The following is a 228241-nucleotide window of genomic DNA, read 5'->3' as shown; positions in this document are numbered from 1 at the left end:
GCGGTGATCGCCGCCGCCGTCGCGCAGGCGGCGGTCAACCGCGAAAAAGTCGAGGTTTTCGCCGCCCTGCGGGCCTGGCGCAACGTCTTCTAGGGGCCCGGCAAGGGCGGCTCGACGCCGTCGATGTAGTCGCGGTAGCGCTGGTCCTCGCCGAGGATGTGTTCCTGCAGCCAGTCGCGCAGGAAGCCGAGGATGCGCACGCCGAGCTGGTTGCGCCGGTGATAGGTGAATTCCTCGCGCAGTTCCTTGACCCAGCGGACGAAGCCCTGGTGGATCCGGCGGTGCTTCTCGAGGTCCGGGTAGCCGGCGGCCTCGATCAGTTGTTCCTCGTACTTGAAGTGGAAGACCGTGTAGTTCACCAGTTCGTCGATGATCATCGCGATGATCGTCCGGTCGTTCTGGATTTCGGCGCTGGCCAGCTGGTTGATGGTGTCGATCAGGATCTGGTGCTGCTCGTCGATGTGCACGTTGCCGACGCTCATCGATTCCTGCCAGGTGACCAGCTTGATCCGGTCGCGCGCTTCGATCACCTCGAGGAAGATGTCGGCGATCAGCGGATCGAACTGGCTGCCGACCTGCTTGCGGATCTGCGCCACGGCGCGTTCGGTCGACCACGGCTGCTTGTACGGACGGCGCGAGGTGAGCGCGTCGAAGACGTCGGCCAGTGCGCAGATCCGTCCGGAAACCGGAATCGCGTCGCCGGCCAGGCCGGCCGGATAGCCGCTGCCGTCGTACCACTCGTGGTGAGTCAGGGCGATCTCCGAGCCGAGCTGCAGGTAGCGGCTGTCGTGCATCAGCATGCACGCCTGCTCGAGCATCTTGGCGCCGGCCAGCGCATGCTGCTTCATCGTCTCGCGTTCGTCATCGGTGAGCGGACCGGCCTTGAACAGGATGCGGTCGGGAATGGCGATCTTGCCGACGTCGTGCAGGATGCTGGCGGTCGACACGTAGTCGATGAAGGTGTCGTCGATGACGTTCGCGAACAGCCCGCGCTGCTGCAGACGGCGCGCCGTCTGGCCGACCAGGCGGGCGACCCGGAGGACGTGGGCGCCGGTGTCGGTGTCGCGGTGCTCGGAGAAATTGGCGATGGCGACGACGGTGGCCTTGGCGTTGCGCCGGACTTCCTCGAGCGCCCGCGTTTCCCCGGTGATGTCCACGTAGCTGTAGAGGTAGCCGCCATCGGCCTGCGGCCGGCCGGTGATGCTCAGCACCGTGCCGTTCGGGCGGACCCGCTCGCTGCGCCAGGTTTCGCCGCCGGCCATGCTCGCCATGCGTTCGCCGATGAACTGCTCATGGTCGCTGCAATCGAAGAATTCGCCTTGCTCGAGCATGTGCCGCAGGACATCCGCGAACGGCCGGCCGAGGAAGCGGCTGGCGTTGCGGATGCCGAGCAGCAATTCATAGGCGCGGTTGTAGCCGAGCACGCAGTAGTCGGGATCGAGCCACAGATGTCCTTGCTCAAGGCTGTCCATGGCACGCGCCATGGCGTTCAGTGCGGCCGGCGAGAAGCGCGCGGCGGCGTCGGTGGGTTCGGCGGACATTGCGCGGCGCTCAGGCGAACAGGCGCTTGAAGAACAGGCCGAGACGGCTGGCTGGTTCCTTGCGCCGGGCGTATTCGACGGCGTACTCGCGGTCGGCGACGAGAATGTGGTTGATCAGCCAGTCCTTGAGATAGTGCACGATGTCGAGGTGCAGGCGCTGTCCGGCAAGCACCTTGGCCTTCTCGTCGGAAATGCGCGCGATGAATTGCTGGTGCGCCTGCTTGTGGGCGACGAAGCCGCTGAAGTCGATCTCGCGCATGAAGACTTCTTCCTGGGTGAAGTGCGTGATCGTGTAGCGCTCGAGTGCCTGGATGATCGCCAGCGTCCGCGCCGGATCGGCGTGCTGGTCGACGGTCACCTGCCAGACCTTGTTGATCAGGTCGGCGAGCAGGCGGTGCTGGTCGTCGATCTCGGGCAGGTCGAGGTTGAAGTCGCTGGACCAGGTGACGAGCGGTTGAACGGGCGGCATGGCTTTTCCGGTGAATGGCAAGGAATGAACAACGCCCGGCTGGAGGGCTGGGCGCGTCGCCATTCTAGGCAGCCCGTGCGGGGCTTGCTATTCGGGGATATGACTAATGGAATACCTGTTAACCGGTATTCCGCCACCTAGTTGCTCGACACCAGTCCGTGGCGGATGGCGTAGCGGGTCAAGCCGATCGCGCTGTCGACGTCGAGCTTGCGCATGATGTTGCGGCGATGGACTTCGACGGTCGACTGGGCAATTTCCATCTTTTCCGCGATCTGCGCCGAAGTCAGGCCGGTGGCGACGAGCTTGAGGACCTCGGTCTCGCGGGCGCCGAGGCGGATGCCGCTGTCGCTGCGCCCGACCAGCGCCTCGCGCACGGCGTCGGTGGCGTCGGGGCAGAGATAGGACCGGTTGCGGCTGACCGCATCGATCGCCCGCAGCAGTTCGGCGCCGGCGGCCGCCTTGGTGACGTAGGCGGCGGCGCCGGCGTTGAGCATGTCGGTGATGTAGCCGCGATCGGAAAAGACCGACAGCGCGATGACGCGGACCTTGGGCTGAGACTCGGCGAGGCGGCGGGTGATCTCGATGCCGTTCAGGCCGGGCAGGTCGATGTCGAGGCAGACGATGTCCGGCGAGCGTTCGCGCACCAGTTCGACGATCTCGTTGCCGTCGCCGCTTTCGCCAACGATCTCGAACTCGGGATTGCGCTCGAGCAGCGCGCGCAGGGCTTCGCGGAACATCCGGTGGTCGTCGGCGAGCAGGAGTCTGAGGTTCATGCGCTTTCTCCGTTGAGGGGAATGTCCACTTCGATGCAGGTGCCGCGCTCCGGGCTCGACCGGATCCGGCACTCGCCGCCGGAGAATTCGGCCATGTCGCGCATCGTCAGGATGCCGAGGCCGCTTTCGTGCGGCGGCTGGCCGAGGCGGTCGGGGTCGAAGCCGATGCCGTCGTCGCACAGGCGCAGGCGGGCGCAGTCGCCGCCGGTGTCGAGGCTGACTTCGATGCGGCGGGCCCGCGAGTGCTTGGCGCAGTTGGTCAGCGATTCCTGGACGATGCGGAAGAGCACCGATTCGGTCGCCGCCGGCAGGCGGATTTCTGGTTGCCGGCAGTGGAAGTCGACGGCAATCCCGGTACGCCGCCGGAACTGCGCCAGGTAGCTGTCGAGGGCGGCGGCCAGGCCGGCGTAGTCGAGGATCGGCGGGCGCAGGTCGGAGGAAATCTCGCGGATGCTGGCCGTGGTGTCCTCGAGCAGGGCCCGCACGTCCTCGAGCCGCGCGCCGAGGACGCGGGCGGCGGCGGGGTCGAGGCCGTCGGCCATGATGTCGAGGTGCACGCCGATCGCCGCCAGGTTCGGGCTGGTCCGGTCGTGCAGTTCGCCCGCCAGGCGGCGGCGGGCGCTTTCCTGGACGGCAACCAGGTGGCGCGACAGTTCCTCCATCCGCTGCTCGGTCTGGCGGCGGGCGGTGATGTCCTGCTTGACCGCGATGAAGTTGCGGATCTGGCCGTTTTCGTCGAGCACCGGCGTGATCGTCTGGTCCTCGATGTAATGCGAGCCGTCGCGGCGCCGGTTGATCAGCTCGCCACGCCAGACGCGGCCGCCGAGGATGGTTCGCCACAGCTCGCCGTAGTCGCGGCTGTCCTGGACGCCGGACTTGATCAGCGCGCGCGGATTGCGGCCGATGATCTCGGTCATGGTGTAGCCGCTGAGTTCGCAGAAGGCCGGATTGGCCCATTCGATGCAGCCGTCCGGGCCGGTGATGATGATCGAGTTGGCCGCGGCTTCGAGGGCGGCGCCGCGCAGCCGCAGTTGCTCGACGTCGGCATCGTGCTGGCGGGCGATCTTCTCGTGGCGCAGGAAATACACGCCGCTGGCCGCCAGTGCGCTGGCCAGGACGAGCAGTGCGGTGATCACGGTGCGCGTCGCTTCGCGCCGCCACGAGGCGAGGCCGTGCTCGCGGTCGAGATGGACGGCGATCGCGAACGGATAGTCGCGCGACGGCCGGAAGGCGGTGAGCGCGCTGCGGTCGTCGCTGGTGTGGGCGAAGCTGCCCGGGCGATCGGCGGCGATCAGCGCGGCCAGCTGTTGATCGTCGCTGGCGGTGCCCGGGCGGCGCCCGGCCTCGGTGGACAGCAGGACGCTGCCGTCGAGGCGGAGCAGTTCGACGCTGCCGCCCTGGCTGCCAAGGTTCAGCTGGTAGTAATTGAGGAAGTAGTCACTGTTGATTGCCGCCAGCAGCCCGCGCCCCGCACCGGTGTCATCGGGGGCCAGGCGCAGCAGCGGGATCAGGGTCAGTGCCTCCGGCGCCGCCGGCTGCGCTGTCGTCGCCGGCCGGGCATCGGCGAAGTCGCGGCCCTGCCAGGGCAGGGCGACACGCAGGATGGCGCCGGGAATGTTCGGCGCCGGCAGGAAATCCTGGCGATCGACGGCGATGCCGACGTTGCGCGGATTGGAACTGGCGCCGATGCGGCCGTCGCCGTCGAGGCGCGACAGCGAACGCAGGTAGGGGGCATTGTGCAGTGCCCGGGCCAGTTCGTCGCTGCCGGCATCGTCGGCGAGCCGGTCAAGGGTCAGGCCGATGACGTTGAGATTCTGCGTCAGGTGCGCCTCGAAGCTGCGGGCATACATGTCGGCGGTGTCGAACAGCCGCTCGATCGCCTCGGCGCGCAGGCGCCACAGCGTGTAGGTGGTGGCCAGGACGACCAGGGTGCTGACAGCGAGGGCGCAGAGCAGGAAGACGCTGCGCCGGCGCAGGGTGGTCTCGGGGCCGGTCACCGCGGGTGCGCCTGCTGCCGGTCGGTGTGGAGCGTCGGCATCGCGGGCGTGGGTCAGCTCCGCTGGCGCAGGCGGGCCGCCGATTTCTTCAGGGCGTCGAGGACCCGGGCGGCGTTGAACGGTTTGACGATGAACCCCGAAGCGCCGTTCATGATCGCGTCCTGAACCGTTTCCGGGTCGGCGCTGCCGGTGATCATGACGAATTCGGTTTCCGGTCGGCTCATCTTGATCTCGGCCATCGCCTCGAGGCCGTTCTTCTCCGGCATCAGCACGTCCATGCAGACGATGTCGGGTTTCATCCGTTCGACGACCTCGACTGCCTGGGCGCCGTTGCGGGCTTCGCCGACGACGTCGTATTCCTCGCCGCGCAGGATGCCGCGCAGCACGGTTCGCATCATGTCGTTGTCGTCCACGATGACGACGGAGATTTTCGGGGTGCGCATGGTCGGACGCGGTGTCGGGCTAGTAGCAGTTGGTCTTGAAGAATACCAGTGCGGCGATGGCGATGGCGATCGCGCACAGGCCCCAGAAGACCCCCCACTTCCTGGCCAGTCCTGCCTCGCGCCAGGCGTTGCGCTGCTGCGACTGGAAATAGCGCTGGACTTCGCCGATGGTCAGGACGACGGTGAGCATGAAGAAGATCATGCCGGTGAACATCGCGATGATCAGCTGGTTGCTCATCGTCCGGCAGTTGCCGCGGGTCAGGTGCAGGTAGGAAAGCACCGAGTCGGTGCGGAAGGCGTAGCTGGCGACCAGATAAGCCAGCCAGGCGAAGCCGGCGATCAGGAAAATCGTCAGCCAGGTCTGCCAGCGTTGCAGTTGCGCCCAGCCGCGCTTGATATCGTCAATAATCCACTTCATGTCTGCTGTTTTGCCTTGCGCACGCTTGTGCTGTGCTAGATTTGGCCGAATGCCGTTTTTTGCCAAGATTACCATGTCCGACGTCTCGAAATCAGTTTTGTTAAAAATGTCACAGCTTCGTGGCACCCTCGATACGGCGAGCAACCGCCGGCGCGGAAAATGGGCCGCCGGCATCTTCGCGGCGCTGGTGCTGTTCGGTTTCCTGGCCTTGCCACCGCTGCTCAAGCCGCTGCTCCTCGAGCAGCTGGCGGCGCAGTTGCACCGCGAGGTGGCGATCGAGCGCATCGACATCAATCCGCTGACGCTGTCGGCCACCGTTGCCGGCGTTTCGGTACGCGGTGAGGGCGGCGAGGTGGCCGGTTTCGACGAGCTCTACGTCAACCTGTCTGCCGCTTCGCTGTTCAAGCTGGCGCTGGTCGTCGACGAGATCCGCCTGACCGGCCCGCGGCTGGCGGTGACCCGGATCGCCGACGGGCGCTACGACGTTTCCGACCTGCTCGACCAATGGCTGCAGCCCGACGACGAACCGGCGCAGTCGCCGCCGCGCTTCTCGCTGAACAACATCCAGATTGCCGGCGGGCGGATCACCTTCACCGACCAGCCGCACGCCGCCGTGCACAGGATCGAGGACCTCCAGCTCGCGCTGCCTTTCGTCTCGAGCCTGCCTTACCAGGCCGAAGCGCTGGTCCAGCCGATGTTCTCGGCCAGCGTCAACGGTTCGCCGCTGCATCTCGACGGCAAGACGACGCCGTTCGCCGACGATCGCGAGAGCGAACTCAATCTCGACCTCGACGGTTTCGACCTCGGTGGCCTGCAGGCCTACCTGCCGGACGGCTTTCCGCTGCGCCTCGCCAGCGCCCGTCTCGATACCCGTCTGCGCGCGGTGTTCCGCCAGCTGCCGGGTGGTGTCAATTCGCTGGTCGTCGCCGGCAGTCTCGGCCTCGAGCAGTTGGCGCTGGCGCGTGCCGACGGCCAGCCGCTGGTCGCCTGGAAATCCCTCGCGGTCGAGATCGAGGAAGCCGACCCCTTCAATCGCCGGGTGGCGTTGCGGCGGGTGACGCTCGACGGCGCCGACCTGAATCTTGCGGTCGACCGCCGTGGCGAGCTGAATTTGCTCGCCGTTGCCGGTCGCCTCGCCGGCGGCAAGACACCGGCTGCGGCGCCGGCCAAGCCGGCCGAGCCCTTTGTCTGGTCGCTTGCCGAATTCGCCATGCGCGACGGCCGCCTGCGCTGGCGCGACGAATCCGGTCCCCAGCCGGTGCTCGGCGAGGTCGCTGAAATCGCGCTGCGTCTCGGGCCGCTCGACCAGCGCCTGAGCCAGCTCGAACTGGCCGAGGCTTCGGCCAGCCTGGCCTTCGGCGAACGGCTGGCGGCCGGCAAGCTGGCGCTCGAGGGCGGGCGGGTCGATCTCGCCAGCCAGCGCATCGACCTGGCCGTCCTCAGGCTGTCCGGTGCGCGCCTGGCGCTCAGCCGCAACGCCGCCGGTGCCATCGAATGGCTGACGCCGCCGCAGCGCGCCGGGCAAGCGGCGGCGAAACCGGCGCCGGCTGCCAAGCCCTGGCTGGCCAAGGCGGCGCTGCTCGAGGTCGACGATCTCGGCCTGAAGTTCGCCGACCAGTCGGTCAGCCCGGCGGCGGTGCAGCAGATCGACGGATTCAGCCTGCGCGGCGAGGGGCTCGGCAATATTCCCGGCGAGAAGGGGACGCTGGCGATCAAGTCCACGGTCAACCGCCAGGGCAAGCTGGAAATCAGCGGCGACGTCGGCGCCGTGCCGCTGGTGGCGACGCTCAAGGTGACCACCGAGGCGATCCCGGTCAATGGCCTGCAGGGCTATTCCGAGCGTTTCCTCAACGTGCTCCTGCAGCGCGGCCAGTTTTCGAGCCAGGGCGAGGCCAGCTTCAGCCTCGACGGCGATCGTCTGAAGGCCGGCTACAAGGGCTCGGCGACAATCGGCAACCTGCTGGCGGTCGACCGCGAAAACAAGGCCGATTTCCTGAAGTGGAAATCGCTCTACTTCGGCGGCATCGATTTCCGCCTCGATCCGCTGGCCATCGACATCCGCGAGATCTCGCTGAGCGACTTCTTCTCCCGCCTGATCCTCAACCAGAACGGCCGGCTCAACATCGCCGACATCGTCCGCCAGCCGGAGGCGGCACCTGCGCCGGCGCCGGTGGCGGCGGCCGAAGCGGCAGCGCCGATGCCGGCCGCGCCGCCGGTGCCGATCCGCATCGGCAAGGTGACGCTGAACAACGGCGCGGTCAATTTCTCCGACTTCTTCGTCAAGCCGAACTACACGGTCAATGTCGGCAAGCTCGCCGGTCGCATCGCCGGCCTCTCGTCGACCGCCGGCACCACCGCCGACATGGAGCTGCGCGGCACCTACGGCGGCGCGGCGCCGGTGCTCGTCACCGCCCGCCTGAATCCGCTCGCGGCGCAGTCCTTCCTCGACCTCCAGGCCGAGGTCAAGGGTATCGACCTGACCGGTTTCTCGCCGTACTCGGGCAAATACGCCGGCTATCTGATCGACAAGGGCAAGCTGACGCTGAACGTCGCCTACAAGCTGGAAAACCGCCAGCTGAGCGCCGACAACCGGCTGTTCATCGACCAGCTGACCTTCGGCGAGCGCGTCGACAGCCCGGAGGCGACCAGCCTGCCGGTCAATCTGGCGATCTCGCTGCTCAAGAACAACCGCGGCGAGATCGACATCAACCTGCCGATCTCCGGTTCGCTCGACGATCCGCAGTTCTCGGTCGGCGGGTTGATCGTCAAGGTCATCGTCAATCTTTTCGTCAAGGCGGTGACTTCGCCTTTCGCGCTGCTCGGCTCGATGTTCGGCGGCGGCGAGGAACTCTCCCAGATCGCCTTCGCGCCCGGCCGCAGCCAGCTCGACGCGGCCGGCCTGAAGAAGCTCGAGGCGCTGGCCCGCGCGCTCAACGAGCGCGCCGCGCTGAAACTGGAGATCGCCGGCTTTGCCGATCCCGAGATCGATCGCGACGGCGTCAAGCGCGTCGCCCTGGAGCGGGCGATGCAACGCGAGAAGCTGGCCGACCTGCAGAAGCAGGGCGGCGAAGTCGATTCGGCCGAGAGCCTGCGCCTGACGCCGGCCGACTACAAGATCTACCTGCCGCGCGTGTACAAGGCCGGCAAGTTCCCCAAGCCGCGCAACTTCGTCGGTCTGCAGAAGGAGCTGCCGGCCGAGGAAATGGAAAAGCTGCTGCTCGCCAACCTGCCGGCCGCCGACGGCGACCTGGCGCTGCTTGCCCGTCAGCGTGCCGAACATGTCCAGGCCTGGCTGATCGAGCAGGGCAAGGTGCCGGCCGAACGCATCTTCCTGGTCCCGGGCAAGCCGGCCAAGGACGCGGCGGCCGGCGGTCGCGTCGATTTCTCGCTGAGGTAGCGATGAGCGAAACGATGGCGCTGGCCCTGCCGGCGGCCCTGGTCGTGGTCATCCTGCTCCAGGTCGCGCTGCTCTGGCGCGGCGGGCGTGGCGACGATGCGGCCCGGCTCGCTGCGTTGCAGGATGGATTCGAGCGCGGGCTGGCCCGGCTCGAGCGCGAATTGCGCGAGGAACTGGCGCGCGGCCGCCGCGAGGATGCCGAGGAGGCTTTCCGCGACCGTGAGGAGCGCGCCCAGTCGGCGACTTTGCTCGGCCAGGCGGTGAGCGCCCAGATGGGCCAGCTCGGGACGCTCCAGGCCGAGCGCCTGGAGGCCTTCGCGCGCGAGCTGAACCGTTTTTCGCTGGGCCTCGACGAGCGTTTCGAGCGCCTGAAAAATGGCGTCGAAAGCCGGTTGACCGTGATGCAGGCGGATAACGCCGGCAAGCTCGACGAAATGCGCCGGACCGTCGACGAGAAGCTGCATGCGACGCTCGAGCAGCGTCTCGGCGAATCCTTCCGCCTGGTCAGCGAACGCCTCGAGCAGGTGCATCGCGGGCTCGGCGAGATGCAGAACCTGGCCGCCGGCGTCGGCGACCTCAAGCGCGTCCTGACCAACGTCAAGACCCGTGGCACCTGGGGCGAGGTCCAGCTGGCGGCGCTGCTCGAGCAGCTGCTGGTCGCCGGCCAGTACGCCGCCGGCGTCGCCGTCCGTCCGGGCAGTGCCGAGCGCGTCGATTTCGCCATCCGCCTGCCCGGCCGCGACGAGGCCGGCGCGGTGTGGTTGCCGATCGACGCCAAGTTTCCGGTCGAGGACTATCAGCGCCTGCTCGACGCCGCCGATCCGCTGGCCGCCGAGGAAGCGGCCAAGGCGATCGAGACGCGGCTGAAGAACGAGGCGCGCAGCATTCGCGACAAGTACGTGGCGCCGCCGCATACCACCGATTTCGCGTTGCTTTACCTGCCGGTCGAAGGACTGTATGCCGAGGCCTTGCGCCGTCCCGGCCTGGCCGAGACGCTGCAGCGCGACTACCGGGTCAGCCTGGCCGGGCCGACCACGCTGGCGGCGCTGCTCAACAGCCTGCAGATGGGTTTCCGGACGCTGGCCATCGAGCAGCGCTCGGCCGAGGTGTGGGCGGTGCTCGGTGCGGTCAAGGGCGAGTTCGGCAAGTTCGGCGAGGCCCTGGCCCACACCCGCAAGAAACTCGAGGAAGCCAGCAACAGCATCGTCCGTGCCGAGACGCGGACGCGCCAGCTGACGCGCAAGCTCAAGGACGTCGAGGCCCTGCCGGCCGCCGACGCGGAAAAACTGATCGGCCGGGGAGAAAACGATGGCGAAGACGAATGAACTGGAAGCTGCCTACCGTGCCACCGGCTACCGGGTGTTCCTGCCCGGCGGCTGCTTCGACCTGCGCATCGACGCGCCCTGTGCGGCCCTGGCCGACTGGATGGAGACCGCCGGCGTCGGCTGCTTCGCCATCGTCACCGCCTGCAATCCCGGATCGCAGCGGCTGACCGCCGGCCAGAACGCGGAAGTCCAGGCGGCGCTCGAATGCGACCTGCTCGACGGCAACTACGAACCCTATGCCGGCGAGAACATTCCCGACGATGCCGGCTGGCCGAGCGAGGAAAGCTGCTTCGTCCCCGATCTCGAACTTGAGGACGCGCTGGCGCTGGCCGCCGACTACGGCCAGAACGCGATCGTCTGGGGCGCCGCCGACGGCGTGCCGCGGCTGGCATGGACCGCGACCGAAGGCGGCGAAAAATGATTCGCCGCATCGGCCGTTTCGAGATCCGCGGCGAACTCGGGCGCGGCGCCCAGAGCGTCGTCTATCGCGGTTTCGACCCGCAGCTGCAGCGCGAGGTGGCGATCAAGACGCTGCATTTCACGCGGCCCGACCCGGCCCAGAATCAGGTCCTGCTGGCCGAGGCGCGCGCCGTCGGCAAGCTGCGCCACGCCGCCGTGGTGCCGATCTTCGAGGCCGGCGAGGAGGGCGGTGACCTCTATCTGGTGTTCGAGTACGTGCCCGGGCGCAACCTGGCCCAGTTCCTCAACCAGAGCGGCGCGCTGCCGGCGGTCAAGGCGCTCAGCATCCTGCGTCCGGTGCTCGACGCGATCGAGGCGGCGCACGCCGCCGGCATCGTGCACCGCGACCTGAAGCCGTCGAACATCCTGCTCGACGACAACGGTACGCCGCGGGTCATGGATTTCGGCATCGCCGCCCGCTTCGACGCACCGAGCGAGCGCATGGACGAACTGACCGGCACCCCGGCCTACATGGCGCCGGAATACGTCGAGCGGCGCGAGAGTTCGGCCCGCTCCGACGTCTTCGCCGCCGGCCTGGTGCTGTTCGAGATGCTCGCCGGGCGGCGCGCGGTCGAGGGCGAGAGCCTGGCCGCGATGCTGCGCCGGATTGTCGGCGAAGACCTGCGCCTGCCGGACAATGTCACGGTCGACGACCGTCTGGCGGCAATTTTGTACAAGGCGCTGGCCCGCGATCCGGCCTTGCGCTACCAGAGCGCCCGCCAGTTCGCCGAGGCGCTCGACGACTACCTCGAACCCGAGGTCGAGGCGCCGGCCGACGGCGGCGGCCGCCAGGCGACGATCGATTTCCTGCTGCGCCGGATGCGCCACAAGAGCGACTTCCCGGCCTTGTCGGAATCGGTCAGCGCGATCAACAAGATCGCCAACAGCGAGACCGAGAGCGTCGGCAAGCTGTCGAACACCATCCTCAAGGATTTCGCGCTGACCAACAAGCTGCTGCGCCTGGTCAATTCGGCCTATTTCCGCTCGGCCGGCGGCGGCAACATCAGCACCGTGTCGCGGGCGGTGATCGTGCTCGGCTTCGAGACCGTGCGCAACATCGCAATCACCGTGCTGCTCTTCGAACACCTGCAGAACAAGGGCAACGCCAACCAGCTCAAGGAGGAGTTCCTGCGCGCCAATCTCGCCGGCGTGCTCGCCCGCGATCTCGGCGCGACCGCCGAGATGCACGACCTCGAGCAGGTCTTCATCTGTGCGCTGTTTCACAGCCTGGGCCGCCTGCTGGCGCAATACTATTTCCCCGAGGAGTCCGACGAGATCCGGCGCGTCGTCGTCCAGAAAAACAGCAGCGAGGAACAGGCGGCGCAGCGGGTACTCGGCATCTCGTTCGAGGACCTCGGCATTGCGATCGCCCGCCAGTGGGGATTCCCGTCGCTGATCGTCGGTTCGATGCGGCGCCTGCAGCCCGGGCATGTGCGCAAGCCGGCGACACAGGAAGAGCGGCTGCGCGTGTTTTCCGGATTTGCCAACGAGCTTTGCGGCGTCATCCAGGCCACGCCGGAGGCCCGCGAGCGCGAACTGAAGAAGGTCATGACGCGTTTCGTCGATGGTATTCCGCTGGCCGAGAACGAAGTCGTCCAGACCGTCCATCGCGCGATCGAGGAAATCGGCGAATTCGCGCGGATCATCCACCTGAACGTCCAGCAGACCGCCTTTGGCCGCCAGATGCAGCAGTTCGCCAGCGGCGACGATGCCGCCGCCGAAGCCGATGACGAATCGTTCAACGGCACGCTGTTGCGCGAGGAGATCATTCCCGGCGCCCTTGCCAGTGCCGGCAGCGAGCAAGTCGATGCCCAGGCGGTATTGACCGCCGGCATCCAGGACATCAGCAATACCCTGGTCGAAGGCTACCGGCTCAACGACATCCTGCGCATCATCCTCGAGACGATGTACCGGGCGATGGGCTTCAAGCGGGTCCTGCTGTGCATCCGCGACGCCAGAGGCGGTGTCATGCAGGGGCGTTTCGGCTTCGGTCCCGACACCGGCGAGATCGCCCGTGCCTTCCAGTTTCCGCTCAGCTTCACGCCCGACATCTTCCACGCCGCGACGTCGAAGGGGGCCGACATCCTGATCAGCGACATCGACGATCCGAAGATCGCCGCGCGCATTCCCGACTGGTACCGCCAGGCCGTGCCGGCGCGCTCCTTCGTGCTGCTGCCGCTGAACATCAAGGGCAGTCCGGTGGCGCTGATCTATGCCGACTGCGACGAGGCCGGCGGCATCCACATTCCCGACAAGGAGTTGTCGCTGCTGCGCACGCTGCGCAACCAGGCGGTGCTGGCGATCAAGCAGGGCGGCTGAAAAAAACCCGCCGGGCGGCGGGTTTCCAAGGGCTTACCAGAGTTGCCACCAGGGCGTCTTGCGTTCCAGTCCGTCGGTGAGGAAGCGGCTGTTCGGGAAGTTCTTCTTGAAGACGCGGTCGGCGTCGTCGCGCAGTTCGGTCATGCCGAGCTTGTCGTAGGCCAGCACCAGGATGTACATCGCTTCCTCGATCGCCGGCGCCTGGGCGTAGGTTTCGACAGCGACCTGGGCGCGGTTGGCAGCGGCAATGTAGGCACCGCGCTTCATGTAGTAGCGGGCGACGTGCACTTCCAGCGAGGCCAGCGCATTGACCAGGTAGTTCATGCGCTTGATCGAATCCGGCGCGTACTTGCTGTTGGGGAAGCGGTTGACCAGTTCCTTGAATGACTCGAAGGCCTCGCGCGCCGCCTTCGGGTCGCGTTCGGTCAGGTCCTGGTTGCTCAGGTGGCCGACCAGGCCGAGGTCTTCGTTGAAATTGACGAGACCTTTGAGATAGAGCGCGTAATCGACCGCCGGATGGTTCGGGTGGAGCTTGATGAAGCGGTCGGCGGCGGCGAGTGCCGAACCGGGCTCGTTCGACTTCCAGTAGACGTAGGCGAGCTCGAGTTGCGCCTGCTGCGCGAAGCGGCCGTAGGGATAGCGGGCTTCGAGCTTTTCCAGCATCTTGACGGCGGTTTCCCAGGAGCCTTCGCCCTGGGCCTCCTTGGCCGCGGCGTAGAGACGGTTGGCCGACCAGCCGGCGGTCTCGTCCTGCTCCTTCGGATTGCTGCCGCAGGCGGCCAGGGTGACCAGCGCCACGACGGCGAGCAGCGAACGAAGACAGGCGGGGAATCCCGGGAATGCGGGTAAACTGCGCATCATGAACGATCCTTATGAAAACTCGGGCGATTATAGCCCAAGCGAGCCGCTCCAATTGACGGTTCCCGACAGTTGCGGCGGTCGTCGCCTCGACCAGGCGCTGGCCGAGATGCTCCCGCAACATTCGCGCAATCGCCTGCAGGGCTGGATTCGCGACGGCAGCGTCGAGATCGACGGCGAAGTCGTCAATGAGCCGAAGCGCAAGGTTCTCGGCGGCGAGCGCCTGCTCGTCGCGCTGCCCGACGATGCCGTCGTCGCCGAACAGGCGGAAGACATCCCGCTCGACATCATTTACGAAGACGAGGCGCTGCTGGTCATCAACAAGCCGGCCGGGCTGGTCGTCCATCCCGGCAGCGGCAACCGCAACGGCACCTTGATGAACGCGCTGCTCCACCATCTGCCGGGTATCGCCGAAGTGCCGCGGGCCGGCATCGTGCATCGCCTGGACAAGGACACCAGCGGGCTGCTGGTCGTCGCCAAGACGCTGGAGGCGCAGACCGACCTGGTGCGCCAGTTGCAGGCGCGTACCGTCAAGCGCCAGTACCTGGCGATCGCTGCCGGGCAGATCCGCCGCGACAGCGGCGTCGATTCGCCGATCGGCCGGCATCCGGTCAACCGGATCAAGATGGCGGTGGTCCCGGAAAGCCGTGGCGGCAAGCCGGCGCTGACCTGGTACCGGCGGCTCGAGATCTTTGCCCATTGCAGCTACATCGAATGCGCGCTGGAGACCGGGCGTACCCACCAGATCCGCGTGCACATGGCCTCGATCGGTCATCCGCTGGTCGGTGATCCGGTGTACGGCAAGCACGATCCGCGCTTGCCGGCCTTCCGCCGCCAGGCCCTGCACGCCACCCGGCTCGGCCTGGTGCATCCGCTCTCGGGCCGTCACATGCAGTGGGAGGTGCCGCTCCCCGAAGACATGCGCGAGCTGCTCGAGACCCTGCGCTATGCCTGATTGCCTGACCCCCGACTGGCCGGCGCCGGCCAATGTGCACGCGCTGCAGACCCTGCGCGGCGGTGGCGTCAGCCCGGCGCCCTGGGCCAGCTGGAACCTCGGCGATCACGTCGGCGACGAGCCGGCGCGGGTTGCCGCCAACCGGGCTGTGTTGCGCGCGCGCCTGCCGGCCGAGCCGGCGTGGTTGCAGCAGGTGCACGGGACGCTGACGGTCGACGCGGCCAAAACGGCAAAAACCGCCGTGGCCGATGCCGCTTTCAGCCGCCAGCCGGGTGTCGTCTGCGCGGTGATGACCGCCGACTGCCTGCCTGTGCTCTTCTGCGACCGTGCCGGCAGCGTCGTCGCCGCCGCCCATGCCGGCTGGCGCGGCTTGCTCGCCGGCGTGCTCGAAAACACCCTGGCGGCGATGCGCGTGGCGCCCGGCGAGGTCATCGCCTGGCTCGGCCCGGCGATCGGGCCGGCACATTTCGAAGTCGGCGACGAAGTCCGCGCCGCCTTTGTCGGCAACGCCGCCGGCGCCGCCCGCGAATTCCGTGCCCACACCGCCGGCAAGTGGTTGTGCGACCTGCCCGGGCTGGCCCGGCAGCGGCTGCGCGCCGCCGGTGTCGACAGCATCCACGGCGGCGGCGAGTGCACCTACGCCGACCGCGAGCGCTTCTTCTCCTATCGCCGCGACGGCGTCACCGGTCGCATGGCCAGCCTGGTCTGGCTGGCCTGAGCGCCGCTCACTGTTCCGGCGGCGCCTCGGCGGCCGCGCGCTCGGCCATCATCTCGCGGTAGCGGCGTCGTTCGCGGCGGACCCGCGCGCCGGCGAAGTAGAGGATCAGCCCGCAGGGCAGCGCACCGTAGAACAGGAAGGAAAGGATGCCGGCGATGAGGCTGGCTTCGTTGGCGGCGACCAGGATGGTGACATACAGCCATCCGATGACGATGATCATGGCGAGGGGCATGGAAGGTCCTGCTGGAGCGCCGGTGTTCGCCGGCGGCAAGGATGCGGAGGCGGTAATTATGCATTGACAGTGCCGGGGCGGGTATGCAGAATCCAACGGCTAGCCCCCGACAACCAGCGAGAACAACATTCCATGGCGCAAGGATCGAACAATAACGAGGCTTTTCTGGGCTCCGCGATGCAGTTCCTGCAGGCCGGGCAGAACATGGCCCAGCAATTCATGGATTACCTTGGCAAGAACGGTGCGGCGCTCGGCAACATGCCGCCGCCGGTGGCCGATCCGCAGGCGCTGACGGCGCTGCAGAAGCAGTTCATGGACCAGCAGATGTCGCTGTGGCAGTCGATGCTGGCCAAGCAGAAGGGCGAGCCGCAATCGTTCAAGGTCGAGCCGGAGCCGGGCGACCGCCGCTTCGCCGCCGCCGAATGGCGCGACAGCCCGATCTACGATTACCTGCACCAGGCCTACCTGCTCAACGTCCGCTATCTCAAGGAAATGGTCGAGGCGCTGCCGGCCCAGGACGAGAAGGCGCGGGAAAAGATGCGTTTCCTGGCGCGCCAAGTGGCCGACGCGATGGCGCCGACCAACTTCGCCGCGACCAATCCGGAATTCGTCAAGCTGGCGCTGGAAACCAAGGGTCAGAGCATCACCGACGGGATCAACAACCTGATCCGCGACTTCGAGAGGGGGCGCATCTCGATGACCGACGAGTCGGTCTTCGAGATCGGCAAGAACATCGCCACCACCGAAGGCGCCGTCGTCTACGAGAACGCCGTGATGCAGCTGATCCAGTATGCGCCGCTCACCGCCAAGGTCGGCGCGCGGCCGCTGATGGTGGTGCCGCCGTGCATCAACAAGTTCTACATCATGGACCTGCAGCCGGACAACTCGCTGATCCGCTTCATGGTCGAGCAGGGCAATACCGTGTTCCTGGTGTCCTGGCGCAACCCGCAGGAAGCGCAGGGGCATCTCGGCTGGGACGACTACCTGGAAAATGGCCCGATTGCGGCGTTGACCGTGATCCGCGAGATCACCCGGGCCAAGCAGGTGAATGCCCTCGGTTTCTGCGTCGGCGGCACCATCCTGAGTTCGGCGCTGGCGGTGCTCAAGGCGCGCGGCGACGACTGCGTCGCTTCGCTGACGCTGCTGACCACGCTGCTCGATTTCTCCGATACCGGCGAGATCGGTCTGTTCATCGACGAGCAGGGCCTCGCCGCCCGGGAAGCGACGATCGGCCAGGGCGGCCTGCTGCCGGCGCGCGACCTGCAGAACACCTTTTCCTTCCTGCGCGCCAACGACCTGGTCTGGAACTACGTCCAGAACAACTACCTCAAGGGCCAGAAGCCGCAGGCCTTCGACCTGCTCTACTGGAACTCCGACTCGACCAACCTGCCGGGGCCGTTCGCCTGCTGGTACATGCGCAACATGTACCTGGAAAACAAGCTGCGCCTGCCCGGCAAGCTGAGCATGTGCGGCGAGAAGGTCGATCTCGGCAAGCTCGAGATGCCGGTGTACATCCTGGCGACGCGCGAGGACCACATCGTCCCGTGGCAGTCGGCTTACCAGAGCACCCGCATCCTCGGTGGCCGGACGCGCTTCGTCCTCGGCGCCTCGGGCCATATCGCCGGCGTCATCAACCCTGCCAGCAAGAACAAGCGCAGCTACTGGACCAACGACGACGTCAAGACCGACGCCGACGGCTGGCTGGCCGCCGCGACCGAGCACAAGGGCAGCTGGTGGACCGACTGGTCGGCCTGGCTGCAGCAGCACTCCGGAGAACAGCGCGCCGCGCGCAAGATCGGCAATACCAAATACAAAGCCATCGAGCCGGCTCCGGGCCGTTACGTCAGGGAACGTGCGGTCTGATCCAACAACAACCGGAGGAGAAGACGATGTTGCGAGTTGCATTGATTACCGGCGGCATGGGCGGCCTCGGCGAAGCCATCTGCATCAAGATGGCGGCGCTCGGCTACAAGGTGGTGACCACCCATTCGCCCGGCAACGCCAAGGTGGACGAGTGGCTGAAGAACATGAACAACATGGGCTACGGCTTCAAGGCCTATCCCTGCGACGTCACCGATTTCGATTCGGCGAAGGCCTGTGTCGATACGGTCAGCCGCGAGGTCGGGCCGATCGACGTGCTGGTCAACAACGCCGGCATCACCCGCGACATGACGTTCAAGAAGATGACCAAGGCCGACTGGGATGCGGTCATCCGCACCAACCTCGACTCGGTCTTCAACATGACCAAGCAGGTCATGGACGGCATGGTCGAACGCAAGTGGGGCCGCGTTATCAACGTTGCCTCGGTCAACGGCCAGAAGGGCGCCTTCGGCCAGACCAACTATTCGGCCGCGAAGGCCGGCATGCATGGTTTCACCAAGGCGCTGGCCCTGGAAGTCGCCCGCCAGGGTGTCACGGTAAATACCATTTCGCCGGGTTATATTGGCACCAAGATGGTCACCGCGATCCCGCAGGAGATTCTCGATACCAAGATCCTGCCGCAGATTCCGGTCAGCCGCCTGGGCAAGCCCGAAGAAATCGCCGGCCTCGTCGCCTATCTCGCTTCCGATGAAGCGGCGTTCGTCACCGGGGCCAATATTTCCATCAACGGCGGTCAGCACATGTTCTGACCGGCGTATTTTTTTACCCGCTTTATCAACAAGGAAGGAACAGTTATGACGCAACGTGTCGCTCTCGTCACCGGTGCAATGGGCGGTCTCGGTACCGCAATCTGCCAGCAACTGGCCAAGGCCGGCCACAAGGTGGTTGCCGCCTATCACCCGCAATTCGACAACAAGGATGCCTGGCTGGCCGAAATGTCCGCCGCCGGCTACAACGACTTCGTCTGCGTCGCCGGTGACGTTTCCGTCCTCGAAGACTGCCAGAAGATGGTCGCCGATGCCGAAGCCGCTTGCGGCCAGGTCGACATCCTGATCAACAACGCCGGCATCACCCGCGACCGCATGTTCGCCAAGCTGGAAAAGGATGGTTGGGATGCCGTCATCTCGACCAACCTGACCTCGCTGTTCAACATGACCAAGCAGGTTTCCGCCAAGATGGCCGAACGCGGCTGGGGTCGCATCATCAACATCTCCTCGGTCAATGGCGTCAAGGGCCAGGCTGGCCAGACCAACTACTCGGCCGCCAAGGCCGGCGTCATCGGCTTCACCAAGGCGCTGGCTGCCGAACTGGCCGCCAAGGGTGTCACGGTCAACGCGATCGCCCCGGGCTACGTGGCGACCAAGATGGTCATGGCGATCAAGCCGGAAGTCCTGGAAACCATCGTCGCTTCGGTGCCGATGAAGCGCCTGGCCAAGCCGGAAGAAATCGGCTTCGCCTGCGCCTACCTGTCCGACGAGCTGTCCGGCTTCACCACCGGCGCAACGATCAACGTCAACGGCGGTCTGTACTACCAGTAATCCGGCCATGGCAGGGCGGCGCTTGCTGCCGCTGCCTGAAGCCTGTCGCAGAAGCCCGGGATTCCCGGGCTTTTGCATTTTTGGCCGAAATCTCGGGTTGACCGTCAGTTTTGCGATGCACCATGATGCGGCGCCATTGGGCAGGCGTCTTTTCGGCTATAATGTTGCGCTGCACATAAACCAGTCTTGAGGCCCGCAGCATGTCCGACACGGTTCGCCTGATCAAGAAATACCCCAATCGCCGCCTGTACGACACCAAGACGAGCGCCTACATCACGCTGGGGGACGTCAAGGAGCTGGTACTCAAGTTCGAGATCTTCAAGGTCGTCGATGCCAAGACCGGCGAAGACCTGACCCGCAGCATCCTGCTCCAGATCATCCTCGAGGAAGAAACCGGCGGTGTCCCGCTGTTCTCCTGCGAGCTGCTGTCCGGCTTCATCCGCTTCTACGGCAGCACGTCGCAGAACATGCTCGGCAAGTACCTCGAGAACAACATGAAGACCTTCGTCGATTTCCAGCAGAAACTGCAGGAGCAGTCGCGCAGCATGTACGGCGGCGGCGACACGGCGAGCCTGCAGGCGGATTTCTGGAACCAGTTCCTGAACTTCCAGCAGCCGGCCATGCAGAACATGATGACCGCCTACATGGACCAGTCGAAGAAGATGTTCCAGTCGATGCAGGACCAGTTGCAGACGCAGACCCGCTCGATGTTCACCGGCTTCCAGGTGCCGCCCGGCGAAACTCCCGAAAAATGAAAAACGGCCGCGTCAGCGGCCGTTTTTTTTGATGCCTGCGCGCTGGCTCAGGCGCCGTTGCGCGGGCCGCGCTCGTCGCGCTTGCCTGGCTTGCCGTCGCGCACCGGCTTCATCTCGGCCAGTTGCTTGCGCTGTTCCGGGGTCAGGACGTCGAGCACCTTGCGTTCGGACTGCAGGCGGGCGACTTCCATGTCCGCGCGTTGGCGGGCGATGCCGTCGATCAACTGCTTGGCCTTGGCTTCGCTGTAGTCCGGCGCCGCCTTGAGTGCGCGCAATTCCTGTTCGCTCTTGCGCAGCGCCTGCATCTGCTTGCGCATCGCCGGTGCCTGGGCGTGCATGATCTCGAAGATCTTGTCGTCCTGGGCTTCGCTCAGGTCGAGGCGGTGCAGGCCGCGCAGCGCGCCCATGCCGTCGCCCTTGACCCCGTGGCCACCGTGCATAGCCGCGCCGCGCATGCCGTCGCGCATTTCGCAGCCGCCCTGGCCCTGGAAGGCGAGGGCGCTGAGCGGGATGGCGAGGGCGAGGCCGGCAACGACGAGCAGTCGCTTCGGGGACTGGATGAGCTGGTTCATGGTCTTCTCCTGTGGGTGAGCCGGAAACGCTCCGGCGACAGGAAGAAGATTACGGAGAAGCACGTAAGCTGTCGTTTGCCAGATGTAAGGATTCGTTTCACCCGCCGATACGGTCGAGCGCTTCGGCCAGGCGGGCGACTGCCGCGTCCGGATCGTGCAGCTTGTCGAGACCGAACAGGCCGATGCGGAAGCTGCGGAATTCGGTTGGCTCGTCGCACATCAGCGGCACGCCGGTGGCGCTCTGGACGCCAGCGGCGAGGAATTTCCGGCCATTCTGGATGTCCGGGTCGGTGGTGTAGCTGACGACCACGCCCGGCGCCTGGAAGCCGTCGGCGGCGACGCTGGGAAAGCCGCGGGCGACCAGCAGTTCGCGGACACGCCGGCCTAGTTCCCATTGTTCGGCGCAGACCCTGGCGAAGCCGTAGGCCTCGGTTTCGAGCATGACCTGGCGGACCGCGGCCAGGGCGTCGGTCGGCATCGTCGCGTGGTAGGCATGGCCGCCGCTTTCGTAGGCTTCCATGATCTGCAGCCATTTCTTCAGGTCGCAGGCGAAGCTGGTGCTGCTGGTCGCATCGATCTGCGCCCGGGCGCGCTCGCCCAGGGCCACCAGCGCGCAGCACGGCGAACCGCTCCAGCCCTTCTGCGGCGCGCTGATCAGCACGTCGACCTCGTTCGCCGCCATGTCCACCCAGACCGTGCCCGAGGCGATGCAGTCGAGCACGAACAGGCCGCCGACCGCACGCACGGCGGCACCGACGGCGCGCAGGTAGGCGTCGGGCAGGATCATCCCGGACGAAGTCTCGACATGCGGTGCGAAAACCACTTCCGGACGCTGCTCGCGGATCGCCGCGACGACTTCCTCGAGCGGCGCCGGGGCGAACGGTGCCTGGGCGCCGCTGCCCTGCTGGCGGGCCTTGAGGACGATGCTCTCGGACGGGATGTGGCCGGCATCGAAAATCTGCGTCCAGCGGAAGCTGAACCAGCCGTTGCGGATCACCATCACCTTGCGCTGGGTTGCGAACTGGCGCGCCACCGCTTCCATGCCGAAGGTGCCGCTGCCGGGGACGACGATCGCGGCGCGGGCGTTGTAGACCGTCTTGACGATCCGCGAGATGTCGCGCATGACGCCCTGGAACTGCTGCGACATGTGGTTGAGCGCGCGGTCGGTATAGACCACGGAATATTCGAGCAGGCCGTCGGGATCGGGATGGGTGAGCAGGGCGGGCATGGCGTCTCCGGCGTGAGTCAAGGGTCAGGCCGGCAAGAATAGCGCCGTCGCGGCCAGTCGGCTAGTCCGCCGGGTTCGGCCGGTCGCTGACGATGCGTCCGTCGACCAGTTCGATGATCCGGTCGCAGCGGGCAGCCAGGCGCGGATCGTGGGTGACGATCAGGAAACTGGTGCCTTCGCGTCGATTCACCTCGCGCAGCAGCGCGAAGATGTCGTCGGCGGTATGCGTGTCGAGATTGCCGGTCGGCTCGTCGGCGAGCACCAGTGCCGGCCGCATCGCCAGTGCCCGGGCGATGGCCACGCGTTGCTGCTGGCCGCCGGAAAGCTTGCTCGCCGGATGCTCGGCACGGTCGGCGAGGCCGACCCCGGCGAGCAGTTCGGTAGCGCGCGCGCGCATCGCCGCATCCGGCCGGCCGCGGTCGACGAGCAGCGGCATCATCACGTTCTCGAGCGCGGTGAATGCCGAGATCAGCAGGTGATGCTGGAACACGAAACCGATCCGCTGGCCGCGCAGGCGGGTGATCGCGGCTTCCGGCAGGGTGCTGGTCTCGTCGCCGTCGATGCACAGGCGGCCGGCACTGGGTCGGTCGAGCAGGCCGATCAGGTTGAGCAGGGTGCTCTTGCCCGAGCCGGACGGGCCGATCAGCGCGGCGAACTCGCCGCGCTGCAGGCGCAGGTCGATGCCGTGGAGCACGTCGATCTCGCCGGCGCCCGACGGGTAGGACTTGCGGATGCCTTGCAGGTCGAGGACGTCAGCCACGGATCGCCACCACCGGATCGAGGGCGGCGGCGCGCCGGGCCGGCATCAGCGCCGCCAGGATGCCGACCAGGGTGGCGCCGCCGGCGGCGATCAGGACCAGCGCGCCGGGCACCTCGATGATGAACAGCGGCTGGCCGTCCGGGGTCACCGCGAGCATCCGCCACAGGCTGAGGAAGAGCGCCGCCAGCGCCGAGCCGAGCAGCGAGCCGAGCAGGCCGACGATGCCGCCCTGAAGCAGGAAGGTGCGCAGCACCTGGCCGCGGCTGGCGCCCATCGCGCGCAGGATGCCGATCTCGCGCGCCCGCTGGACGACCGAGACGACGAGCACGCTGGCGATGCCGAAGGCGACCGAGAGGCCGACGAAGAAGCGGATGACATTGCTCGAGATGCGCTGCGAGGTCAGCGCGGTGAAGAACTGGGCGTTGGTCTTGATCCAGCTGTCGGCCACCAGCCCGGTCTCGCCGTGCAGGCGCTGGGCGAGCGCCTCGGCGGCGTACATGTCGTGCAGGCCGAGGTCGATGTGGGAAACGCCGCCGACCAGGTCGAGCAGGCTCTGCGCCGCGCGCAGGCCGACATAGACGTTGCGCGCGTTGGCGGTCTTGTTGCCGAGGTCGAACAGGCCGGTGATGGTCAGCGTGTCGGTGGCGCCGTTGCCGGCGTTGACGCGCAGCTTGTCACCGACGCCGGCGCCGAGTTCGCGCGCCAGTTCGGTGCCGATGACGACGTCGCCGGCATTGACGCGCAACTGGCCGCCGACGATTTTCTGGTCGAGCTCGATGACGCGCACGTACTGTGCCGGCTCGATGCCGATCAGTGTGATCGACTTGTTGGCGTCGCCGCGCACGGCGAAGGCCGGGCCGGCGGCGACCGGCGAGACGGTGGCGATTTCGGGCATTTTTTCCAGTCGACCGCGCAGGGCCTGCCACTGGTCGATCGAGCGCAGGCGCTGGGCCTGGCGCTGCACCAGGGCCTGGCCGCCGCTGCCCTGCGGGCGGGCGATTTCCTCGGGCGGCAGCAGCACCAGGTGCGCCTGCGAGCTGAGCGTGCGCTTGACCAGGTTGGCCTGCAGCCCGGAAAGCAGCGCCGACATGAAGACGATCACGGCGACGCCGACGCCGACGCCGACGATGATCAGCAGGCTCTGCGTGCGCCCCTCGCGCAGAAAGCGCGTGGCGGCGATCCATTCGAAGGGCAGCCAGGGATGCATCGCTTAGCGGCCACGTACACGGTCGCCTTCGGCGATCCGGGTCAGGCTGGCGGGGACGACGGCATCGCCGGAAGCCAGCCCGGCAACGATCTCGACCCGGCCGGCGTCGCGCAGCCCGGTCTGCACCGGCTGGCGCTGCGCCCGGCCGTCGCGCACGACCAGCGCCCAGGGCTCGGCGGCGCTGCCGCGCAGGCCTTCGAGCGGCAGCAGGACGGCGCCCCGACGCTCGCCGCTGGCGATGTCGATCGACACGGTCATGTCCTGCTTCAGGTAATCCGGCGGGTTGTCGACGCGCAGGCGGACCTCGACCGAGCCGCGCAGCGGGTCGACGGTCGGGCTGATGAAGGCGACGCGGGCCGGGAAACGGCGGTCCGGCCAGGCGTCGGCGGAAACCTCCGCGACCTGGTCGAGGGCGAGCAGGCGCAGGTTCTTCTCGTCGATCTGCACGATCAGTTCGGTCGGTCCTTCCGGCGACAGTGTCAGCAGCGGCTTGCCCGGCTGCACGCCGTCGCCCGGCTCGACCAGCCGGTCGAGGACGACGCCGGCGCGCGGGGCGACGATGCGGGTGTGGGCCAGCCGTGATTCGGCGACGGCGAGGCCGGCCCGGGCCTGGTCCACGGCCGCCTCGGCGAGCCGGAAGTCGCTGCCGCCGCTGGCGTTGCTGGCGGCCTGGAGCAGGCTGGCCTGGTACTGGCTTTCGGCGACGGCCAGCGTCCGGCGAGCATCGTCGAGCTGGTTCGGACTGTAGAAACCGCGGCCGACCAGCGCTTCGACGCGGGCGAATTGCTGCCTGGCCTGGGTCAGGTTGGCTTCAGCCTGGCGCGTCGCTTCACGGGCCAGCGGCTCGCCGAGCAGGCGCAACTGGCGCACGCGCAGTTCGGCCTGGGCGAGCTGCGCGCGGGCCTGGGCGACGGCGGCGGCGGCCTCGCGGCCATCGAGTTCGGCGAGCAGCGTGCCGGCGGCGACCGCCTGGCCCTCGTCGACATGGATGGCGAGCACCTGGCTGGTGATCTGGGCGGCCAGTTCGCTGCGTTGCGGCGAGCGCACCTTGCCGCTGGCCACCACCGACTGGCGGATGTCGCCGCTCTCGGCGACGAGCAGGTCGACGGCGCTGCCGGCGAGCGAGCGGACGACGCTGACGGTCAACAGCCCAGACAGCAGCAAAACCGGAATCAGCACGCCGGGGCGGCGCAGGCGGGCAATCAGCGGAGCGGTCATGGTCGTATCGATCAGTCTTGGCTTATATGGCTGCGCGAATGGTAACCGCAAACCTGCCGGCGCGCTTCATTGCCGCGCCTCGCCCCAGCCGGCGAAGCGCTGCTCGAGGAAGTCGAGGAAGGCGCGGACCTTGGCCGACAGCTGGTGGCGCGATGGATAGAGGGCGTGGATGTCGGCCGAGACGCCGGCCCACTCGGGCAAGACGCGAACCAGGCGGCCGCTGGCCAGGTCGCCGGCGATGTCCCATTCCGAGCGCAGGACGATGCCGTGCCCGGCCAGCGCCCAGTCGACGGCGATCTCGCCGTGGTTGACGGCGAGCGGGCTGCGCACCTTGATCGTCACCTGCTGGTTGCCGTCGGTGAGCTGCCAGTTGTTGAAGGCGCGCTCGTTCTCGCGGATCACGATGCAGTCGTGCGCCGGCAGGTCGCGCGGCGTCTGCGGCATGCCGCGGGCCGCCAGGTAGGCGGGCGCGGCGCAGAGCAGGCGGCGGTTGGGAGCGATGCGGCGGGCGAGGATGCGGGCGTCGGGCGGCGGGCCGAAGCGGATCGCGATGTCGAGCGCGTGTTCGGTCAGGTCGAGGGCGCGGTCGGCGAGGTGGAGAACCACCTCGATGTCCGGGTAGCGGCGGACGAAGTCCGAGATCGCCGGTCCCAGGTGGCGCCGGCCGAAGCCGAAACCGGCGTTGATCCGGAGCAGGCCTTGCGGCCGCTCGCGGCTGTCGAGCAGCGAACGCTCGAGGCGTTCGATGTCGCGCAGGATGGCTTCGCCGTCCTCGAGGTAGCGCTCGCCTTCCGGCGTCAGGCTGTGCCGGCGCGTGGTCCGGTTGAGCAGGCGCACGCCGAGGCGCTGTTCGAGGGCGGCCAGCCGGCGGCTGACCCCGGGCGGCGTGATGCCGAGCGCCTGGGCCGCCGCGGCCAGGCTCGGCTGGCGGGCGAGGAGGCTGAAGAAGGCGAGGTCGGGGATGCTGTTCATTCGTGCTTTATTCGCAATAATCAATTGAACTGGCTGCCATTGTATCTTTTGCTGTGATGAATATCATGGCTTTCCCCGAGTCGACCGTGAACCTGCCCATGCCGCTGCTGCACCTGCTTCCCCTTGCCGATCTGGCGCTTGCCCTGGCGATTGGCGCCGGCCTCGGCTTTTTCGGCGGCCTGTTCGGCATCGGCGGCGGCATCATCGCCATTCCGCTGTTCGTTCTCGCCTTCGCGATGGACCAGGCGATGGCCCAGGGCACGGCGCTGGTGCTGATGGTGCCGAACCTGCTGATCGGCTGGTGGCGCTACAGCCGCAAGCACCCGGTCGGCTGGCGGGCGGCGCTGTCGATCGCCGTGCCGGCGACGCTGACCACCTGGCTGCTGGCGCATTTCGCCACCCGTCTCGACGCCCAGCTGCTCGGTCACCTGTTCTGCGCCTTCCTCGGTATCCTCGCGCTGCGCCTGCTCTGGCAGGGCCGCGGCGGTCGCCAGCCGGTCACCGGCGCGCCGCTGCGGGCGGCCGCGCTGCCGCTGGTCGGCGTTGCCGGCGGCAGCAGCATGGGCCTGCTCGGCATCGGTGGCGGCCTGGTCGCCACGCCCTTGCTGTCGGGTTGGCTCGGCCAGCGCCAGACCGTCGCCCAGAGCCTGGCGCTGGCGCTGGTCGCGCCGAGTTCGCTGGTTGCCCTGAGCGCCTACGCCGGCGCCCAGCGCGTCGACTGGAGCCTGGGCCTGCCGATGGCGCTCGGTGGCACGCTCACGGTCGCCGCCGGCGTTGCGCTCGCCCACCGCTTACCGGAGCGGCGGATGCGCGCGGCCTTCGCCTGGATGCTGCTGGCCACCGCCTTGTGGCTGGCGCTGGCGCCGCGCTGAGACGGCTTCAGCGCATCCGCCACAGTTCGGGCCAGCGCGCGGCCCAGCAGCAGTGGTGGTCGAAATCCTCGATCACCGTGATTGACGCCGGCTTGGCCGCGCCGCTGCGCACGTAGGATTCGGCAACGGCGGCAGGCACGATGCGGTCCTTGCCGCCGACGAAGTGACGCTGCGGAATCGCCGCCAGGCGGCCGGCCGCATCGACCGGATTGAGCGAGCCGGCGAGCGGGCTGATCCGTTGCAGCGTCGTCCAGGCGCGGTGGTCGAGATTGCCGGCGACGCTGACCAGGCGCCCGACGTCGTCGCGGCGGGCAGCAACCAGCGCGGCGATCGCGGCACCGCCGGAATAGCCGACCAGGGTCAGCCGGCGGGCAGAAAATCGCTGTTTCAGGCGGTCGACCGCAAGATTCGTCGCGGCGACCAGGTCGGCCGCGAAGCGCCCCTCGGTCCAGTCCGCCTGGCGGCAACCGGGGCTGCTCACGTACTGGCAGGGGCGCGCCAGATAGGCGGCGTTGCCGGCCGGCTGGGCCAGCGCCAGGCGCAGCGCCAGCGGTTCGCGCGGCGTCGGGTCGGCCGACGGCTGGCTGCTGCTCAGCCAGGCCAGGCCGTCGCCCTCGATATAGATCGTCAGTTCGTCGGCAGCCGCTGCCTTCGCCGGCAGCCAGGCGCGCAGCGTCAGGCGTTCGCCGGCGATGTCGAGCGCCTGCCAGGCATGCTGCGCCGCCAGCGTCTCGGCCAGCTGCCGGCGCTCGGCCGGCGTCGGCAGGCTGCTGCAGGCAGCGAGGCAAAGCGGCAGCAGGGCGAGCCAGGGTTTCATCGCGGACAAAAGAAAAAGGGCTGCGGCATTGTAGCCGCAGCCCCGGAGCGTTGAGTCGGCCGGATCAGAACGACCAGCGGACCTTCATCGATGCGGTGTGGTTGAGGAAGCCGGTGCGATGCTCGGCATCGTAGCGGCCGCTGACCTCGATGCCGTTGCTGGCCTGGTAGGCCAGGCCGAGGCCGGCCTGGCCGATCCACGGGCTGGGGTCGATGCCGTAGGTGACGAAGGCGGCGCCGGGCGCGCCGGCAAAGGCGGCAGTGATCGCCGAACGCTCGTTGATCGTGTCGTAGCCGACGCCGAGATTGGCCGTCAGGGTCGTCCGTTCGTTCAGTTGGTGCGCAACCTTGCCGTCGATGCCGACGATGAAGGATTTGGTCGAGCGGCCGTTGACGTCAAGGTTGAGCAGGCCGGCGTCCTTCTCACGGTAGGAATCGTCGCGGATCCAGGTGTAGTCCGCGCGTACCGACGGGATCAGCGAGGTCCGGCTGCTGATCGGGTAGGTCCGAGCGAAGCCAACACCGACGTGGGCGCTGGTGCTGTTGTAGTCGGACTTGGCGACCGTGTTGGTGAAGGCGATGGTGCGCTTGCCGTCGTTGACATTGCGTCCGGCGTCGACCTGGAAGTTGATCTCGGTGCGCTCGTCGAGGCTGTAGCTGCCGTAGCCGATCAGCTGGTAGACATCGACCTTGGCGCTTTGCTTGGCGACCTTGGAATTGCTGTCGATGTTGCTGCCGGCGTAGGCGAAGGCAACCCCCAGGCGCAGCGACGGGCTGACCGCATCGTCGAAACCCGCTGCCAGGCCGTAGGTTTCCGCCTTGTAGCCGGAAACGCCCTGGGTCGTATCCTGGGTCGCCCGCGAACCGAAGGGCTTGAGCCAGAAATTCTTGTCGCCGGTGAACACGTCGCCGGACGACATCCCGCGATTCGCCGACATCCGCGCCTGGATGACCCGGTTGATGCCATTGAGCGCATTCTGGGAGGCGATCTGCGAGCCGCCGGTGAGCAGCGGCAGGGTCTGCGAGGCGGCGTTGGAGACTTCGGTATTGCCGGAGAGTCCTGAGAACAGGTTGAGTAGTGCCGGATTGGCGTCGATCACGGTGGCAGCGCCGCGCGCTGGCGAGTTGCCTTGCAGGTTGGCTGCGCTGACCACACGAGTGCCGGGGCCGAGCGAAGCTTCGATGGCTGCGGCGATGTCGGAACCGAAGATGTAGTAGTAAGTGAAGGTGATCGAGTCGTTGAGGGCAAGCGAACTCAGGTAGTGGCTGAGGCCGATGGTGTAGTCGCCATTGCCATCATTGGTGCCGTTCTGATAGACCGTCGGATCCGTGCTCCACATAGAGGATACGCCGGTATTGACACCAGATGAGGCATTGGAAAGCAGGCCGATGACATATTTGCTAACCAGGGCTTCAGCATAGACCAGATTGGTGGCGGCAACGCTGCCCTGTCCCCTGATATTGGTGGTGCTGGATGTATCCCCGCCGGCAGCCTGAGCGTCTGGGTCGGTGTAGCGGACGAAGTAGAGATCGGTCAGTGCTCGGGCTGCCGTGATCGTCGTTGTGATCTTGACCTGCTTGTCGGTAGCATTGAAACCAACCGTGTTGACGATATCGAAAAGTTTGGTTTCGCTGGTTGGTGTGTAAGAGCCGGTCCACACCACGCCGCGGTAGCTGCCACTGGAGGCGTTGGCCAGCGTGCCGGTGAGACCGCTAGTGGTATTGCCGGGGTCGTTGTTTGACATGGCGTTGTAGGTAGTTCCGCCAGATGTCGCGCGAACCGTGAAACCCTCAAAGGGGGTGCCTGGTGTCAGGTAATCGTAGGCAGTATTGAAAGTGCCCGTGCCGGTGTTGTCGTAAAGGATGCCTGGGGAGGTGTTCCCACCCGAACCAATGGTGCCAAGATCGCTGGTTCCGATCTTGATGTAGTTGCCTTCAAGGGTAATTGGAGCGGCCAGCGCCGAGCTCATGCCAATGCTCGCAAGCATGGCTGCGATGGCTGCAGCGAGTGGGGTTTTTTTGATGAAGCTTGCGCTGCAATTTTGGGCGCGAGATGCGAGCATTGAAATCTCCGGAAGCGAATCGATGTTGTTATTGGGAAATGCAATCCCGATATCGTAGTGACTCGGGTTGTCTGATTGCTTACATTTCCTTGCATCCGGTCTGAAGAGGGCGCCTACTCGTAACGCACTGGGTAAAGAAAAGCGTAGCCGCGGTTGCGCAGGGCGCGGATCGGGTTGGTGTCGGGGCTGACGGCGCGGATTTTCTGGCGCAGGCGGCTGATCGTCACTTCCAGGCGGCGGATGTCGTAGTCTTCGGGGCGTCCGCCCAGGGCCTTGACCAGCAGGTCGCGGTCGGCTTGCTGCTGGGGTTGCTGGAGCAGGGTCGACAGCACCAGGTGTTCGGCGGCGGTGAGCGGCAGGCGCTCGCCGTTCGGCAGGTAGAGCGCCAGTTCGGCCGGCGCGAAGCGCCACTGGCCGGCGATCCGCCGGCTGGCCTCGATTGCCCGTGCTCTCGCCTGGACCACGGCAACCAGTTCGCTCATCTCGATCGGCTTGCAGAGGTAGTTGTCGGCGCCGCGCAGATGCCCCTCGATGCGGTCGTTGAGCGTGGTTCTGGCGGTCAGCATGACGATGCCGATTTCCGGATGGCGGCTGCGCAGGCGGCTGGCGATGTCGAGGCCGTCCTCGTCGGGCAGGCCGATGTCGAGAATGGCGATGTCCGGCAACTGGGTCTGCAGCAAGGCATCGAGTTCCTTGCCGCTGGCGCAGGCGATGGCGGTGAAACCGGCATGCCGGAGCGCGAACAGGACATCGTCGGTGAGGTCCTGGTTGTCGTCGACGACGGCGATCTGGATCATTGTTTGGTGGAGGCTCGGTAAAAGGCGTTCGCCGGCGATGATCCCGTCCGCGGTGCCTGCCGTCAAGGCGCTTTGCCCGCCAGGCCGGGGATCGGGCGCTTGGCGGCGGCTTGTCTGTGGCAAGATTGCGGCGTGAAAATCCATTCCCTACTGCTTCTCGTCGCCGCCCTGCTGTTTGCCGCGACGCCCGCCGGCGCTGCGGGAATCCGGCTGAGCGAGGCCGAGCTGGCTTATCTCGACCGTCTGGGTCCGGTCAGCCTGTGCACCGATCCGGACTGGTTTCCCTTCGAGCGGCTTTCGCCGGCGGGGCGCCACGAGGGGATTGCCGCCGATCTGATCGAACTGGTCGCCCGGCGGGCCGGGGTGACGCTCCGCATCTATCCCACGGCGAGTTGGACCGAGAGCCTGGAAGCCTCGCGCAGCGGTCGCTGCCAGCTGATGAGCTTTCTCAACCAGACGCCCGAGCGTGACCGCTGGCTGCTGTTCACCGAGCCCTTGTTCGCCGACCCGAACGTGATCATCGTCCGCGCCGATCAGCCGGATATCGCCGACCTTCGCCAGGCGGCGGGCAAAAGCGTCGCCCTGCCGGCCGGGACCATGGTCAAGGAGCGTTTCGAGCGGGACTATCCGCAGCTCCGGATCATTCCGACGGTGAGCGAGGAGGAGGCGATGCACCTGGTCGCCTCCGGGGTCGCCGACATGACCCTGCGCTCGTTGATGATCACCGCCCACACCATCCGCAAGGAAGGCCTGTTCAGCCTGAAGATCGGCGGTCGCCTGCCGGGCTACGACAACGTGCTCCGGATCGGCGTCGTCAATGGCGAGCCGATGTTGCGCGACATCCTCGACAAGGGCGTCGCCACGCTGACCCAGAACGAGCGCGACGCGATCGCCAACCGTCACGCGGCGATCAGCCTGGTCACCCGGGTCGACTACCGGCTGCTCTGGGAAGTGCTGGCGCTTGGCCTGGTGCTGGTGCTGGCCTTGCTCTATCGCCAGCATCACTGGCGCAAGCTGGATGCGGCGCAGCTGGCGCTGGCCGAGCAGCGGGCCCTGGCCGAGCGCCGTTCGCGCGAGGAGCAGGGGCGCCTGGTGGCGATGCTCTCGCATGAAATCAAGACGCCGCTGGCGATGATCGACGGCGCGGCGCAGACCCTGAGCCATCTGGTCGATGCCGGGACGCCCGAAGTCGGCCGCCGGCTCGACCGGATCCGCCGTGGCGTCAAGCGGTTGAGCGCCCTCAGCGAATGCTTCCTGCACAAGGACCGGCTCGACGGTTCATCGCTGGTGCTGCGCCCGCAGCGTTTCGACCTGGTTGCGCTGGTTGCCCGCCTGGTCGCCGATTTCGAGGCGGCGCAGCGGATTGCGGTGAGTGCGCCGGCGACGGTCATGGTCGACGCCGACCGGGAACTGGTCGCCGTCGCCATCAAGAACCTGATCGGCAATGCCCTGGCCTATTCGCCGGCGGACCAGCCGGTCGAGGTCGCCGTGCTGGTGCAGGCCGGCGCCGTGCTGGTCAGGGTTCGCGACCACGGCGAGGGCATCCCGCCGGCGCTGCGCGAGCAGCTTTTTGACTGCTACGTGCGCGGCCAGCACCGTGCCGACATTCCCGGTGCCGGGCTCGGGCTCTACCTGGTCCGGCGCATCGCCGAACTGCACGGCGGGCGGGCTTTCCTCGGCGAGAGCGAGGCCGGTGCCGAGTTCAACCTGTGGTTGCCGGATTCGTTGCCTGCCGATCGAGAGGCTTGCCCGGGAGCGGCATGACCGGTGGCGCCTCGGCACCGCCGGGGGCAATTTCGTTCCAGGCGGCGAGCGTGCCGACGCCGAGGACGAGGAAGAATGCGGCAAAGGCATGGCGCAGCCGTGGCGGTGCCGATGGCCGTGCGCTGTCGCCGTTGCCGGCGAAACGACGGTAGATGATGACGCCGGCGTGCACCTCGATGGCGAAGAGCAGGGCGATGCAGACCGGCCAGATGCCGCTGCCGGCAGCTTCGGTGGCCGGCGGGTTGAGCAGGCCGTGCAGGTAGTCGCCGGTGAACAGGAAGACGGCGATGCTGCTGCCGGCCTGCAGCCAGCCGAGGCCGTCGACACCCGCCGGCTCGTGACGGCGGGCGAGGCGGCGCAGGGCCAGCCAGGCCTGGCTGACGAGCAGGCCGGTGACGCCGGCGGCGACCAGCGAGAGCAGTGCCGGATGCGGCTTGGCCAGCAGTCCGTGCGCGTGGATTGCCTGCACGATTTCGCCGACCGCGTCGGCGCGCAGGGCAAGGCCGGCGAGCAGCAACAGGTGGGCGAGCAGGAAAAGCGCGAAGAGCAGCCCGCACAGCCGCTGCGGCACGCTCGGGCGGCGCGGGGTGAAGTGGGCTGGCGATGGGGGCTGGCGCATGACGGCGGGGCGATTCGTTTCCTGTAGTTCGCAATCTATCACGGTCGACGCCGTTTTTTGTCAAAAAATTGTGCGTTGCAACAAAAACAGAATCCGCGCTGTGCAATGGTTTCGCGATTGTTTCGGGAAATCATGTTGCAATGCAAAAGGCGCGCTGCGGTGCGTTGGCCGGGCTTCTGTTAAGATGCCGCGGCCGCATTCCTCGCCGCCCCTTCGCCGATCTTGTCCAGCCTCCAGGAAATCTTCTCGCCCGACGGCGCCTTCGCCCGCGCCATCGACGGTTACCGCATTCGCCCGCAGCAGGTCGAGATGGCCGAGCGCATCGCCGAGGCGATCCGCAACAACGCGGTGTTCATCGCCGAGGCCGGCACTGGCACCGGCAAGACCTTCGCCTACCTGGTGCCGGCGCTCAAGTCGAACGGCAAGGTGATCGTGTCGACCGGCACCAAGACGCTGCAGGACCAGCTGTTCAACAAGGACCTGCCGACCGTGCGCGAGATCCTCAAGGCGCCGGTCAGGATCGCGCTGCTCAAGGGCCGCGCCAACTACGTCTGTCCCTACCACCTGCAGCGCTCGCTGGCCGACGGCCGCTTCCTGAGCCGCGAGGACGCCGCCGACGCGCGCCGCATCTCGGTCTTCGCCAAGACCACGCAGACCGGCGACAAGGCCGAGTGCGTCGAGGTCAACGAAAATTCGCCGGTGTGGGGTCATGTCACTTCGACGCGCGACAACTGTCTCGGCCAGGACTGCCCCGACTACAAGGACTGCTTCGTGATGCAGGCGCGCAAGGAGGCGATGGCCGCCGACCTGGTCGTGGTCAATCACCATCTCTTCTTCGCCGACGTGATGCTCCGCGACGAGGGCATGGCCGAACTGCTCCCGGCCTGCAACACGGTGATCTTCGACGAAGCCCACCAGTTGCCGGAAGTGGCGACGCTGTTCTTCGGCGACAGCGTGTCCACCGCGCAATTCCTCGATCTCGCCCGCGACGCGCGAACCGAGGCGCTGACCCACGCGCGCGACTGCCTCGACCTGCCGGTGGCGAGCAAGGCGCTGGAAAAGGCGGCCAAGGACCTGCGCCTGGCCGTCGGCCTCGATACCGGCCGTTTCTCCGCCGGCCAGTTGCTGGAAAAGCCGGAGTTTGCCCCGGCCTTGCAGGTCCTGCTCGAAGAAACCGGGCGCTTCGCCGCCATCCTCGAAACCCAGGCCGAGCGCGCCGAAGGCCTGGAAAAGTGCTGGCAGCGCGCCGGCGATCTGGTCCGCCAGCTCGGCCAGTGGCAGCAACCGGCCGACGCCGGCTACGTCTATTGGGGCGAGGCCTTCACCCATTCATTGCAGCTCAACGCGACGCCGCTCGACGTCGCCAGCATCTTCCGCAAGCAGATGGGCGGGCATCCGCGCGCCTGGATCTTCACCTCGGCGACGCTCGCCGTGCAGGGCAAGTTCCATCATTACTGCGCCGAACTCGGTCTCGGCGACCCCGATTCGGCCTGCTGGCAGAGTCCTTTCGACTACGGCGAGCAGGCCGTGCTCTACGCGCCGCTCGGCATGCCCGACCCGAACGCCTGGAACTACACCGAGGCCGTCGTCGATGCCGCCTGGCCGGCGCTGAAGGCGGCGCGCGGCGGCGCTTTCTTCCTGTGCACCAGCCTGCGCGCGATGCGCCGCACCCACGAGCTGCTCAAGGCCAGGCTCGAGGAAGAAGGCCTCGACATGCCCTTGCTGGTCCAGGGCGAGGGCAGCAAGAACGACCTGCTGCAGCGCTTCCGCCACCACGGCGCGGCGATCCTGGTCGGCAGCCAGAGTTTCTGGGAAGGCGTGGACGTGCGCGGCGAGGCGCTCTCGCTGGTGGTCATCGACAAGATTCCCTTCGCCCCGCCCGACGATCCGGTGCTCTCGGCACGGATCGAGGAAATGAAGAAGCAGGGGCGCAACGCCTTCATCGAATACCAGCTGCCGCGCGCCGTGATCAACGTCAAGCAGGGCGCCGGCCGGTTGATCCGCGACGAGGCCGACAAGGGCGTGCTGATGATCTGCGACCCGCGCCTGATCACCAAACCCTACGGCCGCCGCGTCTGGCAGAGCCTGCCGCCGATGAAGCGGACGCGCGAGCTGCAGGTCGTCCTCGATTTCTTCGCCAACCGATGAAAACCACCTTCGACCAGATCGCGGCGCGCCAGCCGCAACTCTTCTCCGCCGCCGAAATCCGCGTCGAGCCGGCGCAGCTGGCGGCGATGGCGGCCATCGTCGACGCCTGCGAAACGGTGCTGGCGCTGCCGGCCCTGCGCGACGCCGCGCTTGCCGCCGCGCCGGCCATCGCCCGCGTGCCGACCGCGGCGCGCGGCGTGTTCATGGGCTACGACTTCCATCTGACGGCCGCCGGCCCGAAACTCATCGAGATCAACACCAACGCCGGCGGCGGCCTGCTCAACGCCTACCTGCTGGCCGCTCGCGGCCACGCCGACGCGGCGGCCGCCTTCGTTGCCGAGATCGTCGCCATGTTCCGCACCGAGTGGCGGCTGGCGCGCGGCGGCGCGCCGCTGACCCGCATCGCCATCGTCGACGAGGCGCCGGCCGGGCAGTTCCTGGCGCCGGAGTTCGAACTCTTCCGCGAGCTCTTCGTCGCCCATGGCATCGCTGCGGCGATTGCCGACCCGGCCGATTTCGTCCGCGCCGGCGACCGCCTGCTGCTGGCCGGCGAGCCGGTCGACCTGATCTACAACCGGCTCACCGATTTTTACCTGGAAACGCCGGTCGACCGTGACATCGCTGCCGTCTTCGCGGCCGGCGGCGTGGTCCTGACGCCGCACCCGGCGGTGCATGCGACGCACGCCGACAAGCGCCACCTGATGACCCTCTCCGACCCGCAAAAACTCGCCGATCTGACGGTCGACCGTCAGATCCAGGCAATTTTGCAGGCCGGCGTGCCGCGCACCATCGCGGTCGATCCGGCCGACGCCGAAGCGCTGTGGGCCGGGCGCAAGCGCTGGTTCTTCAAGCCGCCGGCCGGTTTCGGCAGCCGCGCCGCCTATCGCGGCGACAAGCTGACCCGCCGCGTCTTCGACGAAATCCTCGCCGGCCATTACATCGCCCAGGAAATCGCCCCGCCTTCCGAGCACGAAGTCATCGTCAATGGCGAAGCGCAGACGATGAAGGCCGACTTCCGCTGCTACGTTTACGCCGGCCGCATCCAGTGCGTCGCGGCCCGCCTCTACCAGGGGCAGACGACCAACTTCCGCACCCCCGGCGGCGGCTTCGCGCCGGTGTTCGCGGCCTGAACGGGTAGAATCCGGGCATGAAAGTTTTTGGCATCGCCGGCTGGTCCGGCTCCGGCAAGACGACGCTGCTGGAAAAGCTGATTCCGGCGCTGATCGCGCGCGGCCTCAAGGTCTCGGTGATCAAGCACGCGCACCACGGTTTCGACATCGACAAACCCGGCAAGGATTCCTGGCGCCACCGCGAGGCCGGCGCTGCCGAGGTGATGCTCGCCTGCGGCACGCGCTGGGCGCTGATGCACGAATGCCGCGCCGAGCCCGAGCCGCAACTGGCCGAACTGCTGGCCCGGCTGGCGCCGTGCGACCTGGTGCTGGTCGAGGGCTTCAAGCAGGAACCGGTGCCCAAGCTGGAGGTGCACCGGCCGGCCCACGGCAAGCCGCCGCTCTTTGCCGAACGCGACGACATCGTTGCCGTCGCCAGCGACGCAGCCATTGCCGCGACCATCCCGGTGCTGCCGCTCAACGACATCGCCGCGCTGGCCGACTTCATCATCGGCCACTGCCAACTCAAGGTCTGATCATGCTCAGTTACGAACAAGCCCTCGAACAATTGCTTGCCGCCGCCCGCCCGGTGGCCGAAGTCCGCCACGTTCCGCTGACCGCCGCCGCCGGCCGCGTGCTGGCGCAGGCGCAGACGTCCACGGTCGACGTGCCGCCGCTCGACAATTCGGCGATGGACGGCTACGCCGTGCGCCTTGGCGATCTGCCGCAGGCCGGCGTGACGCTGCCGGTCAGCCAGCGCATTCCCGCCGGCAGCGTCGGCAGCGAACTGCAGCCCGGCAGCGCCGCCCGCATCTTCACCGGCGCCCCGGTGCCGGCCGGCGCCGACGCGGTGATCATGCAGGAGCGCTGCGACGCCGGCGACGGCGTCGTCACCCTCAACCACCTGCCGCGCCCCGGCGAGAACATCCGCCGACGCGGCGAGGACATCGCCGCCGGCAACGAAATCCTGCCTGCCGGCATCCGCCTGCGCGCCCAGGAAATCGCGCTCGCCGCCTCGGCCGGCCTGCCGGAACTGCCGGTGCATCGGCGCGTGCGCGTCGGCATGTTCTTCACCGGCGACGAACTGGTCCAACCCGGTGAGCCGCTGCCGCCCGGCGCCATCTACAACTCCAACCGCTATGCGCTGCGCGCGCTGCTCGAAGGCCTCGGCTGCGAAGTGCGCGACCTCGGCAGCGTGCCCGACCGCCTCGACGCCACCCGCGACGCGCTGCGCCTCGCCGCCGCCGACAACGACCTGATCGTCACCAGCGGCGGCGTCTCGGTCGGCGAGGAAGACCACGTCAAGCCGGCAGTCGAAGCCGAAGGCCGGCTCGACATGTGGAAGATCGCGATCAAGCCGGGCAAGCCGCTGGCTTTCGGCGAAGTGCGCAAGCCCGACGGCGGCAAGGCATGGTTCATCGGCCTGCCGGGCAATCCGGTCGCCGCCTTCGTCACATGCCTGATGCTGGTGCGCCCCTTCATCCTGCGCCTGCAGGGCGTCGCCGAGGTGCTGCCGAAGCGCCTGCCGTTGACCGCCGACTTCACCTGGAGCCGGCCGGACAGCCGCCTCGAATTCCTGCGCGCCCGGATCAACGACGCCGGCCGCGTCGAGCTTTACCCGAACCAGGGTTCGGCCGTCGTCACCTCGCTGTGCTGGAGCGACGGGCTGGTCCTCAATCCGCCGGGACAGGCGGTTCAAGCGGGCGACAGCGTCCGTTTCGTCACTTTTGCGGAGTTGCTGGCATGAGCGTGAACATCCTTTACTTCGCCAGCCTGCGCGAAGCCTTCGGCACTGCCGGCGAAACCGTCGAGCTGCCGGCCGGCGTCGCCAGCGTCGGCCAGCTGCGCGACTGGCTGGTCGGCCAGGGCCGGGCCGAACTGGCCACCGCCAGGAACCTGCGCTGCGCCGTCAATCAGGAAATGGCCAAGGCCGACGCCGCGATCCGCGACGGCGACGAAATCGCCTTCTTCCCGCCCGTCACCGGAGGCTGAACGATGTCGATCCAGTGGTATCCCGGTCACATGACCCAGGCCCGCAAGAAAGCGGGCGAGACGCTGGCCATGGCCGACGTCGTCGTCGAAGTGCTCGACGCCCGCCTGCCGCAGGCCTCCAGCAACCCGATGATCCACGAGCTGCGCACCTTCCGCCAGCGCCCCTGCCTGAAGCTCTTGAACAAGGCCGACATCGCCGACCCGGCGGTGACCAAGGCCTGGCTCGAACACTTCGGCAAGCAGCCGGGCGTGATGGCGGTCGCCATCTCGTGCAAGAAACCCGGCGACGTCGCCAAGATCCCCGGCCTGGCGCAGAAACTGGCGCCGCACCGCAACGACGCGGTCAAGCCGCTGCGGCTGATGATCATGGGCATCCCCAACGTCGGCAAATCGACGCTGATGAACGCCCTGGTCAAGAAGAAGGTCGCCGCCGTCGGCGACCAGCCGGCGGTGACCAAGAGCCAGCAGCGCATCGACATCAGCTCGCGGCTGACCATCTACGACACCCCGGGCATGCTCTGGCCGAAGATCGACCACCCGATCGACGGCCTGATGATGGCCGCCAGCCACTCGGTCGGCGTCAACGCCTACATCGACGACGAAGTCGCCACCTGGCTCGCCGGTTACCTGCTCGAACACTACCCGGCGCTGCTCCAGGCCCGTTACGGCTTCGACCTGCAAGGCATGGACGCGGTTGCCGTGCTCGAAGGCATCGCCCGCAAGCGCGGCTGCATCATCAAGGGCCGCGGCGGCGAGCTCGACCTGGAAAAGGCCGCCGGCATCCTGCTCAACGACTACCGCACCGGCACCCTCGGCCGCATCAGCCTGGAAACCCCGACCCTGCGCGCCACCCGCCAGGCCGAACTGGAAAAAGCCGCGAGTTTGACGGTCGACCGTGAAAATCCGGAAAAAACCGCAGCGACCGACGAAGACGCAGAGCACTAGGCCTTTTCCGAAAACCTGGTTATAATCCGCGCCTCTCGCCGCCCGGCGGGACTTTTCCTCGATAGCTCAGTCGGTAGAGCGCCGGACTGTTAATCCGTAGGTCCCTGGTTCGAGCCCAGGTCGAGGAGCCAGAACAAAGCCAAACGGCCATCTCTCAGGAGATGGCCGTTTGGCTTTTTGGGGGCTGTTTTCGACCCAAAGCGGAACTACGGCACATAAAAAAGCGGACGGTTAGGAACGACAAAGGTCAGCGGCAGACGGTCAGCGCAGCTGGCCGACTATCTGCTGGTCCGGATTGCTATGCATCGGAAAGGTCTTCGAATTCCGCAAGAATTTCCGCCAACAGCTTTTCCTCTTCCTCTTCCATTTCCTTCGTGACGGCAGCATGGACGATTTTGAGACCTGCCGACAGTTTGTCGGTGAGGATTATTTTTCTCTTCTTGCTTACTCGCTCGCTGAATTCCTGCTTAAGCCAGTCATTCAAATATGATTTTCCGTCGTAAATTGCTCCGTAATCGGTGTCCCGAGTAACTATTACGACGTGCTTTCCGCTATCGGCTGAGCATTTGACAATCCATTCCCAGTTCACTGCGTCACCAATGGATGTGTCGCCTTGCTTTCTTGGCGGATAGCCAAGTGTGAACCGCTTTTTGGCTAAATTTCGTACCGAAAAGCGCTCCTTCTTTGAGCGGGAAAGATTGAATGGTGAATTGTTCTTGAAAATGCGCTGTAACGTTTGATACACGGGGTCGTGATGTGTTGGATCACTGAGGACTGCTTGAATTTTTTCGTTGACCTTCTTGTGTTGCGCAATAAGCTCTTTTTTCTTCTTGTCGATCATCTTGGTTGCTTGAAGGTCAGCAACAAGTGCGGGAACTGTAAGCTTTCCCCAGTCCGGGGCAGTAAAGTTGTTCAACGACTCAACGATGACACGCTGGCGGTTCTTCTTGTACTCCATCTCGATCTGTGAACCGACGATCAGTCGGTCCTTGCAGGCCTCCAACTGCTCAAGATACTTCGTGCTGATGTCAGTCTTCCTGATTCGGTAGAAATCCAAAAGAACATTGGTATCAACAAAAAGAAGTGTATCGAGTACCACTTCAGCAGCCATCGGTGTCTCCTTGAGATGCATAACGGTTACTTGACGGACCCGCTGCGTCCGAGCATGAATAGATATTCATGCAGCCATTATGCTTTCGGAATCGCTACTCGATCAAGGAAGTCGCGTCGGCTGGGTTGTATAACAACTCCAATAATGCGGACGTCGGAAAGGCGACGGGATGGCGGCTATCAGGGTAAATCTTGAATGACTGGTTATGGCCGACAGCAGCCACCAAAGCGCTACCACCTCACCCATCCACCCGAAACAACAGCAAATCCATTGCCTTCTCGCGCACCGGCACGATTGCCCGGTATTCCGGGCTGTCGGCCCAGCGGTCGGCGGCTTCGGTGCTTGGGAAGCTGAGTTCGACGCAGGCCTCGAAGGCGGCGCAGGGGAGTTCGTTCCAGTAGGTCTTGTCGACCGTGCCGCGGGCGACGATGCTGCCGCCGTGGTGTTCGACGGTGGCGCCGACCTGCTTGCGGTAGGTTTCGAAGGCGGTCGGGTCTTTCAGGCGGATCAGGCCGATGATCTTGACGGGCATGTTTGTCTCCTGGGTTTTTTATCTGATTGTAATGTCGATGTCCGGCAGATGGTCGGCGACTTCGCGGTAATCGCCGGCGCTTTCCAGCACTTGCAGCACCGCCGCCAGCGGTTCGCCGTGGCTGCCGGGCAAATTTGCCTCGCCGGGCAGGTTGACCGTGAACGTCAGGCGTTCGACCGGCGGCGTGAATTGCGCGTCGACGCCGGGCTCATGCTTGTGCCTCTTGCACGTCGGCAATGGCGCGGCGGAGCAGGGCGATGCCTTCGGTGATTTCCGCGGCGCTGGTGTTCAGCGCCGGCATCAGGCGCAGGCAGTGCGGGCGCGGCGCGTTGACCAGCAGGCCGAGGTCGCGGGCGCGGGTGGCGATGGCCGGGCCGAGGTCGGTGCCGAGTTCGAGGGCGAGCAGGAAACCTTCGCCGCGCACTGCGCCGAGGCCGAGTTCGGAGGACAGCGCGCGCAGCGCGGCGGCGAGCTGCTCGCCGCGCTGCCGGCTGGCGGCGAGGAAGCCGTCGGCGAGCAGGGTGTCGAGCACGGCCAGCCCGGCGGCGCAGACCAGCGGGTTGCCGCAGTAGGTGCCGCCCTGGTCGCCGGGCGCGAAGCAGGAGGCGGCGCGGGTGGCGAGCAGCGCCGAGATCGGCAGTCCGCCGCCGAGACCCTTGCCGAGCGTCATGATGTCCGGCTGGATGCCGTGCGCGCTATGGGCGAAGAGGTGGCCGGTGCGGCCGACGCCGGTCTGCACTTCGTCGACGATGAGCAGCAGTTGCCGCTCGTCGCACAACTGCCGCAACTGGCGCAGGAAGTCGCCGCTGGCCGGGATGACGCCGGCCTCGCCCTGGATCGGTTCGAGCATGACGGCGACGGTTTTTGGCCCGATCAGCCGGTCGACCGTGGCGATGTCGTTCAGCCGCGCTTTCGGGAAGCCCGCCACCTGCGGCGCGAAAAGCGTGTCCCAGCCGGGCTTGCCGCTGGCCGACATGGTCGCCAGCGTGCGCCCGTGGAAGCCGTCGACGAAGGTGACGATCTCGTGCGCGCCGCCCTTGTGCAACTGCCCCCACTTGCGCGCCAGCTTGATCGCGCCTTCGTTGGCCTCGGCGCCGGAGCTGGCGAAGAAGACGTGGTCGAAGCCGCTGTGCGCAGTGAGTTTCTCGGCCAGGCGCATCGCCGGCAGGTTGTGAAAGGCCGGGCCGGGGTTGAGCAGCGTCGCCGCCTGTTGCGCAACGGCATCGACGATCACCTGCGGCGAATGGCCCAGGCAATTGACCGCCCAGCCCTGCATCCAGTCGAGGTAGCGGCGGCCTGCGGCATCGAACAGCCAGGCGCCTTGGCCGCGGACGAAGAGGACGTCCGGGCGGGCGGCGATCGGCATCAGGCTGGCGGCGGAAGGAAGGGCGGATGGATGGTTCACGGTCGACTCCTTGAAAAGGCAAAAAACCACAGGGGAAAAACGGGGGCGCAACAAAAAGGCCACGGGGTGAGCCGTGGCCTGGTGCGAAAAAGCGGGGGTGACGCCGGGTTTGCGTCGGCGCCGCTAGCGGCGCGCTGCCATCCGCCGTCGCTGAGCGTGCGCGCGGCCCGGCTCGCCCGATTGACGTCGGGCGTCGGCGGTACGTCGGCGGAGTGCGCTGGCGGTGAAGTTCATGGGGGCAGTGTCGGGGAAGGGCCGGCGGACTGTCAAGCGTCGATCAGGAATGCAGCGGCGGCAGTTCGCCGTCGACGATGCGGACCCGCAACAGGCGCTGGAAGAACAGGCTGTTGGGCACCTGCAGCAAGGTCGGCTCGCGGCCGGGCAGGGTTTCGCGGATGGTCGTGTAGATCAGCCGGATGTCCAGCACCTCGCCGCCGAGGCCGGGCTTGTCGCCATTTTCCAGGATCTCGATGTGGTCGTGCAGGCGAAAGGGCCGGGTGGTGTAGATCAGCACCGCGCAGAAGATGTTGGAAAGCACGCTCCAGGCGGCAAAGAAGGCCACCGCGGCGACCGTCGCGAAGCCGGTGATGGCGGTCCACAGCACCGCGCCGGAGACGTTGAAGCGGTCGAGCACGAGCAGGACGACGCTGGTGAACACGACGATGCTGGTGAAGCGCCGGCCGCCGACGATCAGCTCGAGCGGCAGGTTGTGGCTGCGTACCAGGCGGGTGATGATGCGCACGACTAGGGCGCGCAACAGCAGCGCGGCGGCGATGATGAGAACGATCTGCAGGCCGAGGGTGATCAGTTCCAGCCACGGGTGTGCCCAGTCGGGCAGGTAGTCCTTCATGGTGTTGTTGTGCTTGCCGGCGGGGCGGCAGACTCCTGTTTCTTCAGCACTAGGATAAACCAGAACTCGCTGCCTTGGCCCGCCGTGCTGTTCACGCCGATCTCGCCACCCATCAGTTGCACCAGGCGTTTGCTGATGGCCAGGCCGAGGCCGGTGCCGCCGTAGCGGCGGGTGCTGCTGTTGTCGGCCTGCTCGAAAACGCTGAACAGGCGGGCCTGCGCTTCCGCTTCGACGCCGACGCCGGTGTCGATGATGGCGAAACGCACCCGCACTGCGTCGGGACCTTCGTCGATGGTGCTGACGCGGACGCTGACCGTACCCCGTTCGGTGAACTTGATGGCGTTGCCGAGCAGATGGTGCAGGATCTGGTCGAGTCGCTGCGGGTCGCCCTTGAGCGGCAGCGTGGCGAGTTCCGCCGGCACCTCGGCGCTGAGCGCCAGGTCTTTTGCGGCCGCCGCGGCGGCGAGTTCGCCAAGCGCCCGGTCGACGCGCTGGCCGAGTTGCAGGGGCAGGTTGTCGAGGACGACGCGGGCCGCTTCGATGCGGGCGATGTCGAGGATGTCGTTGAGGACCCTGAGCAGGCGTTCAGCAGACTGTTTGGCCAGATCGAGCTGGTTCTGCCCGCGGGCATCCTGCATGTTCCGCCTGGCCAGTTCGATCATCCCGAGCACGCCGTTGAGCGGCGTCCGCAGTTCGTGACTCATGTTGGCCAGGAAGGTGCTCTTGGCGCGATTGGCGCTTTCGGCAGCGTCGCGAGCGGCGATCAGCTCGACCGTGCGGTTTTCGACCAGCGCCTCGAGGTGGTTGCGGTAGCCTTCAAGTTCGGCTTCGATCCGCCGGTGTTCGGTGATGTCGCGGCTGATGCCGAAAATGCCGACGACCTTGCCGTGCTGGTCGAACAACGGCCATTTGTTGGTCTGCACGAAGCAGTGCCGCCCCTGCGCGTCGTAATAGGGCTGGATCCAGTCGAGCATCGGCTTGCCGTCGGCAAAAATCTGGCGTTCCTCTTCCTCGTAGATCGTTGCCGTCTCCGGCGGGAAAACCTCGCGGTCGTGCTTGCCCAGCAACTCGCGCCAGTGGCGGTGACCGGTGATGTCGGCCATCGTCTGGCTGCAAAACAGGAAACGGCTGTCGGCGTCCTTGAAATACACGAAGTCGCTGGTGTGGTCGAGAAAGGTCTCGAAGTTGCGGGTGAATCGCTGCAGCTCGGCCTCGGCCCGGCGGCGCTTGCGGATGGCCCAGTACAGTGCGAGCACGATCGTAATGGTGACCAGCAAGCCGGCCAGCAGCACGGCGATGATCACGTGATTGCGCAATTCCGCTTCGGCGGTGCGCAAGGCGACCAGTTCTTCCAGTCTTTGCTGGTAATGGAGCATCCCCTGGTCGAAGCGGCGCCCCGGCGTGACGTCGTGGATCAGCGAAAGCAGCAGCCGGCGACCGTTATCGGTGACCGGCTGCGATTGCACCTCGACCGTGCGCAGCTGACCATCGGCCAGCGCGTGGCGGAAGACGAAATAGTTGCGCCCCTCGCGCTCGGCCTGGGCCCGCTCGGCGGCGACCTGCTCCCGGCTCAGGGTATTGATCTGCTGGATGCTCATCGTCCTGAGCACATCCCGCTCGTATCCGTAGAAACTGGCTGCGGCAGGATTGGCGTCGACGATCCGGCCGGAGTCGGGTTCGATCAACAGCATGATCGTGCCGTGCGTTTCGAACACTTCCTTGAAATCGATCGCTGCAGCAACCGCCGGCAACAGCAAGGCAATCAGCAGGCAGCAGCGACTGAGACAGGCCTTCAATGAGTCCAGCAAGATATTTCCCCCCTGATTTCCCTTGCCTGGTTCAGACATCGTCGCGGGCGCCCGGGTTCTCGATCGTCACCGGTGTGCCGGGGAATTTTACGCACGCTGCAGAGAACTGTACCGCCGGCGAAAATTTTGTCTATAATGCGCGCCTCCGCCGTCACGGCGGCATAGTTCCTCGATAGCTCAGTCGGTAGAGCGCCGGACTGTTAATCCGTAGGTCCCTGGTTCGAGCCCAGGTCGAGGAGCCAGAGATTCATGTGAAAAGCCAGCTGAAAAGCTGGCTTTTTGCTTTCCGGGGTTTGCTGCCGGCGCGATTTCATCGGCCCTACATCAATGGCATCTTGCGTAGCTCCTCGAACAGCCAGTCCTGGAAATTCCGTATCTTCGGCAAATCCGCCTGCGATCTCAGGATGTTGAAGGTATAGCCCTGAACCTTCGGGCCTTCCAGCCCAAATGGCGCGATCAGGCGCCCCGATTCGAGTTCCCGCTGGACCAGCAGCAGGCTTTCCAGACACACGCCGATGCCGTCGGCAGCGGCGCTGATGGCCATGAAGGAGCGGTCGAAACGCGGCCCCCGCGAGATATCGAGCTTGACCTTGCGATGCTGGCGCATCCAGTCCTGCCAGCTGACATAGCAGACCTCGCTGTGAATCAGCGTGTGGTGGCGCAGGTCTTCGGGGCTGCGGATCGGGTTGGGACCGGCGATGAGGGCCGGTGAGCAGAGCGGGACGATGGTTTCCTGGGGAAAGGGGAAGACCATCGTGCCCGCCGGGAGCAATTTGTCCATGCCGTAGCGGATGTCGATATCGGCAATCCCCTTCAACAGATCGACCGGCGCCGGATAGGAGGCATTCAGCCTGACGTCGATATCGGGAAAGAGGGCGCTGAAGCGGGCCAGGCGGGGCATCAGCCACTGCGTGGCGAAGCTGGGCGTCGAATGCACGCTCAGGATGTCGCTTTTGGCGGTCCGTCCGAGGGCCTTGGTGGCGCTCTCGATCCGCGCGAAAGCGGCTGAAATCTCCTCGGCGTAGCGGCGTCCGGCGTCGGTCAGGACGACGGCGCGGTGGACGCGATGGAACAGGCGGACCTCGAATTTCTCCTCCAGATTCTTGATTTGCTGGCTGATCGCGGAGGGCGTCACGAACAATTCTTCTGCTGCGAGAGCAAAAGATGAAAGGCGCGCAGCCGCCTCAAAAGCTTGTACTGCTTTGAGTGGAATACGATGGTGCATGGCAGCATTCACATTAGCTGAGTTAAACAATAGTGAATGATTATTCGTTTGAGTGAATTTCTGCAAGTCCCTAACCTACTCATCACTCGCCGGACACATCGCAGCAGCAGCGGAAAGGCGACGCCAGGTGGAGAGTTTCTCTTCCAGAATTTCAACCACTGCCGATCGGAGGCGATGTCGATCCGGCACCGATGAGGAGATATGCGTGGAAACTTGCGATACCGCGACCCATGCCAGAATCGCCGAGCACGCCTACCGCATTCGCCGTTATGCGCTGCAGATGGGCGAAGTCCAGGGGCAGGGCTATGTCGGTCAGGCGCTGGGTTACGCCGATGTGCTGGCAACGGCGTACTGCCATGCCATGAATTTCAAACCCGAGGATCCCGAGTGGGAAGGGCGCGACCGCTTCCTGCTCTCGCACGGCCACTACGCCATCGCGCATTACGCTGCGCTGATCGAGGCCGGCATTCTTCCGGAAGAGGAGCTGGAAACCTACGGCAGCGATGACAGCCGCCTGCCGATGTCCGGCATGGCGACCTACACGCCGGGTATGGAAATCTCCGGCGGCTCGCTCGGCCAGGGCTTGCCGATCGCGGTCGGGATTGCCCTGGGCCTGCGTCTGAAGGGCAACCCCGCCTTCGTGTACAACTCGATGTCGGACGGCGAACTCGACGAGGGCTCCACCTGGGAGGCCGCGCTGGGCGCCGCCCACCACGGCCTGGCCAACCTCATCTGCCTGGTCGATATCAACAACCAGCAGGCCGATGGTCCGTCGTCGAAGGTCATGGGCTTCGAGCCGCTCGCCGACAAGTGGGCAGCCTTCGGCTGGCACGTGCAGCGGGTGAATGGCAACGATCTGCCCGCCGTCATCGCTGCGTTCGATGCCGCGCGCCAACTGCCCGATGCCAGGCCCCGGGTGATCCTCGTCGATACGCTGATGGGCAAGGGCGTTCCCTTCCTCGAGACGCGCGAGAAGAACCACTTCATCCGGGTCGATCCACCCGAATGGCAGCAGGCCATCGAAATCCTCGACCAAGCGCAAGGAGCCGCCCGATGAACGCCACCACCAAGCCGCGCCTGAAAACCTCGGCGATGATCGCCTCCATCGCTTCCGAAGGTCAGCGGGTGAAGGCCGCGCCGTTCGGCCACGCCCTCGTCGAACTGGCCCGCCAGCGTCCGGAGATCGTCGGCCTCACCGCCGATCTGGCCAAATACACCGACCTGCATCTGTTTGCCCAGGCCTGCCCGGAGCGGTTTTTCCAGATGGGCATGGCCGAGCAGTTGCTGATGGCTTCTGCCGGTGGCATGGCCAAGGAAGGCTTCGTACCCTTCGCGACCACCTACGCGGTGTTCGGCACGCGCCGCGCATTCGACTTCGTGCATCAGGTGATCGCCGAGGAAAACCTCAACGTCAAGATGTGCTGCGCGCTGCCCGGCCTGACCACCGGTTACGGCCCGAGCCACCAGGCCGCCGAAGATCTGGCCCTGGTCCGTGCCATTCCCGGCATGACCATTGTCGATCCCTGCGATGCCCTCGATACCGAGCAGGCGGTGCCGGCCATCGCCGCCCACAAGGGGCCGGTGTACATGCGCCTGCTGCGCGGCAACGTGCCCCTGGTGCTCGACGAGTACGACTACAAGTTCGAGTTGGGCAAGGCCAAGATGCTGCGCGACGGCAGGGATGTCCTGGTCATCTCTTCCGGCATCCTGACCATGCGGGCGCTGGAAGTGGCCAAGGCGCTGCAGGCCGACAGCGTGGACGTCGGCGTGCTCCACGTGCCGACGATCAAGCCGCTCGATACCGCGACCATCATTGCCGAAGCCAGCCGTTCCGGCCGCCTGGTGGTGGTGGCCGAGAACCATACCGTCATCGGCGGTCTTGGCGAAGCGGTGGCGACGGCCTTGCTGACGGCCGGCATCACCCCGCCATTCCGCCAGATCGCGCTGCCGGATGCCTTCCTCGATGCCGGCGCCTTGCCGACCCTGCACGACCGCTACGGCATTTCGACCGAGGCCATGATCCAAACCATCAAGGGCTGGCTGGGCTAGTCCGCCAACCGTGACCACCGGGGGCGACAGCCCCCTGACCAAGGAGAATCCATGACACAAGTTACCGGACTGCTCGACGGCAAGGTTGCCGTCATCTCGGGGGCGGCTTCCCCGCGCGGAATCGGGTTGGCGACGGCCAGGCTGTTCGCCGAGCACGGCGCGCGCGTGGCCATTCTCGATCTGGATGGCGCTGCTGCCGTCCAGGCCGCGGGCTCGATCGGCCCCGGACATATCGGTGTGGCCTGCAACGTGGCCGACCGCGATGCCTGCCAGAAAGCCGCCGAAGCGGTCGTGGCTGCGCTCGGCAAGGTCGATGTCCTGATCAACAATGCCGGCATCACCCAGCCGGTCAAGACCCTGGAGATCGATCAGGCAAGCTGGGATCGCATCCTCGACGTCAATCTGCGCGGCGTCCTCTATCTTTCCCAGGCGCTCATTCCCTACATGAAGCAACAGGGCGCCGGTTCGATTGCCTGCATGTCGTCGGTGTCGGCCCAGCGCGGCGGCGGTATCCTCGGCGGTCCGCATTACTCGGCCGCCAAGGCCGGCGTGCTCGGTCTGGCCAAGGCCATGGCGCGCGAGTTCGGACCGGATAACATTCGCGTCAATTGCGTGACGCCGGGGCTGATCCAGACCGACATCACCACGGGCAAGCTGTCCGATCAGCAGAAGGCCGAGATTGCCGGCGGGGTTCCCCTCAACCGCCTGGGTGAAGCGCGGGAAATCGCCGGTGCCTATCTGTTCCTGGCATCGGAGCTTTCGTCCTACATCACCGGTGCCGTCATCGACGTCAACGGCGGCATGTTGATTCACGGCTAGACGTACAGATTTACCGACCACAGCAAAACAGGCACAGGAGCAGCCACATGGTGTGGCTGCACACGCCAAGGAAGAGACAGGAGATAAACATGAAAAAATCACTGATTGCCGTTGCCGCAGCCCTTGCATTCGCTTCTTCTGCAAGCTGGGCCCAGCAGGTGTTGCGCCTTTCGCACAACGCGGCGCCGGGCAACCCGAAGGCCGAGGCATCCTTGAAGTTCGCCCAGCTGGTTGCCGAAAAAACCGCCGGCCGGGTCAAGATCGAAGTTGGCGGCAACGCGCAGTTCGGCGACGACGCCGAGTCGCTGACCAACATGCGCCTCGGTACCCTGGCGTTCAGCACCAACTCGCAGGGGGCAACGTCGGGCGTGGTGCCGCAGTTTTCGGTGATCGGGCTGCCTTTCCTGTTCCGCGACCTCAATCACGCCTACAAGGTGGTCGATGGTCCGATCGGGGAAAAGCTCAACGAGCTGGCCAAGGCCAAGGGGCTGGTGGTGCTGGCGCTGTGGGACAACGGCATTCGCCACACCAGCAACAACAAGCGGCCGATCGTCAAACCGGAAGACCTGGCCGGGATCAAGGTGCGCACGCCGCCCGATCCGATCACCCTCGACATCTTCAAGGCCCTGGGCGCCAACCCCGGTCCCCTGGCTTTCTCCGAACTCTACATCGCGCTGCAGCAGGGGGTCTTCGATGGTCAGGAAAATCCGCTGATGAACATCTACTCGTCCAAGGTGTACGAAGTACAGAAGTACATCTCGCTGACCGGGCACAAGTACGAAACGACGCCGCTGCTGGCCAGCAAGATGATCTGGGACACCATCAAGCCGGCTGACCAGCAGGCGATCAGGGAGGCGGCGATCGAAGCCGGCAAGTTCAACCGGCAGATGTCGCTGGCTGCCGATGCCGACCTGCGCAAGAAGCTGACCGACGCCGGTGTCAAGATCAACGAGGTCGATCAGGCGGCATTTGCCGCCAAGACCAAGACGGTCTATGACAAGTGGGCGAAGCAGTACCCGGATCTGGTCAAGCTGATCGTCACCGAGGCAGCCAAGTAATGAACGCCGCCCACTCGACGGTCGCAGCGCGCCCTGAGGGCGTCGCTGCACTCGCAGGCTGGATCGATCGTCTGCTTGTCGTCCTGAGTGTGGCGGTGGCGATCACTTCGCTGGTGGCGATGTTTGGCTCGCTGATGGCGGAAGTGATCGTGCGCTACGCGACCAACCAGGGCCTGGGGTGGCCGACGGAAATGCCGAACATCCTCTTCCCCTGGCTGGTGATGAGCGGCGTCGTGCTGGCTGCCCAGCGCGGCCAGCACATCGCGGTGACGGCGATCAACGGCTTCCTCGGGCGCACCGGAAACCGCGTGCTCTTGCTCGGGCAGCAGGTCCTGATTGCAGCGACCTTTTTCTACCTGGCATGGATCGGCCTCGATGTGGTTGCCATCACCGGTGGCGAAGAGTTCCCGGTGACCGGCATCACGGCACGCTGGGCCTACATGGCCCTGATTGCCGGTTTCGTCGGCCTGGGCATCACCGCGCTGACCACGCTTGTCCACCTGTCGCTGGCTGCCGATCCGCTCGGCGTGCGCACCCACCATGTTGAGGAGGACGTATGACCCTGATGATGATTCTCGTGTTCGGGGCGCTGCTGATCCTCGCCCTGCCGGTCGGCTATGCGCTGCTGATCGGCTCCAGCCTGGCGGCGATCACCGCCGGCGGCATGCCCAGCGTGGCGGCTGTCGTCAAGATCTTCCAGCCGACCCAGAGCTTCCCGCTGCTGGCCATCCCGTTCTTCATGCTGTCGGGCAACCTGATGATGGGCGGCACCCTGGGCAAGCGCCTGATCGATTTTGCCACCAGCCTGGTCGGTCGCTTTCACGGCGGTCTGGGGCAAGTCACGGTGGTCGGTTCGACGGTGTTCGGCGGCGTCTCCGGCTCGGCCGTTGCCGAAGCGTCCGCGCTCGGCTCGATGCTGATCCCCTGGCAGAAACGCGAAGGTTACCCCGGTGCTTTTGCCGCTGCCGCAACCGCCTCGTCGTCGGTCATCGCCGGCCTGATTCCGCCGTCGATTCCGCTGATCCTCTATGCCGCAGTCTCGAACGAGTCGATCGGCGCGCTGTTCCTCGCCGGCGTCATCCCGGGGTTGGCCCTTTGCGCCGGCTTCATGCTGACCTGCTACCTGTCGGGGCGGCTGCGCGGCTTCAAGCGCCTGGCCGATGTCTTCACCTGGCGCGGCCTGGCCAAGGCGACACTGCTGGCGGCACCCGCGCTGGCCATGCCGGCGTTCATCGTCATCCTGCTCCGGGCCGGCATCGCCACGCCGACCGAAGTCAGCGTCATCGCCGTCGCCTATGGCCTGCTGGTCAGCATGCTGGTCTACCGCGACCTGAGCTGGAAGCGCTTCTACGATGCGCTGGTGCACACCGCGGTGACCACCGGCGTCGTGATGCTGGTGATCGCCGCCTCCAATCTGGTCGGCTATGTGCTCACCGTCGAATCGGTGCCGACCGCGGTGGCCCAGTGGACGGTGCGCACGCTTGAATCACCGGTGATGGTCATCCTGATGCTCAACCTGATCATGCTGGTGGTCGGGATGTTCCTCGACCTGCCCGCGGCGATCCTGCTGCTCGGCCCGACCTTTGTCGCGATCGGCAATGCGATCGGCCTCGATCTGGTCCAGCTCGGCATCATGATGGCGGTCAATCTCAGCATTGGCTTGTTCACGCCGCCGGTCGGGACGACGCTGTTCATCGCCGCGGCCATCTCGCGGGAAAAGGTCGGCGCCATCGTCAAGGAGTTGTGGCCGTTCTACCTGGTGGCGATCACCGTCCTCGGCCTGGTCTCCTTCGTTCCCGCCTTCACCGTCTATTAACCGGTCCCGAGGCGAGCACCACGGCCCGGGGCCGTCGGCGTTCGCCTCTCCGTGAGAGAAATTCATGAAAAAAATTGCATTTGCCGGACTCGGCGCCATGGGCTTGCCGATGGCAAAAAATCTGCTTGGCCGGGGCTTCCAGGTCAGCGGCATCGATCTCAATGCGACGGCACTGGCGGCGCTGGCCGAGGCCGGGGGCGAGTCGGCACCTTCCGCCGCGGCCGCTGTTGCCGATGCCGATGCGCTGATACTGATGGTGGTCAACGCGGCCCAGGCCGAGCAGATCCTGTTCGCCGGCGGCGCCCTGGCCGCGCTGCCTGCCGGTGCCGTCGTCTGCCTGATGGCAACCTGTCCGGCCGGTGTCGTGGCGGACATCGCCGAGCGGGTCCGCGCGGCCGGGCGTCACTTCGTCGATGCGCCGGTGTCCGGCGGCGTCGCCGGGGCGAAGGCAGCTTCGCTGACGATCATGGCCGCCTGCGCGCCGGCCATTTACCAACGCATGCTGCCGGCCTTCCAGGCGCTCGGCGAGCGCATCTTCCACGTCGGCGAGCAGGCCGGGCAGGGGGCGACGGTCAAGACCGTCAATCAGCTGCTGTGCGGCGTGCATATCGCCGTTGTCGCCGAGGCCTTCGCCCTGGCCGCCAAGGTCGGCGTCGATCTCGAGGTGATTCTCGAGATCATGAGCGGCTCGGCTGCCGCGAGCTGGATGCTCAGGGATCGCGGGCCACGGATGCTGCAGGCCGAGCCGGAAGTGACCAGCGCTGTCGATATCTTCGTCAAGGATCTGGGCATCGTCCTGGAAACCGGCCGGGAAACCCGGTGTGCATTGCCGATCGCGGCCATTGCGCATCAGATGTTCCTGGCGGCCTCGGGCCGGGGGGACGGGCGCGCGGATGACAGCCAGGTCATCCGCAGCTACTACGCCCTCAACGGCACGCGCTGACCACGCGGAGGGCGCGTGTTCGTCCAGATAGCCTCGATCGTCTTTCCGATCTTCGCGGTCATCGTCATCGGCTTCGTCTATGGCCGCAACCGGCGGCCGAACATGATCGCGGCGAATCAGATCAATATCGAAGTGTTCATGCCGGCGCTGATTTTCTCGGCGCTGGCAGGAAAGCCGTTTGCCCTCGCCGATCTGACGATGGTGGCGATTGGCGGCGCCATCGTCGTCCTCGGCTCGGGCGTGCTCGGCTGGCCGCTGGCGAAGCTGTTCGGCTATGCACCGAAAACGCTGTTGCCGCCGATGATGTTCACCAATGCCGGCAACATGGGACTGCCGCTGCTGCTGCTTGCCTTCGGGGAAAAAGCCCTGCCGGCGGCGGTGATCCTGTTTCTGGTCGAAAGCATGTTGCATTTCTCGATCGGGACCTACTGGCTCGGCCACAACGCCAGTTTCCTGCGCCTCTTTCGCGATCCGGTGTTCGTCGCCGGCATCGCCGGGCTGGTGGTCAGCCTGAGCGGCATCGCCCTGTGGCCGCCGGTCACGGCGGCGGCCAAACTGGTCGGCGACGTGTCTACCGGACTGATGCTGTTTTCGCTCGGCGTCCGCCTCAACATCGCGCCTTTCGCGCAGTGGCGGATCGGCCTGGTCGGCGCGGTCGCCACGCCGCTCAGCGGAATGCTCGTGGCCTACCTGTACTGCCTGGCCTTCGACCTGCCGGCCGCCGACCGCGACGTCCTGCTGCTCTTCGGCGCCTTGCCGCCGGCCGTGCTCAACTTCATGTTTGCCGAGCGCTTCAATCAGGAGCCGGAGAAGGTCGCCTCGATCGTCATCATGGGCAATCTGGCGGCGCTGGTGTCGGTATCGCTTGCGCTGGCGATCCGTCTTTCCGAGACGCGCGTGCTGCTGCCCTGAGCGTTCAGCCCGGGCCGTCGGTGGCGTTGGTTTTTGCCGGTTTTTCGGTGTCGACCGTGAGCTGCTCGCGCAGCTCGTCGATCAGCGGCGGCAGGTGGGCGACCAACTGCTGCAGGGCCGCATGGGCGGCGCCGCCGTCGTCATGGCGCAGCGCCTGGTTGAGTTCGGTCGCCCAGTGCGCGACGGCGCCGGCGCCGATGCTGCCGGCGGCGCTTTTCAGCCCGTGGCTGAGTTGTTCGGCGGCGATGCCGTCGCCCGTGTCGAGCAGTTGTTCGAGGCGCTCGGCGGCGTCGCCGTGCTGGTCGACGAACATGCCGAGGATGCGCAGGTAGCGTTCCGGCTGGTGGCGCACGAAGCCGAGGCCGACTTCGGCGTCGAGACCGGGAATCGTCCGGATCGCTGCCAGCGGTGCCGCTGCCGTCGTCGCCTGGCGCGCCTCGGCGGCGGCCGGCGCGGGCTGCGCGGCCGGCGCCGCCGGCGTCTGCGGCAGCCACTTGAGCAGGGTCGCGTAGAGATCGGCCGGCTCGACCGGCTTGGCGATGAAGTCGTTCATGCCGGCGGCGGCGCAGCTGCGCCGGTCGTCGGCGAAGGCGTTGGCGGTCATCGCCAGGATCGGTACCGCCTGCCAGCCGGGCAGGGCACGTAGCGCGCGGGTGGCGGCGAGGCCGTCGAGGCGCGGCATCTGCATGTCCATCAGGACCAGGTCGTAGCTGCCGGCGGCGGCCTTGTCGACGGCGGCCTGGCCGTCTTCGGCGACGTCGACGACGAGGCCGGCACCGTGCAGCAGTTCGAGCGCGACTTCGCGGTTGATCGGGTTGTCCTCGGCAAGCAGCAGGCGGCGACCGGCGTGGCGTTCGCGCAGGCGGGTCTCGGCGCTGCCGTGGTCGATTTCGGCGATCGGCGCGATGCCGTGGCCGCGCTGCAGGCGGGCGGTGAACCAGAAAGTGCTGCCCTGGCCGGGCGTGCTGTCGGCCCCGGCGGCGCCGCCCATGACTTCGGCCAGGCGACGGGTGATCGCCAGGCCGAGGCCGGTGCCGCCGTATTCGCGGGTGGTCGAGCTGTCCGATTGCTCGAAGGCCTGGAACAGCTTGGGCAGCGTCGCCGGGTCGATGCCGATGCCGGTGTCGCTGACGGCGAAGCGGACGAGCAGGCCGGCCTCGTCGTCGGCGAGCAGTTCGGCGCTCAGGCGGATGCTGCCGCTGGCGGTGAACTTGACGGCATTGCCGGCGAAATTGAGCATGCCCTGGCGCAGGCGCATGACGTCGCCCTTGAGCCAGAGCGGTACCGAGTCGGTATCGACGATGATTTCCAGGCCCTTGGCCTGGGCGGCATCGGCGATCATCGAATGGACCTGGTCGAGGAGGGCGGCGAGGGCGAAATCGCGGTGCTCGAGCTGCAGCTTGCCGGCCTCGATCTTCGAGATGTCGAGGATGTCGTTGATGATCGAGAGCAGGTGCCGGCCGGCTGCGTCGATCTTGCCCAGGCGTTCGTGCTGGGCGGCGTCGACATCGCGGCGGAGCAGGTGGGTGAGGCCGAGGATGGCGTTCATCGGGGTGCGGATTTCATGGCTCATGTTGGCCAGGAAGGTGCTCTTCGCGGCGCTCGCCTGTTCCGCCTGGCGCTTGGCCAGGGCGAGGTCGGCGGTGCGCCGGCCGACTTCGCATTCGAGCGTCTGCGTGCGTTGCTGCTGGGCAGCGCGCTGGTGCGCGATCTCGGCGACCATGCCGTCGAAGGCGTCGGCCAGCCGGCCGAGCTCGTCGGGCTGGCGCAGGCCGATCGGCGCCGGCGTTTTGCCCTTGCCGAGGTCGTCGACCGCCAGCGTGATCCGCCGCAGCGGCTCGCTGACGATGCGCCGGATCAGGCGGCGCATGATCCACAGGCCGGGAGCGATGAGCAGCAGGCCGATGGCGAGCAGGGCGCCGGCGCCGAGCAGCATGCGCCGCTCGATGCCGGCGGTCGGCAGCACCGTCACCCAGTACCAGCCGGGGCCTTCGATGCGGCTCCAGGCGACCCAGTGGGCGCCGTCCGGCGAGCGTTCGACGCCGCTGGCCTGGCCGTTGTCGCGGATGATCGCGTCGATCTGGTCGAGCAGCGGGTCGCCCAGGCTCGCCAGCGCCAGTTGCCCGCTGGCGGCGGCGATGCGCTCGCGCAGTTGCGGGTGGGCGATCAGTTCGCGGTCGTGGTTGATGATCAGGTGGTATTCGCCGCTGGCGCCGTTGTCCTCGACGTTGGCGAGCAGGCTGTCGACGGTGATGTCGTGTCCGAGCGTGCCGACCCAGCGGTCCTGCCAGTCGAGCGGCTGGATCGCCGAGACCAGCCAGGCGCCGGCCTGGGCATCGTAATAGACCGGTGTCCAGAAGAGCCGGCGCTGCGGGTTGCGCTGCGGATGCGCGCCGGTCATCGTCGGGTAGTCGAAATTGTCGGTCTGCGGCGTCGCCGCGGCACCCCAGTCGACGCCGCGCGCATAAACCATCAGCCCGACCTCGACGAAATCCATGTACACCGAGAAGAACGGCGGCACCAGCGCCGGTCCCTGTTCGCGCAGCAGGTCGTAGCTGGCGACCGCGCGGCGGCGGCTCGACGGATCGGCGTTGCGCAGGTAGAGCGTCGGCGCCCGTTGGGTGTCGACGCGTTCCGGGCGCAGCCGCCACAAGCCGTCGTCGGCGCGGGCAAAGAGTTCGTCGAAACGGCGCTCGCTGGCGGCCGGGTCCTGGGCGTCGAGGCGGGCGAGCAGTTCGCCGTGCAGGCGACGGACGCTGGCCTCGGCCTGGCGGAAGATTTCCTGGTGGGCCTGGGCGCGGGCCTGCGCCATCTGGCCGAGGGCGATCGACAGCGAATCGTCGGTGCCCTGGCGCAGGGCGATGAAGCCGCTGACGGTCAACAGCAGCAACAGGGCAAAAATCAGGGAGCCCATCGAAAGCGAGAGGCGGCGGGAAACGCTGTCGATCATCGGGGGCGGTGTCGGGAAAAAAGCGCGATATGCAGTTGTACCACAATGCCCGGGGTCAGGCTTGCCGCCCGCGACTGCGGGCACGGGCGGCGCAGCGGGCGATGCCGCCGGTCAGATGCGGAAACGGGCGACCGCGGCCTGCATCTGGCGCGCGGTGTTGTCGAGGGTTTCGGCGGCCTGCGAGGTTTCGTGGGCGATCGCGCTGGCCTCTTCGGATTGCGTCGCGATCTGTTCGATGCGCACGGCGACGTCGGTCGAGGCCGTCGATTGCTCGCGCAGGCCGTTGTCGACATCGCGGATGACCTCGGCGACCTGCTGCGCCATCGTCCGCAGCTGGGCGATCGCACTGCCTGCCTGCTGCGCCAGGTCGACGCTGCTGTCGGCCAGCTGCACGCCCTGGGCAACGCCGCCGACGACCTGGCCGGTGGATTGCTGGATGGCGCTGACCATCTTGCCGATCTCGCCGGTCGATACCGAGGTGCGTTCGGCCAGCTTGCGCACCTCGTCGGCGACGACGGCGAAGCCGCGGCCGCTTTCACCGGCGCGCGCGGCCTCGATCGCGGCATTGAGCGCGAGCAGGTTGGTCTGGTCGGCGATGTCGCGGATCACCGAGACGATGCTGGAGATTTTCTCCGATTCCGCCTTGAGTTCCTCGATCTGGCCGGAGGCGTTGCGGACGACGTCGGCAACCTGGTTGATGCGCTCGATCAGGGCGTCGATGGCGTCGTGGCCGCGATTGGCCTGTTCGTCCGATTCGCCGGCCAGGCGGGCGGCTTCGGTGGTGCTGTCGGAGACATGGTTGATCGACACGGTCAGCTGCTCGACATTGGCGGCGATCGCCGAGGCGGCCGAGCTCTGGATCGACGACGACTCGTCGATCATCTGCACCGAATGGTTCAGCGACTTCGAGGCTTCGAGGACCTGCGCCGCGCCGCGCAGCGATTCGCCGATCGCCTCGCGCAGCGCCAGCTGCATGTTGGCGACGGCGCGCAGCAGCTTGCCGATCTCGTCCTTGCCGCCGACGGGGACCTCGCCGGTCAGGTTGCCGCCGGCGATGCGTTCGGTGGCGGCGACGGCGCCGTCGAGCTGGCCGCCCATGCGCTGGGCGATGACGTAGGAAACCAGCAGCGCCATCAGGGCGCCGCCGATCAGGGCGGCGATGGCGCCCTTGAAACCGGCCGCAAGTTCGGCGCGCGAGTGGGCGGAAAGCTCGTCGGCCGCCTGGCGGTTGATCTCGGTCAGTTCGTTGGTACGGTCGCGCAGCAGGTTGGCGGCCTTGACCCACTCGGTCTTGCGCAGTTGCTGGGCGGCGGCCTCGTCGCCGGCGACGACCAGGGCGACCGCCTTTTCGACGCTGGCCTTGTAGCCGTCGGCGGCCTGGATCGCCGCCTTGTAGACCTCGCGCTCCTTGTCGCTGGAAAGCAGCTTTTCATACTTGGCGAAGGCTTCGCGCAACTGGCCGTCGAGCTTGTCCAGGTCCTTGGCCAGCTTGGCCTTGGCTTCCGGGGTGTCGGGCAGCATGTATTCGAGGCTGCGCACGCGATAGCGCAGGCGCAGCTCGCTGATCTCGCCGATCGCCTGGATCGACGGCAGGCTGTTGCCGGCCAGTGCGTCGATGTCCTCGCCGGCGGAGCGGATCTCGAAGATCGAGAAAACGATGGCGGCGATCAGGATGCCGCCGCTGGCGAAGAAATTGATCAGCAGTTTGTAACGCAGCGAAAGATTGTCGAACCAGCCCATGATCCCTCCAGGATTCCATTCAAGTTTCAACAAACCGGCATCAATGTTATCGAATTGTTTCGGATGTCGATTTTGCTATTTTGTCGCCAACTTTACACTGCCAACAAGCCGAGGAAAAGTCATTTTTGGATGAATTTGCCTGGTTTTTGGCAAATAACACAGGTTGACCGTGAATACTGTTTTTTGCGTATTGTGATTGCGTACTTCGGGTGATAATTTCGTGCTCATTGGGATTTATTATCAAATGCGATCGATTCTCCTTTTTCTGCTGTTCGTCATGGCCGGTCCGGTCGCTGCCGGCCCCGGGGAAGATGACGCGCGTTTCAGCATTAACGGCTTCGGCAGCCTCGGCTTGACCCGCTCGAGTTCGGGCGATGCCGCTTTCGTGCGCGAGCTGACCCAGCCCAACGGCAGCCGCGGCGAATGGTCGGGCAATGTTGACACCTTGTTCGGCGTCCAGGCCAACTGGCAGCTCAACGATCGCTTCGCGCTGACCGCACAGGCGATCAGCCGCTATCACCGCCACGGCACCTATGCGCCCGAGCTGGCCTGGGCCTTCGCCCGTTTCGATCCGACGCCGTTCACCAGCCTGCGCCTCGGCCGGCTGGGCACCGATTTCTATCTTTATGCCGATTCGCGCATGGTCGGCTACACCTACCTGACGGTGCGGCCGTCGGCCGATTTCTTCGGCGTGCTGCCGTTCACCCATCTCGACGGCGGCGACCTCCAGGTCAGCGTCCCGCTCGGCGACAGCGTCCTCACCGGCCGCCTGCACGCCGGCCGGCTCAACGAGAAACTGCCGCTCGCCGACCGCATCTGGGACATCGGCGGTTCGCGGATGTTCGGCGGCAGCCTCAGCCTGCAGCGCGGTCCGTGGACGGTGCGCCTGAGCAGTTCGGAAATCCGCTTCAAGGGCGACCTGCCGATCGGCGAACTGAGCGACGGCCTGAACCAGGCCGCGGCCGGCGGTTTTCCCCAGGCCGCGGCGGCAGCGCGGGCGATTGCGCTGGACGGCACGCGCAGTCGCTTCAATTCGCTCGGCGTCGTCTACGAATCCGGGCCGTGGCAGGGACAGCTGATGCTCAGTCGCGTCCGCCATACGACACGGGCTTTCCAGAACTGGCATTCCGGCTACCTGCTCGGCGGCTACCGGATCGGCAGCGTCACGCCCTTTGCCGGCTATTCGTGGATCCGTTCGTCGTCGCGGCAACTGGCCTCGGGGATTCCCGACGGCGTCTCGCCGGCGCTCGACGCGCTCAACGCCGGCCTGGCCACGGTGCTGCGCGATGGTCATGCCGACCAGGGCACGCTATCGCTCGGTGCGCGCTGGGACTTCGCCGAGAACATGGACCTTAAGTTGCAGCTCGACCTGATCCGCGGCCGTTCGTCGTCGGTCTTCCCGTACCGGGACGAAAAGGCGGACTGGAACGGGCGCACCGGCGTCGTCAGCGTCGTCCTCGATTTCGTCTTCTAGCGATGCCCATGCCGATCCGCCTGCTCCCGCTGCTGTTGATGCTCCTGGTGCTGCCGGCCCGGGCCGAGCCGGGGCTGGTCGTCGTCGTCCGCCAGGACAGTGACATCGTCAGCCTCAACCAGAGCCAGGTGGTCGGCCTGTTCCTCGGCGGTGCCCGCCATGCCGGCAGCCACGAACCGCTTGACCAGGCGGTCGATGCCGATGCCTTCTACGAGGCGCTGACCGGCAAGACGCGGGCGCAGATCAAGGCCTACTGGGCCCGCCTGCTGTTCACCGGGCGGACGCGACCGCCGCGCACGCTCGACAGCCGCGAGCAGGCGCTCGACGAAGTCCTGCGCGACCCGCAGGCGGTGGCCTACCTGCGTGCCGAGCGGATCGACCGGCGCCTGCGCGTCGTCTTCGAGCTGAACAAATGATCGCTGCCTGGTGGCGGCGCAGCCTGCTCTTGCGCACGGTTGGCAGCATCGTCGCGATCAGCGCCCTGGTCGGCGGCCTGATCGTCGTCGCCATGTCGCAGGCGGCGGCGCGCCAGGCCGAGGCCGCGGCCTACCGGCAACTGGCGGAAATGCTCGATACCGTCGAGTCGACCGTCAGCGTCGCCTGTTTCGTCGGCGACGGCGAACTGGCGATGGAGGTGGCGCGCGGCCTGCTCAGCTCGTCGCTGGTCGCCGGCGTCGATATCGCCACGGCGGACGGCGAACTGGTCCGCCTCAAGCGCCACTTCGACGAATTCGAGCGGCCCGCGGGCGAGCGCGTGGTGCGCGAGCTGCATTCGCCCTTCGCGCCGACCGTGGCGGTCGGGCGGATCAGCATCCAGCCGGCCGCCGGCGCGATCGCCGGACAGGTTGCCGCGGCCCGCAACCAGATCGTGCTCCAGGCGATCCTGATGATCGTCTCGGTGACGCTGGCGCTGACGCTGACCGTGTGGCGCCGGGTGATCGAGCCGATTTCGGTGATCTCGCGGCGCCTGCAGCGGCTCGACCCCGGCCGCGGCGAACAGCTGGCGCCGCCGCGTGGCTGCGAGCAGGACGAGTTCGGCTCGCTGACCGGCAACATCAATTCGCTCAGTTCGCGCCTGCTCGGCGCGATCGAGCGCGAGCAGGGCCTGCGCCGGCAGCACGAGATCGACGAACGCAAGTACCGGGGAATCTTCGAGCAGGCCGAATCGGGCATCTTCATCGCCGATGCGCATGGCTGCATGAGCTCCTACAACCACGCCCTGGCGCGCCTGCTCGGCCTGCCGCGGCCACGCTTCGATCGGCCGCTGGCGGTCTCGCTGACCGACCTGGCGTGGGCCGACGCGGCCGCGCTGCAGGCCTTGATCGGGCGTTGCCTGGAGAGCAATCAGGCGGTTGCCGAGGACTTCGAGCTGCGCCGCAGCATCGCGCCGCGGCGCTGGCTCAGCCTGTCCTTGACGCCGCTCGGCGACGGCCAGCTGCAGGGTATCCTGATCGATGTCACCGAGCGCCGCAACGCCGAGCTGGCGGCGCAGCGCACGGCGATCACCGATACCCTGACCGGGCTGCCCAATCGCCAGGGCTTCGAGGAATACTGGAGCCGCCAGATCGTCGATCACCCGGAACAGTCGTTCGCGCTGCTGATGATCGATCTCGAAGGCTTCAAGCAGCTCAACGACGCGCTCGGCTTTCCGGCCGGCGACCGGGTGCTGATCGGCTTCGCCGCGCGCATCTTCGCCTGCGTCAAGGAATCCGACTGGACGGCCCGGGTCGGTGGCGACGAGTTCGCCGTCGTCCTGCGCAACATCAGCAATCCCAAGCACCTCGAGGGGATCTGCCGGCGCATCCTCGACAACCTCGGTGAGCGCTTCACGGTTTCCGGCCAGGAGGCCTGCCTCGGCGCCAGCATCGGCGCCACCTTCTATCCCGGCGACGGGACGAATTTGCCGACCTTGCTGCGCAACGCCGAGCTGGCGCTCAACGATGCCCGCAGCCAGGGCGGTCGCCGCTGGTCGCAGTTCGATCAGGGCATGATCCACGCCGTCGAACGCCGGCACAACCTGGCCAGCGACCTGCGCCTGGCGATCGAACGCGACGAGCTGCGCCTGCACTATCAGCCGATCGTCGACCTGGCGAGCGGGCGGGTGGTCGGCGCCGAGGCGCTGATGCGCTGGCAGCATCCGGCGCACGGCCTGGTGCCGCCCGACTACTTCATCTCGCTGGCCGAGCAGAGCGGGTTGATCAACGACATCGGCGCCTGGTGCCTGGACACCGTCTGCGCCCAGCTCGCCGCCTGGCAGGCGGACGGGCTCGACATCCATGTCACGGTCAACGTCTCGGCGCGGCAGATTCCCGACGGCCTGACGCCGGCGCACGTGGTCGCCGCCGCCGCCCGCCACGGCATCGCCCACCAGCGGATCGGCCTGGAAGTCACCGAGGGCTCGCTGCTCGGCGAGTCGGCGGCCACCCTCGAGTGGCTCGACAGCCTGCGCCAGGCGGGTTTCCGGGTCTATCTCGACGATTTCGGCACCGGCTACTCGTCGCTCGCCTACCTCAAGCGTTTCCGCGTCGACACGATCAAGATCGACCGCGCCTTCGTCCGCGACATGGGGCGGATCGCCAGCGACCGGGTGATGATCGAGGCGGTGGTGATGATGGCTTCCGGCTTGCAGCTCAAGGTGGTTGCCGAAGGCATCGAGACCGCCGAGCAACTGGCCATGCTGCGCGCGATCGGCTGCCATTTCGGCCAGGGCTACCATTTCTCGCGGCCGGTGCCGCCGGCCGAGTTTCCCGCCGCGCTGGCGCGCATCGCCAGCCTCGGCGACGCCGCCTAGGCGCCGGGGCGCGCGCCCGGCAGCGGTTGCATGCGCCCGACCTGCTTGCCGAGGATGCGGTAGATGTCGCGGTCGAAGGGCGGGCGCGGGGCGTCGAGCAGCGCCTGCAGCGCGGCCTCGTCGCGGACGCTGCCGAGATAGCGCCAGCCGTCGATCAGGTGCGCCTCGTCGCCTTCGCGGATCAGCGCCGGGCCGGCGAACGGCCAGCTGGTCAGCTTGAGCGTGACCAGCGCGGCGAGCAGCCGCATGCTGTGGCGCTCGCTGCTTTCCTTGCCGACGCAGGCGCCCTTGCAGCGGCGCGTCTGGTGGCCGAAGCAGGGCTTGCCGGCGGGGCGCGGGTCGAGGCCGCTGAGGCTGTCGCAGAGATGGTGGGCTTCGACCAGCTTGCGCAGTGCCTGGCGGGCTTCGCGCGGGCTGGCGAAGAGGCCGTAGCAGGCGCCGCCGGTGCTGAAATCGAGCTCGCCGGCGGCGGTCAGCTCGGGGCGTTGCCAGCCGTCGCCGGCATCGCGCAGCTGCCAGGTGCAGACGTCGTCGTTGCGTCGCAGCAGGCGGTTCTGTGTCGGCTGCAGCTGCTTGACCAGGGTCGCCTCGCGCAGCAGTGCGCCGACCTCGCCGGCGGTCTCGATCCAGTCGATCCGCCGCGTCTGCTGGGCCAGCGCCATTTCGCGCGCCGCCCGGTGGTCGCCGGCGAAGTGGGCGAGGATCCGGCTGCGCAGGTTCTTGGCCTTGCCGACGTAGAGCGGCAGGTCGCCGTGCTCGCTTGCTTCGCCGTAGAACAGGTACACCCCGGCGCCGTCGGGCAGGTCGTCGACGATCCCGGGGTCGAGGTGGGGCGGCAGTGCCGGGCGGGCGTTGAGCGAGCGCAGGGCGCTTTCGACGGCCTCGCTGCCACGGTCGACGTGGATTTTTTGCCAGAATTGGTGGATCAGCTGGGCGTCGGCCAGCGCGCGGTGGCGGGCGGCCGCCTGCAGGCCGTGGCGTTCGATCAGGCTGTCGAGGTTGTGGCGCTGGTGTTCCGGGTAGAGGGCGCGCGACAGCTTGACGGTGCACAGCACCGGGGCGCGGAAATCGATGCCCAGGCGCTTGAACTCGTTCTTCAGGAAACCGTAGTCGAAGCGCGCGTTGTGGGCGATGAAGAGCCGCCCGCGCAGCCGTTGCAACGCCGCTTCGGCGACCTCGGCGAAGGGCGGCGCGGCGGCCACCATGGCGTTGCTGATCCCGGTCAGGTTCTCGATGAAGGGCGAGATCCGGGTTTGCGGATTGACCAGCTGCTGCCATTCGCGGACGCTGCCGTCGGCATCGACTTCGACGATGCCGATTTCGGTGATGCGGTCGGTATTGGCGTTGGCGCCGGTGGTTTCGAGGTCGACGAAGGCGAGGGCAGTCATGCGCGGCATTTTCGCATGCCGCGCACGGTCGACCGTGAAAAACTGCCGAAAACGCCCGGGGCTACAGCCCGAGTTCGCCTTTCAGGCCATCCAGCCAGGCGGCCAGGCGGGCCTCGGTCTTGTCTTCCTCGTTGATGTTGTCGAAGGGGAAGCCGACGAAGCGGCCGTCGCGTTCGGCGAACGAATAGGTGTAGGTGTAGCCGTCGGTCGGGAAGCTGCCGACCAGCGTCGCGCCGCGTGCCTTGAACTTGTCGTGGAGGATGCCGAGCGCGCTGACGAACTGCTCGCCGTGCGCCTTGTAGTCGCCGGCGCCGAACAGCGCGATGGTCTTGCCGGCGAACGAGGGCTTGTCGTTGTCGAGGTCGAGCAGCGGATCGCGCCAGTCGTTCTGGACTTCGCCCGAGCCCCAGGTCGAGCAGCCGAAGATCAGGATGTCGAAGGCGAACATGTCGTCGAAATCGGTGAAATCCTCTTCCATGTTGAAGACGTTGAAGTCCTCGACCTCGAGTGCCGCGGCGATTTTTTCGGCGACCCCCTTGGTGACGCCGGAACTGCTGCCGTAGAAGATGCCGATGCTGGCCATGACCCTGTCCTTTCGTAGCGGAGTGTGGTGCCGCCGGCCGCCTCCCATGCGGCCGCGGGCGGGCAATGGGCTGCCCGCAAGCACGAAAAGCAAGAAGAAAGCCAAGCTGCCAGGCCGCGCCGCTGCGTGCCGGCCGACGTTTTTGTCGGGCGCCGCTGTCGTTTTTGCGACAGACGGCCGGTCGACCGTCAGCGTGTCGCCATTCAGGCGTAGGGCGAAAAGCTGCGCCGGTTCTCGTCCACCACCAGGCTGCCGCCGGCCAGCGGGAAGGCACGCTGCGGACAGTTGTTGCGCGGACAGACCTTGCAGCCGGCGCCGATCGGGATGAAGCCTTCGCTCGCCTTGAGGTCGATGCCCTGGCTATAGACCAGGCGGTCGGCGTGGCGCAGGTCGCAGCCTAGGCCGACCGAGAAGATCTTGCTCGGCGCGCCATAGCCGCCGTGGCCGCGCGTCACCGTGCGCGCGATCCACAGGTAGGCGCGGCCGTCGGGCATCGCCGCCAGCTGCGTCAGCGTCCGCCCGGGCTGGGCGAAGGCTTCGTAGACGTTCCACAGCGGGCAGGTGCCGCCGATGCGCGAGAAGTGGAAATCGGTCGCCGACTGGCGCTTGGAAATGTTGCCGGCGCGGTCCACGCGGACGAAGAAGAACGGCACGCCGCGCGCCGTCGGGCGCTGCAGCGTGGACAACCGGTGGCAGGTGGTCTCGAACTCGACGCCGAAGCTGCGCCCGAGCAGCTCGATGTCGTAGCGCAGCGCTTCGGCCTGGTCGAGGAAGGCGGCGTAGGGCAGCAGCAGCGCGCCGGCGAAGTAGTTGGCGAGGCCGATGCGCGCCAGGCGCCGGGCTTCGTCGCCGGACAGGCCGGCGTCGCCGGCGATCGTGTCGATCGCCGGGGCGGCTTCGAGGAAAGCCAGCTGCGTCGCCATCTGGAAGGCGGCCTGGCCGGGCGTCAGGTGCGGCGACAGGGTCAGGGTTTGCCGCGCCGCGTCGAAATGGCGTTGCACCTCGACGCCGCCGTCGTGCCAGCCGCCGCGCACGACGCCGATGCCGTGCGCCTGCTGCAGGCGCTGCGCCAGGCCGTCGGCGGCGTCGCCCGGGCGCAGGCGCCAGGCGGCGGCAAGGCGTTCGGCCAGTTCGTCGAGTTCGGCGATGTGGTTGTGGCGGGCGTAGAAGAAGTCGCGCACTTCCTCGAAGGGCATCGGCCGGGTGCCGCCGGTTTCGCTGCGATCCAGCCCGAGCCGGGCGGCCAGCGCCGCCTCGCGCTCCTGGCCGGCGCGTTGCTGGCGGGCGAGTTGCAGCAGGCTGCGCGCGACCGCCGGCATGTTCGCCGCCAGCTCGCGGATTTCGGCCAGCGTCACCTTTTCGGCGCCGGCGGATTCGTCGAAGACCTCGCGCAGGTCGGCGATCAGGCGTGCCTCGTCGTCCTCGGAGAAGCGCTGGACATCGACGCCGAAAACCGCATTGAGCTTGAGCAGCACCGGCACGGTCAGCGGCCGCTGGTTCTGCTCAAGCTGGTTGAGGTAGCTCGCCGAGAGGTCGAGTGCCCGCGCCAGCGCGACCTGGGTCAGGCCGCGTTCCTCGCGCAGGCGCTTCAGGCGTACCCCCATGAAGGCTTTTTTCATTGTCGCTTCCGGTGTATTCGCAAAGTTTGCAAATTCGCTGAAAAATCTTCGCAAAACTGCGCTTTTTCAGGTCTGGTCAGGGTTTTTGCGGTGCGTATATTGCGAACTATCGGCTGCGTTGGCAAGCCATTTTTCGCGAGGAGCCCCCGATGTTCGTCAATCCCTATCTCTACTACAGCAGCCTGTTCGGCGAAACCGATGCCGAGCCGCCGGTCGCCGAGCCGGCCATGGAAACGCCGGACGAGGACACCGACGATGCTGGCGAGCGCTGAGGAAATCCGCCCGCGCCTGCTCTACGAGGGCGTCGCCGAGGCCATCCGCGACAGCATCTTCGACCACCGCCTGCCGCCCGGCAGCGCCATCGACGAGCTGGCGCTGAGTCGCCACTACGGCGTCAGCCGGACGCCGGTGCGCGAGGCGATCAAGGTGCTGGTCCGTGACGGCCTGCTCGACCTGCGCATGTTCAGCGGCTGCAGCGTGGTCACGCCGGGCCGCACCGAACTGGTCCAGGTGCTCGACGTGCTGGCACTGGTCGACGGCTTTGTCCTGCAGCGCCTGGTCGACCTGCCGCGTGCCCGTCTGCGGCAGCTGCTCGACAGCTGGCAGGCGCTGGCCACGGCGACGCCGCCGCGCGCCGTCTGGCGCGGCTTCTGCGCGGCGGCGCGGGCGAGCCTGGCCAGTCCGGTGTTCGCCGCTGCCAGCCGCAACCTGGAGCAACAGCTCAGGCTGGCGGTCGGTCCCGGCTTCGCCGAGATCGACCGCGAACTCTCGCCGGCCAGCCGCCTGGCGCTGGGGGCCGCGCTGGTCGCCGGCGACCTTAGCGAAGTCGACCGGCTGGCCCGCCTGCATCACGGCTTCTTCCGCAACGCGCTACTTGCCGCGCTGCCCGTCATCCCGGGCGAGCAGCCCGCAATCCTCGAGGACATTCCCGCATGACCCCGCATCCGCAGATCACCGAAACCCGCCCGCAACTCGCCGATCCGACCGCCCTCGGCGTCTTCGGCCTGGCCGTCGTCACCTTCGTCGCCGCCTCGCAGAAACTGGGGTGGACCAGCGGCGCCACTTTCCTGGTGCCGTGGGCCCTGTTTCTCGGTTCGATCGGGCAGATCTGGGCGTCCACGGTCGACTTCCGCAAAAACAACTTTTTCGGCGCCATCGTCCTCGGTGCCTACGGCCTGTTCTGGGCCGCGGTGGCGATGCACTGGGCGATTGCCCAGGGCTGGTTCGGCAGCGTCGCCGGCAATGCCGACGTCCGGCAGCTGGCCTATGCCTGCATCGCCTACTTCTTCTTCTCGCTGTTCATCCTGGTTGCCGCCTGCGAGACGAACAAGGTCTTCGCCGCCATCCTGTTCCTGATCAACGTGCTGCTGCCGTCGCTGGCGCTGTCCATCCTCGGCGTCGCCCCGGCGCTGTTCACCGCGCTCGCCGCCTGGTCGGAACTGCTCATCTCGCTGCTCGGCTTCTACGCCGCCGGCGCGATCTTCCTCAACGGCTATTTCGGCCGCCCGCTGCTGCCGCTGGGTGCGCCCTTCGGCTTCGTGCGCAAGACCCCGCCGACGGTGGCGGCGCTGCGCCCGGAGGATCGCCAGGCCGCCTGAATCCGGCGCCGGCCAAAAAAAACGCCCCGGCGGTTTGCGGGGCGTTTTCTTTGCGGCTGTGCCGATCAGAACCGGTATTCGGCGCTGAGGTAGGCGTTGCGGCGGTCTTCCGGGTAGGCGTTGAACGAGGTGAAGGTACCGTTGACGATGCCATAGGAGTAGAACTTGCGGTCGAACAGGTTGTTCACGCCGAGCGCCAGCCGCCAGTCGCCGATGTCGTGCGCCAGCTTGATGTCGGTCACGGTGTAGGCCGGCATCTTGCGGAAGCGGTTCGGCTGGTCGTTGTCGTAGCGCTGCTCGCCGGTGTAGCTGAGGTTCACGCCGAGGCGGGTGTGGGCCAGGACCTGCCAGCCGAGATTGAGCGAGGCGCGGTGCTTGGGCACCAGCGGCACGTCGTTGCCGGTGACATCGGTGCCGCCGTAGCTGCCGTCGCGGAAACGCGCCTGGGTACGAGTGTAGCGGGCAGCGAGATCGACGTCGGCGGTGACCTGCAGGCGGCCTTCGAGTTCGATGCCGCGGTGGCGGGTGGGATCGAGGTTGATGTTCGAGAAGGTCGGTGCGAAATAGTGGATTTCGTTGCTGATATCCATCTCGAACAGGCTGGCGCCGAAGCTGGCACCGGCCCCCTGCCAGCGGGCGCCGATCTCGCGGTCGAGCGAGCGTTGCGGCTTCAGCAGCGTCGGGCAGGGCGCCGTCCAGCAGCGGTTCTCGTCGATGTTGGCGATGCGGAAGCTGCGCCCGATCCGGCCGTAAGCCGAGAAACCGGCGCCGAGTTCCTGCTGCAGCGCCAGTTCGTAGGCCGACAGGCTGTGCCGCTCGCCGGCATCGCGCGGCACCAGGCGCTCGTGCTGCGTCTGGCGGACGCTTTCCTTGCGTCCGCCGAGGCTGATCCGGGTGCCGCTGGCGGCCAGGTGCAGGTCGTTGCGCAGGTAGAAGGCGCGGTTTTTCTGCTTGCCCGATTCGTCGAGGGCGCTCATGAAACCGGTGGCGGCGGTGTCGTTGTCGTAGGACCAGTGGCTCCAGTCGGCGCCGACGGTCAGGTTGTAGAGCACCTGGTCGAAGCGGGTCTGCCAGAGCAGGCGCGGCGAGACCGTGGTGACGTCGACGTCGGTCCTGGCCAGCGTGCTGCCCCAGGCGGTGTTGTTGAACATGTCGGCGCGCTTGTCGCGGCGGGCGATGTCGAGCGCCAGCGTCAGTTCGCCGAGGCGCCGTTCGCCACGCAGCGAGAAGCGCTGGCTGCGGCTGTCGAAGTAATCGTCCGGTGTCGACGTGCCGCGGCGGTCGCTGCGCAGTTGCGCTTCGCTGCGGGCGCCCGGCAGGCGCGAGTTCTGGTCGTCGGCACTGAAGGCGAAGGCGACGAAGCCGTCGCGGTCGCCGAAGCGCAGTTCGCCGCTGGCGGTATCGAGTTCGCTGCGGTTGTTGTCGCGGTAGTTGTCGGTGCGCAGGCGCTGCGCGTTGAGGCGCAGGCCCCAGCGTTCGCCGCCGGCGCGGAAGCCGCCGCGCAGATCGCTCAGGTCGTGGCTGCCGACGCGGGCCGAGACGTTGCCGGAGAGCGGCGCGGCAAGCGCCGAGCGGGTGATGATGTTGATCGTGCCGCTGCTCGCACCGCTGCCGTAGAGCACGGAACCCGACCCGCGCAGGATCTCGATGCGTTCGATGCTGTCGAGCGGGATCGCCGACAGGCGGGCGCTGACCAGTTCGTTCTCCGAAATGCGCTGGCCGTCGACCAGGACGAGCGTGTTCTGGTCGCCGGTCATGCCGAAGCCGCGCAGGTCGAGCGGCGAATCCGGCGTGCCGACGAAGTTGATGCGGCTATGCACGCCGCCGAGCTTGTTGAGGACTTCGCCGACGGTGGTCGCCGCACTGTTGCGGATCTCGTCGGCGGTGATCACCTGGGCGGCGATCGGGTTTTCCTGCTGGGCCGATTCGAAACGGGTGGCGGTGACGACGATGGTGTCGAGATTCGTCGTCGCCTGCAGGTTGCCGGCGAACAGCGGCAGCAGCAGCGCGGCTGCGGGTTTGAGGCGGATGTGCATTGGTTTTCCCCTGCCGGCAGCGTCCCCGCATGCCGGTGTGCTTGGTTGAGGTGAAGCGCGTGGGGGAATGGGCTGACGGGCCGCCGCGGCCGCTTCCCCGCGGCACTTCGCTGGTCGTCGCAGGCCGGTCTCCGGGCTGGCAAGTCTTGACGCGCCGCCTTCCCGGGAAAATCCCAGTGGCTTCGTGGCGTGCCCGCACTTGCTTACCGTTGCGGGGGCAGCAGCGGCTTTGTCCGAGGACGCACCGCTTTCCCGTTTCACCGTGGCGGAAAGCCGCCGACGGCACCTGAAACGGCGGTAATTATAGCCGAGTGCGCGGTTTTTCGGCCTCGCTGCCAGGGGCGACCGGCGATCCGCCGGCAAAACGGGCGAGCAGCCAGCGTTTGAAGGCGTCGGCGCCGGGGCTGAGCGGGCGCCGTTTCGGATGCACCGCATAGTAGCCGGTGGCCAGCGGCAGCCGGCCGGGGAAGGGTTCGATCAGGGCGCCGCGGGCACATTCCTCGGCGGTGACCAGGCGGCTGGTCATGACCAGGCCCTGGTCGCGGCAGGCGGCGTCGATGGCGAGCAGGGCCTGGTCGAAATGGAGCGCCGGGATCGCCCGCACCTGGGCCGGCGTCAGCGTCGAATAGTCGGCCAGCCAGGTCGGCCAGTGCGGGTGGAAGGTGGTTTCGAGCAGCGTCCCGCGGGCGATGTCGTCGGGGGTCGCCAGGCCGATCCGGCGGGCGTAGGCCGGGCTGCAATAGACCCGGGCGTCGTCGGCGAAGAGCAGGGTGGCGTCGAGTTCCGGCGCCTTGCCGTCGAAATAGCGGATGGCCAGGTCGACCTGGTCGTGGTCGAAGTCGACCAGCGCGGTCGACGAGTTGAGGTGCAGTTCGGTGTCCGGGTGCCGGGTCAGGAAATCGGCCATGTGCCGGGTGAACCACTTGGCGGCGAAGGTCGGCGGCATCGACAGCCAGACGCCGGTGCGGCGGCTGTGGCGCAGCGCGGCGCTGGCGTCGCGGATCTGGGTCAGCGCCGGCTGGATCCGCTTCCAGTAGGCGATCGCCTCCGGCGTCGGCTGCACCTGGCGGATCCGCCGGACGAACAGTGCGACGCCGAGCCAGTCCTCGAGGTTGCGGATCTGCTGGCCGACGGCGCCGGGCGTCACGTGCAGTTCGCGCGCCGCCAGCGCGAAGCTGTTGCTGCGCATGGCGGCGTCGAAGGCGATCAGGGAATGGAGCGGCGGATGTGGGTTCATGGTGCAGAAAAACTATTGCATGGTGCAGATAATATCAGTTGTCATCGGCGCCGCCGGCCGTGAAAATCGCGGCATAAAAAAGGAAACGCCATGTTCAGAACCCTGCAGAATCCCGCTGTCCTCTTCGTCACCCTGGCTGCCGCCGGCATCCTCATGGTGACCATGGGCATCCGTCAGTCCTTCGGCCTGTTCATCAGCCCGATGGACATGTCCACCGGTCTCGGCGTCGCCACCATCAGCTTCGCGCTGGCCGTCGGCCAGTTCGCCTGGGGGGCGATCCAGCCGGTCGCCGGTGCCGTCGCCGACCGCTACGGCCCGCGCCCGGTGCTGGTCGCGGCGCTGCTGGTGCTGGCCGTCGGCTGTGCGGTGACCCCTTTCGTGCACAGCGGTTTCGGTCTGGCGCTGACCTTCGGCCTGCTCGCCTCGATCGGTTCCGGCGCCGGCAGCTTCTCGGTGCTGATCGGCGCCGCCGCGCAGCGCCTGCCGCTCGAGTCGCGCGGTGCCGCGTCGGGCGTCATCAATGCCGGCGGCTCCTTCGGCCAGTTCATCTTCGCGCCGATCAACCAGAAGCTGATCCAGGGCATCGGCTGGGTCGGCAGCCTGTGGGCGATGGCCATCGTCGCCCTGGCGACGCTGCCGCTGGTCTTCAAGCTGACCGACAAGCCGGCGGCGCCGCACCCCCAGGCCGAGGGCGACAACGGCCTGCGCCACGCGGTGGTGACGGCGCTGAAGAACCCGAGCTACCTGCTGCTGCACGCCGGTTTCTTCACCTGCGGCTTCCACATCGCCTTCCTCGTCACCCACCTGCCCGGCGAGGTCAACCTGTGCGGGCTGCCGCCGTCGGTGGCCAGCTGGTCGCTGGCGATCATCGGCCTGTTCAACATCTTCGGCAGCCTCTATGCCGGCGCCTGCATCGCCAAGTACCGCAGCAAGCATGTGCTGGCGGTGATGTACGCCTCGCGTGCGGTGCTCGTTGCGCTCTACCTGGTGGCGCCGCGCACCGACCTGACCTTCTACCTGTTTGCGGCCGGCCTCGGCTTCACCTGGCTGGCGACGGTGCCGCCGACGGCGGCGATCGTCGGCAAGCTGTTCGGCACACGCTACCTCGGCACGCTGTTCGGCCTGACCCTGCTGTCGCACCAGATCGGCGGTTTCCTCGGCGCCTGGCTGGGCGGCGTGGCGATCGTCGAGTACGGCGATTTCAGCTGGATGTGGTACGCCGACATCGCGCTGGCCGCGGCGGCGGCGCTGGTCAACCTGCCGATCCGCGAGGCGGCGGTGGTGCGTCCGGCCGTCCAGCCGGCCTGAATTCCCCCACGGAGACAAACGATGAGCCAGCTCAACCCGGCGATCACCCCGGCTGCCCTCAACGAGCGCGGCAGCGACTATCTGCCCGGCTACCTCGGCATCGAGGTGGTGGACATCGGCGAGCACCGGCTGAGCAGCCGGATGCGCGTCGAGAAGCGCCACGTCGCGCCGAACGACTTCCTGCACGCGGCGAGCATCGTCGCGCTCGCCGACACCAGTTGCGGCTACGCGACGATCGCCCACCTGCCGGCGGGGGCGCAGTCGTTCACGACGATCGAGCTGAAGAGCAATCACCTCGGCACGGTCACCGACGGCATCGTCCATTGCGTCGCCAGCGCCCAGCACCTCGGACGCACGACGCAGGTCTGGGACGCCGTGGTCAGTGATGCCGCCGGGCGCAAGCTGGCGCTCTTCCGGTGCACGCAGATGATCCTGTGGCCAAAGTGATTTTTCACTAGATTTAGTCGTTGACCGTAAAACTGCTACCGCATCTAGTGATTTTTGCTTGACCGCCGTCAAGCGGCCGGCATACACTGCGCAGCGTTGAAGGTAAGGGAATCCGGTGCCAGGTCGTTGACCTGAATGCCGGGGCTGCCCCCGCAACTGTAATCGGCGAGCGCTTCGCCACCCCATGCCACTGGATGCGTCCGGGAAGGCCGGTGAAGCGCTGCGACCCGAGAGCCAGGAGACCTGCCTCAGCGAGTCCTTTTCATTGATTTGGGGCGGGGTGTCCCTGACGAGAGGTTGTTGCGTGGCGTCTTTTTGCTTGTCCGTCGTGTCCTGCTGTTGCCGGCTATCAGCCGGCGGCGTCCGGCTGCGCGCGGCCGCCGCGCGAGCCGACGGTTCTCCGCCCCCCGATCCGGAGAATCGCCTTGTCCGCCAACGCCCCATCCGCAGTCCATTCGCTGTCCGCCGCTAACGAGTTCGCGGTCGCCGCGCTCCAGGTCATCCGCCGCAACGGCGCGCTCGTCGCCTTCGACGCCGACAAGATCGCCGTCGCGCTGAGCAAGGCCTTTCTTGCCGTCGAGGGCAGCCAGAGCGCGGTCTCGTCGCGCCTGCGCGAGGTCGTCGCGCGGCTGACGCAGACGGTCGTCCGTTCGCTGACCCGGCGCCTGCCCGACGGCGGCACCGTGCATATCGAGGACATCCAGGACCAGGTCGAGCTGGCGCTGATGCGTTCCGGCGAGCACGACGTCGCCCGCGCCTACGTGTTGTACCGCGAGCGTCGCGCCGCCGAGCGGGCGGCCAGCCAGCACGAGGAAATCAGCGTCGCCGAGCTGCACGTCACCGACGGCGGCGTGCGCAAGCCGCTCGATCGCGCGCTCCTGCTCAAGACCTGCGCTGCCGCCTGCGACGGGCTGGGCGAGGCGGTCTCGGCGCGCAGCGTGTTCGACCAGGCGCTGCGCAACCTCTACGACGGCGTTGCGCTGGCCGATGTCTACCAGGCGCTGATCCTGGCCGCGCGCACGCTGATCGAGCGCGAGCCGGCCTACAACCAGGTCGCCGCCCGCCTGCTGCTGGCCAGCCTGGGGCGCGAGGCGCTCGAGCGGCCGATCGACCTCGACGCCCTGGTCACGGTCTACCCGGAATATCTGCCGATTTTCATCGGCCAGGGCATTGCCGCCGAGCTGCTCGACCCGCGCCTCGCCGACTACGACCTGGCCCGCCTGGCCGCCGCGCTCAAGCCGGAACGCGACCGCCAGTTCGGCTACCTCGGCCTGCAGACCCTGTACGACCGCTATTTCCTGCACATCGACGGGCGCCGCATCGAGCTGCCGCAGGTCTTCTTCATGCGCGTGGCGATGGGCCTGGCCTTGAACGAGATCGACCGCGAGGCGCGTGCCATAGAGTTCTACGACCTGATCTCCAGCTTCGACTTCATGTGTTCGACGCCGACGCTGTTCAACAGCGGCACGCTGCATTCGCAGCTGTCGTCGTGCTATCTGACCACGGTCTCCGACGATCTCGAAGGGATCTACCAGTCGGTCAAGGAAAACGCGCTGCTGCAGAAATACGCCGGCGGGCTGGGCAACGACTGGACGCCGGTGCGTGCGCTGGGCAGCCGGATCAAGGGCACCAACGGCCAGAGCCAGGGCGTGATTCCCTTTTTGAAGGTGGTCAACGACACCGCGGTCGCCGTCAACCAGGGCGGCAAACGCAAGGGTGCCGTCTGCGCCTACCTCGAAACCTGGCACCTCGACATCGAGGAGTTCCTCGACCTGCGCAAGAACACCGGCGACGAGCGTCGCCGCACGCACGACATGAACACCGCCAACTGGATTCCCGACCTGTTCATGAAGCGCGTCATCGACAACGGCGAATGGACGCTGTTCTCGCCGGTCGACGTCCCCGACCTGCACGACAAGTTCGGCGCCGAATTCGAAACCGCCTACCTGGCCTACGAGGCCGCCGCCGCTGACGGTCGACTGCGTCTGCACAAGAAAATCCCGGCCGTGCAGCTGTGGCGCAAGATGCTGACCATGCTCTTCGAGACCGGGCATCCGTGGATCACCTTCAAGGACGCCTGCAACCTGCGCTCGCCGCAGCAGCATGTCGGTGTCGTGCATAGCTCCAACCTGTGCACCGAGATCACGCTGAATACCTCGGACTCGGAAACCGCCGTCTGCAACCTCGGCTCGGTCAACCTGCTCGCCCACCTCAAGGACGGCGAGCTCGACCGGGAAAAGCTGTCGCGCACCGTGCAGACGGCGATGCGCATGCTCGACAACGTCGTCGACATCAACTTCTACGCGACGCCCAAGGCGCGCAACGCCAACCTCCGGCACCGCCCGGTCGGCCTCGGCATCATGGGCTTTGCCGATTGCCTCTACGAAATCGGCCTGCCTTACGCGTCGACCGCGGCCATCGAGTTCGCCGACCGCAGCATGGAGGCGGTCTGCTACGCTGCCTACTGGGCCTCCACCGAGCTCGCCCGCGAGCGCGGCCGTTATTCGAGCTTCGACGGCAGCCTGTGGTCGCGCGGCATCCTGCCGCTCGATTCGATTGCCCTGCTCGAAGCGGGGCGCGGCGGCCATCTCGAGGTCGACCGGGACAGCCGCCTCGACTGGGACGCCCTCAAGGAACGCATCGCGCGCTACGGCATGCGCAACTCCAACTGCGTGGCGATCGCGCCGACGGCGACGATTTCCAACATCGTCGGCGTCTCGGCGAGCATCGAGCCGGCCTATCAGAACCTCTACGTCAAATCCAACCTGTCCGGCGAATTCACCGTGGTCAACGCGGCGCTGGTCCGCGACCTCAAGGCGCTCGACCTGTGGGACGAAGTGATGGTCTCCGACCTCAAGTACTTCGACGGTTCGCTGGCCCGCATCGAGCGCGTGCCCGACGAACTCAAGGCCCGTTACGCCACGGCCTTCGAGATCGACCCGGTGTGGCTGATCGAAGCCGCCGCCCGCCGCCAGAAGTGGATCGACCAGGCGCAGTCGCTCAACCTGTATCTCGCGCTGCCCTCGGGCAAGAAGCTCGACGAGATCTACAAGCTGGCGTGGACGCGCGGTCTCAAGACCACCTACTACCTGCGCACGCTGGGGGCCAGCCAGGCCGAGAAGGCCGGCGGCCGCGACGAGGCGGTGAGCACCGAAGAAGCCCCGAAGTTCTGCTCGATCGACAATCCGGAGTGCGAGGCCTGCCAGTGAAAGCCGACAAGCCCCGGCGACGGATTGCGGTGCAGGCTGACCCGGCGTGCCGGGTCAAGCGAGCGAAGGCGAGCGGCCGTAGCCACAATCCGGAGTGCGAGGCCTGCCAGTAGGCGCGGTCGGGGCGGCCGGCCGGGTTAAGCTTGCCGCCTTTGAATCGCCGGAATGAAACGATGAAAGCCAGACTCTTCCTCTCCCTTCTCTCCACGCTGTGGCTGTTGCTGGCCCAGCCGGCCTCGGCCGCCGCGCCGCCGGCACCGGTCCTGCCCGAGTCGTTGGCGGCCAGCGCCGAACTGGTTTACGGCGAGCGCGACGGCTTCTGGGAGAAGACGCTGCTGGTTCGCTTTCCGACCGTGCGCCGCGCGTTGTCGACCAGCGACGGCCTGGTCGATGCCCGCGCCGCGCTCAACCACGCGGCGCATCCGCTGCTCTGGGGCAAGCTCGGCGCCGCCGGCAAGGCCTACAGCGAGAGCGTGCGCGATGCGCTGGCCGACCGCCTGGGCCTCGCCCGCGTGGCGGTGGCGCAGATGGCCACCGCCGCCGACATGGACAACCTGGCCGTCGTCACGCGCAGCCACGGGCCGCTGACGGTGACCGTGCTGGCCACCGCCGGCGCCCGCAGCAACGCGATCCGCACCGGCGTCGACAGCGGCGGCCATATCGAAGGACTCGATGAAGACGACAAGCCGGCTGGCACGATCAACATCCTGGTGTTGAGCAACATCGCACTCAGCGACGCGGCGCTGGCCCGCGCGCTGATCACCGTCACCGAAGGCAAGACGGCGGCGCTGGAAGACCTCAAGGTGGCCAGCACCTACACGCCGGGCGTGCAGGCGACCGGCACCGGCACCGACAGCATCATCGTCGTTTCCGGCACGGCGGCGCCGCGTGCCACCTACACCGGCGGCCACAGCCGCATCGGCGAGCTGATCGGCAAGGCCACCCATGCCGCGGTGATCGAGGCGCTGGGCAAGCAGAACGGCTATTTCCTGCCCGGCGCCAAACGTTTTCCCGATGCCGTCGCCGGCCCGGCCAAGGCGGCTGGCGACCTGCGCATCGCCTTGCTCCATCTCGACCCGGTGCCCGGCGACATCGCCGGCAATCGCGCCCGCATCGAGGCCGGCATCCGCGCCGCGGCACGCCAGGGCGCCGACTGGGTGGTGACGCCGGAGCTGGCCGAAACCGGCTACAACTTTGTGAAGCGCGTCGGCACCGGCTGGATCGCGCCTTTCCCCGATGCCTGGATGCACACGCTGGCGGCGATTGCCCGCGACAACGGCATCGCGCTCTTTGTCGGCTTCGCCGAGCGCAAGAAGGGCAGCGGTACGCTGCACAACAGCGTTGCCGCCATCGACCGCGCCGGCACCATCCTCGGCGCCTATCGCAAGCAGCGCCCGGTCGGCCGTGCCGAGGCGTGGTCGGTGGCCGGTGGCGACGGCAAACCGTTTACCGTCGACGGCATCCAGGTCGGCACGCTGATCTGCGCCGACGCCTGGCGGCCCGACACTGCCGCCCAGCTCGCCGGGCGTGGTGCGCAGATCCTGCTGTCGCCGGCCAACTGGCCGCCGGTCGAGGGCATGGGGCCGGGCGACGTCTGGGAGCAGCGCAGTCGGGAAACCGGCCTGCCGCTGATCGCCGTCAATCGCGGCGGCAAGGAACCGGAACTCGATTTCTCGACCGGCGTCAGCGCCGTGTCGGTCGATGGCCAGCGGCTGTTCAGCTTCAGCGCGCCGGCCGGCGGCATTTTTTACGTGGACTGGGATCGCCGTCAGCGCTTCCGCGAAGTCCGTCCCTGAACCAGCGGGTCGTCAGGCATACCGGGCGTCCCATTTCTCGAGGAGTAGCACAGCATGAACGCAGCCTTCCGTTTCGACGACTGGGAGACGCCCGCCCAGGACAGCCCGGCGACCGATACGACGGTCGACGCCGGAAATCCGCCAAAAACCGCGGTCGACCGCAACATGCCGGCGACGCCGTCGCTTGCCCCGATCAACGCCGCCGACAAGCGCATCGTCAACGGCAAGGCCGACATCAACCAGCTGGCGCCGTTCAAATACCCCTGGGCCTGGGAGTTCTTCCTCAAGGCCAACCGCAACCACTGGACGCCGCTCGAAATCAGCATGGCCCAGGACGTGCACGACTACCACCACAAGCTCAGCCTGGCCGAGCGCCACGTTTTCGAGAACGTGCTCGCCTACCTGACCACCTCCGACATCCTGGCCATGCGCAACATCGGCCTGGCGGTGATGGAGAAGATGAGCGCGCCCGAACTGCAGATCTACCAGGCCCGCCAGGTCTATGAAGAAGCGCTGCACACCTGGACCTACCAGCACTGCATCGAAAGCATCGGCCTCGACCAGCAGGAAATCTACAACCGCTACCGTGTCGTGCCCGAAATCCACGGCAAGATTGCGCTCGCCAACCGCCGGCTGGAGCGCGTCATGCGCGCCGACTTCGATCTGACCGACCGCGCCAACCTGCACGAATTCGCGCTCTCCTACTTCTTCTTCGCGGTCATCTTCGAAGGCTGCTGGTTCTACAACGGCTTCACGCCCATCTTCGCGCTGCAACGGCGCGGCCTGATGAAGGGCGCCGCCGAGCAACTGCAATACATCATGCGCGACGAAGTCCTGCACTGCGCCTTCGGCATCCGCGTCGTGCGCGAACTGTTGAAGGAAGAAAACCTGACGATCGACCCGCAGGCGCTACGCCAATTGTGGGACGAAGCCGAAGCCGCCGAACACGCCTACGCCGGCTACATCCTGCGCGATCCCATCCTCGGCTACAACGCCGACCTGCACGTCCAGCAGTTCCGCTTCATCGCCAACCGGCGGGCGCGCCAGGTCGGTGTCGACGAACCCTTCCCCGGCGCCGAGAACGTCCTGCCCTGGCTCGACGAGCAGGCCAACCTGCGCAAGGAGAAGAATTTCTTCGAGACGCGGGTCACCGAGTACCAGACCGGCGGTGCGCTGGCCTGGGACTGAGGTCCCGGGCGGCAGCCTGCTTTCCACACTGGTAGCGCACTGACCGGCGAAGGTCGGTCGGGTGCGCGCTCGGCGACGATAAATCGCGGGCAGGGCGCCTGGCACGGAAAATGTATGAAGTAATTTATTTTCATCATACTTGATGCGATAATCTCTGCATCGGTAATGCTATACAGTCGCATTTGCGATGTTATAACATCACGTTTTTGCCATCCGGAAATTGCAATGCACGTCAAATTCACCCGCAAACCCCTGGTCGCCGCCCTGATGCTGGCCGGTCTTGGCGGCGCCTGGGCCCAGGAGGCCGAGCGTCAGCTGTCGGAAATCAGTGTCGTTGGCCGCGGCGAAGGCCAGGCCTACTATCATGAAGAGAGCGGCGTCGCCCGCTCGGAAACGCCGCTGCGCGAACTGCCGCAGTCGGTGCGGGTGATTCCCCGGCAGCTGATCGACGACATCGGCGCCGTCCGTCTCGAGGAAGCCTACGACTACGTCAGCGGTGTCACGCGCCAGAACAGCTTCGGCGGTCTCTGGGACAACTTCGCGATCCGCGGCTTCGCCGGCAACGAGAACACCGGGCCGAACTTCCTGCGCAACGGCTTCGCCGGCAACCGCGGTTACAACGCCCCGCGCGACATGGCCAACGTCGAGCGCATCGAAGTCCTCAAGGGGCCGTCGGCGGCGCTCTACGGCGCCAGCGAACCGGGCGGCATCCTCAACGTGGTGACCAAGAAGCCGCAGTTCAAGGCCGGCAACTCGCTGGAAGTCTATGCCGGCAGCTACGACAGCTACCGCACTTCCTTCGATTCGACCGGTCCGCTGAGCGACAACCTGGCCTACCGTCTGAACGTCGCCGTCGAGGACAAGGGCAGCTTCCGCGACCACATCGACAGCCAGCGCTACCTGGTGGCGCCGTCCTTCACCTGGGTGCTGTCGCCGAACACGCTGGTCAATTACGACCTCGAACTGCTGCGCCACAAGGCGCCGATGGATCGCGGCGTGGTCGCGGTCGGCGGCCGCACCGGCAGCATCTCGCGCGAAACCTTCCTCGGCGAACCGGGCGACGGCGACATCACCATCGACAACCAGACCCACCAGCTGACGCTTGAGCACGAGTTCTCCAGCGACTGGAAGGCCAAGGCCGGGCTGGCTTACCGGACGACCGACCTGGAAGGCTATTCGACCGAAGTGCGGCCGAGCAATCCGCTGCTCTTCGTGCCGCCCGGCTCGCGCAACGTCAATCGCGAGCGTCGCTACCGCAACTACGATTCCGAGGATGTCTCCTTCCAGGGCGAGGTGCACGGCAAGTTCACCACCGGCAGCCTCAAGCACGAACTGCTGACCGGCCTCGACAGCTACCGCTTCTCGCTCGACTCGGTGATGATGCGGGTACGTCCGGCCGATTACTCGATCGACATCGACAATCCGGTCTACGGCCAGCCGCTGCCGACGCCGACGGCGAACACCGATACGCTGGAAAAGCAGCGCGCCACCGGCGTCTTCCTGCAGGACCAGATCCACCTCGCGGAAGACTGGCGCCTGCTGCTCGGCGTCCGTCACGACCGCTTCCACCAGACCATCGACAACCGTCGCACCGGCCTGCGCAGCAAGCAGTCTGAAGGCAAGACGACGCCGCGCGTCGGCCTGACCTGGCTGCTCAGCCCGACCGTCTCGCTCTATGCCCTGGCCAGCGAATCGTTCAGGCCGAATACCGGCAGCAGCTTCGCCGGTGCCGCGTTCGCGCCGGAAGAAGGGCGGGCCAAGGAAGTCGGGATCAAGTACGAATCGGCCGACAAACGCTACGGTGGCACGCTTTCGCTCTTCGACATCGACAAGAAGAACGTGCTGACCAACGATCCGGCCAATGCCGGCTTCTCGCTGGCGGCCGGCGAGGCGCGCAGTCGCGGCGTGGAAATCGACGTTTCCGGGCAGTTGACCGCAAAACTCCGCGTCACCGCCAACTACGCCTACACCGACGCCGAGATCACCAAGGACAACAACGCGGCCCTGGTCGGCGCCCGCCTGCTCAACGTGCCCAAGCACAGCGGCAGCGTCCTGGCGATGTACGAGGACGGCTTCGCCGCCGGTCGCTACGGCGTCGGCGCTGGCGCCACCCATGTCGGCAAGCGTGCCGGCAACGCGCTTGCCACCTTCGATCTGCCGGCCTACACGACGGCGCGCCTGATGGCCTACTGGAAACCGAGCCAGAACCTGCGTTTCTCGCTCGACGTCGAGAACCTCTTCGACAAGACCTACTACGCCAGTTCGTACGACGTCGCCTGGGTCACGCCGGGCACGCCGCGTACGATCACGCTCGGCATGCAGACGCGGTTCTGATCTTGGTCCGCCTGCCTGCCCAGCGCATCGACGCCATCGATACCCTGCGCGGTATCGTGATGGCCCTGATGCTGGTCGATCACGTCCGCGAGTTCTTCTACCTGCACCGCCAGGTCGGCGATCCGATGGACCTGACCAGCGTCGATCCGGCGCTGTTCTTCACCCGCCTGGCCAGCCACTGGTGCGCCCCGATCTTCGTCTTCCTGACCGGGGTCGGTGCCTGGTGCTACGGCCAGAAGTTCGCCGATCCGCGGCCGGCAACCAGCCGCTACCTGCTCAAGCGCGGGCTGTTCCTGGTCGTTCTCGAGTTGACCGTGATCAACTTCGCCTGGACCTTCGCCTTCCCGCCGAAGATGATCTACCTGCAGGTGATCTGGGCGATCGGGCTGAGCATGCTGGCACTGGCGGCGCTGCTCTGGCTGCCGCGCAGCGGGCAGTTTCTGGTCGGCATCGCGATCGTCGCCGGCCATCATCTGCTCGACGCCATCCATGTTGCGCCGGGCGAGACCGGGCAACTGCTCTGGGCGATCCTGCACGATCGTGCGCCGATCGATTTCTTCGGCGTGCCGGCGCGGACTTCCTACCCGGTGCTGCCGTGGTTCGGGGTGATCCTGCTCGGCTATGCCGCCGGGCCGCTCTACGCGCGCACCGCCGCGCCGGCCTGGCGCGCCCGCTGGCTGCTCGCGACCGGCGGCGGCGCCTTGCTGCTGTTCCTGTTGTTGCGCTGGCTAGACGTCTACGGCGACCATCCGCGTCAGGCCGGCGCAGGCCTGCTCGGTCAGGCGATGAGCTGGCTCAACCTGACCAAGTACCCGCCCTCGCTGCTTTTCGTGCTGCTCACCGTCGGTTGCGGCTTGCTGCTGCTGGCCGCGCTCGAACGCTGGCCGCGCTCGCGTTTCTGGTCCGATCTCGGGCGCGTGCCGATGTTCTTCTATGTCGTCCATCTCTACCTGCTGCACGCCGTCTACCTGTTCTGCCGCCATCTCTTCGGTGCCGGCGAGGGCGGGCGCTACGCCTTCGACCAGGTTGCGTCGATCTGGCTGATGGCGGCGCTGGTGCTGCTCGCCGTCTATCTGCCGTGCCGCAGCTTTGCCGCTTACAAACGCCGCCATCCGGGTGGCTGGCGTTCCTATTTCTGATCCGGGGGAAACCATGAGAACCATCAACAAGCTTGCCGCCATGCTGATCGCGGCGTTCTGCCTGGCGCCGGCGGCGCACGCCCACGGCATCTGGTTCGCCCAGCGTGCCGGCGAACTGGCGCTGGTATACGGCGACGGCGCCGAAGAAGGCGCCATCGTGCCCAAGCTTGAGCGGATCGGCGGGGTGCAGGCGGTCGACGAGCGCGGCCAGGCGATGCCGGTGCATCTGCTCAAGACCGACCACCTGCTGCTCGTCGACGCCGAGGGCGACCCGGCGCTGCTCGGGGCGACGCTGGACAACGGCTATTTCAGCCAGCGCGCCGACGGCAAGTGGAAGAACACGCCGAAGAGCCAGACACCGAACGTGCGCAAGAGCGGCCGCTACTACAAGCACGCGATCCACCAGACGCGCGATCTCGAACAGGCGATCCAGCCGCTGGCCGGTCAGCCGCTGCAGATCCTGCCGCTGCATCCGCGGCTGCCGACGCGCAAGGGGCAGATGCTGACGCTGCGCGTGCTGTTCGATGGCAAGCCGCTGGCCGGGGTCAAGCTGGCGCCCGACTTCGTCAACGATCCCGATCGCCAGACGGCGCGCAGCGACGCCCGCGGCCTGGTCCGGATCAAGGTCGCCAACCAGGGGCTCAACGTCATCTACGCCACCCACGAGGTGCCGGCGACGACCGAGGATGCCGACATCGTCCAGCACGCCGCCAGCTTCTCCTTCATGCTCAGGCCGCTGGCGCACTGAGCGAAGGTGTAAGAAAACACCGCCGGTCGACGACCAAGGGAAACCAAGTCGGGTTTTCCTCGTCTATTGCCTGGCCGGGGGCGATGCGGCAGCATCGTCGCCCGGCCTACCGGAAAGGTCATTCCATGTCTGTTCAGCGATTGTTCTGCGGCCTCGTCGCCGCCCTCTGTTCCACCCTCGCCGGTGCCGCGCCGCCGGCGACCGAGAGCATCGTCCTCGGCATGGGCTGTTTCTGGGGCGCCGAGAAGCGGATGGCCGAGTTGCCGGGCGTCGTCGATGTCGAGAGCGGCTACGCCAACGGCGAGATCAGCGGCAGCTACAACGCCGTGCTCGCGCTGGAGAAGGCGATCCGCGCCGGCCAGAGCCGCAAGCGCAACCATGCCGAGGTGGTCAGGGTGCGCTTCGACCCGGCCAGGACCAGCCTGGAAAAGGTGCTCGCCCGCTTCTGGGAAAGCCACGATCCGACCCAGGGCGACCGCCAGGGCAACGACGTCGGCAGCAACTACCGCAGCGCCATCTACACCACCAGCGAGGCGCAGCAGGCGGTCGCGCTGAAGACCCGCGATGTCTACCAGAAGGCCTTGAACGCCGCCGGCCGCGGCCGCATCACCACCGAGATCGCGCCGCTGAAAGCCTATTTCCGCGCCGAGGACTACCATCAGGACTACCTGGTCAAGAATCCCGACGGCTACTGCGGCCTCGGCGGCACCGGCGTCAAATATCCGGGCGGCGAGGCGACGCCGATGGCCAAGGCGCCGGCCAGGGTTCGCCCGCTCGACGGCGCCCGGCTCAACCAGCAGCGCCAGCTGGTCGTCTTCGAAGCCGAGGATTGCGCCTATTGCCGCCAGTTCAAGGCCGAGGTGCTCGACCACTGGAAGTCGCCGGCACCGGTCGTGCGTACGCTGGCACCCGAGGCGCCGAGCGGCTGGACGCTGGAGAAGCCGCTGTTCGCGACGCCGACCATCGTGCTTTTCGAGAAAGGCAGGGAGGTCTCGCGCTACACCGGCTACAACGGCGACCAGGCGCGTTTCTGGAAATGGCTGGGTTTCCACCTGCTGACGCCGGCGCAGCAGAAGATCGCCTTCGAGCAGGGCACCGAACGTCCCGGCACCGGCTCGCACCTCGACGAAAAACGCCCCGGCACCTTCGTCGACCCGATCACCGGCGCCGCGCTGTTCCGCTCCGACACCAAGTTCGACAGCGGCACCGGCTGGCCCAGCTTCTTCAACCCGCTGCCCGGTTCGATCACGCTGCACGAGGATGTCAGCCACGGCATGCGCCGGGTCGAGGTGCGCAGCGCCAGTTCCGGCATCCATCTCGGCCACGTCTTCGACGACGGTCCGCCGCCGACCGGCAAGCGCTACTGCATCAACGGCAACGTCCTCAAGTTCGTGCCCGACAGCGGCAAATGAATCCGGGGCTGACGGTTTTTGCCCGGATCTGACGGTCGACCGTCAAATTCGGGCAAAAACCGTGGGCCGGCCTAGGGCGTGGCGCCCGGCCAGGCTTGCAGCGGAACGCTGGAAATCGCGTTGCTCGGCGCGCCGGCGATGATCTTGCGACTGATCCCGAGATAGACCAGAACCTTGCGCCGGGCGTCGTAGAGGCGGTGGATCTGGGTTTCCTTGAACAGCAGCGAGGTGTCCTCGCTGAACACCACTTCGCGCGCTGGCAGCTTTTCCGGCAGCGTCACCGGGCCGATCTGGCGGCAGGCGATCGAGAACTGCGACGGATCCTCGGCCAGCCCGAGGCTGCCCTTGATGCCGCCGGTGCGCGCCTGGCTGACGTGGCAGGTGACGCCGGGAATCTTCGGGTCGTCGTAGGCATAGACGCAGACCCGGTGATTGGCGCCGATCAGTTTCCATTCGGTGGTCGTGCAACCGATTTCCTCGCCGGCGGCGGGCAGGGCGAGGCAGGCGAGAAGCAGGGCGGGGAGGGCGTGGCGCATCGGAATCTCCGGCAGTCGATGGCGCCAGTTTAGCGTTTCGCCGGCCGCTTGCGCCGGGCTTCGAGGCTGACCAGGAAAGGAAAGTCCGGGTCGGCGTCGGCGACGATGCGGTAATCCGGGCCGATGGCGCGACCGAGGGCGACGCCGAGGCCGACGCGGTCGACGGCTTCGCAGCGCAGATCGGCGACGACGACACCGCCGTCTTCATACACCGGGAAATCCGAACAGCCGGCCGGCTTGACCGCCTGGCCATAGACCCGGCAGTTGGCGGCAGCCTCGTCGAAGGCCGGGCAGGGCTTGCCGTGGGCGTAGTACAGGCCGTTGCCGGCGCGGATTTCCTGCGGCCCCTGGCCGGCCGCCAGGCGCCGGTCGAAGGCGGCGCGCGCCTCGTCGATCCGCCACAGCGTGCGCACCTGCTTCCATTCCAGCTCGAGCACCAGCGGGTCGAGGCGGCAGCAGGAGTTGGAACACTGCGGGCAATGCGGGATCACGACCGCGGCCTGGTAGTCGGCGGCGGCGGCGGCGAGCTGGTCGCTGAGGCGGCGGGAAGGCGGGCGGGAGGTCATCGGGTGGCGGCTTGGCGACGGCGGGGCGACAGTTTAACCGGCCGCCGGCTTACGGCCGAGGCTGTCGGCGATGTGCAGCAGGAAATCGACGACCACGCGCACCCGCGGCGCCCGGTAGCGGTCGGCGTTATAGACCAGCCAGCTGCTGCCCTGGTAGCGGCCGAGCAGCTGCCAGTCGGGCAGCACGCGCAGCAGGGTGCCGTCGGCGACCTGGCGGCGGACGCTGAAGTCGGGCAGGCAGGCGATGCCCAGCCCGGCCTCGGCGGCTTCGCGGCGCATCTCGCTGTGGTTGCTGGCGTAGCGACCGCGCACGTTGACCACCTGGCGCCGGTCGCCGCTGACCAGGCACCATTCGTCGTCGCCCGGCAGTTCGGCCAGGTGCAGGCAACTGTGCCGGGCCAGGTCGGCCGGCTGCTGCGGCGTGCCGGCGGCGGCCAGGTAGGCCGGCGTCGCGTAGAGCAGGGTACGCACCTCCATGAACGGCCGCGCGACGTAGCCCGGCGGCGGATCGCCCAGGCGCAGCGCGATGTCCACGCCCTCGGCGATCAGGTCGACGACCTGGTCGGTGACCTGCAGTTCGAGCGCCAGTTGCGGATGCGCCGCCAGCAGCTCCGGCAGGCGCGGGTGGATCAACTGGCGCAGCGCCGCCTTCGGCGCCGCCAGGCGGACCCGCCCCTCGACCCGGCTGGCGTGGCCGGCCGCCCCGTCGCAGGCGGCACGGGCGGCGTCGAGCATGACCCGGGCGTGGCGCACGACCTCCTGGCCGCCGGCACTCAGGCGCAACCGGCGCGTACTGCGCTCCAGTAGCGTCAGGCCGAGCGCCGCCTCAAGGCGGGCGATCTGCCGGCTGACCGCCGACGGCGTCGCGCCCTGCAGGCGGGCGGCGGCGCTGAACGAACCGGTTTCGACGACATTGACCAGCACGGCCAGGTCGGGCAACAGCGGCAGGAGTTCATTTGTTCTCATGGGGCACAGATCATTTGCTTTGGCGATGGATTATCGCCGAAATCGCCGCCTTTCATACTGGCGGCCAGACCTGATGAGGACCGCACCATGTTTTTCCGCCGCCTGCCCGCCGAACCGCTCCTGCTGCTCATTGCCGCCATCTGGGGCAGCAGCTACAGCGTCGTCAAGACGGCGCTGCTGCATTACCCGGTGGCCGGCGTGATCGCCATCCGTTTCCTGCTCACTGCGCTGCTGCTCGGTCGCTACTGGCTGACGCTGCCGGCGGCGCAGCGGCGCGACACCTTCCTCGTCGCCTTGCCGACCAGCCTCGGCCTGCTCGCCATCTTCCTCGCCGAAACCGCCGGCGTCGCGCAGACCAGCGCCGGCAACGCGGCCTTCCTGGTCAGCCTCTGCCTGCTGCTGACGCCGCCGGTCGAGTGGGCGTGGTTCGGCAAGCGCCCCGGCGCCCGCCTGTGGCTGGCCAGCGCGCTGTCGCTGCTCGGCACCGCGCTGCTCACCGGCATCGGCCGCGGCAGCCTCAACCCGGGCGACCTGCTGATGCTGCTGGCGGCGCTGATCCGCGCCTTCCAGACCTGTCTGACGACGCGCCTGACCGCCGGCCGCGCCATCGACAGCATGGGCCTGACCGCCGCCCAGGGCCTGCTCGTCGGTGCTGGCGCGCTGGCCGTCGCCCCGTGCTTCGCCGGCGGCCTGCCGGCGCTGCCGAGCAGCCTCGAATTCTGGGGTGCCATTGCCTGGCTGACGCTCGCCTGCACGCTGTTCGCCTTCTGGGCGATGAACCGCGCGCTCGCCGCCGGCAGCCCGAGCAAGGTCGCCCTGCTGCTCGGCAGCGAACCCCTGTGGGGCGCGCTCTTCGCCGTCCTCTGGCTGGGCGAATCGCTGGCCGGCGAAGCCTGGCTCGGCGGCCTGATGATCGCCGGCGCGGCGCTGTGGCTGGTGTGGCCGGCACCGCAGCGGACGGCAGCGGTGGCGGGGTGAGCGGGACGGCTCCCCGGATCCGCAGCCGCGCATAACCGCCCCTGCAGTCCACCGTGCCGCGGCGGGCTGGCCCGGTTGCAATGGTCTCTCAGTGTCCTCCGGACGCGGCAGGATCAACGACGCGCTGTGGCCTGGGCGCCAGCCAGATGGCGAAGGCGGCAACGATGAAGCTGAAGGCGACGATGCTCATCACCTGGTTGGTGGCCAGCATCACCGCTTGCGCGTTGATCAGCCGGTCGATGTTCTGCAGCGTGGTTTCGCCGGTGCTGCCCATGCCTTCGAAAAACCTTTGCAGCGTCTGGTCGGAATCGCTGACAGCGACCAGTTCGGCATGGTTGACCATCGTCTGGTCGTCCCACAGGGTGGTGATCAGCGAGGTGGCGAAAGCGCCCGAGAGGGTGCGCAGGAAGTTCATCAACCCGGCAGCCGAAGCCATTTCCGGTTCGTCAACGCTGGCCATGGCCAAACCGGTCAGTGGAACGAAGAAGAAGGGTAGGCCAAGACCCATCGCCATCAGGGGCAGGGCGATTTCCCAGTAGCCCATGTCGGTGGTTGCAACGGTGCGCCAGAGACAGATGATGCCCAGCCAGAGGACGCCCCAGAATACCAGCTTGCGGGGATCGACCTTGGCGGATAGTCCGGCAGCGAGTGGTGCGACGAAGACCGCAAAAACCCCCGTCCACGCCGTCGCCAGCCCCGCCGTCGTTGCGGTGTAGCCCATGTAGGTCTGCAGCCATTGCGGGGTGAGCACGTTGGCGCCAAAAAACGCGGCGAAAGCCAGGCTGATCGTCAGCACGCTGGCCGAGAAGCCGCGATGGCGAAACACGCGCAAATCGACCACCGGGTGCTCTTCATGCAGCTCCCAGATCATGAAGGCGATAAAACCGATGACAGCGATGATGCCGAGCACGACGATTTCCGTGGAGGCAAACCAGTCCAGGTTTTTCCCTTCGTCGAGCAGCAATTGCAGCGAACCGACCCAGACGATCAACAAGGCGAGTCCGATACGGTCGATCGGATTGCGGACCAGGGGTTCTTCATAGCGCTTGAGCAATTTCCAGGCAATGAAGGCACAGGCAAAGGCAATCGGCAGATTGATGAAGAAAATCCACGGCCAGGAATACTCGTCGCACAGATAGCCACCGAGCATCGGGCCGAGCACGGGGGCGACCAGGGTCGTCATCGACCAGATGCCGACGGCCGCAGTGGCTTTTTCCTTTGGAAATATCCGCAGCAGCAGCGTCTGCGAGAGCGGCATCAAGGGGCCGCCGGCAAAACCCTGGCAAATGCGGGCAAAGACCAGCATGCCGAGCGAGTTGGCCAGGCCGCAGAGTGCAGAAAATACGCCGAACAAGGCCATGGCGATGGTAAAGACGCGAACTGCGCCGAAGCGGGCAGCGAGCCAGCCGGTCAGCGGTACGGTGATTGCCTCGGCGACGGCGTAGGAGGTGATGACCCAAGTGCCCTGGCTGCTTGTGGCCCCCAGACTACCGGCAATGGTCGGTACGGAAACATTGGCGATGGTCATGTCGAGCACGGCAACAAAGTTGGCTGCCGCCAGAATGATGGCCGCGAACCAGAGCATGCCGCCGCTCAGCGGCTGCTCGGTCGATGGCGATGTGGTCGTCCGACTCATTCTTGTTTCCTCAGTTGGCCAACTTGCTGGTATCGATCCTGACGGCCATCGACAGACCCGCTTTCAGGGGATTGGCTTGCAATTCGTCGGCGTTCAGGCGAATGCGGATGGGGAGACGCTGCACCACCTTGATCCAGTTGCCGGTGGCGTTTTGCGCCGGAATCGCGGCAAAGGCGGAACCGGAGCCGGCAGAGAAACCTTCGACCACGCCGTGATAGGTCACCGAACTGCCGTAGATGTCGGCGGTAACCGTGGCGACCTGTCCGATGCGTACCTTTTCCAGTTGCCCTTCCTTGAAATTTGCGTCGACGTGCATTTCCTGGATAGGCACCACCGAGAGTAGCGTCGTGCCGGCCTGAACACGTTGTCCCAGTTGCACCTGGCGCTTGGCGACGACGCCGTCGACCGGCGAGCGAATCACGGTGCGTTCCAGGTCGATGGCGGCCTGATCGCGCTTGGCGCGGGCCAGGGCAATTTCCGGATTGTTTTCTTCAGCGACACCGGCAATCAGGACGGCATTGGCCTCCTTCGAGCCCAGCGTCGCCGTACGATTGGCCTGGGCCTGGCTGGCACTCGCCTTGGCGGCGGCGAGACTGGCCTTGGCCGTGGCGTAGGTGCTTTGCGCACGGGTCAGTTCGTCACCGGAGACCGAACCGGAGGTGATCAGGGCTTCGCGTCGCTTGAGGTCGATGCTGGCGCGCTCGAAATCGGCTACGGCAGATTCAAGCTGCGCGGCGGCGCGCTTTTCCTCGGCTTCGCGGGCGGCAACCTGGGCGCCCAGACCGAGGTCGTTGGCGACATAACCTTTGACCCGGCGGATGGCGCGTCCCAGTTCGGCTTCGGCCTGGGCGAGATTCAACCTGGCGTCGGTCGGGTCGATGACCACGAGGATGTCGCCTGTCTTGACCGCCTGCGTATCCTTGACTCGTACTTCGGCAATGGTTCCGGAAACGGAGGGCGTGACCTGGGCGATTTCGACGGCGGCATAGGCGTTGTCCGTGGAGACAAAACGCGAGCCATAGAAGATCCAGTAGGCGGCTATCAGGGCGGCGATGACGGCGAGCGCGCCGACGAAGCCGATCAGCAGCTTGTTCCGGCGCTGCGTGATGGCGCTCCGGTCTTGTGTTTGGGCGGTAAGTTCTGACATGTCGTTAATCTCCGGGAGAAATCAGTGGTTCGTCTGGTAGCCGCCGCCGAGCGCGCGCGTCAGCGCGATATCGAGGCTGGCCGAACGCGCTCTCAGGTCGGTCAGGGCGCGCAGGTTGGTCAATAGGCTGTCCTCGGCGGAGAGCACTTCCAGGTAGCTGGAAAGTCCGCCTTCATAGCGATTGCGTGCCACCTGGTAGGCTTCGCCGGCCGCAGCGACGGCTTGCTCGCTCTTGTTCAGGCGGGCGCCCAGCGCTTTCTGGCTGACCGCCGAATCGGCGACGTTCTGCAGCGCTTGCGTCAGCGTCTTGTTGTAGTTGGCCACCGCTTCTTCATGGCGTGCCCGGGCGCCGCGCAGTTCGCCTTGCAGACGACCGGCGTTGAAAATGGGCAGGGAAATCGCCGGGCCGACGCTGCCGATGCTTGAGCCGCCCTTGCTGAGCAGGTCGAGCCCCAGGGATTGCACGCCGATGAAGGCCGCCAGGTTGATGTTCGGATAGAAACCGGCCTTCTTTTCGTCGATGCGCCTGACGCTGGCTTCAACTTGCAGGCGCGCGGCAACGATATCGGGTCGCCGCCCCAGCAGATTGACCGCGAGTTCGGCCGGCAGGGCGAAGTGGTGAGCGAATTCGAATTGCGGCCGGGCGATCTCGAGACCGCGGTCCGGACCGGCCCCGAGCAAGGCAGCGAGACGGTTCCGCTGCAAAGCGATCTGCTCGTCGACCTGCAGCAGATCACCTTCGGCGGAGGCCTGCCTGGCCTCGGCTTCGCGCAGGCTGCCGCGCGTTTCGAGACCGTTGGCAAAACGCTGGGCGAACAGCTCTGCCGTTCTGGTGCGTACCTTGAGCGCCTCGGCCAGCGTGTCGCGCGTCGCAAAAAGGTGCGCCAGTTCGGCATAGTCGCTGGCGATGCTGCTCGCCAGCGTCAGCCGGGCCTGGGCCAGTTCCGCCTGGCTGGCCTGCAGTTCCGAGGTCGCTGCGGCAAGCGCAGCGCGATTTTTGCCCCAGAAGTCGATTTCCCAGCTGAAATCGATCGTTGCCCGGCCATAGTCCTGCCAGCCATCCGGCGTCATGCTGCGCGGCGTCAGGTAGTTGTAGCTCTGCTTCTGTTCGGTGACCGAGCCGTTGGCCGAAATCTGCGGATAGAGGGCCGCATTGGAAACCTGCCGGCTGGCTTCGGCAGCGTGCAGGCGGGCGGCGGCAACCGCCATGTCCGGCGAGTTGGCGAGGCCCTCCTGGATCAGCCTGTCCAGTTGCGGATCGCCATAGCGTTGCCACCATTGCTCATCGGGCCAGGCGACCACGGGCGCCGACAAGGAAGACGCACTCTGGTACTGATCGACCGCTTTGATTGACTGGAGCGTCTGCCCAGAAGGGAGCGCGGCACAACCGGACAAGGCTGCCGCAATGGCCATGGCGATCCATGTGCTTGATGAAAAGGCGCGGCGCGGCGGCGTAATTGCTTGAGAAGACATGAATCACCTCGTAACTAAACTGTACGGTGCAGTCTAGTTATGACTTGCTACCAAGTCAAGCTATACTGAACGAACAAGTCTAGTTAAGGAGTCGTCATGAGAACGAAGAGCGAGGCAAAGCGCCAGGGCATCCTTGATGCCGCTTCCGAGGTATTCCGGGTGACCGGTTTCGAAGGCGCGTCGATGTCGGATATTTGCGCCAAGGCCGGTTACTCCCGGGCGACGCTGTACAGCTATTTCCCTTCGAAGGAAGCCCTGTTTCTGGAAGTCATGCTTTCCGGAAGTCATGCCCAGGCCGAAGTGATCACCCGGGCATTGGATCCGGAAACACCCAGTATCGAGGAAGCGCTTGTCCATTTTGGCAAGGACTTGCTGGCTTTCATCTACTCACCGGAAATTCTGGCTTTGCGTCGCCTGGCGATCGCCGAGGCGACGCGCTCGGATTTCGGGGAAATGTTCTATGCGCGTAGCCGCAAACAAGGTGAAGTCATCATTTCCGCTTTTCTGAAACAGGCGATGGGCGCCGGAAAACTACGTCAGGCCGATCCTTCGATTGCCATGGCCCACCTGAGTGGCTTGCTGGAATCGGAACTGGAGGAAATGTTCTACCACACCGAGATAAAGCCCCTGGATCCATTGCGTCTCGACCGAATCGCCAGAAGCGCTATCGGTGTCTTCATGGCGGCTTACGGCCCCAGATCCTAGATCCGCAAGCGCGAATAGCCGACCCCGCCGCCCTTCTCGACGCGGATTTGCGCCGGAATCCGCTCTTTCATGCCGTCGACGTGGCTGATCACGCCGATCATCTTGCCGCTGGCGTTGAGCGTGTCGAGGGCGTTGAGGGCGATTTCCAGGGTGTCGGCGTCGAGCGTGCCGAAGCCTTCGTCGAGGAAGAGCGAATCGATGCTGGTCTTGTGGCTGACCAGGTCGGAGAGGGCGAGGGCCAGCGCCAGGCTGACCAGGAAGCTTTCGCCGCCGGAGAGGGTGCGGGTGTCGCGGGCGACTTCGCCTTGCCAGCTGTCGACGATGTCGAGTTCGAGCTCGCCGCTGCTCTTGCGGCGCAGCAGGTAGCGGCCGTGCAGGCGGGCCAGGTGGCCGTTGGCGAGGTGCAGCAGGTGGTCGAGGGTGAGGCCCTGGGCGAACTTGCGGAACTTGTCGCCCTTGGCCGAGCCGATCAGGCTGTCGAGGTGCTGCCAGAGGTCGGCGTCGGCAGTCTGCGCGGCGATTTCCCGGAACAGCGCCTGCTGGCTCTGCCGCGCCTCCTGGTCGCGGGCGAGCAGGGCGCGCCGGGCGCCGAGTTGTTCGCTGAGTTCGCGGCGCTGCTGGTCGAGTTGGGCGAGCGCGGTGTCGAGGTCGGCGAGCGGCGGTACTTCGGTTTGGCCGCTAGCCTCAGGCGTGTCGTCACTGGCCCGCGCGCCGGCGGGCGCGGCGTGCAGGCGGGCGAATTTTTCGCGGGCGGCCTGGAGTAGCGCGTCGGCCTGCTGCTTGGTGGCTTGCCGGGTTTCCCGGGCTTGCTGCAGGCGCTGGCGCTCATCCGCCGGCAGCAGTGCGGCGGTGTAGGCGTCGAGGTCTTTGAACGGGCTGGCGGCGAGCGCCGTTTGCCAGGCGCTTGCCGCATCGGCGAGGGTTTGCTGCTGCCGGGCGAGGTTGGCGTCGAGTTGTGCCTGCCGGCCCTGCAGCGCGGCGAGTTGCTGGCCGAGTTCGGCGAGGCGCTCGGCGCAGCGGGCGAGGGCGGCGGGGTCGGCTTCGGCGCTGGCTGGTGCCGGCGGGTGGGCGTCGGCGGTTACGGTCCGCAGTTGCGCGGCCTGTTCGACCCAGTGGGCGGCCTGGATCTGCGCGGCTTCTGCGCGTTCCTGTTGCTGGACGAGTTGGGTGGCGAGTTCCTGGCGGCGGCGCTGGGTCTGTTGCCAGTGCTGCCATTCGGTGTCGCGCTCGGCCAGCCAGGCGGCGGGGTCGGCAGGAATGTCGGTCAGGGTTTCCTTGAGCCGGGCGTCGAGTTCGGCCTGTTCGGCGGCGATGCCCTGGCCGGCTTTGGCGATTTCCGCCTGGCGCAGCGCGGCGGTTTGCCCGGCCTGGGTCAGCAGTTGCAGCTGGTTGTCGGCGGCGAGTAGCGCCTGGGCAGCGTCAGCGGCGGTCTTGGCGGCGGCGTTGAGCGCCTGTTCGCCGCGTTCGGCGGCTTGCAGGCGGGCGGCGAGCGCGGCCAGCGACTGCTCGGCCTGGCTGCGGGCGGCGGCGAGGCTTGGTTCATCCTGCCAGACGTCGGCCGGCAGCGTGCCGGCCGGCAGCGCGGCGAGCTGGCTCTGCCAGTCGTCGGCGAGGCGGGCGAGGTCGCGCGTGGTCTTTGCCTGTTGTTCCTGCAGCGCGGCATGCGCCGTTTTGGCCTTGGTCTGCTCGTCGCGCAGTTGCTGGCCTTTTTCGACCAGCTCGGCGAGCGACTTCTGCGCTGCCTGCAGCGCGGCTTCGGTGGCCGAGACGTCGAGCGCGGCGTAGTCGGCGATCGCCGGGTGCTCGTGCGCGCCGCACAGCGGGCAGGGCTGGCCCGGCTGCAACTGGCGGCGGTGGTCGGCGAGGCTGCGGATCAGGCGTTCCTGTTCGAGCAGCTTCTGCTTGTCGGCGACCTGGGCGCTCAGCACCTTGTGCTGCTCGCGCAGCGCGACCAGTGTGCTTTCCCGGGCAGCGATTTGCGCTTCGCCCTGCTGCAGTTGCTGCGCCTGCGCGCCTTGCTGGGCGGCGAGTTCGCGCCGCTGGCGGGCGAGGGCGTCGAGCTGCTGCCAGCGGTTGCCGGCGGCCTGCTCGCGCTGCCAGTGGGCGCGCAGCTCGGCCAGTGTCTGGCCGGCTAGGCGCTGGTTCTGTTCGGCGCGGCTGGTGTCGAGCGCGGCGTCGGCGGCGGTTTTTGCCTTCTGCGCGGTGTCGACCGTCAACTGCTGGGCGGCGCGTTGCCGTTCGTTGGCGGCTTGCTCGGCGGCGAGTTTCTGTTGCGCCTGCTGCTGGGCAGTGAGTTCGCGGGCCAGTCGGGCGCGCTGTTCGAACTGCTGGCGCCAGGCGCCGAGGCGTTCGCCAAGCTGGGCGCGCTGCGCGTGGGCGGCGCAGAAGTCGTCGATCTCCTTCGCTTCGCGCCGGCTTTGCTGCAGGGCCTGTTGCGCCTGGGCGGCGACGGCGGCGGCGTGGCTGGCGGCGGCGTCGTGGCCGGCCAGTTGGGCAGCCTGCAGACGGCTGCGTTCGCCGAGCAGTGCCTGCCGTTCGGCGGCGGTCTGGCGGACGACGGCGTCGGCCTGCTGCCATTGCTGGTGCAGCGGCTGCAGCGCTGCGGCCGGTTCGCTGTCGGCCAGGCGCTTGAGTTTGGGCGCGGCGTCGGCCAGCGCGGCGTCGGCGGTTTGCTGGCGGGTGAGCGCGGCGGTGACTTCCTGTTCGGCCTGGGCGAAATCAAGGCGCCATTGGCGCTGTGCTTGCGTCTGTGTGTGCTGGCGCTGGAGGTCGGCGAGCTGTGTTTCCAGCCCGGCACTTTCCTGCAGCATCGCGGCGCGCTGCTCGTCGCTCATCAGCTCCATGCCGTCGGCGCGGGCCTTGAGCTGGGCCAGTTTGTCCCTGGCTTCGCGCGCCTGCTCGAAGACCTTGCGCGAAATTTCGCCGTAGATTTCGCTGCCGGTCAGCTCTTCAAGCAGTTCGGCACGCTCGTTGGCGCTGGCGTTCAAAAAGGCTGCGAAGCCACCCTGGGCGAGCAGCATCGACTTGGTGAAGCGCGGGAAATCGAGGCCGGTGATCTCGGCGATGCGTTTCAGCTTGTCGTTGGTCTGGGTGCTGAGGATGGTGCCGTCGCCGGCCGCGAGTTCGACTTTCGGCGCCTGCAGTGCGCCGTCGGCCTTGTCGCGGGCGCGGCGCTGGCTCCAGAAGGCGCGGTACACGGCGCCCTTCACCTCGAATTCGACCTCCGCCAGGCAGTCGGCGGTGTGCCGCGTCATGATGTCGTTGTCGGCGGCCGAGATCGTCTTCAGGCGCGGCGTCTGGTGGTAGAGGGCGAGGCAGATGGCGTCGAGCAGCGTCGACTTGCCGGCGCCGGTCGGCCCGGTGATCGCGAACAGCGCGTTGTCGGTGAACGGCGGCCGGGTGAAGTCGATGGTCCATTCGCCCTTCAGCGAATTGAGGTTCTTCAGGCGCAGGGTCAGGATCTTCATGCTTCCTCCCCGTGCAGGCCGGCGATGACGCTGCGGTAGCGCTCGCTCAGCGCCTGCTGCAGTTCGGCGTCGAGTTCCTCCTGCTGCAGGCGGCGGGCGAAGACTTCGTGCGGGTCGAGTTCGTCCAGCGTCTCGCTGGCGGCGGCTTCCAGGCGGGCGGCGGCGTTGCCGCGCTGGCGGCGGATGCGCAGGACTTCGACCGGCCAGCCTTCGGTCATCTTCTCGATGCGCGCCGGCAGGTCGGCGAGGTAGTCGTCCTCGGCGACGGTGACTTCCAGCCAGGTCGGGCGCTCCGGCGTGCCTTGCGCAGCGGCGGCGCCGATCTGCGCCGGCAGGTCGGCGAGCTTGCCGGCAATCGAAACCAGCCCCTGGAAGCGCGGCACCGGCAGCGGCGTTACCGCCTGCAGGCCGTCGGCGTTGAGGTCGACGAGGAGCATTTCCTTCTGCTGCTTCGCTTCGTCGAACCCGAGCGGCAGCGGCGAGCCGCTGTAGCGGATGTGTTCCAGTCCGCCGACCTTCTGCGGCCGGTGGATGTGGCCGAGCGCGATGTAGTCGGCCGGCGGGAAGGCGGCGGTGGGGAAGGCTTCGAGCGCGCCGACGTAGATTTCGCGCACCGATTCGCTGGCACTGGCGCCGACCGTGGTCAGGTGGCCGGTGGCGACGACGGGCAGGGTGACGCCGAGCTCGGCCATTCTGGCCCGGGCGGCGGCGTCGACCGTCTGATAGTGCTGCTGGATCGCCTGCTGCAGCGACAACTGCTTGTCCTCGGCGCTCTGCCCGGCCTGGCTCTGCAGCACATCGCGCGGGCGGACGAAGGGCACGGCGGCGACGATGCAGCCCGGCGTGCCGTCGCGCTGCGCCAGGACGACCACCTGCGTCGCCGGATCGGCATGCGTCGCGGCGATCACCGTGGTGCCCAGGCGGGCCAGCAGTTCGCGGCTTTCGCCCAGTGTCGCCGGCGAATCGTGGTTGCCGCCGAGCAGCAGCAGCGCGACGCCCGCCTCGTGCAGGCGCACGACCAGCTGGCTGTACAGCTCGCGGGCGTAACTCGGCGGCGTGCCAGTGTCGAAGATGTCGCCGGCGATCAGCACCGCGTCGACCGCGTGTTCCGCCACCTGTTCGAGCAGCCAGACGATCAGCGCCTGGTGCTCGGCCTGCCGGCTCTTGCCCATGAAATGCTGGCCGAGGTGCCAGTCGGAGGTGTGGAGGAGGCGCATGCGGGCGGCTTGGCGATGACAAAGGCCGGATTTTACGGCCTTTGTCCGGCCTTGCCTCAGGTCCCGCAGAAGGTCTGGTAGCTGGCGGTGATTTCCGGTGCTGCCGGTTCGGTGTAATGCCGGTCGGCGTCGCGTTCGTCGAATGGCGCGCGCAGTGCGACGAGCAGGGCGTCGAAGGGGGCCAGGTCATTACGGTCGACGGCGGCTTCGAGCGCATTTTCGACCTGGTGGTTGCGGGCGATCAGCCAGGGGTTGGCGCGCTTCATGGTCGCCAGCAGGGCGGCGTCGCGTTGCGGCTGGCGGGCTTGCCAGCGTTGCTGCCAGGCGGCGGCGTCCGGGTCGTCGGCGAACAGCCGGGCGAGTGCCTGCGGGCGGCCGTCGGCAAAGTCGTGGAGGGCGCGGAAGCTGTTGGTGAAGTCGTGCCGGCCGCGTTGCAGCAGGGTCAGGAAATCATCGGCCAGGGTACGGTCGGCTTCGGTGTCGCCACTGTCGTCAAGGCCGAGCTTGGCGCGCATCACTGTCAGCCAGCAGGCGGCGTGGCGTTCGGGGAAGGCTTCGATCACCGCGGTGGCGGCGGCGATGGCGCGGTCCATGTTGGTGTCGATCAGCGGCAGCAGGGTTTCCGCCAGGCGGGCGAGATTCCATTGGGCGATCGACGCCTGGCGGCCGTAGGCGTAGCGGCCCTGGCTGTCGATCGAGCTGAACACGGTGCGCGGGTGGTAGCTTTCGAGGAAGGCGCAGGGGCCGTAGTCGATGGTTTCGCCAGAGATGGTCATGTTGTCGGTGTTCATCACGCCGTGGATGAAGCCGACGCCGAGCCAGCGCGCGACCAGCTCGGCCTGGCGGCCGGCGACGGCGTCGAGCAGCGCCAGGTAACGGTCGGCGCGGCCGGCCAGTTGCGGGTCGTGGCGGGCGATGGCGTAGTCGGCGAGCTTGTGCACGGCGGCCGGGCCGTGATGCACGGCGACGTATTCGAAAGTGCCAACACGCAGGTGGCTGGCAGCAATACGGGTGAGCACGGCGCCGGGCAGGGCGCGCTCGCGGCGCACCATGTCGCCGGTAGCGACCACGGCCAGCGCCCGCGTGGTCGGGATGCCGAGCGCGTGCATCGCCTCGCCGACCAGGAATTCGCGCAGCGCCGGACCCAGCGCGCACTTGCCGTCGCCGTTGCGCGAGAAGGGCGTGCGCCCGGAGCCCTTGAAGGCGATGTCGCGCTGTCGGCCCTGACGGTCGACCACTTCGCCGAGCAATAAAGCGCGGCCGTCGCCCAGGCGCGGCGAGAAACCGCCGAACTGGTGGCCGGCGTAAGCCTGGGCGACCGGCTTGGCGCCGGCCGGCAGCAGGTTGCCGGCGAACATCGCCAGGCCCTCGGGGCCGGCCAGGAGATCGGGGTCGGCGCCGAGTTCTTCGGCCAGTTCGCGGTTCAGGCGTACCGGTTTGGGGGCAGGCGCGGCTGCCGGCTGCCAGGGGACGCAAAACTCGGCGAGCGTCTGGGCATAGGTGGCGGAGAGGGCAAACGGGCGAAATTCGGGCATGGCGGTTTTCCGGGCAATGGCCGGGTTGACCGTGACAATCGCCGGCGGTTCAAGCCATCGGCGTTCCCGCCGGCGGCCGGGTGGTCTATGCTGCGGCCTTTGGCAACCGTTTCTGGAGTGAGCGATGGGCAACACGCGCGGATGCGTCCTGCTGGCATGTGCCGTCCTGCTGGCCGGGCCGGCGACGGCTTCGGGGCTGAAAATCCTCGGTTTCGACGACAATTCCTGCGCCGCCTGGCAGGCGGCCGCCGCCGATCCCGACCAGCGGGCGGCGCAGGTGGCCTGGGCGCGCGGCTTCCTGAGCGGCCACAACTACGCCAACCAGCGCCAGCAGGTGACCGACGTCTCGGCCGGCACGGTCGAGCGCAACATCGAGCAGTACTGCCGCAAGAACCCGGACGGCCAGTTCATCGATGCCGCCTACCGGATGAGCGACAGCATGTCCGGGCGCAACGCACCGATCCGCAAATAAAAAAAGGGCCGGCAGTGCCGGCCCCGCTGGTCGCTGCCGCGCCTCAGACGCGGTACTGGGCGACGATGTCGTGCATTTCCTGCGCCAGCTTGACCATCTCTTCCGAGGTGCCTGAGGTCGATTGTGCGGCGGCGCTGTTTTCCTCGGCCATCTGCGCGATCTTCTCGACCTGCTGGGCGATGTCGGTACTGGCGACGCCCTGTTCGCGGATCGCGCTGGTGATGTCGCTGACCATGCCGACGGTCTCGCTCGAGCCGCTGCCGATTTCCTGCATCGCGCCGCTCGCCTGCTCGGCGTAGCCGACGCCGGCGGCGACGGCACCTTCGACGCCCTGGATGCTGTGCACCGCGCCCTGGGCGCCGCTGAGCATTTCCTGGATGGTGGCGGCGATTTCCTGGGTCGAGTGGCCGGTCCGCTCGGCCAGCTTGCGCACCTCGTCGGCGACGACCGCGAAGCCGCGGCCCTGTTCGCCGGCGCGGGCGGCCTCGATGGCGGCGTTGAGGGCGAGCAGGTTGGTCTGGTCGGCGATGTCCTTGATCACCGAGACGATGCTGCTGATCTTCTCGCTCTGCTTTTCCAGCGCGGTCAGCTGGGCCGAGGCGCTCTGCACGGTGGTGGCGATGCCGTTGATCGACTGCACCGTCTCGCCGATGATGTTCTGGCCGCGCGCGGCGACGCTGCCGGCGCTGGTCGCCAGGCGGCGGGTATCCTCGGCGCGGTCGGCGACGTGATTGACGCTGACGGTCATTTCCTCGACCGCCGCCGCCATGCTCGAGGCAGCTTCGCTCTGGTATTGCGAGGCGACCGACATCTGGCGGGCCGCGGTGGAGACGCGCTGGGCGGCGCTGTTGACCGATTCGGCGTGCTTCGACATCTTGCGGAAGCTCTGCTGCAGGCGCTCGAGCAAGCCGTTGAAGGCATGCGCCACCTTGGCCAGTTCGTCGTCGCCGGCGACATCGAGGCGGCCGGTGAAGTCGAGGTGCTTCTCGATGCCGGTGAAAATCGTCACCATCCGGTCGAGACCGCCGGAAACATGGCGGTAGATCAGCAGGCCGATGGCAGCGACGACCAGGCTGAGCAGCACGATCGCACCGACGACCAGGTTGATCGCGGTGTTGTGGATGTCGTAGGCCTCCTTGGCCGACTCCTCGGCGTGCGCCTTGATGTACCGGGCGTGCTCGACCAGGGCGTTGGACAGGCCGTTGACGGTGTCGGCGGCGTTGCGCGAGATGGCCATCGCTTCATCGCGGTTGCCGGCGAGCGCGGCGGCCATGTACTGCTTGGCGAACTCGAGGTAGGCGTCGGCGGTCTTCTTGTCGTGCGCCAGCAATTCGCGGTCCTTGTCGTCGTGCACCAGCTTCTCGTAATCGGCGAAGGCGGCGTTCATCTCGGCCATGCGCTCGTTGAAGCGCTGGACCAGCGTCTCGCGGCGGGCCGGGTCGCTTTCGATGAGGACGTTGATCAGGAAGGGGCGGGCGAGCAGGAAGGCGGTCTGCGCTTCTTCCAGCTTGAGGATGCCGGGAATCGTGGTTTCGTTGGTTTCCTTGACGCCCTGGTTGATGTTCGACATCTGGTAGAGGCTGAAACCTCCCAGGCCGACCAGGCCGGCGACCGCCAGGGCGATCAGCAGGACGATGCGCATTGCGATGCTCATGATGACCTCGTTAGGTGAATGGGGTTGGGGAATTATCGGAATTAGACCCTCTTGATATTAATGTTTTTTATCAGCGGAAATCAATAATTATAAAAAAACTATCGACTGTAACCCCGCAACCCTTCGTTACCTTTGATGCCATGCGCTTGTCGCGGCGCAGCGGCGATCCGCCCGGCGGCCTCGGGTATAATGCCGGCCTCTCCGCCTAACCCGACACCACATCCATGGCCGACATTCTTTGCCTCAAGGGCGACGCCGCCTTTTCCGCCTTCCGCCTGCAACGCCTGCTCGCCCGCCTGAGCGCGGCGGTGTCGGATATCGAATCGGTAACCGCCGATTACTGGCACGTCGTCGCGCAGAAGCGCGCGCTGGCCGCCGACGAGCGCGCCAAGCTGGCCAAGCTGCTGGAAGAAGTCCCCGCCGGTGAAGAGAAGGGCGAGCTGTTCCTGGTCGCGCCGCGCATCGGCACCATTTCGCCGTGGTCGTCCAAGGCCACCGACATCGCCTTCAACTGCGATCTGGAACCGGCGATTGAGCGCATCGAGCGCGTCGTCGCCTTCCACGTGGTTTTGCGGCAAAACCGGGCGTTGACCGTGGACGAGAAGAAGCTCGTCGCCGGCCTGCTGCACGACCGCATGACCGAATCGGTGCTCGCCGGTTTTGCCGAAGCCGGCGAACTCTTCCGCCATTTCGCGCCGAAGCCGCTGTCCACGGTCGACGTGCTCCAGGGCGGCAAAACCGCGCTGGTCGACGCCAATGCCACGCTCGGCCTGGCGCTGTCCGACGACGAAGTCGATTATCTGCTCGACATCTTCAGCAAGGCCGGTCGCAACCCGACCGACGTCGAACTGATGATGTTCGCCCAGGCCAACTCCGAGCACTGCCGCCACAAGATTTTCAACGCCTCCTGGGTCATCGACGGCGAGAAGAAGGACAAGACGCTGTTCGGCATGATCCGCGAAACGCATGCCGCCGCGCCGCAAGGCACGGTCATGGCCTACGCCGACAACGCCTCGATCATCGAAGGCGCCAAGATCCAGCGTTTCTATCCGGATGCCGACCGCGGCTACAGCTACAAGGAAGAGCTGACCCACATCCTGACCAAGGTCGAGACGCACAACCACCCGACCGCGATTTCGCCCTTCCCGGGCGCGTCTACCGGTAGCGGCGGCGAAATCCGCGACGAAGGCGCCACCGGCAAGGGTTCCAAGCCCAAAGCCGGCCTCTGCGGTTTCTCGGTCTCCAACCTCAATCTGCCGGATGCGCCGCAGCCCTGGGAACATGCCTACGGCCGCCCGTCGCGCATCGCCTCGGCGCTGGACATCATGCTCGAAGGCCCGATCGGTGCCGCCGCCTTCAACAACGAATTCGGTCGCCCGAACCTGACCGGCTATTTCCGTACCTACGAGCAGGATGTCGCCGGCACGGTGCGCGGCTACCACAAGCCGATCATGATCGCCGGCGGTCTCGGTTCCATCCAGGCCGAGCAGTCGTTCAAGGAAGAAACCTTCCCGGTCGGCACCAAGTTCATCCAGCTCGGCGGCCCCGGCATGCTGATCGGTCTGGGCGGCGGTGCCGCCTCGTCGATGACGGCCGGTTCCAATGCCGAAGACCTCGATTTCGCGTCCGTGCAGCGCGGCAACCCGGAAATCCAGCGGCGCGCCCAGGAGGTGATTGATCGCTGCTGGCAGATGGGCAAGGACAACCCGATTCTCTCCGTGCATGACGTCGGTGCTGGTGGCGTTTCCAACGCCCTACCGGAACTCGCCCATTCGGGCGGCGTCGGCGCCATTTTCGACCTGCGCAAGGTGCCGACCCTGGAGCCGGGCATGTCGCCGGCCGAAATCTGGTCCAACGAATCGCAGGAACGTTACGTGTTGGCCATTCCACCGAACCGTATCGGCGAATTCCAGGCGATGTGCGAGCGTGAGCGCTGCCCGTTCGCTGTCGTCGGCGAAGCGACCGGCGACGGCCACCTGACCGTCACCGACGCCCACTTCGGCGTCAATCCGGTGGACATGGAAATGGAAGCGCTGCTCGGCAAGCCGCCGCGCATGACCCGCGACGTCACGTCGCAGCCGTCTACGTTCGTGCCCTTCGACGCGGTTTCCATCGAACTGAAGGACGCCGCCTACCGCCTGATGCGTCTGCCGACCATCGCCGACAAGACCTTCCTGATCTCCATCGGCGACCGCTCGGTCGGCGGCATGACCGCGCGCGACCAGATGGTCGGCCCGTGGCAGGTGCCGGTGGCCGATGTCGCCGTGACCACGATGGGCTATCAAGGTTATCTCGGCGAAGCCTTCGCCATGGGCGAGCGCACGCCGCTGGCCGTGCTCGACGCGCCGGCTTCCGGCCGCATGGCCATCGGCGAGGCGCTGACCAACCTGGCCGCGGCAGACGTCGGCAGCCTGGACAAGGTCAAGCTCTCCGCCAACTGGATGGCGCCGTGTGGCGTGCCGGGCGAGGACGCTCGTCTGTACGCGACGGTCGAAGGCATCTCCGAGCTGTGCAAGCAGATCGGCGTGTCGATCCCGGTCGGCAAGGATTCGCTGTCGATGCGCACCGCCTGGGACGAGAACGGCGAGAAGAAGCAGGTCGTGTCGCCGCTGTCGCTGATCGTCACCTCGTTTGCCGCGGTCGACGACGTGCGCAAGACGAAAACCCCGCTGCTTGCCACCGAGCAGGGCGAAACCGAACTGCTGCTGCTCGACCTCGGCAAGAACCGCCTCGGCGGCTCGGCGCTGGCGCAGGTCTATAACGCCACCGGCGATGATGCGCCGGACGTCGATGAGCCGGCCAAGCTCAAGGGCCTGTTCGACGCCGTGCAGAAGTTGAATCGCGACGGCCTGCTGCTTGCCTACCACGACCGTTCCGACGGCGGCCTGTTCGTCGCCGCCTGCGAAATGGCCTTCGCCAGCCGTCGCGGCGTGTCGCTCGACCTCGACGGCGTCTGCTTCGACGCTGCCGCGCTCGACGTCGATGGCGCCGAAAAGCGTCCGGACCTGATGGCCGGCCGCGATTTCGAGAACATCGTCCGCGCGCTGTTCAACGAGGAACTCGGTGCGCTGATCCAGATCCGCCGTGCCGACCGCGAGAAGGTCACGCCCATCCTGCGCGCCTGTGGTGTGCCTTACCATTTCGTCGGCCACCTGAACGAGTGGGACGAAATCCGCGTCACCCGCAACGCCAAGCGCGTGCTGCGCGAGAAGCGCGTGGACCTGCAGCGTGCCTGGTCGGAAACCAGCTTCCGCATGCAGGCGATGCGCGACAATCCGGACTGCGCGCAGCAGGAATTCGACCGTATCCTCGACGTTGCCGATCCCGGCCTGACGCCGAAGGTGACTTTCGATCCGCAGGAAGATTTCACCAAGGTTTATCAGGACATCAGCGGCCGCCCGCGCGTCGCCATCCTGCGCGAGCAGGGCGTCAACAGCCATTACGAGATGGCCGCCGCCTTCGACCGCGCCGGCTTCCAGTCGGTCGACGTGCATATGAGCGACATCCTCGCCGGCCGCGTCAGTCTCAAGGACTTCAAGGGCCTCGTCGCCTGCGGCGGCTTCTCCTACGGCGACGTGCTCGGCGCCGGCCAGGGCTGGGCCAAGACCATCCTGATGCACGACGGCTGCCGCGACGAGTTCGCCGCCTTCTTCAATCGTCCGGATACCTTCGCGCTCGGCGTCTGCAACGGCTGCCAGATGATGAGCGCGCTCAAGTCGATCATCCCCGGTGCCGAACACTGGCCGGCGTTCCGCCGCAACCAGGTCGAGCAGTTCGAGGCGCGCTTCGTGATGACCGAAGTGCTCGATTCGCCGTCGATCTTCTTCGCCGGCATGGAAGGCTCGCAAATCCCGATCGTCGTCTCGCACGGCGAAGGCCGCGCCGTTTTCGACAAGGCCGACGACCCGGGCAAGTGCCTGGCCGCCGTGCGCTACGTCGACAACAAGGGCGAGCCGACCGAGGTTTATCCGTACAACCCGAACGGTTCGCCGGGCGGCCTGACCGCGGTGACCACGGCCGACGGCCGGTTCACGATCATGATGCCGCACCCGGAGCGCGTTTTCCGTACCGTCCAGATGTCCTGGCACCCGGAAAACTGGGGCGAGGATTCGCCGTGGATGCGGATGTTCCGCAACGCCCGCCGCTGGGTCGGTTGAGCGCCGGACTGCCAACGAAAAGCCCGCCATCGGCGGGCTTTTTTGTGGCCGGGGTTTTTGCCCGGATTTGACGGTCGACCGTCAGATCCCGGCAAAAACCGGCTTACTGTCCAAGGACAGCCGGCAGCGGCAGCACGGCGTAGCCGGCGGCCGTCAGGCCGTCGCGGATGCGGCAGGCCGAGGCCACCGCCTGCGGGCCGTCGCCATGCACGCAGATGCTGTGGATGGCGGTCGGTAGCAGGCTGCCGTCGAGGCTGACCAGGCCGCCGCGTTCGAGCATGGTCAGGACGTGGGCCAGCGCCGCCTCGGCGTCGTGGATCATCGCGCCGGGCTGGCCGCGCGGCACCAGTTGTCCGTCGTTGCAGTAAGCGCGGTCGGCGAAGACTTCGAGGCCGACCTGCAGGCCGGCTTTTACGCCGGCTTCGGCGAGCAGCGAACAGGCCGGCGCGAGCAGGATCAGGTCGCGCCCGGCAGCGGCCGTGGCTTCGGCGACGACGCGGGCGAGCGCGGCATCGGCGCAGGCCATGTTGTTGAGCGCGCCGTGCGGCTTGACGTGGCTGACGGTCTGGCCTTCGGCGGCGGCGATCGCCTGCAGCGCGCCGATCTGGTAGATCAGCATGGCGGCGAGTTCGTCGGCAGGCACCTTCATCTGGCGCCGCCCGAAGCCCTGCAGGTCGGGGAAGCCGGGGTGGGCGCCGAGGCTGACGCCGTTGGCGCCGGCGGCGCGGACGGTGCGGCGCATGACCAGCGGGTCGCCGGCGTGGAAACCGCAGGCGATGTTGGCGCTGCGGACGACGGCGAGCAACGCGTCGTCGCTGCCCATCGGCCAGGGGCCGAAGCTTTCGCCAAGGTCGGCGTTGAGGTTGATGGCGCGGGACATGGTCTTCCTTTCAGTCGCGGATCGGCGGTTCGGCGCGAACCGCACCGCTGATCAGGTTGCTTTGGTAAAGGGCGGTTTCGTCGAGGTAGCCGGCTGGCAGGTAGCTGCCGATGCCCTGCCGCCAGCGCGCCAGACGGTCTTCCTCGGCGCGCCGGAGGGCGCCGGCGGTGGCCAGGTCGACGCTGGCGAAGCGCAGTTCGTCGCCGGGGCGGCACTGGGCGAGCCGGCCGAGATCGGCGCCGATGACCGTGGCGATCTTCGGGTAGCCGCCGACCGTCTGGCAGTCGGCGAGCAGGATGATCGGCAGCCCGTTGCCGGGCACCTGGATGCAGCCGGGGGTGACCGCGTCGGAAACGATGTCGGCGTGGGCCGGGCTGCGATGCTGCAGGACCGGGCCGGCCAGGCGCATGCCCATGCGGTCGCTGTCGCGGCTGACGGTGTACACGGCGGCGGCGAAGCGCTGCAGTGCATCGTAGGCGAAGTGATCGGCCTGCGGCCCGGCGATCACGTGCACCGGGCCGTCGGCGTGGCGCCAGGGATCGTTGCGGAACTCGCGGTATTCGTGCGCGGCCAGGCGCGTGCACGGCAGGCTGTCGCCGGCAGCGAGGGGCCGGCCGGCGATGCCGCCGATGTTGGCACGCTGGTAGGTCGAGCGGCTGCCCAGTTGCGGCGTCGGGGTGAAGCCGCCGCTGACCGCGAGATAGGCCGTGCCGGCGCCGACCGCGCCGCATTTGACGATGTCGCCGGCGGCCAGCGTCGCGCTGTGCCAGGGCGCCAGCGTCTGGCGGCTGCCGCCGTGGCGCAGCAGTTGGGCTTCGATCTCCCCGCACAGCGCGATCCGCAGCGGGCCGCCGATTGCCTTCAGCGTCGGTCCGATGCCGCGGATCTCGATGGCTGCAGCGTCGTCGGGATTGCCGGCGAGGGCGTTGGCGCAGGCGGCGAACTGGGGGTCGAGAAAACCCGAGGTGGCGACGCCGAGGTGGCGATAGCCGTGCCGGCCGCGGTCCTGGAGGGTGTTGCCGAGACCGCCGTCGATGACTTCGAGGCTGGCGTTCATGCCGTTTCTCCCAGCAGGAAAGCGGTGCGCGACAGGTGGCCGCGGCGCAGTTCGGCGTCGGTTTTTTCGTAAATGTCGCGGTCGACCGTGAACCAGCGGACGCGGTCGCCGGCAGCGAGCAGGGCCGGCGGTTCGGCGGCCGGATCGAACAGGTCGATCGGCGTCCGCCCGACCAGGTTCCAGCCGCCCGGGCTGGTCCACGGGTAGACCGCGCACATTTCCCCGGCAACCGCCAGCGAGCGTGCCGGCACGGCGGTGCGCGGCGTCGCCAGGCGCGGCGTGTGCAGGCTGGGCGGCAGCCCGCCCATGTAGGGGAAGCCGGGCATGAAGCCGATCATGTACACCCGGAACTCGGTCTGGCACAGGGTTTCGATCACGGCCGCCGGCGTCGTCCGGTGGCGTTCGCAAAGGACCGGGAGGTCGGGAGCGAAGGCGGCGTCGAAGCAGGCCGGCAGGCGCCACAGGCGACCGCTGGCGACGCTGGCGCCGGCGCTGCCGGCGAGCTGCAGCAGGGCGTCGCCGAGCGCTGCAGGGTCGGCATCGCGGGCATCGTAGTGCACGGTCAGCGAGCGGAAGGTCGGCACCAGGTCGGTGATTCCGGCGAGCGCCGGGGAACGCCGGCGTTCGTCGTCGACCAGCGCCGCCAGTGCCATCACCCGTCCGTTCAGCACGGGGTCGATGGCTTCGCCGAACTCGAGCGTCCAGGCGCTGTCGCCGAGCGCCAGCAGGCGCGGCGCCGGCGCGCTATGGCAATTGCTCATGTCAGCCCGCCATCTGCTGGGGCAGCCAGGTGACCAGGCCGGGGAAGAAATAAAGCAGGAGGATCGCCAGCACCATCAGGCAGAACATCGGCAGTGCAACCCGGGCCAGCCAGGTGATTTCCTTCTTGGTCATGCCTTGCAGGACGAACAGGTTGAAGCCGACCGGCGGCGTGATCTGGGCCATCTCGACGACAACGACGACGAAGATGCCGAACCAGATCAGGTCGAAACCGGCGGCTTCGACCGTCGGCAGCAGCACGCCCATGGTCAGGACGACGATGGAAATGCCGTCGAGGAAGCAGCCGAGCACGATGAAGAAGGCCATCAGGGCCAGCGTCAGCATCAGCGGCGACAGGCCGAGGCTGCCGATCCATTCCGCCAGGTGGCGGGGCAGGCCGATATAGCCCATGGCCAGCGTCAGGAAGGCGGCGCCGGCGAGGATCAGGGCGATCATGCAGTAGAGCCGGGTGGCGCCGAGCAGGCTGTCGCGGAAGTTCTTCCAGTTCAGCTCGTTTTGTACCAGCGCGATCACCATCGCACCGACGACGCCGACCGCCGCTGCCTCGGTCGCCGTGGCGATGCCGCTGTAGATCGAGCCGAGCACGGCGCCGATCAGCGAAACGACCGGGATCAGGTGACGCGAGGCGTAGAGCTTTTGCAGGAAACCGAGCGGCTGGTCGGCCGGTGGAATCCTTTCCGGGTTGAGCAGCGACCAGACGATGGTGTAGGCCATGAACAGACCGCCGAGCAGCAGGCCGGGAACGACACCGGCGATGAACAACTGGGCGATCGAGACGTTGGCGGTGACGCCGTAGACGATCATGATGATTGACGGCGGAATGAGCAGGCCGAGGGTGCTGGCGCCGGCCAGCGTGCCGATGGTCATTTCTTCCGGATAGCCGCGGCGCTTGAGTTCGGGCAGGGTCATCTTGCCGATCGTCGCGCAGGTGGCTGCCGACGAACCGGAGACGGCGGCGAAGATGGTGCTGCCGATGATGTTGGTGTGGAGCAGGCGGCCGGGCAGCTTGTCGAGCCACGGGGCGAGGCCCTTGAACATGTCCTCCGAGAGCTTGGTGCGGAAGAGGATTTCGCCCATCCAGATGAACAGCGGCAAGGCGGTCAGCGTCCACGACGAGGCCGAGCCCCAGATGGTCATAGCCATCGCGTCGCCGACCGGACGGCTGGTGAACAACTCCATGCCGATCCAGGCGACACCGGTCAGGGCCAGGCCGATCCAGACGCCCGAGGCGAGGATCAGGAACAGGGCTGCGATCAGCAGCAGGGTAATGGTCAGGTCCACGCGAGTTCCTTATTCGATGCGGGCGGTTTCGCCATCTGCCGGCGCATCGCGCAGCGGCTGGCCGGAGAGCAAGAGGATCAGGTCGCCGATGAAGGCGAGGGCGAACAGCGAGGTGCCGACGGCCATGCCGACCTGGGGAATCCACAGCGGCGTCGCGTCGAGTCCCGGCGAAATTTCGAAGAATTCGTGCGATTGCAGGACCAGGCGGATCGAGAAATAGGCCAGTGCCACGCCCAGGCCGATGGCGAGCAGGTGGCAGAAGATGTCGAGCAGGCGGTGCAGGCGGGCCGGCAGGTGGTTGAGCAGCAGGGTCACGCGGATGTGCTCGCCGCGGCGCAGGGTCGGCGCCAGCGCGAGAAAGGCCGCGGTTGCCGTGCAATAGCCGGCGTAGGCGTCGGCGCCGGGGAGATTAAGCGCCGGCACGAGGCGACCGGCGATGCTGGCGAGCACGGCAAGCAGGGTGCCGATCATGAACAGGCCGGCAAGGTAGCCGGCACTGTTGAAAATTCTGTCGAGGAGGGCGCGCATCGGCGATCCTTGGGTAAAGGAACGGGCCCCCGCAGCGAGGGCCCGCTCGGGGTTACTTGCGGTAGGTGTCGATGATGGTCTGGCCTTCGCCGCCAGCCTGCTTGATCCAGTCAGCGATCATCGTTTCACCGATCTTCTGGAAGTCGGCCTTGAGCTGTGCCGAACCGGCATCGACCTGCATGCCGTTCTTCTTCAGCTGCTCGACGTACCAGGCGTTCTTCTCCTGGCTGGTTTTCCAGCCACGGGCTTCGGCGTTGGCGGCGGCCTTGAGCACGGCGTCCTGGGTGGCCTTGTCGAGGCCGTCGAAGGATTTCTTCGAGACGATGACCAGGTTCTTGGGCAGCCAGGCGCTGACGTCGTAGTAGTACTTGACCTGTTCCCAGACCTTGCTGTCGTAGCCGGTGGCGGCCGAGGTCATGAACGCGTTGACCGCGCCGGTAGCCAGCGCCTGGGTCAGTTCGGCGGCCTGGATGGTGACCGGCTGGGCGCCGACGATCTGGGCGATGCGGCTGGTGTTCGGGTTGTAGGCACGCCACTTGGCCCCCTTGAGGTCGGCCGCCGAGTTGATCGGCTTGGTGCTGAAGATGCCTTGCGGCGGCCACGGCACGCTGTAGAGGATCTTCATGCCGTGCTTGGCGAGCAGCGCTTCGGTCGAGGCCTGCGATGCCTTCCAGAGTTTTTCGGCCTGCGGATAGCCGGTGGCCAGGAAGGGGATCGAATCGACGCCGAAGATCGGGCTTTCGTTCGAGTAGCCGGAGATGATGATCTCGCCGATCTGGGCGTGGCCGGCCTGGACGGCGCGCTTGATCTCGTTGGCCTTGAACAGCGAGCCGCTGTCATGGACGGTGATGGCCAGCTTGCCGCCGGTTGCCTGGGCGATTTCCTTGGCAAACTGCTGGATGTTCTCGGTGTGGAAATTGGCCGCCGGGTAACCGGTCGGCATGTCCCACTTCTGTTGGGCGAAGGCGGCGGCGCTGCCAAACAGCAGCGCGGTCGAGGTGCCAAGTGCGGCGAAGGTCTTCAGCATCAGTTTCTCCTTGGAGGGGGTTGGGAAGGGCGGCCGGGCCGTCGCCGCAAGTCGGCAGGAATCAGCGTGGCAACTAAACGTTAAGAAAACGTCAATAAAAAGTCAACGTGATTTTGTTATAATGAATATGTTCCACTAAAGAGAAAGTCGTGCTCATGACGGAAAACAAGGAAGAGCGGAGCCTCGCGGCGGGGCAGCGGATCGTGTCGTCGGCCCATCTGGTGTCGGAAAAATCGCCTGAACTGTCCGAGTTCGAGTTCGGGATGATCATCGCGGCGAATGCGTTCAACCGCTGGATGATCCGCTGCATGGCGGCGGCCGGCGCCAAGGACATGACGCCGGTCGATGTCCTCGTGCTGCATCACATCAATCACCGGCAAAGCGCCAAGCGCCTGGCCGACATCTGTTTCGTGCTGAATATCGAGGACACGCACGTCGTGTCGTATTCGATCAAGAAGCTGCTGGCCGCCGGGCTGGTCGGCAGCGAAAAACGCGGCAAGGAAGTCTTCTTTTCGATCAGCGAGCAGGGCGCCGGCTTGTGCGCCCGCTATCGCGAAGTCCGCGAAGCCTGCCTGATGCCGGGCTTTTCCGGCCTGGCCGAAGAAAACAGCCGCCTCGGCGAAATGGCCCGTACCTTGCGCCAGCTCTCGGGGCGCTACGATCAGGCTGCCCGCGCGGCGACGGCTTACTGAAAGCCGGCCAGTAAAAGAAAAACGGCCCCTTTGGGGCCGTTTTTCTTTGCATTCAGCTGGCGGAGAGGGCGGCCACTTGAAGCAAGTCTCAGCACGTCTCCCCTGCTCTCACCAGCGATGCCCTTGATTGCAAGCCTCCAACATTGCAATTATCGCTCAGTCCAATAGCGTCTCACAACGTAGCGCCAGACTTGATGGGTCAGGTGATGGGTTGATGAACTGCCCCTCTCATAACTACCTCCACCCACCGTCATCAATATTTATTACTATTGCGTATTCGAATACCAAACGAGTACGACATGGAAATTCTTCTGATTGTAGCCATCATCGGCCTCATCTTTCTCTGGCGGAAGAAATCGGCAGCCGACAAGGCAAATAGCGACCTGTCTGCGACGCTGCGACAGAGAGACGAGCAAATTAGCGGCCTTGAGCGTACTCGTGCCGAACTGCTTTCCAAGCTTGAAGGATTAGCCAAGTATCAGGGGATTGCCGATGCGGAGGCCCGGGCAAAGGATATTCTCGGTGAAGCTGCCGACACGCTGGCACAAGCAAAACTTGATGCTGCCAAGGAACGTCAGGAGGCAAACCAAGCAGCCAAGACGAAGGCCGAGCAAGCTGACCTACGGTTTGCCGCAGCAGGAGCCGAGGCAGACCGCATTATTGCCTCAGCCAAACAACGGGCAGAAGAAATCGCTGGTGACGCCTATACAGCAATGAGCCGCGCCAAGGAGTTTACGGACACCGCTCAAGCGATGAAGAACATCATCGAGGGTTATGGCGATGCCTACATTGTTCCCACCTACAGTCTGCTCGACGATTTGGCCGAGGAATTCGGCTACACCGAGGCAGGGAAGGAACTCAAGCTTGCCCGTGACACAAGCCGTTCTCTGGTGAAAGCGGGACGAGCGGCCACCTGCGAATACGTTGAGGCCAATCGCAAAGAGACCGCTATTCGCTTCGTGGTCGATGCGTTCAACGGCAAGGTGGATTCCATCTTGTCTCGTAGCAAGGCCGATAACCATGGGAAATTAGAGCAGGAGATTCGCGACGCCTACTCCATGGTCAATTACAACGGGGCTGCGTTCCGTAATGCCCGGATCAGTGATGAATACTTGGCGGCTCGTCTGAACGAACTCAAGTGGGCTGCAACGGCGAACGCCCTCAAGGATCAAGAACGAGAAGAACAGCGGCAACTGCGCGAGCAGATGCGTGAAGAAGAGAAAGCCCGAAAGGAATACGAACGGGCCATCAAGGAAGCAGCCAAGGAGGAAGAGACAATCAAGAAGGCGATGGAGAAGGTACAGCTGCAAGTTGCCGCCGCCAGTGATGCGCAAAAAGCAGAGTACGAGGCAAAGCTACGCGACCTCGAAGCCAAACTGCAAGCCGCCGAGGAGAAAAATCAACGAGCCTTGTCCATGGCGCAGCAGACCCGGACCGGCCATGTCTATGTAATCTCCAATATCGGCTCCTTTGGTGAAGAGGTATTCAAGATCGGCATGACTCGACGGCTGGAACCTCAGGATCGCGTACGTGAATTGGGCGATGCCAGCGTTCCCTTCGAGTTCGATGTTCACGCCATGATTTTCAGTGACGATGCCCCTGGGCTGGAAAAGACCCTACATCGGCATTTCCTACGCCAACAAATGAACAAGGTGAATCCGCGCAAGGAATTCTTCCGGCTAAATCTTGAGCAGATTCGCAAGGAATTGGAGACGCTGGGAATTGAAACTCATTGGACCATGGCTGCCGCCGCCCATGACTACCGAGAAACCCTGCGTATCGAACAACAGATTCGCGAGAATCCGAACATCGAACAGGAATGGACGCGCCACCAGTTGGCAATTGAGCAACAAGAGGAAATCGAAGAAGCAGCCTGATAGGCTGCCACTGCACGATTCTTATGAAATAAATGGATAGAAACGCAACGGATATGACGATGGCTAGCAATGACTCCACCACATGGGTTGTTGGTTCTCTCCATGAGAATGAGCAGCGACCGCTTCTGGAGGATTTGGTCATGGCTTGGGCGCGAGATCGGACAACTGGCGCCCCTCGCTACATCGGCGAACTCAAATCCAGCCAGACTGGAGCAGCGTGTAATTGCGAATGCTATAGCTGCGGGTTGCCATTGCAAGCCGTCAATGCAGGAAATCCCAATTACAAGCGCCGCCCATCATTCCGGCACCCAGCCGGTGCAGCCAAGGATGAATGCCTGATCCTATCAGCTCGGGTCGCTGCGCTGGAGATGCTGCAGCGTGAAGGCAATCTCCATTTGCCGATGCGGCGAGTCAAAGGGAGCATTCAAGGGCTGTCAGGGCAGTATCACGATGCATGGGCCTTTGCCCCTGCTGAAACAGTGCGTGTCGCCCGTTTCGAGTTTCGGGATAAGACTGCCGCGATTATCACGCTTGATGACGGAAGAACCTTTCGGCTAGTCCTGGAAGGGTCGATTGCCACCCATCAGCAAGACTCTGGCGCAAGTTTGCTGACCCCTACCATCGTGATGGCCATCAACGACCCGGCCCTCGCACAAATGCCACCAGACGAGCTACGCAAGCGTATTACGATCATATCCGAGCATGCCCTATGGTGCTCACATTGGAATGATCGCGAGTTGGCCAACGAAGCAGAAGAAAAGGCAGTGGATGAGGCCCGACAGGCATTGGATTGGGGGGCCGCCGATCGGGAGACATTGCTGCACCTTATCGCCAAACAAATTCTGGAAGAAGAAAAGCGGATTCGATTGCCTGACTTGACCGGGACTGCGCGTACAACGCTTCAGGATGGCGAACCTTTGACGGCCAGCAAGAGTTACCCTGGCGCAATGGTTAAATTGGAGCGGGTGTTGCTGGAGAAAAACGTTGGGCACACCCGCCCTGACGTGATCGCCGAGATGCGAGAATCGTCCCCTTGGGAGGCCGGGCCGATTCTGATTGAAGTGACAGTCACCAACGCCATCACCGAAGAACGGATGCAGCGGATTCGGCAGAACAATCTGCCGACGCTAGAAATAGATATTCGCCAACTGGGCGGAAAGGTCTCGCGCAGCGAATATGCCCGGCTTGTGGTGGATGAGGTTGCAGGAAAGCGTTGGCTCTACCATCCCACTGAAGCATTGCTCCGCCAGCAAGCAGCGGTAACGCTTTCGCAACAAGCCGCCGAGCGTAATCGCGAGATCGATCAACGCCGAGAGCAAGAAACCGAACTAGCAAAGTTCCGGAAAATCCCGGAGAGCTTGCAACGCATCATCCCGCCACCATCTGAGCGCACAACGACCGGTAGCTATCCACGTAAACAGAGAACCCATCATTGGAAGCACGGCCCAATTTCGACGGCAAATAGTGCCCAGTGGAGAAGCTGCGGCTGCACTCAGTGGGAAGACGTGCTGCGCTACGCACAAGAGCGCCGTGCCGATCACCAAACGGTCGCTATCGCGCTCCGGATGTGCTCCGAGCGCTACGGCTATTCAATCAGCTTACTGGTAGGTATATGGATGTCGGCAGGCCTGATTCAATAACCTGCTAAGGCGCCGAAAGGGGATACAACTTGTACGACACCTGGACAATCCGAGTGCATGGAAAAATAGTTACCAACTTGGACGTTGGGCGTCTGATAGTTGAAGATGGATGCTTCATTTCTGCAAACACAAAGCTATGTGATTTTTCCAATTCCGCCTGCTTATCCTCGGAGTCACTGGCCAAACGTTATTTGGAGGCGCTGCTTCCCGTCCTGAGGAAACGTTATGGGGATGGTATCCGCCTCTCGGTATACGACCGTGGCCCTCAGGGACGCCCTGAATTTGACAACACTTTGGTCACAGCCCGCATCGATCAGGGCAATTTTGCCCCCAACCGTAGACCGAAGATGCTTCCCTGAAACCATCTTATATCCGGGCTTATGGGCATCAATACCCTACGGCGGGCTAGCCAGAACCACGGGCAACATACGAGAGAATCTCACGCAGGAGTTGATACCACCTCATCTCACTACATACCACCGAAAAGGATGGGTGAGATGATGGGTAGAAATGCAAAACGGCCCATAAAGGGCCGTTTCACAAAGCATCCTGGCGGAGAGGGGGACCACTTGAAGCAGCTACCACACCACCTCAGCAAGTATCATCGCTGCCATTCGACCGATGAACTCGCCTCTGTTCGCAATCTAACTCCGTTTCATCCTAACTCATCTCATCGCATCGGAAACGATGGGTCACTTGATGGGTTGTACGAACTAGGTTGTTACTTGCAACTCCCCTTGCTCCAAGGCAGTAATCCTTTCAACAAAGAGAAGCCTTGGACGACCATCCTTATCGCACTGATAGTGGCCTTCCGCCCGAACCAAGCCGCCAAACATAGCACGGGCCTGAGCTACTGTTAGGCTCGGCATTACGCAGCGCAACGTTCCGATGTTCGGAACGCCCCTAAGGTGTAGCCGGGTTTTGTCTAGGTCAGCCTCTTGCATAAATCCAATGAAAGACCCCTCCCTAGACTGCTTGATGCTCGGTTTGTCGATAGCTTCCTTCAATACCACGCGTTCCCTCTGAGAAAGCGTAGCAGCACCAGAATCTTTAGATGATAGTTCGAGGGTATGAATACCCCTCCGCCCGGATGGGGAAAAACGATACAAAGCCGCAAGCTGGATATCCCTAAGTGCAGGATCTGGTACAGCTTCCTCTATCCCGGGTCGCAATTCTTCGTCATCGATAAACCGTACCAAAGCCGGAAGGTTATGGATTTGGCCTGCAATACTTTCCATGAGAGCGCCATCTTCTGGAATCAAGTCAGCTTGTGGAGGGACTATTTTCACCCCGATCCAAACACTTCCTGGAGCAATCCCAGGCAAACGCAAATCTAGACGTTTGGCTAACCTCTTTCCGTCGCCCCCAGCGAGATCGAATACCGCACTGGACAGGCGACGGATATTGCTCTCTGCTGTACTACACATCCAATTTAGTGCGGACAGCCACGGCATACCATGAGCCGCGCCCGGCCCCTCTGCGTGAAGGACGATATCCGAACTATCCATAATCCTCGATAGCGGGAGGGTTTCCTCGGCTATCTTGATAATCTGGTCAATCGTCGTATTGACGACTCTGGAAGGGTCAACGTCTAGTCCAACTTCTTTTGCGAGCAAACTAGAACCCACCATGTTCTCAAGGAACACGCGCATCGCGTCTTTGGTGCTCTCTGAAAACGTCATGGGTGTACCCTCAATATGCCCTTGGGATGCCTAACCGGCAACTTGAGCTCGGCTGCCGCCTTCTCTCCAATATATTGGAAAAACGCGGCCAAATCATTCCCCGTCATCGGATGTCGAGGCCAAACATCGACATTATAGATTGCCTTTAACTCGCGATTTCGAAGCCACAAGGCCATGCCTTGACTCAGTTGCATGTGGTTCTGGATCGAAGATAGTTCCATCACCACATCGACATCGTCAGGAACAGGTTTGTTCCTGACGAAACTGCCATCTATATAAAGTGGCACACCAAGATTCAGCGGCAACCATTCTTGAGTTATGAAATTGCACAGCCCCGCAAAAATCTCTTGCCGTCGGTTTGTCCAGCAGTAGCTTGCACCGATTTCCGCTAGCGTGCAGTCGTGTATTCCAATTGGCAGTAGGCCATGTTGATCAAGCGCAGGTATCACATCGCTACTCACATGTTGATTTTCGCCATTTTCGGTCATTCATCGTCATGTGACCATTAGCCAAAAGTCATAATAATGCTCTTTGCCAGAACCATCGACGTGCGCCGGAAATATATTTTCGCCACGAGGGCGTTGTAGACCGCTCCTGCCCCGTTTACCACTACATGGGTCTTAGACGTTGCTGCAAGCGAAAGCGCCAGTAATGACAAGAACCCATCGAGATTTTCTTGCGCGACGAAGGCTGTGTGCGCTGAGCTTGCTCAGCAATCTCGCCTTTCCCTCGCCGCGGAAAAATTTCAGTCTCGTACAACGTGAATGGGTAAAACGATGGGTAGCACGAATAGAAAGGAACTAGGGGCACTGGCGGTGTCCCAAATCAATCGCCGTGGCATCAACTTCGTCGGCGGCGTTACTGGCCTCGGCCTGAACGTAACGCAAACCGGGTCGAGAAGCTGGATTTTGCGGTATCGAGTTGCAGGAGTTCGCAAGGACATGGGCCTGGGCGGTTATCCAGACGTCACACTGGCACAAGCCAAGGAACTGGCCCGCACTGCGCGAATCAAGCTGGCTCAAGGGATCGACCCGATAGCCGAACGCCGCGAGGAATGGCGCAAGCTGATTGCCGAAGTTGCTGCTGCCGTTACCTTCAAGGAGGCGGCACGTCGCTATATCGATAGCCAAGAATCGACATGGCAGAACGACAAGCATGTGCAGCAATGGCGAAACACGATTGAGACATATGCAGCCCCCAAGATCGGGCAGTTGCCAGTCAAGGATATTACCTTGGCTGACGTGCTATCCGTACTGGAGCCAATCTGGCGCAATAAGACCGAAACGGCGTCGCGCTTGAGAGGGCGGATCGAGTCGATCATTGATTGGGCAATAGCCAAAGGCTACCGAACTGAATCGAATCCAGCCCGCTGGAAAGGCCTGCTCGACAAGATACTTCCCGCCCCCGGAAAAATCGCCAAGGTCGATCATCATCGGGCATTGCCGTATTCGGAGTTGCCGGCCTTCATGCTGAAACTTGCGGAGCAGCAAGGCATGGGTGCTCGGGCACTTGAGTTTGCCATCCTGACGGCCTGCCGCTCCGGCGAGGTACGCGGGGCGACCTGGGATGAATTCGATCTGCCAAACGGAATCTGGACGGTTCCAGCCAGCCGAATGAAAGCAAAGAAGGAGCACCGGGTTCCGCTTTCACCGAGGGCGTTGCAGATTGTTTCCGAGTTGGAGAAAGCGGCCTTCTGCGAATTCGTCTTTCCCAGTTCACATCAGCCGAAATCGGGAAATGCAAAAGGCTCGCCTCTCTCCGATATGACCTTGGCCGCCGTCCTACGCCGCATGGACGTTCCGGCAGTCCCGCATGGTTTCCGTTCCACCTTCCGGGACTGGTGCGCCGAGCAGACCGACTACCCAAACGAGGTTGCCGAAATGGCCCTGGCCCACACGATCAGCAACAAGGTGGAAGCAGCCTATCGCCGTGGTGACCTGTTCGAGAAACGCAAGCAATTGATGCAGGACTGGTGGAGTTATGCGTTCAGCACCTCACTTCCGCCTGCGACCAAGTTTTAATCATCAACCAACCGAAAGGAATCAATATGCAAAAGCATTACTCCGACCCACCCATTTTGACTAACTGTCTTACGGGCAAACCGCTAACGGAAGCAGATTTGAGGAACCCGCGACTCATGGCCGGTGCATTTGATCAAATGGCTCACGAGGTCTGGAGATTCGCGCCACTTGATCCACTACATAAATATCAGAAATACCTTCCCTTTGATTATGTCTGGCATCGTCTATCGTTGCACCTGAACGCCCCCACCCGACTCATCGCTCACGAGGCAATAACAGTGGTGATGGATCGGGTTTTCAAGCACGGCACAAGGTCGGAAGTCACCGTATCCCTCCTGACTTAAGCGAATTTCGCGGCGGGCCAGGTAACACTACAGCTATCAGGCCCGCGCAGAGTCGCATTTGCATCTAAATTATGGAGAAGATCATGATGCCATCAGAAAATGACGACGTTCCCGAAGCCGAATTCCGCTACGGGATGCTGCTACAGCAACTTGAGTCCAGCCAGATATCCGACGTAGAAGCCATCCCCCTGCACCATTGGCTTTGTGATCAGGTCAGCGAGCAACTCCAGAATCAGGTTATCTCGACTGCCATTGGACAAGAATCTCTCAGCGAGCAGATCAAAATCTGCACGATGTTATTGGAGGGCGCTTCAGCCATCGCGGAGCAATTCACCTTCCTCAATCAGCTTTCGCCTCTTGATACCGCCTTGTCACAAGCGTTTCAATCAAATCATAAAGAGGTAATGACAAGTAGCGACCCTTCGTCACCAGTACCCGAGGAGTGGACTGATTTTCGAGAGCGACTAGCCCGTGATAGCGCCGTACTGACACAGGCGGCAGCGCAAGTGCTGTCAAATCTCAATGGCACTCAGATCAAGAAGGGACGACCCAACAAGGAATGGAGAAATAAGCTCTTGGTCGAGCTTGATAATCGCTTGTCGAAAATTCCGTCATTGACCTGGGCAAGACGCGTTGCGCTTGCCACCGATATTTGGAATATCTACTTTCCCGATGACGAAATAAACGACTCGGATACTTCAGGCAGAATCATCACCCGTGAGAAAAAGAACCGTAGAACTCAAGGACAAAATGCAGCCGAATCCGGCTAATTTCGCCCGTGAGGAAGCAAGTTGAAATATTCATGATGACTCCTGTTTCAATACAAATCAGGAGTCATCATGTCGAATCAAACCAATGTTCAAGCGGCATCCCTGCCGCAGTCTCAAGCATCGTATGGCTATATGCGTCAGAAGGAATTGATGACGCTCGTTCCGTTCTCTCCCGCCACGCTCTGGCGGAAAGTTAAGGACGGCACGTTTGTTAAGCCTACGAAGCTCTCCACCCGTATCACCGCCTGGAATCGCACCCAAGTCTTTGAGTGGCTGAAGCAACAGGAGGGCAAATAATGAGCGCCACTAGCCCCCTTCGCCTCAGTGTCGTCCCGAAAGAGAAGGAATTCCGGCTCTACCGCGCCAGCGACTTTCCCGATCTGCCCGAAATGCGGTGGTTGGTGGAAGATATCTTCCCCGAGCAAGGGCTGCTGTGCGTGTATGGCTCCAGCGGTGTCGGCAAATCCTTCTTGTGCCTGGACTTGGCAGCTGCTGTCGCCGAAGGTGTCGATTGGTTTGGCCACCCCACTCAACAGGGCGACGTCGTATATGTAGCACTGGAAGGTCAGGCCGGTTTGCGCCTACGCGTCATAGCCTGGGAGGCGCACCACGGACGCCCTTTTCCCTCGGGGGTACGCTTCGTATTCGATGAGTTTTCCATCAACGAATTCGAGGCCCCCCGGCAGCTTGGCCTCAAAATTCTGAATGGCAATGGATCGGGCGATTATTGTGATCCCGTTTTGGTGATCATCGACACCTTGAATCGGGCAGCTCCGGGCTCCGATGAAAATTCATGCGCCGACATGAACGGCATTATTGCTGGTGCAACGATACTCAAAATGACTACCGCGGCTGCTGTTCTACTGATTCATCACCCCGGAAAAGATGCTACCCGGGGCCTGCGTGGGCATTCCAGCCTGCATGCCGCCTTGGATACTGTAGTCGAAGTTGATGAGGATGGCGAAGTGATTCGCTGGCGGCTCGCAAAATCGAAGGATGGCGAAAACGGCATCAGTCATGGGTTCAAGCTGAAGACGATCGAGTTTGGTGTCAGCAGCAGCGGCAAACCTCGAAAATCTTGCGTCGTAGAATCGGTCGAGGGCTACGTTTCGACCAAAGATAAATCCGTACCGCGTGGAGCCCATCAGCAGATAATCCTAGATGCTGCCCGTGAATTCTTGCTGCAGCATCGTATTGAACGCTTCAACGTCGATTTTCCGGATGCCTCGTTTGTAGGTATGCCGTTCAACGATCTGCTGAACTTGGTCTGCGACAGGCTGGATACAGTTGGGCCATCGCATCGAAAGGATCGTGCTCGGCAGGCGCTGAAACGGCTGTGCGAGATGAATTTTCTCGCTACTGATGGTGAGTACGTGACCATCCCTTGGAGCGAATAGCGCTTCTTTCGGCGCTACCGACACAGCCCACTTATCTCTCTTGTTCAGGATAAGTGGGCTAACCGTTTACTCCGTCATGATTCTGGCCAAACCAAGCACCGGCCGCATTTTTGCCAAAACTCGTTAAAACTCATTGGTCCCGCGATACTCGAACATGGGTGATAGGCAAAAATCGGGGTTAGGCCAACCTCCTCAAATGCCGACTTCGCCTTTTTGCCCCATGCGATGCATTTGAAACCATGATTGGTGCCGAGTTGCCTTTGATTGGCTTGCAGGAACGACAACGTGGCCTTGGTAAATTTTTTCCAGTGTGGCAAATGCTTGTTGGCAGATTTTTCCCGTCCACTCTCGCCCTGCTTGGGCATCGGAACGGTAAGCGCAGTGTTTAGGAGGAGAATTTTGTAGTTCTTCGCCCAAGACTCCAATGTCCAATCCCATTCATGATCCGGACGGTATTGGTAAATTCTCGGCATGATTTTGTTAATTGCGGTTGCATGGTGCAACCCATCTCGCTGCCTGACGCCAAATGCTAATCCTGTAGCAATTGGCAGCCCATCATTTTCGGCGGTTTGCCAATAGGGATCTTGGCCCAAGATGACGTATTTCACATCTTCGGGGCGAAGCAATTCGAATGCCTTGAAGACATTATCAGTAGTCGGACAAATCGCTTGGCGATCAAGATCCAACTCGATTTCGTCAAGCAGACCCTGATAGTCGGGGATTTCCCAACCATTTTGCAGGGCTTTCTCGAATCTCTGGGTTAGCCATCCTCTTTCCTGCATGGTACGCCTCGCGCAGCCATAAACCGGCGATTCTGTACCATATATGCGGGTGCGTAAATGCGGCCAACCGGTCAAATTGGCCCGCATGCGCGGCGGGGACAAGACACTGATGAAAGCTTTCGGACTGGAGCTGAGTTCGCTCCGGAAAGCTGCGCGTCTATCGCAAGAGGAGTTGGCCTACCGAGCGAAGGTCAATCGGACGTACGTCGCCAAACTCGAACTTGGCGAGAACCAACCCACCCTGACAAGCATGCAGAATTTGGCAGGCGCATTGGGGAAACCTCTGCCAGAGATGATCGCAAACGCCCTTGAGCGCTACGACGCCTTGACGGAGATCGAGCAGGCGTAAGCCTTCCGAATTGGAGGGGTGGCTATTTCCCGTTGCTCCCGTTACCCCTAGGGATGGGGGAGAACGGGAGGAACATGACTACAGGAGATCATTAATGAGCAATGCGCAGGCCAAGTGCGAACGCACTGGAAAGGTAATTCCGCTATCGGAAGGAGCGTATGTCGCCTCTCCTGGGACAGGAGAGTGGGCCTTTGTCGCGACGGATGCGCCAGAGCAGCCTAGCGATTACTCGGTGGCTGTAGCCAGTCTGAGCAAGTCGCCAGAGGCCCTGGTGGATTGGGTCGCACACCTGAATGAGAAATCGTGGTTTGATCCGAAGAAGCTGGCCGACTTCTTTACCCGCTTCCGCAAGCAGAACAATCTGTTCCACGCCCTGTAGCCTAATTTCCCGCTGTCCCCGTTCCCCCTAGGGAGGGGGACGGCAACGGGAAGGGAGAAGGCTACTTCGGCTTGGGGGAATGCCGATCTATCAAGCTCTGTACCTCCCCCCATGCCAACTCCTCAGCCTGGGGACGGGGGAAGTTGGCTTCGTACTCAAGGATTCCGGCTCTCTCCTCGAAATACTCCCTCGCCCATTGGGGGAGACTCTTCACCAATTTCGCCAACTCCGGATTGGAGGGAGTGACATACTGGCTCATCCCATCTCCAGTTCCCGTAGCCCTCCCCCTTTAGGGGAAGCGGGGACAACGGGAAAGCCGATTATCAGATACCCAGTTCGCTCACTCCCCTTCCCGTTGCCACCCCACCCTAAGGGTGACGGGAGCGGCGGGGAACTGTATCGGCTCATTCCGGAAGCACGGCAAACACTGAGCAGACGGGGGTGTCGCCTAAACTGATCGGAGCGGCAACCAGCCGCCAAGCATCGGGTACGAGCGTTTCGGCGGCCCTGCCCACTTGTCGAACCGCCTCCGCCCAAGTTGCCCCACGAGGAGCGGATATAACGGCCATCACCCCAGATATCCGGGTATGGTCGCCCGTCAGTAATACCGACTCCGCCAGCCTCAGCGTCTCGATGACAGCTTCGTCAGATTCGGCCACGACGAGCACCGCCCGCTTCCCTGATCGAAGAATCGAGCAAACGTCGTCCCAATCTACGCCCACACCCCCAGGGGCAAATGCCGGGGCCAATACAGCATGGGCAACACTATCGAGCGCCGAAAAGGGGCTAGCTGCCACCGAAACCATTATTCGGTGCTCCCGGTGCTGGTCGCCACCAAGAGGCAGCAAGATTTCTACCTCCTGCCGATTCTCGCATTGGCGGAATACGGCTTCGCATCCAACTGAGCTGTCGGAACCAGAGATTGGGAGGACATCAACCAGCCCCCGGAAACTCTCGGCGACCCGGTCTATCTCCAACGTTCCAGCCACAACGCCGACGGTTACGTCGCAAGGCCCCTGTTCTGAATCAGGGGGTAGAAAGGCAATAGTCATAGCAATTCACAAATTCTGGGTATTCGCGATAGACGCATCGTCTATCAGGCAGAGGGCCGATCAATGCAACTCGCACGGGAAACGGTCGTCCTCATAATAATTCGACCACATGTCGTGATCGACTACATAAACTCGGTTCCTCTCCCCCAACTTCCGAGTCCGCTTACCTGGATTGACGGACAGTGCCTGCAACGTTTCATCGGAGAATCCACAATCGCAGTCTAGTGTCAGGCTGTATCCGGCATGGCCGGACAGTGCCTCCGCAATATCAGGCGATAGCATTTCATCCCGCACCTCCAGATAAAGCTCATGGGTATGACGGGACAGCGCTTGGGCAACCGGTAAGGTGATAGACGGCACTGAAACTGTCAGTGGCCTATCGCAGCTATCCTCCGGCGGAGGCGCTCCAACTAACCATGCTGCCGCATGTTCGGAAATGGGCTCATCAAGCCTCAGATGCCGAATTGGCCTAGCATCGAATGGGCATGCTCCCAATACAAAAGCGGCTTGCTCGTTTAGGCCACGGAGGCCGGTCAGGAATAGGAAATCGATATTCATCTCCAGCAGAGCCTTAGCCGCACGAGGCGATAGCTGATTTATTCCTAACTCGATCCCTTCCAAATTCTGCGTCCCCGTTGCCAAGCGCTCCAGCAAGTCATCGGCAATATGGCGAAAGGTTCCGAGCATGAGCCACAGGGCATCATCACAGTGCTGCTCAAGGTAGGGGCTGCGACCAGACAAAATGTCGTCTAGGGTTTGGTCATCGAATTCCATGAAGCTTCCATAAAACGGGGCATGACGCCCCGCGCAGAGATTACGACTGAATTTTCCGCCAGCGCACCCATTGGTCACAGGTCGTGCTGTAGTGGATCGTGTCACCACAACGATTCGAGCTACGGTTCTCACACTTGGCGTAATCGTCCGCCTTTACGTGGTGTGCCATCTCAATCAGTTTGCTGCCATCATAATATTCGCACGTGTAGCACTGCTGCACGCATGCTGGACCACCGGCCATCTTCTTCTCCAGAGAAAGTTACGGGAGTAAAAATTTTGCCCAGCATGAACAAGGACAGGGGAAAAATCGCAACTACTGCCCGGAAACCCTCGCCGTTAAAGGAAAGTCTCGCTGCCTCCCTTCTCTCAAGGCTTTTCGGACGTTACCTCGTAAAATTTGGCGGTGCTCAATAGGCTGGATTACCATTTGCGCCATGCCAGCCACATTAGACAACCAGCTCGTCGTCGCCCTCTCCGCTCGCGCCCTGTTCGATTTCGAGGAAGAGAATCAGGTATTCGAGGCGCAGGACGATACCGCCTATATGCAGCTTCAGCTTTCCCGGCTGGATAGCGCAGCAAAGCCCGGGTGCGCCTTCCCGCTGGTCAAGAAATTGCTCGCACTGAACACGACCGGAGAGCAGCGCGTAGAAGTCATCATCGTTTCCAGAAACGACCCGGTTTCCGGATTGCGCGTATTCCGATCAGCAGATCATCACGGACTTGGCCTGACCCGGGGAGTATTTACGAGGGGCAGACCTGCCTATCGTTACCTTACTCCGCTCGGTGCCAATCTGTTTCTCTCCGCTCACGAAGAGGACGTCAGGAACGCCTTACAGGCTGGCTACCCGGCAGCGCGTGTATTCGCCCAATCGGCAATTGAGGCCGACCGCCATCCCCACGAAATCCGGATTGCCTTTGACGGCGACGCGGTATTGTTCTCCGATGAGGCCGAGCGGGTATATCAAAGCCAAGGATTGCCCGCATTCACCGAACATGAGCGGAGCAAGGCATTCCAACCTTTGCCGCCGGGGCCATTCAAGCCACTACTCGATGCCATTCACAAGTTGCAACTGGCGACTGCGAACGATAGTCCGATCAAGATCAGGACGGCTTTGGTCACTGCACGAAGCGCCCCCGCCCATGAACGAGCGATACGAACGCTGATGGGCTGGAATATCAGCGTCGATGAAGCGATGTTCCTCGGCGGATTGGAAAAAGGGCCATTCCTGAAGGAATTTGAGCCCGATTTCTTCTTCGATGATCAGACCCGACATTGTCAGTCAGCAGCTTCCGCTGGCCCGGTCGGGCATGTAGTTAGCGGGGTCGCAAACGAATTGGCTACCTCGCTCAAATGATACGATTAACTAGAAGTCTTCGGTGTCGGCTTCGCGAGGAAAGCTTCTATTGATCTCGGCTTCCATCGCCGTCACGAATTCTCTTGCCTTCCAGCACAACTCCTTCACCTGATCCGCGTTTATTGTAATCTGCTGCCCCTCCTTAGTTCGGCCAGCACGATGAACTATATCGTGGCGAATATTCACTGCGGACATTAGCCCCCCAATATCAGGGAGGCTGACCCGCAAACCATGCTCTATAGTCGGCTTTAGCTTATCCAATCGATGCCAAACAACGTTGCTAGCCAAATGGGTCAGGACAGTCGATTTGAACGTATCCGCATCGTCAAAAATCTCTGTCAAAGTAAATTTCCGATCCTTCAGTTCCTTTGCTGCAACACGCTGCAAAACAGCATCATCTTCCACTGCCCAATATGTGGTGATTTCAGCGAGAAAAGCCTCGATAGCTGAAATGACAGAACCGAAAGCCAATTGCTCCAAGAGCTTGGCCGTTTGCGGGTCTGTTTGAGTAGTAAGGAGTAAAACCCGTTCGATTTCCCCAAGGCGTTTATTGAATGCAATACCAGGCTCATCTCGGCTGTGCGGTTCGTACGACAGGTATTCATCGTAGTCAGGAGCAAAGTCAATAGGAGCCCACATTTCTCCGACATCTCCGTGCAGTTCACCGATCACATCATCAATGATTTCGTCGCTCACAATGCCGGAGAAACGCTCAGGAATTTCATCTGCAGGATCAAACGGCCCACCATTGATAAACAGATAGCCGCCTTCTTTGCCGTTGTAAGGAGTTTCTAACGCGGGATCGCAATATCTAGCAAGAAACCATTCCTTTACGGCGATTCGTTGGTCTTCTTCGTCAGCCGATTCGAGCCAGGTATTTTCTGGATCAAAGGGACCTTCTACGTCGAAAACATTTCCGAATGCTTCAGGTGGAAGATTGCCAAGCTCACTGTCCTCAATTCGGTCGTTCCAGCCCATGCAAGTTCTTTCTCTAGGTACATTGGGCCGATGCTATCTGCGTATATGAATTTTGGCGAGCACTTATCCCAGCTTGGGCCAGCAACACAGAACGCTGCGGATCACACCATCTCACTACATAGCACCGAAAAGGATGGGTCAGGTGATGGGTGGAAATGAAAAACGGCCCGAAAAGGGCCGTCGTTCAAGGTGTCCTGGCGGAGAGGGCGGGATTCGAACCCGCGGTGGGCTATTAACCCACACACGCTTTCCAGGCGTGCGACTTAAACCGCTCATCCACCTCTCCGGAAGCCGCGCATTGTAGCAGAAGCGCGGCGCCGGTCAATCGAGAACGGTAAAATTTGCCGACTCGCCGCTGAATTGATTAAATCGGCCGAGCACCTAAGATGAAACCGTCGCCCAGCGATTCTTCCGGATCTCGATGAACGTCTCCGCCGTCTCCTCCGCCAGCAGCAGTGCTTACGCCCCGGGTGCAAGTCGCCAGGCTGGCGGGGCGGCGTCCGGCGAGCTGGATGCCGACCAGGCGGCGCAAGTTGCCAAGCTCAAGCAGATCGACCGCCAGGTCCGCCAGCACGAGATGGCACACCTTGCTGCCGGCGCCGGGGTGGTGACTTCCGGCGCCAGCTTCACCTACGAGAAGGGGCCTGACGGGCAGAGCTATGCGGTGGCCGGCGAGGTCGGCATCGATACGTCGCCGGGGCGTACGCCCGAGGAAACGATCGCGCGTGCCCGGCGAATCCGCTCGGCGGCGCTGGCGCCGGCCGACCCGTCGCCGCAGGATCGTTCGGTGGCGGCAGCGGCGACGCAGATGGAGGTCACTGCGCGGATGGCGCTGGCGCAGCAGCGGGCGCAGGCCGCCAGCGGCGGTGGTGGTGGCGCGGCGGCTTACCTGTCGGCGCCGGGATCGGCCAGCGGCAGCATCGTCGATATTCGGGCCTGAGGCGTGTCGACCGTCAGATCCGGCAAACTTCCGCTGCAGCTCGACGCCGTCGCCGAGGAACTGGCGGCGGCACGGCGCGTCCTGTTCATCACCGGGGCCGGCATCTCCGCCGACTCCGGCCTGCCGACGTATCGTGGTACCGGCGGTCTCTACGAGGGCAGGGCGACCGCCGACGGGATGTCGATCGAGCGTGCGTTGTCCGGCCCGGTTTTCCGCACGCGCCCGGAGATCACCTGGAAATACCTGGCGCAGATCGAGGAAACCTGCCGTGGCGCGCAACCGAATGCGGCGCACCTGGCCATCGCCTGGCTCGAGCAGCGTCTGCCGCACGTGCTGACGCTGACGCAGAATGTCGACGGCCTGCACCGCCAGGCCGGCAGCCGAGCCCTGATCGAAATCCACGGCGACCTGCGCGACCTCTACTGTCCCCGCTGTGGCTACCGCGAGACACCGGCGTCGCTGGCCGGCCGGGCCTTGCCGCCGCCTTGCCCGGCGTGCGCGGCGATCCTGCGCCCCGACGTGGTCCTCTTCGACGAGCCGCTGCCGGCGGCGGCGGTGAAGCGCTTGCGCGACGAACTGGCGAGCGGCTTCGACCTGGTGCTGACGATCGGCACGTCGGCCAATTTTCCCTACATCGTCGAGCCGGTTGCGCTGGCCTTGCAGGCCGGCGTACCGACGGTCGAGATCAATCCGCAGCGGACGCCGCTCAGCGATCACGTCGACTTCTACTTACCGCTGGGGGCGGCAGCGGCGATGTCGGCGCTGCTCGCCCGGCTGCAGGCGTAAAAAAAGCGCCGGGCGGCGCTTTTTTCCGGTGGGCTGAAGGCGTTCAGCCGCGCACCGATTCCGGCAACTGCTCCTCGATCAGCTTGAGCAGCGGTGCGAAGACCTTCGGCGTGCCGGCGATGACGTTGCCGGTTTCGAGGTAGTTGGCCTCGCCGCGCAGGTCGGCAACCAGGCCGCCGGCTTCGGAGATGAGCAGGGCGCCGGCGGCCATGTCCCAGGGTGCCAGGCCGAATTCCCAGAAGCCGTCGTAACGGCCGCAGGCGACGTAGGCGAGGTCGAGCGAAGCGGCGCCCGGGCGGCGCTGGCCGGCGGTCTTCTGCGCCAGTTCCTTGAAGATCGACAGGTAGAGGTCGATCTTGTCGAATTCGCGGTAGGGGAAACCGGTTCCGATCAGCGCTTCGCCCAGCTTGGTGCGGCGCGAGACGCGGATGCGGCGCTCGTTGAGGAAGGCGCCGCCGCCCTTGGTGGCGGTGAACAGCTCGTTGCGGTTGGGATCGAAGACCACCGCCTGCTCGATGATCTTGCCGCGCGCCAGGGCGATCGAGACGGCGTATTGCGGCATGCCGTGGATGAAGTTGGTGGTGCCGTCGAGTGGATCGATGATCCACTGGTATTCGCCGTCGTTGCCGCCGCGCGCCGGAGTCAGCCCGGACTCCTCTGCTAGAATGGCGTAGTTCGGATAAGCCTCCAGCAGGGTTTCGATGATCGCGGCTTCGGCGGCCTTGTCGACTTCGGTGACGAAGTCGTTCGGCTGCTTCGAGGCGACCTTGAGTCCCTCGAGGTCGTTGGAAGCGCGGTTGATGACCTGGCCGGCGCGACGCGCGGCCTTGATGGCGATATTGAGTGCTGGATGCATGGCTTATGAAAGAGCGATCGGCTGGCCGCGGTCGTGAACCGGATGCCGCCCGATACAAATTTGGAAACCGCGAATTTTACACCATGAAACCCGAAGTCCTGCTTTCCCGCATCAGGGTGGTGCTTTGCCGCCCCAGTCATCCCGGCAACATCGGCGCTGCGGCGCGGGCGATGAAGACGATGGGCCTCACCGACCTGCGCCTGGTGACGCCGAAGCAGTTTCCCGATCCCGAGGCCGATACGCGGGCGACGGGAGCGGTCGACCTGCTGCAGCGCGCAAAAATTACCGCGACGCTGGCCGAGGCGCTGCACGGATGCGTCTTTGCCGTGGCCATGTCGGCGCGCCGGCGTGATCTCGGGCCGGCCGTCGGCAGTCCGCGCCAGACCATGGCGCGCCTGCTCGAAGCCGCGGCGAGCGGCGAGGTGGCGCTGGTCTTCGGCAACGAGACGGTCGGGCTGGCCAACGAGGAGGTGCTGCAATGCCAGGCGGCGGTGACGATTCCGACCGATCCCGGGTTCAGTTCGCTGAACCTCGGCGCTGCCGTCCAGGTGCTTTGCTACGAGTGCCGGATGGCCGCCTTCGATGGCGCCGCGCCGCTGCCCGAGCAGAAGGCGACGCCGTTCGCGGCGCTGCCGGCGACGCATGACGAGATCGAGGGCTTGTACGGCCATCTCGAGTCGGTGATGACCGAAACCGGCTTCTACAATCCGCAGCAGCCCGGCCGCCTGTTGCCCAAGCTGCGCCGGCTGTTCGGCCGGGTCGGCCTGGAGAAGGACGAGGTCAACATCCTGCGCGGCATCCTCGCCGCCACCCGCCAGCCGACCGGCCACGGGCGCAAGGACTGATCAGCGCGCCAGGCGGGCGAGCAGGCGGTCGAGCTGGTTGGCGAAGGCTTGCCGGTCGGCCTGGCTGAACGCCGCCGGGCCGCCGGTCTCGATGCCGGCGGCGCGCAGGCCTTCCATGAAGTCGCGCAGGTTCAGGCGTTCGCGGATGGTCGCCGTGGTGTACAGCTCGCCGCGCGGGTTCAGCGCCTGGGCGCCGCGCTCGATGACCAGCGCCGCGAGCGGGATGTCGGCGGTGACCACCAGGTCGCCCGGTGCCGCCTGGGCGACGATGTGTGCGTCGGCGACGTCGAAGCCGTGCGCGACCTGGATCGCGCGGATGTATTTCGAGGGCGGCGTGCGCAGCATCTGGTTGGCGACCAGCGTCGTCTCGATCCGGCAGCGTTCGGCGGCGCGGAAGATGATTTCCTTGATCACGCCCGGACAGGCGTCGGCGTCGACCCAGATGCGCATCTCAGTAACGCCAGGCGAGCCAGGCGGCCAGCGCGAAGAGGACGATCATCAGGTAGCCGGCGAGGCCGCCGAGCAGCATCTGCCGGTCGCCCTGGCGGCCGAGCGCGAGCATTTCGGTGACCGGGACGCGGCGCCCGTAGCGGGCCTCGCCGGCCTGGCCGATGCGGATCGAGACCAGGGCCGCGGCGATGCCGAGCGCGCCGACCAGCGGCGCCGGGGTGTACGCCCAGGCGATCCAGGCGAGCGGGGCGAAGATTGCGGCAAGGCTGACGCCGCGCATGAGCAGGACGGTGTGGCGGGGTTTCATGCAGCCTCCAGGATCTGGCGCGCCAGCCGTTCGATGTCGGCGGCGTCGAGTCCGCCGGCAGCGTGGCTGCGGCGGTTGCCGGTGCCGTAGTCGCGGGCCCGGGCGCGGGCATAGAGCGGGTCGTAGTGATGGCGCAGCAGCGACTCGGTCAGCCCGGCGAAATCCTGCGCGTCGATCTGCGCGTGCCAGGCATTGATCCGTTCGTGGCCGAGCAGCGGCCGCAGTGCATCGAGATGGCGCTTGAGGCTGGCGGCGTCCACCGTGAAGTAGTCGTAGTCACGCTGCAGGAAGGCGACCCGGGCGGCCAGGTCGGCCTCGATCGTGCACAGTTTGCCGGCCTGCATCGCCACGAACAGGTTTTCCGGCAGGCGCAGGCTGCCGATCTTGCGCGATTCGGCTTCGACGAATACCGGCCGGGCCGGATCGAAGCCGCGCAGCGCCTGCCACAGCTGGGTCTCGAACCATTTCTGCGAGGGTTGCGGCAGGCCGGGCAGGCGGCCGAGCACCGAGCCCTTGTGGCAGGCCAGCGCCTCGAGATCGAGCGCCTGTCCGCCATGGCCGGCGATCGCCTGGAGCACGCGCGTCTTGGCCGAGCCGGTCGGGCCGTCGATGACGACGAAGCGCAGGCCGCCGGGCAGGCGTTCGAGTTCGCCGAGCACGTGGCTGCGGAAGGTCTTGTAGCCGCCCTCGAACTGGCAGGCGTCCCAGCCGATCGAACGCAGTACCGTGGTCATCGCGCCCGAGCGCATGCCGCCGCGCCAGCAGACGATCAGCGGGCGCCAGTGCTTGTCGTGGTTGAGGAAAAGGCGTTGCAGGTGGCCGGCGATGTTGGCCGAGATGTAGGCGGCGCCCAGCTTCTTGGCGACGAAGGGCGAGACCTGCTTGTACAGCGTGCCGACCTCGGCGCGTTGCGCGTCGTCGAGGACCGGGCAGGAAATTGCGCCGGGGATGTGGTCGTCGGCGAATTCGGCCGGCGAGCGGACATCGATGATGCTGTCGAACGCGTCGAGTTCGGCCAGCGTCGCGATGCCCTTGCGCCGCCGCGGCGTTGCGCTGCCGTTCACGTTCAGGCCGCCCGGCTGCCCATCGCTTCGCCCATGCGGATGGCGCGGGCCGGCGCCCAGTCGGGATTGAACTGCAGGCAGTTCCTGGGGAAGGCCATGACCACCGTCGAGCCGAGCAGGAAGCGGCCCATTTCCTGGCCTTTTTCGAGGTTGACCGTGGTATCGCCGTCGTAGCGCCATTCGCGCACGACGCCCGGGCGCGGCGGGTTGATCGTGCCCTGCCAGACGGTCGCCATGCTGCCGACGATGGTGGCGCCAACCAGGACCAGCGCGAACGGGCCGTGCTCGCCTTCGAAGATGCAGACGACGCGCTCGTTGCGTGCGAACAGCCCGGGCACGCCGCGGGCGGTGGTCGGATTGACCGAGAAGAGGGCGCCGGGGACGTGGATCATCCGTGTCAGCCGGCCGGCGCAGGGCATGTGGATGCGGTGGTAGTCGCGCGGGCTGAGGTAGAGCGTGGCGAACTGGCCGTTCTCGAAGCGTGCGGCGAGCTCGCGGTCGCCGCCGAGCAGCGCGGTGGTCGAGTAGCTGTGGCCCTTGGCCTGGAAGATCTGGTCGCGCTCGATGGCGCCGAACTGGCTGATCGCGCCGTCCACCGGACAGAGGAAGTCGGCGTCGGCGAGCGGCCGGGCGCCGGCCTTCAGCGGCCGGGTGAAGAATTCGTTGAAGCTCTTGTAGGCGGCGATGTCGGGTTCGGCCGCTTCGTTCATGTCGACGCCGTAACGGCCGACGAACCAGCGGATCACCGAGGTTGTCAGGGTGCCGGCCTCGGCGGCGGCGAGCCGGCCGGCGAGGCGGGTCAGCGCCTGTTTCGGGAGCAGGTATTGGGGCAGGACGGCAAGGCGGTCGGACACAGGCGATTCCGGATTGTGAAAAATGGCAATTATACCGGGTCGACCGTGGTCGACGCGCTTTCCGTCCCGCTGTCGGGGTCATGCGGCGTGCCGAAGGCCGGTTTCGACGACCAGCGCTCGCGCCGCCATTTCTCGCGTTCGCCGTTGGCGCAGAAGGTCCAGGCGACGATCCGGCTCTGCTTCTGGCCCTGCGCCATCGGGATGATGCGCGATTCGACGACCTTGGCCTTCTTCAGCGCCGCCTCGATGTGCACCAGGTTGTCGGCCTTCGACAGCAGCGTCGTGAACCACAGCACGCGCTTGGGAATCTGCGCGCTCTGCTCGATCATCGACTTGACGAAGGCGCGCTCGCCGCCGTTGCACCACAGTTCGGTGCCGCCGCCGCCGAAGTTCAGGCGCGGCTGCAGCGAGCCCTTGCCGGCGCCCGGCTTGCCGAGGTTGTTCCACTTGCGCTGGCTGACCGCCAGGACTTCGTCGGGCGAATTGTGGAAGGGCGGGTTGCACAGCGAGACGTCGAAACTCTCGCCGGCGCGCAGCAGGCCGGTGAAGATGTTGTCCCAGACCGGCTGGTGGCGCAGTTCGATGGCGCCGTCGAGGTCGGGGTTCTTGGCGATGATCCGGGCGCCGTTGGCCAGCGCCGCCTCGTCGATGTCCACGCCGAGGAAGGACCAGCCGTATTCGGCGTGGCCGATCAGCGGATAGACCAGGTTGGCGCCGGTGCCGATGTCGAGCGCGCGCACGCCGGGGCCGCCCGGGATGTTCTTCTTGTTGCAGCTGGCGAGCAGGTCGGCGAGTGCGTGCAGGTAGTCGGCGCGGCCGGGGATCGGCGGGCACAGGTAGCCCTCGGGGATTTCCCAGCCGCGGACGCCGTAGTGATGCATCAGCAGCGCCCGGTTGAGCGCCTTGACCGCCGCCGGGTTGGCGAAATCGATGGTCGGCGCGCCGGCCGGCGTCGTCTTCAGGTACTTGGCGAGCGCGGCCGAGGTCGCGGTCAGCGCGGCGAGGTCGTAGCCGTCGGCATTCTTGTTGCGCGGGTGCATGGTGGCTTTCCGGGAGCGGGGGCGCGATTGTCCCACGCCTGGCCGGGGCGACCAAGCGATGTTGCGGTCAACTGCCTGATTTTCCGGATTTTCCGGCGGTCGACCGTGAACGTCGGCTCAGTGCTCGCGGCCGTCGATGCGCGGCTTGAGCAGGATCGGGATGTAGCGCCAGCCGAGCAGGCCGAAAGCCAGCAGCCAGCAGGTGGCAGCAGCGTGGATGCAGGCCAGGTACAGCCCGGGAGCGAACTGCGGCAGGACGACGCGGATCGCCAGCGCCGCCAGCATCAGGTAGAGGACGCCACGGTCGACTGCCGAAAAGACGACTTTTCTGCCGGTATGGCCGTTGGCGATGCGCACGATCATCGCCGGGATGACGCAGCCCATGGCGCCGAAGGTGAACAGGTGGGTCGCCACCGAGCCGACCCAGCCGGGATCGGCGACCCGGGCCAGGGCGACGAGCAGCAACTGGCCGACGATCGCCAGGTAGCCGACGTACATGATGCCGATGTCGATGCGGCGCAACGCCAGCTGCGGGTGCCAGAAGACGAAGCGGACCAGGAGCAGCACCGCCAGCGCCAGCGACAGCGCCGCGGCGAGGTCGGCCGGCAGCAGGAAGCTGCCGACCAGGATCAGGCCGAGCAGCTTGATCGGCATGTCCAGGCGCGGCTGGCGCAGGATGTTCACCTGGAAGGCGCCTTTCATGAACTGCGTCAGCGTGCGTTCGAGCATGACCAGGAAGGCCAGCCGGAAGAGCGCCAGCGTCATCTCGCTGCCGGCCGCGAAATCGCCGTGCAGCAGCAGTTGCTTGGCGGCGATGAAGGCCGGCAGCAGGACGATGAAGAAGGCGTTGTCGCGGTAGCTGTCCTGTGCCCGGTAGCGGATCAGCGTCCACAGCAGCATGGCGACGATGCTGCCGAGGAAGAGGTTGTTCGAAAGCAGGAACAGCGCTGTCGGCCAGCTGCCGCCGACGGCCATGCCGAGGCGTTCGATCAGCCAGGCGGCGGCGAGGAAGGCGAGGGCGTCGCCATGGTGGCCGCGGATGTTCACCCAATTCTTGGTCGAGGTCAGCAGGAAGCCGCCGAGCACCGCCCAGCCGAAACCGAAGAACATCTCGTGGGCGTGCCAGCGCAGCGCATCGACGGGACTGACGGTCAACCCGCCGTAACCGGAAAAAACCATCGCCCAGACCAGCGGCAGCACGGCGCCGGCGATGCAGGCGAGCAGGAAGAAGGGGCGGAAGCCGACCAGCCACAGCGGATGGCGCACGGAGGACATGATTTTTCTCGTATCCGGGGTTGCAAAACGTCGCAACTTTACCAAGCCGGCAGCCCCGGACATTTGATTTATCCCATGGCGGCGCGCAGGAGGCGGGACATTGGCGTAAAATCACGGCCTTGCCCGAACCCGGAGAGAGACGACGGTCGGGACGGTTTTTTAAGGACTACGATGAAGCGTGTGGATGATTTCCGCTTGCGTTTTGGCAAGCACGAGCTGGTTCCGATCATGATCGGCGGCATGGGCGTCGATATCTCGACCGCCGACCTGGCGCTGGAGGCGGCCCGTCTCGGCGGTGTCGGCCATATTTCCGACGCGATGATCAACACGGTCTCCGACCGGCGCTACGAAACCAAGCACGTCAAGGAAAAGCTCGCGCTGTACAAGTACAACGTGAACAACGAGGACAAGTCGCCGGTCAAGTTCGACCTCGGCCGCCTCGAGGAAGCGACCCGCCTGCACGTCGAGGCGACGATGGCGCGCAAGCAGGGCAGCGGCATGGTCTTCATCAACTGCATGGAGAAGCTGACCATGAACGCGCCGCGCGAGACCCTCAAGGTCCGCATGTCGGCCGCGCTCGACGCCGGCATCGACGGCATCACCCTGGCCGCCGGCCTGCACCTCGGCTCCTTCGGCCTGATCGAGGACCACCCGCGTTTCCGCGATGCCAAGCTCGGCATCATCGTCTCGTCGGTGCGCGCACTGCAGCTGTTCCTGAAGAAGAGCGCGCGCACCAACCGCATGCCCGACTACGTCGTCGTCGAAGGCCCGCTGGCCGGCGGCCACCTCGGCTTCGGCATGGACTGGGCGCAGTACGACCTGGCCACCATCGTCGCCGAGGTCCTGCACTACCTCAAGGAAGAAAAGCTCGACATTCCGGTGATTCCGGCCGGCGGCATCTTCACCGGCACCGATGCGGCGCAGTTCCTCGATGCAGGCGCCGCCGCCGTGCAGGTGGCGACACGCTTCACCGTCGCCGAGGAATGCGGCCTGCCCGATGCCGCCAAGCAGGAATACTTCCGCGCCACCGAGGACGACATCGAGGTCAACCAGATTTCGCCGACCGGCTACCCGATGCGCATGATCAAGTCGAGCCCCGGCATCGGCGACGGCATCCGCCCGAACTGCGAGGCCTACGGCTACCTGCTCGACGCCAACGGCAAGTGCGCCTACATCGCCTCCTACAACCGCGAAGTGGCGGCGCACCCGGAAGCGCGCAAGGTCAAGGTCTGGGACAAGACCTGCCTGTGCACGCACATGCGCAACTTCGATATCTGGACCTGCGGCCAGCTCACCTGGCGGCTCAAGGACACCACCCGCAAGCTGGCCGACGGCAGCTACCAGATGCTCAGCGCCGAGCACATCTTCAAGGACTACCAGTTCAGCACCGACCAGCAGATCGCCCTGCCGGCCCTGCTGCAGGACTGATCGACACGGCTGCGCCGGCTTGCCGGCGCAGCCTCCATCAACCCGACCCCGGTCAGCCTGGCCGGGGATGAGGCAGGACCGGCCATGCCGACGCAAGAACGCGCCAACCGTTTCGCCACCGCGCCGACAGCCTTGCTCTTCGCCGCGCTGCTTTTCTTTGCGGCAGGCCTGGCGGCGGCCGCCGAGACCTTCAGCATCCACGGTTTCGGGACGCTGGGTGCGGTGCGCACCGATGGCGACGATGTCGAGTTCGTCCGTGACCTGTCCCAGGCGCGCGGCGCCAGCGATCGCTGGAGTGCCGCCACCGACAGCGCCTTCGGCCTGCAGGCCGGCTGGCAGCCGGCAGCACAATGGCAGGTGGTGGTCCAGGCGCTGAGTCGTTACCGCTACGACCGGAGTTTCCGCCCGGAGATCGCCTGGGCTTTCGTCAAGTACGAGCCGACGCCCAATCTCAGTCTGCGCGCCGGCCGTCTGGGGACGGAATTCTTCATGCTCGCCGACTCGCGCTGGGTCGGTTATTCCTTCCTCACCGTCCGCCCGCCCGGCGACTATTTCTGGTACCTGCCGTTCTACAGCATCCACGGCGCCGATGCTGCGCTGACTCTCCCGGCCGGCGAAGGCGTCGTCCGCGGCAAGCTGTTCTACGGCCGTTCGCGCGGCAGCATCCCGCTCGCCGACGAGCAATGGGACATCCGCGGCTCGCCGATGGTCGGCGGCTATCTCGAATACCAGTCGGGGCCCTGGCAGGTCCGCGGCAGCTACGCCAACCTGCGCTTCGAGCACGACCTGCCGCTGGCACCGGTGCTGCTCAAGGAGGCCGGCATCGTCCTTGCCCAGGCCGATGCCGATTTCCTGAAAACCCGGGGAACGCGGACGCATTACTACTCGTTCGGCCTGGTCTACGACAAGGGACCGCTGCAGGCCCACCTGATGCTCAATCACATCGAGCAGGGCAGCAACGCGCTGGAAAGCTCGGACGGCGGCTACGCCCTGGTCGGCTACCGGGTCGGCGAGTGGACGCCCTACCTGGGCTATTCGCGGGTCTATTCGAAAGCCGGCAAGCGGCCGCCCAGCCAGGTCGCCGGTTATGTCGTCGCCGACTCCCATTCCGACCAGAAGACGGTGTTCGCCGGGGTGCGCTGGGACTTCGCCCGCAATCTGGCGCTGAAGGCGCAGTGGGACGGCATCCGCGGCGATGCCGATTCGCTCTTTCCTTACCGCCAGGACCGGCGTGCCACCTGGGACGGGCGTCTGAACGTCTTCTCGATGAGCCTGGATTTCGTCTTCTGAACGCATGATCCGCGGCCTCTGCAAACTCCTGCTCGTCTGCCTCGGCTGCGCCACGGCCGGTTCGGCGCTGGCCGAGCTGGTCGTCGTGGTCAATGCCCGCAGCGGTGTCGCGGCGATGACGCGCAACGAAGTGGTCAACGTCTTCTTCGGTCGCAACCGCCAGTTCTTCAACGGCCTCGAGGCGCTCCCGGTCGATCTCGACGATGCCAATCCGAAGCGGGCGCAGTTCTACAAGCTGCTGATCGGCAAGGACCTCTCCGACATCAATGCCTACTGGTCGCGCCAGGTGTTCACCGGCCGCATGCAGGCGCCGCCGCGCCTGCAATCGACCGACGAGGTGCTGAAATGGGTGGTCAGCCACCCCGGCGGCATCGGCTTCATCGAGCTGTCCCGGGCCGACGCCCGGGTCCGCGTCGTGTACGAACTCAAGCCCTGAACTCCGGCTTGCGCCGGTGGTCATAAAAACTCAATATAGGGCTGGCAGGCTGCTGCCGGCAGCGGTCCGATCCGCTTCCGATGCCACCTGCACGACAACGACAAGGAGACAAACCATGCCGCAAAGAACCATCCGCAACATGCTTGCCGATCGTCCGCTGATCACTGCCACGCCCGACATGAGCGTGCGCGTGGCCTGCCGCCTGATGGCGGAAAAGCGCATCGGCGCCCTGCTGGTGATGGAAGGCGAGCGCATCGCCGGCATCTTCACCGAGCGCGATGCACTGAACAAGGTGCTCGCCGGCAACCTCGATCCGGACCGCACGCCGCTGGCCCAGGTGATGGTCGCCGAGCCGCTGTGCATCCGCGCCGACCGGCCGCTGTCGCACGCCCTGCACATGATGTCCGAAGGCGGTTTCCGCCATGTGCCGGTAGTCGAGGACGACGGCCGGGCGATCGGCATGGTTTCGGCGCGCGATGCGCTCGGCCAGGAAATGGTCGAGCTCGAGTACGACATCAAGCGCATGGCGGCGCTCGAGACCTCGATCGGCTACTGAGCCGCCGACCAGCCGAAGCGTTCGAGCAGGGCGGCGAATTCTCCGCCCGGCGGGGCGTCGACCGTCAGCGTCCGGCCGTCGGCCGGATGGCTGAAGGACAGTTGCGTGCACGCCAGCAGCAGCCGGCGGCAGCCGAACTGTTCGGCGAAGAAGCGGTTGTGGCGGCCCTTGCCGTAGGTTGCGTCGCCGATGATCGGGTGCGCGATGTGCTTGAGGTGGCGGCGCAGCTGGTGCTTGCGCCCGCTTTCCGGGTTCAGTTCGAGCAGCGCGTAGCGGCTGCTCGGGTAGCGGTCGACGGCGACCGGGAGTTCGATCGTCGCCAGCCGGCGGAAGTGGGTCAGTGCCGGCTGCGCCTCTTGGCTGCAGTGTTCGCCCTGGAATTCGTAGTCGTCGCGCTGGCGCGTCAGCGGATGATCGATGCTGCCGCTTGCCGGCGGATGGCCGCGGACCACCGCCAGGTAGCGCTTGCCGACCGTGCCGGCGGCGAACTGGCGGCCGAGGGCGCCGGCGATTTCCGGGCTCAGTCCGAACAGCAGCACGCCCGAGGTGCCGCGGTCGAGGCGATGCGCCGGCCAGACCTTCTGGCCGATCTGGTCGCGCAGCAGCTGGATCGCGAAGCGCGTCTCGTGGCGGTCGATTTCCGAACGATGGACGAGCAGGTTGGCCGGCTTGTCGATGACGACGATCTGGGTGTCGCGGTAGAGCACCGGCAGCGGCGGCTCGCCGCCGATGTCACGGTCGACCGCGTTGTCAGGCAAAAAACCGTTCCCTGGCGGTACCCGGGATGGTCATGCCGGTGACGTGAGCGCGTTCGAGCAGTTCCCAGTAGTAGCGGTAGGAGGCGCGGTCGTGCAGCTTGCCGGCGTGCTGGATCGGGCCCCAGTCGGTGTCCTGGGCGGCGATCAGGATTTCCGTGGCAGCTTCGACCTCGGAGAAATCCGGGCGCATCGCCTCGACGATGGGCACGATCTGGTTGGGGTGGATGCTCCACATGCGCAGGTAGCCGAATTCCTGGCGGGCGCGGCGGGCGTCGTTGCGGATGTAGTCGATGTCCTTGAGCTCGGTGGTGACGTTGTGCGCCGGCACCACGCCGTTGGCCAGCGCAGCGGCGGTGATCTCGCACTTGGCGCGGGCGACCAGCGGGTGCTCGAACTGGCCGGGGCTCTTCATGGCGCTGCCGGGAATCGCGCCGTGGTGGCCGGAAACGAAGTCCATCAGGCCGAAGTCGAGCGACTCGACGCCGGGCAGGGCGGCGATCTCCCAGACTTCGCGCAGGGCGCCGTGGGTTTCGATCAGCACGTGCACCGAAATCCTGCGGTCGACGCCGTGGGCGCGCTCGATTTCGCGCAGGGCCTCGATCTGCGTCTGCACGTCGCCGGCACTGCACGGCTTGGGCAGGGTGATGAAGGGCAGGCGGCTGCCGGCGCGGCCGACCAGGATTTCGAGGTCCTGGCGCCAGTGGGCGTGGGTGACGTCGTGGATGCGCGCACCGACGCGGTTGTACAGGTTGTCCGCGCTGTTGATGACGGCGGCGGCCATCTCGGCGTGCTCGCGCTCGGCGCCGGCATGGGCGCCATCCTCGCAGTCGCAGGTGATGTCGAAGATCGGGCCGAGTTCCTTCTGCAATTGCAGCGCCTTTCGCATCAGCTTTTCCGAGCCGGCGTAGTGGTCGACGGCGGGGAGGACGGGGAAGGGCTTTTCGCCGGCGAAGAGGGTGTGCTTGGGATGGCGCATGACGGGTTCGGTCCGATGAAAATACGCGGAATCTGACGGTCGACCGTCGAATTCGATGAATTTCGCGGCCGATGAAAGAAAAAGGCCGCGGTATTTTACCGCGGCCCCGGGTGTTGGCTGAACAGCCGCTTAGAGCATGCCGGCGACGGCGGCGCGCTCGTCTTCCAGTTCCTTCAGGGTGATCGCGATCTTGCTCTTGGCGTATTCGTCGATCTCCAGGCCCTTGATCAGCGTGAAGCTGCCGTTCTTGCACTCGCACGGCATGCCGAAGACGAGGCCTTCCGGAATGCCGTAGCCGTTGTCGGCCGGTGCCGGGATGCCCATCGTGACCCATTCGCTGGAACCGAGGTGCCAGTCGCGGATGTGGTCGATCGCGGCGTTGGCGGCGGAAGCGGCGGACGACAGGCCGCGGGCGTCGATGATCGCGGCGCCGCGCTTGCCGACCGTCGGCAGGAAGACGTCGTTGTTCCAGGCGGCGTCATTGATCAGGTTCTTGACGCTGTCGCCGTTGGAGGTGACGAAGCGGTAGTCGGCGTACATCGACGGCGAGTGGTTGCCCCAGACGACCAGCTGCTTCAGCGACGAGACCGGGCGACCGGCCTTCTGGGCCAGCTGCGTGAGAGCGCGGTTGTGGTCGAGGCGGAGCATGCCGTGGTAGTTGTTCGGGTTGGTGCGGCCGACCTTGATCGCTGCGGCGCGGGCGATGTAGGCGTTGGTATTGCACGGGTTGCCGACGACCAGGACCTTGACGTCTTCCTTGGCGTTCTCGGCGATGGCCTTGCCCTGGACGGTGAAGATCGCGCCGTTGGCCTGCAGCAGGTCGGCACGCTCCATGCCCGGGCCGCGCGGACGGGCGCCGACCAGCAGGCAGACGTCGGCATCCTTGAAGGCGACGTTCGGATCATCGGTGGCGACCATGCCGGCGAGCAGCGGGAAAGCGCAGTCGTCGAGTTCCATCATCACGCCCTGAACGGCCTTCTGGGCCTGCGGCAGGTCGAGCAGTTGCAGAATGACCGGCTGGTCCTTGCCGAGCATTTCGCCCGAGGCAATGCGGAACAGCAGGCTATAACCGATCTGGCCGGCGGCGCCGGTCACGGCAACGCGCATGGGGGCTTTGGACATGTATCGCTCCTGAATTTGAACAGCTTGGTTGAATTGTTCGATGTACCCGAATGCAGACGTTTTTCTTCCTTGCGTCGGTCGGCACCGGAGACCAAGATGTTAGAAGTTCGGTCCGGTGCTGTCAAATCATCATCTGTCTTATATAAGACAACTTTTCGTGGACGCTGGTCGAGAAGTGTGCTGAAATCCCGGGCCATGAATCGCGATGCCAACCGTCCTGCCGTGCGCGCCACGGCCCCGACCTTCAGCCCGCTCTACCGGCAGATCAAGGATTTCCTGGTCGCCAGCCTGGAGCGCGGCGAGTGGGGGCCGGGTGATGCGATCCCCAGTGAGGGCGAGCTGGCGCAGCGTTTCAATGTCAGCCAGGGAACGGTGCGCAAGGCGATCGACGAGATGGCCGCCGAGAACATGCTGGTTCGCCGCCAGGGCAAGGGCACCTTCGTGTCCACCCACGACGATCCGCGCTCCTTCTATCGTTTCCTGCGCCTCCTGCCCGACGACGGCGTCGCCGTGCCGTCGGCCAGCGACCCCTTTTTCTGCGAGACGATCGCCGCCAGTGCCGAAGTTGCTGCCGCGCTCGGCCTGCAGCCGGGCGATCCGGTGATTCACGTCAAGCGCCTGCTGAGCTTTGCTGGCGAGACCGTGGTCTTCGATCAGATCTACCTGCTCGCCGATCTGTTCGGCGGCCTGACGCTGGACGCCCTGCGCGCCGGCGAGCGTTCGCTGTACAGCCTGTTCGAGAGCGATTTCGGCGTGCGCATGATCAACGCCGAGGAGCGCCTGCGTGCCGTCGGCGCCGATTCCGAGAGCGCCGGCCACCTCGGGGTCGGGGTTGGTGACCCCCTGTTGCTGGTCGAGCGGACGGCTTACACCTACGGTAATAAACCGGTGGAATGGCGCCGCGGTTTGTACTGCACGCGCAGCCACTATTACAAGAATGATCTGGGTTGAACCTGCCACTTTTTTGCTTGCCGAAAGCACGCTGTGTGGCGCTTCGCGGCCGTTTTTGACTGTATAATTACGGCTCTTTTCAAACCACGTACAAGCGGATAATCCGCACTCTTACGCGAGGGATGACGTTCATGGCAGAAATGTCCATCAAGAAGAAACGTCCAAAAAATTTGGACTTGACGACCATCAGGTTGCCATTGCCCGGCAAGGTTTCAATTCTGCATCGCGTCAGCGGTGCCGGCTTGTTTCTCTGCTTCCCGGTGATGCTCTGGCTCTTCGGTGCCAGCCTGGGTTCCCCTGAGAGTTTTGCCGACTTCCAGTCGGTTGCCGGCCATCCGCTGGTCAAGGTGATTCTCGCCGGTCTGCTGTGGGCCTTCGTGCATCATTTCTGCGCCGGTATCCGCTTCCTGCTGCTCGACGTCCATGTTGGCATCGAGAAGGAAGCTGCCCGCCAGTCCGCCGCTGTCGTTTTTGCCGTCAGCATCCCGTTGACCCTGATCCTGTGGGGGGTTCTGCTGTGATCAACCGTATCGTTGTCGGTGCCCATTACGGCCTCAAGGACTGGATCGCCCAGCGCGCCACCGCGGTCATCATGGCCGTCTACTCGGTCGTCATCGCTGCCGTGCTGATCGTCGTCCGTCCCTCGACCTTCGAGGCCTGGCAAGGCATCTTCGCCAATGGCGTCATCAAGTTCTTTACCTTCCTGTTCTTCGTCAGCCTGTTCTACCACGCCTGGATCGGCGTGCGTGACATCTGGATGGACTACGTCAAGCCGACGGCCCTGCGCCTGACCCTGCATGTCCTGACCATTGCCGCGCTGGTGGGTTACACCGCGTGGGCTGCCGCGATTCTCTGGAGGCTGTAAGCGTGAGTATTCCTGTTCTGAAATTCGATGCGGTCATCGTCGGTGCCGGTGGCGCCGGTCTGCGGTCCGCGATCCAGTTGTCCGAAGCCGGCCTGAAGACGGCCGTCCTGTCCAAGGTCTTCCCGACCCGTTCGCATACCGTTGCCGCCCAGGGCGGCGTTGCCGCCTCGCTCGGCAACTCCGAGGAAGATCACTGGCACTGGCACATGTACGACACCGTCAAGGGTTCCGACTGGCTCGGCGACCAGGACGCGATCGAGTTCATGGTGCGCAAGGCCAACGAGTGCGTCGTCGAGCTTGAGCATTACGGCATGCCCTTCGACCGTACCGACGACGGCAAGATCTACCAGCGTCCGTTCGGCGGCCACATGTCGAACTTCGGCGAGAAGCCGGTGCGCCGCTCCTGTGCTGCTGCCGACCGTACCGGTCACGCCATGCTGCATGCGATGTATCAGCGCAACGTCAAGGCCAACACCCAGTTCTTCGTCGAGTGGATGGCCCTGGACCTGATCCGCGACAGCGAAGGCCATGTGCTGGGCGTTACGGCGATGGAAATGGAAACCGGCCAGGTCGTGATTTTCCACACCCGTGCCACCATCTTCGCCACCGGCGGTGCCGGCCGCATCTTCTATTCTTCCACCAACGCCTTCATCAACACCGGTGACGGCCTGGGCATGGCGGCGCGCGCCGGCATCCCGCTGGAAGACATGGAGTTCTGGCAGTTCCACCCGACCGGCGTCGCCGGTGCCGGTGTGCTGATCACCGAAGGCGTCCGTGGCGAAGGCGGCATCCTGCGCAACGCCAACAAGGAACGCTTCATGGAGCGCTACGCGCCGAACGCCAAGGACCTGGCGTCGCGCGACGTGGTTTCCCGCGCCATGACCACCGAAATCAACGAAGGCCGCGGTTGTGGCGTCAACAAGGACTACGTCCTGCTCGACATCACCCACCTCGATCCCAACACCATCATGAAGCGCCTGCCGGGCATCCGCGAAATCGGCCTGCAGTTCGCCGGTGTCGATTGCATCAAGGAACCGCTGCCGGTGGTGCCGACCTGCCACTACCAGATGGGCGGTATCCCGACGCATTACTCCGGTCGCGTCGTGACGCCGCAGAACGGCGACTACAACACCGTCGTTCCGGGCTTCTACGCCGCTGGCGAATGTGCCTGTGCCTCGGTGCACGGCGCCAACCGCCTCGGTACCAACTCGCTGCTCGACCTGCTGGTCTTCGGCAAGTCGGCCGGTGATTCCGCTGTCGAGGATCTCAAGGCCGGCAAGGCGCATCGCGAACTGCCGAAGAATGCCGCCGAGCAATCCCTGGCGCGGATCGCCGCACTTGACAGCCGCAAGGGCGGTGCCAACGTGCACGAAACCCGTCTGGCCATGCAGCGCACGATGCAGAACCACGCCGGTGTGTTCCGTTTCGGCGACCTGCTCAAGTCCGGCGTCGAGAAGATCCTCGAAGTCGAGAAGGCAGCCCGCGAACTCGAGATCAAGGACAAGTCGATGGCCTGGAACACGGCGCGTACCGAAGCTCTCGAAATGGAAAACCTGATCGAGGTCGCCAAGGCGACGATGCTCTCCGCCGAGGCCCGCAAGGAATCGCGCGGCGCCCACGTGCGCGACGATGCCCCGGATACCCCGGAATTCCCGAACGGTCGCAACGACGCCGAATGGCTCAAGCACACGCTGTTCAACCCGGTCGACAACAGCATCTCGTACAAGCCGGTCAACATGCAGCCGCTGACCGTCGAACCGATCGCGCTGAAGACGCGTTCGTACTAATCGGAGAAGAAGATGAGCAAACGTACGGTTCAATTCAGCATCTACCGCTACGATCCGGACAAGGACGACGCGCCCTACATGCAGGACATCTCGGTCGAGCTCGAGCCGACCGATCGCAAGCTGCTGGATGCCCTGACCAAGTTGAAGGCCAAGGACGACACGCTGTCCTATCGTCGTTCCTGCCGCGAAGGCGTCTGTGGTTCGGACGCGATGAACATCAACGGCAAGAACGGTCTGGCCTGCCTGACCGACATCGACGAACTCAAGCAGCCGATCGTCCTGCGTCCGCTGCCCGGCCTGCCGGTCATCCGCGACCTGATCGTCGACATGACCCAGTTCTTCAAGCAGTATCACTCGATCAAGCCCTACCTGATCAACAACGATCCGGCACCGGAGCGCGAGCGTCTGCAGTCGCCGGAAGACCGTGAAGAGTTGAACGGTCTCTACGAGTGCATCCTGTGCGCCTGCTGCTCGACTTCCTGTCCGTCGTTCTGGTGGAATCCGGACAAGTTCGTCGGCCCGGCCGGCCTGCTGGCTGCCTATCGCTTCATCGCCGACACGCGCGACCAGGCGACCAACGAGCGCCTCGACAACCTCGAGGATCCGTACCGCCTGTTCCGTTGCCACACCATCATGAACTGCGTTGACGTGTGCCCGAAGGGTCTGAACCCGACCAAGGCCATCGGCAAGATCAAGGACATGATGGTCCGTCGCGCCGTCTGATGGAACGCCAGGACTACGAACGCCTGCGCTGGCGTTGTATCAGGCGCGCCCTGCTCGAACTCGATATCACGCTGACGCGTTTTCTCGATGACGGATTCGATCAGCTGACCGAGGAGGAGCAGGCGGTGTTCGTGGACCTGGTGGCGCTGGAGGACCACGATCTGTGGTACCTCATCAGCGGCAAGACCGAGTGCACCGACGACGAGGCGCACTTCGCGCCCGTTGTCGAAAAACTCCGTAAGTGTTCAGTAAGGTTGGCGAACTAACTTTGTAACGTTGACCGATTTTTGGCAGTGCAGTGACAACCAACACCTGTAAAGGGAATAAACCATGACGACCGAACGCAAGGCAACCCTGAGTATCGACGGACAAGCACCCGTCGATTTCCCGATCATGTCCCCGACGCATGGCAATGACTGTGTCGATATCCGTACGCTGGGCGGCAAGACCGGGCTGTTCACCTATGACTCCGGGTTCCTGTCGACCGCCAGCTGCAAGTCCAAGATCACCTTCATCGACGGCGACAAGGGCGAGCTGCTTTATCGTGGTTACCCGATCGAGCAACTGGCCGAGAACTGCAACTTCCTCGAAGTGGCCTACCTGCTGAAGAACGGCGAACTGCCGAACGCCTCCCAGAAGGTCAATTTCGAAACCACCATCAAGAAGCACACGATGGTGCACGACCAGCTCACCCGCTTCTACAACGGTTTCCGCCGTGACGCTCACCCGATGGCCGTCATGGTCGGTGTCGTCGGTGCCCTGTCTGCCTTCTACCATGAGGCAATGGACTATTCCGACGCCGAGCATCGCAACATCAGCTTCAACCGCATCGTCGCCAAGCTGCCGACGATCGTCGCGATGGCCTACAAGTACAATACCGGCGCGCCGTTCATGTATCCGGACAACGAGCTGGACTACACCGCGAACTTCATGCGCATGATGTTCGGTACCCCGTGCGAGAAGTACGTGCCGAACCCGGTTCTGGTCCGTGCCCTCGACGTCATCTTCACGCTGCATGCCGATCACGAGCAGAACGCGTCGACGTCGACCGTCCGCCTGGCCGGTTCGTCCGGTGCCAACCCGTTTGCCTGCATCTCGGCCGGTATCGCCTGCCTGTGGGGTCCGGCGCACGGTGGCGCGAACGAAGCCTGCCTGCAGATGCTGGAACAGATCGGCGACGTTTCCCGTGTCGGCGAGTACATCAAGCGTGCCAAGGACAAGAATGACTCGTTCAAGCTGATGGGCTTCGGTCACCGCGTCTACAAGAACTTCGATCCGCGTGCCAAGCTGATGCGCAAGGTCTGCAACGAAGTCCTGACCGAACTGGGCCTGGAAAACGACCGCCTGTTCAAGCTGGCGATGGAGCTCGAGAAGATCGCCCTCGAGGACGACTACTTCGTCGAGAAGAAGCTCTACCCGAACGTCGATTTCTACTCCGGCATCGTCCAGAAGGCGATCGGTATCCCGACCGAGATGTTCACCTGCATCTTCGCGCTGGCCCGCACGGTCGGCTGGATGACGCAGTGGGAAGAAATGATCTCCGATCCGGAATACAAGATCGGTCGCCCGCGCCAGTTGTATGTCGGCGCAGCCAAGCGCGACGTTGTACCGCTCGCCCAGCGCGGCTAATATAATAAACGGGCGGCCTGAGGCCGCCCTTTTTTCATGCAGAGACTAGTTCGACTGCATTCGCAGAGACAGAGAAAAAACCCTGGTGGGGACACCTATGACCACGATGAATGAAAAGTTCGACAGCACGCTTTACTTTGGTGGTAATGCGCCCTTCGTCGAAGAAGTTTACGAAAACTACCTGAACGACCCGACTTCCGTTTCGCCCGAGTGGCGTGACTATTTCGACCGCCTGGCCCAGATGCCGGGCTTTGTCGCGCGTGACGTGGCGCATGCGCCGGTCGTCGCGGCTTTCGCCGAGCTGGCCAAGGAGGGCGGCTTCCGCCAGACAGCTCCGGCATCCTCGGCAAGCGAGCACAAGAAGCAATCGGCGGTCGGTCAGCTGGTTACCGCCTATCGTTCGCTCGGGACCCGCTGGGCCGACCTTGATCCGCTCAAGCGCGTGCCGCGTCCCAAGCTCGACGAGCTGGAACCGTCGTTCTACGGCTTCACCGATGCCGACCTGAACCAGACCTTCAACGTCGGTTCGCTCAAGGGGCTGCCCGAGAACGCCAAGTTCAGCGACATTCTCGAGACGCTCAAGCAGACCTATTGCGGCACGATCGGCGTCGAGTACATGTACATGACGGATTACAACGAGAAGCGCTGGCTGCAGGAAAAGCTGGAAGGCATCCGCTCGCGCCCGTCGTACAACGCCGAACAGAAAAAGCGCATCCTCGAGCGGTTGACCGCGGCAGAGACGCTGGAGCGTTACCTGCACACCAAGTACGTCGGCCAGAAGCGCTTCTCGCTCGAAGGCGGCGAATCGCTGATCGTTGCCATGGACGAAGCAATCCGCTCCGGTGGCGCCCTCGGCGTTGATGAAGTGGTTGTCGGCATGGCCCACCGCGGTCGCCTGAATGTCCTAGTCAATACGCTGGGCAAGGCTCCGTCGATGCTCTTCGCCGAGTTCGAAGGCAAGAAGAAGAGCGATCTCTCGGCCGGCGACGTCAAGTACCACATGGGTTTCTCGTCCGATGTGTCGACCCCGGGAGGTCCCTGCCACTTGACGCTGGCCTTCAACCCGTCGCACCTCGAGATCGTCAATCCGGTCGTTGAAGGCTCGGTCTATGCCCGCCAGGTCCGTCGTGGCGAAGGCAGCAAGAGCAAGGTCCTGCCGATCCTGGTCCATGGCGACGCTGCCGTCGCCGGCCAGGGCGTCAACCAGGAAATGCTCAATTTCTCGCAGACGCGCGGTTACGGCGTCGGCGGCACGCTGCACATCGTCGTCAACAACCAGGTCGGCTTCACCACCTCCGACCCGCGTGACTATCGCTCCGGCCACTACTGCACCGACATCTTCAAGATGGTCGATGCGCCGATCTTCCACGTCAATGGCGACGATCCCGAAGCGGTTGCGCTGGTCACCCAGATCGCCATCGAATATCGCCAGAAATTCCAGAAGCACGTTGTCATCGACATCATCTGCTACCGCAAGCTCGGCCACAATGAGCAGGACGAGCCGATGGTCACGCAGCCGCTGATGTACAAGATCATCGCCAAGCACCCGGGCACCCGCAAGCTCTACGGCGACAAGCTGATCGCCGAAGGCGTGCTGGCTGCCGACGGTCCGGACCAGATGATCGCCGAGTACCGCGCTCACCTCGACAAGGGCGAGTTGCTCTACAACCCGGTGCTGGCGGGCTACAAGCATCCGATGACGATCGACTGGACGCCGTTCCTGACCAAGAACTACATCGAGACCTGCGATACCACCGTGCCGCTGGCCGAACTGCAACGTCTGTCGCAGCGTCTGACGACGATCCCGGAAGGCTTCACGCTGCATTCCCGGGTCAAGAAGATCGTCGAGGATCGTGCCGCGATGGGCGAGGGCAAGCTGCCGGTCGACTGGGGCATGGCCGAGAACCTGGCCTATGCCTCGCTGCTGGTCTCCGGTTACGGTGTGCGGATTTCCGGCGAGGACGTCGGCCGCGGCACCTTCTTCCACCGCCATGCCGCTTTCCACGACCAGAACCGTACCAGCTGGGACGAGGGCACCTATCATCCGCTGAAGAACCTGCAGGACAAGCAGGCCGGTTTCCAGTGCTACGACTCGGTGCTGTCGGAAGAGGCCGTGCTCGCCTTCGATTACGGCTACGCCTCGGCCAATCCGTATGAACTGGTGATCTGGGAAGGTCAGTTCGGCGACTTCGCCAACGGCGCCCAGGTCGTCATCGACCAGTTCATCGCCTCCGGCGAAGCCAAGTGGGGTCGCGCCTGCGGTCTGGTCATGCTGCTCCCGCACGGCTACGAAGGCCAGGGTCCGGAGCACTCGTCGGCGCGTCCGGAGCGCTTCATGCAGTTGTGCGCCGAGATGAACATGGAAGTCTGCGTCCCGACCACTGCCGCCCAGGTTTTCCACATGCTGCGCCGTCAGGCCGTCCGCATGCAGCGCAAGCCGCTGATCGTGATGTCGCCGAAGTCGCTGCTGCGCCACAAGGATGCCGCCTCGTCGCTGGAAGAACTGGCCAACGGCGAATTCAAGCGCGTCATCGGTGAAGTGGACGACCTCGATGCGAAGAAGGTCAAGCGCATCATCCTGTGCAGCGGCAAGGTCTATTACGACCTGGTCAATGCCCGCCGCGAGAAAAAGATCAACGACATTGCCATCATTCGCCTCGAGCAGCTCTATCCGTTCCCCAAGGAGTCGCTCGAGAAGGAAATGGCAAAGTATCCGAAGGCGACCGAAGTCGTCTGGGCCCAGGAAGAACCCCGCAATCAGGGCGCCTGGTACTGGATCGCCTCGCGTCACCACCTGGATACTCAGCTCGGCAGCAAGCAGAAACTGCTGCTGGTGTCCCGTCCGGCTTCCTCGTCGCCGGCGGTGGGTTACCTGGCCAAGCACAACGAGCAAACCAAGGCACTGATCGAGTCCGCGCTGGGCAAGATCGACTACTAATAACGAAAGCAGAGTGGAGTCACCATGAGCATTATCGAAGTTCAAGTTCCGCAACTGTCCGAGTCCGTCGCCGAAGGCACGCTGGCCTCCTGGAAGAAGAAGATCGGCGAGGCCGTTGGCCGCGACGAAGTCCTGATCGATATCGAAACCGACAAGGTCGTCCTCGAAGTGCCGTCGCCGGCTGCCGGCGTCCTGGTTGAAATCATCAAGGGCGATGGCGAGACCGTCGTTTCCGGCGAACTGATCGCCAAGATCGATACGGCGGCCACCGCTGGTGCCGTTGCCCCGGCCGCCGAAGCGCCGAAGGCTGCTGCGCCCGCAGCGGCGCCGGCCGCCGCTGCCGCCGCCCCGGCCGGTACCGCCAGCCCGGCTGCCCGCAAGATCCTCGACGAGAAGGGCATCGCTGCTGCCGACGTCGCCGGTTCCGGCCGTGGTGGCCGCGTCACCAAGGAAGACGCCGTTGCCGCCCAGCCCAAGGCTGTGGCGCCGTCCGGTCCGGTTGCTGCCGCCAAGTCGTCGGCGGCTTCGCTGCCGGTGCCGCCGTCCGGCGTCGCCCTTGGCGAGCGGACCGAAGAGCGCGTGCCGATGACCCGCCTGCGTGCCCGCATTGCCGAGCGCCTGCTGCAGTCGCAACAGACCAACGCCATCCTGACCACGTTCAACGAAGTGAACATGGCCCCGGTGATGGCGCTGCGCAAGCAGTATGGCGAGAAGTTCGAGAAGACCCACGGCGTTCGCCTCGGCTTCATGGGTTTCTTCGTCAAGGCCGCTGTTGCTGCGCTGCAGAAGTTCCCGATCCTGAACGCCTCGGTCGACGGTAACGACATCGTCTATCACGGCTACGTCGATATCGGCATCGCCGTCGGTTCGCCGCGCGGCCTGGTCGTGCCGATCCTGCGCAATGCCGACCAGATGTCGATCGCCGACATCGAGAAGAAGATCGCCGAGTTCGGCGCCAAGGCCAAGGACGGCAAGCTGTCGATCGAGGAACTGACCGGCGGCACCTTCTCCATCTCGAACGGCGGCATCTTCGGTTCGATGATGTCCACCCCGATCATCAACCCGCCGCAATCCGCGATCCTCGGCATCCATGCCACCAAGGACCGTGCGGTCGTTGAAAACGGTCAGGTCGTCGTCCGTCCGATCAACTACCTGGCGATGTCCTACGATCACCGCATCATCGACGGCCGCGAAGCCGTCCTCGGTCTGGTGACCATGAAGGAAGCGCTGGAAGATCCGGCCCGCCTGCTGCTCAACGTCTGATCGACGAACGCCGGCGCCAGTCTCCGCAAGGAGGCTGGCGCCTTTGCACATCAGAAAACGAAAGGTAAGACCATGTCCAAGCAATTCGACGTGCTCGTCATCGGCGGCGGTCCCGGCGGCTATGTTGCCGCCATCCGCGCTGCCCAGCTCGGCTTCAGCACCGCCTGCGCCGAATCCAACGCCTACGCCGATCCGAAGGGCGAGCCGCGCCTCGGCGGCACCTGCCTGAACGTCGGCTGCATCCCGTCCAAGGCGCTGCTGCGTTCCTCCGAACTGTTCGAGGAAGCCAATCATTCCTTCGAGATGCACGGCATCTCGGCCAAGGGCGTCAGCATCGACGTCAAGACCATGATCGGTCGCAAGAACACCATCGTCACCCAGCTGACCGGCGGCATCCGCGGCCTGTTCAAGAAGAACAAGGTGACCGGCCTCAACGGCCACGCCAGTTTCGCCGGCAAGGAAGGCGAGCTGTACAAGGTCAAGGTCGGCGAGGAAGAAGTCCTGGCCAAGCACGTGATCATCGCCACCGGCTCGAAGCCGCGCCACCTCGACGGCATCCCGGTCGACAACAAGGTGATCTGCGACAACGTCGGCGCGCTCGATTTCGACGCCGCACCGAAGCGCCTGGGCGTCATCGGTGCCGGTGTCATCGGCCTGGAAATGGGTTCGGTCTGGCGCCGTCTCGGCACCGACGTCACCGTCCTCGAAGCCGCGCCGGACTTCATGCCGTTCGCCGACCAGGACATCGCCAAGGAAGCGCTCAAGCTGTTCACCAAGCAGGGCCTGAAGATCACCACCGGCGTCAAGATCGGCAAGGTCTCGGTGGCCAAGAAGGGTGTCACCGTCGAGTACGAAGACAAGGACGGCGCCAAGAAGCTCGAATGCGACAAGCTGATCGTCTCGGTCGGCCGCATCCCGAACACCGACGGCCTCAACGGCGACGCGGTCGGCCTCAAGCTAAACGAGCGCGGCCAGGTCGAGGTCAATGGCCACTGCCAGACCAACCTGCCCAACGTCTGGGCGGTCGGCGACGTCGTCCGTGGCCCGATGCTGGCCCACAAGGCCTCGGAAGAGGGCGTCATGGTTGCCGAGCTGATCGCCGGTCAGGCCGGTCACTGCAACTTCGACACCATCCCGGGCGTGGTCTACACGCATCCGGAAATCGCCTGGGTCGGCAAGACCGAGCAGCAGCTCAAGGCCGAAGGCATTGCCTACAAGCCGGGCAAGGTGCCGTTCATGGCCAGCGGCCGTGCCCTCGGCAACGGCGATGCCAGCGGCTTCGTCAAGGTCCTGGCCTGTGCCAAGACCGACCGCATCCTTGGTGTGCACATCATCGGCAACAGCGCCTCCGAGCTGATCGCCGAAGCCGTCGTCACGATGGAATTTGCCGGTGCTTCCGAAGACCTCGGCCGCATCTGCCATGCCCACCCGACGCTGTCGGAAATCGTGCATGAGGCCGCCCTGGCCTGCGACAAGCGCTCGCTGCACTTCTAAGCCCGGGCTTTTCCGGCACGAAAGGCGGTTGCGGTGACGCAACCGCCTTTTTTATTTGCGAGAATAACGACTCTTCCCCAACCGAAAAAAACACGCTTCGATGCCCCATAAAAAACTCAATGTCGCCGCCAACGGCATGCTCGACGCCTACCACGCACTGCTCGCCGAGCGCGGCTATACCGCCGACGCCGCACAGCTGGCCGCCGCCGGCGCGCTGCAGAACCTGTATACGCAACTGCTGCAGTTCAAGGTCAATCGCGGCAGCACCCTGAAACGCCTGCTCAATCCGCCGAAGCCGCCGCAGGGCGTGTATTTCTGGGGCGGCGTCGGGCGCGGCAAGAGCTTCCTGATGGACTGCTTCTACGCCTCGGTCCCGTATCGTCGCAAGAAGCGCCTGCATTTCCATTCCTTCATGCAGCAGATCCATCGCGACCTCGAGAAATTCAAGGGCGAGCCCGATCCGATGCTGAAGCTGGCCGCAGCCATCGCCAAGGACGTGCGCCTGCTCTGCTTCGACGAGTTCCATGTCTCCGACATCGCCGATGCGATGATCCTCGGCCGCCTGCTCGAAGGGCTTTTCGCCCACGGCGTGATCCTGGTCATGACCTCGAACTATCCGCCGTCGATGCTCTATCCGAACGGCCTGCACCGGGAGAGCTTCCTGCCGGCCATCGCGCTGCTCGAGAAGAACCTCGACGTCTACGAGGTCGAGGCCGGCATCGATTACCGCCTGCGCGCGCTCGAGCAGGTCGAGATCTACCATCACCCGGCCGACGCTGCCGCCGAAGCCAAGATGCTCGATTACTTCCGCATGGTGGCCGGCGAGGAGGGCAAGCGCGGAGGCCAGATCGAGATCCTCGAGCGCAAGATCGACACCGTGCGCCGCGCCAACGGCGTCATCTGGTTCGATTTCCGCACCCTGTGCGGCGGGCCGCGTTCGCAGAACGATTACCTGGAAATCTCGCGCGGCCACCACACCGTCCTCCTTTCCGGGATTCCCAAAATGACCGTGCACCAGGCCTCGGAAGCCCGTCGTTTCACCTGGCTGGTCGATGTCTTCTACGACAACAAGGTCAAGCTGATCGCCACCGCCGACTGCGCCGCCGACGCCTTGTACACCGAAGGCACCCAGGCCAGCGAATTCAAGCGCACGGTAAGCCGGCTGACCGAGATGAACTCGCGCGAATATTTGGCGCAACCGCACATCGTCGCCCCTTGAGGAACTCGCCGTGAAAAATGCCCTGAAAACCCTGTTGACCGTGATCGTCGTCCTCTGGGCCGGTCTGGTCGCCGCCCAGCAGATGGAAATCATCGAACTGCGCAGCCGCACCGTCGGCGACGTGCTGCCGATCCTGACGCCGCTGGTCGAACCGGGCGGCACGCTGACCGGGATGAACAACCAGCTCTTCCTGCGCGCCTCGCCGCGCAACCGCGAAGAGATCAAGCGGGCGCTGGCGGCGATCGACCGCCCGGCCCGCCGGCTGGTCATCCACGTCGCCCACGACCGCCGCCAGGAGGCCAGCGATCGCGGCGCCGAAGCCGCCGGCCAGGTGGTCATCGGCAGCCGGCCGCGCGCCGACGTCGAGGCGCGCGTCTGGGACACCCGCAGCCAGCGCGGCGAGAACGCGGCGCAGCGCGTGCAGACCATCGAAGGCGGGCGCGCCTTCATCCAGGTCGGCCGCTCGCTGCCGGTGCCGATGCGCCAGGTCGCGGTCGGTCCGGCCGGCGCCATCGTCAACGACAGCATCGTCTATCGCGACATCGGCAGCGGCTTCTACGCCAGCCCGCGCGTCAGCGGCGAACGGGTGACGCTGGAAATCTCGCAGCAGGTCGAGCAGCTCGAAGGCCGCCGCAACGGCGCGATCGCCACCCAGCAACTGGCGACCACGGTGAGCGGCCGGCTCGGCGAGTGGATCGAACTCGGCGGCACCGGCCAGCAGGCCAGCAACCGCCAGGGCGGCGGCTTCAGCGTCGGCAGCGGCCAGATGCGCGACGCCCGCTCGATCTGGCTGATGGTCGAGGAAGTCGACTGATTTTTGATCGAATTTCACGGTCGACCGTGAAATTCTGGAAAAAACGCCAGGGCTGGGTTGCAGAACGGGAGGGGGCTTCCGTATTCGGCCAAATGCGGTCGTTAGGAAATATGCCTCGAAGCAGACCCTTATGCAGTTGAATATTGCGTTGTTATGCGGGCCAAAAATTGGTGAGTTCCTTGTATCACAATGGATTACATGGGCATAATCCCAGCCCTGATGTTAATTAATACACGGACCCGCTGGGTCCGTCTAGGAACTGTTAGGTGTCATGTACAAAGTTGCACTGGTCCTCAGCACCATTCCTTCCTACAACGTGTATCGCGCTGCGCTCGAGGAGGCATTTCGCTCGGGCGCTTACGATCACTTTCTCATTTGTAGCGGGTTCTTCCACGAACGCATTAATAAGAGGGGAGCGTTCTACGCCTCTGACGCCTTCGCCAACGCCGTACTCCCTGCTGGCAGCACAGTGACAGTCGTCGGTGCGTACGATCCGGCGGCTACGGAGTTCGATGACTTCGTGAACAAGGTCGATGCTGGATTGAACGCTGCCGGAGGCCCGGTTGCAGTCACGAAGCGCCGCAGCCTGAGACAGTATGCAAATCACTGGCACGCCAAGATCTTCATCGCCCGGGAAGGCCAGACCCATAGGTTTGCAGTTGTTGGAAGCAGTAATCTCACAAGAAGCGCGTTTAACTTAACCGCTTCCAACAATGAGGCTGACGTCCTTCTCTGGGACGACTCCCACACTCCCACTCGCCAAATAGTGAACGCGGCCTTGGGTCGCCCGCCTGACGGACAGAATGACAATGCCTCAAATCCATCAGTGATCGTTAGCAACTACGACCCGGATGACCAAAGGAACAGTGGCCAGGGCTCACTTGATTTCCGTCTGCAGGGCCTCTGGAACGACGTAATTGCAGCAACTACGGACGACGCCTAACCCCCTACTCAACCGGACCCGTAACAGTATGCCGTCGCGGGCCGTTTAGCTAAGACTACAAGGGCACGTTATGTCCCACCTCGAATCACTCATCGTTGAATACCTTGACTGGCAGGGTTATTTGGTACGGCGCAATACAAAAGTCGGCCGTTTGAAGCATGGCGGCTGGGAAATGGAGCTTGATGTCATCGGCTACAACCCGCACACCAGCGATCTTGTTCATTACGAGCCGTCGGTTGATGCCCACACATGGGATACGCGTGAGGCCAGATACGCCAAAAAGTTCGAGGCAGCACGAAAACTCATTTTTACTGAAGTTTTCTCTTGGTTGCCACCAGAAACCGCGCTCCGTCAAATCGCGGTCTTCCCCTCTCACCCCAAAGGCCGACACACCATTGCGGGCGGTCAAATCATGTCCATTGATGAGTTTGTCGCCGAGGTTCGTTCAAAGGTCGTTGAGTGTGGTGTTGCTTGCCGCAGTGCCATATCCGAAAACTATCCACTTCTGCGCGTGTTGCAGCTTTCCCACTGTGGCTATAATCGCGCGCTCTAACATCCCGCTCCAGAGGGACGCTACGCCGGCAAGCCAACTTCGCGCCCCTGAGCTTGCAGGTTCCTGAACGACCGCTTTGCTGTTTTGCAAATTTCCGCTTTGGGTCGATAACTGACGTTACCAAGTTGTGCCGAAGCCATGGCCAAGACCGAGCGCAGTGGTGCACGGTCAACAGCCTCAAACCCCGAAAAAACAAAACCCGGCAAGTAGCCGGGTTTTGTGTGAGCGACAGGGCTTCGGTCAGGCGGCGTTGAGCGCCTGGTCGAGGTCGGCGATCAGGTCGTCGACGTGCTCGATGCCGACCGACAGGCGGATCATGTCTTCGGAGACGCCGGCTTTGGCCAGTTCCTCGGGCGACAGCTGGCGGTGCGTGGTCGAGGCCGGGTGGCAGGCCAGGGTCTTGCAGTCGCCGATGTTGACCAGACGGGTGACCAGCTTGAGCGCATCCTGGAACTTGCCGCCGCCTTCGCGGCCGCCCTTGACGCCGAAGTTGAGGATGCCGGAAGCGCGGCCGCCCATGTACTTCTGCACCAGCGCGTGGTCCTTGTGCTCGGGCAGGCCGGCGTAGTTCACCCAGCTGACCTTCGGGTGGTTCTGCAGGAAGCGGGCGATCTTCAGCGAGTTGTCGCAGATGCGGTCCATGCGCAGCGCCAGCGTCTCGATGCCCTGCAGGATCAGGAAGGCGTTGAACGGGCTGATCGCGGCGCCCATGTTGCGCAGCGGCACGACGCGGGCGCGGCCGATGTAGGCGGCAGCACCGAGCGCTTCGGTGTAGACGACGCCGTGGTAGGAGACGTCCGGCTCGTTGAGGCGCTTGAACTTGGCCTTGTGCTCGGCCCACGGGAACTTGCCGCTATCGACGATGATGCCGCCGATGGAATTGCCATGGCCGCCGAGGTACTTGGTCAGCGCATGGACGACGATGTCGGCGCCGTGCTCGAACGGGCGGCACAGGTAGGGCGAGGGCACGGTGTTGTCGACGATGACCGGCACGCCGTGCTTGTGGGCGATCTCGGCGAGCTTTTCAAAGTCGGTGATGTTGCCGAGCGGGTTGCCGACCGATTCGCAGAAGACGGCCTTGGTCTTCGCGTCGATCAGCTTCTCGAAGGCATCCGGGTCGCGGTAGTCGGCGAAGCGGACTTCGATGCCGTATTGCGGCAGCGTGTGGGCGAACAGGTTGTAGGTGCCGCCGTACAGGGTGCTGGAGGTGACGATGTTGTCGCCGGCTTCGGCGATCGTCTGGATCGAGGCGGTGATCGCGGCCATGCCCGAGGCCATGGCCAGCGCGGCAACGCCGCCTTCCATCGCGGCGACGCGCTTTTCGAGCACGTCCTGGGTCGGGTTCATGATCCGGGTGTAGATGTTGCCGGCGACCTTGAGGTCGAACAGGTCGGCGCCGTGCTGGGTGCTGTCGAAGGCGTACGACGTGGTCTGGTAGATCGGCACGGCGACTGCCTTGGTCGTCGGGTCCGGGCTGTAGCCGCCATGAACGGCGAGGGTTTCGATCTTCATGCGTGCGTCTCTCTTTGTTGTGTTTCGAAAGCGGGAGTTTACAGGAAGCGCCAGCTTAAGGCCTCGGCCGGCGCCATGCCAATCACTTCGGCTTCTAAGCTTATGTCGGCCGCTGGCGCTTCAGGTGCGGTCGTCGAAAGCGTCGTCGTCTTGCGGTCGACCGCGCGATTTGAGCAAAAACCGGCCGGGGTCGACGGCATCGACGAGGTCGATTTCCAGCGGCAGCGGGTCGCCTTCCAGGCGGCTGACCAGCAGGTCGGCCATCAGCGCCGACCAGACGATGCCGCGTGCGCCGAAGCCCTGCACGCACCACAGGCCGGGGTGGCGCGGCAGCGCTGGCAGGCGCGGCTGGCCCTGGATCGCGGCCGGATCGGGGAGGGCGCCGACGATCGGCAGGCGGTCCGGCGACATCGGCCGGAAGCCGGTGCGCCCGGCCAGCGGCGCCGGATCGTCTGGGCCGAGGTAGCCGGGCAGGCTCAGGCGCAGGCGGGCCAGGTTCTCGGCATGGTCGTCGGCGCGCACCGACGGATCGGGGTCGTTCGGCTGCAGCGTGGCGCCGGTCAGGCGGATGCCGTCGACCTCGGGCATCGCGTAGCCGTGGCGGCAGACGACGTGCGCCAGCGTGCGCGCCGGATCGGGCGGCAGATGGCTGACCTGGCCGCGGGCGCTTTTCTGCGGCAGCCAGGCGAATTCGGCGAAGGCCGGGGCGCCGACGCCGGCGGCCATGACCACCACCGGCGCGCTGGCGATCTCGCTGCCGTCGGCGGCGAGCAGGCGCCAGCCGGTTTTTGTCCTTTCCAGGCGGTCGACCGTGACGCCGTAGTGTTCGCGGATGCGCCCGGGAAAAGCGGCCAGCGCGGCGCGGCAGACCGAGGCCGGATTGACCCAGCCGCCTTGCGGGAACCACCAGCCGCCAGCCTCGACCGGCAGGCCGAGCATTGCGCCGGCGCGCTCGCGGTCGACGAACTGGAGCAGCTCGGCGGGCAGTTGCAGGCGCTCGACGACGCGCTGCTGGGTCGCCTCGTGCAGCGGCTCGCGGCCCAGATGGAGGACGCCGCAGGGCGACCAGCGGGCGTCGGGCAGCGATTGCAGCAGGGCGCGGGTGGCCAGGTAGCCGGCGCGGGTCAGGCGCGACAGGCGGTTGTCGTCGGCGCTGGGCAAGGGGCGCAGCACGCCGGCGACATTGCACGAGGCGCCGGTGGCCGGTGTCGGCGCGCGCTCGATGATGTCGACCTGCCAGCCGGCGCCGGCCAGTGCGCTGGCCGCGGTGCAGCCGGCGATGCCGGCACCGATGACGACGGCGCGGCGCTCGGCCGGCGGCGCATGGCGGTCGGGCCGGCGCGAGCGGAAGCGGCCGTGCAGCATCTGCCGCTTGCCAGCGAAGCCGGGGCGTTTTTCCAGGTCGAACTCGGCCGCTTCCAGCGCCGCCCGGACATGGCCGGCAACCGACCAGGTGGCCAGCGTCGCGCCCGGCGCAGCGAGGCGCGACAGCGCGCGGCACAGTTCCGGCGTCCACAGTTCCGGGTTCTTCGCCGGCGAAAAGCCGTCGAGGAAAAAGGCATCGACCGAGGCGTCGACCGTGCGCAACTGCGTCGTCGCGTCGCCGAAGAACAGCGTCAGGATGACCTGCCGGTCGTCGAGGAAGAGGCGATGCACGCCCGGCGTCAGCAGCGGCCAGCGGGCCTGCAACTGGGCGGCGAGTTCGGCGAATTCCGGCCAGGCGCGCTGGGCAACGGCGAGGTCGGCGGCGGAAAACGGGTGCTTTTCGAAGGAGACGAAATGCAGCCGCCGGCAGCGTTGCGGGTCGGCGCGCCAGGCCTGCCAGGCGGCGAGGAAGTTCAGCCCGAGGCCGAAGCCGGTCTCGAGGATGACGAAGCGGTCGCGCCCCTGCCAGCGCTGCGGCAGCTCGTTGCCGCCGAGGAAGACGTGGCGCGCCTGCGCCGGGCCGCCGTGGGCCGAGTGATAGACGTCGCCGAAGGCGCTCGAGTACGGTGTGCCGTCGTCGGCGAATTCGAGTCGGGCCGGGCGCAGCGGTTCCACTAGTGGAGCAGGCCGGGCTTGGCGTTGTCGGCGGCCGGTGCCGGCGCAGCCGCCGGCGCGTAGTCGAGGGCCAGCCCCCAGCCGGCCTGTTCGGCCGATTTGCGCAGCATCGCGCAGAGCGCCTGCAGCAGTTCGCCGTTGACGTTGAGCGTGAAGCTGCGCTCACGGCCTTCGCGCAGGATCAGCCGGGCGAGGCCCTCGCCGCTGGCCGTCAGCGTCGCTTCGCTGGCCAGCAGCGGCGTCGATCCGAGCGGAAAGCTGGGATTGTCTTCCTTGAACGGCTGCTCGAAGCTGGCCGCCGGCTCGCCGGCCGGCTTTTCCGCCGGCGCCTGCGGCCGTGCCGCCAGATGCCCGGCGAGCATGGCCACCAGGTGCGGCCACAGCTCGCGCAGGTAACGCCGGGTGATCCACACCCGGAACTCCTCGTTGGCTTGCGTCGCGACGCGCAGGGTCAGTCGGTCCTGAACCGCGTCGCAAGCCACCTGGAGCTGGCGGATCTGCATTACTCCGGACGCATCGAGGGGAAGAGGATGACGTCGCGGATCGCCGGGCTGTCGGTGAGCAGCATGATCAGCCGGTCGATGCCGATGCCGCAGCCGCCGGTCGGGGGCAGGCCGTACTCGAGCGCGCGGATGTAGTCGGCGTCGTAGTACATCGCTTCCTCGTCGCCGGCGTCCTTGGCCTTGGCCTGTTCCTGGAAGCGGGCGGCCTGGTCCTCGGCGTCGTTCAACTCCGAGAAGCCGTTGGCGATCTCGCGGCCGACGATGAACAGCTCGAAACGCTCGGTGATTTCCGGGTTGCTGTCGGAGGCGCGGGCCAGCGGGCTGACTTCGACCGGGTAGTCGATGATGAAGGTCGGCTCCCAGCACTGCGCTTCGGCACAGGCTTCGAACAGCTGCAGCTGCAGGCTGCCGAGGCCGCCCGGCTTGACCTTCTCGCCGAAGGCGACGATCTTGGCCTTGAGGAATTCGGCGTCGGCCAGTTGCGCGTCGGTGAACGACGGCTGCTCGCGCTGGATCGCCTGGGTGATGGTCAGGCGGTGGAAGGGCTTGGACAGGTCGAGTTCGCGCCCCTGGTATTCGAAGACTTCCTTGCCCAGCGCCTCGCGCGCGGCGTGGCGGAGCAGGCCCTCGGTGAAGTCCATCAGCGTGTGGTAGTTCGCGTACGCCTCGTAGAACTCCATCATCGTGAATTCGGGATTGTGCCGCGGGCTCAAACCTTCGTTGCGGAAGTTGCGGTTGATCTCGAAGACCTTCTCGAAGCCGCCGACGACCAGGCGCTTGAGGTAGAGCTCGGGCGCGATGCGCAGGAACTGCTGCATGTCGAGCGCGTTGTGATGGGTGATGAAGGGCTTGGCCGCGGCGCCGCCGGGGATCGGGTGCATCATCGGCGTCTCGACTTCCATGAAGCCGTGGCCGCTCATGTAGTTGCGGATGGCGCCGACGATGGCCGAGCGGGCGCGGAAGGTGGCGCGCGTTTCCTCGTTCATGATCAGGTCGACGTAACGCTGGCGATACTTCATTTCCTGGTCGGCCAGGCCGTGGAACTTGTCCGGCAGCGGGCGCAGCGACTTGGTCAGCAGGCGGATCTCGGTGGCGGCGATGGTCAGCTCGCCGGTCTTGGTCTTCATCAGCGTGCCGACGACGCCAAGGATGTCACCCAAGTCCCAGCCCTTGAAGGCGGCATAGGCTTCCTCGCCGACCTTGTCGCGGGCGACGTAGACCTGGATGCGGCCGGAAACGTCCTGCAGCGTGGCGAACGAGGCCTTGCCCATGACCCGCTTCAGCATCATGCGGCCGGCGACCTTGACCTCGACCGGCAGGCCTTCGAGTTCTTCCGCCGATTTCTCGCCGTAGCCGTCATGCAGCTTCTGCGCGGTGTTCTCGCGCTGGAAGTCGTTCGGGAAGGCGACCCCACCCTGGCGCAACTCGGCCAGCTTGGCGCGGCGCTCGGCGATGATGTGGTTCTCGTCTTGTTGCTGTTCGGCGTTGGACATCGGGGAATCCTTGGGAAAAATCGGGAATTTTGCGGTCGACCGCGGAAACGGGGGATTTTCGCCGATTCGGCGGGGAGGGACAAGGGAAAGGACAGGGAAAGGGGGGCGAGTTTTGTCGGCCAGGCAATGCCATAATGCCGCCCCATGGAAATCCTCATCGACATCCTTCTCAAGGCCGGCCGCTCGGCGGTCGAGCTTTCCCTGTTCGTGCTGCTGCCGGTGATGGTGGTGATGCTGTCGCTGATGCGACTGCTCGAGGCGCGCGGCGCGCTCGACTGGGTGGTGGCGAAACTGGCGCCGGTGCTGAAACCCTTCGGCCTGACCGGGCTGGGCGTGTTCGCGGCGGTGCAGATCAACTTCGTCAGTTTCGCGGCGCCGATGGCGACGCTGACCATGATGGACCAGCGCGGGGCGTCGGACCGCCACATCGCGGCGACGCTGGCGATGGTCTTCGCGATGTCGCAGGCCAACGCGGCGCTGCCGATGATGACCATGGGCCTCGACATCGGCCTGACCCTGCTGTGGTCGTTGATCGGCGGCCTGGCCGCGGCGGCGGCGACCTACTACCTGTTCGGGCGCGGGCTGTCGGCGGCCGAGGGCGTGGTCGACGAACATCTCGCGCATCCGGTCGCCGAGAGCGCCAAGGGCGTGCTCGACGTGATCAACCGCGCCGGCGCCGAGGCCTTCAAGCTGGCGGTTGGGGCGATCCCGATGCTGGTGCTGTCGCTGGTGGTAGTCACCGCGCTGCGCACTTTCGGCGCCATCGACCTGCTGACGGCCTTGCTGGCGCCGCTGCTCGATGCGCTGGCGATCGACCGGATGCTGGTGCTGCCGACGCTGACCAAGTACCTGGCCGGCGGCACGGCGATGATGGGGGTGATGGACGAGATGCGTCGCGCCGGTCAGGTCAGCGTCGAACTGCTCAATGCCAGCGCCGGCTTCCTGATCTCGCCCTTCGACCTGCCCGGCGTCGCCGTGCTCATCGCCGCCGGGCCGCGCGTCGCCAAGGTGTGGAAGCCGGCAGCGCTCGGCGCCTGCATCGGCATCGCGCTGCGCACCATCGGCCACATCGTCTTTGCCTGATCAGGCGGCGTAGAAGACTGCCAGCCAGACGCTGACCTGATCGGGCGCCGTCCAGTCGACACGGTGCCGGCGGTGTGCGGCGATGTCGATGCAATCGCCGGCGTGCAGGTGGCGGGCGTCGGCTTCGTCGGCGAAGCGCAGTTTCGCTTCGCCCTGCAGCAGCACCACCCATTCGCCTTCGTCCTGGTCGTACCAGAAATCCGGCGGGCTGGCCTGGCCGGTCGAGACGATGCGCTCGATGCGCAGTCCCGGCCGCTGCAAAATCGTCGCCAATTGCTCGTCGACCGTGACGGTCGACGGCAATCCGGCGAACAGGTTGGCGATCACACGCCCTGTTTCAGGCTGGCCTCGATGAAGTCGTCGAGGTCGCCGTCGAGCACGGCCTGGGTGTTGCCGGTTTCGAAGTTGGTGCGCAGGTCCTTGATCCGGCTCTGGTCGAGCACGTAGGAGCGGATCTGGTGGCCCCAACCGATGTCGGACTTGGCGTCCTCCAGCTTCTGCTGCTCGGCCTGCTGCTTGCGCAGCTCGAACTCGTACAGGCGGGCGCGCAGCATCTGCCAGGCTTCGTCGCGGTTGCGGTGCTGCGAACGGTCGTTCTGGCACTGCACGACGATGCCGGTCGGTACGTGGGTCAGACGCACGGCCGAGTCGGTCTTGTTGATGTGCTGACCGCCGGCGCCGGAGGCGCGGTAGGTGTCGGTGCGCACGTCGGCCGGGTTGATGGCGATTTCGATCGACTCGTCGACTTCCGGGAACACGAAGACCGAGGTGAAGCTGGTGTGGCGGCGGGCGTTCGAGTCGAACGGCGACTTGCGGACCAGGCGGTGGATGCCGGTTTCGGTGCGCAGCGTGCCGTAGGCATGGTCGCCGGTGAACTTGACGGTGGCGCTCTTGATGCCGGCGACGTCGCCTTCCGACTCTTCCATGACTTCGACGGTGAACCCCTTCTTTTCGCCGAATTTCAGGTACATGCGCAGCAGCATCGAGGCCCAGTCCTGGGCTTCGGTACCGCCGGCGCCGGCCTGGATTTCCAGGAAGCAGGGCATCGGGTCGGACGGATTGTTGAACATCCGGCGGAATTCGAGCTTGCCGACCTTCTGCTCGAGTTCGGCGTTGTCGGCCTCGACCGCGAGCAGCGTGTCGTCGTCGCCTTCTTCCTTGCCCATCGCGAACAGCTCGCGGCCGTCCTTGATGCCGCCGGCGACGTCCTCGAGGACGAGGACGATGTCTTCCAGCGCCTTCTTCTCACGACCGAGTTCCTGGGCACGCTTGGGGTCGTCCCAGATCTTCGGATCTTCCATCTCCTGGTTGAGGAGGGTCAGGCGTTCGCGCTTGTGATCGTAGTCAAAGATACCTCCGTAGCTCGTCGGCGCGCTGCGCCAGGTCGTCGAGCTTGTTGGAGATGCTGTTCTGCCGTTCTGCTTCCATGAGACGAATTCCAATGCTTTGAAAAGACGCAATTATAGCCGCCGGGGCCGGCGCTGCCGACCGCTTTGTCGTCGCGCCGGCATCGGCACCGCGACGGTGCATGCCCGCGCCAACACGGGGCGGCTGCCTGGTGATTTTGTTGATTTTCGCGTATCTCGTTTGCCGGCGGTTTTTCCAGGGCCTTGATTAAACGATGGATTTTCTGCTCTGGCCGATGGTGGCAAGGCTTTTGCGTGTTGCATCGCAACAATATCGACAAAAGTGAGTATCCCCATGACAGCGCCAGACACGCCCGGACCGCGGCCCCTTTCGGTCAATTTGCGTCTGCCCCTGCTCGGCGTCTGGGCCTCCGCCCTGCTCGCCGGGGCAGCCGCCGGTTACGCTGCAGCGGCCGGCGCCGCCGGCCTGGCCTGGTGCGGCGGCGGCCTGCTGATTCTCTCGGTGATCGTCGGCGGCCGCGTCGTCTTCAGTCTCGAGCAGGCGCTGGCGGTGATCGACCGTTTCGCCCTGGCGCTCGCCGCCGGGCGCCTGGTCGAGCGCGTCGACGGTCGCCGCTGCGGCCCGCTGGCGCCGCTGGCCGAGCGCCTGAACGGGATGGCCCGGTCGCTGGCCGGACTCTTCCTCGAATTCGCCCGGATGGCCCAGGAGATCGCCAGCGTCGCCAGCGAAAGCCGCCACAACGCCAGCGGCGGCGATGCCGGGGTGCGCCTGCAGCGCGACGTCACGCTGTCGTCGTCGGCGACGCTGGAACAACTGACGGTCAGCCTGGGCATGACCAGCGACAGCGCCCAGGGCGCCGCCGAGGTGGCCGAGGCCTCGCGCCGGATGGCCAACAGCGGCGCCACCCGGGTCGATGGCCTGGCCGCCAAGCTCGATCGCCTGGCGGCGACGGTGGCGCGCACTGCCGATGGCGCCGGGCGGCTCGGCGAGCGGTCGCGCGAGATCGACAGCATCGTCGGCCTGATCGCCGACATCGCCGGCCAGACCAACCTGCTGGCGCTCAACGCGGCGATCGAGGCGGCCCGCGCCGGCGAGCAGGGGCGCGGCTTCGCGGTGGTTGCCGACGAAGTGCGCAAGCTGGCCGAACGGACCAGCACGGCAACGCGCGACATCGGCGAGCGCATCGAGGGCGTCCATCACGAGGTCGCCGGGATGATCGCGGCGATGGCCGAAACCCGCGACGAGGCCGCCCACAGCCTGGCCGACGCCGGTGCCGCGGTGGCCGAGCTGCGCCGGGTCGAGGACAACGCGGCGCAGACGCTGGCGCTGATCCGCGACATCGCGGCGGCCAGCCGCGAGCAGAGCGAAGCCGGGCAGAACATCGCCCGCGACATCGAGCAGGTGGCGCGGCTGGCCGACGCCAACGAACACCTGGTCAGCGAGAACAGCGAGCTGTCGCGCTACCTGAGCGAGCTGGCGGTGCAGCTGACCGGCGCCCTCGACAAGTACCACTACGAATGAGGCCATGATGAACTGGATCGTCTACCTGTTGCCCGCGCTGGCCCTGCCGGCCGCGATCTTCTTCCTGTGGCGCCGCCGGCGCGCCGGCAATGCCTCACCGGCGCACGGCCTCGAGGCGTGCCGGCTGCTCCTGGCGCTGCTCGCCGGCTTCCAGCAGCACCGCGGCATGAGCACCGCCTGGCTGGCCGGCGACCGCAGCTTCGCCAGCCGTCTCGACGGCAAGGCGGGCGAGATCGGGGCGCTGCTCCAGGCGCTGCGTCCGCTGGCCCGTCACGAAAGCGATCGGCCGCATCCCTGCCTGACGGTCAACGAACTGGCGCTGTTCGTCCACCGCTGGAGCAGCCTGCGCGAAACCCTGGCCGGGCGCAGCGTCGACCAGAGCATCGCCGAGCACAGCCAGCTGGTCGAACAGCTGCTGCGCTGGCTGGCGGCCTTCGGCGAAGCCCGGGTCGAGCCGCTGCTGGCCGGGCGCGACGCGCACGCGGCGGTACGCAACTACGCCGCCCGCTTGCCGGCGCTCACCGAATGCCTCGGCCAGGCGCGCGCGGTCGGGCTTGGCGTCGCCACCCGCGGCCGTTGTCCGGCGGTGGCGCGGGTGCGCCTGATGTTCCTGATCGCCCGCGCCGAAACCCTGCTCGACCAGGCCGTCGCCGGCAGCCCGCCGTGCCGGCACGGCGAGCGCGCCGGGCTGGCGGTGCGCCACATGCTGCAGCTGGTGCGTCAGCGCCTGCTCGGCGCCGGCGGCGTGGACATCGGCGCCGAACGCTATTTCGCCGATGCGACGCTGGCGGTCGACGCGGTTTTTGCGTGGATTTCCGAGAGCGGCCGACAGCTGGCCGCTGCGGCGCCGGCAGCGGATCCGGGGCTGCGGCCGGTGCCGGCTGGCTGATGCCCATGCACGGTGCATGCGGACGGGCAGGGCGCCGCCGCGGGGCATCGTGGGCCGAACTGGGGAATCGATGCACCGCCAAGGTGCGTGGTCGGCGCAAAAATGGCCGGATTTTGCGGTCGACCGTCAAAATCCGATAAAAATGCCAGTTTTTCGGCTGGCAGGTTTTTTGCTGTAAATCAAAAATACCGACTTCGTGCTTTGACATCGTGAACGACTCCGCCCCGCCTCCCGGTTTCCTGCCCGTGCTGCGCAAGCACCGCGACTCGGCCTGGAACGACATCGACAGCGAACGCGTGCTGCAGGTGCTGGTGCACAACCTCGAGGGCATGGTCTTCCGCTGCGCCATCGACGAGCAGTGGACGATGCACTTCGTCAGCGACGGCAGCCGCGACCTGACCGGCTACTGCCCGGACGAGCTCGAGAACAACAAGCTCGCCTCGCTCGAGACGATCACCCATCCCGAGGACCGGGCGATGGTGCGGCGCAAGATCATGGTCGCCGCCGCCAACAACGGGCGCTACCGCGTGCAGTACCGGATCGTGCATCGCAAGGGCGCGGTCAAGTGGGTGCTCGAGCGCGGTGCCGTCGTCCTCGACGAGCAGGGCCGGCGGGTGCTCGAGGGCTTCATCGAGGACGTCACCGAGCAGGTGCTCAGCCAGCGCCAGCTGGCCGATGCCGAGCTGCGTTACCGGAGCATCTTCGAGGATTCGGTGGTCGGCATGTTCCAGACCTCGATCGACGGCCATTACCTGGCCGCCAACAAGGCGCTGGCCCAGCTCTACGGCTACGAGAGCCCGGTGGCGCTGATCGAGGGCCTCTCCGACATCGCCCGCAGCCTCTACGTTGCCGAAGGCCGGCGCGAGGAGTTCAAGACGCTGATGCGCGAGCACGGCCGCGTCAGCGACTTCGAATCCGAGGTCTATCGTCGCGACGGCAGCCGCATCTGGATTTCCGAGCACGCCCACGTGGTCTACAGCCCGGACGGCGAACCGCTCTACTACGAGGGCACCGTCGAGGACGTCACCGCCCAGCACAACTACCGCCAGCAACTCGAATACCAGGCGACGCACGATCCGCTGACCGGCCTGCCCAACCGCAACCTGCTCCAGGACCGCCTGCAGCAGGTGCTGCGCCTGGCCCAGCGGCGGGCGACCAAGGGCTCGCTGGCCTTTGTCGATCTCGACAACTTCAAGTTCGTCAACGACAGCCTCGGCCACGGCGCCGGCGACACCCTGCTGGTCGAGGTCGCGCGCCGGCTCAAGGCCTGCCTGCGCGAGTCGGACACCGTTGCCCGCTACGGCGGCGACGAATTCGTGCTCATCCTCGGCGATTACGGCGGCCTCAGCGACACGCTGCACATCCTGCACCGCGTCCAGGACGCGGTCAGCGAGCCGATCATGCTCGACGGCCAGGAAGTGCGCGTCAATTGCAGCCTCGGCGTCAGCGTCTTTCCCGACGACGGCGTCGATCTCGAAGTCCTGCTGCGCCACGCCGACGCCGCGATGCACCATGCCAAGAAGCTGGGCAAGGGCCAGTTCCAGTTCTACACCGAGTCGCTCAACGTCGCCGCGCGCGACCGCCTGGCCCTCGACTCGGCGCTGCGCCGGGCGCTCGAACAGGACGAGCTGTACGTCGTCTACCAGCCCAAGGTCGATGCCCGCGGCCGGCCGTTCGGCTTCGAGGCGCTGGTCCGCTGGGACAGCGCCGAGTTCGGCAGCGTCTCGCCGGTACGCTTCATCCCGCTGGCCGAGGAAAACGGCCTGATCGGCCAGCTCACCTGGTTCGTGCTCCGCGCCGCCTGCCACGAGGCCGCCCGTTGGCGCGCCGCCGGTCACGAGCGCCTGCGCGTGGCCGTGAACATCTCGCCCAGCCTGTTCCGCGAGAAGGATCTCGCCGCACTGGTCCGCTCGGTGCTGGAGGAAGCCGGCCTGCCGCCGGGCAACCTCGAACTGGAGATCACCGAAGGCATGCTGATGGGCGACGTCCAGCGCGCCCTGGCGGTGCTCGACGAACTGAAGGCGATGGGCGTCTATATCGCGGTCGACGACTTCGGCACCGGCTATTCCTCGCTCGCCTACCTCAAGCGCTTCCCGATCGACATCCTCAAGGTCGACCGTTCCTTCGTGCTCGAATGCGACCAGGGCAACGGCGGCCTGGCGATCACCCGCGCCATCGTCTCGCTGGCGCACAGCCTCAACCTGCGCGTCGTCGCCGAAGGCGTCGAGAAACAGACCCAGCTGGCCGTGCTCAACGCCCTCGGCTGCGAGGAATTCCAGGGCTACCTGTTCGCCCGGCCGCTGCCGGCCGCCCAGCTGGCCGGCTATCTCGACGAAAAATCGCCGAAATGATCGGTCGACTGTGACATTGCGACGTTTTCAGCCGAGTTCGAGGATGCTCGACTTGCGCTGTTCGTCGCCGGGGAACACGCGGCCGCTGAGCAGTGTCGCGAAGATGTGCTCGAAGACTACGCCGGGCTCGCCCTTGCGCGTCCCGCAGCGGAAGTAGGAATGTCCCCGGGGCGGGTCGTAGCGCGTGTTCACCTCGTCGCAGTCGATCGCATAGACGTTCTTCGGCGTTCGCGCCATGTCTTCCGGCCCGGAATGGCCGAGCCGGCGCGAGGCCTCGGCGTTCTTCAGGTTCGACACCTTGCTCGCACGCAGCGCCAGGTCGTCCGAGGCGTAATAGACGACCACATTGCGCGAGGCGTGGCTGATCAACTCACCCGGCTCGCCCTTGTGCAGCGATTCGTTGACGATGTCGGCAGCAACCATGAAGGTGTTGCGGAAGAGCAGCGGCAGGCCTTGCGGCTGGTCGTAGCGGCGCCAGTTCTCGAGTGTCTGGCGGAGCACCCGGTTGCCCATCGAATGGGCGAGTACGTTGATCCGCTTCAGGCAGGGATCATCCTCGGGGTTGTGGCTCTCGGAATTGCGCCAGGCCATGAATTTCTGCATCACCCGGGCGAAGGTGAAGGCGCTCTGGTCGGCCGCCTTCTGGTCGTCCCAATAATCCTTGACCACGCCGAGGTCGGCGTCGCACGGCCAGATCAGTGGCAGGACCAGGATTTCGCCGGTCTTCTTGCGATCGCACAGTTTTTGCAGCTCGCCGGCGGCGGCGAAGACATCGTCGGGCAGGTTGGCGAATCCGTGGATGTATACCAGCACCTGGCGCACCTTGGCCGCCTTCAACGCCTGCAGCAGCGCGAGGCTGCCGATCTCGACGCATTTCCCCTTGCGCTCGCGGCGGCAGCAGAAAAAGCTGCGGCTCGACGAATTGTTCGTCAGGTCGAACACGAAATCCGCGTTGAGCGCGGGTTCCGTATTGACCGTCGGCATGCGGCTGGTGATGAACAACATGGCAATACCTCCCGAAGCAAAGCCGGCTCCCGGCGGGAGCCATGCTTCAAGCTAGTAGGCCATCGGGATATGTCAAAGGGTTTCAGCTTGGGCGTGTCTCGCCCGGCTCTTGACCGTTTGGCGCGGTCTTCTATGCGCGTGCATTATTGTTGATTTGGCGACTTAAGATTTTTGTTCCCAGCCAACGACTTCGCCATTTTCTAGTGTTACGCGAAGCGCAAACCTTCCCTTGCCGGTCTGGTTATATTTCCAGATTTCTTTGGTTTTCGTTTTCAGGACTTTCCTGTCGACATCAACAGGCGTTCCGAGCGAGTCAGTCAGTTGTTCCGGGGTTTGTCCTTGCCAGATCATGCGCCCCATGATTTTGGCTACGATGCTTTCGTCCTTGTATTTTTCTATCAACGCTGCCCGGCGTTTCTTGTTCATATGATTCAAGAAAAGCACAAACGCGATTGCACCACCGATGATAATGACCAGGATTTCCATGGATAAATTCCATCGTTATAACGGTGAAGTCTGATTATGGTGAAGTCATTGGCGGCGCGCAATTGACTTTTTCTTTGCAAAAATGCCCGGATTTCACGGTCGACCGTTAAATCCGGGCATTTTTCGACAGGCAGGCCGGCTACTCGAGGTATTCGATCATCAACTGCGGATTCTCGACGCCCATGTATTCGTTGACCGACAGCCGGTAGGCGGCGCGGGTGCTGTGGCCGGGCTGGCTGGCGAAGTTGAACTGGATTGCCTCGATCCGGCTGTTGCCCTTGCGCAGGCGCAGTTTCAGGTGTTTTTCCTTGAGCACGCGCTGTTGCTCGACTTCGAATTCATCGACGAACAGCGGCGCCGGGAAGCCCTGGCCCCAGATTTCGTTTTCCAGCAGCTTGGCGGTTTCCAGGCTGATGTAGCCGCCTTCGAGCGGGCCGTCGGTTTCCAGCGTGCGGGTGAGGTCGGCGGGGGCGAGGAGTTCGCCGGCGACTTCGGCGAAAAGTGCCTGGAAGCGCTCGAAATCGCCGGCTTTGATGGTCGCGCCGGCGGCCATGGCGTGGCCGCCGAAGCGGACGAGCAGGCCGGGGGCGCGCTTGGCGACGAGGTCGAGCGCGTCGCGCAGGTGCAGGCCGGGGATCGAGCGGCCGGAACCCTTGACGATGTCGCCCTCGCTTTGCGCGAAGGCGAATACCGGCCGGTGCAGCTTGTCCTTGATGCGCGAGGCGAGGATGCCGACGACGCCTTCGTGCCAGCCGGGGTCGAAGAGGGCGACGCCGGGGGCGGCGGCTTCAATATCCATCTTCTCCAGCAGCGCCAGCGCCTGTTCCTGCATGCCGGATTCGATTTCGCGGCGTTCGCGGTTGAGGTTGTCGAGTTCCTGGGCGATGTTGAGTGCCCGCGCCGGATCGTCGGTGAGCAGGCATTCGACGCCCAGGCGCATGTCGGCCAGGCGGCCGGCGGCGTTCAGGCGCGGCCCGATCAAAAAGCCGAGGTCGAAGGCGGTGGCGCGGCGTGGGTCGCGCCCGGCCGCCTTGAACAGCGCCGCGATGCCCGGCTGCAGGCGGCCGGCGCGCATGCGCTTCAAGCCCTGGCTGACCAGGATGCGGTTGTTGCGGTCGAGCTTGACGACGTCGGCGACGGTGCCGAGCGCAACGAGGTCGAGCAGGTCGGCGAAGTTGGGTTCGGGGCGGTCAGTGAAAAAGCCGCGTTCGCGCAGTTCGGCGCGCAGCGCCAGCATCACGTAGAACATCACGCCGACGCCGGCGATGCACTTCGACGGGAAGTCGCAGCCGGGCTGGTTCGGATTGACGATGCAGTCGGCGTCGGGCAGCGTTGCCGCCGGCAGGTGGTGGTCGGTGATCAGCGTGGCGATGCCGTGCTGCTGGGCGCGGGCGACGCCTTCGAGGCTGGCGATGCCGTTGTCGACGGTGATGATCAGGTCGGGCGATTGCTGCGCGGCGACGTCGACGATCTCCGGCGACAGCCCGTAGCCGAGCTTGAAGCGGTCGGGCAGCAGGAAATCGACGTCGGCGCCGAGCGCCTTCAGCGCGCGCATGCCGACGGCGGTGGCGGTGGCGCCGTCGCAGTCGTAGTCGCCGATGATCAGCATTTTTGCCTCGGCCTCGATGGCGTCGGCGAGCAGTGCGGCGGCGTCGCCGGCGTGGGTCAGCGCGGCCGGCGGCAGCAGCGACTTCAGCTCGTAGTCGAGTTCGGCCTTGTCGGTGACGCCGCGGGCGGCGTAGAGGCGGGCGAGCAGGGGATGCAGGCCCTGCTGCTCGAGTTGCCAGACGGTGCGCGGCGGCGCGCTGCGGGTGACGATGCGGGTCAAGATGCTTTTCCTTGCGGCCCGGCCAGCGCCTGGGCGACTTGTTGCGGCGTGCGGCCGGATTTCCAGAATTTCCAGCGGGCGCCGGCGGCGAGCGTCCAGTGCAGGCGACCGTAGATGGTCGGGGCGACGACGACCAGGTTTTTGACGGTTTTGCCCAGTCGACCGTGAATCGGTGCCAGCCACTCGGTGTCGAGCCGCGCGAAGGCTTGTCGCCAGCCTTCCGGGTTTTCGTAGAGGACGTTTGGCAGCAGCATGTCGATGACGACCAGCGGCCTTTGCGCGCCGCTGTCGAGGACGGCGTCGGCCTTGGCCGGCAGCGCCCGGGCGGTGATCCCGGCGGCGCGGGCGAGGCCGCGCGCCAGCGGATCGTCGGCGAAGACTGCGTCCGGGCCGTTGGCCGGCGTTGCTGCCTGGCCGTTGCCCCACAGCCAGAGGCTGTTGATCGCCGGCTTGCCGGCGGCGGCGCGGGCGGCGTTGACCGGGTGCAGGTGGAGGAACATCTGCACCTCGTTGAGCCAGCGGTGCAGCGGCGAGGTCTTGTCGCTCAGGTCGCTGTCCATGCGTCGGCCGGCGACTGCCGACAGCGGTGCGGCAAGGTGGTCGACCGCGGCATGCAGGCGCAGATACCAGCGCCGCGGTGTCGCCGCGTGGAAGACGCCGATGTCGGCGAACTCGGTATTGAGCGCGCCGACCAGCGCCTCTGCTTCGGCGGCGTCGATGTCGAAGGCGCCGGCGTCGGCGAGGACGATGCGTTCGTGGTGAAAACGCAGGTGCACCGGGTCGGCGCACAGCCAGTGGCCGTCGTCGGGCGCGCTGCCGTCTTCGCCGAGGCGGCGGAAGGCGGCGCTGCCGGCGTCGGCGACGGCGAACTGCTCGAGCAGCGATTTTTCCCAGGAAATCGCCGTCGACCGTGCCAGGTCGGCGTGCCCGTCGAGCCAGCGGAAGGCCGGCGCGGCAAGGTCGGCGAGGGTTTGCGTGTCGCCCGGTTCGGGCCAGATCAGTTCGGGGACGAGCAGGGTGAGGCGCACGGCGAAACTCGGGGCTGGGGAAGGCGCGAGTTTATCACCGGGCCGCACCGCCATCGTTAATCGCCGGTTAACCCGCAATCCGAAGAATGGCGCCCTTTCGCGGGGTTTCCCGCTTTTGCGCCATTGATCCATGCCCAACGATCCGCACGACATCGATTCCTCCTGCCGGCTGCCGGCCCAGCTCCGTTTCCTGCTCTGGCTGCTCGGCAGCTGGCTGGCGGTGTTCACCGCGACGCGACTGACCCTGCTGGTCGTCAGCTTCGCCCAGGCCGAGGCAACGCCCGCGGCCATCCTCGGCATCTTCGCCGGCGGCCTGGTCTATGACCTGGCTTTCCTCGCCTACGCCGGGCTGGCCCTGGCCATGCTCGTCTTCCTGCTGCCGCAAGCCTGCTGGGGCAGTGGTCCGGCGCGCCGGGTGCCGCAACTGCTGCTCTTCGCAAGCTGCTTCGCGATGCTCTTCGTGGCGCTGTCGGAGTGGATCTTCTGGGACGAATTCGGGGTCCGCTTCAACTTCATCGCCGTCGACTACCTGGTCTATTCGAAGGAAGTCGTGGACAACATCCTCGAGTCCTACCCGGTCTGGCCGCTGCTCGCCGCCATCGCCGCCCTGGCGCTGCTCGCGGCGCACCGCCTGTGGCGGCCGCTGGCGCAGCCGGCGGCACTGCTCGGCTGGCGCCGGCGCGGCCTGCTGCTGGCGGCCGGCGGCGGCGTCGCGGCCCTGGTTGCAGCGACGATCGGCCAGGACTTCCCGCGTCCCAGCGAGGGCAACACCTACCAGCGCGAGCTGGCAGCCAACGGGCCGTACCAGTTCTTTGCCGCCTTCCGCAACAACGAGATCAAGTACGGCGAGTTCTACGCGACGCTGCCCGCCGCCGAGGTCGCCACGCTGCTGCATGGGGAGGTTGCCGAACCGCTGGCGGTCTTCGCCGGCAGCGAGGCGCAGAATATCCGCCGGCACATCGACAACCCGGGCGCGCTGCGTCGGCTCAACGTCGTCCTGGTCACCATCGAGAGCCTGAGCGCCAAGTACCTCGGCGTTTTTGGCGATGCCCGCGGGTTGACCCCGAACCTCGACCGGCTCAGTCGCGACAGCCTGTTCTTCACCAACTTCTACGCCACCGGCACGCGCACCGACCGCGGCCTCGAGGCGATCACGCTGTCGCTGCCGCCGACGCCGGGCCGTTCGGTGGTCAAGCGGATCGGCCGCGAATCCGGTTACGCCAGTCTCGGTCGCCAGTTCCGCGCGCAGGGCTACGACCCGGTCTTCCTCTACGGCGGGCGCGGTTACTTCGACAACATGAACGCCTTCTTCAGCGGCAACGGCTACCGCATCGTGGACCAGAGTGCGCTGCCCAAGGCCGAGATGGAATTCGAGAACGCCTGGGGGATGTCCGACGAGGACCTCTACCGCCAGGCGGTCAAGCTGGCCGACGCCGAGCACGCCGCCGGCAAGCCTTTCTTCCTGCAGCTGATGACCACCTCGAACCACCGCCCCTATACCTATCCGGACGGGCGCATCGACATCCCGTCGGGCGAGGGCCGCGCCGGTGCGGTCAAGTACACCGATTACGCGATCGGCCGTTTCCTCGAGGCGGCGCGGCAGAAGCCGTGGTTCGCGCAGACCGTGTTCGTCTTCGTCGCCGACCACAACGCCGGCAGCGCCGGCCAGCAGGACCTGCCCGTCGAGAACTACCGGATTCCGCTGTTCATCCACGCGCCGGCCCTGCTCGAACCGCGCCGCATCGACCGCCTGGCCAGCCAGATCGACATCGCGCCGACGTTGCTCGGCCTGCTCGGCTTCGATTACACCTCGACCTTCTACGGCCGCGACATGCTGCGCGACGGCGACTGGCAGGGGCGGGCGCTGATCGGCAATTACCAGCATCTCGGGCTGTACGACGGCGAGCGCCTGGCCATCCTCAGCCCGCGCCGGCAAATGCGCAGCGTCGACGCCGACGCGGCCGAGCGTGCAGTCGGCAGCGACGATCCGCTGGTGCGCCGGGCGATCGCCTATTACCAGGGTGCCGATCACGCCTTCCGCCACCGGCTGTTCGCCTGGCAGGGCGGCTGAGGCGCGCGAAATGTGGTTGTCCGGGGTGCCGGGCCGGGCGGCGAGCGCGTATCCTTGTCGCCCTGCCTTCCGCACCTTGTCCTGCTTCTGCCGATGTCCGTCGAACTCTCTCCGCGCAACGAACGTTTCCTGCTGCTGACGCTGGCCGGCATCCAGTTCAGCCACGTCCTCGATTTCATGATCATGATGCCGCTCGGGCCGATCCTGATGGCGGCCTTTGCCATCGATACGCACGAGTTCGGCCTGCTGGTCGCGTCCTACAGCTTCAGCGCCGCCGCCTCCGGCGTGCTGGCGGCGACCTTCGTCGATCGTTTCGAGCGCAAGCGGCTGCTGCTCGTCGTCGTCGGCCTGTTCGCGCTGGCAACGCTGGCCTGCGCGATCGCGCCAGGCTACGCCTCGCTGCTCGTCGCCCGCGGCCTGGCCGGCACCTTCGGCGGCATCATGGGGGCGCTGATCCACACCATGATCGGCGATGCCATCCCGTTCTCGCGCCGGGCCCGGGCCAGCGGCATCGTTGCCAGCGCCTTCTCGATCTCGACGATCGCCGGCGTGCCGCTGTCGCTGTGGCTGGCCAACCATCTCGGCTGGCACGCGCCCTTCGTGCTGGTCGCCGCACTCAGCCTGATCTGCATCGGCGTCGGCCTGCGCTACCTGCCCGAACTGCGCCAGCACCTCCACGGCGAGCAGCGCGCCCACCTGCTTTCCGACACCTTCGGCGTGCTTGCCGACAGCAACCACCTGCGCGCGCTGCTGTTCTCGGCGCTGATCATCTTTTCCGGATTCACGGTGATTCCCTACATCACCGTCTTCGCAGTCAACAACGTCGGCATCGCGCAAAGCGAGATTCCCTTCGTCTATCTGGTCGGCGGCTTCGCCACCTTCATCAGCGCCCGCCTGATCGGGCGCTGGGCCGACCGCCACGGCAAGGCCGAGGTCTATCGCCGGGTCGCGCTGCTGGCCTTGCTGCCGCTGCTGGCGCTGACGCACGCCGGGCCGCTGCCGCTGTGGGGCTGGCTGATCTGCTCGACCTCGTTCTTCGTGCTGATTTCCGGGCGCATGATCCCGGCCATGGCGATCATCGCCTCGGCGGCGCAGGCGCGGCTGCGCGGCACCTTCATGTCGCTCAACGGCACCGTCCAGTCGCTGGCCATGGGGCTGGCGACGACGCTCGGCGGCTTCCTCATCGGCACCGGCGCCGACGGCCGCATCGTCGGCTACCCGCTGGTCGGCTATGTTGCCGTCGTCGCCAACCTGGCGGCGATCTGGTGGGCCGGGCGCATCGTCATGCACGGGCGCACGGAGGCCAAGCCATGAGCCAGCCGGTTTTCTGGATCCTGCGCTGCGAGCACCGCCTGCTGCTGCTTCCCGGTGACCGTCCGTTCCCGGCCGGCGAGGCCGGCGATTTTGCCGGCGCGCTGGCGGTCGGCGACTACGCCGGGCGGCGCTGTCTGACGGTCGACCTGGCAGAATTCCCGAAAATCGACGGCGCCGAGCCGACCCCGTTGCGCGCGCTCTACGCGCAGGCCGGGGCCGAGGCTTTCGCACTGGCCGGTCGTGCCACGCAACTCCTCGACTGGCAGCGCAATCATCGCTACTGCGGCCACTGCGCGACGCCGACCGAGCGTCTGCCCGATGAGCACGGGCTGCGCTGCCCGGCCTGCGGACTGGTCGCCTATCCGCGGCTGTCGCCGGCGGTGATGGTCCTGGTGCGCGACGGTGAACGCCTGCTGCTGGCGCGCAGTCCGCATTTCAAGCCGGGCATCTACAGCGCCCTGGCCGGCTTCGTCGAGCCGGGCGAGACGCTCGAGCAGTGCGCGGCGCGCGAAGTGCGCGAGGAAGTCGGCGTCGAGATCGCCAACCTGCGCTATTTTTCCAGCCAGCCCTGGCCTTTCCCGAATTCGCTGATGGTCGCCTTCTTTGCCGATTACGCCGGCGGCGAGATCGTGCCGCAGCCGGGCGAGATCGAGGCGGCTGCCTGGTTCCTGCCGGCGGCGCTGCCACAGCTGCCGGAACCGGTCAGCATCGCCCGCCGGCTGATCGACGCGGCGCTCGCCTAGTCGCCCTTCATGAACGCCGGCAACGCGACCGGCGGCGTATCGACCTGGCTGTGCCGGGCGGCGAAGTCGCGGATGCGGGCGATGCGCTCGGCGTGCCCGGGGTGGCTGCTGAAGATCGCCAGCGGTTCGCGCGCCAGCGGCGCGCGGGCGACATGCTCGAAGAAGGCGGCGGCGTCGCCGACATGGCCGTAGGTACGCAGTACCGCCTGCAGCGCAGCGGCGTCGGCTTCTTCTTCCTGGGCGCGGCTGAACGACAGCACCGGCAGCATGCCGATGCCGCCCAGCCACTGCTGCAGCGAACCGTCGCCGACCCCGGACAGGCTGGCGACCGCCAGCAGCACCGCGAAACCGCGCCCCATCGCGACCACCGGATGGCGGTGGCGGACGTGGGCGATCTCGTGGGCCAGCACCATGGCCAGCGCATTCTCGCTCGGCAGCGTGTCGATCAATCCCTGGAAGACGACGATGTGGCCGCCCAGCGTCGCCAGCGCGTTGATCGTCGGCTGCGCCGAGTAGTGCACGGTCAACGTCATTTCCGGCGGCATTTCCATGCCTTGCGCCAGACGCTCGGCCAGTGCCTGCAGGTATTGCCGGCGCTGGCGCTCGACCGCGCTCACCGGCTCGGCCGGCAGCCAGCGGCCGAGCTGGCCGGCCAGCGCGCGCTCGTGGGCGAAGGGGATGTGCCGCGCCAGTTGCCCGGCGAGCAGCGACAGCGCGAGCACGGCGACGACGACCAGGGCGCTGATGCCGCCGACGAGCAGCGCAAAATCCTTCAGCGGATGCGTCGGGCTGACGTTGATGCCTTCCGGCGGCGGGCGGTTCTCGTAGTCGGCCATCGGCTCAGCGGCGCTGGCGCACGGCGGTGCCGTAGGCGATGACTTCGACGGCGCCGACGCTGCCGGCTGCGCCCTTGTAGATCGAGGCGGTTTCCAGGCGCAGGTTCCAGACGCTGTCGGCCCCCTTGCGCCGGGCGGCTTCCTTCATCCGCAGCACGGCTTCGCGGCGGGCGCGTTCGAGCAGCGACTCGTAGGCGCTGACGCGGCCGCCGAAGAAATTGCGCAGGTCGGCGACGAAGCGCTTGAAGTAATCGACCGAGACGACCACGCTGCCGGCGACCAGGATGCCTTCGCAGGCGGCTTCGTCGGGAATCTTGCGTTCCGAGAAGACGAGGATGTCGCCGAGTTGCGCCTCGCGTTCGATGATCGAGCGGAAATGCCGCTTTTCGGCGCGTTGACCGAAAACGTAGCCGAGCAGCAGCAGGAACAGGAACAGGATCAGGTCGTACATGGCGTCATTCCACGACGACGGCGGTGCCGTAGGCGAACAGCTCGGCGGCGCCGGCGGCGACCGAGGAGGTCGAGAAGCGGACATTGACCACGGCGTTGGCGCCGATCGCCCGGGCCTGGTCGAGCATGCGCTGCAGGGCTTCCTCGCGCGATTCGGTGAGCAGCTCGGTGTAGCCCTTGAGTTCGCCGCCGAAGATGTTCTTCAGGCCGGCCATGATGTCGCGGCCGGCGTGCTTGGAGCGGACGGTGTTGCCATTGACCAGGCCGAGGTGCTTGACGATGGTTTTGCCGGGGACGGTTTCGATGTTCGTGACGATCATTGCGGAATTTCCTGAACGGGTGGATGGGCCGGGCTTTCCGGGTGCGTGTACCATAGCGGTTTTGTTGCATTGCGGGAATACGGATGTCATTGCCCTACGAGTTGCTGATCGGCCTGCGCTACACGCGGGCCAAGCGCCGCAACCATTTCATTTCCTTCATCTCGCTGATCTCGATGGCCGGCATCGGCCTCGGCGTCGCCGCGCTGATCGTCGTCCTCTCGGTGATGAACGGCTTCCAGAAGGAGTTGCGCACGCGCATCCTCGGCGTCGCCTCGCACATCCAGATCACCGGCATCGACGCCGGCCTCGCCGACTGGCAGTCGATCGCGGCCCAGGCGAAGCGCCATCCGGAAGTCCGCGAGACCGCGCCCTTCGTCCAGTCGCAGGGGATGTTCTCGGTCGATGGCGACGTCAAGGGGGCGCTGATCCGCGGCATCCTGCCCGACCTCGAGGACGGCGTCGCCGATTTCCGCAAGACGATCAAGAGCGGCAGCCTCGATGCGCTCAAGCCGGGCGAGTTCGGGGTCGTCCTCGGTGCCGACCTGGCGCGCTCCTTGCGCGTGTTCACCGGCGACAAGGTGACGCTGATCGCGCCCCAGGGCACCGTCACGCCGGCCGGCGTGGTGCCGCGGGTGCGCTCGTTCACGGTGGTCGGCATCTTCGAGGTCGGCATGTACGAGTACGACTCGGGGCTGGCCCTGATCCACCTGCAGGACGCCCAGCGCCTGTACCAGATGGGCGACAGCGTCAGCGGCGTGCGCCTCAAGGTCGACGACCTGTTCAAGGCGCCGCGCATCGCCCGCGAGCTGGTTGCCTACATCAACGCCGATGCCTACCTGCACGACTGGACCAAGAGCCACGCCAACTTCTTCCGCGCGGTGCAGATCGAGAAGACGATGATGTTCATCATCCTCTCGCTGATCGTCGCCGTCGCCGCCTTCAACCTGGTGTCCACGCTGGTCATGGCGGTCACCGACAAGCAGGCCGACATAGCCATCCTGCGCACGCTCGGCGCCCGGCCGCGCTCGATCATGGCGGTGTTCATGATCCAGGGGGCGCTGGTCGGCTGCATCGGCCTCGGCCTCGGCGTCGCCGGTGGCGTCGCGCTGGCGCTCAACATCGACGTCGTGGTGCCGGCACTCGAGCGCCTGCTCGGCATCCAGTTCCTGGCCAAGGACGTCTATTACATTTCCGACCTGCCGTCCGAGCTGCTCTGGAGCGATGTCTGGGGTGTCACCCTGATCGCCTTCGTGCTCTCGCTGCTGGCCACGCTTTACCCGAGCTGGCGGGCGGCCCGCGTCAATCCGGCGGAGGCCCTGCGCTATGAGTGAAATCGTTCTCCAGGCCCGGGGCCTGGCCAAGACCTTCCGTGGCGGCGGTCTCGACGTTGCCGTCCTGTCCGGCATCGACCTCGACGTTGCCGCCGGCACCACGCTCGCCGTGGTCGGTGCCTCCGGTTCGGGCAAGAGCACCTTGCTGCACCTGCTCGGCGGCCTCGACGCGCCGAGCGCCGGAACGGTCTCGCTGATGGGCCGCGATTTTTCGTCCTTGAACGAGGTCGACCGTGGTGACTGGCGCAACCGTCACCTTGGCTTCGTCTACCAGTTCCACCACCTGCTGCCCGAGTTCTCGGCCCAGGAAAACGTCGCCATGCCGCTGCTGATCCGCCGCACGCCGCGTGCCGAGGCCCTCGAACGGGCTGCCGCAATGCTCGCCGCGGTCGGCCTCGGCCATCGCCTGGCGCACCGTCCCGGCGAACTTTCGGGCGGCGAGCGGCAGCGCGCCGCGATCGCCCGTGCCCTGGTTTCCCATCCATCGTGCATACTCGCGGATGAACCAACCGGAAATCTCGACAGTCATACCGCCGGGGTGGTTTTCGATCTGCTGCTCGAGCACGTCCGGCGCCAGGGCGCCAGCCTGATCATGGTCACGCACGACCGGGCGCTGGCGGCAAGGGCGGATTCCTTGATCGAACTTAATGATGGCAGATTAGTTGGTTTGTAATATCTTCTGTAATATTTTGCTGTTTTGGTGAGTTTTTGGCCGTAATGTTGGCCAAGGGGGGGTAAAAATGCGTGCCTTGTTCATGCCTGCGGTGGCTTTGATGAACCGCCTGCGCTTTCGCGCCAAGTTCATTTTTCTCGGCAGTGCGCTGGTCCTTGTGCTGCTGGTCCTGTTGTACACGCTGTTCATCAACCTCAGTCGCGACATCAAGACCGCCGAGCACGAACTGGTCGGGCTGCAGATGCTGAAGCCGATGAACCGGGCAGTGCAGTACATGCAGCAGCATCGCGGCCTGTCGTCGGGGGTGCTCAACGGCAACGAGGCCATGAAGGAAAGGCGCGCCGCCGTTAACCAGGAAGTCGAAAAGGCCGTGCGCGAGACTGACGCGGTGCTGAGCCCGACGCTGCGTGACAGCGAGGCCTGGAAGGCGATCCGCGCCGACTGGTCGGAAATCAGCCAGAACGGCCTGAGCTGGCAGGCGCCAGAGAATCTCAAGCGGCATTCACAGATGATCGCCAAGATCCTGATCTTCATGGTCGATCTGGCCGACGAAACCGAGCTGACGCTGGATCCGGCGATCGATACCTACTATTTCATGGATACCGTCGTTGACAAGATGCCGGCCATGCTCGAGCCACTTGGCATCATGCGGGCCCGCGGTACCGGCGTGCTCAGCGCGCACGAGCTGACACTCGAGATGCGCCGCGAGATCACCGCCTTGCTCGATCGCCTGAGCGGCACGCTGCGCCTGCAGAACTCCAACCTGGAAAAATCGATGAAGTACGCGCCCGAACTGCAGGCGACGCTGTCCGGCCCGACCGGCCAGTTCACCGAGGCGACGCAGCAGGTGCTCAAGCTGGTCCAGGACGATATTCTCGGCGAGCGTTTCACGACCAAGCCGGCCGATTACTTCGCGATGACCACGCAGGTCATCGACCTCGGCTACAAGATCATGTTCGAGACCCTGATCCCGCAGTTCGAGACCCAGTTGCAGGCGCGCAAGGCCCATGCCGAGCGCGTGCTCATGCTGCAGGCGGCGCTGTCCACGCTGGTCCTGCTTCTGGTCAGCTATTTCGGGGTCGGTACCTATTATTCGGTGATCGGTACCGTCGAGGTATTCTCGACCGGCGCCAAGCGCATGGCCGACGGCGACATGACCGTCCGTTTCGCCACCGACGGCAGTGATGAACTGCACGCCGCCGGCCGCGACCTGAACGACATGGCGGCTTCGATCCGCCAGTTGCTCGCCCGCATCCAGGCCGATGTCGGCCAGTTGCGCGGTGCTTCCGGCGACCTGGCCACGTCGAGTCAGCAGATTTCCCGCAGCGCCGGCTCGCAGAGCGATTCGGCCTCGAGCATGGCGGCCTCGGTCGAGCAGATGACCGTCGGCGTCGATCACATCGCCAAGAATGCCCAGGATGCCGAATCCTACTCGCGCGAATCCGATCGGGTGGCGGGCGAAGGCGGTGAAATCGTTCGCCAGGTGGTGATCGAAATCCAGAGCATCGCCGATTCGGTGAACCATTCGGCGGCCAGCGTCGAGGCGCTTGGCCGGCAGTCCGACGAGATTTCGGCGATCGTCGGCACGATCAAGGACATCGCCGACCAGACCAACCTGCTGGCGCTGAATGCGGCGATCGAAGCGGCACGCGCCGGCGAGTCCGGGCGCGGTTTCGCGGTGGTTGCCGACGAAGTGCGCAAGCTGGCCGAGCGGACCACCAAGTCGACCCAGGAAATCGCCGCGATGATCGCCGCCATCCAGTCCGGTACGGCGACCGCCGTGGACAGCATGAAGCACGGCGTCGACCGGGTCGCGGTCGGCGTCGTCGAGGCGCAGCGCGCCGGCGAGTCGATCGGCCAGGTTCAGGCGCATTCGCGCAAGGTCATGGAAGCGGTGTCGGAAATCACCGTCGCATTGCGCGAGCAGGCCGCGGCGAGCACCGAGATCGCCCAGAACGTCGAGCGCATCGCCCAGATGGCCGAGGAAAACAACGCCGCCGCCGGCAGCAACGCACAGACCGCCGACGGCCTGCGCCAGCTGGCCGAAACGCTCAACAGCGAGGTCGGCCGCTTCCGCACCTGAACGGCCAGCCGGTTCCTCCCGCCGGCACCGCCCACGCCCGCTTCGGCGGGCGTATTATTTTGCGCTCAACCAAAAAAAACGCATCCAGGGAGGATGACTGATGATTTTCGATATCGAAAACGAGACCTTGCCACGCGAGGAACTCGAGGCCTTGCAGCTGCGTCGCCTGCGCAGCACCGTCGAACGCTGCTATGCGACGGTCAAGTTCTACCGCGAAGCGATGGACGAACTGGAGGTCAAGCCGCACCACATCCAGTCGCTGGCCGACGCCCGCCTGCTGCCCTTCACCAAGAAGGAGCAGCTGCGCGACAACTACCCCTTCGGCATGTTCGCCGTGCCCACCGAGCAGGTCGTCCGTGTCCATGCCTCGTCCGGCACCACCGGCAAGCCGACCGTCGTCGGCTATACCCGGCGCGACATCGCCAACTGGGCGCAGCTGGTCGCCCGCAGTCTGGCTGCGGCCGGCCTGCGCCCCGGCGACCGGCTGCACAACGCCTACGGCTACGGGCTGTTCACCGGCGGGCTCGGACTGCACTACGGCGCCGAGGAGCTGGGCGTGCTGACCGTACCGATGTCCGGCGGCCAGACCCAGAAGCAGGTCATGCTGCTCTCCGATTTCGAAGCCACCGCGATATGCTGTACCCCGTCGTATGCGCTGAACATCGCCGAGGAGGCCGAGAGCATCGGCGTCGACGTGCGCAAGCTGGCGCTGCGCGTCGGCATCTTCGGTGCCGAGCCGTGGACCGAGGAAATGCGCTACGAGATCGAGTCGCGGCTCGGGCTGGCAGCGATCGACATCTACGGGCTGTCGGAAGTGATGGGGCCGGGCGTTGGCATCGAGTGCATCGAGGCCAAGAAGGGGCTGCACATCTGGGAAGACCATTTCCTGGTCGAGTGCGTCGACGTCAATACCGGCCAGCCGGTGGCCGACGGCGAGGAGGGCGAGATCGTGTTCACCTCGCTGACCAAGGAAGCCTTCCCGATCCTCCGCTACCGCACCCGCGACATCTCGGTGATCGAGCGCACGCCGTGCCGCTGCGGCCGCACGCATGCCCGCATCCGGCGCATTTCGGGGCGTTCCGACGACATGCTGATCATCCGCGGGGTGAATGTCTTCCCGACCCAGGTCGAGGCAGTGCTGATGCGTACCGAGACCTTGTCACCCTTCTACCAGATCGAGGTGTTCCGCGAAGGCTTCATGGATTCGATGGTGGTCAACGTCGAGGCCAGCCCGCCGCTGTTCGCGCGCGGCCAGGAGGCGATGGACCGGATCGCCGCCAAGGTGCAGAAGGACATCAAGGACTTCATCGGCGTTTCCTGCCAGGTGGTCGTCAAGCCAACCGGCTCGGTCGAGCGTTCGATGGGCAAGGCGGTCCGCGTCATCGACCACCGCAGGAAGTCAGGCTGAGTTGCGCTGCCGGCGCCGGTGCCAGTGGCGGACCAGGTAGAGCCGCCAGGCGCCGCGCGTCAGCAGGTAGCCGGCCAGCGCCAGGACGTCGGCAAGGACGATCAGCCCGACCGTCAGCGGCCGGGCGACGGCCAGCATCCAGTCCTGCATGGCCTGGCTCCAGGCGACGAAGTCGGCCGGATTGAGCGGCGGCGGCACCAGGAAGCCGCCGCTGTCGCCGATCAGCAGGCGACCGATCTGATAAGCCAGCAGATAAAGCGGGACGATCGTGAACGGGTTGGTGTAGAGCGTCACCAGCAGCGCGACCGGCAGGTTGACGCGGAACTTGATCGCACAGAAGGCGGCGCCGAGCATCTGCAGCGGGCCGGGGATCAGGCCGCAGAACATGCCGGCGGCGACGGCGCCGGCCGCCGAGCGACGGTTCAGATGCCACAGGCGGGGATGCAGCAGGCTGTTCTCGAACGGGCGCAACCAGCGGTTGCGGCGGATCGTCTCGTGGTCGGGCAGGTATTTTTTCAGCAGGCGGCGCATCGGCCGATTATCGCAAAACAAGGGCGTCGCCGTTTGTGACGCTTCGTGCCATGATATTGGCATGCGCCTTGCCATCCTTGCCTTCGCCGCCGGCGTCTTCTGGTTGCAGACCCGGGCCGAGCTGCCGCTGCCGGCGGCCTGGCTCGGCGCCGGCCTGGCCTGCCTGCTGGCGGCGAGGCTGGGCGGCCGCCGGATCGGTCGGCCGCTGCTGCTGCTCGCCGGCTTCCTGCTCGGCGTCGCCTGGGCCGGCTGGCGCGCCGAACTGCGCCTCGACGACGCGCTCGGTGCCGACTGGGAAGGCCGTGACGTCGTCGTCACCGGCTGTGTCGCCGGCCTGCCGCAGCCGTTCGCGCAGGGCTGGCGCTTCGAATTTGCCGTGGACACGGTGTCGACCGTCAACGCCGTCGTGCCGCAACGCCTGCAGCTCGCCTGGTATCACAGCAGCCAGGCGGCGCCGGCAGTCGAGCCGGGCCAGCGCTGGCGGCTCACGGTGCGCCTGAAGCGGCCGCACGGCGGCGCCAATCCCGGCGGTTTCGACTACGAGGCCTGGCTGCTCGAGCGCGGCATCCGCGCTACCGGCTACGTCCGCCCGGGGCCGGCGGACAAGCTGGCTGACTTCGTCTGGCGCCCGGCCTACGTCGTCGAGGCGCTGCGCGCCGTCGTCCAGCGTAATTTCACCCGCCTGATGCCGGCCGAAAGCTGGCCGTGGGGCGGCATTCTCACCGCGCTGGCGGTCGGCGACCAGCGGGCGGTCGACGGCGACTTGTGGACGCTCTTCAACCGCACCGGCACGACCCATCTGATGGCCATCAGCGGCCTGCACGTGACCATGGTCGCCGGCCTCTTCGGCTGGCTGGCGGCAGCGCTCTGGCGACGCCTGCCGGGCGCGCCGCTGCTCTGCCCGGCGCAGCGCGTCGGCCTGCTCGCGGCGGCCCTGGCCGCGGCGGCGTACGCGCTGCTCGCCGGCTTTGCCGTGCCCGCGCAGCGGACCTTGTACATGTTGCTGGTGGCTGCTGCGGCACTGTGGTCGGGGCGCCAGCCGGCGCCCAGCCGGACGCTGGCGCTGGCCCTGCTGGCGGTGCTGCTGGCCGATCCCTGGGCGCCGCTGGCCGCCGGTTTCTGGCTTTCCTTCGCTGCCGTCGGCGCCTTGCTCTACATCGGCAGCGCGCTTCCCGCCGGTGCCGGCTGGGGCCAGCGCCTGCGCGGCTGGGGCGCCGTCCAGTGGGCGGCAACGCTGGCCTCGCTGCCGTTGCTGATGTGGGTGTTCCAGCAGTTCTCGCTGGTCTCGCCGCTGGCCAACGCGCTGGCGGTGCCGCTGATCAGCTTCGCGGTGACGCCGCTGGCCCTGCTTGCCGCCGTGCTGCCGTGGCCGCCGTTGCTGATGCTGGCGCACGGGTTGCTCGACCTGCTCATGCGCTTTCTCTTCTGGTGCGCCGCCTGGCCGCTCTGGCAGGCGCCGGCGCCGCCGCCCTGGGCGGTCGTCCTGGCCGGCCTCGGGGTGGCGCTGTGCCTGCTGCCGCGCGGTCTGCCCGGGCGCTGGCTGGGCCTGCTGCTGGTGGTGCCGGCGGTGGCCTGGCCGCCGGCGGCGATTCCCTTCGCCGAGGCGCGGATCGACGTCCTCGACGTCGGCCAGGGGCAGGCGGTGGTCGTGCGCACCCGGCGTCACGCGCTGGTCTACGACCCCGGGCCGCTCTACGGCGGCGACGCCGATGCCGGGCAACGGGTGCTCGTGCCTTACCTGCGCTGGCTCGGTGTCGCGCGTCTCGACCGCGTCGTGGTCAGTCATGGCGACGCCGACCATGCCGGCGGCGCCGCCTCGCTGCGCGCCGCCCTGCCGGTCGACCGCTGGCTGTCGTCGGCGCCCGAGTTCGGCGAGCGCTGCCAGGCCGGCCAGCGCTGGCAATGGGACGGCGTCGATTTCCTCATCCTGCATCCGGCCGCCGCCGACTACGACCGGGGCCGGGGCCGCAACGCGCTTTCCTGCGTCCTGCGCATCGACGCCGGCGAGCGCCGCCTGCTGCTCACCGCCGACATCGAAGCCGCCGACGAGGCGGCGCTGATCGCCCGCGACGCCGCCGCGCTGCACGCCGACCTGCTGCTGGCGCCGCATCACGGCGCCGCCGGCGCTTCGTCGGCGGCCTTCGTGTCCACGGTCGACGCCGCCGAGGTGCTGTTTTCCGCCGGCTACCGCAATCGTTTCGGGCATCCGCGGCCGGCCGTGCTCGCGCGCTATGCCGCCGGCGGTGCCCGGCTCTGGCGTACCGACCGCGACGGCGCCCTGCGCATCCGCCTGGCGCCGCAGCGCGTCGAGGTCGAGGCCTGGCGCCGCCAGCATCGGCGCTACTGGCACGGACGGTGATACATTTCGCACAGGAGGAAGAGAGCGATGACAAAACAACAACGGCTCGTCCAGTGCCTGAGTCCCTCGGGCCTGCACCGGATGGCGTACTACGAATGGGGCGAGCGCGACAATCCGCGCGTGCTTGTCTGCGTCCATGGCCTGACCCGCAACGGCAGCGATTTCGACACGCTGGCGGCGGCGCTCTGCGGCCACTACCGGGTGATCTGTCCCGACGTCGTCGGCCGCGGCCAGAGCGGGCGCCTGCGCGATCCGGCCGGCTACGCGATTCCGCAGTACGTCGCCGACATGGTCACGCTGATCGCCCGCCTCAACGTCGATTCGGTGCATTGGCTGGGGACCTCGATGGGCGGGCTGATCGGCATGGCGCTGGCGGCCCAGGCCTCGTCGCCGATCCACCGGCTGGTGCTCAACGACGTCGGGCCGCTGATCGCCGTCGACGCCCTCCGGCGCATTGCCGCCTACGTCGGTGCCGATCCGGACTGGGCCAGCTTCGACGAGGCGCTGGCCTACGTTCGCCAGGTCAGCGCGCCGTTCGGGCCGCTGACCGAGGCGCAGTGGTACGCGCTCACCGAGAGCAGCGTCGTCCGCCGCGACGACGGGCGCTGGGCCTTTCGCTACGATCCGCGCATCGGCGAGCCGTTCCGCGCCGCCTTCGTCGATCGCGACATCGACCTGTGGCCGCTTTACGAGGCGATTGCCTGCCCGGTGCTGGCGATCCGCGGCGGCGAATCCGACCTGCTCGCGCCCGAGGTCTGGCGGCGCATGGGCGATTGCGGTCCACGGGCAAAACTGGCCGAAATTCCCGGTGTCGGGCATGCCCCGATGTTCCAGTCGGCGGAGCAGATCGCCGTCGTCCGCGATTTCCTGTTGAGCGCATGAAACACCTGACCGTCAACGCGCTTCGCCTCGAATACCGCGATTTGCCCGCCACCGCCGCCGGCCGGCCGACGCTGGTGCTGTTGCACGAAGGCCTCGGCTGCGTCGCCATGTGGCGCGATTTCCCGGACAAGCTGGCGGCGGCCAGTGGCTGCCGCGTCGTCGTCTATTCGCGGCCGGGCTACGGTGCTTCCGAGCCGCATCGGCAGGCGCGGCGTCCCGACTACATGCACCGCGAGGCGCGCGAGGTGCTGCCCGCGCTGCTCGCCGCGCTGGCCATCGAAAAACCGGTGCTGGTCGGTCACAGCGACGGCGGCAGCATCGCGCTGATCCACGCCGGCAGCTTTCCCGACGCGGTCGCCGGCGTCGTCGCCATGGCGCCGCATGAATTCGTCGAGGCCGAAACCCTGGCCGGCATTCGCGCTGCCCGCGCCTTCTGGGCGAGCAGCGACTGGCCGCAGAAACTGGCGCGCTACCACCGCGACGCCGCGCGCGTCTTCGCCGACTGGAACGACTGCTGGCTGTCGCCGGAATTCCGCGACTGGAACATCGAGGCCTGCCTGCCGGCGATCCGCTGTCCGGTGCTGGCCATCCAGGGCGAGGACGACGAGTATGCGACGCTGCGCCAGATCGAGGTGATCGGCGAACGGGTGGCGGGCGCCGCGCTGCTCAAGCTGGCCGCCTGCGGCCACACGCCGCAGCGCGACCAGGAAGCGGCCGTGCTGGCGGCGATTGTCGCTTTCGTCGGCGGGCTTGCCTAAAGCGCGACCAGTTGGCTGCGGTAGCGCACCGCGTTGTCCACGTAGTGCGCCGCCGATTTCTCCAGCCTGGCGACCTCGTCGTCGCTCAGCTGGCGCACCACCTTGCCCGGCGAGCCGACGATCAGGCTGCGCTCGGGAAAGACCTTGCCCTCGGGGATCAGCGTGTTGGCGCCGACGATGCAGTGCTTGCCGATCACCGCCCGGTTGAGGATCACCGAGCCGATGCCGATCAGGCTGCCGTCGCCGATGGTGCAGCCGTGCAGCATGACCAGGTGGCCGACGGTGACGTTGGCGCCGATGTGCAGCGGCACGCCTTCGTCGGTGTGCAGCACCGAGCCGTCCTGGATGTTGCTGTTGGCGCCGATGTGGATCGGATCGTTGTCGCCGCGCAGCGTCGCGTTCCACCAGATCGAGGCGTTGGCGCCGAGGCGGACGTCGCCGATCACCGTTGCGTTCGGGGCGACCCAGGCGCTGGCGTCGAGTTGCGGGGTCTTGCCGGGAAGCTGGAAGAGGGGCATGGCGTCTCCTGGAAATTGTCGTTTTTTCACGGTCGACCGTGAAAACGCATGATAAACCGGGCGGGCTTGTTGGCGGGCAGGGCGGCTGGCATCATGCCGTCGACCCTGACGGAGAAGCCCAATTGCCCGACCTCAACGCGTTGACCGCCGAACTGCTGGCCTTCCGCGACGCCCGCGACTGGCGCCAGTTCCACTCGCTGCGCAACCTGATCGTCTCGCTCAACCTCGAAGCCGGCGAACTGCTCGAGCTGACGCAATGGCGGCGCGACGACGAGATCGAGGCGCTGCCGGCCGATGCCCGGGCCGCCGAGGCGCTGCGCGACGAGTGCGCCGACATCCTGCTCTACCTGCTGCTGATCGCCGACAAGGCCGGCATCGACCTGCTCGCCGCGGCCCGCGCCAAGCTCGTCAAGAACGGCGAGAAATACCCGGTGGACAAGGCCCGCGGCTCGCGCGCCAAATACACCGAACTGGGCTGAGGCGATGGCCGACGACGGCTTCTACCGCGACCTGCCGGCGGCAGTCGCCTTCGCCGAGGCGATCGATACCCGCGCCCACGTCGACCTGCCCGACGACTGGTGGGTGGCGATCGCCGACGTCGTCGATTCGACGCAGGCGATCGCCGATGGCGCCTACAAGAAGGTGAATACCGTCGGTGTCGCCTGCATCGCGGCGATCGCCAACCTCGAGCGCAGCCTCGAGCTGCCGTTCGTCTTCGGCGGCGACGGCGCCACCTTCGCGCTGCCCGAGCGCCTGCGGGCGCCGGCCATCGTTGCCTTGCGCGGCGCCCAGCGGCTGGCCGCCGCGAGCTTCGGCCTGCAGTTGCGCGCCGGCCTGGTCCGCGTCGGCGACCTGCGCCGCGACGGCCACTGGGTGCGCATCGGCAAGCTGGCGTTGTCGCCGCTGGTCAGCCAGCCGTTGCTCTCGGGGCGCGGCTGGGACGAGGCCGAGCGTCGGGTCAAGGGCGAGGGCGCCGGCGTCTGCCGCGTCGATCCCGACGGCGGCCCGGCGCAGGCCGATTTTTCCGGTTTCGAGTGCCGCTGGCAGAACGTGCCCAGCTTCCGCGACGTCAAGCTGGCGCTGATCGTCGTCGCTACCGCGCCCGAGCCGGCGGTCAACCAGGCCACCTATGGCCGGGTGCTGGCGGCGATCGATGAAATCTTCGGCGACCTCGGCGCCCACCACCCGCTGCGCGCGCAGCGCCTGCAACTCGCCTTCGCACCGCGGGCGCTGGCCGGCGAGACGCTGGTGCGCACGGTCGACCGCGGTTTTTGGGCAAAAACCGGCTACGCGCTGCGCATCCTGCTGCAGAACCTGGCCGGCTGCTACCTGTTCGCACGCGGCATCGACACGCGGGCGGTGCGCTGGAGCCGCTACCGCGACGACCTGGTGGCAAATACCGATTTCCGCAAGTTCGACGGCGCCCTGCGCATGGTCGTCGATGCCAGCCAGGCGCAGATCGCCGCGCTGCAGGCCCGGCTCGCCGCCGAGCAGGCGGCCGGCGCGCTGGCCTGGGGCATGCACAGCTCGCGCGAGGCGCTGATCACCTGCCTGGTCGAATCGCATGCCGGACGCCATCTGCATTTCGTCGACGGCAGCGAGGGCGGCTACGCGCTGGCGGCGCGCCAGCTCAAGGCCCAGCTGGCGGCGGCACGGCCGCCGCAGGCGCTCAGCTAGTCTGGCTTTCCAGCGTGTGGCGGGCGCCCGGCCCCTGGGCGAGCAGCGTTGCCAGTGCCGGCAGCGTCTCGTGCAGTGTCTTTTCCAGCGTCCACGGCGGGTTGATGACGAACATGCCGCTGCCGTACATGCCGAAGCCGTCGCGCGGCGGCGCCTTGACTTCGAGCGTGGCGTTCAGCCAGTTGGGCACGCCCAGGCGCTTCAGGCGATCCGGCAGCTGGCGCGATTCGGGCTTGAGCAGCAGCGGATACCACAGCGCGTAGGTGCCGGTCGGGAAGCGCTTCATCGCTTCCTGCAGCGCCTTGATCACGTTGGCGTAGTCGGCCTTGGTCTCGTACGAGGGGTCGATCAGCACCAGCGCCCGGCGCGGCGGCGGCGGCAGGATCGCCTTGAGGCCGGCGAAGCCGTCGCCCTCGGTGATGGCGACCTGGCGACCGGCGCCATGGAAGCATTCCTGGAGCAGCTTGCCGTCGCTGCTGTGCATCTCGTACAGGCGCAGCCGGTCGCTCTCGCGCAGCAGCTGACGGGCCAGCCAGGGCGAGCCGGGGTAGTGCCTGAGCTGGCCGTCCGGGTTGAGCATCTTGACGAAATCGAGGTAATCGACCGCGGCCGGCGGCAGGCTGGTCGCGTTCCACAGCCGGCCGACGCCGTCGCGCCATTCGGCGAGCTTGCTGGCGTGGGCCGAGTCGAGCGCGTAACGGCCGGCACCGGCGTGGGTGTCGATGATCCAGAAGGGCGCAGGTTTCTCGCCGAGATACTGGGCGATCTGCAGCAGGATCAGGTGTTTGAGCACGTCGGCGTGGTTGCCGGCGTGATAGGCGTGGCGGTAACTGAGCATGGCAGGCAGTATACTTCGACCCCATGCCCATTTACGAAAGCATTTTCATCCTCGCGGCGGCCGCCGGCGTCTGGTTCTGGCTCGATTCGCTGAAGGCCCGCGAGGTCGCCATCGCCGCCGCCCGTGCCGCCTGCGCCGAGGAAGGCCTGCAGTTCCTCGACGACACCGCGATCGGCAACATTGCCGGCCTGGCCCGCGATGACGCCGGCCGCCTGCGCCTGCGCCGGCGGCTGCGTTTCGAATACAGCGATACCGGCGACAACCGCCGCAACGGCAGCGTCGTGCTGCTCGGCCATGCGGTCGAGTACCTGCACCTGCGTCCCCAACTCTACGTGGTACCCAAGACCCATGAAACCCGGCATTGAAGACATCGAATTCCACGGCATCCCGGCCCTGCGCCTGCACGGCCCGCAAGGCAGCAGCGCGGTCATCGCCAGGCTTGGCGCGCAGGTGCTGTCCTGGATCACCCCCGACGGCCGCGAGCGCCTCTATCTGTCCGAGCGGGCGGTGTTCGACGGCAGCGTCGCGATCCGCGGCGGCGTCCCGGTCTGCTTCCCGCAGTTCTCCGATCGCGGCGAGCTGCCCCGCCACGGCCTGGTCCGCACCCGCCAGTGGGAAGTCAGCGCCCGCCGCAGCGGCGACGACTACGCGCTGGTCACACTGAGCACCGGCGACGATGCCGCCAGCCGCGCCCTGTGGCCGCATGCCTTCAATCTCGAGCTGACGCTGATGCTCGAAGCCGACCGCATCGACCTCGAACTGTGCGTCGCCAACACCGGCGAGCTGCCCTTCGAATTCACCGCCGCGCTGCACACCTACCTGCGCGTCGTCCAGGTCGAGGACGTCGCCCTCGAAGGCCTCTACGGCCACGATTACCGCGACGCGGCCAACGCCGACGCAGTGCAGCGCGACAGCGGCACCGAGTTGACGGTCGACGGCGAAACCGACCGGATTTACCGCCGCGTCCGCCGGCCGCAACTGCTGCGCGCCGGCAACCTCAGCCTCGGCATCCAGCAGCAGGGATTCCCCGATACCGTGGTGTGGAATCCCTGGGTCGACAAGTGCGCCAAGCTCGCCGACCTGCCGGCCGACGGCTGGCGTCACCTGCTCTGTGTCGAAGCCGCTGCTGCCGACACCCGCCAGCAGCTTGCCGCCGGCGACGAGTGGTACGGCCGGCAGACGCTGGTCGCGGTGTAGCCTTTGTCGGGTTGACGACAGGCGCAAGCCTGTCGGATGCCCCTGCCGGCGCGCTTTGGCTGGTGGTCCGCGGCTTGCTTTCTGTCGACCATGAACGCCGTCGAACCCGCGCCCGTCGTCTCGCTTCCCCGCATTCCGCCCGGCATGCTCGAGGGCTTCGCACGCCAGGAACTGGCCCGCGGCTACCTGCTATCAACGCCGGGTGATGCCCGCGACCAGGTGCTGATCGTCGACCAGGGGCGGCTACGCGTCTACCTGGCCGGTGAAAGCCGCGAACTCAGCCTGAGCTTCCTCGAGCCGGGCGACATCTACACCACCCACACGCCGACCTATCTCGAGGCGGTCGTGCCGACCACCGTCTGGTTGATGGAAACCCGCCGTTTCGCGCGCAAGCTGGCCAGCGATCCGGCGGTGACGCCGGTGATGATGCGCGTCCTCGGCCGCCTCCTGGTCAATGCAGTCAACCTGATCGAGGATCTCGCCTTCCGCGAGGTGCCGGCACGCCTGGCGCGCTTCCTCACCGGCCTTGCCGAACGCCGCGGGCGGCCGCTCGACGGCGGCATCTGGCTGGTGCCGCTCGACCTCGGTACCGAGGACATCGCCAGCCTGCTCGGCTCGACCCGGCAGACGGTGTCGTCGCTGCTCAACCAGTGGGAGCGCGACGGCATCCTCCGTCGCCAGGGCCGGCGGGTGCTCTACATCCACACGCTCGACAGCCTGCGCCGCCTCGGCGCCGAAATCTAGCGACTGTCGGCCAGCCGACGGACGCGCCCCGGCGTCGGCTGGCAAGATGCCGCCATCGACCGTTCAAGGAGCCACCGATGGAAACCGCCCAGGATCGCCAGCCGGCTTGCGGCTGCAGCAGGAATACCGACCGCTATGTCAGTTTCGACGGCATCGACTGTGCCGGCAATGCCCGTCGGGTGATGGAGATGATCGCCCGCAACATCGTCGCCAGCGGCCGCGAGCAGCCGTTCTGGAACTACTTCATGGCCAAGCGCACGCCGAAGAGCGGGCCGGCGCCCGACGACCTCTTCCTGGTTCATTCGCACATCAACCAAATCCGCGAGTTCTTCGAGGAATGCCACGACCTGGAAGCGCTCGAACTGCTCTTCCAGGTCGAGGAGGAATGCTGCTGATTCAGCGCAGCCAGCGCTCGGCGAAGACCGTTGCGCTTACCGGGCGGCCGAGCAGGTAGCCCTGGCCTTCCTGGCAGCCGAGCTCGAGCAGCGCGGCTGCCTGTTCGGCGCTCTCGATGCCCTCGGCGATTGTGCGCAGGCCGAGGGTGCGGCCCATGGCGATGACAGTGGCGACGATCGCGTGGTCGTTGCGGTCGACCAGCATGTCGCGGACGAAGGACTGGTCGATCTTCAGCTTGTCGGCCGGCAGGCGCTTCAGGTAGGCCAGCGACGAGTAGCCGGTGCCGAAATCGTCGATTGCCAGCGAGAAGCCGGCGGCGCTCAGCTGGTTGGCCAGTTCGATGGCCAGGTCGATGTTGCGCATCATCCCGCTCTCGGTCAGTTCGAGCTCGAAGCGTGCCGGCGTCAGGCCGTGCTGCGCGATGCGCTCGCCGGCCTGCTTGGGGAAGGTGGCGTCCTCGACCTGCTGGGCGGCGATGTTGATCGAGAGGCGGCCGGGGAAGGCCAGGCCGGCCGCCTGCCAGGCCTGCAGCTGGCGGCAGGCGGCGTCGATGACCCAGGTGCTGAGCAGCGGCATCATCCCGCGCTCTTCGGCGATCGGGATGAAGACCCCCGGGCTGATCGCACCCTGTTGCGGATGCTGCCAGCGCAGCAGGGCCTCGGCGCCGACCAGGCGGTTGCAGGCGAGGTCGAACTGCGGCTGGAAGGCCAGTGCCAACTCGCCGTCGCCATCCTGCAGTGCCGCCTTGAGGTCGCGGGCGAGGGCGATGCGCTCGGCCAGGCCGCTGCTCATCCCGGGGTCGTAGAACATGTAGCGCTGCGCTCCGCCCTTGGCGCGGTACATGGCGATGTCGGCGTTGCGCAGCAGCTCGTCGGGCGTGCCGCCGTCGTTCGGGTGGACGGCGATGCCGATGCTGACGCCGAGCGAGAAGACGTGGCCGGCAGCGGCGATCGGCGCGTCGAGCGCGTGCGCCAGGCGGTCGGCGATGTAGGCGGCGCCGGCATGTTCGACGGTGGGCGCGACGACGGCGAATTCGTCGCCGCCGAGGCGGGCGAGCAGTTCGTTCTGGCGCAGCACGTGGCGGAAACGGCGGGCGACCTCGCGCAGCACCGCGTCGCCGACTTCGTGGCCCTGCGTGTCATTGACTTCCTTGAAGCGGTCGAGGTCGAGGAAGAGCACCGCGACCTTGCCCTCGTTGCGTGTCGCCAGACCTTGTGCCTGCTGCAGGCGATCGAGGAAGAGGGCGCGGTTGGGCAGCTCGGTGAGCGGGTCGTAGAGCGCCAGGTGCTCGAGCGCCTGCGCCGCCTTCTTGCGGTCGGTGATGTCCTGCAGGCTGAACTGCAGCAACTGGCGCGGGCCGTGGTGGAAGGCCATTAGGTGCACCTCGGCCTCCCAGCGTTCGCCGTCCGGGCGGCGATGCCGCCATTCGAAGACCAGCGAGCCGCAGGCCAGCGCGCTGCGGATCTTCTCGTCGATCGCCGCCGGGCTGGCCCGGCCGTCGGACTGGTAGGGGGCCGAGACGTCGGCCGGGCGCAGACCGATGACCTTGTGCCGGTCGCCGTAGCGGTAGATGTCGGCGGCGGCCTGGTTGCAGTCGATGAAGCAGCCCCTCTCCGGGTCGAGCACGACCAGCGGGATGCGCGAGTCGGAGAAGAGCAGCTTGTTGTAGGCCTCGCTGTCGCGCACCTTTTCCTCGGCCTGGCGCAGCGCCGCGATCTGCTGGCGCAGCTCGTCGGCCTGGGCGGTGATCTGCGCGTGGTTCTGCTGCAGCAGGCGTCGCATGCCGTCGTGGGCAGCGGCCAGCTGGCGGATTTCGCTGATCGAGCTGCGCACCAGGCTGGGCGGTGTGAAATCAAGCTGGCCGATGCGGCTGCTGGCCGCTGCCAGCTCCTCGAGCGGCCGGGCGATGCGTCGCGCCTGCTGGCGCACGACCAGGGCCGCCAGGGCCAGCATCGCCAGCAGGCCGGCGGCGGCGATGCCGCCGGCGGACAGCCAGTCGGGCGCGAAATCGGCGCAGGGGGCGAGGGTGACCAGGTGCAGCGTTTGGTCGCCGAGCCGGTAATCGACGATGCGCACGAACCAGCCGCCATCCTCGCCGGCTACCCGGCGGACGTTGTCGAAGGGCCGTTCGCGCCATTCGGCGAGGGCCCGGTCGAGGGCCGGCAGGCCGAGTTCGCCGGCCGGCTTGAGCACTTTCGCCAGCCACGCCTGCGCCGGGGTGGTGGCTGCGGCGGCGGGCAGGGCGAGGACGCGCAGGTCTTCGGTCAGGACCAGGGCCAGGCCGTGCTCGCCGACCCTGGCCTGCATCGTCGTCGCCGACAGGTCGCGCAGCATCAGGTCGATGCCGAGGACGAGCTGGCGGCCGTCGTCGAGACTGATCCGGCGGGCGGCGGTGATGCCGGGGTCGCCGGTGGTGAACAGGATGTAGGGCGCCGTCCAGCGGATGCCGTCGCCGGCCTGGGCGGCGCGGTACCAGTCGCGCCGGCGCGGGTCGTAGTCGAGTTCCTGCCAGTATTCGCGGCTGTGGCCGGCGGCGTCGCGTTCGAGAAAGCGCTGCCGCTCGCCCCAGCGGGCGCGGTCGGTGAGGCGGTTGCGCCAGCCGCCGTCGGGCAGTTCGAGCAGCATCCAGCCACGCCCCTCGTTGTCGCCGGCGACCACCGAGGTGGCCTTGGGCAGGGCGCGCAGCACCGGCTCGAACAGGTGGTTGAAGGCATCGGGGTCGTCGATCGCCGGCGGGGTCCGGGCCAGCCAGGCATCGGCCATCTCGAGCAGGCGGTTGGCCGGGCTGAAGGCGAGGTCGAGTTCGGCCTGCAGGCGGGTCGTCGCGGTCGCGAAATGGCTGGCGGCGATGCGTTCGGCCAGCGGTCCGAAGCCGAGTCCGACGAAGCCGCCGGCGACGACCAGCACGGCGCCGCAGACCAGCAGTCCGACGCGGACGCGCAGGCTCTGGCGCAGCGGCACGGCGTTGTCGACGAGCGGATTCATGGCATCGGTGGCGGCATCCGGGACGTTTCGGAAACGATAGCACAAGACGATCGGCGGTTGCGCCGCCGGATTTTTTGATCTGCGCCGGTTTTCCGGGGCGGCGACTTGGTCTATAGTTGCCGCCCATGCGCCACCTGTTCGCTTCCTTTTCCCGATTGCTCGCCATCGTCCTGGCGCTGACCGTGCTCGCGCCCGGTTTCGGCTGGCAGTCGGCCGGCGGCCTGGTCGGTGAGGCGCAGGCGGCGAGTGCGGAAAACGCCCATGCCATGCTGCACGGCGGCGAAGCCGACTGTGCCGATTGCGCCGAGCATGCCGCGCATGCCGGCGACGATTGCGGCGAACGCCATCACCACTGCTGTCCCGGGCACATCCTCGGGCATCTGCCGGGGCAGGTGGCGGGCAACCTGATGTTGCCGCTGCCGGTACGCGACGATCTTGCGGTTGATCGCAACAACCGGCGTTTTTCCTCGCGCGTTCCCGACGGTCTCGAACGACCGCCCAGAGTTGCCGGCGCCTGAGCGCCGGCGGCTGATCCGTTGAATTTCCTGTAGTCCGGCTCGTTCGAGCCGGCAACGGCAAAGCGCCGGCTGTGTTCCATCCAGCCGGAGATTTCCCATGCGCTGCAATGCGCGAATCCTTGTCTTGCTGGCGCTGGTCCTGGTCGAACCGGTCCGCGCCGAACCCCTGGCCACCCTGCCGCAGGCTTTTGCCGCGGCCTGGGCCAGGCATCCCCTGTCGCAATCGCTGCCGCTCCAGCGCAGCGCCGCGGCTGCCCGTCTCGATGCCGCCGCGGCGTGGACGCCGGAACCGACGGCGCTTGAAATCGGCGGCCGCAGCGACCGTTTCAACCGTGACCGCGGTGCCGAGGAAGTCGAGCTCGGTCTCGCCGTACCGCTGTGGCTGCCCGGCGAGCGCAGTGCCAGCCGGGCGCTGGCGGCGGCCGACAGCGGCCTGCTCGAAGGCCGAGCAGGCAGCCTGCGCCTGCAACTGGCCGGCGAGCTGCGTGCTGCCTGGTGGGACTGGCAGCTGGCCCGCGACGAGGCGGCGCTCGCCGAGGCCACGGCGGCCAGCGCCGCCCGCCTGCGCGACGACGTCGCCCGCCGCGTTGCCGCCGGCGACCTGGCCCGTGCCGACCTGCACCAGGCGGCCGGCGCCTTGGCCGCGGCCGAGGCCGATCAGGCCGAGGCGGCGGTCCGGGTCGAAGCCGCCGCCGCCCGCCTGCAGTGGCTGACCGGCAGCGCGCCCGGCGTCGTCGAGCTGCGTCCGGAAATGCCGCCGGCGGAGGCTGCCGACTGGCTGGCCGCTCATCCGGCGCTGGCCGAGCTTAACGCCCGCGCCGAGCAGGCGCGGCAGACCCAGGAACTGGCGCGCACGCGCAGCCGGGCCAATCCGGAGCTGACCGTGGCCACCCGCCGCGAACGTGGCGCCAGCGGCGAAGCCGCCGAGCGCAGCTGGTCGCTCGGCCTGCGCATCCCGCTCGCATCAGGGCCGCGGCACACGGCAGCGATCGCCGAAGCCGGCGCCGACCGGGTCGAGGCCGAGCTCGCCGCCGGGCGCGAAGGCGAGCGCCTGCAGCAGGCCGCGCAACTGGCGCGCAGCCAGTGGCAGGCGGCCGAACGCCGGCGCCAGGCGAGCGACGAGCGGGCCCGCCTGGCGCGCGAGACGCAGGCATTTTTCGACAAGGCCTTCCGCCTCGGCGAGAGCGACCTGCCGACGCGCCTGCGCATCGCCCAGGAAACCCTAGCCGCCGAACGCGCCGCCAGCCGCGCGCGCATCCAGCAGGCCGCCGCGCTGTCGGCCTATCGCCAGGCCCTCGGCCTGCTACCGGAATGAAATCATGAATCTGAAAAAACACCTTTTTGCCGGGTTGACCGTCAGCGTCCTGCTCCCAGCCCAGGCCGCCGGCCCGTTGCCGGTCGTCGTCGCCGAAAGCGAGGCTTTCGAGATCGTCGGCCGGCTCGACGAAAATTCACTGCTTTTGCACGTCGACCGTGCACCGACCAACGCACCGGTGCTCAACGCGACGCTGGCGGTCGAGGCCGGCGGCAAGGAAGTCGCTGCCGTCTTCGATGCCGCCGCCGGTGCCTACCGCATCGCCGACCCCGCCTGGCTGCAGCCGCTGCGCGCCGACGGCGAGCACGGCCTGGCGTTCACGCTGCTGGTCGGCGACGAAGCCGACTTGCTGGCCGGCGATCTGGTCGTCGAAAACCACGATCACGGCGCCGAGCCGGCACCCTGGCGACTGTCGCCGCTGGCCGGCGGCGCCTTGCTCGGCGGCCTCGGCCTGCTGGCGGCCGGCTTCGGCTGGCGCCGGCTGGCGCAGCGCCGGGGAGGTGCGGCATGAAGCGCGAACTTCTGATCGCTTGTCTGGCCGCCACCTGCGCGCTGCCGCTGGCGGCGCACGAAGGCCACGACCATGGCGACGAAAAGGCGGCCCTGCCCAATCTCGGCAACACGCCGCAGCGCCTGGCCGACGGCGTCGTCTTCCTGCCCAAGGCGGCGCAGCGCCAGCTCGGCGTGCTGACGGTGCCGGTCGCCGCTGCCGCCGAGGCGCGGGCGATCGAACTGCCCGGCCAGGTGGTGGTCGATCCGCAGCGCGGCGGCCGCGTCCAGGCGATGCTCGCCGGGCGCATCGAGGCCGGACCGAAGGGCTTGCCGGCGGTCGGCAGCCGGGTGCGCAAGGGCGAGGTGCTGGCCTGGGTGGTGCCCGCCGCCGGCCAGCTCGAGCGCGCCGATCTCGCCGCGCAGCTGGCCGAGACGCAGGCGGCGCGGCAACTGGCGGAAAAACGCCTGGCCCGCCTGCGCGAACTCGCCGACACCGTGCCGGGCAAGGACATCGAGGCCGCCGAGAGCGAACTGGCCAGCCTCAAGGGGCGGGTCGCCGCGCTCGGCCACGGGGTCAGCGGCCGCGATGCGCTGGTCGCTCCGGTCGCCGGTGTCGTCGCCGCGGCCAACGCGGTGGTCGGGCAGGTGGTCGATGCGCGCGAGGTGGTGTTCGAGATCGTCGATCCCGACGGCCTGCAGATCGAGGCGCTGGCCTACGAGGCGCTGGCGCCCGGCGAGGTGCTGGCGGCGACGGTTGGCGTCGGCGAGCGCAGCGTCGAGCTCGCTTTCCTCGGCGCCGCCCGCCGCCTGCGCGAGCAGGCGCTGCCGCTGCAGTTCGGCCAGCGCGGTGACGGCCTCGGCCTGCTGCTGCCGCTCGGCCAGCCGGTGAAAATCCAGGTCAAACTGAAGTCGACCGTCAACGGCTGGCCGGTGCCGCAACGCGCGCTGGTACGCAGCGCCGCCAATGTCGCCATGGTCTGGGTCAAGACCGCGCCCGAACGGTTCACGCCGAAACCGGTGCGCAGCCAGCCGCTCGATGGCGGTCGCGTGCTCGTCACCGACGGCCTGGCCGACGGCGACCGCGTCGTCGTCGACGGCGCGACGCTGATCAACCAGATCCGTTGAGCGAGGCCGCATCATGTTCCAGTGGTTATTGAACAACAGCCTGGCCAGCCGCCTGCCGGTCCTGGTCGCGGCCGTGCTGCTGATGGCCTACGGCGCCTTCGAGGCGCAGCGGCTGCCGGTCGACGTCTTTCCCGACCTGAACAAGCCGACCGTGACGCTGATGACCGAATCCGGCGGCATGGCCGCCGAGGAAGTCGAGCAACTGGTCAGCTTCCCGCTCGAGACGGCGCTCAACGGGCTGCCCGGCGTTGCCGGCGTGCGCTCGGTGTCGAGTCCGGGCCTGTCCTTCGTCTATGTCTCCTTCGACTGGGGCGTCGATCTCTACCGTGCCCGGCAGATGGTCGCCGAGCGCCTGACCGCGCTGCAGGGCACGCTGCCGCCCGGCGTCGTGCCGGGCATGGGGCCGGTATCGTCGATCATGGGCGAGGTGATGATGCTGGCGATCCCGCTCGATCCTGCCCGCGGCGATGCCATGGCCGCCCGCGAGTTCGCCGACTGGGTGCTGCGGCCGCGCCTGATGGCGGTCGCCGGCGTCGCCCAGGTCATCCCGATCGGCGGCGAGGTGCGCCAGTTTCAGGTGCAGCCCGATACCCGCCGCATGGCCGAACTCGGGATCACGCTGGAGATGCTCGAAGGCGCGCTGAGCGGCTATTCGGCGAATACCTCGGGCGGTTTCCTCGAGGTGAACGGGCGCGAATACCTGATCCGCCACATCGGCCGCAGCGCCAGCCTGGAAAACCTGCAAAACCTGGCGTTGACCGCCAGAAGCGGCCAGGCCGTGCTGCTTCGTCAGGTCGCCGCGGTGACCTTCGCCGCTGCCACCAAGCGCGGCGACGCCGGCTTCAACGGCGCGCCGGCGGTGATCCTGAGCATCCAGAAGCAGCCGACCGCCGACACCGTCGACCTGACCCGCCGCCTGGAAAGCGCGCTGGCCGAAATGAGCCGGAGCCTGCCGGCCGGCGTGCTGGCGCCGCAAGTCGTCTTCCGCCAGGGCGATTTCATCGAGTCGTCGATCGCCAACCTGCAGGCCAAGCTGCTGCTTGCCGCCTGCCTGGTCGCCGCGGTGCTGTTCTTCTTCCTCGGCAACCTGCGCACGATGCTGATCTCGCTGACGGCGATCCCGCTGTCGATCCTGATCGCGGTGCTGGTCTTCAAGTGGCTCGGCCTGTCGATCAACACGATGACGCTGGGCGGCCTGGCGATCGCCATCGGCGAGCTGGTCGACGATGCCGTCGTCGACGTCGAGAACATCCTGCGCCGGCTGCGCAACGCGGCGGCGCGCGGCGCGCCGTTCAACCTGACCGAACTGGTCGTCGCCGCCTCGCTGGAAGTGCGTTCGGCGATCGTCTACGCGACGCTGATCATCGCCCTGGTCTTCGTCCCGCTGTTCGCGCTGCCGGGCATCGAGGGACGGCTGTTCGTGCCGCTCGGGATCGCCTACATCGTCTCCATCCTGGCCTCCTTGCTGGTCTCGGTGACGGTGACGCCGGTGCTCTCGTGGTACCTGCTGCCGAAGCTGGCGGCCGGCCGCCACGGCGACACGCGCCTGGTCGAATGGCTGAAGCGCCATTACCGGCGGGCGCTGGAAGCGGTGCTGCGGGCGCCGCGCCGGCCGGTGGCATTGGCCGTCGCGGCGGTCGTGCTGGCCGCTGCCGCCGTGCCTTTCTTCCCGACCACCTTCCTGCCGCCGTTCAACGAGGGTTCGATGACGGTGATGCTGCGCCTCAACCCCGGCGTCACGCTGGCCGAATCGGTGCGCATCGCCAGCCAGGCCGAACGCCTGCTGCTGTCGGTACCCGAGGTCGAGCACATCGGCCGCCGTTCCGGCCGTGCCGAGCTCGACGAGCACGCCGAGGGCGTCCATGTCTCGGAGCTCGAACTGCGGCTGAAGCCGGGCGGGCGCAGCAAGGACGAACTGCACGCCGACATCCGCCAGCGCCTGAAGGACCTGCCGGGCAGCCTCAACCTCGGCCAGCCGATCTCGCACCGGATCGACCACATGCTGTCGGGCGTGCGCGCCCAGGTGGCGATCAAGGTCTTCGGCGACGACCTCGACACGCTGCGAGCCCAGGCTGCGCTGCTGCAGCAGCGCCTGCAGCGGATCGACGGGGTTGCCGACCTGGAAATCGAGAAGCAGGTGCTGGCGCCGCAGATCAAGGTCCATGTCGATTTCGACGCGGCGGCGCGCTACGGGCTGTCGTCCGGGCAGCTGCTGCGCAACCTGCAGATCCTGGTCGATGGCGAGAAGGTCACCCAGATCGTCGACGGCAACCGCCGCTTCGACCTGCTCGTCCGCCTGCCGGAAAGCGCGCGCGGCATCGACGGCCTGCGCGGCCTGCTCGTCGAGACGCCGGCCGGGCCTGTGCCGCTGGCCCAGCTGGCGCGCATCGAGGATGGCGACGGACCGAACCAGGTGATCCGCGACGACGGCCGGCGGCGCATCGTCATCTCGCTCAACGCGCAGGGGCGGGCCTTGTCCGACGTCGTCACCGACATCCGCGCGGCGATCGCCGAACAGCCGCTGCCGGAAGGCTACTTCATCACCCTCGGCGGCCAGTTCCAGGCGCAGGAAGAGGCGGCACGGCTGATCGCGGTGCTCGCCGTCGGCTCGGCGATCCTGATCTTCATGGTCCTCTACGGCCGCTACCGTTCGGCGCTGCTCGCCGCGCTGATCATGGCCAACGTGCCGCTGGCGCTGGTCGGCGCCGTCTTCGGCCTGTGGCTGTCCGGGCAGCCGCTGTCGATCGCGGCGCTGATCGGTTTCATCACGCTGGCCGGCATCTCGACCCGCAACGGCATCCTCAAGGTCAGCCACTGGCTGAACCTGATGCGTTTCGAGGGCGAGCAGTTCGACACCGCGATGATCGTCCGCGGTTCGCTCGAACGCCTGACGCCGGTGCTGATGACCGCGCTGGTTGCCGCCTTCGCGCTGGCGCCGCTGCTCTTCGAGGCCGAACAGCCGGGCACCGAGATCCTGCATCCGGTTGCCGTGGTGATCTTTTCCGGCCTGGTCGGCGCGACGCTGCTCGACACCTTCATCACCCCCGCGCTGTTCTGGCTGTTCGGTCGCAAGGCGGCCGAGCGCCTGCAGCGCGAGAATTTCAACGAAGCCCTCTGATTTTTCATTTGCCAGGAGAAAACCCATGAACAAGCTGATTTCCGTTTTTTGCCTTTCCACCGCGTTGACCGTCAACGTCGCCATCGCCCATGAATCCCACGGCCAGCCGATGCACGGCGGCATCGTCGCCGAAGCCGGTCACGCCCAGTTCGAGATCGTCGGCAAGGACGGCGGGCTGACCGTCCATGTCAGCAACCACGGCGCGCCGGTCGCCACCGCCGGTGCCAGCGGCAAGCTGACGGTGCTTTCCGGCGGCGCCAAGCGCGAGATCGAACTGAAGCCGGCCGGCAACGATCTGCTGCAAGGGCAGGGGACGCTCGCCGCCGGCGACAAGCTGCTGCTCAATGTCGTCTGGCCGGGCCAGAAGCCGCTGCAGGCGCGCGCGGTCGTCAAGTAAGGAGACGCTGATGGCCAACATCGAACGCCGCCGGCTGCTGCTGGCTTCGCTCGCGCTCGGCCTGCCCGGGCTGGCGCTGGCGGCGCCGGCCAAGGTCCTGGTCGAGGTCTGGAAGAGTCCGTACTGCGGTTGCTGCAAGGACTGGATCGCCCATCTCGAAGGCGCCGGCTTTGCCGTCCGCGCCTACGAGGTCGGCGACCTCGACGGCGCCCGGCGCAAGCTGGGCATGCCCGAGCGCTACGCCTCCTGCCATACCGCCAAGGTCGGTGCCTACCTGCTCGAAGGCCATGTCCCAGCCAACGACATCCGCCGCCTGCTGGCTACCAGGCCGAGCGCCATCGGCCTCGCCGTGCCCGGCATGCCGGTCGGCTCGCCGGGCATGGACGGACCGGCCTACAACGGTCGCCGCGACCCTTACGACGTCCTGCTGGTCCAGCGCGACGCGACGGCGGCGGTGTTCGCCAGCTATCGCTAGGGCAATCTGGGGAAGGCCGGGGGCTGCGGGTATAATCGCCGCCTTTCCCAATTTTCCTGCCCAACCGTGAGCCAGCTCGACCAAGAAATTTCCCGTCGCCGTACCTTCGCGATCATTTCCCACCCTGACGCGGGCAAGACCACCCTGACCGAAAAGCTGCTGTGGTTCGGCGGCGCCATCCAGGTGGCCGGCGAAGTGCGGGCCCGCAAGGCCTCGCGCCATGCAACCTCGGACTGGATGGAGCTGGAAAAGCAGCGCGGCATCTCGGTGACCTCGTCGGTGATGCAGTTCCCCTACCGCGAGTGCATGGTCAACCTGCTCGACACGCCGGGCCACGAGGACTTCTCGGAAGATACCTACCGCACGCTGACCGCCGTCGACTCGGCAACCATGGTGATCGACTCGGTCAACGGCGTCGAGGCACAGACGATCAAGCTGTTGAACGTCTGCCGCATGCGCGACACGCCGATCCTGACCTTCATCAACAAGCTCGACCGCGAAGGCAAGGAACCGATCGACCTGCTCGACGAAATCGAGTCGGTGCTCGGCATCCAGTGCGCGCCGATGACCTGGCCGATCGGCATGGGCAAGCGTTTCCGCGGCGTCTACCACCTTTACGACGACGCCATCGCCTTCTTCGACCCGCAGGCCGAGAAGGGCACGGCCGAGATCATCCAGGGGCTGGACAACCCGCGCCTCGACGAACTGATCGGCTCGCAGGCCGACGAACTGCGCATGGACATCGAACTGGTGCGCGGTGCCTCGCATACCTTCGACGCCGAGGCCTACCTGGCCGGCAAGCAGTCGCCGGTGTTCTTCGGCTCGGCGGTGAACAACTTCGGCGTGCAGAGCCTGCTCGATGCCGTCGTCGACCTGTCGCCGGCGCCGATTGCCCGGCCGGCGGTGACGCGCAAGGTCGAGCCGAACGAGCCGAAGTTCTCGGGCTTCGTGTTCAAGATCCAGGCCAACATGGACCCCAAGCACCGCGACCGGATCGCCTTCCTGCGCGTCTGCTCGGGCCGTTTCGACCGGGGCATGAAGGTCAAGCAGGTGGCCACCGGCAAGACGCTGTCGATCAACAACGCCATCACCTTCATGGCGCGTGACCGCTCGACCACCGACGAAGCCTGGCCGGGCGACATCATCGGCATTCCCAATCACGGCTCGATCCGCCTCGGCGAAACCTTCACCGAGGGCGAGGACCTGCGCTTCACCGGCATCCCGTCTTTCGCGCCCGAACATTTCCGCCTGGCGCGCATTGCAAATCCGTTGAAGATCAAGCAATTGCAGAAAGGTCTTCAACAACTTGCTGAAGAAGGGGCGACGCAGCTTTTCCGCCCCTTGTCGGGCACCGACCTGATCCTCGGGGCGGTCGGCACGCTGCAGTTCGACGTCGTCGCCAGCCGTCTGGAGAACGAATACGGCGTTCAGGTCATCTTCGAAAGCTACAACTGTTCGACGGCGCGCTGGATCCACGGCGACGCCGGCGAGCTCAAGCAGCTGTCCGAGCGCTATAGCGCCAACGTCGCCCTCGACGGGGCCGACGACCCGGTCTACCTGGCGCCGAACAATGTCTACCTGAACATGGTCAAGGAAAAATATCCCAACCTGCGCTTCCTCGAAGCGCGCGAGGTGATCTGACGATGACGGTACGTGTCCAGCAGGAGGATTTCGACGTCGGCGCCGAGTTGGCCGCGCTGCGCGCCGGCGACGCCCGGGTCGGCGCCCTGGCCAGCTTCCTCGGCCTGGTCCGCGATCTCAACGATGGCGCCAGCGTCTCGGAGATGACGCTGGAGCACTATCCGGGCATGACCGAGAAGGCGCTCGAGGAAATCGTCGCGGAAGCCCGGGGGCGCTGGGACATCTACGACGCGCTGGTGATCCACCGTGTCGGGCCGCTCAGGCCCTGCGACCAGATCGTCCTGGTCGCGGTGACCAGTGCCCATCGCGGCGAGGCGTTTGCCGCCTGCGAGTTCATCATGGACTACCTGAAGACGCGGGCGCCGTTCTGGAAGAAGGAAGCGACAGCCGACGGCGGGCGCTGGGTCGATGCCCGCGACACTGACGACAGCGCCGCGGCGCGCTGGCAGAAATGAAACAGGGGCGCCGCGGCGCCCCTGTCTGTTTCCAGTAAGGATCGAGTTCAGGTGCGGAAGCGGGCGACGGCCTCGTGCAGTTCGCCCGACAGCGTGTGCAGGCGGCGTGCGGCGTCGGCCGTATGGCGCACGGCAATGGCGCTTTCCTCGGACATCTGGGCGATCGTTTCCAGTTTCTGCGCGATGTCGTTGCTGGCCTGGCTCTGTTCGCTGATCGAGTCGGAGATGCCGTTGACGACGAAGGTGACGCGCTGTGCCCCGTCGCGGATGCGTTCGATCGAGTCGCCGGCCTGATTGGCCAGTTCGACCCCCTTGCTGACCTTGGCGACGCCCGACTGCATGCTGCCGACGGCGCTCCTGGTGCCGTTCTGGATCTTGGTGACCATTTCGGCAATCTCGGTGGTCGACAGGCTGGTGCGTTCGGCCAGCTTGCGCACCTCGTCGGCGACGACGGCGAAGCCACGCCCCTGTTCGCCGGCACGGGCGGCCTCGATGGCGGCGTTGAGGGCGAGCAGGTTGGTCTGGTCGGCGATCTCGCGGATGGTATTGACGATCGAGGTGATCTGGTCGGACTGGCGGCCGAGATCCTCGACGATTTCCGACGAGGCCTGGACGGCTTCCGAAATCTTGCGCATCTCGCTGGCGGCAGTGTGGATGACGCCGGCGCCTTCTTCGGAGATGACCGCCGACTGCTGCGAAATACCATGCGCCTCACCGGCGTTTTCCTTGACCTGGTCGATGCTGACCGCCATTTCCTCGACCGAGGCGGCCATCGACGAGGCAGCGTCGCTCTGCTGGCGGGCACGGTCGGCGACTTCCTCGGAAGCGTTGAGCAACTGGTCGGCGGCGCTGGCGACGTGTTCGGCGTTGCTGACGATGGTCGAGATCATCGTCCGCAGCGTGTCCTGCATCGCCCGGATATCGGCCAGCAGGTTCTCGCCCGGCGGGCAGTCGACCGGCGAGGACAGGTCGCCGGCGGCGATGCGGCGGGTGATCGCAGAGGCAGCCGCGGGATCGCCGCCGAGCGTGCGGATGATGCTGCGCGAGACGAGCAGCAGGGAGACGGCGATGAAGCCGCCGATACCCAGGCCCCACAGCAGCAGCTTGATCGCGTCGCGGCGGAACTGGGCGTCGACGTCGTCGATGTAGATGCCGGTACCGATCACCCAGCCCCAGGGCTTGAAACCCATGACGTAGGAAATCTTCGGCACGCCTTCGTCGGCACCCGGCTTCGGCCACAGGTAATCGACGAAACCGGCGCCCTTGTTCTTGACCACGCTGTTGAACTCGAGGAACAGCAGCTTGCCGTTCTTGTCCTTGAGCTGGTCGAGCTTCTTGCCTTCGAGATCCTTGCGGATCGGGTGCATGACCATCAGGTCGTTGAGATCGTTGATCCAGAAATACTCGACGTTGTCGTAACGCATGTCGCGGATCGCGTCGGCGGCGAGCTGCTTGGCCTGGTCCTCGCTGATCTTGCCGGCCTTGGCCTGGGCTTCGAAGTGCGCCACCGTCAGCTGCGCGACTTCGACCAGGTTGCGGACCTTGTTCTGGCGGTCTTCCATCATCCGTTGCTTGCCGTCGACGAGCAGTACGGCAAACAGGATGATCAGCGCACCGATGGTGGCGAGCGTCATGGCGGTCAGTTTTCCGCGCAGGGTCATGGTCGATCCGGACATGGTTCTCCTCTCGTTTTTGTGTCTTTGTTCAAGCCGGGGGCAAGCTTACCCGCAAAACTCCGCAACGCAATAGGGGGTTTTCACAAGAATTACCTTGTTCTGGCTTGAAATCGGGGGGGATGTCCGCATCTGGCTTGCATCGGAACCTTCCCGCCGGGAGAAATCATGCGACTCGACAAACTCACCACCAAGTTCCAGCAGGCCCTGGGTGACGCCCAGAGCCTGGCCAATGGCAACGACCAGCAATTCATCGAAGCGCAGCACCTGCTGCTGGCGCTGCTCGGCCAGGACGATGGCGGCACCGCCTCGCTGCTGGCGCGTGCCGGCGTCAATGTGCCGGCCCTGAAGCGCGACATCGAAGGCGCGCTGACCCGCCTGCCCAAGGTCGAAGGCCACGGCGGCGACGTGCAGGTCGGCCGCGATCTGGGCAACCTGCTCAACCTCACTGACAAGGAAGCGCAGAAGCGCGGCGACCAGTTCATCGCCAGCGAGATGTTCCTGCTCGTCCTTTGCGACGACAAGGGCGAGACCGGCCGCATTGCGAAACAGCACGGCTTGCAGCGGAAGGCGCTGGAAGCGGCGATCATGGCCGTACGCGGCGGCCAGAATGTCGATTCGCAGGAGGCCGAAGGCCAGCGCGAGTCGTTGAAGAAATTCTGCATCGACCTGACCGAGCGCGCGGCCATGGGCAAGCTCGACCCGGTGATCGGCCGCGACGACGAAATCCGCCGTGCCATCCAGATCCTGCAACGCCGCACCAAGAACAACCCGGTGCTGATCGGCGAGCCGGGCGTCGGCAAGACCGCCATCGTCGAAGGCCTGGCGCAGCGCATCGTCAATGGCGAGGTGCCGGAAACCCTGAAGGGCAAGAAGGTGCTGGTCCTCGACATGGCCGGCCTGCTCGCCGGCGCCAAGTACCGCGGTGAATTCGAGGAGCGCCTGAAGGCGGTGTTGAAGGAAGTGGCGCAGGACGAAGGCCGCATCATCCTGTTCATCGACGAAATCCATACCATGGTCGGTGCCGGCAAGGCCGAGGGCGCCATCGACGCCGGCAACATGCTCAAGCCCGCCCTGGCGCGCGGCGAACTGCACTGCATCGGCGCGACGACGCTCGACGAATACCGCAAGTACATCGAGAAGGACGCCGCGCTCGAACGCCGCTTCCAGAAGGTGCTGGTCGATGAGCCTTCCGTCGAATCGACCATCGCCATCCTGCGCGGACTGCAGGAGAAGTACGAGCTGCACCACGGCGTGGACATCACCGACCCGGCCATCGTTGCCGCCGCCGAGTTGAGCCATCGCTACATCACCGACCGCTTCCTGCCGGACAAGGCCATCGACCTGATCGACGAGGCCGCCGCCCGCATCAAGATGGAAATCGACTCCAAGCCGGAAGTGATGGACAAGCTCGACCGCCGCATCATCCAGTTGAAGATCGAACGCGAGGCGGTCAAGCGCGAGAAGGACGAGGCCTCGAAAAAGCGCCTGACGCTGATCGAGGCGGAAATCGGCACGCTGACCAAGGAATACTCTGATCTGGAAGAAGTGTGGAAGGCCGAGAAGTCGGCCGTCCTCGGTTCCGCCCAGATCAAGGAGGAAATCGACCATCTGAAGGCCGAAATCGCCCGCCTGCAGCGCGAAGGCAAGCTGGAGAAGGTCGCCGAGCTGCAATACGGCAAGCTGCCGCAACTGGAAGCGCAGTTGAAGAAGGCCGAAGCCGAGGGCGACGGCGCCCAGCAGAAGAACAAGTTGCTGCGCACCCAGGTCGGCGCCGAGGAAATCGCCGAGGTGGTCAGCCGCGCCACCGGCATCCCGGTAAGCAAGATGATGCAGGGCGAGCGCGACAAACTGCTGAAGATGGAAGAGCGCCTGCACAACCGCGTCGTCGGCCAGGACGAGGCCGTGCGCCTGGTCGCCGACGCCATCCGCCGTTCGCGCGCCGGCCTCGCCGACCCGAACAAGCCCTACGGCTCCTTCCTCTTCCTCGGCCCGACCGGTGTCGGCAAGACGGAGCTGTGCAAGGCGCTGGCCGAGTTCATGTTCGATAGCGAGGAACACCTGATCCGCATCGACATGAGCGAGTTCATGGAGAAGCACTCGGTTGCCCGCCTGATCGGCGCGCCGCCGGGCTACGTCGGCTACGAGGAAGGCGGCTACCTGACCGAGGCGGTGCGTCGCAAGCCGTACAGCGTGATCCTGCTCGACGAGGTGGAAAAGGCGCATCCGGACGTCTTCAACGTCCTCCTGCAAGTCCTTGACGATGGCCGCATGACCGACGGCCAGGGTCGCACGGTCGACTTCAAGAATACGGTGATTGTCATGACGTCGAACCTCGGCAGTCAGATGATCCAGCAGATGCAGGGCGACGAGTACCAGCTGATCAAGCTGGCGGTGATGGGCGAGGTGAAGACCTATTTCCGGCCGGAGTTCATCAACCGCATCGACGAGGTGGTGGTCTTCCACGCCCTCGACGAGAAGAACATCGCCGGCATCGCCAGGATCCAGCTTGGCTACCTGGAAAAGCGGCTGGCGCAGCTGGAAATGGGCATCGTTGTCGAGGATTCGGCACTGGCGGAAATCGCCCAGGCCGGCTTCGATCCGGTGTTCGGGGCGCGGCCGCTCAAGCGCGCGATCCAGCAGCAGATCGAGAATCCGCTGGCCAAGGCCATCCTCGAAGGCAGGTTCGCCGCCAAGGATGTCATCCGCGTCAGTTGCGAGGGAGGCATCCTGCGCTTTGCCAAGGGCTGATGCGCCGGCGGTCGATCAAAGGGCGGGCCGTCTCGGCCCGCCCTCGTCGTCAGCAGTTGCCCTTCTTGGCCTGGCCCGGCGGGCAGAAACCGGGGCCCTGGTGCGGCACGCCCTGCGGCCGGCCGGTATAGTATTTCTCGCCGCGCGGGCCGTGGTGCTTCTTCCAGTAACCGGGCTCGCGCCATTCATAGCCGTCCCAGTAATAGCCGCGGTCGTTGCGGCTGCCGAAGGTGACGGTGACGCCGCCGGTCTGGACGCGGACCGAACCGATATCGACACGCAGGTCGCTGGCGCCGGAAAACAGCGGCGAGGCTGCGAGCAAGGCGATGCAAAGGAATTTTTTCATGGTTTTTCTCTCTCTTTCTCGGCAAGGGGCCGTGTTCCGATTAACGGACAAGCGGCGGAAAACGGTTACGAAAGGATTGTAAGCAAATGAAAGCGACCCTGGAGGAATGGCGGCAGGCCCGCCACGCCGAACTCGCCGGTGCCGACAGCTGGCTTGGCCTGGTCGGCCTGTTCTGGCTGGAGGCGGTGGTGAGCAAGGTCGGCAGCGGCGACGACTGCAGTGTCCGTCTGCCGTCCGGACCGCAGCATCTCGGCGACTTGGTCCAGCGCGACGGCAGCGTCTTCTGGCAGCCGGCCGGCGGCGAGGCGAGGGCGCTGGCGACCGACCGCGACGGCCAGCCGTCCACGGTCGACCACGAAAATCTGTCGTTTTTCATCGTCGACCGTGACGGCCGTTTCGCCGCCCGCGTGCGCGACCGGGCCTGGGCGACGCGCCAGCCGTTCGCCGGCATCGAGCATTTTCCCGAAGACCCGGCCTGGGTCGTCGACGCCGAGTGGTTGCCGCTGTTGCCGCCGGTGACCATGGAAGTGCCCAACGTCACCGGCGAGCTGAAGCCGGTGACGGTCGCCTTCAAGGCGGCGTTCACGGTCGACGGGCAAAAAGTCGAACTTTTGCCGATGGCGGTCGGCGAGCGCGAGGTCTTCTTCGTCTTCCGCGACCGCACGAGCGGCCGCGAGACCTACGGTGCCGGCCGTTTCCTGAAGGCGAAACCGGCGGTCGACGGCAGCATCCGCCTCGATTTCAACCGCGCCTTCAACCCGCCCTGCGCGTTCACGCCTTTCGCCACCTGCCCGTTGCCGCCACCGGAAAACTGGTTGCCCTTTGCCGTGCCGGCCGGCGAGAAGCGGTGGCATGGCGGGCATTAGTCATTGCCAGTATAAAACGCAATATGCTAATATAAGCACCTAATTATATTTGTGCGGAGTTTTCCATGCTGCGTTTCGACATTGCCCCGGTTTGCGCCAATGCCTACCGCCTGCAGGCGACGATGAGCTTCGTCATCGCCGCCATCTACCTGTTCACGCCGTATAAGTGGGTTTCGCTGCTGCTGGCTTTCGGCGGTCTGCTGCGCGGCTTCGTGTCGCCGCACAAGTGCCTGTCGTACAAGCTGTTCGCCGGCCTGACCGGGAAGTTCGGGCTGGCCAAGTTGCAGAACGCCGGCTCCAAGATGTTCGCCGACAAGATCGCCGGCATCGCCGGTACGGCGATGTTCGTGACCTGGGTGCTCGATTCCGGCGTCGGCATGATTCCGGCCTGGGCCATCCTGGTCTTCGCCTTCATCGACCTGAGCACCGGCTTCTGTGCCGCTTGCTGGGCCTATCTCGCCTGGTACAAGTTGCGCGCTGCCTGAGCGGGGTGGCGGCAGCACCAGGGGCGCGACCGTTGTCGCGCCCTTTTTGTTTCAGCCGAGATGGTTGGCGACGGCCCAGACTGCGGCTTCGACGCGCGAGCGGAACTTGAGCTTCTTGAGCAGGTTGCGGATGTGCACCTTGACGGTGCTTTCCATGATGTCGAGTTCGCGGGCGATCAGCTTGTTCGACATGCCGGCGGCCAGGCATTTGAGGATCGCCGTCTCGCGCTCGGTGAGGTTGGCCTGGCTGCGCTGCTCGACGACGCTTTCCTCGCGCAGCGCGGTCGCCAGCAGGCTGGTCAGTTCCGGGCTGATGGCGTTGCGGCCGTGCATGGCGCTGTCGATCAGCTTGAGGATGTCGTCGGGATCGTTGTCCTTCAGGATGTAGCCGTCGGAGCCGGCGCGGATCGCGGCGATCAGGTCCTCGGGCGCATCGGAAACGGTGATCAGGATGATGCGCGCGTCGATCTCGAGGTCGCGCATCGTGCGCAGGGTCTCGAGGCCGTTCATCCCCTTCATGTTGAGATCGAGCAGGATCAGGTCGGGCTCGAGGTTTTTCGCCAGTTCGATGCCTTCCTGGCCGCTGGCGGCTTCGCCGACGATCTCGAAGCCGGCGGCGAGGCCGAGCAGCTGGCTGACGCCGCGGCGGAACAGCGGATGGTCGTCGATGATCAGGACACGGGTCTTGTCGGGCATGGTCGTTTTCTCAGGTTTCGCTCTGCCGGTATTTCTGCGGCAGGAAGTTCAGGGTGATCGTGGTGCCGGCGCCCGGCGTGCTGCTGACGCCGAGTTCGCCTTCGAGGATGTGGGCACGGTCGCGCATGATCGTGGTGCCGAAATGGTTGGCCGGCGTCGCCGCCGGGTCGAAGCCGCGGCCGTCGTCGGCGACGCGGATGCAGACATGGTGCGAGGCGGCGACCTCGATGTGCACGCTGGCGCGACCGGCCTGGGCATGGCGCTCGATATTCGACAGGGCCTCGCGGATGATCCGGATGACATGCATTTCCTCGTTGCCGGAAAGAACGATGCCGGACAGCGTGTTGTGCAGCTCGATCGGGAAGCCGAGCTTGGCCGAAAACTCGGCGATGGTTTCCTGGAGGGCGACGCCGAAGCCGCGCTCGTCGATGCGCAGGCGGAAGGTGGTGATCAGTTCGCGCAGCTCGCGGTAGGCGGAACTGAGCCCGTCCTTGAGCTCGACGGCGATGGTCCGCGCGTCGCAGCCCTGGTCGATGCACTTTTCCAGGCGGGTGACCTGGATGCGCAGGTAGCTGAGCGACTGGGCGATCGAGTCGTGCAGTTCGCGGGCAATCACCGAGCGCTCCTCGAGCACCGCCAGGCGGTGCTTCTCCTCGGTCCGGCGCATGTTGATCAGGGCATTCGAGACATGGTGGCCGACCGTTTCGATCAGCCGTGCCTTGTCCAGCGGCAGCGGTTCGCGCGAGCGCAGCACGATCGGCAGCGTGCCGTGCAGTCCGCCGGCCTCGCCGATCGGCACGACCACGACGTTGCTCGCCGTCGACTGCTCGGTCAGGGTTTCGCTGGCGCGCGCGAAGCACTGGCCGCAATCCTGACGGCCGCACCACTTGCCGATCTCTTCCTGGGTCAGGTCGCCGACCACCGGATGCGCCGGCAGGTGGCCGTTGTCGCTGACGCAGATCATGCTGTGGCCGAGGTCGAGCGCATCCTCGACCTCGCGCAGGATGGCCTGCAGCTGGTCGAGCGTCAGGTCGCTGGCCGACAGCTTCTGGCTGACCCGGTAGAGCAGTTCGAGCGACTGGTTGGTACGCGTCAGCGCCTCGGTCTTTTCCTCGACCTTCTCCTCGAGGTGGGCGTACATGTTGGCGATCTCGGCGACCATCGTGTTGAAGGCGCGCCCGAGCTGACCGAGTTCGTCGCCGCCGACGTGGCGGACGCGCACGGTGAACGAGCCGCGCGACACGGTTTTCGCCGCCTTGAGCAGTTGCGCCAGCGGCTCGACCAGCTGCCGCTTGAGCATCCAGCTGGTGACCAGGCTGACGATGACGATCAGCGCCAGCAGCGCGAACTGCGTTGCGCGCAACCAGCGCACCTTGTGCTCGAGGTCTTCCTCGATCAACAGGACGGCGCGGTCGATCTGCTCGACGAAGGCCGGAATGTCCTGGGCCATCTGGATCAGGGCGTCCGGGTTGCCGTCGGCGGCGGCGCGGGCGAGCGGGCGAATGTGCTCGGTCCAGCGCCGGGTGACGACGTTGATCGCCTGGCGCGACGGGGCGTCGCTGCTGGCCTTGCTCTGGATGTGGCGGTCGAGGCCGTTCAGGCGGCGCTCGAACTGCTCGATCGTGGTCAGTGCCAGGCTGCGCTTTTCCGGCTGCTGGACTTCGCTCAGGCTGCGGAAACTCATCATCCGCAGCGAGCCGGAAACGTTGATCGCGCTGGCCTGGCCGCTGATGTTCTCGGCGATCACCGTCGAGGTGACGATGGAGGCGAAGGAGAGCAGGGCGAGGATGCCCATTGCCAGGCCGAGGCGGACCAGGACCGATTCGTGCAGCGCCTGGGTGATCGAGAGGAGAAAGCGCTTCATCGCGTGTATTGGGGATTACCCCTTTTGAACAGCGGGGTATTCGCGGCGCGCTGGCGGCTGGCTGGCTGGTTTTTCATGGGCTTGATTCTAAGGGAAAAAGCCGTTTTCCCGTTGCGGGAAATCCTACCCATTAAGGCGTAGATCGCGACCGTTTCGACGCATTTTGGCCCCTGTCGGCGTGTGGTTTCGCCGCGTAGGATGCATCACAGATCAATTTCGCGAGTCAGTAACGTGAGTCTTTCCCGTCGTGCCTTCTTCGGTGCCGCCCGTGCGGAACCGGCCTTCCGCCCCCCCTGGGCGCTGGCGGAAGCTGCCTTCCAGGAAGCCTGCACGCGTTGTGGCGAATGTCTTGCGGTGTGTCCGACCGGCTTGCTGGTCAAGGGCGGCGGTGGTTATCCGGAAGCCGTTTTCGGCGCCGGTCAGGCCCCTGAAGGCTGCACCTTCTGCGGCGAATGCCGCCGGGTGTGCCGGCCGCAGGCCCTGCGCGAGGTTGCCGGGCAGGCCCCGTGGGTCTTGCAGGCGGTGTTCTCGGCGGCCTGCCTGGCCGAGCGCAGCGTCGTCTGCCGGACCTGCGGCGAAAGCTGCGAAACCCGTGCCATCCATTTCCCCCCGGCGCTCGGCGGCGTCTCGCGGCCGCGGCTCGATGCCGCCGCCTGCACCGGCTGCGGCGCCTGCCTTGCCGATTGCCCGACGCAGGCGATCCGTATCGCTGCGCCGAATTCCCCATCCCTAGCCCTTCGAGGTGCCGCATGAAAATCGTCAGTCTCGTCCTGAAATACCTGCCCGAGCACACCCGGGACGTCCAGCTGGGCGTCGAGGCCGTGCCCGGCGCCTCCGTCGCGCACGATCAGGGCGACGGACGCATGCTTGTCCTGATCGAAGACGGCGAGGGCTATGCCGTTTCCGATTCCATCATTCGGGTCCATCACGTGCCGCATGTGATGTCGGTGACCCTGGCTTACGAATACTGCGACGACGCGCTTGAACCCGAGGAGGCTTGACCATGACCATGAATCGCCGTGATTTCCTGAAAACCCAGGCAGTGGCTGCCGCTGCAGCAACCGCCGGGATTCCCATGACTGCCCAGGCCGCCAAGCCGGCCGGGGCGACCACCGAAGTGCGCTGGGACAAGGCGGCCTGTCGCTTCTGCGGCACCGGCTGCTCGGTGCTGGTCGGTGTCCAGAACGGTCGCATCGTCGCCACCCAGGGCGATCCGGATGCGCCGGTCAACCGCGGCCTGAACTGCATCAAGGGCTACTTCCTGTCGAAGATCCAGTACGGCGAGGACCGCCTGACGACGCCGCTGCTGCGGATGAAGAACGGCAAGTACGACAAGAACGGCGAATTCCAGCCGATTTCCTGGAAGCAGGCCTTCGACATCATGGAAGAGAAGTGGAAGGAAGCGCTCAAGGCCGACATGAAGGCCAACGCCGGCAAGCCGGTCAATGAGATGACCTCCTCGATCGGGATGTTCGGTTCCGGCCAATGGACGATCTGGGAAGGCTATGCCGCAGCGAAGCTGTGGAAGGCCGGTTTCCGTTCCAACAACCTCGACCCCAACGCCCGCCACTGCATGGCCTCGGCGGTGGCCGGCTTCATGCGCACCTTCGGCATCGACGAGCCGATGGGCTGCTACGACGACATCGAGAACGCCGACGCCTTCGTGTTGTGGGGCTCGAACATGGCCGAGATGCACCCGATCCTGTGGTCGCGCATCACCGACCGCCGGCTGACGCATACCGGTTCCGAGGTGCATGTGCTGTCGACTTTCGAGCACCGTAGCTACGAGCTCGCCGACAACCCGATGATCTTCGTCCCGAATACCGACCTGGCGATCCTCAACTACATCTGCAACCACATCATCCAGAGCGGCAAGGTCAACCAGGACTTCGTCAAGAAGCACGTCAATTTCAAGATGGGCGAAACCGACATCGGCTACGGCCTGCGTCCGGCGCACGCCCTGGAAAAGGATGCCAAGTCGAACGGCTACCCCGGCGCCGACGGCAAGCCGAAGGGCGATACCGGCGCGGCCAAGCCGATCACCTTCGACGAGTTCAAGAAGTTCGTTTCCGAATACACGCTGGAAAAGACCGCCAAGCTGTCCGGCGTTCCGGCCGACCGCCTGAAGCGGATGGCCGAGCTGTATGCCGATCCGAAGAAGAAGATCGTCAGCTTCTGGACCATGGGCTTCAACCAGCACACCCGCGGTACCTGGGTGAACAACATGATCTACAACGTGCACCTGCTCACCGGCAAGATCTCGACGCCGGGCAGCGGTCCGTTCTCGCTCACCGGCCAGCCGTCCGCCTGCGGCACGGCGCGCGAAGTCGGCACCTTTGCCCATCGCCTGCCGGCCGACATGGTCGTGATGAACCCCGATCACCGCAAGCACACCGAGGAAATCTGGCAACTGCCGGAAGGCACGCTGAATGCCAAGATCGGCTTCCACGCCGTGCTCCAGAGCCGCATGCTGAAGGACGGCAAGCTCAAGTGCTACTGGACGACGACGACCAACAACATGCAGGCCGGGCCGAACGTCAATGACGAAATCTACCCGGGCTGGCGCAATCCGGCTTCCTTCGTGGTCGTTTCCGATGCCTACCCGACGGTCTCGGCGATGGCCGCCGACCTGGTCCTGCCGTCGGCGATGTGGACCGAGAAGGAAGGCGCCTTCGGCAATGCCGAGCGGCGTACCCAGTTCTGGCGCCAGCAGGTGGCGGCGCCGGGCGAGGCCAAGTCCGACCTGTGGCAGTACATCGAGTTCTCCAAGCGCTTCAAGGTCGAGGATGTCTGGCCGGCCGAGCTGATCGCCAAGAAGCCGGAATACAAGGGCAAGACGCTGTTCGACATCCTCTACAAGAACGGCAAGGTGAACAAGTTCCCGCTGGCCGATGTCGAGAAGGCGAACAGCCACGCGATCAAGGGCTACATGAACGACGAGTCGAAGGAACTCGGCTACTACCTGCAGAAGGGCCTGTTCGAGGAATACGCCGAGTTCGGTCGCGGCCATGGCCACGACCTGGCCAGCTTCGAGACCTACCACAAGGCACGTGGCCTGCGCTGGCCGGTGGTCGACGGCAAGGAAACGCTGTGGCGCTTCCGCGAGGGCTACGATCCTTACGTCAAGAAGGGCGAGGACTTCGCCTTCTACGGCCACAAGGACAAGAAGGCGGTGATCTTCGCGCTGCCTTACCAGGATCCCCCGGAAATGCCGGACAAGGAATTCGACCTGTGGTTGTGTACCGGCCGCGTGCTCGAACACTGGCACACCGGCTCGATGACCCGGCGCGTCCCGGAGCTGCACCGTTCGGTGCCGGAAGCGGTGATGTACATGCACCCGGAAGATGCGCGCAAGCGCGGCATCCAGCGCGGCATGAAGGTCAAGGTCGCCTCGCGGCGCGGCGAGATCCAGCTGCGCGTCGAGACCAAGGGCCGCAACAAGCCGCCGATCGGCCTGGTCTTCATCCCCTTCTTCGACGAAGGCAAGCTGGTCAACAAGCTGACCCTCGACGCCACTTGTCCGATTTCCAAGGAAACGGACTTCAAGAAGTGCGCCGTCAAGGTCGTTCGCGCCTGATTTTTGCCTGAAAACGGACGTCGACCGTGAGCACGAATCCCACCGCCAAGCCTGAAGGGAACCCCGGCGTGTCGCCTGCCTCCGTGGCACGCCGGAAGTTCCTCAACGGCATCGCCGCCGCGGCCGGCGGCGGGGCGCTGCTCACCCTCGCGTCCTGGCTGCCGGTACGGCCGGCGTCGGCCAATCCGGCACAGGCGCTGCGCCCGCCCGGCGCGCTCGCCGGCGAAGCCTTTCTCTCGGCCTGCATCCGCTGTGGCCTGTGCGTGCGCGACTGTCCGTACGACACGCTGGTGCTGGCACCGGTTGGCGGCGAGGTCGCCGGCGGCACCCCGTATTTCAAGGCGCGGGCGGTGCCCTGCGAGATGTGCGACGACATCCCGTGCGTCAAGGCCTGTCCGACCGGGGCGCTGAATCCCAAGCTGACCGACATCCACGAGGCGCGGATGGGGCTGGCGGTGCTCTCCGACCAGGAGACCTGCCTCAACTTCCTCGGCCTGCGCTGCGATGTCTGCTACCGGGTGTGCCCGGTGATCGACCGGGCGATCACCCTGGAAAGCCTGCACAACCCGCGTTCCGACCGGCATGCGCTGCTCCTGCCGACGGTCCATTCCGACCATTGCACCGGCTGCGGCAAGTGCGAGGCGGCCTGCGTGCTGCCCGAGGCGGCGATCAAGGTGATGCCGGTCAAGCTGGCCAAGGGCGCCTTGCCCGACCATTACCGCAAGGGCTGGGAAGAGAAGCAGAAGCACGGCGGCTCGCTGATCGGCGAGCAGGTCGAGATGCCGGTGCGCGGCCTGGAAGAAAAGGCCTACGGCGACGTCCGCGTCGAGACGCCGGCGCCGTCGGGCATGAATTCGGGGTGGAAGCCATGAGCGCCCGTCGCGAAAGTCTGCGTCCCGGCCGCGAGGCGGTGCGCGACAAGGGCTGGCTGGCCGCCAGCCGCTACCTGGTTTTGCGCCGTCTGTCGCAGTTGACCGTGCTGCTGCTCTTCCTCAGCGGGCCGTGGTTCGGTCTGTGGATCGCCAAGGGCAACCTGGCCTCGTCGCTGACGCTGGACGTGCTGCCGCTGACCGATCCCTATCTCTTCGTGCAAAGCCTGGCCGCCGGCTTCATGCCGGCTTCCTCGGCGCTGATCGGCGCGGCCATCGTGATCGCCTTCTACGCGCTGTTCGGTGGTCGCATCTACTGCGCCTGGGTCTGCCCGGTCAATGTCGTCACCGATGCCGCCGCCTGGCTGCGTCGTCGACTCGGCCTGAAGTCGGGGCGGGCGCCGGACGGCAACACCCGCTACTGGGTGCTGGCCGGTTCCCTGATTGCCGCCGCGCTCAGCGGCACGGTCGTCTGGGAATGGGTCAATCCGGTGACGATCCTGCAACGCAGCCTGATCTTCGGGCTCTCCGGCAGTCTCGCCGCCGTTGTCGCGATCTTCGCCTACGACCTGCTGGTCGCCAGTCGCGGCTGGTGCGGTCACCTCTGTCCGATGGGCGCCTTCTACGGCCTGCTCGGGCAGAAGTCGCTGATCCGCATCACTGCCGACCAGCGCGGTCGCTGCGACGACTGCATGGACTGCTTCGCCGTCTGCCCGGAACCGCAGGTGATCCGGCCGGCGCTGAAGAAGGCCGGGCAGGACAGTCCCCTCATCCTCGATCCCGATTGCACCAACTGCGGTCGCTGCATCGATGTCTGCAACAAACACGTTTTCCACTTTACTCATCGGTTCGATCAAAGGAGCGATTCATGAAAAACAAGAGCCGCCTGTTGACTGCTGCTTTGGCCGCGGCACTTATGGCTTCCACTTTGTCCTGGGGCCCGGTTCATGCCACGGAGGGCGGGCTCAAGAGCCTGCGCGGCGCGGCGATCCAGGCACCGGAAACGGAGTCGGCCGACCCCTTCAAGACGATGAAGGAGAGTGCGCCGATCGAGCGCGACTACGTCCAGCAGCCGCCGCTGATCCCGCACAAGACCGATGGCTACACGGTGACCATGAAATACAACAAGTGCATGGATTGCCATTCCTGGACGCGCTACAAGGAAACCGGCGCGACCAAGGTCTCGCTGACCCACTTCAAGACGCGCGATGGCCAGGAGCTGTCGAACATCTCGCCGCGCCGCTACTTCTGCCAGCAGTGCCATGTGCCGCAGGTCGACGCCAAGCCGCTGGTGGCCAACAAGTTCAAGCCGGCCGAAGGCATTCGCTGAGCCCGGCTGACGGAGAAGAATCATGGAAAACAACAAACCGGCGGGGTTGACCGCAAGAGTCCGGGCCTGGGTGGCCGGCATCGGGGTGCTCACGGTGCTCGGGCTGTTCGTGGCCGGCATCGTCTTCTGGGGCGGCTTCAACACCGCGATGGAAATGACCAACCGCGAGGAGTTCTGCATCGGCTGTCACGAGATGAAGAACAACGTCTACGCCGAGTACCAGAACACCGTGCACTACTCGAACCGTTCCGGCGTCCGCGCCACCTGTCCGGATTGCCACGTGCCCAAGGAATGGGTGCCGAAGATCATCCGCAAGGTCCAGGCGAGCAAGGAAGTCTGGGGCAAGATCACCGGCATCGTCGATACGCCCGAGAAATTCGAGGCGCACCGGCTCGAGATGGCGACCCGCGAATGGGCGCGGATGAAGGCCAACAACTCGCAGGAATGCCGCAACTGCCACAACTTCGAGTACTTCGACTACGCCGTCCAGGGCCGGCGCGGTGCCAACACCCACCAGCAGGCCTTCACCGAAGGCAAGACCTGCATCGACTGCCACAAGGGCATCGCCCACAAGCTGCCGGAAGTCGACCAGTCGATCGGTGCAGTCAATACTCATGGCGCGGCGCCGGAAGTCTTCCACCCGCCGGTCGCCAAATAAGCAGCGAGCAGTTCCGGACAGGAAGGCTCATTCGACAAGCCAGGCAGCGATGCCTGGCTTTTTTTTCGCCGCCGCCCGGGAATTGGCGACACAGATCAAGGAATTGCGCCGACCGGCTCGCGACAATGGCGCACGGAACCGGAACCCGCGTCCGGCCGACAATTTTCGGGAGAGATCAATGAATCGTTCGCAGAAAAGCTTCGCATCCATGCTGCTCGCCGGCGCCACCGCCGCGCTGTTCGCCACCGGCGCCCAGGCGCTCGACGTCGATGCCGCCAAGGACCTGATGAAGCAGAACAAATGCACGCAGTGCCACGGCATGGACAAGGACAAGGACGGCCCGGCCTTCAAGAAGGTCGCCGCCAAGTTCAAGGGCAAGGCCGACAGCGAGGCGAAGCTGGTGACGCACCTGACGACGGCGCCGAAGGTCAAGCTGTCCGACGGAACCGAGGAAGAGCACAAGGTGGTCAAGACGACGCCGGCCAAGGACGAAGCCCAGGTACGCAACCTGGTCCAGTACATCCTGACACTGTAACCAGCCTGGTGCCTCGCCAGGCGGGGCACCGACGATGCCAGGGGGGCATATGAGCAAGGAAACACAGGGAGGCTTGCGGCGTTGCTGGAGCGCGTTGCGCCGGCCGAGCATCAAATATTCGGTACTGACGCTGCTGCTGGTCGGCTTCGCCTCGGGCATCCTCTTCTGGGGTGGCTTCAATACCGGCATGGAAGCCACCAACACGCTGAATTTCTGCATCAGCTGCCACGAGATGCGTGACAACGTGTACAAGGAATACAAGGAAACCATCCACTACAGCAACCGTACCGGCGTCCAGGCGGTCTGCTCCGATTGCCACGTGCCCAAGGACTGGAGCCACAAGATGATCCGCAAGATCCAGGCGAGCAAGGAAGTCTGGGGCAAGATCACCGGCGTCATCGACACGCCCGAGAAGTTCAAGGCGCACCGGATGGAAATGGCGACCCGTGAATGGGCCCGGATGAAGGCCAGCGATTCGCGCGAGTGCCGCAACTGCCACAGCTTCGAGGCGATGAGCGAGGATCTCCAGCGCAAGACGCCGTACAAGAAGCACATGGCGGCGAAGGCCGAGGGCAAGACCTGCATCGACTGCCACAAGGGCATCGCCCACCGTCTGCCGGACGAGTACGAGGAGCCGGAAGAGGAATAGCCGGCAGCTGATCCCGATTCCGCTGGTCGCGGCAAGCGCATGTTAATATGGCAAAGGTGACAACCGAATATACGGTTTGCCGAAAATAACAGAGGCGACAAGCCTCCATGCGGAAAAGGGAAATCATGTTCTGGAGCAATGCGGAAAAGGTCGGCGAGCTTGAACGCTCGCTGGCCGAGAGCGCGCGCCGTGAAGGCGCGCTGGTTGCCGAACTGGCCGAGCTGCGCCAGGTCCTGGGCGAGCGCGAGCGAGCCTGGCAGGAGAAGGAAATCGAGTGCGACAACCTGCGCGCCATCCTCGGCAACCTGGCGCTGTTCAGCCAGTCGCTGGCGAGTTCGCAGGGCAGTCTCGGGCAGATGGCCAACGCTCTCAAGGAAGAACGCCAGCAGGCCGTCGAAGCGGCCTCGGTGTCGGCGAGCAGCGGCCAGACGACGACCGAGATCGCGGCCAACCTGCATCGCCTGGCCGAAGGCTCGGCCAAGGCCGCCGGCGATGTCGACGTGCTCGCCCAGCAGGCGACCGAGATCGGTGCCATCGTCCAGCTGATTCATGAAATCGCCGATCAGACCAACCTGCTCGCGCTCAATGCGGCAATCGAGGCGGCGCGGGCCGGCGAGGCCGGGCGCGGTTTCGCCGTGGTCGCCGACGAGGTGCGCAAGCTGGCCGAGCGTACCGCCAAGGCGACCAAGGATATCGACGGCCTGGTCAGTGGCATTCGCGACGACTCGACCTGCGCCCGCAGCGCCATGGAAACCCTGGCCGGCGCCGCCCAGCAGTATGCCGAGCGCGGTGAGGCGGCAACCGCCGATATGAATCGCCTGATCGACCTGTCGCACAAGATGGAACAGGTCATCGCCGGCAGTTCGCTGAAGAGCTTCGTCGAAGTCGCCAAGGTCGATCACCTGGTCTTCAAGTTCCGCATCTACCTCGGACTGTTCGGCCTGGAAACGGTCGATCCCGACCAGGTTGCCTCGCATACCACCTGCCGTCTCGGCAAGTGGTACTACGAAGGCGAGGGCCGCGAGTGTTTCAGCGTCCTCCCCGGCTATCGCGAGATCGAGCCGCCGCACATCGACGTCCATCGCTTCGGCATCGAGGCCTTGCGGGCACGCCTGGCCGGCGACAATGCGGCGATGCTGCGCCATGTCGAGGCAATGGAGAAGGCCAGCTTCAAGGTGCTCGACAACCTGCAGCGCATGGCCGATGTCGCCAACGACGATCCGAGCGTGCTCTGCCTCGGGCGCTGACGAAAAACCCGGCGATGGCCGGGTTTTTTCTTTCAGGGGCGGAAAAAAGCCTCCAGTTGCGTGAACACCGCGTGTTCGGCGTGGTGGCGGCGGACCGCGCCGACATCCTCGAGCTTTTCCAGCTGCCGGATCATCTGCGGCAATCGCTGGTCCTCGCCGACCAGCAGCCAGATCCGGCTCTGCCGGCCGTCGCCGACCGGCAGGCAGAGAATGCCCTCGACGTTGTAGGCGCGGCGCGAGAACAGGCCGACCACATGCGACATCACGCCGGGGTGGTTGGCGACGTCGATTTCCAGGACGGCCCGGGCAAGGGCCTGGTTTTCGTTGCGGTTGCTGGCGTTCATGCTTGGGCTCCGATCATGTCGCGGTTGGCGGCGCCGGGCGGCACCATGGGATAGACCTTCTGTTCGGCGTCGATGCCGGCGTGGATCAGGCACGGACCGGGGCGGGCGAAGGCGTCGGCGAGTGCGGCGCAGGGATTCGCCGCCTGGTCGAGGTCGACGGCAGCGATGCCCAGCGCCCGGGCAGTGGTGACGAAGTCCGGCATGGCCTGGAATTCCGAGGCAAACAGGCGTTGACCGTAGAACAGCGTCTGCTGCTGGTGCACCAGGCCGAGCACGGCGTTGTTCATGAGCACGATCTTGACGTTGGCGCCTTGCTCGGCGGCGGTGACCAGTTCCTGGATGTTCATCAGGATCGAGCCGTCGCCGGTGAAGCAGACGACGGTGCGTTCCGGTGCGGCGAGGGCGGCGCCGATCGCTGCCGGCACGCCGAAGCCCATCGTGCCCAGCCCGCCTGAGGTCAGCCACTGGCGCGGCCGGCGCAGCGGGTAGGCTTGCGCCGCCCACATCTGGTGCTGGCCGACGTCGGTGGCGACGATGGCATCGTCGTCGAGGCAGGCGGCAACGGCGCGGATCAGGCCGAAATGCGAGCGCGGATCGTCGAGGCCGGGCAGCGGTTGCGGATGCGCGGTTTTCAGGGCATCGACACGGTCGACCCACGATTTTCGGGGATTTTCCGGGACCAGCGGCAACAGTCGGGTGAGCGCTTCGCCGACATCGGCAACGATGCCGACGTGGGCGGTCTTGATCTTGTCGAGTTCGGCGGCGTCGATGTCGATGTGGATGATCCTGGCCTGCGGGCAGAAGGCGGCGACCTTGCCGGTGGCGCGGTCGTCGAAGCGGGCGCCGACGGCGATCAGCAGGTCGCACTCGTCGAGTGCCAGGTTGGTGTAGGGGGCGCCGTGCATGCCGAGCATGCCCAGCGACAGCGGGTGGTCGACCGGCATCGCGCCGAGCGCCATCAGCGTCATCACCGTCGGCAGATTGGCCTTCTCGGCAAGCTTGACCGCCAGATCGGCGGCACCGGCATGAATGACGCCGCCGCCAAGGTAGAGCAAGGGCTTCTTGGCCGCAGCGATCAGCCCGGCGGCTTCGGCCAGGGCCATGCCGTCGGCGGCGGCCGGCGCGCTGCGATGGCCCGGTTCGGGCCAGGCGGCAACCTCGATGGCGCGGCTCTGCACGTCCTTGGGGATGTCGATCAGCACCGGGCCGGGGCGGCCGGAGGCGGCGATGGCGAAGGCGCGCGGGATCACTTCGAGCAGTTCCTCGGTCGAGGAGACCAGGAAGTTGTGCTTGGTGATCGGGATCGACAGGCCGTAGGTGTCGACTTCCTGGAAGGCGTCGGTACCGATCATCGCCTTCGGCACCTGGCCGGTGATCGCGACCAGCGGGATCGAATCGAGCTTGGCATCGGCGATGGCGGTCAGCAGGTTGGTCGCGCCGGGGCCGGAGGAGGCCATGCAAACAGCGACTTCGCCGGAGACGCGGGCCATGCCCTGGGCAATGAAGCCGGCGCCCTGTTCGTGGCGGGCGAGGACGTGGCGGATCGCGGTCGATTGGCCGAGGGCGTCGTAGATCGGCAGGATGGCGCCGCCGGGATAACCGGTGACCAGGCGCACGCCCTGGCGTTCGAGCAGGCGCACGGTGATCTGGGCACCGGTCAGGGTTTCGTTGGGGGTTTCGCTCATCTGAGGCTCCTTGGGTTCTGGCGTTTCCGGGAGGCTCAAACGAAAACCCCGCCGGTGGCGCCGGCGGGGTTTGGGGAAACTGTCTGCTGCTTCTGCTTACCCGGTCCGCGACGGCGCGTGCGTAACGACGCCTACGACGATGACGCGTACGACGACCAGCAGCGAGACTGCGCGGGCAGCAACGGAGCGGAAGGCGGCGGAAGCGTTCATCGGGATGCGGGATCGGGAAAAATCAGCGAAGTCGAACTATCGCCGAAGTTTTCGCAAAAAACAACAACGGAATTTGTGGGGTTTTTCCGTTCAGCAGGTCCTGGCCGCCCGGCAGGCGGCGATGCGCGGCGCTGCCGGGGTCACCGGGCCGCCGTCGCGGAGCCAGCCCATGATCCCGGCGCGGACGTTGTACACGCGGCTGTAGCCGGCCTGTTCGGCGAGAAAGCGGGCGACCGCGCGGGTCCGGTTGCCGGTGCGGCAGATCAGGATCACCGGCTGGCCGGCGGCGGCGACCGGCTTGAGTTTTTCCAGCCAGGCGGCCGGGTCGGCCTTGCCGCGCTCGTCGAAGAAGGTCAGCAGGTGGCTGTCGGCGACGATCCCGGTGTGTTGCCATTCGCTTTCGAGGCGGATATCGACGACCGGCACGCCCTCGGCGATCAGGGCCGCCAGTTCGCGGTTGTCGATATCGACGATCTCGGCCCGGGCGAGCAGGGGGCTGAGGGCGAGGCAGACGGCGAGAACGAATGGGCGCATGATGTGTCAGACCGAGTGAGGATGCGCGCATTATAGCGACGGCCGCTGATGCTACTTGACTTGAATCGGCAAAAATCACAAAATTAATACATAACCTCAAAAAGAGAACCCGCCAATCATGGGACAGCAACTGCGTTATCTGCCGCTTTCCGAAATCATCGAAG

General features: G+C 65.9%; 207 protein-coding genes, 3 tRNA genes and 2 riboswitches (2 of these 212 only partly in view). Of the genes, 122 read left to right on the top strand and 88 right to left on the bottom strand.

The features are described 5' to 3' along the window. Positions 1-93 carry the 3' end of a hydroxyacylglutathione hydrolase gene (gene gloB, locus DFR40_RS05210; protein WP_121457395.1) on the top strand. Its footprint begins 663 nt before the window's first position, so the window shows 93 of its 756 coding nt (coding positions 664-756); its start codon lies off the left edge, out of view; its stop codon occupies positions 91-93. On the opposite strand, the gene DFR40_RS05205 is transcribed toward gloB, so the two are convergent. The 6 genes from DFR40_RS05205 to DFR40_RS05180 all read right to left on the bottom strand — a co-directional run bounded on the left by DFR40_RS05205 (position 90) and on the right by DFR40_RS05180 (position 5641). Beyond that, positions 90-1541 carry a bacteriohemerythrin gene (locus tag DFR40_RS05205; RefSeq protein WP_121457394.1) on the bottom strand — a complete coding sequence of 484 codons (1452 nt, stop codon included), beginning with the start codon at positions 1539-1541 and terminating at the stop codon, positions 90-92. The genes gloB and DFR40_RS05205 overlap by 4 nt on opposite strands. A gap of 10 nt (positions 1542-1551) precedes the next feature. Further along, positions 1552-2010 (bottom strand): bacteriohemerythrin, encoded by a 459-nt coding sequence (locus tag DFR40_RS05200; protein ID WP_170160161.1) that lies wholly within the window; start codon positions 2008-2010, stop codon positions 1552-1554. Positions 2011-2147: 137 nt separating this feature from the next. Continuing rightward, positions 2148-2783 carry a response regulator gene (locus tag DFR40_RS05195; RefSeq protein WP_121457392.1) on the bottom strand — a complete coding sequence of 212 codons (636 nt, stop codon included), beginning with the start codon at positions 2781-2783 and terminating at the stop codon, positions 2148-2150. Beyond that, a complete protein-coding gene (locus DFR40_RS05190) occupies positions 2780-4780 on the bottom strand; it encodes a PAS domain S-box protein (protein ID WP_121457391.1) in 2001 nt (666 codons plus the stop codon). Before DFR40_RS05190 ends, DFR40_RS05195 begins: the two co-directional genes overlap by 4 nt. Before the next feature lie 53 nt (positions 4781-4833). Continuing rightward, positions 4834-5223 carry a response regulator gene (locus DFR40_RS05185; RefSeq protein ID WP_121457390.1) on the bottom strand — a complete coding sequence of 130 codons (390 nt, stop codon included), beginning with the start codon at positions 5221-5223 and terminating at the stop codon, positions 4834-4836. A 19-nt stretch (positions 5224-5242) separates the two neighbouring features. Beyond that, positions 5243-5641 carry a hypothetical protein gene (locus tag DFR40_RS05180; protein ID WP_121457389.1) on the bottom strand — a complete coding sequence of 133 codons (399 nt, stop codon included), beginning with the start codon at positions 5639-5641 and terminating at the stop codon, positions 5243-5245. 106 nt (positions 5642-5747) lie between these two features. On the opposite strand from DFR40_RS05180, the gene DFR40_RS05175 reads away from it, so the two are divergent. From DFR40_RS05175 to DFR40_RS05160, 4 genes are read left to right on the top strand one after another with little or no spacing between them, the layout of a single operon-like run. Continuing rightward, entirely contained in the window at positions 5748-9038 is a 3291-nt protein-coding gene (locus DFR40_RS05175; protein WP_170160160.1) for a DUF748 domain-containing protein, read from the top strand. Between the two features lie 2 nt (positions 9039-9040). Beyond that, on the top strand, positions 9041-10363 hold the full coding sequence (locus DFR40_RS05170; protein WP_121457387.1) for a DNA recombination protein RmuC: 1323 nt from the start codon (positions 9041-9043) through the stop codon (positions 10361-10363). Then, positions 10347-10784, top strand: a complete 438-nt coding sequence (locus DFR40_RS05165) for a DUF3293 domain-containing protein (protein WP_121457386.1) — start codon at positions 10347-10349, stop codon at positions 10782-10784. The genes DFR40_RS05170 and DFR40_RS05165 overlap by 17 nt, the downstream gene beginning before the upstream one ends. Next, the gene (locus tag DFR40_RS05160) at positions 10781-13141 is read left to right on the top strand and encodes a serine/threonine protein kinase (RefSeq protein WP_121457385.1); all 2361 of its coding nucleotides are present in this window, start codon (positions 10781-10783) and stop codon (positions 13139-13141) included. The genes DFR40_RS05165 and DFR40_RS05160 overlap by 4 nt, the downstream gene beginning before the upstream one ends. A gap of 33 nt (positions 13142-13174) precedes the next feature. Here the strand turns inward: DFR40_RS05160 and DFR40_RS05155 are convergent, their stop codons facing one another. Next, positions 13175-13999 carry an outer membrane protein assembly factor BamD gene (locus DFR40_RS05155; protein ID WP_121457384.1) on the bottom strand — a complete coding sequence of 275 codons (825 nt, stop codon included), beginning with the start codon at positions 13997-13999 and terminating at the stop codon, positions 13175-13177. A 1-nt stretch (position 14000) separates the two neighbouring features. Here DFR40_RS05155 and rluD point away from each other — a divergent pair, with 1 nt between their 5' ends. Further along, complete coding sequence (gene rluD, locus DFR40_RS05150; protein WP_121457383.1) at positions 14001-14954, top strand: 23S rRNA pseudouridine(1911/1915/1917) synthase RluD; 954 nt, start codon at positions 14001-14003, stop codon at positions 14952-14954. Next, entirely contained in the window at positions 14947-15672 is a 726-nt protein-coding gene (pgeF, locus tag DFR40_RS05145) for a peptidoglycan editing factor PgeF (protein WP_121457382.1), read from the top strand. Before rluD ends, pgeF begins: the two co-directional genes overlap by 8 nt. Positions 15673-15679: 7 nt before the next feature. Here the strand turns inward: pgeF and DFR40_RS05140 are convergent, their stop codons facing one another. Further along, positions 15680-15904 (bottom strand): hypothetical protein, encoded by a 225-nt coding sequence (locus DFR40_RS05140; RefSeq protein ID WP_121457381.1) that lies wholly within the window; start codon positions 15902-15904, stop codon positions 15680-15682. A 177-nt stretch (positions 15905-16081) separates the two neighbouring features. On the opposite strand from DFR40_RS05140, the gene phaC reads away from it, so the two are divergent. From phaC to phaR, 4 genes are all read left to right on the top strand, one after another. Next, positions 16082-17767 carry a class I poly(R)-hydroxyalkanoic acid synthase gene (gene phaC / locus DFR40_RS05135; protein WP_121457380.1) on the top strand — a complete coding sequence of 562 codons (1686 nt, stop codon included), beginning with the start codon at positions 16082-16084 and terminating at the stop codon, positions 17765-17767. Positions 17768-17793: 26 nt separating this feature from the next. Continuing rightward, positions 17794-18534, top strand: coding sequence for an acetoacetyl-CoA reductase (gene phbB, locus DFR40_RS05130; protein ID WP_121457379.1), 741 nt, complete (start codon positions 17794-17796; stop codon positions 18532-18534). Positions 18535-18579: 45 nt separating this feature from the next. After that, positions 18580-19323, top strand: coding sequence for an acetoacetyl-CoA reductase (gene phbB / locus DFR40_RS05125; RefSeq protein WP_121457378.1), 744 nt, complete (start codon positions 18580-18582; stop codon positions 19321-19323). Positions 19324-19523: 200 nt separating this feature from the next. Further along, a complete protein-coding gene (phaR, locus tag DFR40_RS05120) occupies positions 19524-20078 on the top strand; it encodes a polyhydroxyalkanoate synthesis repressor PhaR (protein ID WP_121457377.1) in 555 nt (184 codons plus the stop codon). A gap of 47 nt (positions 20079-20125) precedes the next feature. Here the strand turns inward: phaR and DFR40_RS05115 are convergent, their stop codons facing one another. The 6 genes from DFR40_RS05115 to DFR40_RS05090 form a co-directional block, all read right to left on the bottom strand. Continuing rightward, positions 20126-20650: a Spy/CpxP family protein refolding chaperone gene (locus tag DFR40_RS05115; protein WP_121457376.1), complete on the bottom strand. Its 525-nt coding sequence runs from the start codon at positions 20648-20650 to the stop codon at positions 20126-20128. Positions 20651-20747: 97 nt separating this feature from the next. Continuing rightward, positions 20748-21878 (bottom strand): pyridoxal-phosphate-dependent aminotransferase family protein, encoded by a 1131-nt coding sequence (locus DFR40_RS05110; protein WP_121457375.1) that lies wholly within the window; start codon positions 21876-21878, stop codon positions 20748-20750. Positions 21879-21939: 61 nt separating this feature from the next. Beyond that, the gene (locus DFR40_RS05105; protein WP_121457374.1) at positions 21940-22638 is read right to left on the bottom strand and encodes an ABC transporter ATP-binding protein; all 699 of its coding nucleotides are present in this window, start codon (positions 22636-22638) and stop codon (positions 21940-21942) included. Continuing rightward, positions 22631-23845: an ABC transporter permease gene (locus DFR40_RS05100; protein ID WP_121457373.1), complete on the bottom strand. Its 1215-nt coding sequence runs from the start codon at positions 23843-23845 to the stop codon at positions 22631-22633. The genes DFR40_RS05105 and DFR40_RS05100 overlap by 8 nt, the downstream gene beginning before the upstream one ends. A gap of 3 nt (positions 23846-23848) precedes the next feature. Beyond that, positions 23849-25063, bottom strand: a complete 1215-nt coding sequence (locus tag DFR40_RS05095; protein ID WP_121457372.1) for an efflux RND transporter periplasmic adaptor subunit — start codon at positions 25061-25063, stop codon at positions 23849-23851. A 66-nt stretch (positions 25064-25129) separates the two neighbouring features. Continuing rightward, positions 25130-26035 (bottom strand): LysR family transcriptional regulator, encoded by a 906-nt coding sequence (locus tag DFR40_RS05090; RefSeq protein ID WP_121457371.1) that lies wholly within the window; start codon positions 26033-26035, stop codon positions 25130-25132. Positions 26036-26100: 65 nt separating this feature from the next. On the opposite strand from DFR40_RS05090, the gene DFR40_RS05085 reads away from it, so the two are divergent. Then, complete coding sequence (locus DFR40_RS05085; protein WP_245985605.1) at positions 26101-26907, top strand: sulfite exporter TauE/SafE family protein; 807 nt, start codon at positions 26101-26103, stop codon at positions 26905-26907. A 7-nt stretch (positions 26908-26914) separates the two neighbouring features. Here the strand turns inward: DFR40_RS05085 and DFR40_RS05080 are convergent, their stop codons facing one another. From DFR40_RS05080 to DFR40_RS16920, 3 genes are all read right to left on the bottom strand, one after another. Then, positions 26915-27724: an alpha/beta hydrolase gene (locus DFR40_RS05080; protein ID WP_121457370.1), complete on the bottom strand. Its 810-nt coding sequence runs from the start codon at positions 27722-27724 to the stop codon at positions 26915-26917. Between the two features lie 64 nt (positions 27725-27788). Then, a complete protein-coding gene (locus DFR40_RS05075; protein WP_170160159.1) occupies positions 27789-29468 on the bottom strand; it encodes an autotransporter family protein in 1680 nt (559 codons plus the stop codon). Positions 29469-29899: 431 nt separating this feature from the next. Next, complete coding sequence (locus DFR40_RS16920) at positions 29900-30583, bottom strand: response regulator transcription factor (protein WP_170160158.1); 684 nt, start codon at positions 30581-30583, stop codon at positions 29900-29902. 132 nt (positions 30584-30715) lie between these two features. On the opposite strand from DFR40_RS16920, the gene DFR40_RS05065 reads away from it, so the two are divergent. Continuing rightward, positions 30716-32347 carry an ATP-binding protein gene (locus tag DFR40_RS05065; RefSeq protein ID WP_170160157.1) on the top strand — a complete coding sequence of 544 codons (1632 nt, stop codon included), beginning with the start codon at positions 30716-30718 and terminating at the stop codon, positions 32345-32347. On the opposite strand, the gene DFR40_RS05060 is transcribed toward DFR40_RS05065, so the two are convergent. Next, on the bottom strand, positions 32286-32966 hold the full coding sequence (locus tag DFR40_RS05060) for a succinate dehydrogenase/fumarate reductase transmembrane subunit (RefSeq protein ID WP_147431288.1): 681 nt from the start codon (positions 32964-32966) through the stop codon (positions 32286-32288). The two genes, DFR40_RS05065 and DFR40_RS05060, sit on opposite strands and share 62 nt — an antisense overlap. Positions 32967-33188: 222 nt before the next feature. On the opposite strand from DFR40_RS05060, the gene yoaA reads away from it, so the two are divergent. The 7 genes from yoaA to DFR40_RS05025 all read left to right on the top strand — a co-directional run bounded on the left by yoaA (position 33189) and on the right by DFR40_RS05025 (position 39291). Further along, positions 33189-35114 (top strand): DNA repair helicase YoaA, encoded by a 1926-nt coding sequence (yoaA, locus tag DFR40_RS05055; protein WP_245985604.1) that lies wholly within the window; start codon positions 33189-33191, stop codon positions 35112-35114. Beyond that, positions 35111-36244 (top strand): hypothetical protein, encoded by a 1134-nt coding sequence (locus DFR40_RS05050; protein WP_121457366.1) that lies wholly within the window; start codon positions 35111-35113, stop codon positions 36242-36244. The genes yoaA and DFR40_RS05050 overlap by 4 nt, the downstream gene beginning before the upstream one ends. A 17-nt stretch (positions 36245-36261) precedes the next feature. Further along, positions 36262-36759, top strand: a complete 498-nt coding sequence (mobB, locus tag DFR40_RS05045) for a molybdopterin-guanine dinucleotide biosynthesis protein B (RefSeq protein WP_121457365.1) — start codon at positions 36262-36264, stop codon at positions 36757-36759. 2 nt (positions 36760-36761) lie between these two features. Then, a complete protein-coding gene (locus DFR40_RS05040) occupies positions 36762-37970 on the top strand; it encodes a molybdopterin molybdotransferase MoeA (RefSeq protein WP_121457364.1) in 1209 nt (402 codons plus the stop codon). Further along, the gene (gene moaD, locus DFR40_RS05035; RefSeq protein ID WP_121457363.1) at positions 37967-38215 is read left to right on the top strand and encodes a molybdopterin converting factor subunit 1; all 249 of its coding nucleotides are present in this window, start codon (positions 37967-37969) and stop codon (positions 38213-38215) included. The genes DFR40_RS05040 and moaD overlap by 4 nt, the downstream gene beginning before the upstream one ends. 3 nt (positions 38216-38218) lie before the next feature. Beyond that, positions 38219-39160 carry a ribosome biogenesis GTPase YlqF gene (gene ylqF, locus DFR40_RS05030; protein WP_121457362.1) on the top strand — a complete coding sequence of 314 codons (942 nt, stop codon included), beginning with the start codon at positions 38219-38221 and terminating at the stop codon, positions 39158-39160. A 55-nt stretch (positions 39161-39215) separates the two neighbouring features. Further along, positions 39216-39291, top strand: a tRNA-Asn gene (locus DFR40_RS05025). A gap of 167 nt (positions 39292-39458) precedes the next feature. Here DFR40_RS05025 and DFR40_RS05020 read toward each other — a convergent pair. The 6 genes from DFR40_RS05020 to DFR40_RS04995 form a co-directional block, all read right to left on the bottom strand. After that, complete coding sequence (locus DFR40_RS05020; protein WP_121457485.1) at positions 39459-40271, bottom strand: PIN domain-containing protein; 813 nt, start codon at positions 40269-40271, stop codon at positions 39459-39461. Between the two features lie 238 nt (positions 40272-40509). Beyond that, positions 40510-40803, bottom strand: a complete 294-nt coding sequence (locus DFR40_RS05015) for a DUF1330 domain-containing protein (protein ID WP_121457361.1) — start codon at positions 40801-40803, stop codon at positions 40510-40512. 18 nt (positions 40804-40821) lie between these two features. Next, the gene (locus DFR40_RS05010) at positions 40822-41040 is read right to left on the bottom strand and encodes a hypothetical protein (RefSeq protein WP_121457360.1); all 219 of its coding nucleotides are present in this window, start codon (positions 41038-41040) and stop codon (positions 40822-40824) included. Further along, entirely contained in the window at positions 41012-42208 is a 1197-nt protein-coding gene (locus DFR40_RS05005) for an acetylornithine transaminase (protein WP_245985603.1), read from the bottom strand. The genes DFR40_RS05010 and DFR40_RS05005 overlap by 29 nt, the downstream gene beginning before the upstream one ends. Before the next feature lie 277 nt (positions 42209-42485). After that, the gene (locus DFR40_RS05000; protein ID WP_121457359.1) at positions 42486-43058 is read right to left on the bottom strand and encodes a mechanosensitive ion channel family protein; all 573 of its coding nucleotides are present in this window, start codon (positions 43056-43058) and stop codon (positions 42486-42488) included. After that, the gene (locus tag DFR40_RS04995; RefSeq protein WP_211329723.1) at positions 43055-44866 is read right to left on the bottom strand and encodes a PAS domain S-box protein; all 1812 of its coding nucleotides are present in this window, start codon (positions 44864-44866) and stop codon (positions 43055-43057) included. The genes DFR40_RS05000 and DFR40_RS04995 overlap by 4 nt, the downstream gene beginning before the upstream one ends. Before the next feature lie 166 nt (positions 44867-45032). Here DFR40_RS04995 and DFR40_RS04990 point away from each other — a divergent pair. Beyond that, a tRNA-Asn gene (locus DFR40_RS04990) sits at positions 45033-45108 on the top strand. 77 nt (positions 45109-45185) lie between these two features. On the opposite strand, the gene gcvA is transcribed toward DFR40_RS04990, so the two are convergent. Further along, positions 45186-46091: a transcriptional regulator GcvA gene (gcvA, locus tag DFR40_RS04985; protein ID WP_173579287.1), complete on the bottom strand. Its 906-nt coding sequence runs from the start codon at positions 46089-46091 to the stop codon at positions 45186-45188. A 205-nt stretch (positions 46092-46296) separates the two neighbouring features. On the opposite strand from gcvA, the gene DFR40_RS04980 reads away from it, so the two are divergent. From DFR40_RS04980 to DFR40_RS04945, 8 genes are all read left to right on the top strand, one after another. Then, positions 46297-47148 carry a transketolase gene (locus DFR40_RS04980; protein WP_121457356.1) on the top strand — a complete coding sequence of 284 codons (852 nt, stop codon included), beginning with the start codon at positions 46297-46299 and terminating at the stop codon, positions 47146-47148. Continuing rightward, positions 47145-48140: a transketolase family protein gene (locus tag DFR40_RS04975; RefSeq protein WP_121457355.1), complete on the top strand. Its 996-nt coding sequence runs from the start codon at positions 47145-47147 to the stop codon at positions 48138-48140. The genes DFR40_RS04980 and DFR40_RS04975 overlap by 4 nt, the downstream gene beginning before the upstream one ends. 51 nt (positions 48141-48191) lie before the next feature. Then, positions 48192-48959: an SDR family NAD(P)-dependent oxidoreductase gene (locus DFR40_RS04970; RefSeq protein WP_121457354.1), complete on the top strand. Its 768-nt coding sequence runs from the start codon at positions 48192-48194 to the stop codon at positions 48957-48959. An 89-nt stretch (positions 48960-49048) separates the two neighbouring features. Beyond that, a complete protein-coding gene (locus DFR40_RS04965; protein ID WP_121457353.1) occupies positions 49049-50017 on the top strand; it encodes a TRAP transporter substrate-binding protein in 969 nt (322 codons plus the stop codon). Beyond that, positions 50017-50577 carry a TRAP transporter small permease gene (locus DFR40_RS04960; RefSeq protein ID WP_121457352.1) on the top strand — a complete coding sequence of 187 codons (561 nt, stop codon included), beginning with the start codon at positions 50017-50019 and terminating at the stop codon, positions 50575-50577. Before DFR40_RS04965 ends, DFR40_RS04960 begins: the two co-directional genes overlap by 1 nt. Then, entirely contained in the window at positions 50574-51833 is a 1260-nt protein-coding gene (locus tag DFR40_RS04955) for a TRAP transporter large permease (RefSeq protein ID WP_121457351.1), read from the top strand. The genes DFR40_RS04960 and DFR40_RS04955 overlap by 4 nt, the downstream gene beginning before the upstream one ends. A 64-nt stretch (positions 51834-51897) precedes the next feature. Further along, complete coding sequence (locus DFR40_RS04950; protein ID WP_121457350.1) at positions 51898-52776, top strand: NAD(P)-dependent oxidoreductase; 879 nt, start codon at positions 51898-51900, stop codon at positions 52774-52776. 15 nt (positions 52777-52791) lie between these two features. Next, on the top strand, positions 52792-53688 hold the full coding sequence (locus DFR40_RS04945) for an AEC family transporter (protein WP_121457349.1): 897 nt from the start codon (positions 52792-52794) through the stop codon (positions 53686-53688). Positions 53689-53692: 4 nt separating this feature from the next. Here the strand turns inward: DFR40_RS04945 and DFR40_RS04940 are convergent, their stop codons facing one another. Together DFR40_RS04940 and DFR40_RS04935 are read right to left on the bottom strand one after the other, a co-directional pair. After that, the gene (locus DFR40_RS04940; RefSeq protein WP_121457348.1) at positions 53693-56638 is read right to left on the bottom strand and encodes a response regulator; all 2946 of its coding nucleotides are present in this window, start codon (positions 56636-56638) and stop codon (positions 53693-53695) included. A 111-nt stretch (positions 56639-56749) separates the two neighbouring features. Next, on the bottom strand, positions 56750-58378 hold the full coding sequence (locus tag DFR40_RS04935; RefSeq protein ID WP_121457347.1) for a methyl-accepting chemotaxis protein: 1629 nt from the start codon (positions 58376-58378) through the stop codon (positions 56750-56752). Between the two features lie 244 nt (positions 58379-58622). Between DFR40_RS04935 and DFR40_RS04930 the strand changes: the two genes are divergently transcribed. From DFR40_RS04930 to DFR40_RS04920, 3 genes are read left to right on the top strand one after another with little or no spacing between them, the layout of a single operon-like run. Beyond that, the gene (locus DFR40_RS04930; protein ID WP_121457346.1) at positions 58623-59852 is read left to right on the top strand and encodes a hypothetical protein; all 1230 of its coding nucleotides are present in this window, start codon (positions 58623-58625) and stop codon (positions 59850-59852) included. Between the two features lie 8 nt (positions 59853-59860). Beyond that, entirely contained in the window at positions 59861-60268 is a 408-nt protein-coding gene (locus tag DFR40_RS04925) for a hypothetical protein (protein WP_170160156.1), read from the top strand. Next, a complete protein-coding gene (locus DFR40_RS04920; protein WP_121457344.1) occupies positions 60265-62643 on the top strand; it encodes a putative bifunctional diguanylate cyclase/phosphodiesterase in 2379 nt (792 codons plus the stop codon). Before DFR40_RS04925 ends, DFR40_RS04920 begins: the two co-directional genes overlap by 4 nt. Here the strand turns inward: DFR40_RS04920 and DFR40_RS04915 are convergent. The 3 genes from DFR40_RS04915 to DFR40_RS04905 form a co-directional block, all read right to left on the bottom strand. Next, positions 62640-64031 carry a 3'-5' exonuclease family protein gene (locus DFR40_RS04915; RefSeq protein ID WP_121457483.1) on the bottom strand — a complete coding sequence of 464 codons (1392 nt, stop codon included), beginning with the start codon at positions 64029-64031 and terminating at the stop codon, positions 62640-62642. The genes DFR40_RS04920 and DFR40_RS04915 overlap by 4 nt on opposite strands. A 61-nt stretch (positions 64032-64092) precedes the next feature. After that, the gene (locus DFR40_RS04910) at positions 64093-64614 is read right to left on the bottom strand and encodes a flavodoxin (protein WP_121457343.1); all 522 of its coding nucleotides are present in this window, start codon (positions 64612-64614) and stop codon (positions 64093-64095) included. A gap of 203 nt (positions 64615-64817) precedes the next feature. Then, complete coding sequence (locus DFR40_RS04905; protein ID WP_121457342.1) at positions 64818-66233, bottom strand: short-chain fatty acyl-CoA regulator family protein; 1416 nt, start codon at positions 66231-66233, stop codon at positions 64818-64820. 149 nt (positions 66234-66382) lie between these two features. On the opposite strand from DFR40_RS04905, the gene DFR40_RS17465 reads away from it, so the two are divergent. Genes DFR40_RS17465 through DFR40_RS04895 form a run of 3 tightly spaced genes read left to right on the top strand, consistent with a single transcriptional unit; the run spans position 66383 to position 67831 of the window. Continuing rightward, positions 66383-66505, top strand: a complete 123-nt coding sequence (locus tag DFR40_RS17465; RefSeq protein WP_281270053.1) for a hypothetical protein — start codon at positions 66383-66385, stop codon at positions 66503-66505. Continuing rightward, a complete protein-coding gene (locus DFR40_RS04900; protein ID WP_170160155.1) occupies positions 66489-67169 on the top strand; it encodes a GntR family transcriptional regulator in 681 nt (226 codons plus the stop codon). Before DFR40_RS17465 ends, DFR40_RS04900 begins: the two co-directional genes overlap by 17 nt. Beyond that, entirely contained in the window at positions 67166-67831 is a 666-nt protein-coding gene (locus tag DFR40_RS04895; RefSeq protein ID WP_121457340.1) for an acetate uptake transporter, read from the top strand. The genes DFR40_RS04900 and DFR40_RS04895 overlap by 4 nt, the downstream gene beginning before the upstream one ends. 65 nt (positions 67832-67896) lie before the next feature. Here DFR40_RS04895 and DFR40_RS04890 read toward each other — a convergent pair whose 3' ends face one another. Both DFR40_RS04890 and DFR40_RS04885 read right to left on the bottom strand, forming a co-directional pair. Beyond that, a complete protein-coding gene (locus DFR40_RS04890) occupies positions 67897-69867 on the bottom strand; it encodes a TonB-dependent receptor (RefSeq protein WP_121457339.1) in 1971 nt (656 codons plus the stop codon). Positions 69868-69972: 105 nt separating this feature from the next. Then, a riboswitch (cobalamin riboswitch) is annotated at positions 69973-70172 on the bottom strand. Then, complete coding sequence (locus DFR40_RS04885) at positions 70169-71104, bottom strand: LysR substrate-binding domain-containing protein (RefSeq protein ID WP_121457338.1); 936 nt, start codon at positions 71102-71104, stop codon at positions 70169-70171. It overlaps the preceding riboswitch by 4 nt. Positions 71105-71194: 90 nt before the next feature. On the opposite strand from DFR40_RS04885, the gene DFR40_RS04880 reads away from it, so the two are divergent. The 9 genes from DFR40_RS04880 (at position 71195) to msrA (ending at position 84685) form a co-directional block, all read left to right on the top strand. Beyond that, on the top strand, positions 71195-72412 hold the full coding sequence (locus DFR40_RS04880; RefSeq protein WP_121457337.1) for an MFS transporter: 1218 nt from the start codon (positions 71195-71197) through the stop codon (positions 72410-72412). A 21-nt stretch (positions 72413-72433) separates the two neighbouring features. After that, the gene (locus DFR40_RS04875) at positions 72434-72859 is read left to right on the top strand and encodes a PaaI family thioesterase (protein WP_121457336.1); all 426 of its coding nucleotides are present in this window, start codon (positions 72434-72436) and stop codon (positions 72857-72859) included. Positions 72860-72941: 82 nt separating this feature from the next. Beyond that, positions 72942-73124: riboswitch (cobalamin riboswitch) on the top strand. Between the two features lie 160 nt (positions 73125-73284). Then, positions 73285-76068 (top strand): ribonucleoside-diphosphate reductase subunit alpha, encoded by a 2784-nt coding sequence (locus tag DFR40_RS04870; RefSeq protein WP_342767607.1) that lies wholly within the window; start codon positions 73285-73287, stop codon positions 76066-76068. 173 nt (positions 76069-76241) lie between these two features. Beyond that, on the top strand, positions 76242-77864 hold the full coding sequence (locus tag DFR40_RS04865; RefSeq protein WP_121457335.1) for an adenosylcobinamide amidohydrolase: 1623 nt from the start codon (positions 76242-76244) through the stop codon (positions 77862-77864). Positions 77865-77918: 54 nt separating this feature from the next. Next, positions 77919-79052: a ribonucleotide-diphosphate reductase subunit beta gene (locus DFR40_RS04860; RefSeq protein ID WP_121457334.1), complete on the top strand. Its 1134-nt coding sequence runs from the start codon at positions 77919-77921 to the stop codon at positions 79050-79052. Between the two features lie 225 nt (positions 79053-79277). Continuing rightward, positions 79278-81386 (top strand): TonB-dependent siderophore receptor, encoded by a 2109-nt coding sequence (locus tag DFR40_RS04855; RefSeq protein ID WP_121457333.1) that lies wholly within the window; start codon positions 79278-79280, stop codon positions 81384-81386. Positions 81387-81388: 2 nt separating this feature from the next. After that, positions 81389-82525 carry an acetyltransferase domain-containing protein gene (locus DFR40_RS04850; RefSeq protein WP_245985602.1) on the top strand — a complete coding sequence of 379 codons (1137 nt, stop codon included), beginning with the start codon at positions 81389-81391 and terminating at the stop codon, positions 82523-82525. 13 nt (positions 82526-82538) lie between these two features. Beyond that, positions 82539-83273, top strand: a complete 735-nt coding sequence (locus tag DFR40_RS04845) for a DUF4198 domain-containing protein (protein ID WP_121457332.1) — start codon at positions 82539-82541, stop codon at positions 83271-83273. Between the two features lie 125 nt (positions 83274-83398). Then, positions 83399-84685 carry a peptide-methionine (S)-S-oxide reductase MsrA gene (msrA, locus tag DFR40_RS04840; RefSeq protein WP_121457331.1) on the top strand — a complete coding sequence of 429 codons (1287 nt, stop codon included), beginning with the start codon at positions 83399-83401 and terminating at the stop codon, positions 84683-84685. A 71-nt stretch (positions 84686-84756) separates the two neighbouring features. Here the strand turns inward: msrA and DFR40_RS04835 are convergent, their stop codons facing one another. The 3 genes from DFR40_RS04835 to DFR40_RS04825 are packed head-to-tail and all read right to left on the bottom strand — an operon-like array spanning position 84757 to position 86753. Continuing rightward, the gene (locus DFR40_RS04835) at positions 84757-85221 is read right to left on the bottom strand and encodes a CreA family protein (RefSeq protein ID WP_121457330.1); all 465 of its coding nucleotides are present in this window, start codon (positions 85219-85221) and stop codon (positions 84757-84759) included. Positions 85222-85250: 29 nt separating this feature from the next. Continuing rightward, positions 85251-85787, bottom strand: coding sequence for a YkgJ family cysteine cluster protein (locus DFR40_RS04830; protein ID WP_121457329.1), 537 nt, complete (start codon positions 85785-85787; stop codon positions 85251-85253). Between the two features lie 33 nt (positions 85788-85820). Beyond that, the gene (locus DFR40_RS04825) at positions 85821-86753 is read right to left on the bottom strand and encodes a LysR family transcriptional regulator (RefSeq protein WP_121457328.1); all 933 of its coding nucleotides are present in this window, start codon (positions 86751-86753) and stop codon (positions 85821-85823) included. Between the two features lie 87 nt (positions 86754-86840). Here DFR40_RS04825 and DFR40_RS04820 point away from each other — a divergent pair, with 87 nt between their 5' ends. Then, on the top strand, positions 86841-87731 hold the full coding sequence (locus DFR40_RS04820) for a DMT family transporter (RefSeq protein WP_121457327.1): 891 nt from the start codon (positions 86841-86843) through the stop codon (positions 87729-87731). Between the two features lie 88 nt (positions 87732-87819). Here the strand turns inward: DFR40_RS04820 and DFR40_RS04815 are convergent, their stop codons facing one another. The 3 genes from DFR40_RS04815 to DFR40_RS04805 are packed head-to-tail and all read right to left on the bottom strand — an operon-like array spanning position 87820 to position 91927. Further along, positions 87820-89367, bottom strand: a complete 1548-nt coding sequence (locus DFR40_RS04815) for a DHA2 family efflux MFS transporter permease subunit (RefSeq protein ID WP_211329722.1) — start codon at positions 89365-89367, stop codon at positions 87820-87822. A gap of 10 nt (positions 89368-89377) precedes the next feature. Beyond that, the gene (locus tag DFR40_RS04810; RefSeq protein ID WP_121457325.1) at positions 89378-90514 is read right to left on the bottom strand and encodes an HlyD family secretion protein; all 1137 of its coding nucleotides are present in this window, start codon (positions 90512-90514) and stop codon (positions 89378-89380) included. A 21-nt stretch (positions 90515-90535) separates the two neighbouring features. Next, positions 90536-91927 (bottom strand): efflux transporter outer membrane subunit, encoded by a 1392-nt coding sequence (locus tag DFR40_RS04805; RefSeq protein WP_245985610.1) that lies wholly within the window; start codon positions 91925-91927, stop codon positions 90536-90538. A gap of 156 nt (positions 91928-92083) precedes the next feature. On the opposite strand from DFR40_RS04805, the gene DFR40_RS04800 reads away from it, so the two are divergent. Next, entirely contained in the window at positions 92084-92692 is a 609-nt protein-coding gene (locus tag DFR40_RS04800; RefSeq protein WP_121457323.1) for a TetR/AcrR family transcriptional regulator, read from the top strand. Here DFR40_RS04800 and DFR40_RS04795 read toward each other — a convergent pair. The 3 genes from DFR40_RS04795 to DFR40_RS04785 are packed head-to-tail and all read right to left on the bottom strand — an operon-like array spanning position 92689 to position 98911. Continuing rightward, positions 92689-96159, bottom strand: coding sequence for an AAA family ATPase (locus DFR40_RS04795; RefSeq protein ID WP_121457322.1), 3471 nt, complete (start codon positions 96157-96159; stop codon positions 92689-92691). The genes DFR40_RS04800 and DFR40_RS04795 overlap by 4 nt on opposite strands. Next, positions 96156-97376 carry an exonuclease subunit SbcD gene (sbcD, locus tag DFR40_RS04790; RefSeq protein WP_121457321.1) on the bottom strand — a complete coding sequence of 407 codons (1221 nt, stop codon included), beginning with the start codon at positions 97374-97376 and terminating at the stop codon, positions 96156-96158. The genes DFR40_RS04795 and sbcD overlap by 4 nt, the downstream gene beginning before the upstream one ends. Before the next feature lie 56 nt (positions 97377-97432). Continuing rightward, positions 97433-98911, bottom strand: coding sequence for a protein adenylyltransferase SelO (locus DFR40_RS04785; protein WP_121457320.1), 1479 nt, complete (start codon positions 98909-98911; stop codon positions 97433-97435). Between the two features lie 124 nt (positions 98912-99035). Here DFR40_RS04785 and DFR40_RS04780 point away from each other — a divergent pair, with 124 nt between their 5' ends. Continuing rightward, entirely contained in the window at positions 99036-99383 is a 348-nt protein-coding gene (locus DFR40_RS04780; protein WP_121457319.1) for a hypothetical protein, read from the top strand. A gap of 43 nt (positions 99384-99426) precedes the next feature. Here DFR40_RS04780 and DFR40_RS04775 read toward each other — a convergent pair whose 3' ends face one another. Then, the gene (locus tag DFR40_RS04775; protein WP_121457318.1) at positions 99427-101037 is read right to left on the bottom strand and encodes a methyl-accepting chemotaxis protein; all 1611 of its coding nucleotides are present in this window, start codon (positions 101035-101037) and stop codon (positions 99427-99429) included. A 224-nt stretch (positions 101038-101261) separates the two neighbouring features. Between DFR40_RS04775 and purL the strand changes: the two genes are divergently transcribed. Beyond that, entirely contained in the window at positions 101262-105194 is a 3933-nt protein-coding gene (purL, locus tag DFR40_RS04770) for a phosphoribosylformylglycinamidine synthase (RefSeq protein ID WP_121457317.1), read from the top strand. Positions 105195-105297: 103 nt separating this feature from the next. On the opposite strand, the gene DFR40_RS04765 is transcribed toward purL, so the two are convergent. The 6 genes from DFR40_RS04765 to DFR40_RS04740 are packed head-to-tail and all read right to left on the bottom strand — an operon-like array spanning position 105298 to position 110747. Further along, a complete protein-coding gene (locus DFR40_RS04765; protein WP_121457316.1) occupies positions 105298-106074 on the bottom strand; it encodes a LamB/YcsF family protein in 777 nt (258 codons plus the stop codon). A 10-nt stretch (positions 106075-106084) separates the two neighbouring features. Beyond that, positions 106085-107131 (bottom strand): 5-oxoprolinase subunit C family protein, encoded by a 1047-nt coding sequence (locus DFR40_RS04760; RefSeq protein ID WP_121457315.1) that lies wholly within the window; start codon positions 107129-107131, stop codon positions 106085-106087. After that, a complete protein-coding gene (gene pxpB / locus DFR40_RS04755) occupies positions 107128-107892 on the bottom strand; it encodes a 5-oxoprolinase subunit PxpB (protein WP_121457314.1) in 765 nt (254 codons plus the stop codon). Before pxpB ends, DFR40_RS04760 begins: the two co-directional genes overlap by 4 nt. Position 107893: 1 nt before the next feature. Continuing rightward, complete coding sequence (locus DFR40_RS04750) at positions 107894-109192, bottom strand: TRAP transporter large permease (protein ID WP_121457313.1); 1299 nt, start codon at positions 109190-109192, stop codon at positions 107894-107896. Between the two features lie 9 nt (positions 109193-109201). Further along, a complete protein-coding gene (locus tag DFR40_RS04745) occupies positions 109202-109720 on the bottom strand; it encodes a TRAP transporter small permease (RefSeq protein WP_121457312.1) in 519 nt (172 codons plus the stop codon). Between the two features lie 52 nt (positions 109721-109772). Beyond that, positions 109773-110747 (bottom strand): TRAP transporter substrate-binding protein, encoded by a 975-nt coding sequence (locus DFR40_RS04740; RefSeq protein WP_121457311.1) that lies wholly within the window; start codon positions 110745-110747, stop codon positions 109773-109775. Positions 110748-110902: 155 nt separating this feature from the next. Here DFR40_RS04740 and DFR40_RS04735 point away from each other — a divergent pair, with 155 nt between their 5' ends. The 3 genes from DFR40_RS04735 to DFR40_RS04725 all read left to right on the top strand — a co-directional run bounded on the left by DFR40_RS04735 (position 110903) and on the right by DFR40_RS04725 (position 114956). Continuing rightward, positions 110903-111439 (top strand): winged helix DNA-binding protein, encoded by a 537-nt coding sequence (locus DFR40_RS04735; protein ID WP_121457480.1) that lies wholly within the window; start codon positions 110903-110905, stop codon positions 111437-111439. 299 nt (positions 111440-111738) lie between these two features. Next, entirely contained in the window at positions 111739-113316 is a 1578-nt protein-coding gene (locus DFR40_RS04730) for an SNIPE associated domain-containing protein (protein ID WP_121457310.1), read from the top strand. Between the two features lie 59 nt (positions 113317-113375). Then, positions 113376-114956 carry a hypothetical protein gene (locus DFR40_RS04725; protein ID WP_147431287.1) on the top strand — a complete coding sequence of 527 codons (1581 nt, stop codon included), beginning with the start codon at positions 113376-113378 and terminating at the stop codon, positions 114954-114956. A 713-nt stretch (positions 114957-115669) separates the two neighbouring features. Here the strand turns inward: DFR40_RS04725 and DFR40_RS04715 are convergent. Both DFR40_RS04715 and DFR40_RS16915 read right to left on the bottom strand, forming a co-directional pair. Beyond that, complete coding sequence (locus DFR40_RS04715; protein ID WP_245985601.1) at positions 115670-116638, bottom strand: hypothetical protein; 969 nt, start codon at positions 116636-116638, stop codon at positions 115670-115672. After that, on the bottom strand, positions 116635-117126 hold the full coding sequence (locus DFR40_RS16915; protein ID WP_147431286.1) for a DUF6932 family protein: 492 nt from the start codon (positions 117124-117126) through the stop codon (positions 116635-116637). The genes DFR40_RS04715 and DFR40_RS16915 overlap by 4 nt, the downstream gene beginning before the upstream one ends. A 327-nt stretch (positions 117127-117453) precedes the next feature. Here DFR40_RS16915 and DFR40_RS04710 point away from each other — a divergent pair, with 327 nt between their 5' ends. From DFR40_RS04710 to DFR40_RS04695, 4 genes are all read left to right on the top strand, one after another. Next, positions 117454-118659, top strand: a complete 1206-nt coding sequence (locus tag DFR40_RS04710) for a tyrosine-type recombinase/integrase (protein ID WP_245985600.1) — start codon at positions 117454-117456, stop codon at positions 118657-118659. A 427-nt stretch (positions 118660-119086) separates the two neighbouring features. Next, positions 119087-119773, top strand: coding sequence for a hypothetical protein (locus DFR40_RS04705; RefSeq protein ID WP_147431285.1), 687 nt, complete (start codon positions 119087-119089; stop codon positions 119771-119773). A gap of 69 nt (positions 119774-119842) precedes the next feature. Further along, positions 119843-120070: a helix-turn-helix transcriptional regulator gene (locus tag DFR40_RS04700; RefSeq protein WP_121457306.1), complete on the top strand. Its 228-nt coding sequence runs from the start codon at positions 119843-119845 to the stop codon at positions 120068-120070. Then, a complete protein-coding gene (locus DFR40_RS04695; protein ID WP_121457305.1) occupies positions 120070-121170 on the top strand; it encodes an AAA family ATPase in 1101 nt (366 codons plus the stop codon). The genes DFR40_RS04700 and DFR40_RS04695 overlap by 1 nt, the downstream gene beginning before the upstream one ends. A gap of 74 nt (positions 121171-121244) precedes the next feature. Here DFR40_RS04695 and DFR40_RS16910 read toward each other — a convergent pair whose 3' ends face one another. After that, positions 121245-121952, bottom strand: coding sequence for a uracil-DNA glycosylase family protein (locus DFR40_RS16910; RefSeq protein WP_147431284.1), 708 nt, complete (start codon positions 121950-121952; stop codon positions 121245-121247). 109 nt (positions 121953-122061) lie between these two features. On the opposite strand from DFR40_RS16910, the gene DFR40_RS04685 reads away from it, so the two are divergent. After that, on the top strand, positions 122062-122301 hold the full coding sequence (locus tag DFR40_RS04685; protein ID WP_211329721.1) for a helix-turn-helix domain-containing protein: 240 nt from the start codon (positions 122062-122064) through the stop codon (positions 122299-122301). A gap of 94 nt (positions 122302-122395) precedes the next feature. Continuing rightward, entirely contained in the window at positions 122396-122680 is a 285-nt protein-coding gene (locus tag DFR40_RS04680; protein ID WP_121457302.1) for a hypothetical protein, read from the top strand. Between the two features lie 1112 nt (positions 122681-123792). Here DFR40_RS04680 and DFR40_RS04670 read toward each other — a convergent pair. After that, a complete protein-coding gene (locus DFR40_RS04670; RefSeq protein WP_121457300.1) occupies positions 123793-124506 on the bottom strand; it encodes a hypothetical protein in 714 nt (237 codons plus the stop codon). A gap of 434 nt (positions 124507-124940) precedes the next feature. On the opposite strand from DFR40_RS04670, the gene DFR40_RS04665 reads away from it, so the two are divergent. Then, the gene (locus DFR40_RS04665; protein WP_121457299.1) at positions 124941-125861 is read left to right on the top strand and encodes a 5'-nucleotidase; all 921 of its coding nucleotides are present in this window, start codon (positions 124941-124943) and stop codon (positions 125859-125861) included. Between the two features lie 9 nt (positions 125862-125870). On the opposite strand, the gene DFR40_RS04660 is transcribed toward DFR40_RS04665, so the two are convergent. Then, positions 125871-126839, bottom strand: coding sequence for a hypothetical protein (locus DFR40_RS04660; RefSeq protein WP_211329720.1), 969 nt, complete (start codon positions 126837-126839; stop codon positions 125871-125873). A 195-nt stretch (positions 126840-127034) separates the two neighbouring features. After that, positions 127035-127125, bottom strand: a tRNA-Ser gene (locus tag DFR40_RS04655). A 135-nt stretch (positions 127126-127260) separates the two neighbouring features. On the opposite strand from DFR40_RS04655, the gene DFR40_RS04650 reads away from it, so the two are divergent. Then, positions 127261-127779, top strand: coding sequence for a putative metalloprotease CJM1_0395 family protein (locus DFR40_RS04650; RefSeq protein WP_121457298.1), 519 nt, complete (start codon positions 127261-127263; stop codon positions 127777-127779). A gap of 3 nt (positions 127780-127782) precedes the next feature. Continuing rightward, the gene (locus tag DFR40_RS04645) at positions 127783-128565 is read left to right on the top strand and encodes an NAD-dependent deacylase (protein WP_245985599.1); all 783 of its coding nucleotides are present in this window, start codon (positions 127783-127785) and stop codon (positions 128563-128565) included. 43 nt (positions 128566-128608) lie between these two features. Here the strand turns inward: DFR40_RS04645 and DFR40_RS04640 are convergent, their stop codons facing one another. Further along, a complete protein-coding gene (locus DFR40_RS04640; RefSeq protein WP_121457297.1) occupies positions 128609-129421 on the bottom strand; it encodes an inositol monophosphatase family protein in 813 nt (270 codons plus the stop codon). An 83-nt stretch (positions 129422-129504) separates the two neighbouring features. On the opposite strand from DFR40_RS04640, the gene DFR40_RS04635 reads away from it, so the two are divergent. After that, positions 129505-130266, top strand: coding sequence for an RNA methyltransferase (locus DFR40_RS04635; protein ID WP_121457296.1), 762 nt, complete (start codon positions 129505-129507; stop codon positions 130264-130266). Here DFR40_RS04635 and DFR40_RS04630 read toward each other — a convergent pair whose 3' ends face one another. The 6 genes from DFR40_RS04630 to DFR40_RS04605 all read right to left on the bottom strand — a co-directional run bounded on the left by DFR40_RS04630 (position 130267) and on the right by DFR40_RS04605 (position 135256). Continuing rightward, complete coding sequence (locus tag DFR40_RS04630) at positions 130267-130716, bottom strand: YaiI/YqxD family protein (RefSeq protein ID WP_121457295.1); 450 nt, start codon at positions 130714-130716, stop codon at positions 130267-130269. It lies immediately after the preceding gene. A gap of 1 nt (position 130717) precedes the next feature. Then, the gene (locus tag DFR40_RS04625) at positions 130718-131023 is read right to left on the bottom strand and encodes a hypothetical protein (RefSeq protein WP_121457294.1); all 306 of its coding nucleotides are present in this window, start codon (positions 131021-131023) and stop codon (positions 130718-130720) included. After that, entirely contained in the window at positions 131020-132087 is a 1068-nt protein-coding gene (gene mnmH, locus DFR40_RS04620) for a tRNA 2-selenouridine(34) synthase MnmH (protein ID WP_121457293.1), read from the bottom strand. Before mnmH ends, DFR40_RS04625 begins: the two co-directional genes overlap by 4 nt. A 2-nt stretch (positions 132088-132089) precedes the next feature. Then, entirely contained in the window at positions 132090-132941 is an 852-nt protein-coding gene (gene asd, locus DFR40_RS04615; protein ID WP_121457292.1) for an archaetidylserine decarboxylase, read from the bottom strand. A gap of 29 nt (positions 132942-132970) precedes the next feature. Continuing rightward, on the bottom strand, positions 132971-133981 hold the full coding sequence (gene rlmF, locus DFR40_RS04610; RefSeq protein ID WP_121457291.1) for a 23S rRNA (adenine(1618)-N(6))-methyltransferase RlmF: 1011 nt from the start codon (positions 133979-133981) through the stop codon (positions 132971-132973). A gap of 117 nt (positions 133982-134098) precedes the next feature. After that, on the bottom strand, positions 134099-135256 hold the full coding sequence (locus DFR40_RS04605; RefSeq protein ID WP_121457290.1) for an NnrS family protein: 1158 nt from the start codon (positions 135254-135256) through the stop codon (positions 134099-134101). Positions 135257-135427: 171 nt separating this feature from the next. Between DFR40_RS04605 and DFR40_RS04600 the strand changes: the two genes are divergently transcribed. The 4 genes from DFR40_RS04600 to DFR40_RS04585 all read left to right on the top strand — a co-directional run bounded on the left by DFR40_RS04600 (position 135428) and on the right by DFR40_RS04585 (position 138966). Then, positions 135428-136684: a nitronate monooxygenase gene (locus DFR40_RS04600; RefSeq protein WP_121457289.1), complete on the top strand. Its 1257-nt coding sequence runs from the start codon at positions 135428-135430 to the stop codon at positions 136682-136684. Positions 136685-136768: 84 nt separating this feature from the next. Beyond that, on the top strand, positions 136769-137974 hold the full coding sequence (locus DFR40_RS04595) for a porin (RefSeq protein WP_121457288.1): 1206 nt from the start codon (positions 136769-136771) through the stop codon (positions 137972-137974). Between the two features lie 4 nt (positions 137975-137978). Beyond that, positions 137979-138410 carry a hypothetical protein gene (locus DFR40_RS04590; protein WP_121457287.1) on the top strand — a complete coding sequence of 144 codons (432 nt, stop codon included), beginning with the start codon at positions 137979-137981 and terminating at the stop codon, positions 138408-138410. 115 nt (positions 138411-138525) lie between these two features. Further along, a complete protein-coding gene (locus tag DFR40_RS04585) occupies positions 138526-138966 on the top strand; it encodes a CBS domain-containing protein (protein ID WP_121457286.1) in 441 nt (146 codons plus the stop codon). Here DFR40_RS04585 and DFR40_RS04580 read toward each other — a convergent pair. The 3 genes from DFR40_RS04580 to DFR40_RS04570 form a co-directional block, all read right to left on the bottom strand. After that, the gene (locus DFR40_RS04580; RefSeq protein ID WP_245985598.1) at positions 138960-139724 is read right to left on the bottom strand and encodes a tRNA pseudouridine(65) synthase TruC; all 765 of its coding nucleotides are present in this window, start codon (positions 139722-139724) and stop codon (positions 138960-138962) included. The genes DFR40_RS04585 and DFR40_RS04580 overlap by 7 nt on opposite strands. After that, positions 139717-140700, bottom strand: coding sequence for an HpcH/HpaI aldolase/citrate lyase family protein (locus tag DFR40_RS04575; protein WP_121457285.1), 984 nt, complete (start codon positions 140698-140700; stop codon positions 139717-139719). The genes DFR40_RS04580 and DFR40_RS04575 overlap by 8 nt, the downstream gene beginning before the upstream one ends. 129 nt (positions 140701-140829) lie before the next feature. Further along, on the bottom strand, positions 140830-141822 hold the full coding sequence (locus DFR40_RS04570; protein ID WP_121457284.1) for a malate dehydrogenase: 993 nt from the start codon (positions 141820-141822) through the stop codon (positions 140830-140832). A gap of 195 nt (positions 141823-142017) precedes the next feature. On the opposite strand from DFR40_RS04570, the gene DFR40_RS04565 reads away from it, so the two are divergent. From DFR40_RS04565 to DFR40_RS04500, 14 genes are all read left to right on the top strand, one after another. Further along, the gene (locus DFR40_RS04565; RefSeq protein WP_217350336.1) at positions 142018-142773 is read left to right on the top strand and encodes a GntR family transcriptional regulator; all 756 of its coding nucleotides are present in this window, start codon (positions 142018-142020) and stop codon (positions 142771-142773) included. Positions 142774-142904: 131 nt separating this feature from the next. Next, entirely contained in the window at positions 142905-143294 is a 390-nt protein-coding gene (sdhC, locus tag DFR40_RS04560) for a succinate dehydrogenase, cytochrome b556 subunit (RefSeq protein ID WP_121457474.1), read from the top strand. Continuing rightward, positions 143291-143638: a succinate dehydrogenase, hydrophobic membrane anchor protein gene (gene sdhD / locus DFR40_RS04555; protein ID WP_121457283.1), complete on the top strand. Its 348-nt coding sequence runs from the start codon at positions 143291-143293 to the stop codon at positions 143636-143638. Before sdhC ends, sdhD begins: the two co-directional genes overlap by 4 nt. 2 nt (positions 143639-143640) lie before the next feature. Then, positions 143641-145425, top strand: coding sequence for a succinate dehydrogenase flavoprotein subunit (gene sdhA / locus DFR40_RS04550; RefSeq protein ID WP_121457282.1), 1785 nt, complete (start codon positions 143641-143643; stop codon positions 145423-145425). Positions 145426-145437: 12 nt separating this feature from the next. Then, positions 145438-146148 carry a succinate dehydrogenase iron-sulfur subunit gene (locus DFR40_RS04545; protein ID WP_121457281.1) on the top strand — a complete coding sequence of 237 codons (711 nt, stop codon included), beginning with the start codon at positions 145438-145440 and terminating at the stop codon, positions 146146-146148. Further along, positions 146148-146414, top strand: coding sequence for an FAD assembly factor SdhE (locus DFR40_RS04540; protein ID WP_121457280.1), 267 nt, complete (start codon positions 146148-146150; stop codon positions 146412-146414). Before DFR40_RS04545 ends, DFR40_RS04540 begins: the two co-directional genes overlap by 1 nt. A 64-nt stretch (positions 146415-146478) precedes the next feature. Then, positions 146479-147777: a citrate synthase gene (gene gltA, locus DFR40_RS04535; protein WP_121457279.1), complete on the top strand. Its 1299-nt coding sequence runs from the start codon at positions 146479-146481 to the stop codon at positions 147775-147777. Positions 147778-147874: 97 nt separating this feature from the next. Then, the gene (locus DFR40_RS04530) at positions 147875-150715 is read left to right on the top strand and encodes a 2-oxoglutarate dehydrogenase E1 component (RefSeq protein WP_425453929.1); all 2841 of its coding nucleotides are present in this window, start codon (positions 147875-147877) and stop codon (positions 150713-150715) included. Positions 150716-150739: 24 nt separating this feature from the next. After that, complete coding sequence (odhB, locus tag DFR40_RS04525) at positions 150740-151978, top strand: 2-oxoglutarate dehydrogenase complex dihydrolipoyllysine-residue succinyltransferase (protein ID WP_121457278.1); 1239 nt, start codon at positions 150740-150742, stop codon at positions 151976-151978. Positions 151979-152050: 72 nt separating this feature from the next. Further along, a complete protein-coding gene (gene lpdA, locus DFR40_RS04520) occupies positions 152051-153472 on the top strand; it encodes a dihydrolipoyl dehydrogenase (RefSeq protein WP_121457277.1) in 1422 nt (473 codons plus the stop codon). A gap of 100 nt (positions 153473-153572) precedes the next feature. Then, the gene (gene zapE, locus DFR40_RS04515) at positions 153573-154691 is read left to right on the top strand and encodes a cell division protein ZapE (RefSeq protein WP_121457276.1); all 1119 of its coding nucleotides are present in this window, start codon (positions 153573-153575) and stop codon (positions 154689-154691) included. Positions 154692-154701: 10 nt separating this feature from the next. Further along, entirely contained in the window at positions 154702-155505 is an 804-nt protein-coding gene (locus tag DFR40_RS04510) for a secretin N-terminal domain-containing protein (protein WP_121457275.1), read from the top strand. 271 nt (positions 155506-155776) lie between these two features. Beyond that, on the top strand, positions 155777-156448 hold the full coding sequence (locus tag DFR40_RS04505; RefSeq protein WP_121457274.1) for a phospholipase D family protein: 672 nt from the start codon (positions 155777-155779) through the stop codon (positions 156446-156448). Positions 156449-156518: 70 nt separating this feature from the next. Next, positions 156519-157001, top strand: a complete 483-nt coding sequence (locus tag DFR40_RS04500; RefSeq protein ID WP_121457273.1) for a hypothetical protein — start codon at positions 156519-156521, stop codon at positions 156999-157001. Positions 157002-157241: 240 nt separating this feature from the next. Here the strand turns inward: DFR40_RS04500 and DFR40_RS04495 are convergent, their stop codons facing one another. The 4 genes from DFR40_RS04495 to lysS form a co-directional block, all read right to left on the bottom strand. Continuing rightward, positions 157242-158513 (bottom strand): bifunctional O-acetylhomoserine aminocarboxypropyltransferase/cysteine synthase, encoded by a 1272-nt coding sequence (locus DFR40_RS04495; RefSeq protein WP_121457272.1) that lies wholly within the window; start codon positions 158511-158513, stop codon positions 157242-157244. Positions 158514-158633: 120 nt separating this feature from the next. Continuing rightward, entirely contained in the window at positions 158634-160553 is a 1920-nt protein-coding gene (gene mnmC, locus DFR40_RS04490; protein ID WP_121457271.1) for a bifunctional tRNA (5-methylaminomethyl-2-thiouridine)(34)-methyltransferase MnmC2/FAD-dependent 5-carboxymethylaminomethyl-2-thiouridine(34) oxidoreductase MnmC1, read from the bottom strand. Continuing rightward, entirely contained in the window at positions 160553-161056 is a 504-nt protein-coding gene (locus tag DFR40_RS04485) for a hypothetical protein (RefSeq protein WP_121457270.1), read from the bottom strand. The genes mnmC and DFR40_RS04485 overlap by 1 nt, the downstream gene beginning before the upstream one ends. Further along, complete coding sequence (lysS, locus tag DFR40_RS04480; RefSeq protein WP_121457269.1) at positions 161056-162549, bottom strand: lysine--tRNA ligase; 1494 nt, start codon at positions 162547-162549, stop codon at positions 161056-161058. The genes DFR40_RS04485 and lysS overlap by 1 nt, the downstream gene beginning before the upstream one ends. A gap of 144 nt (positions 162550-162693) precedes the next feature. Here lysS and DFR40_RS04475 point away from each other — a divergent pair, with 144 nt between their 5' ends. Further along, on the top strand, positions 162694-163632 hold the full coding sequence (locus tag DFR40_RS04475) for a nucleoside recognition domain-containing protein (RefSeq protein WP_121457268.1): 939 nt from the start codon (positions 162694-162696) through the stop codon (positions 163630-163632). On the opposite strand, the gene DFR40_RS04470 is transcribed toward DFR40_RS04475, so the two are convergent. Both DFR40_RS04470 and prfB read right to left on the bottom strand, forming a co-directional pair. Beyond that, the gene (locus tag DFR40_RS04470; protein ID WP_170160154.1) at positions 163633-163959 is read right to left on the bottom strand and encodes a cupin domain-containing protein; all 327 of its coding nucleotides are present in this window, start codon (positions 163957-163959) and stop codon (positions 163633-163635) included. It abuts the gene before it with no gap. Continuing rightward, a protein-coding gene (gene prfB, locus DFR40_RS04465; RefSeq protein WP_121457267.1) for a peptide chain release factor 2 occupies positions 163956-165060 on the bottom strand; the annotation gives its coding sequence in 2 pieces (ribosomal slippage) (positions 163956-164978 and positions 164980-165060; 1104 coding nt in all). The genes DFR40_RS04470 and prfB overlap by 4 nt, the downstream gene beginning before the upstream one ends. Before the next feature lie 273 nt (positions 165061-165333). Here prfB and DFR40_RS04460 point away from each other — a divergent pair. From DFR40_RS04460 to DFR40_RS04450, 3 genes are all read left to right on the top strand, one after another. Next, a complete protein-coding gene (locus DFR40_RS04460; RefSeq protein WP_147431283.1) occupies positions 165334-166521 on the top strand; it encodes a methyl-accepting chemotaxis protein in 1188 nt (395 codons plus the stop codon). A gap of 4 nt (positions 166522-166525) precedes the next feature. Further along, a complete protein-coding gene (locus tag DFR40_RS04455) occupies positions 166526-167410 on the top strand; it encodes a nitrate- and nitrite sensing domain-containing protein (protein ID WP_121457265.1) in 885 nt (294 codons plus the stop codon). A gap of 209 nt (positions 167411-167619) precedes the next feature. Then, positions 167620-169761 (top strand): sensor domain-containing protein, encoded by a 2142-nt coding sequence (locus DFR40_RS04450; RefSeq protein WP_245985597.1) that lies wholly within the window; start codon positions 167620-167622, stop codon positions 169759-169761. A gap of 27 nt (positions 169762-169788) precedes the next feature. Here DFR40_RS04450 and DFR40_RS04445 read toward each other — a convergent pair whose 3' ends face one another. The 4 genes from DFR40_RS04445 to DFR40_RS04430 form a co-directional block, all read right to left on the bottom strand. Beyond that, positions 169789-170766, bottom strand: a complete 978-nt coding sequence (locus DFR40_RS04445) for an alpha/beta hydrolase (protein ID WP_121457264.1) — start codon at positions 170764-170766, stop codon at positions 169789-169791. 162 nt (positions 170767-170928) lie between these two features. Next, positions 170929-171252, bottom strand: a complete 324-nt coding sequence (locus tag DFR40_RS04440) for a hypothetical protein (protein WP_211329719.1) — start codon at positions 171250-171252, stop codon at positions 170929-170931. A 139-nt stretch (positions 171253-171391) separates the two neighbouring features. Then, the gene (recJ, locus tag DFR40_RS04435; protein WP_121457263.1) at positions 171392-173080 is read right to left on the bottom strand and encodes a single-stranded-DNA-specific exonuclease RecJ; all 1689 of its coding nucleotides are present in this window, start codon (positions 173078-173080) and stop codon (positions 171392-171394) included. Next, the gene (locus tag DFR40_RS04430; RefSeq protein ID WP_121457262.1) at positions 173077-174108 is read right to left on the bottom strand and encodes a hypothetical protein; all 1032 of its coding nucleotides are present in this window, start codon (positions 174106-174108) and stop codon (positions 173077-173079) included. Before DFR40_RS04430 ends, recJ begins: the two co-directional genes overlap by 4 nt. Before the next feature lie 130 nt (positions 174109-174238). Here DFR40_RS04430 and DFR40_RS04425 point away from each other — a divergent pair, with 130 nt between their 5' ends. From DFR40_RS04425 to nudC, 3 genes are all read left to right on the top strand, one after another. Beyond that, on the top strand, positions 174239-176179 hold the full coding sequence (locus DFR40_RS04425; protein WP_121457261.1) for an LTA synthase family protein: 1941 nt from the start codon (positions 174239-174241) through the stop codon (positions 176177-176179). 93 nt (positions 176180-176272) lie between these two features. After that, complete coding sequence (locus DFR40_RS04420) at positions 176273-177493, top strand: MFS transporter (protein WP_121457260.1); 1221 nt, start codon at positions 176273-176275, stop codon at positions 177491-177493. Then, positions 177490-178236: an NAD(+) diphosphatase gene (gene nudC / locus DFR40_RS04415; RefSeq protein WP_121457259.1), complete on the top strand. Its 747-nt coding sequence runs from the start codon at positions 177490-177492 to the stop codon at positions 178234-178236. Before DFR40_RS04420 ends, nudC begins: the two co-directional genes overlap by 4 nt. Here nudC and DFR40_RS04410 read toward each other — a convergent pair. Genes DFR40_RS04410 through DFR40_RS04400 form a run of 3 tightly spaced genes read right to left on the bottom strand, consistent with a single transcriptional unit; the run spans position 178233 to position 179842 of the window. After that, positions 178233-179072 (bottom strand): M48 family metallopeptidase, encoded by an 840-nt coding sequence (locus DFR40_RS04410; protein ID WP_121457258.1) that lies wholly within the window; start codon positions 179070-179072, stop codon positions 178233-178235. The genes nudC and DFR40_RS04410 overlap by 4 nt on opposite strands. A gap of 4 nt (positions 179073-179076) precedes the next feature. After that, positions 179077-179523 carry a YbjQ family protein gene (locus tag DFR40_RS04405; protein ID WP_121457257.1) on the bottom strand — a complete coding sequence of 149 codons (447 nt, stop codon included), beginning with the start codon at positions 179521-179523 and terminating at the stop codon, positions 179077-179079. A 4-nt stretch (positions 179524-179527) separates the two neighbouring features. Beyond that, positions 179528-179842, bottom strand: coding sequence for a YbjQ family protein (locus DFR40_RS04400; RefSeq protein ID WP_121457256.1), 315 nt, complete (start codon positions 179840-179842; stop codon positions 179528-179530). A gap of 89 nt (positions 179843-179931) precedes the next feature. Between DFR40_RS04400 and DFR40_RS04395 the strand changes: the two genes are divergently transcribed. From DFR40_RS04395 to DFR40_RS04380, 4 genes are all read left to right on the top strand, one after another. Beyond that, on the top strand, positions 179932-181173 hold the full coding sequence (locus DFR40_RS04395) for a lipoprotein-releasing ABC transporter permease subunit (RefSeq protein ID WP_211329731.1): 1242 nt from the start codon (positions 179932-179934) through the stop codon (positions 181171-181173). Next, complete coding sequence (locus tag DFR40_RS04390; protein ID WP_121457254.1) at positions 181166-181846, top strand: ABC transporter ATP-binding protein; 681 nt, start codon at positions 181166-181168, stop codon at positions 181844-181846. Before DFR40_RS04395 ends, DFR40_RS04390 begins: the two co-directional genes overlap by 8 nt. A gap of 100 nt (positions 181847-181946) precedes the next feature. Beyond that, positions 181947-183929: a methyl-accepting chemotaxis protein gene (locus DFR40_RS04385; protein ID WP_170160153.1), complete on the top strand. Its 1983-nt coding sequence runs from the start codon at positions 181947-181949 to the stop codon at positions 183927-183929. A 100-nt stretch (positions 183930-184029) separates the two neighbouring features. Next, on the top strand, positions 184030-185337 hold the full coding sequence (locus tag DFR40_RS04380; RefSeq protein ID WP_121457252.1) for a phenylacetate--CoA ligase family protein: 1308 nt from the start codon (positions 184030-184032) through the stop codon (positions 185335-185337). On the opposite strand, the gene DFR40_RS04375 is transcribed toward DFR40_RS04380, so the two are convergent. Next, positions 185329-185868, bottom strand: a complete 540-nt coding sequence (locus DFR40_RS04375; protein WP_121457251.1) for a DUF2062 domain-containing protein — start codon at positions 185866-185868, stop codon at positions 185329-185331. The two genes, DFR40_RS04380 and DFR40_RS04375, sit on opposite strands and share 9 nt — an antisense overlap. 61 nt (positions 185869-185929) lie before the next feature. On the opposite strand from DFR40_RS04375, the gene DFR40_RS04370 reads away from it, so the two are divergent. From DFR40_RS04370 to DFR40_RS04360, 3 genes are read left to right on the top strand one after another with little or no spacing between them, the layout of a single operon-like run. Continuing rightward, positions 185930-188227: a DNA internalization-related competence protein ComEC/Rec2 gene (locus DFR40_RS04370; protein ID WP_121457250.1), complete on the top strand. Its 2298-nt coding sequence runs from the start codon at positions 185930-185932 to the stop codon at positions 188225-188227. A 27-nt stretch (positions 188228-188254) separates the two neighbouring features. Beyond that, positions 188255-189109: an alpha/beta fold hydrolase gene (locus DFR40_RS04365; protein WP_121457249.1), complete on the top strand. Its 855-nt coding sequence runs from the start codon at positions 188255-188257 to the stop codon at positions 189107-189109. After that, positions 189106-189867 (top strand): alpha/beta fold hydrolase, encoded by a 762-nt coding sequence (locus tag DFR40_RS04360; RefSeq protein WP_121457248.1) that lies wholly within the window; start codon positions 189106-189108, stop codon positions 189865-189867. Before DFR40_RS04365 ends, DFR40_RS04360 begins: the two co-directional genes overlap by 4 nt. Here the strand turns inward: DFR40_RS04360 and DFR40_RS04355 are convergent. Further along, positions 189864-190385: a gamma carbonic anhydrase family protein gene (locus DFR40_RS04355; RefSeq protein WP_121457247.1), complete on the bottom strand. Its 522-nt coding sequence runs from the start codon at positions 190383-190385 to the stop codon at positions 189864-189866. The two genes, DFR40_RS04360 and DFR40_RS04355, sit on opposite strands and share 4 nt — an antisense overlap. A gap of 122 nt (positions 190386-190507) precedes the next feature. Between DFR40_RS04355 and DFR40_RS04350 the strand changes: the two genes are divergently transcribed. Together DFR40_RS04350 and DFR40_RS04345 are read left to right on the top strand one after the other, a co-directional pair. Continuing rightward, complete coding sequence (locus DFR40_RS04350; protein WP_121457246.1) at positions 190508-190864, top strand: nucleotide pyrophosphohydrolase; 357 nt, start codon at positions 190508-190510, stop codon at positions 190862-190864. A 4-nt stretch (positions 190865-190868) separates the two neighbouring features. Further along, positions 190869-192062, top strand: a complete 1194-nt coding sequence (locus DFR40_RS04345; RefSeq protein ID WP_121457245.1) for a DUF3095 domain-containing protein — start codon at positions 190869-190871, stop codon at positions 192060-192062. On the opposite strand, the gene DFR40_RS04340 is transcribed toward DFR40_RS04345, so the two are convergent. Next, entirely contained in the window at positions 192055-192900 is an 846-nt protein-coding gene (locus DFR40_RS04340) for a 23S rRNA (adenine(2030)-N(6))-methyltransferase RlmJ (protein WP_121457244.1), read from the bottom strand. The two genes, DFR40_RS04345 and DFR40_RS04340, sit on opposite strands and share 8 nt — an antisense overlap. A 23-nt stretch (positions 192901-192923) precedes the next feature. Between DFR40_RS04340 and DFR40_RS04335 the strand changes: the two genes are divergently transcribed. The 4 genes from DFR40_RS04335 (at position 192924) to cowN (ending at position 195236) form a co-directional block, all read left to right on the top strand. Beyond that, positions 192924-193265 (top strand): DUF3301 domain-containing protein, encoded by a 342-nt coding sequence (locus tag DFR40_RS04335; protein ID WP_121457243.1) that lies wholly within the window; start codon positions 192924-192926, stop codon positions 193263-193265. Next, on the top strand, positions 193249-194097 hold the full coding sequence (locus DFR40_RS04330; protein ID WP_121457242.1) for a D-hexose-6-phosphate mutarotase: 849 nt from the start codon (positions 193249-193251) through the stop codon (positions 194095-194097). Before DFR40_RS04335 ends, DFR40_RS04330 begins: the two co-directional genes overlap by 17 nt. A 90-nt stretch (positions 194098-194187) precedes the next feature. Then, a complete protein-coding gene (locus tag DFR40_RS04325) occupies positions 194188-194841 on the top strand; it encodes a Crp/Fnr family transcriptional regulator (protein ID WP_121457241.1) in 654 nt (217 codons plus the stop codon). Between the two features lie 77 nt (positions 194842-194918). Further along, positions 194919-195236 (top strand): N(2)-fixation sustaining protein CowN, encoded by a 318-nt coding sequence (cowN, locus tag DFR40_RS04320; RefSeq protein ID WP_121457240.1) that lies wholly within the window; start codon positions 194919-194921, stop codon positions 195234-195236. 1 nt (position 195237) lies between these two features. Here the strand turns inward: cowN and DFR40_RS04315 are convergent, their stop codons facing one another. Continuing rightward, the gene (locus DFR40_RS04315; RefSeq protein ID WP_121457239.1) at positions 195238-198222 is read right to left on the bottom strand and encodes a bifunctional diguanylate cyclase/phosphodiesterase; all 2985 of its coding nucleotides are present in this window, start codon (positions 198220-198222) and stop codon (positions 195238-195240) included. A 125-nt stretch (positions 198223-198347) separates the two neighbouring features. On the opposite strand from DFR40_RS04315, the gene DFR40_RS04310 reads away from it, so the two are divergent. The 9 genes from DFR40_RS04310 (at position 198348) to moaE (ending at position 207758) form a co-directional block, all read left to right on the top strand. After that, positions 198348-198740: a hypothetical protein gene (locus DFR40_RS04310; protein WP_121457238.1), complete on the top strand. Its 393-nt coding sequence runs from the start codon at positions 198348-198350 to the stop codon at positions 198738-198740. Between the two features lie 97 nt (positions 198741-198837). Next, positions 198838-200055 (top strand): TolC family protein, encoded by a 1218-nt coding sequence (locus DFR40_RS04305; RefSeq protein WP_121457237.1) that lies wholly within the window; start codon positions 198838-198840, stop codon positions 200053-200055. 4 nt (positions 200056-200059) lie between these two features. Next, positions 200060-200566 carry a hypothetical protein gene (locus DFR40_RS04300; RefSeq protein WP_121457236.1) on the top strand — a complete coding sequence of 169 codons (507 nt, stop codon included), beginning with the start codon at positions 200060-200062 and terminating at the stop codon, positions 200564-200566. Further along, on the top strand, positions 200563-201672 hold the full coding sequence (locus DFR40_RS04295; RefSeq protein ID WP_121457235.1) for an efflux RND transporter periplasmic adaptor subunit: 1110 nt from the start codon (positions 200563-200565) through the stop codon (positions 201670-201672). Before DFR40_RS04300 ends, DFR40_RS04295 begins: the two co-directional genes overlap by 4 nt. 13 nt (positions 201673-201685) lie before the next feature. After that, positions 201686-204790 (top strand): efflux RND transporter permease subunit, encoded by a 3105-nt coding sequence (locus tag DFR40_RS04290; RefSeq protein WP_121457234.1) that lies wholly within the window; start codon positions 201686-201688, stop codon positions 204788-204790. Between the two features lie 25 nt (positions 204791-204815). Continuing rightward, on the top strand, positions 204816-205187 hold the full coding sequence (locus DFR40_RS17335) for a hypothetical protein (protein WP_121457233.1): 372 nt from the start codon (positions 204816-204818) through the stop codon (positions 205185-205187). Positions 205188-205197: 10 nt separating this feature from the next. Continuing rightward, positions 205198-205662, top strand: coding sequence for a DUF411 domain-containing protein (locus tag DFR40_RS04280; protein WP_121457232.1), 465 nt, complete (start codon positions 205198-205200; stop codon positions 205660-205662). A gap of 66 nt (positions 205663-205728) precedes the next feature. After that, the gene (locus tag DFR40_RS04275; protein ID WP_121457231.1) at positions 205729-207303 is read left to right on the top strand and encodes a peptide chain release factor 3; all 1575 of its coding nucleotides are present in this window, start codon (positions 205729-205731) and stop codon (positions 207301-207303) included. 2 nt (positions 207304-207305) lie between these two features. Continuing rightward, positions 207306-207758 (top strand): molybdopterin synthase catalytic subunit MoaE, encoded by a 453-nt coding sequence (gene moaE / locus DFR40_RS04270; protein WP_121457230.1) that lies wholly within the window; start codon positions 207306-207308, stop codon positions 207756-207758. 47 nt (positions 207759-207805) lie between these two features. Here moaE and DFR40_RS04265 read toward each other — a convergent pair whose 3' ends face one another. Beyond that, positions 207806-209434 carry a methyl-accepting chemotaxis protein gene (locus DFR40_RS04265; RefSeq protein WP_121457229.1) on the bottom strand — a complete coding sequence of 543 codons (1629 nt, stop codon included), beginning with the start codon at positions 209432-209434 and terminating at the stop codon, positions 207806-207808. Between the two features lie 165 nt (positions 209435-209599). Here DFR40_RS04265 and clpB point away from each other — a divergent pair, with 165 nt between their 5' ends. After that, positions 209600-212182: an ATP-dependent chaperone ClpB gene (gene clpB / locus DFR40_RS04260; RefSeq protein WP_121457228.1), complete on the top strand. Its 2583-nt coding sequence runs from the start codon at positions 209600-209602 to the stop codon at positions 212180-212182. A gap of 49 nt (positions 212183-212231) precedes the next feature. On the opposite strand, the gene DFR40_RS04255 is transcribed toward clpB, so the two are convergent. Continuing rightward, entirely contained in the window at positions 212232-212528 is a 297-nt protein-coding gene (locus DFR40_RS04255; RefSeq protein ID WP_121457227.1) for a DUF2502 domain-containing protein, read from the bottom strand. 86 nt (positions 212529-212614) lie between these two features. Between DFR40_RS04255 and DFR40_RS04250 the strand changes: the two genes are divergently transcribed. Both DFR40_RS04250 and DFR40_RS04245 read left to right on the top strand, forming a co-directional pair. Next, positions 212615-213394: a DUF1684 domain-containing protein gene (locus DFR40_RS04250; RefSeq protein WP_121457226.1), complete on the top strand. Its 780-nt coding sequence runs from the start codon at positions 212615-212617 to the stop codon at positions 213392-213394. Positions 213395-213459: 65 nt separating this feature from the next. Further along, positions 213460-213879, top strand: a complete 420-nt coding sequence (locus tag DFR40_RS04245; protein ID WP_121457225.1) for a DUF4395 family protein — start codon at positions 213460-213462, stop codon at positions 213877-213879. A gap of 51 nt (positions 213880-213930) precedes the next feature. On the opposite strand, the gene narL is transcribed toward DFR40_RS04245, so the two are convergent. Together narL and DFR40_RS04235 are read right to left on the bottom strand one after the other, a co-directional pair. Then, positions 213931-214575 (bottom strand): two-component system response regulator NarL, encoded by a 645-nt coding sequence (gene narL / locus DFR40_RS04240; protein WP_121457224.1) that lies wholly within the window; start codon positions 214573-214575, stop codon positions 213931-213933. A gap of 10 nt (positions 214576-214585) precedes the next feature. Next, positions 214586-216439, bottom strand: coding sequence for a HAMP domain-containing protein (locus DFR40_RS04235; protein WP_121457223.1), 1854 nt, complete (start codon positions 216437-216439; stop codon positions 214586-214588). A gap of 231 nt (positions 216440-216670) precedes the next feature. On the opposite strand from DFR40_RS04235, the gene napF reads away from it, so the two are divergent. From napF to DFR40_RS17460, 10 genes are all read left to right on the top strand, one after another. Further along, entirely contained in the window at positions 216671-217192 is a 522-nt protein-coding gene (gene napF, locus DFR40_RS04230; protein ID WP_245985596.1) for a ferredoxin-type protein NapF, read from the top strand. Continuing rightward, complete coding sequence (locus tag DFR40_RS04225) at positions 217189-217440, top strand: chaperone NapD (RefSeq protein ID WP_121457221.1); 252 nt, start codon at positions 217189-217191, stop codon at positions 217438-217440. Before napF ends, DFR40_RS04225 begins: the two co-directional genes overlap by 4 nt. A 2-nt stretch (positions 217441-217442) precedes the next feature. Beyond that, positions 217443-220016, top strand: coding sequence for a nitrate reductase catalytic subunit NapA (gene napA, locus DFR40_RS04220; protein ID WP_121457220.1), 2574 nt, complete (start codon positions 217443-217445; stop codon positions 220014-220016). Between the two features lie 68 nt (positions 220017-220084). Next, positions 220085-220888, top strand: coding sequence for a ferredoxin-type protein NapG (napG, locus tag DFR40_RS04215; RefSeq protein ID WP_121457219.1), 804 nt, complete (start codon positions 220085-220087; stop codon positions 220886-220888). Continuing rightward, positions 220885-221757: a quinol dehydrogenase ferredoxin subunit NapH gene (napH, locus tag DFR40_RS04210; protein WP_121457218.1), complete on the top strand. Its 873-nt coding sequence runs from the start codon at positions 220885-220887 to the stop codon at positions 221755-221757. The genes napG and napH overlap by 4 nt, the downstream gene beginning before the upstream one ends. Then, on the top strand, positions 221754-222215 hold the full coding sequence (locus tag DFR40_RS04205) for a nitrate reductase cytochrome c-type subunit (protein WP_121457217.1): 462 nt from the start codon (positions 221754-221756) through the stop codon (positions 222213-222215). The genes napH and DFR40_RS04205 overlap by 4 nt, the downstream gene beginning before the upstream one ends. Positions 222216-222237: 22 nt before the next feature. Then, on the top strand, positions 222238-222873 hold the full coding sequence (locus DFR40_RS04200; protein WP_121457216.1) for a NapC/NirT family cytochrome c: 636 nt from the start codon (positions 222238-222240) through the stop codon (positions 222871-222873). Between the two features lie 178 nt (positions 222874-223051). Then, positions 223052-223408: a c-type cytochrome gene (locus tag DFR40_RS04195; RefSeq protein WP_121457215.1), complete on the top strand. Its 357-nt coding sequence runs from the start codon at positions 223052-223054 to the stop codon at positions 223406-223408. Between the two features lie 49 nt (positions 223409-223457). Next, positions 223458-224057, top strand: coding sequence for a NapC/NirT family cytochrome c (locus tag DFR40_RS04190; protein WP_121457214.1), 600 nt, complete (start codon positions 223458-223460; stop codon positions 224055-224057). 125 nt (positions 224058-224182) lie between these two features. After that, entirely contained in the window at positions 224183-225304 is a 1122-nt protein-coding gene (locus DFR40_RS17460; RefSeq protein WP_281270051.1) for a methyl-accepting chemotaxis protein, read from the top strand. 32 nt (positions 225305-225336) lie between these two features. Here DFR40_RS17460 and ilvN read toward each other — a convergent pair whose 3' ends face one another. The 3 genes from ilvN to DFR40_RS04170 all read right to left on the bottom strand — a co-directional run bounded on the left by ilvN (position 225337) and on the right by DFR40_RS04170 (position 228077). Then, on the bottom strand, positions 225337-225648 hold the full coding sequence (gene ilvN / locus DFR40_RS04180; RefSeq protein WP_121457212.1) for an acetolactate synthase small subunit: 312 nt from the start codon (positions 225646-225648) through the stop codon (positions 225337-225339). Beyond that, positions 225645-227333, bottom strand: a complete 1689-nt coding sequence (gene ilvB, locus DFR40_RS04175; protein WP_121457211.1) for an acetolactate synthase large subunit — start codon at positions 227331-227333, stop codon at positions 225645-225647. The genes ilvN and ilvB overlap by 4 nt, the downstream gene beginning before the upstream one ends. Positions 227334-227633: 300 nt before the next feature. Continuing rightward, positions 227634-228077: a rhodanese-like domain-containing protein gene (locus DFR40_RS04170; RefSeq protein WP_121457210.1), complete on the bottom strand. Its 444-nt coding sequence runs from the start codon at positions 228075-228077 to the stop codon at positions 227634-227636. Between the two features lie 118 nt (positions 228078-228195). On the opposite strand from DFR40_RS04170, the gene DFR40_RS04165 reads away from it, so the two are divergent. Then, on the top strand, positions 228196-228241 hold the beginning of the coding sequence (locus DFR40_RS04165) for a YciI family protein (RefSeq protein ID WP_121457209.1). It continues 281 nt past the right edge of the window; only the first 46 of its 327 coding nucleotides appear in the window; its start codon is at positions 228196-228198; the stop codon falls past the right edge of the window.

Source organism: Azonexus fungiphilus, assembly GCF_003634965.1.
Lineage (GTDB): Bacteria > Pseudomonadota > Gammaproteobacteria > Burkholderiales > Rhodocyclaceae > Azonexus > Azonexus fungiphilus.
This window is presented reverse-complemented; position numbering and strand designations above follow the sequence as displayed.

Coding starts and splice junctions, on each gene's coding strand:
- DFR40_RS04705 (WP_147431285.1), top strand. CDS start 119,087: ATGATGCCATCAGAAAATGACGACGTTCCCGAAGCCGAATTCCGCTAC.
- DFR40_RS04460 (WP_147431283.1), top strand. CDS start 165,334: ATGACAGCGCCAGACACGCCCGGACCGCGGCCCCTTTCGGTCAATTTG.
- DFR40_RS04865 (WP_121457335.1), top strand. CDS start 76,242: ATGAAAGCCAGACTCTTCCTCTCCCTTCTCTCCACGCTGTGGCTGTTG.
- DFR40_RS04825 (WP_121457328.1), bottom strand. CDS start 86,753: ATGAGAACAAATGAACTCCTGCCGCTGTTGCCCGACCTGGCCGTGCTG.
- DFR40_RS04370 (WP_121457250.1), top strand. CDS start 185,930: ATGCGCCTTGCCATCCTTGCCTTCGCCGCCGGCGTCTTCTGGTTGCAG.
- DFR40_RS04455 (WP_121457265.1), top strand. CDS start 166,526: ATGATGAACTGGATCGTCTACCTGTTGCCCGCGCTGGCCCTGCCGGCC.
- DFR40_RS04680 (WP_121457302.1), top strand. CDS start 122,396: ATGAGCAATGCGCAGGCCAAGTGCGAACGCACTGGAAAGGTAATTCCG.
- DFR40_RS04500 (WP_121457273.1), top strand. CDS start 156,519: ATGTCCCACCTCGAATCACTCATCGTTGAATACCTTGACTGGCAGGGT.
- DFR40_RS05155 (WP_121457384.1), bottom strand. CDS start 13,999: ATGCGCAGTTTACCCGCATTCCCGGGATTCCCCGCCTGTCTTCGTTCG.
- DFR40_RS04730 (WP_121457310.1), top strand. CDS start 111,739: ATGGAAATTCTTCTGATTGTAGCCATCATCGGCCTCATCTTTCTCTGG.
- DFR40_RS04445 (WP_121457264.1), bottom strand. CDS start 170,766: ATGTTGTTCATCACCAGCCGCATGCCGACGGTCAATACGGAACCCGCG.
- DFR40_RS04495 (WP_121457272.1), bottom strand. CDS start 158,513: ATGAAGATCGAAACCCTCGCCGTTCATGGCGGCTACAGCCCGGACCCG.
- DFR40_RS04290 (WP_121457234.1), top strand. CDS start 201,686: ATGTTCCAGTGGTTATTGAACAACAGCCTGGCCAGCCGCCTGCCGGTC.
- DFR40_RS04170 (WP_121457210.1), bottom strand. CDS start 228,077: ATGCGCCCATTCGTTCTCGCCGTCTGCCTCGCCCTCAGCCCCCTGCTC.
- DFR40_RS04305 (WP_121457237.1), top strand. CDS start 198,838: ATGCGCTGCAATGCGCGAATCCTTGTCTTGCTGGCGCTGGTCCTGGTC.
- DFR40_RS04815 (WP_211329722.1), bottom strand. CDS start 89,367: ATGAGTCGGACGACCACATCGCCATCGACCGAGCAGCCGCTGAGCGGC.
- DFR40_RS04895 (WP_121457340.1), top strand. CDS start 67,166: ATGACCCCGCATCCGCAGATCACCGAAACCCGCCCGCAACTCGCCGAT.
- phaR (WP_121457377.1), top strand. CDS start 19,524: ATGTCCGACACGGTTCGCCTGATCAAGAAATACCCCAATCGCCGCCTG.
- DFR40_RS04735 (WP_121457480.1), top strand. CDS start 110,903: ATGACGGAAAACAAGGAAGAGCGGAGCCTCGCGGCGGGGCAGCGGATC.
- DFR40_RS04585 (WP_121457286.1), top strand. CDS start 138,526: ATGCCGCAAAGAACCATCCGCAACATGCTTGCCGATCGTCCGCTGATC.
- DFR40_RS04410 (WP_121457258.1), bottom strand. CDS start 179,072: ATGGCCGACTACGAGAACCGCCCGCCGCCGGAAGGCATCAACGTCAGC.
- DFR40_RS04530 (WP_425453929.1), top strand. CDS start 147,875: ATGACCACGATGAATGAAAAGTTCGACAGCACGCTTTACTTTGGTGGT.
- DFR40_RS04190 (WP_121457214.1), top strand. CDS start 223,458: ATGAGCAAGGAAACACAGGGAGGCTTGCGGCGTTGCTGGAGCGCGTTG.
- DFR40_RS04335 (WP_121457243.1), top strand. CDS start 192,924: ATGCCCATTTACGAAAGCATTTTCATCCTCGCGGCGGCCGCCGGCGTC.
- DFR40_RS04420 (WP_121457260.1), top strand. CDS start 176,273: ATGTCCGTCGAACTCTCTCCGCGCAACGAACGTTTCCTGCTGCTGACG.
- ilvB (WP_121457211.1), bottom strand. CDS start 227,333: ATGAGCGAAACCCCCAACGAAACCCTGACCGGTGCCCAGATCACCGTG.
- DFR40_RS04315 (WP_121457239.1), bottom strand. CDS start 198,222: ATGAATCCGCTCGTCGACAACGCCGTGCCGCTGCGCCAGAGCCTGCGC.
- DFR40_RS04565 (WP_217350336.1), top strand. CDS start 142,018: ATGAATCGCGATGCCAACCGTCCTGCCGTGCGCGCCACGGCCCCGACC.
- DFR40_RS05015 (WP_121457361.1), bottom strand. CDS start 40,803: ATGCCCGTCAAGATCATCGGCCTGATCCGCCTGAAAGACCCGACCGCC.
- DFR40_RS04330 (WP_121457242.1), top strand. CDS start 193,249: ATGAAACCCGGCATTGAAGACATCGAATTCCACGGCATCCCGGCCCTG.
- DFR40_RS05060 (WP_147431288.1), bottom strand. CDS start 32,966: ATGCGCCAGCCCCCATCGCCAGCCCACTTCACCCCGCGCCGCCCGAGC.
- DFR40_RS04440 (WP_211329719.1), bottom strand. CDS start 171,252: ATGGAAATCCTGGTCATTATCATCGGTGGTGCAATCGCGTTTGTGCTT.
- purL (WP_121457317.1), top strand. CDS start 101,262: ATGGCCGACATTCTTTGCCTCAAGGGCGACGCCGCCTTTTCCGCCTTC.
- DFR40_RS04875 (WP_121457336.1), top strand. CDS start 72,434: ATGAGCCAGCTCAACCCGGCGATCACCCCGGCTGCCCTCAACGAGCGC.
- DFR40_RS05200 (WP_170160161.1), bottom strand. CDS start 2,010: ATGCCGCCCGTTCAACCGCTCGTCACCTGGTCCAGCGACTTCAACCTC.
- DFR40_RS04205 (WP_121457217.1), top strand. CDS start 221,754: ATGAAAAACAAGAGCCGCCTGTTGACTGCTGCTTTGGCCGCGGCACTT.
- napH (WP_121457218.1), top strand. CDS start 220,885: ATGAGCGCCCGTCGCGAAAGTCTGCGTCCCGGCCGCGAGGCGGTGCGC.
- DFR40_RS04345 (WP_121457245.1), top strand. CDS start 190,869: ATGGCCGACGACGGCTTCTACCGCGACCTGCCGGCGGCAGTCGCCTTC.
- narL (WP_121457224.1), bottom strand. CDS start 214,575: ATGCCCGACAAGACCCGTGTCCTGATCATCGACGACCATCCGCTGTTC.
- DFR40_RS17465 (WP_281270053.1), top strand. CDS start 66,383: ATGTTCGTCAATCCCTATCTCTACTACAGCAGCCTGTTCGGCGAAACC.
- DFR40_RS04570 (WP_121457284.1), bottom strand. CDS start 141,822: ATGTCCAAAGCCCCCATGCGCGTTGCCGTGACCGGCGCCGCCGGCCAG.
- DFR40_RS04325 (WP_121457241.1), top strand. CDS start 194,188: ATGAACGCCGTCGAACCCGCGCCCGTCGTCTCGCTTCCCCGCATTCCG.
- moaE (WP_121457230.1), top strand. CDS start 207,306: ATGACGGTACGTGTCCAGCAGGAGGATTTCGACGTCGGCGCCGAGTTG.
- DFR40_RS04255 (WP_121457227.1), bottom strand. CDS start 212,528: ATGAAAAAATTCCTTTGCATCGCCTTGCTCGCAGCCTCGCCGCTGTTT.
- DFR40_RS04375 (WP_121457251.1), bottom strand. CDS start 185,868: ATGCGCCGCCTGCTGAAAAAATACCTGCCCGACCACGAGACGATCCGC.
- DFR40_RS05000 (WP_121457359.1), bottom strand. CDS start 43,058: ATGAAGGACTACCTGCCCGACTGGGCACACCCGTGGCTGGAACTGATC.
- odhB (WP_121457278.1), top strand. CDS start 150,740: ATGAGCATTATCGAAGTTCAAGTTCCGCAACTGTCCGAGTCCGTCGCC.
- DFR40_RS04425 (WP_121457261.1), top strand. CDS start 174,239: ATGCCCAACGATCCGCACGACATCGATTCCTCCTGCCGGCTGCCGGCC.
- DFR40_RS04890 (WP_121457339.1), bottom strand. CDS start 69,867: ATGCACATCCGCCTCAAACCCGCAGCCGCGCTGCTGCTGCCGCTGTTC.
- DFR40_RS05170 (WP_121457387.1), top strand. CDS start 9,041: ATGAGCGAAACGATGGCGCTGGCCCTGCCGGCGGCCCTGGTCGTGGTC.
- DFR40_RS04835 (WP_121457330.1), bottom strand. CDS start 85,221: ATGCGCCACGCCCTCCCCGCCCTGCTTCTCGCCTGCCTCGCCCTGCCC.
- DFR40_RS04830 (WP_121457329.1), bottom strand. CDS start 85,787: ATGACCTCCCGCCCGCCTTCCCGCCGCCTCAGCGACCAGCTCGCCGCC.
- DFR40_RS05110 (WP_121457375.1), bottom strand. CDS start 21,878: ATGCCCGCCCTGCTCACCCATCCCGATCCCGACGGCCTGCTCGAATAT.
- DFR40_RS04775 (WP_121457318.1), bottom strand. CDS start 101,037: ATGAGCATCGCAATGCGCATCGTCCTGCTGATCGCCCTGGCGGTCGCC.
- moaD (WP_121457363.1), top strand. CDS start 37,967: ATGAGCGTGAACATCCTTTACTTCGCCAGCCTGCGCGAAGCCTTCGGC.
- DFR40_RS04625 (WP_121457294.1), bottom strand. CDS start 131,023: ATGAAACCCCGCCACACCGTCCTGCTCATGCGCGGCGTCAGCCTTGCC.
- DFR40_RS04950 (WP_121457350.1), top strand. CDS start 51,898: ATGAAAAAAATTGCATTTGCCGGACTCGGCGCCATGGGCTTGCCGATG.
- pgeF (WP_121457382.1), top strand. CDS start 14,947: ATGCCTGATTGCCTGACCCCCGACTGGCCGGCGCCGGCCAATGTGCAC.
- DFR40_RS04365 (WP_121457249.1), top strand. CDS start 188,255: ATGACAAAACAACAACGGCTCGTCCAGTGCCTGAGTCCCTCGGGCCTG.
- DFR40_RS04955 (WP_121457351.1), top strand. CDS start 50,574: ATGACCCTGATGATGATTCTCGTGTTCGGGGCGCTGCTGATCCTCGCC.
- DFR40_RS04960 (WP_121457352.1), top strand. CDS start 50,017: ATGAACGCCGCCCACTCGACGGTCGCAGCGCGCCCTGAGGGCGTCGCT.
- DFR40_RS04905 (WP_121457342.1), bottom strand. CDS start 66,233: ATGAAAAAAGCCTTCATGGGGGTACGCCTGAAGCGCCTGCGCGAGGAA.
- DFR40_RS17460 (WP_281270051.1), top strand. CDS start 224,183: ATGTTCTGGAGCAATGCGGAAAAGGTCGGCGAGCTTGAACGCTCGCTG.
- phbB (WP_121457378.1), top strand. CDS start 18,580: ATGACGCAACGTGTCGCTCTCGTCACCGGTGCAATGGGCGGTCTCGGT.
- ilvN (WP_121457212.1), bottom strand. CDS start 225,648: ATGAACGCCAGCAACCGCAACGAAAACCAGGCCCTTGCCCGGGCCGTC.
- DFR40_RS05180 (WP_121457389.1), bottom strand. CDS start 5,641: ATGAAGTGGATTATTGACGATATCAAGCGCGGCTGGGCGCAACTGCAA.
- DFR40_RS04400 (WP_121457256.1), bottom strand. CDS start 179,842: ATGATCGTCACGAACATCGAAACCGTCCCCGGCAAAACCATCGTCAAG.
- DFR40_RS04765 (WP_121457316.1), bottom strand. CDS start 106,074: ATGTCCCGCGCCATCAACCTCAACGCCGACCTTGGCGAAAGCTTCGGC.
- DFR40_RS04380 (WP_121457252.1), top strand. CDS start 184,030: ATGATTTTCGATATCGAAAACGAGACCTTGCCACGCGAGGAACTCGAG.
- DFR40_RS05040 (WP_121457364.1), top strand. CDS start 36,762: ATGCTCAGTTACGAACAAGCCCTCGAACAATTGCTTGCCGCCGCCCGC.
- DFR40_RS04920 (WP_121457344.1), top strand. CDS start 60,265: ATGATCGCTGCCTGGTGGCGGCGCAGCCTGCTCTTGCGCACGGTTGGC.
- DFR40_RS04660 (WP_211329720.1), bottom strand. CDS start 126,839: ATGGGCTGGAACGACCGAATTGAGGACAGTGAGCTTGGCAATCTTCCA.
- DFR40_RS04390 (WP_121457254.1), top strand. CDS start 181,166: ATGAGTGAAATCGTTCTCCAGGCCCGGGGCCTGGCCAAGACCTTCCGT.
- DFR40_RS16915 (WP_147431286.1), bottom strand. CDS start 117,126: ATGACCGAAAATGGCGAAAATCAACATGTGAGTAGCGATGTGATACCT.
- DFR40_RS04965 (WP_121457353.1), top strand. CDS start 49,049: ATGAAAAAATCACTGATTGCCGTTGCCGCAGCCCTTGCATTCGCTTCT.
- DFR40_RS05020 (WP_121457485.1), bottom strand. CDS start 40,271: ATGGCTGCTGAAGTGGTACTCGATACACTTCTTTTTGTTGATACCAAT.
- DFR40_RS05205 (WP_121457394.1), bottom strand. CDS start 1,541: ATGTCCGCCGAACCCACCGACGCCGCCGCGCGCTTCTCGCCGGCCGCA.
- cowN (WP_121457240.1), top strand. CDS start 194,919: ATGGAAACCGCCCAGGATCGCCAGCCGGCTTGCGGCTGCAGCAGGAAT.
- zapE (WP_121457276.1), top strand. CDS start 153,573: ATGCCCCATAAAAAACTCAATGTCGCCGCCAACGGCATGCTCGACGCC.
- clpB (WP_121457228.1), top strand. CDS start 209,600: ATGCGACTCGACAAACTCACCACCAAGTTCCAGCAGGCCCTGGGTGAC.
- DFR40_RS04595 (WP_121457288.1), top strand. CDS start 136,769: ATGCCGACGCAAGAACGCGCCAACCGTTTCGCCACCGCGCCGACAGCC.
- DFR40_RS05095 (WP_121457372.1), bottom strand. CDS start 25,063: ATGACCGCTCCGCTGATTGCCCGCCTGCGCCGCCCCGGCGTGCTGATT.
- DFR40_RS04670 (WP_121457300.1), bottom strand. CDS start 124,506: ATGGAATTCGATGACCAAACCCTAGACGACATTTTGTCTGGTCGCAGC.
- DFR40_RS05050 (WP_121457366.1), top strand. CDS start 35,111: ATGAAAACCACCTTCGACCAGATCGCGGCGCGCCAGCCGCAACTCTTC.
- DFR40_RS04245 (WP_121457225.1), top strand. CDS start 213,460: ATGCTGCGTTTCGACATTGCCCCGGTTTGCGCCAATGCCTACCGCCTG.
- DFR40_RS04760 (WP_121457315.1), bottom strand. CDS start 107,131: ATGAACGCCAGCCTCGAAGTCATCGACGGCGGTCTCGGCAACACCCTC.
- DFR40_RS04685 (WP_211329721.1), top strand. CDS start 122,062: ATGAAAGCTTTCGGACTGGAGCTGAGTTCGCTCCGGAAAGCTGCGCGT.
- msrA (WP_121457331.1), top strand. CDS start 83,399: ATGTCTGTTCAGCGATTGTTCTGCGGCCTCGTCGCCGCCCTCTGTTCC.
- DFR40_RS04485 (WP_121457270.1), bottom strand. CDS start 161,056: ATGCAGATCCGCCAGCTCCAGGTGGCTTGCGACGCGGTTCAGGACCGA.
- DFR40_RS04590 (WP_121457287.1), top strand. CDS start 137,979: ATGATCCGCGGCCTCTGCAAACTCCTGCTCGTCTGCCTCGGCTGCGCC.
- DFR40_RS04640 (WP_121457297.1), bottom strand. CDS start 129,421: ATGCATCCAGCACTCAATATCGCCATCAAGGCCGCGCGTCGCGCCGGC.
- gcvA (WP_173579287.1), bottom strand. CDS start 46,091: ATGCACCATCGTATTCCACTCAAAGCAGTACAAGCTTTTGAGGCGGCT.
- pxpB (WP_121457314.1), bottom strand. CDS start 107,892: ATGAGCAATTGCCATAGCGCGCCGGCGCCGCGCCTGCTGGCGCTCGGC.
- DFR40_RS04725 (WP_147431287.1), top strand. CDS start 113,376: ATGGCTAGCAATGACTCCACCACATGGGTTGTTGGTTCTCTCCATGAG.
- DFR40_RS04810 (WP_121457325.1), bottom strand. CDS start 90,514: ATGTCAGAACTTACCGCCCAAACACAAGACCGGAGCGCCATCACGCAG.
- DFR40_RS04635 (WP_121457296.1), top strand. CDS start 129,505: ATGAAACCCGAAGTCCTGCTTTCCCGCATCAGGGTGGTGCTTTGCCGC.
- DFR40_RS05165 (WP_121457386.1), top strand. CDS start 10,347: ATGGCGAAGACGAATGAACTGGAAGCTGCCTACCGTGCCACCGGCTAC.
- DFR40_RS16910 (WP_147431284.1), bottom strand. CDS start 121,952: ATGCAGGAAAGAGGATGGCTAACCCAGAGATTCGAGAAAGCCCTGCAA.
- DFR40_RS04745 (WP_121457312.1), bottom strand. CDS start 109,720: ATGCGCGCCCTCCTCGACAGAATTTTCAACAGTGCCGGCTACCTTGCC.
- DFR40_RS04715 (WP_245985601.1), bottom strand. CDS start 116,638: ATGACGTTTTCAGAGAGCACCAAAGACGCGATGCGCGTGTTCCTTGAG.
- DFR40_RS04845 (WP_121457332.1), top strand. CDS start 82,539: ATGAGAACCATCAACAAGCTTGCCGCCATGCTGATCGCGGCGTTCTGC.
- DFR40_RS04295 (WP_121457235.1), top strand. CDS start 200,563: ATGAAGCGCGAACTTCTGATCGCTTGTCTGGCCGCCACCTGCGCGCTG.
- DFR40_RS04360 (WP_121457248.1), top strand. CDS start 189,106: ATGAAACACCTGACCGTCAACGCGCTTCGCCTCGAATACCGCGATTTG.
- DFR40_RS16920 (WP_170160158.1), bottom strand. CDS start 30,583: ATGATCCAGATCGCCGTCGTCGACGACAACCAGGACCTCACCGACGAT.
- DFR40_RS04800 (WP_121457323.1), top strand. CDS start 92,084: ATGAGAACGAAGAGCGAGGCAAAGCGCCAGGGCATCCTTGATGCCGCT.
- DFR40_RS04355 (WP_121457247.1), bottom strand. CDS start 190,385: ATGCCCCTCTTCCAGCTTCCCGGCAAGACCCCGCAACTCGACGCCAGC.
- DFR40_RS05175 (WP_170160160.1), top strand. CDS start 5,748: ATGTCACAGCTTCGTGGCACCCTCGATACGGCGAGCAACCGCCGGCGC.
- DFR40_RS04605 (WP_121457290.1), bottom strand. CDS start 135,256: ATGTCCTCCGTGCGCCATCCGCTGTGGCTGGTCGGCTTCCGCCCCTTC.
- DFR40_RS04505 (WP_121457274.1), top strand. CDS start 155,777: ATGTACAAAGTTGCACTGGTCCTCAGCACCATTCCTTCCTACAACGTG.
- DFR40_RS04805 (WP_245985610.1), bottom strand. CDS start 91,927: ATGGCCATTGCGGCAGCCTTGTCCGGTTGTGCCGCGCTCCCTTCTGGG.
- DFR40_RS04740 (WP_121457311.1), bottom strand. CDS start 110,747: ATGCTGAAGACCTTCGCCGCACTTGGCACCTCGACCGCGCTGCTGTTT.
- DFR40_RS04310 (WP_121457238.1), top strand. CDS start 198,348: ATGCGCCACCTGTTCGCTTCCTTTTCCCGATTGCTCGCCATCGTCCTG.
- DFR40_RS04910 (WP_121457343.1), bottom strand. CDS start 64,614: ATGGCCAGCATCGGCATCTTCTACGGCAGCAGTTCCGGCGTCACCAAG.
- DFR40_RS04700 (WP_121457306.1), top strand. CDS start 119,843: ATGTCGAATCAAACCAATGTTCAAGCGGCATCCCTGCCGCAGTCTCAA.
- DFR40_RS04915 (WP_121457483.1), bottom strand. CDS start 64,031: ATGACTGCCCTCGCCTTCGTCGACCTCGAAACCACCGGCGCCAACGCC.
- DFR40_RS17335 (WP_121457233.1), top strand. CDS start 204,816: ATGAACAAGCTGATTTCCGTTTTTTGCCTTTCCACCGCGTTGACCGTC.
- DFR40_RS04250 (WP_121457226.1), top strand. CDS start 212,615: ATGAAAGCGACCCTGGAGGAATGGCGGCAGGCCCGCCACGCCGAACTC.
- nudC (WP_121457259.1), top strand. CDS start 177,490: ATGAGCCAGCCGGTTTTCTGGATCCTGCGCTGCGAGCACCGCCTGCTG.
- DFR40_RS04195 (WP_121457215.1), top strand. CDS start 223,052: ATGAATCGTTCGCAGAAAAGCTTCGCATCCATGCTGCTCGCCGGCGCC.
- DFR40_RS04900 (WP_170160155.1), top strand. CDS start 66,489: ATGCTGGCGAGCGCTGAGGAAATCCGCCCGCGCCTGCTCTACGAGGGC.
- DFR40_RS04600 (WP_121457289.1), top strand. CDS start 135,428: ATGAAGCGTGTGGATGATTTCCGCTTGCGTTTTGGCAAGCACGAGCTG.
- DFR40_RS04650 (WP_121457298.1), top strand. CDS start 127,261: ATGAACGTCTCCGCCGTCTCCTCCGCCAGCAGCAGTGCTTACGCCCCG.
- napA (WP_121457220.1), top strand. CDS start 217,443: ATGACCATGAATCGCCGTGATTTCCTGAAAACCCAGGCAGTGGCTGCC.
- DFR40_RS04975 (WP_121457355.1), top strand. CDS start 47,145: ATGAACGCCACCACCAAGCCGCGCCTGAAAACCTCGGCGATGATCGCC.
- DFR40_RS04930 (WP_121457346.1), top strand. CDS start 58,623: ATGCGATCGATTCTCCTTTTTCTGCTGTTCGTCATGGCCGGTCCGGTC.
- DFR40_RS04860 (WP_121457334.1), top strand. CDS start 77,919: ATGAACGCAGCCTTCCGTTTCGACGACTGGGAGACGCCCGCCCAGGAC.
- DFR40_RS04265 (WP_121457229.1), bottom strand. CDS start 209,434: ATGTCCGGATCGACCATGACCCTGCGCGGAAAACTGACCGCCATGACG.
- DFR40_RS04970 (WP_121457354.1), top strand. CDS start 48,192: ATGACACAAGTTACCGGACTGCTCGACGGCAAGGTTGCCGTCATCTCG.
- DFR40_RS05080 (WP_121457370.1), bottom strand. CDS start 27,724: ATGAAACCCTGGCTCGCCCTGCTGCCGCTTTGCCTCGCTGCCTGCAGC.
- mobB (WP_121457365.1), top strand. CDS start 36,262: ATGAAAGTTTTTGGCATCGCCGGCTGGTCCGGCTCCGGCAAGACGACG.
- DFR40_RS04475 (WP_121457268.1), top strand. CDS start 162,694: ATGGAAATCCTCATCGACATCCTTCTCAAGGCCGGCCGCTCGGCGGTC.
- DFR40_RS04925 (WP_170160156.1), top strand. CDS start 59,861: ATGCCGATCCGCCTGCTCCCGCTGCTGTTGATGCTCCTGGTGCTGCCG.
- lysS (WP_121457269.1), bottom strand. CDS start 162,549: ATGTCCAACGCCGAACAGCAACAAGACGAGAACCACATCATCGCCGAG.
- rluD (WP_121457383.1), top strand. CDS start 14,001: ATGAACGATCCTTATGAAAACTCGGGCGATTATAGCCCAAGCGAGCCG.
- DFR40_RS05160 (WP_121457385.1), top strand. CDS start 10,781: ATGATTCGCCGCATCGGCCGTTTCGAGATCCGCGGCGAACTCGGGCGC.
- DFR40_RS05075 (WP_170160159.1), bottom strand. CDS start 29,468: ATGTCAAACAACGACCCCGGCAATACCACTAGCGGTCTCACCGGCACG.
- DFR40_RS04235 (WP_121457223.1), bottom strand. CDS start 216,439: ATGAAGCGCTTTCTCCTCTCGATCACCCAGGCGCTGCACGAATCGGTC.
- DFR40_RS04385 (WP_170160153.1), top strand. CDS start 181,947: ATGAACCGCCTGCGCTTTCGCGCCAAGTTCATTTTTCTCGGCAGTGCG.
- DFR40_RS04200 (WP_121457216.1), top strand. CDS start 222,238: ATGGAAAACAACAAACCGGCGGGGTTGACCGCAAGAGTCCGGGCCTGG.
- DFR40_RS05085 (WP_245985605.1), top strand. CDS start 26,101: ATGGCTTTCCCCGAGTCGACCGTGAACCTGCCCATGCCGCTGCTGCAC.
- sdhC (WP_121457474.1), top strand. CDS start 142,905: ATGGCAGAAATGTCCATCAAGAAGAAACGTCCAAAAAATTTGGACTTG.
- DFR40_RS04630 (WP_121457295.1), bottom strand. CDS start 130,716: ATGCGCATCTGGGTCGACGCCGACGCCTGTCCGGGCGTGATCAAGGAA.
- DFR40_RS05100 (WP_121457373.1), bottom strand. CDS start 23,845: ATGCATCCCTGGCTGCCCTTCGAATGGATCGCCGCCACGCGCTTTCTG.
- DFR40_RS04300 (WP_121457236.1), top strand. CDS start 200,060: ATGAATCTGAAAAAACACCTTTTTGCCGGGTTGACCGTCAGCGTCCTG.
- DFR40_RS04820 (WP_121457327.1), top strand. CDS start 86,841: ATGTTTTTCCGCCGCCTGCCCGCCGAACCGCTCCTGCTGCTCATTGCC.
- DFR40_RS04695 (WP_121457305.1), top strand. CDS start 120,070: ATGAGCGCCACTAGCCCCCTTCGCCTCAGTGTCGTCCCGAAAGAGAAG.
- phaC (WP_121457380.1), top strand. CDS start 16,082: ATGCAGTTCCTGCAGGCCGGGCAGAACATGGCCCAGCAATTCATGGAT.
- lpdA (WP_121457277.1), top strand. CDS start 152,051: ATGTCCAAGCAATTCGACGTGCTCGTCATCGGCGGCGGTCCCGGCGGC.
- DFR40_RS04855 (WP_121457333.1), top strand. CDS start 79,278: ATGCACGTCAAATTCACCCGCAAACCCCTGGTCGCCGCCCTGATGCTG.
- DFR40_RS05140 (WP_121457381.1), bottom strand. CDS start 15,904: ATGCCCCTCGCCATGATCATCGTCATCGGATGGCTGTATGTCACCATC.
- DFR40_RS04340 (WP_121457244.1), bottom strand. CDS start 192,900: ATGCTCAGTTACCGCCACGCCTATCACGCCGGCAACCACGCCGACGTG.
- DFR40_RS04785 (WP_121457320.1), bottom strand. CDS start 98,911: ATGCCCGAATTTCGCCCGTTTGCCCTCTCCGCCACCTATGCCCAGACG.
- DFR40_RS04545 (WP_121457281.1), top strand. CDS start 145,438: ATGAGCAAACGTACGGTTCAATTCAGCATCTACCGCTACGATCCGGAC.
- sbcD (WP_121457321.1), bottom strand. CDS start 97,376: ATGCGCCTCCTCCACACCTCCGACTGGCACCTCGGCCAGCATTTCATG.
- DFR40_RS04665 (WP_121457299.1), top strand. CDS start 124,941: ATGCCAGCCACATTAGACAACCAGCTCGTCGTCGCCCTCTCCGCTCGC.
- DFR40_RS04885 (WP_121457338.1), bottom strand. CDS start 71,104: ATGAACCCACATCCGCCGCTCCATTCCCTGATCGCCTTCGACGCCGCC.
- gltA (WP_121457279.1), top strand. CDS start 146,479: ATGACGACCGAACGCAAGGCAACCCTGAGTATCGACGGACAAGCACCC.
- DFR40_RS04405 (WP_121457257.1), bottom strand. CDS start 179,523: ATGTACGACCTGATCCTGTTCCTGTTCCTGCTGCTGCTCGGCTACGTT.
- DFR40_RS04935 (WP_121457347.1), bottom strand. CDS start 58,378: ATGGGCTGGTTCGACAATCTTTCGCTGCGTTACAAACTGCTGATCAAT.
- rlmF (WP_121457291.1), bottom strand. CDS start 133,981: ATGCACCCGCGCAACAAGAATGCCGACGGCTACGACCTCGCCGCGCTG.
- DFR40_RS04880 (WP_121457337.1), top strand. CDS start 71,195: ATGTTCAGAACCCTGCAGAATCCCGCTGTCCTCTTCGTCACCCTGGCT.
- DFR40_RS04795 (WP_121457322.1), bottom strand. CDS start 96,159: ATGAAGATCCTGACCCTGCGCCTGAAGAACCTCAATTCGCTGAAGGGC.
- DFR40_RS05115 (WP_121457376.1), bottom strand. CDS start 20,650: ATGAACCAGCTCATCCAGTCCCCGAAGCGACTGCTCGTCGTTGCCGGC.
- DFR40_RS05195 (WP_121457392.1), bottom strand. CDS start 2,783: ATGAACCTCAGACTCCTGCTCGCCGACGACCACCGGATGTTCCGCGAA.
- DFR40_RS04780 (WP_121457319.1), top strand. CDS start 99,036: ATGGGCAACACGCGCGGATGCGTCCTGCTGGCATGTGCCGTCCTGCTG.
- DFR40_RS05090 (WP_121457371.1), bottom strand. CDS start 26,035: ATGAACAGCATCCCCGACCTCGCCTTCTTCAGCCTCCTCGCCCGCCAG.
- DFR40_RS04225 (WP_121457221.1), top strand. CDS start 217,189: ATGAAAATCGTCAGTCTCGTCCTGAAATACCTGCCCGAGCACACCCGG.
- DFR40_RS04575 (WP_121457285.1), bottom strand. CDS start 140,700: ATGCGCCATCCCAAGCACACCCTCTTCGCCGGCGAAAAGCCCTTCCCC.
- DFR40_RS04540 (WP_121457280.1), top strand. CDS start 146,148: ATGGAACGCCAGGACTACGAACGCCTGCGCTGGCGTTGTATCAGGCGC.
- ylqF (WP_121457362.1), top strand. CDS start 38,219: ATGTCGATCCAGTGGTATCCCGGTCACATGACCCAGGCCCGCAAGAAA.
- phbB (WP_121457379.1), top strand. CDS start 17,794: ATGTTGCGAGTTGCATTGATTACCGGCGGCATGGGCGGCCTCGGCGAA.
- DFR40_RS04940 (WP_121457348.1), bottom strand. CDS start 56,638: ATGATCGACAGCGTTTCCCGCCGCCTCTCGCTTTCGATGGGCTCCCTG.
- DFR40_RS04280 (WP_121457232.1), top strand. CDS start 205,198: ATGGCCAACATCGAACGCCGCCGGCTGCTGCTGGCTTCGCTCGCGCTC.
- DFR40_RS05185 (WP_121457390.1), bottom strand. CDS start 5,223: ATGCGCACCCCGAAAATCTCCGTCGTCATCGTGGACGACAACGACATG.